We start from the raw sequence: 230,686 nt of genomic DNA, 5'->3' as shown, positions 1-230,686 counted from the left end.
TCGGCGACCAAGCTGGCCTGGATACTCGACAACGTCGATGGGGCGCGGGTGCGGGCCGAGCGCGGCGAACTGGCGTTCGGGACCATCGACAGCTTTCTCCTGTGGCGCCTGACCGGCGGTAAGGTCCACGCGACCGACGTGACCAACGCAGGGCGCACGCTGCTGTACAACATCCGCGAACAGCGCTGGGACGAGGAACTGTGTCGCCTGTTCCGGGTGCCGGTCGGCATGCTACCCGAGGTGCACGACAACGCCCACGTCTTCGGTACGACCGCGATGGACCTGTTCGGCATCGAGATCCCGATCGCGGGCATGGCGGGAGACCAGCAGGCGGCGTTGTTCGGCCAGGCCTGTTTCGAGACGGGGATGGCCAAGTCGACTTACGGGACGGGCTGCTTCATGCTGCTGAACACCGGCGAACAGGCGCTGGAATCGCAAAATCGCCTGCTGACGACGCCGGCCTACCGCATTGGCGGCAAGATGACTTACGCCCTGGAGGGATCGATCTTCGTCGCCGGCGCCGCGATCAAGTGGCTGCGCGACGGCATTGGCGTGATTACCCACGCGAGCGAGACCAACGACATGGCGACGCGGGTGCCCAACAACCACGGCGTCTACATGGTCCCCGCCTTCGTCGGCCTCGGCGCTCCGCACTGGGAACCGGATGCGCGCGGGGCGATCTTTGGCCTGACGCTGGGCGCGACCCAGGCCCACCTCGCCCGTGCGGCCCTGGAGGCGGTTGCCTATCAGACGATGGACTTGGCGCAGGCGATGGTGTCGGATGGTGGCGACGCCCCGGCGAGGCTGCGTGTCGATGGCGGCATGGCCGCCAACGACTGGCTCTGCCAGTTCCTTGCCGATATGCTCGAGGCTCCCGTGGAGCGTCCAGTGCACCTTGAGACGACCGCGCTGGGTGCCGCGTTCCATGCGGGCCTGGCCACGGGGGTCTGGCCTGATCTCCAGGCTCTGGCCCGGACCTGGACGCAAGGCGACCTCTTCACTCCGAAAATGAACGCTTCCGATCGCGGCAAGCTCATATCGGGCTGGCACGATGCGGTGCGCCGCACACTGTAGTCGCAGGTCTTGGGTGCTCGGCCGACGGCGCAGCGGGTTGCTGGACGCCGTTCGACGCCGGATCGGTCCTGAAGCGTGGTCGCCTTACACTGCACCGCCATCATTTGGGTCCCTGCTTGCGCGGGAATGACGCAAGCGGGTTTCAACCAAACAAGATCGCGCTCTACGCGCTCATGGCATGTTCATAAGGCATGAGCCTGCCGTTCATGCCGCGCGATGTGGCCCACATCGCGGCCTGAGTCCGGTTCGTGACGTTGAGCTTGCGCAAGATCGCCTTGACGTGAACTTTGACCGTGGCTTCGGTCACGTCGAGCGTACGGGCGATATGCTTGTTCGCGTATCCGGCCATGAGGCAGCTCAGGACGTCATTTTCGCGCTGGGACAATGCGTTGGGTACTGCGCTCGCCGATTCCTGGGTTCGTTCCATGGCCTTGAACCGGAAGTCCTCGTGCTTGAGGACGTCGGCCAGGTCGGAGGGCATGACCTTGTGGCCGAGCGCGGCCAGTTGCAGGAGAGCGATGAGCGTCGCGCAGGGCATGTCCTTGACGGCATAACCCTGGGCGCCATGATCGAAGCAGCTCAGCATCGATGCCAGATCAAATTTCTCGGCCAGGATCAGGACCTTCCAGTCGCCCCTTTCGCCAAGGGCCTGAAGCGAACCCACTTGTTCTGCCAGAGTGGGAACGTCGACGAGCAGCAGGTGATCCGTTCTCGTCGGTGTCGCCGGGAGTTCCGCCACGCCGGAGAACGTCGCAATTACGTCGATGCCGCCATCTGCTATGATGCGTCGAAGACCTTCCCGTGAAATGGGGCGAGGATTTATGATTGAGACTGCAATGCTCAATGGTCGACCTCCACGTTTGCAAGACGATGGGAGCGATGAATAAGCTCCCGGTCTGCTGTCAAAGCCCGGCCTCTCGAAGTAGTCCTGCGGCATGGCGCGGCTGAAATTTGCAGCAACTGCAAATTTCAGCTTGGCATCTCTCCTCGTCGTCTACTTTCTGCGCATATGAAAATATCGCACAATCTGTTTCAAGAAATCTTCCGAAAAACTGCCAATATAATTGGTGTATTCTGTAAGATTTACTTCTCTTTCAGGAAATTACAGCGATTGCACGAGGGCGCCAATGGGGCATTTTCGGTGGGGTCGCAAAAATAACGATAGAAAGAGGCTGGCTCCCGATGAATGGAGTGGATTTCATCTGGCCGCTCAAAGAAGCGATTCGTTCACTGTCACCGTGTCGCCCGGCATTATCATGAGGCCGGGGTCGCCGACGGGTGCCTTGCGCCCGCCTTCCCAGCCCTTGCGTCGGACGATGACGCTGGCCCTGTTCGCCCGCGTGGTGAAGCCGCCGGCCTTTGCGATGGCCTGCAACAGCGACATCTCGCCGGCATAGGTGTATTCGCCGGGTTTGTTGACTTCGCCGAGAATGTAGAACGGGCGATAGGTCAACACGTCCACGGCCACCCGCGGATGGAGCACGTAGCCCCCTTGGGCCAGCTTTGCCGAGATCGCCTGGGCCACCTCTTCGGGCGTATGCCCGCTTGCCGGGATATCCGCGATCAGGGGCATGGTCATGGCGCCGGCCACGCCGACTTCGTATTCGCCGGTAAGGGTCGGCTCGTCGAAGACGGTGACGCGCAGCTTGTCGCCCGCGTCGAGGCGGTAGCCTCCGACCACCCGGGCGTTGGCCTCGGCGACATCGAGGTTCGGATAGCCTTGAGAGGTACAGGCCGGCATGGCCAGAATTGCCAAGGCGCACAGGACGCCGCGCTGGGCGCGCCTGATGGACGATGGCCGGCGGTAGTCACCGCAAGCACCGTCGGACGCAACGTCATGTCGGTTGTTGTTCAAGTAAAACAAGCCACCCTCCTCATAGGGAACCGGGTGCGATGACCGCCGGCAGCGAACATCCTATGCAAGTCGAGGCTGCGTACCATTCCTCTTTTGAGGAAGTGAGTTTTCGTGATGAACGGCGCTGAAATAGCCCCAAAGAGGTAAACAGGGCTACGTCTTATGCCCGGTTGCTTGCGGAGCATCGAAAGCCTCACTCTAGCCCTCGCTAGTCAGCTTATCGCTGTTCAGACGACGAAGCGCGAGCTGGTCCGCCAGTTACGGTAGCAAGAGGACCGTCTCTATGTATCGCAACTTGACCGAGATGCAGGCCCAAAGGCACGCTTCCCTGTCGGTTTTCCATTCGGCACCGGTGACTTCGAGCAGGCTTGGCAAGGCGGGACCTTTCGAGTTCACGCCGCGGCGCGAGGACGTGACCGTCCGGCTTGCACCGATTCCCGTTGGCGCCCGGTCGCGCTGGGACTGCTGGGAACGCCTGGCCCAACCCGATCACCTCCTTTCCCGGCCCTTCGACGTCATCCTGGCCACCCTGCTGATTATCGGGTTCCTGCCGGTATTCGTCATGATAGTCGTGGCGATCTGGCTCGACGATCCTGGGCCGGCGCTGTTCGCGCAACGGCGGGTCGGGCGCAACGGGCGCTACTTTCCCTGCTTCAAGTTCCGCTCGATGCATGTCGATGCCGAGCAGCAGCTCGAGCAGATCCTGCGCGACGACCATGTACTGCGAAGCCAGTGGGACCGGGACCACAAGCTAGCGGCCGATCCCCGCGTCACTCGGGTCGGAAAGGTGTTGCGCGTCACCAGCCTCGACGAGCTTCCACAGCTCTTCAACGTGTTGCGCGGCGAGATGAGCATCGTCGGTCCGCGACCGATCGTCCCTGCCGAAATTCGTCGATATGGACGCTACATCCATCATTATTACGCCGTACGCCCCGGGCTAACGGGATTGTGGCAGGTGTCGGGCCGCAGCAGCGTGACGTACCGCCGCCGTATCGCGGCCGATATCAAGTACGCCCGCGTGCGCACCCTCGTGCTCGATGCCAAGATCCTGGCCGCCACCCTGCCGGCCGTCGCCTTGGGGCGTGGCTCGTGCTAGGGCACAGTGGACGCGAACCGACCAAGCCAACGCCCTTGACCGCCGATGAAAGTCGGACACCCAGAGCCCGGGCCCGGCGGTCCACGAGGCTTGCCCGGCAGATGTCCGCACTGTGCCTCGCGGGACCATGCCTGCACGCTCTGGAGCCGACACAGGCCCAGGCACAGGACCACCCGGTCGAGGTTCCCGAGTCGGTGGTGGAGACCTTGCACCCGGAAGGCATCCGCCTGGGCGCCTTCACCGCGCTCCCCCGGATAAGCTTCGACTTGCGCCACGACAGCAACGTTTACAACCAGCCCCGAGGAGACAGCGACACCATCGCCGTCGTCCGTCCGAGCCTGCGGCTGGCAAGCGACTTCGGACGTCATGCCCTGCGGATCGACGGTGCAGCGGAAAGCCGGCGCTACTTCGACAACACGGGCGAGAACAGCAACCAGTGGGCCTTCCAGGCGAACGGCCGGCTGGACCTTGCGGACCGGTTCACGTTCGCGGCGGATGTAGGCGCGGCTCGCCGGATCGAGCGTCGTGGTACGTTCGGCGACCAGTTCTTCACCGACCGGCCTGTCTCCTACAGGGAACTGGGCGCCGGTGCGCAGCTCAGCCGCATGGGCGGGATCATCGAATGGCAGGCAAGCATCAGTTCGCGCAAGCTGACCTACAATGATGCGCGCTCCAACGGGATCGTGATCGACCAGTCGTTTCGCGATGTCCGCCGCAGCAGCGCTTCGCTGCGCATCGACTATCGGCGGGCCGCGCGATTGAGCCTGTTCACCCGCATCACCGGCACGCGTCTCGACTACGACGTCGGATCGAACCGGGACTCCAGGGGTTTTTCGATCCTCGGCGGGGCACGCTACCAGGTGACGGACCTCGTCGAAGTCGAAGGGGGCGTGGGCTACGTGGAACAGGACACGAGAGACCCGGCGATGCCGGACATCAAGGCGGTCGACTACAGCCTGCGCGCAAGCTGGACGCCGGACCCCCGCCTGAAATTCGAACTCGAAGGGGGCCGCACGGTGGAGCGCAGCCCGTTGTCGCTCGGGTCAGCCATCCTGCAGTCGACGATCGAGGGCAGGGCATCGGTGGGGCTGGGGAGCAAGACCCTGCTCGCCCTGGAGGCCGGTCTCCTGCGCAACAAGTACGAAGGGGCCGACCGGCGCGAGACACGCGTCTATGCCGAGGCGACGGTCCGGCGGACGGTGTTTTCCCGGTTGGCTGCCTTCATCGGCGTCAGTGCCCGGCGGCAGACGGGCTCGGGCCTTGGGGCCCGCTCCTACGATGGCGTCGCCGTCCGCATGGGCATCGATTTCGCGTTCTGACTTTTCCGCAACCTCTGCCGAGCCGGAGGTAGGAGTAAACTATGAACAGTTCACATCAGATTGTCAGCGCCACTCCCGATCCGCGAGACCTTGCGCTCGCGCCCGGCCAGTCGTTGATGCGACCCACCGATCGTGTCGATCTCAGCGGTTCGATCGCCTTTTTCAGGCGACGCTCCGGCCTGATCGCGCTGATTACGATCCTGGCGCTGGTGATCGGTGCGGCCATCACGTTCTGGACCCCGGCAACTTACACGGCCGAGGCGATGGTGAGCCTGCAGGCGCCGCCCGAAGACCAGGCGAACGCGGCGACTGCGGGCCGGCAGGTCGGTCCCGCACCGAACAGCGCCTATGTCGACACGCAAGTCGAGATCATCGAATCCCGTGACCTGGCGCAGCGGGTCGCGACGGCGCTGGGCGCGCTGGACGGCAAGACCGAGGCGGAGCGGGCGAAGATCGTCACCACGTTCCAGTCGAACGTATCGGCCGTGCGCAGCGGCGAGAGCTACGCGCTCAAGGTCGTCTTCAGCGCCGATGGCGGGCAGGCGGCAGCGCTGGGCGCCAACATGTATGCGCAGCAGTTCACGCAGCTCGAAATGCTCTCTTCCCGCGAACGCAACAGGGAGACCACAAAGCTGGTGGCCTCGCGGCTCGAGCAGTTGCGCCAGCAGGCCCACGCCGACACCGAGGCGCTGCAGCGCTACCGCATCGCCAATGGCCTACTGAGCACGTCGGGTGCCTCGCTCACCGAGCAGGAGATTTCCAGCTACAACCAGGAAGTCACCCGGGCCCGCGCCGAGGCGGCGGAAGGCCAGGCGCGTCTCTCGACCGCGCTGGCGCAACTGCGGTCGGGATCGAGCGGCGAGGACGTGGGCGAGGCGCTGGGCTCGGCCGTGATCGGTGGCCTGCGCGCTCGCGAGGCGCAAGTGGGCGGCGAAGTGGCCAACCTCCAAGCGCGTTACGGCCCCAATCATCCGCAACTGGTGCGGATGCAAAGCGAACTGGTGGACGTGCGGCGCAACATCCAGAGCGAGATCGGCCGCATCATCTCCAACCTGGAGGCGCAGCGCGACGTGGCGAACCAGCGCCTGGCCTCGCTGACCGACAGCCTCGGGGCGGCCCGGGGCAACCTGGCGCGCAACAATGCGGCCATGGTCGGGCTCGACGAACTGGAGCGTGCGGCGCAGGCCTCGCAGGGGCTCTACGAAACCTATCTCAACAGCTACAAGCAACTGGTCGCCGAAGACGGGACCGAGCGGGCCAATGCCCGCGTCCTGTCGCTGGCCGAAGTTCCCCTCCTGCCCAGTTCGCCGAACGTGCCGATGAACATGGTGCTGGCGCTGGTCATCGGCCTCGGGGCGGGGCTGGCCGCCGCATACCTGGCCGAAGCGCTGTTCCGCGGCGTGACGACGGCCGAGGAAGTCGAACACGGGCTGGGGCAGCGCTATCTCGGTGCGATCCCGTTGCTGGCCTCGGTCAGCAAGACCGCGCAGCGCGAAGTCCCCGCGATCGTGCAGGAACCGCGCTCGGCCTTCGCCGAATCGTTCCGTTCGCTGCGCACGTCGATCGAACAGGCGGTCTACGGTCCGGCGCAAGTCATCGCGGTCACTTCGGCCCTTCCCAAGGAGGGCAAGACCACCGTTTCCTCGTGCCTCGCGCAGACACTGTCCGTCAGCGGCCGCATGACGATCCTGGTGGACTGCGACTTGCGCGGGCGCGGGGTCAGCCGGCTTCTGCGCCTTTCGCCCGACCACCCGGGGCTCATCGAGGTGCTGGAAGGCAAGGCGAACTCTCGCCGACGCGCTGGTGACGGGCGAATCCGGGCTTTCGGTGCTCGCGCTCAAGCCCTCGGACGTCGAACCCGAAACGCTGCTGACCGGAGAGACCTTCGCGCACCTGATCCAGGAACTGCGCAACTGCTTCGACCATGTCGTGCTGGACCTGCCCCCCGTGCTGCCGATCGCCGCGGGCCGGACGATCGCGGGTCTGGCCGATGCGACGGTGCTGGTGGTGCGCTGGCGCAAGACGATGGAAGGCGCGGTCCGCTCTGCCTTCGGCCTGCTCCCGCGCGAGAGCGTGAACGTAGTGGGCGTAACGATCAACCGGATGGACATGCGCCGCCGGCGCCTGTTCGGTCACTCGGACCCTGCCTACTTCTACCGGCAGTACAAGGGCTACTACGCATGACCCTGCAGATGGTCATGGCGCCGCCAGGCCCGTACCAGCGTCGTTTCAGCGAGCCGCGCGTGGCGATAGTCCACTACTGGCTGGTCTCGATGCGCGGGGGGGAGCGCGTGCTGGAGCGCCTTCTCAAGCTGTTTCCCGGCGCGGACGTGTTCACCCACGTCTACGACGAAAGCAAGATGTCGGACGTGATCCGCCGAGCCAAGGTCCAGACGACCTGGATCGACGGCCTGCCTTTTTCGAAGAAGCTCTATCAATACTATCTGCCGTTCATGCCGATGGCATTGGAGCAGCTCGATCTGTCGGCCTACGATCTGGTCATCAGCAGCGAGAGCGGCCCCGCGAAGGGGATCATCACCAGCCCCCACTCGCAGCACTTGTGCTATTGCCACTCGCCGATGCGATACTTGTGGGATCACTACCACCTCTATCGCAAGGACGCGAACCTGCTGGCGCGCGCGGCGATGCCGCTGATCTACCATCGGATGCGGCAATGGGACATGTCGTCGAGCGCCCGGGTCGACAAGATCGCCGCGAACAGCAGCTTCATCCGCGACCGCGTGCGCAAGTACTGGCGGCGCGAGTCGGAAGTCATCCACCCGCCGGTCGACACCCGCATGTTCACGCCCAGCCTCGAGCTCGACGACCATTACCTGTGGGTCGGGCAGATGGTGCCCTACAAGCGTCCCGATCTTGCGGTGGATGCGTTCAACCGGACCGGGCTGCCGCTGCTGATGGTCGGCGAAGGCGGCATGCTCAAGAAGCTGAAGGCGATCGCCAAGCCCAACATCCGCTTCGTGCCCCGGCTCGGCTTCAACGAGCTGCGCCAGGCCTATGCGCGGGCGCGGGCGCTCGTCTACACGGCCGAGGAGGATTTCGGCATCGTGCCCGTTGAAGCCATGGCCTCGGGGCGCCCGGTACTGGCCTACGGACGCGGCGGGGTGCTGGACAGCATCGCTCCGGAAGAGACGGGCCTGTTCTTCGACCGGCAGGACGTGGATTCGCTGGTCGACGGGATCGACCGGCTGGAGCGCTGGCTGCCCCAGTTCGATCCGCGCCAGGCCGTGGCGCGATCCAACCTGTTCGCGCCGGAGCTGTTCGACGCGAAGATACTCGCAGCAGTCGGGCAGTGACCCCGATGGACCGCGAGGGACCTTTGCATGCACCGGGCGGGAGAGTGACATGAGCTTCACGTTCCTGGGGTTGCTGCAACTCGTTATCGGTTTCGTCCTGCTGTTCCGCTCGATGCCGGCAATGCTGCTGTTCCTGATGATGTCCGGGCTGTTCGGCGGGGCCGCTTCCGTCACCGTGCCCGCGCTTGGCAACAGTTCGATACCGCCGATCCAATTCGCGCTGGTGTTTGTCTACATCCGGCTGCTGATGCCGAAAGGCGGCTACTTCGAGCTTTGGACCCAGGGCGTGAAGGCGAATTTCATGCTGGTCCTGTTCACGCTCTACGGCATCGTCGTGGCCTTCGCGGGGCCGCGCATATTCGCCGGACAGATCGATGTCGCACCCATGCGCTTCGACGACGCCCGCAGCCTTTTCGATACCGTCCCGCTCAAGCCGACGGCGCAGAACATCACGGCGTCCGTCTATCTCCTCGGCGCTTTGCTCGCGACCCTGGGCACTTACGTTGCCGTGCGGACCGCGGGCGGCATCGAGGCGCTGGTCAAGGGCGGGGTGGTGATAGCCTGGGTCCATGCGCTGACGGGGCTGGTCGCTTCGCAGACAAAGGGCACGCCGGTCGAGCAGTTCTTCGCCCTCTTCCGCAACGGCACTTATGCCCAGCTCGACCAGTCGTACCAGGGCTTCAACCGAATCGACGGCTTCTTCCCCGAAGCGTCCGGCTGGGCGGCGTTCGGCCTTGCCTGGTTCGTGTTCAATACCGAATGCTGGTATCGCTCGGTCTGGGCCAGGCATACGGGGGCTGCGGCGCTCGTGCTCGGCAGCGTGCTGTTCTTCAGCACCTCGAGCACGGCCTATGTCGGATTGGGGTGCTACGCGGCGTTCTTCCTGGCGCGGGCCCTGATCGCGCCGGCGAGCGCGGAGCCGATGCGGTTGAAGCAGGCAGGCGTCGCGGTCTTCGCCGTCGCCGTGCTGGCGGCGCTGGCGATGGCGGTACTTCCCGGCTTCGCCAACAAGATCGGGCAGATGGTCCTGCACATGACCGTGGCCAAGGGCGACAGCACGTCCGGGCAGCAGCGCCTGTTCTGGGCGATGCAGGGGTTTTCCGCATTCGTGGCTTCTGGCGGGCTGGGGATCGGCCCGGGCAGCTTCCGGTCTTCCAGCCTGTTCACCGCTATTCTGGGTACCATGGGCGTGGTGGGCGTGCTCACCTTTGCGGCCTACCTTGTCAGCGTAGTGCGCACGCTCGGGCCGACCGTCGGTGCGGGGCGCGATGCGGTGAGCGCGGTCATGAGAGCCTGCGCCACCACCGCGCCGATCATCCTGCTGCCTGCGGCGATCTCTTCGCCCAACAGCCATCCGGGCACCAACTTCGCCATTTTCGCAGGCGCTGCGCTCGCGCTGCGCCAGATGCTGCGGCGCGATCTCGCAACCCCCCACTTCGACCTGCTGGTCAGTCGCCGCCTGTCGGGCTCGCTGCCGCAACCCGTCTCGTCGGCAGGCGCACCCATGGGAACACCGTGATGCATTTTCGCTCGATCAACGACCTATACCGGGACGTCTGGCGAGGCCTTCCGCTCCTGCCACAGGACATCGACGCGGTCGTGGGAATACCCCGTAGCGGCATGCTGCCCGCATCGATGATCGCGCTGGCGCGCAACCTGCCGCTGGCCGATATCGACGGCTTCGCGCAAGGCCGCCTTCTGGCCACCGGCCATACCCGGCGCGACGGGGACGACGGGGACCTCTCCGGCTTCCGGCACGCGCTGGTGATCGACGATACCTGTCGTACCGGCGCATCGATCCGCGAGGCGCGCGCGAAGCTCGCGCATCTGGACTGCCGGATCACTTATGCCGCCGTCTACGGCGCGCAGGAGCGACCGGCCGACGTCGACCTCGTCTGCGCGACCGTTCCCGAGCCCCGCGTGTTCGAGTGGAACGTGCTGCATCATCCGATCGTCTCCCGGTCCTGCTTCGATATCGACGGGGTGCTATGCGTCGATCCGACCGAACCGCAGAACGACGATGGCGCCGCCTACCTGGACTTCCTCATGACGGCCGTGCCCCTGCACCGTCCCCGCCGCGAGATCGCCATGCTGGTCACCAGCCGGCTAGAGAAGTATCGCCGGCCGACCGAGGAGTGGCTGAGGCGCCACGGGGTGCGCTATCGCGAGTTGCGGATGCTGGACCTGCCCGATGCGGCTACGCGGCGGCGCCTGGGCACGCACGGCAGCTTCAAGGCCGAAGTTTACCGTGAGTCGAGCAACGCTCTGTTCGTCGAGAGCGAATTGCCCCAGGCGCGCGATATCGCCAGGCTTTCCGGCAAACCGGTGCTGAGCCTGCAGGGACCGCAGATGATCGTACCGGGGCTGCTGAACCCGCAGGCCGTCCGCCAGAAAATCACGCCGGCAAAGCTGCGGGCCCGGCTCGGCCGCGTGGCATCGAGGATGCTGCGGGCCAAACGGCTGGCCGATACGTGACCAGCGCCAGGGCCGCCCGCAGGAGCACCGGGATGTGACAGCGCTCGTGCAGCCCCTCGAACCTGCGCAGGCGACGGTGCGCGGGCGTCGGCAGGTCTTCGTGTGCGGGGACCTGCACAATCTCGGCGATCTCAAACTGCTGCTGCAGAACCTCGCCCTCACGCGGGGGCGCGGCGGACTGGTGCGGCGGTGGGCGCCGCTGCCGGAAATGGTGATCCGGCAGGTGCAGGCAGCGGGGGGCGAAGTGCTGTCGGGCAAGGCCATCTTTGCCTTCTCGCGCAGGGCGTTCGGCGCCGAAGTGGTCTTCGGCGGCGGGCAGCTTGTGCGGGACAACGTATCGATCCCCTCGCTGCTCGGTCTCTTGCTCGCATCGCTCAGCGCGCGTTTGGGCGGAGGGCGGCTGGTTACGCGGGGGCTGGGAGTGAGCACGATCCGCTCGCCACTGCGGCGGCTGCTGTGGCGCGCGGTGCTGGCCAACTGCGCGCGCATCAACTTGCGCGATCATGCATCTGCCCGCAACCTCGCGCGTATCCTGCCCGGCAAGGCCCACGCCGTGAACGCCGACATGGTGTTCCTGCCGCCGCCATCGGGCTCAGTAGCGGCCCGCGGCGGCAGGGAGCGCCGGTGGATCGTCGTGGCCCCTTGCGTGGACGGTAGCGAGGGTCGCTCGCTGGAGGGAGACGCGCTCGATGCGGTGATGGCAGCGGCGGTGCGGGCATTGCCTGGTGCCCGCCTCGCCGTGGCCTGCCATGACCCGCGCGAACGGATGGACAAGGCCGTCGCTCAAAGGCTGGTGACCCGCTGGCCGGACCGGCAGGTCGAGGTGTTCGACGACTACGACCTCGATGCCCTGACCGAGCTGTACCGCGATGCGGCGCTGGTGGTCACCAACCGGCTGCACTCGCTGATATTCGCGATACTGGCCGAAGCTCCTGCGCTGGCGATAGAGGACGGGGCGGCGAAGGTCCGCGTCGTGGCCGACAGTTTCGAGATTCCCGTCCTGCCACGCGACGAGACGGCGCTGGCTGTCGGCTGCGTCGACGCCGCCCTTGCGTTCGATCCGGAGTTGCGGGCCCGGGTCAGGCAGGACATGGCCCGCAGGGCCGCGAAGAATCTCGATTGATGCGCGGCCCGCCCGAACAGGCGCCTTGGGCGCGAAGGGAGTACTCCCGCTTTGGCCAGGGGTCGTCCGCCTGGGTCCTTTCCTTGCGACGCGGCGCGCGGCATTCCGTTGGAGTGGAACACGAGGCTGCCTCGATGCCGTCGCCATTCCGCTCCGTGACGCGATCGCGGGCGTCGATGGCGATCTGTGCGATCGCGACGTTGCCGATGGCGATGCTGCTGACGTCCTTCACGCCGCCCATTGCCGCCGTGAAGGCCGGGGCTACGCCGATGCCTGCATCGGCGGCCCTGATCTTCCCCGTCCGGCCATTCCAGGGCGGCGTCGCGGCAGTACACAACGATCCGCTCTCCATCGAAGTCCGCCTCGTCAACGCCGCGCGGCCATTCGACGACCGCCCCGCCGCCAGCGCTCCGTTCCGCTTCGCCGGCGTGGCTGCCGACCGGCAGCGGGCGCTCGATTGCCTCGCGGCGGCCGCGTGGTACGAGGCCGGAGACGATCCGGCGGGCGAGCGGGCGGTGGTCCAGGTCGTGCTCAACCGGGTCCGCCACGGGGCTTATCCGGGCACGGTGTGCGGCGTCGTCTTCCAGGGTTCCGAACTGGCCACCGGGTGCCAGTTCACCTTCACGTGCGACGGCGCGCTGGCGCGCAGGCCGAGCGAGGTCGCCTGGAGAAGGGCGCGCGCGCTTGCCGATGCAGCGCTTGGCGGCGCTGTCGATCCGGCGGTCGGCGAGGCTACGCACTATCACGCGGATTACGTCTATCCGTACTGGGCGCCAAGCCTGGTAAAGCTGGCCAGGGTGGGAGCGCACGTGTTCTATCGCTTTCCGGGACGCGGCAACCGCAAGTCCGCGGACCAACTGGCCCATGCCCCGCCCGAAGCGGCCATCTCATTGCTGGGCGCACTGGCCCAGGGAACCGACGCGGCTTCGGCGGACCTTGCGGCGGTGCCGACGGAGCCCGTCGCGTCCCCGGAACCGCTGTCGCGCGACTACCAGTTCGTGCGCCAGCCCGTGGCCGCCGCGGTTCCGGCGCAGGAGGTGGTGCCCGCAGGCCTGCCCGGCAAGTCGATCCTGTTCGCGGTCGATCCTGCGGCCGCGCCGGGGCGCTGGGCGATCGATGCGATGTCACGCTGTGAAGGCAAGGCCAGTTGCCGGGCCATCGCCTGGAGTTCCGCGGGCCAGTTGGAGGCCAATCGCCTTCGTCCCGCTTCCGACCGCGAGGGCCCCGTCTTCCTGTTCATGCGCCGGGCGGCGTCGCGTACGGAGCTTGCGCTGTGGGACTGTTCGGTCGTTCCGCGGGACAATCCGGCGCAGTGCCTGCCGGCCAATCCCGCCGCCGTTCGACGATTGATGCAGGACGTGCCATAAGCAGGGTAGCGCGCGCCATGGGCTAAGCGTCGCATCTTGGGGTTCGGGCGGGTGACCGCGCCGGAACACGATGTTACGCGAGCCCACCTCAAGCGTTCCGGAGCCCATAGATGACCAGAGTACCGTTCACGTTGTCCCGTAGAGAGATGGTTGGGGCAATGATGGCCGCGCCGCTGGTCCCCACGTTCGCCCATGCCGCCACCTCCGCCGTCGACCGGCTCATGGTGCAGGGACGGCCGCAGGATACCGGCTCGGTGTACCGCCTGAACAATATCCTCCCCGCGCTCGACAAGCTGGGAGGCGTACGCAAGATGCGCTGCCGCGAGCCTTACAACTACACGGCGGGCTGGGCGACATACGTCGGTCTGGCCCGGGCCGGCGTCAAGTTCTGCTTCACCCTGTCGGTCCGCGACATCTCCAAGACCCTGACGGACATGCGGGCCTTCGTGGCGCTCGTGCCGGGATCGATCTGGGCCATCGAATATCCCAACGAGCCCGACCTCAACCCGGTCACGTACAAGGGCGTGAAGGACGTGCGCATGGGCTTCCGCACCGGCAAGGCGCCGGCGCTCATGGCGTTCATCAAGGACTTCCACAAGGCCCTGCGAGCCGATCCGGTGCTGAAGGGAATTCCGCTGATCGCAAGCAACGACTTCATGCAGGCGGAGCAGGCGGCCTATTCGAACTACGGCAATTCGCATATCTACCCGACACCCACGTCCGATATCGCGGGCAGGCTCAACGGTTTCCAGAAGAAGATCGCCGAGGGCAAGCACTCCTACGGCGTCATCACCGAATGGGGCCGCACGACCGGCGGCGGGGCCAGTAATGCCACGTCGCCGCCGGTGTCGCTCGCCCAGCAGGCAACGCTGCTTTCGTCCGACATCAAGGCGGCGCTGGCCCGGCCGCCGATCCTGGCCATCAGCATCTATGAACTGTTCTGCTGGAAGGGCACCACCGAAATCACCAATTTCGGCCTGTTCAACAACGACCTGACCCCGCGGCCGGCAGTGGCGGCGATTCGGTCGGTGCTGGCGGCGGCGAAGTGAAGCCGTCCGGGCGGTCACACCGGACCTCGCTTTTCTGCACTGCGGCAGGAAGAACACGCGGGGTCCCCGCCTTCACGGAGGTGACGGGCTTTTGGTCGGCCGTCGTGAAGGTTCGGCCGGGGCGACCTCACACTTTCGAAAGCACGCCCCGCTTCGAGAGCGCCGCTCGCGCAAGGCCGAGCAATTCGGACTCGGCCCCCGCGCATCGACCGCTTGCCCGCCACAGGACATGAAGCGATCCGAAGAACGACACGGCGCCGAGCGGGGCAAGCAGGCCGATGCGCAGCACCGGCCCGGCGCCGAAGCGCAGCAGTTCGTGATCGGCCAGCGGCACGAGCACGGTCATAACGGCGACCGCGACGACGGTGCGGCGATGGGCCCAGACCTGCTCTGAGATCGGCAGACCGATGATCGTCCGCACGAGGCCCGCAGTGATGAACAGGCCGATCACCGAACTGAGCAGCCGCCCCCAGACCAGCCCCGTGATGCCCCAGCCCATCAGTCCCACGATCACGAAGGGCACGCGCAGCGCAAGCCCGCCGACGTCCCGCAGGAACAGCGCCCGCGTCGCGCCCTGGGCCATCGCCAGCGGGCGCGATCCGGTTACCAGCGTCTGGACCGCGTAGGAGCACGAGATCACCTTGATGAGGGGGACCGCCATCATCCACTTGGCCCCCAGTGTGACCTGTACCAGCGGCTCGGCGAGAAGCATCAGGCCGAAGCCGACGGGCAGGGCGATCAGCCCCACCGTTCCCTCGGCAGTCAGGTACGCCGCGCGCAGCCTCGCCTTGTCCCCTTGCATCCTGGCGAAACTGGGAAACAGTGCCTGGACGAGCGGCGTCGTCGTCTCCCTGCTGGGAATCGCGGAAATGTTGTCCGCCATCGAATAGGCGCCAAGATGCGACGGAGGCAGGAACAGGCCGATGATGAGCTGGTCGAAACGCCAGTTCAGCACGTTGACGACCTGGCCGAGGAACAGCCAGCTCGAAAACCCGAGCAGGTCGCGCGAGCGCGCGAGCGTGAAGTGCGGCAGGTACGGAATGATGATGTAGCTCATCACGGTGGACAGGGCCGTGCCGATCGCCGTGCCGACGATGATCGCCCAGTAGTTCTGGAGCCACAGGGCCAGGGCGATGGAGATGCCCAGGCCTGACAGCTTCTGGACGACCTGCATCGCGATCATCGGGCGGAAGCTCATGGTCCGGGTGCGCATTGCGATGAACGGGCTGCTGAGGCTGCCCAGCGCCCCGGTCGCTCCGGTGACCACGAACAGCGGCGCCAGGCGCGCGTCACCGTAGAGCCAGGACAGCGGCAGGGCGGTCAGCGCGAAGCCGACGGCTATGACCAGCGCGCGCAGGAACGACAGGGTCCAGGCGGTGTCGATATGGTCGCGCGAAACCTCGGCGCGCTGGATCAGGGCCGAGCCGAGCGAGAGTTCGGTGATCGTGGTGAGGATGCCCAGGACCGTGGTGCAGATCGCGACGAGGCCGAAGTCCTGCGGGGTGAGCAATCGCGCAAGCACCACCAGCGCGATCAGGTTTGCAAGGTTGGTTGCGATGCGGGTGATGCCGAGCGCCATGGCGCCCCTGGCTACGCTGGCTTTCGTCATTATCCTCTCGCGACGCCGCGCGTACGGTCGCGCCACGCCCCCCGGCCCATCCGCCAGGCCACCGCCAGGGCGCGCTTGCTGGGCGATTGCACGAAGGATCGGGCGATCAGCAGGAGCGCGGAGCGATAGTCGCCGAAGCGCCGCTTGATGTCCGCCTCGACCAGCTTGTGCTGGGCCCGGATGACGGTGCGTTCGCTGGCGCGGCTGACGTCGGCCAGCAGGTGGGCGAAGATGGCGCGATGTCCGGACAAGACCTTCTGCATGTTGGTGGTGATACGCTCATGTGGCCCGCAGTTGAAGCGGACAAGCGGAAGGCGCACCACTCCCATCGGGCCGGCCCGGCGCAGGCGGAACCACAGGTCCCAGTCCTGGCAGCTCGGCAGTGCCGGATCGAAGCCGCCCACCCTGCGCAGGATGTCGAGGCGGACGACCGCCCCGGAGGTGCTGCCCAGCGCATTGGCGCAGCGCAAGTCTAGCAGCGAGGGGTTGTCGCGTGGGCGGTGGATGAGTTCGGCATTGCCTCCCACCAGCCGGAAACCGCAGAACAGTCCGACAAGATTGGGGCGCTCCTCGAGCAGGGCGAACTGCCGTTCGAGCTTGTCGGGTTCCCATGAATCGTCGGAATCCAGGAACGCAAGCCATTCCGATTGCGCTCGCGCGATGCCGGCGTTGCGGGCCCTGTTGGCGCCGCCGTGCTGCATTTCGAGCAGGACGATGCCGTCATCGCGCTCCGCCATCGCGCGCACCCATTCGATCGTGCCGTCGGTGGAGCCGTCGTCGACCACGAAGATTTGGGCAACGGGCAGGGTCTGGGCCCTGATGCTGGCGATGGCGGCCGGCAACAGGTCGCGGCGGTTGTACGTGGGGATCACCACGTCGATCCGGGGCGGCGGTCCCGGCACCGGACGCAGATGAGGGCGTGGGCGTTCGATGGGGAACTGTCCCGATGCCAGCTCAGTCATTTGGCTTCTCCCGCAACCTGCTGAATGACGTTCATGAGCCGCGCCCCGGCCTCGCTCCAAGTGAAGCGGGCGGCGCGGGCACGGCCCTGGGCGATCTTGCCGGCCCGCAACTGCGGGTCGGTGCGCAGCAGGTTGATGGCCTCGCTCCATTCAGAAGCCCGCTCCGTGCCGGCATAGAGGACGGCGTCTCCGCAGGCCTCCGGGATGGCGCCGGCAGGGCTGGCGATGACCGGGCAGCCGCACAGCATCGCCTCCAGCGGGGGCAGGCCGAACCCTTCGGTGCGCGACGAGAACAGGATGGCGAGCGCACCGGCGAGCAGGCCTCTCAATTCATCGTCGCTCGGCCGCCCGGCAAAGATCGTCCCCGGCGGCGGTGCGAGGCCCGCGGCGACCAGGTCCTCGCGCCGTGCTCCGACGATGACGAGGCGGGTCGGCCCGGTCGCGCCGGAGGCAAAGGCGCTGAACGGCGTCGCGTTGTTCTTGTAGGCCTTAACGCTGCCGAACATGACCACGTAGCTCAACGGTTCCAGATCGAGCTTCTCGCGCAGTCCATGATCCTCGCGTGCGTCGAGGATGTGGTCCGCACCGTTGGCGATCACGATGGTGCGGCCGGCACTGGCGATCGAGAACTGCTGGAGCATCCGCCGGGAGAACTCCGAGACGGTCAGCGTCGCCTTGCTCGAGCGGCCCAGGAGGGGCGTGAGCCACCGATAGCCAAGGCGCTGGCGTGCCGGATAGCCGCAGTCGGCGAACAGGAACTGCACGTCGTGGATCATCGTGATCTTGTTGCGATGGGCGATCGGCGCCAGGTTCGCCAGGTTCACCAGGGTGCCGTCGCGTGCGGCGAAGGGCAGTACGACCTGTTCCCAGAGCTGGTTGGTGCGGGCGTAGTCGCGTCGCTCGATCGCCTCGAGCTGCGGGGCCCAGGTCGCCTTCTCGGACGTCATCAGATAGGCCTTGGGCCGCCGCTCGGGCGGAATGAGCGCAAGCATGCGATCGCATTCGCGGATCAGGCGGTCGGCGACGCGGTGTACGCCGTTCAATCCCCCGCTGTAGAACTTGCCGTTGAAGTAGATGGGCCGCACCATCGTCACATCGTCTCCACGCGGCGCGGGTCGATCCTGCCGATCAGCAGGTCGCCGATCGCCAGCAGGTTGCCCAGCAGGCGGCCGCGGCGATCGATGTGCGGTTCCGGAAAGAAGCTGCGCGCGGCGTTTGAGGCGATGTTCTGGAGCAGCAGACGCTGGCCCAGGTTCGGCTGCATCGTCCCCTTTCGCCAAAGGTGCACGATGTTCGCCACTTGCGAATAGCCGAGCCGCTTGCCGGGCGACCGCGCGCTTCGGGTGCCCAGGTGGATGCCCGTCAGGCTGTCCCCGGAAACCAGCTTTCCGCAGCGCGCCAGTTGATAGGTGAAGTCGATGTCCTCCTGCCAGCCGTAGAGCGGCAGCGCCTCGTCGAACCACAGGCCCTGCGATGCGGACATGCGTATCGCCATGTTGCAACCGTAGAGCGCCTCGCGCGGACGCAGGGGCGCGGCGCGTGGCAGGACGTGGCTGTCGAGACGGTGCGTCGCCATCTCGAAGGGTATCTCCTCGCCGTGGATGCCGTCGGCCAGGAGATCCCCGGTGGCCCCGACGACATCCGGGTCCCGCTGGAATATCTCCTCGATCATCGCCAGAAAGTCGTTGTGGGGTACGAAGTCGTCGTCGAAGAAAACCACCACGTCGGTCTTCCCGGCGAGATGGCGAAGGGCCCGGTTGCGTTGCCGGCACAGTCCCTTGTCGCCCAGCAGCAGTTCGACCTGCGGACGGGCCGCGTCGAGGCCCGCGACATCGCCGGTGCTGGTAGCGGACACGACGATGCCGTCCGGCGCGCGGCTCTGGTCCGCCATGCGATCGACGGTGCGGGCGAGCAGGGCTGCCCGACCGACCGTGGCGAAGATCACATGCATCCGCATCATTCACACTCCGCCAAGGATTTTGAGGTCGACGCTCGCGGCCGGCCCGGCGACGGGGAGCGGGGCGATCCGGTCCGCATCGGGCCTCGACCGCCAGGTTCGTGCCGCCGCGATCAGCCCGGCCCGGCCCCAGTCGAGATAGCCGGCGTAGGCTTCGAGCAGGGCATCGATCCACTGGTCGGGAAACAGCGCCAGGCCGCCGGTCCGCCGCTTCGCGTTCTCGCTCATGACCCGGGTGCGGCGATCGTCGGCGAAGATGCTCGCCAGCGCGACTGCGAAGGCACCGAGGTTGCGCGGGTCGACGCACAGTCCCGCCTCGGCCGCCTCGATGTCCGGCGCGATCAGAGCGTCGGCCGAGGAAATGACCGGCAGGCCGCTCCACAAGGCTTCCACGGCGGCGAGACCGAATGGCTCGATGTGCCGGCTCGGCATGACCGCCACGCGGGCCTGACGCGCGAACTGTGCGATCTGGTCGTGGCTGCGCCTGCCGACCCACGCCATTTCGGGATAACGCGCCCTGAGGTCTTCGAGCAGGTCGCCCGTGCCTACGGCGACGAGCCGTACGCCAGCGCGCCGGCAAGCCTCGGCGGCGAGGTCGATGCCCTTTGTCGCCTCGATCCGGCCGACGAAGAGCACGTCCCGGTTGCGTTCGGCGAGGATGCGCTCCCCGGTGAACGGCACGACCGGGTTGGGCAAAACGACCATGTCGGCCTGGGTCAGCCCGGACCTCGCGAAGTAGCCGGCCATGCCCCCGTGGATCAGCAGGAGCGGCGGGCGGTAGTCGGCCAGCAGGCGGTCCTGGATGGCCTGGCGGGCCACGCGCCACACCTTAGAGGTCCGCCCTCGCCGATCGCATGCAGTGGTGACGCACTGCAGGCTCATCGGCTTCGCGGGGCAGGGGGCGCTCTTGCCGAAGTCGAACATCGCGCCGTTCGGGCAAGTGAAGAAGAAGTCGTGCGCATGCACGAGCAGGCGCCCACGGACGGGAAGCAAGGCGCCGAACAGCGAAGGCGAGAGGATCTGGGACCACCCGTGGACGTGATAGACCGTGCGCGGCGTATCGTGCTCCGACACCCACCGCGCCACCATCACGGCCGCTTGCCGGTTGTAGAGGCCGCGCAGCAGCGATCGCGCCGGGTTGGTGTCCAGCAGGCGCCCCTGGCCGAGCGCCACGACCTCGATGCCGGTGGCCTCCAGCCCCTCGCTGCCGCCCGATCCGCACAGAAGCGTGACGGCATGACCGCGCCGGGCGAACTCGACGGCCGATTCCAGCGCGAGTTGGGAGGCGCCGCCCTTGGGCTCGGCGAGATCGTTGATGACGACGATCCGGTCGATCATGGCACGCCGGTCGCGGTTCGGGCCGTGAGTTCGCCCGCAAGCGTGCGAATGGCGCTCGTCGCGGCCTCGATCAGTTGGGCGTGCACCTCGGCATCGATACCTTCCGCCATGGCTGCCACGGCGAGGTCGGCGAGGTCCATCGGACTGGTTTCGCGTGGATCGACCACGAAACGGCTGCGGCCGGTCTGCTCGAAGAAGCTCTCCAGCTTGCGGTCCCAGGCGAACCCGACCGTCGGCACGCCGTAGGAGTATGCGACGATGCAGGCATGGAGGCGGTGGGCGAGCACGCATCCGAAGCCCGAAAGGAAGCGGGCGAGGTCGCCGGGCCTGGCGAAGTCGGGGGCGAAGTGGACGCAAGGTTCCTCTCCGAGGCGCGCGCGCAGGCGATCGCGGAACAACCTGTCCTCCGGGCTTCCGTTGGTGAACAGCGTCACGTCGTGGCCGCGCGAAGCCAGTTGCCTCGCCACTGCCCGCATCCACGCCTCAAGATGGCTTTCGACGTGACCCTCTTCATGATGCAGCCGCAATGCGATGGGGGCCGTCACGCACAGGGCCATGTGCGGGTGTCCGGGCGCCGGGGCCGGCCCGGAACCGTACTGCCTGGCGCTCAGCAGTCCGGGATCGGGCGCGAACCGCGCAGGTCCGACGCCGAGGGGCCCCAGCACCGAGCGCCACGCCGACCCGGAGTCGCTGTCGCGGACCGACAGGCTGACGAGGCGGGCTGCGAGAAGGCCCGATGCGAGGCGCTTGCGCCCGGCGGGCGTCCAGTGTCGCGAGACGCCCACGCTGGCGATCGCGACGGGAAGCCGGCGCCGGTTGGCGAGCCTGAGGGCCTGGGCGATCTTGATCGGAAAGTTCTGGTCGACATCCTGGAACAGGGCCCCCCCTCCGACGATCACGCTGTCGCAATCGCGCAGGCAGCGATACCAGCGCGGAGCGAGCCGGAAGCGAACGAGCGGGACCAGGAAAGCCGGGATGGCGCGCGCGCGCAGGGCTGGCGGCAACCATTCGAGCAGCGAAAGCAGGGCCGTGCGATGACGTCCGTGGGCCGGACTGAAGCGCGTGCGCCCGGCAAGATCCAGCGACACCGGATCGAGGCAAGGATCGGCCCTGCGCAATTCACCTTCCAGGCACTCGGCGATTATCCCGTCGCCCAGGTTCGGACTGTACTTGACGTTGAAGATGGCGGTTCGATGGGCGGCCGTTGCCTGTGACGGCGGGGAAGTATTGGCATCGGGGCGCCGGTCGCCTTCGTGGGTACGCCACAGCACTTCACGCGGGTTCCGCAACGCCAACTGATGCGAGGCTTCCAATGGACCATCCTTACAGTTGCCCGAGATCGGCGGCTGTGTTGCGGCAGGACGTTGCTGCACCGCCGCAGACCGAGCGTAGGCAATTACGCATCGGCAGCGAAGACGCTCTAAAGGGGGGCTCCGGAATGGGTAGGCACTCCGGGCGCGGTCGCTCCTGTCATGATACCGGGCGCCTGAATTCCAGCATGTCGGCCATGGCGCGCAGCAGCGTGGGCAGTTCCTGGGTCATTCCGAACAGTTCGTAGAAGTTCAGCGTCGCTCCCAGCATCGCACCCGCCACGGTACTGGCAGGCATGCCGAGTTCGGCCACGCGGGCGTAGCTTGCCAGCAACTGGCGCGAGACGGGCGCGAATTCACGATAGTCTATGTCGTTGTGAAACCTGGAAAGACAGTCCAGCGGATCTGCTTCCTCCTGAGTGCCGGTACGAAGTGCCTTGGGCATGGTGCGACTCGTTTTCTGCTGGCTTTCCGAAGGTTTACGTCGTTTTCCTCCATGTGCTTGTACATGGAGGACGGGCGCCGCATGACGGTAACGGCCGCGATTATCCGGACTTCGGGCCGGACTGGCGAATGCTAAGATGAGCCTACCATTTCGGGTCCGGCAGGCGCGCGCTCTACTCCTTTGGAGATAGCGCCGGTTCACGCCCGCTGCGCGAAGGGGTTGGTGCAGGGATTGTCCCGGAATAGCCCGCCGTATTCCAGATCGCGGGAGCCGGGCGATCCGGCAAGGCCGGTGGCCAGCGCGAATTCCGTCAGCAGTTCACGATCGAACTTTTCCATCCGCGCTGCCAGGCCGGGATGCAGCCGCACCAGCGCCCGGGCCGGGTCGACAACTTCCAGAAGCCGCAGCCCGTCGGCCTCCGCCGATCCGAGTATCCGGCGTCCGCCGGTGAAATCGGCGACGAAGTTGGAAAAGTCGGCGTCCTTCATCGAGAAGGGGCCGACCAGTCGATGCAGGATGCGCCGCAGCGCATCCTCCTGTCCGCCCGAATGCGCCGCCGCGGCAAGGGCGCCGCTGCTCGCGAGGCCCGCGATGCCAAGTCCGGCAAGGACAGTGCGACGATCGACCTTGCTCATGCCATAAGACTCCGTGCGGCCCGCAGCGACATCGCGGCCACCGTCAGGCTGGGATTGGCGGCCGAGCACGTCGGAAACGCGGCCGAGCCGACGATCACCAGATTGCGGTGCTGGTGATGCACCTGCATGGCGTCGATCACCGAGTCACCGGGGGCGGTGCCCATCCGCAAGCTGCCCTGCAGATGGCTTTCGGTGGGCCTGACCAAGCGTTGCTCGATGCCTTCTACGGGAAGGGCCGCAAGGATCTCCGGTAGTTGATCGAAGGCCCGCTCGGCACCGGCGACGGCATAACGGCTTGGTTCGGCGCCCGATACCCGGGCACGGCCGTCCGCATCGAGGACGACCCGGTCGCTGTCGCGCGGAAGGTCTTCGACGACGATGACGATCGGCAGCGTCTGGCGCCATTTTCCCGGTTCGGTGCGGAAGCCGAACTTCCAGCGGTTTTCGAAGTATAGGAGCGCGGCGCCCGAACTGCGCCGGAAATCGCCATCGTAGGCGCCGTAGTCGAGACCGGTTGTGATCGTACTGCCGTCGAAGTTGTCGACACCGCCGAGCAGGGCCTCGACTTCGATCCCGTAGGCTTCGTGCAAGCCGAGGCCGACAGGTCCTTGCGTGATCCCGGAACGCAGGAGAATGGCCGGCGAATGTATCGCGTTCGCCCCCAACACGAAGAGGTCGCCGCTTGCAGTGTATTCGCGCGTGCCGACCTGGAAGTGTACGCTGCGCACGGCCCCCCCTTCCACGTCCAGCCGCGTGACCTGCGCCCCGGCGCAGACGGAGACGGACGCATGCTGGAAAACATCCATCAACCCGTTGTTCGCGGTGAACTTCGCATCGACCGGGCATAGCGAGCAGCGAAAGTTCGCGCAGCATGGGGGGCGGGTCGGCGTGGATACGCGCGCCCTTGCGGTGGGCATGATGAAGTGCAGGTCGGGGCGGGCCCGCTTGAGGCGGGCATCGGGTGTCGAGGGAATGTGCGGCGGTTGCGGAAACGGGCGCGAGCGTGGCAGGATCCGGCCCATCTCGTCTTCGCCCGAGATGGCCATGATGTCTTCGGCCTCGCAGTAGAAAGGCTCGATGTCGGCATATGCGAACGGCCAGTCGCGACCGACGCCATACAAGGACTTGAGGCGGAAATCGGTGGGATGGAAGCGCGGCGTCTGGGCGAACCAGCAATTCGTCCCGCCGCCGAAGCCGATCGTGAAGTTCCAGGGCCGCGGGCTGGCGTTGGTATAAGTCGATCCGGGCGAAATCGCGGACTGGGCGCCCGCCTCGACTTGCTCCGCATGGCTGCGGATCTGACCCCATTCGAGTACGAGGACCTTGCCTGACCGGCGGTGCTTCAAGGCTTCGTGCAGGAAGAAGCCCGAACCGAACCCCGAGCCGATGACGATGGTGTCGAAGTGCTGCTTGTCTGCGCGCTCCGGCGGTATCTGCGTCGAAAGCATTGCCATGCCCTATGGTCGTCCCTTGCCGTTCGCGGGGCTCAACGGAAGGACTTCGAGGAGAGGCGGCTCGCACTTGTTCCAGGCATGACGTAGGCTTTCGAGACGCGGGAACGGGCGCAGCAGAATGCTCACCCTGACGACCATAGTTTCGACTTTCGCCCGATGCCGGCAATCCGCAAATAATGAGTAATTCCAAAGCGTAGGCTTTGCCCGCCATTCCGAAAGGGATGGCCAGGCCAGAGGCCGCCGGCGTCTGGCGGACCGGCACGCAAAAGGAGTAATCCCTTTGGTGCAGTTGGATGCCGCGGCCAGATCGGCGATGGATAACTACACAGCAAAGAAGCAGCAACGATGGCTTACGCGTTGCATGAACAGTCACCGATCCATCCGCCCGCGCCCTTTGGCGCGCGGGCGCTGGCGGCCCTCGCGCCGGGCCGGTCCAAGCTGCTCATCAATGGCCGGTTTCTCGTGCAGCAGGCGACCGGCGTGCAGCGTGTTGCCTGTGAACTCACGTCCGAGATCGACGACATGCTGGAGCGGGGCGAACTGATCGCCGACGTGACGCTGCTAGTCCCGCCCGGCCCCTGGGTCCAGAAGCTTTCGGTCAAGCGCATCAAAATCGAGACGGTCGGCAAGTATCGTGGCGTGCTGTGGGAGCAGTTCGAGCTGCCCCGATACCTCGGTGACAATACTTTGCTTTGTCTCGGTAACAGCGCCCCGGCCCGAACATTGTCAGATCGTGATCGACAGGTCGTAGTCATGATCCATGACGTGTCGTTTCTCGACCATCCGCGCGCCTACACGTTGCGATACCGGATGGCCCACCGCTGGATGCTGCCATTGCTCTTGCGCAAGGCACGGGCGATACTGACCGTATCTGAAACCGAGCGGGACCGTCTCGTTCAGCTTGCTCCCGGTGTCGCCGGCCGCATCACGGTCGCGCCCAACGGGGGCTGGAGCGCGCGGGCCGATCCGACGATCGGCGTGCAGCCCGCACTGTCGCCGGGCTATGCGCTCTATGTGGGGTCGCTTTCGCACCGGAAGAACTTCGAGCGGACGCTGGCGGCGGCGATCCGCCTGGCGCGCGAGGATGACCTGGATTTCGTTTTCGTCGGCTCCACCGGGGGCATCCTGCGAAAACCAGGGTGTTCTGTGCCGCGCGACGTCGCGCACCGCATTCATTTCCTGGGGCAGGTCAACAGCGGCGAACTTCTGGCGCAGATTTATCGCGACGCACGGGTGCTGCTGTTTCCTTCGCTCTACGAAGCGTGTCCCTTGCCGCCGGTCGAGGCCGCATACTTCGGTTGCCCGGTCGTCGTGTCCAACATCCCGTCGATGTGGGAGCGGTGCGGCCAGAGCGTGACCTACTGCAACCCGTGGTCGCTCGATTCGATCGTCGGTGCGGTCCGGCGGGTCCTTTCCGATCCCCGTGCGCGCAGCGATGCGGTCGTTGCCGCGCGCGCGATGGCCGCCAGGCACAGCTGGCATGCGCAAGCCGTGATCGTCTGCAAGGCGATTTTCGGGGAATGCCCTGTCATGCCCGAGCAGGGTGCGTCCGATCCGGTCGACCCGCCCTGCCTTGCGCCCGTGAAGCTGGCCGACGCGCTGGGCTGAACCGGCCTGCCGATCAGGCCTGCGAGTTGCCAGGACGTGCAGTCGGGATCATCGCCCTGTCGCAGGACTGCTTGTCCATGCGATCCCGGTCGAACACCAGTTGCCGAGCCCTGCTCTTGCCGGAGCTGTTGACCATTCGCTGGTAGATGCGCCGCGTCGTGCGCACGGCGCCGCACGGTGCGAAGAGCATCGGCAACGCGAGAGTCCACAGGCGCGGTACGCCGGGATAGCGGCCGATCAGGTACGCCGCGGCGGCTATCTTGTCCCTGCCGCCTTCGCCTTCGGTCTTGGCGTTGAGTATGCGGGCTACGACGTGCGTATTGAAGACACGGGTGGCCATGGCGCGCCGCGCCGAGGGATCGCTGGCGAAGAGCAGGTCGGCAATCTCGTCATAGGCGCGAACGTCGATCTTGAGCCGCTCCAGCCAGCCGACCCTTCTTTTCAGCTGGTCGTTGCCCGACCGGAAGCCGACGCAAGGCTCCTTGACGATTCCCCACGTCCCATCGGTGCCGACGGCGCGCCCGGCGATGTAGACCGGCGAATAGAGGTTCTTCATCGAACGCGCATTGGGCTCGGCGGCGGCCGTTTCCCACTTGCGGCGATTGACGATCGTGGCGGAAATGTAGCCGAGGAGTTCGCCGACGCGGCTGAACACGACGCCGGCGCCGGTAAGGCATTGCGTCTCCGGCATGCCGCGGACCCCGGTGATCTGGCGCATCGTCACGTCGTAGTCGATCACCCCGACCGTGAGCGCCGCGACGCCGGGCCAGCGTTCGAGCGCATCCATCACCCGGCGCACGCCGCCCCGTTCCAGGCGGTCGTCGTCGCCAACCAGCCAGAGATAGTCCCCCGTCGCCGCGGCAGTCACCGCGGCCACATTGCGGTCGACTCCGATGTTGATCGGCTGGCGCAGGTAGGTGAAGTTCGCGATGCGTCGGCCGTAGCCCTGGGCCACCTCTCCGGTATCGTCCGACGAACCGTCATCGCTGACGATCACCTCTATCTCCGGCACGTTCTGCGCGATGATGCTGTCCAGAAGTTCGGCAAGGCAAGACGAGCGATTGTAGGTCGGAATACAGATCGAGAGTATGGGCATGCCGATCCCTGCAATGAATTGTCTTTATAGGAAATCTACTTACACCATAGGTCGTGTAAATCGTCCATAGCGGTATCGGGAGGGTGTTTTTCCGCCAGGTGTATCGACGCCGTTTTGCACCAGAATCGCAGTGGGGATCGGGTAAAAGGGGTATTCCTCAGGGCTGTATATTACGGAGTTGTTTTGAATGACCCGGTCGGGGACACTGATGATTCTGCGCCTCAATGCGTGCAAACTTTCGGGCGGCGGTGATCGACCTGCTTGAAGATGAGGAATTTGCGCTCCCAGAACGGGTGCGCGGCCGGTGCGTCGGCTGCGGTCGCGCGCTCGACGAGGCGGCCCTTGTGCACGTAGCTGACCCATTGATCCGGATGCCGCCGCAGGAATTCCTCGATGGAGAACAGGACGTTCAGGCGCCCCGCCTCGGCGGTCTTCGTGAGCGAGGGGCTCGATGAAGCGACGACCCGCACCACTTCGTCCTGGTAGTCGAACAGATAGGGCGGGCGCTCGAACAGCAGGTGGTTGGTCGTGCCCCCCTCGGTGTGAAGGTTGCTGAACATGTTGATCGAGCTTTCGGTCTTCAGCCCGACGTAGGGAGACAGGCAGGTCAGGAAGAACAGCCCGGGAATGATCCAGGTCCACCTCGCGGACCGCGGCCCCGCCGGGCCCTTGTAGGGTAGGTGCTGCATGGCCGCATAAGTCATCACGGTCATCGCAACGCCGCCGATGACCGCCCAGGTCAGGATGAAGATCGAGTGCAGCAGCATCAGCGCCGGCCGGCCGGGGTAGGCCAGCCCGAGCAGGAGCACGACCAGCGTGGCGAGCAGCAGGAGCAGGGCCATCGGCGCCAGGATGCCGATACGCCCGAACAGCGAGCGCAGGGGCTCCACCCCGTGGCGGTACGTGATCTCGTAGATCCTGGCGCTGACTTCGCGCGGCATGCTCAGCATGTATAACGCGAAGACCAGGCTGGAGAAGTCCATGTACCAGCTATAGGCGGAGATCGGAATGATGTAGTGAAATACCAGCGCGCTCACGAGGCCGACGGCGAACCAGCGCCGCCAGAACAGCGCGACGATGGCGATCGCTTCGACCAAGAACGTCGAATATATCGCCAGGTATCGACCGAAAATATTGTCCTCGAGACCGAACGGGGCGGCGAGAGGCTTGTAGAGCCCCACCGCACAACTCACCGTCGGATCAAGGAAGTCCGTGTTGATCTTGTGGAAGATGCCATAGAAATACATGATCGCGAGAAGAAGCCGGGCGGGCATCCGCAAGGATTCGTACAGGTTCGACCGGCTCAGCGACTTTCGCGCATGGAGCACGCCCGCGCACAGGATCAGGGACAGATCGAAGACGACGGTGATGGTCTTGTTGTTGGAGGCGACCGGCAGGCGGATCGCGTAGAGGAGGACCGTTACCGCCGCCAGGGCGATCAGTGCCCACGTCTTCCTGGGAAACAGAAGGGTGACGGCGCTCGTCGCCACGACCAGCCAGGCGGCCAACAGGTACACGAGCCCCTGGTGCCCCGTCAGCCCCTGCGGATCGCCCGCGATGCTGAACAGGGCGGCCATTCCCCAGAACGGAGCGAAGGCCGTCAGCCCGTCATAGGCCGGGATTTCGGACGTGCGCGTGGTATTGCCCCAAGGCAGCGGCCGGAAAAGGGGAATTGTATTCGTGGCAGGCATGGAAAACCCCCTCATGACTTCGCCGGATCGAACCCCCGGGGCCGTGCCTCCAGGACGCGCGCTCTCGACAATCTCCTCAGCGATGGGGAGGCTTGCCGATAAGGCTCCTGCCACGTAGCCGCAGCGTCAATCGCCGGCCGAGTTTGAGCCAGGGATATACCAGGCGCGCGATCGTCGGCCGCGAGAGAACCAAAGCGTTGGCACGATTGAAGAACGTGGAAGGGGACGTCAGGAGCGCCAGTGCATTGACCGCGTCCGATCCGTGGTAGACCCGGTTCTGGTATGCGAACACCATGCCTTCATCCATGTCGTAGCCCCGGGCGGTGAGTTCCCGGACCCGGGCGTCGTCACTGCGGGCGTCCACCAGTTCGACAGGGCCCACACTTTCCTGCAGGCGCAGCATCTGGACGTAGTTCTGGCAGAATATGCATTCGCCGTCGTAAACGACCAGGGCGCCTTCGCCGTGCTCCGTCTGGAGACCGGCCGTCGTCAAGGGATATCCCGGCCCATCTTGCCCGGTGGCTGCCGGAATTCCTCGTTCCTGCAGTCGGCATAGAAGGCGCAACCGGATACGACCGGAACGTTCGCGAGTGCGTCGAACACACCGACGATCGTCAGGAAGGCGCTGGCGAACACGACCGTTCGCTTTGCCAGCGGCAGCCGGGCTGCCGGCATTTCGTCAGGCATGGACGCAAACCCCTTGTGAACGAGGGCGACTGACAGAAAATCATGGTTTGACGAGGCATTGATATGCATTCCGCGTCGCATCGGCAATCGGACATGAATGGCTAACACGAAGGGATAGGAAGATGGGCAGGCGATACGCCCGAATCGAAAGTCCTCGCTCTAATTGGACGGCGCAGGGGAATTTGATCCCGGCGGTGGGGTAACGGGCGCGAGCGAAACGGCCCCTTTGCTGCGGGGTGTGCGCCCATCCCCAGGCTGCCGGGTGCCAGCCTTTAGAGGTAGGCCTTGAACGCGGACCGGACGTGGCGGACGATGTCGTCCGCTTCCGCCCGGATGCTCTCGGTTGGTCCGGCAACCGACAGCACGAGCGGGCGCACGCTGCTGCCGCCCGGGATTGCCCAGGTTATCGCGCCGACGCTGGGTACGTACGTGTCGTAGCCCAGGCCATATCCTCGTTCCCGGACCGCTGAGACTTCCTTCATCAGTTCGGGGAGCGCGGCCGGCGCCCTTTCGGCCGAACGCGACCGCCGGTTGTAGCGCGCGACGAGCTTGGCGATGTCGGTGTCTGGCCGGACGGAGAGGGCGGTCCAGCCGATCGCCGAATTGAACAGCGGCGCGAAGCTGCCGGGCTGGATGTTGACCATCAGCGGCCGGGTGCCCGCGCGGATCTGCACGAACTGCATCTCCAGGTCGTTCTGGCAGGAGATCGAGACCGTCTCCCCGGTCAGCTCGCTGATCTCGTCGATCAGTGCGGGCAACTGGCCGTTGCCGTACATCGAGGTCTCCAGCCACTCGCCCAGATGTGCGACACGCATGGTGGGAAAGTAGGTCCGCTCGATCCTGTCGAACGAGAAATAGCCAAGCTTCACGAGGCTCTTCATTAGGGCGAGTGTACTGGACTGGGGATAGTTGAGTTGTCGCTCGACATCGGTGGCGCTCAATGGCTCGCGGGCATTGCCAAAAAGTTCGAGTACCTCGAATACACGGCCTACGGACTTTACGACCTCTTCCCCGCTCATCGCTTCGATGCTCCCGCTCTAAATTATATACGTAGGAAAATTAATCGCATATCCGCGTGACGATTGGCAAGTGCGGAATATGGCCGGGCCGCTTCCCACTACCCAAGGGACGGGCCGTGGTCGACAATCTGATCGGCTAAAGACGGATATGTGTTTCCTGCGCATATGAACATGTTTTTCTTTGCCAGTCCTGCCACCTTTTGACAGCCTGCGAGCAAGAAAAGGGAGGTGCAGTCATGCGCAATCGTACGAAAACGTTCCTGCTCTCGGCAGTCGCGGTGCTCTCGCTCGGCGTGGCGGTGTCGTCCCATGCCGCGGATCGCAACTATCGCCAGGAGGTGATCTCGTTGACGGCGCCGGACGGCCGGGTCGTGCCGACGCTCATCACGTTCCCCGTTGGCGGCATGAACCTCAACGCTCCGGCGATCATCCACTGCCAGGGCGGGCCCGGCGCGTCGCCGCTCGAAGGCAGCGGCCCCTGGATCGCGGCAGGGATGGCGGCGAAGGGCTATACCGTCATCGCCCCGATGGTGCGCCATGGCGAGCAGTTGTTCGATAGCGATTTCAGGGACTATGCCAAGGACGTGAAGTCCGCTGTCGACTACCTGGCTAATATGGGTTTCCGGCAGATCATCCTGACCGGCTCCAGCTTCGGCAGCATCACCACCACGCGCTACATGATCGACACCAAGGACCCTCGCATCACCGCGATGATCCACTTCGCGCCGACCGAGGACACCGGGCCGTTCACGCGCCGCGGCATGGGCGAGGAGGAATTCCGCAAGCAGAATGACTCTGCGGCCGAAATGATCGCGCGCAACGCCACCGACGAGATCTTCGGCCCGGCCTTCACCGCGCCTGCGCCGATGGCGCCCGGCACCAAGGTCGCCTTCATGAGCACGCCCGATCGCTGGATCAACATGTGGGGAGCGGGATATGGTGCCGTCAACATCGCCTTGTTTCCGCAGATCAAGGTGCCGATGCTCCTGCTCGCCGGCGAGAAGGACGGCTACAGCACGCATGCGCGGCTGGAACGGCTAAAGGCCGCCGCCACCGGCAGCCCGAAGGTCGACGTGCTCTATTATCCCGGCGAGGTCGACCACTCTTTCAATTCCAATCCTCCGGTCCAGCCCCAGGTCATCGAGGATGTCACCGCGTGGCTGGCGGGCGTCGGCCTGGGTGTGAAGCCACGGGTGCGCACCGAGGTGATCACGATCACCGACGTGGAGCCGGGTACGCGGGCGCTGCGCTACGTTTCGGAAGCGGGTGCGAAGCCGGGCACCGCGTTCCTCACTGTCCATGACTTCACCGGGTCGGCCTTCTCCGGTCCCTGCAACTGGCTGGCCGAGGGTGCGGCGCAGGCCGGCTACTTCTCGATCGGGATGCAGACCAACCGCGGCTCGCGGGGCATGCTGGCGGGCACTTATGCCGGGTCGAGCAAGGACATCGGCGCCTGGATCGATTATCTCGGCAAGCATGGCTACGACAAGGTCGTGCTGGTCGGCCACGGCTATGGCGCCACGCGCATCGCGCAATACCTGACCGCGACCGGGGACAAGCGCGTATCGGGCGTGGTCATGGCCGCGCCTGCTCCGGATTCCGCCAGCTTCCTGCGCAACGCGGTGGGGGCCGCCGCCTACGACGCGGCGCTTGCCAAGGCGCGCGCCGCGAACGGCAGCGACGACTATCGCGATTTCGTCTATCTCAAGCACGTACCGGCATCGGTGCCGACCGACATCGGCGGCGATACGCTGGTCATGACGCCCAAGGCGTTCCTCGACAACTGGGGCCCGGACGCCCCGGTGCTCAGCAAGCTGGTCGGAAAGCTGGGCGTTCCGGTGCTGTTGCTGGGTGCCGGGCAGGACACAGCGCTCGACGGTGCCGGTTTCGCGCGGCTCGACGGCTCGGGCAAGGCGGTGAGCGGCCGTGTCTACGAAGGCGCGGGACATGCGCTGACGGGACAGGAGACGAAAGCCACGGCCGACATGCTGCAATGGGCGATCGACCGCAAGATCGTTTCCGCGGATGGTCATCAGGCCGTGACGCCGCCATCGGACCTGCCCCGGATCGTACCCGTCACGCCTGTCGACAGCCCGCACCGCGCCAGGGAAGCCGGCACTCCGGAGACGGTCGGCTGACATGAAGACATGGCAGATCGGCGCGGGCGCCGGCATCGCCTCGCTCGAATGCGTCGAACGTCCCTTGCCCGAGCCCGGCCGGGGTGAAGTGCTGATCCGGGTGAGGGCGGCGGCGCTCAACCATCGCGATCTGATGATCGTCTCGGGACGCTATCACGGCCCAAAACCAGCGACGCGCGTGCCGCTGGGCGATGGCATGGGCGAAGTGGTGCGATGGGGCGACGACGTCGGCGGCCTGTCCGTTGGCGATCGCGTCAGTTCGGTCCATTTCGTCCGCTGGCTCGCGGGTGGCTTTCGCGGGGACGTCTTCGAGGAGGACCTGGGATCGACGCGCGACGGCTGGCTTTCCGAATATATCGTGCTGCCGGCCGCCGCTCTCGTCCGCGTACCGGATGCGATCGACGACCTGTCCGCTGCCGCCATCCCCGCCGCCGGCGTCACGGCATGGTCGGTGATCCATGCCTTTGGCAAGGTGCGCCCTGGCGAGACGGTGCTGACCATCGGCACCGGCGGGGTCTCGATGATCGCCATCCAGATCGCGAGAATGGCTGGTGCACGCTCGGTGCTGCTGTCGTCGAGCGCCGGCAAGATCGCCGCCGCCGCGCTCGCAGGAGTCGAGGCGGACATCGCCATCGACACCAGCCGCGCCCCGGACTGGAGCGAGGCCGTGCGCGAGGCTACCGGGGGCGGCGCCGACATCGTCGTCGAGACCGTGGGCACGGCAACCTTGCAGCGCTCGATCGCCGCCTGCGCGGTGAACGGTCGTATCGGCCTGATCGGGGCTCTTGGAGGAACGGAGCCGCCGCGGCTCGACGGTCTCATCGCCCGCAACGTCACGATCCGGGGCATCGCCAGCGGCAGCGCCGAGATGCTGCGCATTTTACTGGATGCCTATGTGGCGAGCGGGATGAGGCCCGCGATCGGTGCCAGCTTCGCTTTCGGCGATGCACCGCGGGCCTACGCGACGCTTGCCGAGGCCGGGCACGTCGGGAAAATATGCATCGAAATGCCAGGGCTCGACACGCCGGGCTCGGCGTAAAAACCCCATTCTGATTTACCAGCGCAAGAATGCGTTTCCAATTGCTGGGCACCCTGCTGCCACATAGCTTTCGTCGTGAGGGAGATCGAAAGAATCGATCTATTTAACAGGGGGTTTTCCATGAATACTTCACGGCGAACGAACGCTCATCGTATGTGGCTTCTGGGTGTGACTGCCCTGGCCGGGACGGCGATGGTGCCAACTGCGGCATGGGCGCAGTCCGAGCAGAACACCGGAACCCCCGCCGACGGGGCCGACGCAGCCGCGCTGCCGGGGGAAATCCTCGTCACGGCGCGCAAGACGAACGAACGGCTCCTGGACGTTCCCGTGAACGTCACGGCAGTCACGTCCGAATCCGTCGAGAAGTTCGGCGTGAAGGACCTGTTCGATCTCATGAATACCGTGCCGAGCCTCAGCTACGGCGATACCGGAAACCGCAACGGCAACAAGCTGACGATGCGGGGCCTCGGCGTTTCCACTACCGGCACCAGCAAGGCTTCGGTCTTCCTCGACGGTGTCTACATCGCCGGAAACTTCACGGGACTTTCACTTGCGGGTCTGGAGCGCGTCGAAGTGTTGAAGGGGCCGCAGAGCACCATCTTCGGACGCAGCACGTTCGCCGGCGCGGTCAACTACGTGACGCGCTCGGGATCGAACGAGACCATGGGCAGCATGTCGGCCGAACTGGCCTCCTACGGCGAAAAGCGCATGGACGGCTGGCTTTCCGGGCCGATAGTCGACGACAAGCTCTATGGCTTCCTGTCTGGCTATTTCTACGAATACGATGCGCCCGATGCCTGGAAGAACAGCGACGGCATCCGCATGGGGGCACAGTCCAGCAATGGACTGCTGGGCAAGCTGACCTACACGCCGACCGACAACCTGACCATACGCGGCCTCGTCAGCTATCACAGCATCGACGATTCCGAAGGCTCCGCGCTGTTCATCGATCCGGCCGACCGAAACGGCGCCATCGCCAAGGTCAACCCGATCACCGGCCTCGCCACCGGCACGTATGCCTATTACCCCATGGGCTCGGTCCCGACATTCCGCCCCGGTGCCGGCGACTACGATGTCGCCCACAACTACCTCAACAACGTCGGCACGCGGATCGATGCCTGGCGGACGTACCTGCAGCTGGAATGGCAGTCCGACAGCGGGTACAACGTGACGCTGACCGGCGCCCAGAACGACGAGAAGACCGATAGCCAGGGCAATATCTATCTTCGCAACCGGCAGCCGACGGGCCTTGGCTACGTCTACGTCAGCAAGTCGGCATCGACCGTCAAGGACGAATCCCTCGAACTGCGCGTTGCGACGCCGACCGACAAACCGATCCGGCTCGCCGCGGGTGCGTACTATCTCCATCTCGCGAACCGCACTCTCGCGGGCCCGGATTCGGTCACTTACGTCATCGCTCCGGGTTCCTCCGCGAACGACCGGGTCATTCCGGGCGGCGGGAGCAGGACGACGACCGAAGACTATTCGATCTTCGGCGCGGCCTACGTCGATCCGCTGCCCGATGTGACGATCAGCCTCGAGGGGCGCTACCAGTGGGAGAAGGTACTGCAACGTTCGCGCAGCACTACCCAGCAACTCGATATCGCCGCATACCAGGCGGGTACGGCCTCCGCCACCTTCGTCGAACTGCTGGCGCCCGACGGCAAGCCTTACCACGGCACGTTCAAGAAGTTCCTGCCGCGCGTCAACGTACAATACGATATCGCTCCGAACATGAATGTCTATGCCACGTATTCGATTGGCACAAACCCCGGACGGTTCAATACTTCGGCCTATGCCACCGTCGATCAGCGGCAAGTGCAGGAAGAGGAGCTGGTCAATTACGAGATCGGCTTCAAGGGACGCATCCTGCCGAACCTCACGATCGAGGCGGCCGCCTATCACATGGACTGGAAGAACCAGCAGACGCAGGGCTCCTACTATAGCGGCGTGAACATCTACTCGATCACCACCAACGATGGTAATTCCAAGGTCGACGGAGCCGAGCTGCTGGTCAACTGGTTCCCGGTCAAGGCGCTCGCTCTGCGTGGCTCGGTCAGCTACAACGACGGCAAGTACAAGGACTTCTGCTCCGCCAATGCCGCGGCCCTGTACTATTCCGTCACGACGCCGCCCTATGCCTGCATCTCGGTAAAGGGCAACGCGCTGGAATCGGTTTCGAAGTGGCAGACCTCGCTCAGCTTCGACTACGACACGCCGATCACCGACCACCTCGACGGCTTCGTGCGCGGTGACTGGGCATACATGAGCGGGATGTGGGATTCCGAACTCAATCTCGCGCGGATAGGCGCGGCAAACGTCGTGAACTTGCGGGCCGGCATCCAGGCCGACGCCTGGACGTTCGAACTCTACGCCAAGAACCTGACGAACGAGGATACCCCCACCCGCCTGACCCGCGCGTCCGATCCGGCGGCGGGGCTGACCAACCAGGTCAACCAGAACATCGCGTTCTCGCCGCGTCGTCCGCGCCAGTTCGGCGGCCGCGTCACGTTCAAGTTCTGAAAATCCCGTGAAACCGGCGGCCGGGCACCCTGTCCGGCCGCGGTCTTCGCTCGCCAGCCGTGGAGCCCACACATGCTCGGACGTTTCAAGATGGTCATAGCCGCCGCGGCGGCCTTGTTCGCTCTTCCGGGGGCGACCGCCCCGGGCGCACCGCTCGTCCCGGCGGCGGACGCCGCGCTGGCAACCGCGTGCTCGGCATTGCCCGCAACCGACTTTTCCTCGGTCGCCGATGCTCCCACGCAAGTGACTTCGGCCGCTTGGGCACCGGCCGCCCCGGGCATCCCGGCGCATTGCGCGATCATGGGCTACGTCAATCCCAACGTCGGCATCGAGCTTCACCTGCCCGCGCAATGGAACGGCAAGTTCGCGAAGATCGGCTGCGGCGGGTTTTGCGGCAATACCTACGGCGCGCGCACTTGCGCTGGCCTGCTGACCCGTGGCTATGCCTGCGTGATGAGCGACATGGGCCATCGCTCGACCGCGCTCGACGGCAAGTGGGCCTACAACAACCTGCAGGCCAAGTTCGACTTCGGCATCCGCGCCGCCCATGTCTCGACGCTGGCCGGCAAGGCGATCACCACCGCGTTCTACGGTAGCGTTCCAAGACGTGCCTACTACATGGGCTGCTCGACCGGGGGACGGCAGGGCATGATGGAAGCGCAGCGCTTCCCGAACGATTTCGACGGCATCATCGCCGGCGCTCCGGTCATCAACGAACTGGGCGATGGCCTGACCCTGATGTGGAATTCGGTCGCGACGCTGGCGAAGGATGGCACGCAGCTGTTCACCGGCGAGGACATCCGCACGATCCACCAGGCGGTCGTCGCGGCCTGCGACATGAACGACGGCGTCAAGGACGGCCTCATCGGCGATGCGCGGTCCTGCCGCTTCGATCCGGGCGTCCTGCAGTGCGCGCCGGGCGCGACCGGCGGGAAGTGCCTGAGCAGTGCCCAGGTGGCGGCCGTACGCAAGATCTATGGTGGTCCCGTGGACAGCCGGGGGCAGACGCTGTTTCCCGCCGCGGCGTTGCCGGGTTCGGAACCCAACTGGATGAACACCTACATCGGTGCCGACGGCAAGCCTTCCACGTATTACAAGTTCGTCGGCGACCTCTTCCGCTACATGGCATTCTATCCCGACGCCGGCCCGGCCTGGCAGCCGACCGATATGGACTGGGACGTCGATCCCCGCCGGCTCGACCTCGGCGAGATGTTCTTCAACGCCCAGAACCCGGACCTGCGGCGTTTCAAGGCCCATGGCGGAAAGCTGCTAGTCTATCATGGCTGGTCCGACCAGTCGGTGCTGACGCAGCCGGTGATCGACTATTACGAAACCGCGACGCGCACGATGGGTGGCCCCCAGGCGACCCGCGACTTCTTCCGCCTGTTCATGATCCCGGGCATGAACCACTGCACCGGCGGCGAAGGGGCCTACCAGGTCGACTATCTCGACTACCTCGAGAAGTGGGTCGAAAAGGGCGAGGCGCCGGACGTGCTGCTGGGCCAGCATCCCGCAGAGGGTGCACCGGTGCTCGCGCCTTTCGGCGCCGATCCGCTGCCGGCGGACCAGGTCGCCTTCTCCCGCCCGCATTTCGCCTATCCGGCGGCTGCCCGTTACGCCAAGGGCGATCCGACCAAGGCGAACAGCTTCGTCTCCCGTATTCGGAAGGAACGTTAGGCGTGGGCGACGAAAAGCCGGTCATCATGGTCGTCACGGCCGCGATCACCGATAGCGAAGCTTATGCAAGCTACATGAAGGCGCTGGTCGGGTCGGGTTTGTTCGCCCGCTATGGCGGTGTCCCGCTCGCGACCGGCGCCGTGTCCGATACGCTGGAAGGCGACTATCGGCCAGGCGAGATCACCGCACTCGTCGAATTCGCGTCTCGCGAGGCGGCGCAGGCATTCTGGGACTGTGCCGAGTATCGTGAGATCGCCCGCCTGCGCAAAACGGCAGGCGCCTTTCGCGTCGGCCTGTGGCGCAAGTTCAAGGCGCCGGCCGAGGCGGCTTGAACACGTGACTGGAAAAGATGGCCTCACGGCAGTCTTCGCCACTCCAGCCGCTTATTCCCGCCCTTTGGCTGGCGGCTCGGGATAGCTGTCCAAAGGTCAGGCGGGGGTCCCGCTCGCGTCGGCAAACGGGTGAAAAGCAGGCCATCGCCTTTGGTAGGGCCACGGTAGCGGGTGGGGACCAGGGCATACGGTTCGGTCCTGCTGTCGATCCGACAGGAATTCCTCGTAAATACCCATAAGGAAGCGGAGGCGCACCCCTCCGCTTCGCTGCTATAGCGCCAGGAAGCGATCGATCGCGGTACGGCCGGCGCCGAGGATTGCCCGCTCGTTGGTCCTGATCCGCTCGCTCGGCCCGCCGACGGCGATGACTGCCGGATGGCCGGTGCCCTTGCGTGGCAAGGCCCAGGCGATGGCACCGGTATTCTCGACGAAAAGCCCGTAGCCGATGGAATGCCCATAGGTACGCGCGCGGCGGACCTTTTCCAGCACGTTCCCCGGGTCCGCCTTCGCGCTCGAGCGGTACGTGCGGCGATTGTAGCGGCTCAACAGCCCGCTGACCTCGCGGTCCGACCGGCAGCTCAGCGCGCTGAACCCCACGGCGGACCGGAACAGGGGGGCGGGCCCGCCGACGCTGGCGGTGGGCGGCTCGACGCGACGCACCGGGCTCGCTACTTCCACGAACACCATTTGCAGATCGTTCTGGCAGCTCAGCGTGACCGTTTCACCGGTCGCGTCCTGCAACTCCCGCACCAGGCTGCGCAGTCCGCCTGGCCCGTAGCATCCCCGGTCCATCCAGGCGGCCTTCTGCGCAAGCTGGAGCGTCGGGAAGTAATCGCGCGCGATGGGATCGAAAGTCAGATAGCCCCGCTCGGCCATGCTTTTGACCAGGGAGTTGGTGCTGGAAACCGGATAGCCCAGTGCCCGGGCCACGGTCGTTGCACTGGCCGGTTTTCGCTGCTGGTCGAACCACTCGAAAATCTCGAAAACGCGTTGGACAGATTTGATGACTTCTTCGTCGTCTATGAACATGCCGATGCTCCCCGTTGGTGCCGGAGCCCGCGTTCTGCCCGCTTGACGGAGTTCTTTTACGCTGAGTCTCCGAACTGAAATGTTATGCCAACCGGCGACGCTGGCAAGCGAATTAATACATGTATGTGGGATATCGGCGCAGAAATATGCTTGATCGTTGACAGCCAGGCGTGATCGGTATGGCTTGCAATTCTCCCACAAGAAGAGTTGCTTTGCATGATCTGTTACGAAGTAGGGGATTCCTCCAGTATCGACAGCTTGACCCGCGTCGAGCGCGCGGACCCGGTTCCGGGCCCGGGCCAAGTCGTCATCGACGTGAAGGCGGCCTCGCTCAACTGGCGTGACCTGGAGATCGTCACCGGGCAGTTCTTCTTCCGCAAGCCCGATACCCGGGTTCCGGTCAGCGATGGCGCCGGCGTCGTTTCGGCGGTGGGGGAGGGCGTCACCCGTTTCGCGATCGGCGATCGGGTGACCTGCAACCACTTTTCCGACTGGATCGCCGGGCCATGGGACCCCGACGTCTATTATCCCGGAGACCTTGGCGACAACCGTGACGGCTTCCTGGCGGACAAGGCGCTGGTCCCGGCGCACTGCGTGGTCAGGCTACCGGACAACGTGTCCTTCGAGGATGCAGCCTGCCTGCCCGCCGCTGGCCTGACCGCCTGGCGCATGCTGTTCGAGATGGCGCAGATCAAGCCGTCCGACACGATCCTCACGCTCGGTACCGGCGGGGTGTCCATGTTCACCGTGCAGCTCGCCAAGCTGGGCGGTGCGCGGGTGATCGTGACGTCGTCGTCCGACGAGAAACTGGAGCTTATGCAAAGCCTCGGTGCAGACATCGGGATCAACTACCTGAGCCGTCCGGATTGGGACAAGGTGGTCATGGAGGCGACCGGAGGGCGCGGCGTCCAGAAGGTGTTCGACCATGCCGGCCCGGCCACGATGCGCCTTTCCATGCGCAGCGCCGCGCCAGGCGGGATGGTGTTCATGGTCGGTCGCACGGCCGGCGAGGTCGAGAAGCAACCCAACATCGTTGGCGCCTACCGCAAGAACCTGTCGATCCACACTCTCAGCGCGGGGCCGCGGGTGATGCTGGACGATCTCGTCCGGGCCTGGGGCTGGAGCGGCCTGAAGCCGGTCATCGGCGGGCTCTACGGCTTCGAGGAGGCGCGCGGCGCCTTCCATTTCCTCAAGTCCGGCAAGCACGTCGGCAAGGTCGTCATCCGCATAGCCGAGTGATGCAGAGGGCCGAGTGATGCAGGCGGAGGTTGCGATGGACACCGGCAGGATTGCACAAGGACCCGCGTTCCCGCCCTTGCGGCAGGGCCGCTACGTGCTGGCGGTGTTCGTCGTCGCCTACGTCCTCTCGTTCGTGGACCGCACCATTCTCACCCTGCTGGTGGATCCGATCCGCGCCAGCCTGCGGATCAGCGACGTGCAGGTCAGTCTGTTGCACGGGCTCGCCTTCGCGGTGTTCTACACCGCGCTGGGCATTCCGATCGCGCGGCTCGCCGATCGCCGCAACCGCGTGCACATCATCACCGCGGGGATCGTCCTGTGGAGCGCAATGACGGCGCTGTGCGGGACGGCGAAAAGCTTCGGGCATCTGTTTGTTTCGCGCATCGGCGTGGGCGTGGGCGAAGCGGCACTGTCGCCGGCCGCCTATTCTATCCTTGCCGACTACTTTCCGCCGGCGCGGCTGACGCAGGCACTCAGCATTTATACCGCCTCTGCCTATGTCGGGGGCGGGCTGGCGCTGATCGCGGGCGGATCGCTGATCGCACTGGTGCCCGCGGCGGACCTGCCGGTCGTCGGGCACGTCGAGCCGTGGCAGATGGTCTTCTTCATCGTCGGTCTGCCGGGGCTTGCCGTGGCGTTGCTGATGCGGACCGTGCGCGAGCCTGCCCGGATCGGCGTGCTGCGGGGCCGACGGGCCAGCGAGGGCGTGTCGCTGGGCGAGATCGCGCGGCACGTCGCGGACCGTCGCGGTGCCTATGGCCTGCTGATCGGCTCGGTCGTCGTCCATTCGCTGATGTGGAACGGCGTCGTCGCCTGGATGCCCACCTTCTTCCTGCGCAAGTTCGGGCTGTCTCCGGCGGCGGTGGGCTTCTGGGCCGGCCTGTCGCTGATGATCGCCGGCACCGTGGGCATCGTCGGCGGCGGAATGCTTGGCGCATGGTTGCGGCGACGCGGACGCGACGATGCCAACCATATCGTCCTGGTCCTTGCCAGCGTCCTCGCGCTGCCGTTCGGCTGCAGCATGACGCTGGTGGTAAGTCCCGCCCCGGCCTTCGCCCTCTACGCGCTGTTCCTGCTATTTACGAGCGCGCCTTATGGCGGGATCGTGGCGGCGCTGCAGGAGATCAGCCCCAACCAGATGCGTGCGCAGATATCGGCGATCTACCAGCTGGGCCTCAACCTCTTCGGCATCGGCACTGGCCCGACGGTAGTGGCACTCGCCAGCCAGCGCCTGTTCGGCGGCGACCTCGGTCTCGGTCATTCGATCACGGTCATCGTCGCGATCGCCGCGCCTCTGGCAGGGCTGCTGGCATGGCGTGCCGGCGCCCCCCACGCTCGTGCCATCGGCCTCATGCCAGGGGACTGACACCGATGCACCGTTTCCCTTCCATCCCGCCGAGGCAAAGGTTTTCCATGATCCATCCCCGCGCCAGCCTTCTCGCCATCATCGCCTCCCTTTGCTTTGCCGTGCCGCTCGCGGCCGAGGCCCCTCCGACTGCGCCGGTGGAGGGGATCAGGACCGAGGTGTTCCAGCTACCGGCGCCGCGCGCTGCGGCGGCGGGACCGGACAACCAGTACCTGACCGGCGCGCTTGGGGAACCTCTCGCCGGCATCCTGTATACGCCAGCACGCGGCGACAACCGATATGGCCCCGCACTGCTGTTCGTCGACGAGGGGCCCGGTTCCCACCCCGAAAACCCGCTCACCGCCTCGCGCTTCGCCGCGCAGCGCCTGGCGGCGAAGGGCTACACCACGCTCAGCATCCTGCCGCGCATGAACCGTGGTTTCATGCTCGACCGCTTCGAGGACAGCGCGCTCGACATCAGGGTCGCGATCGACTGGCTGGAGGCCAATGGCCATGAGGACATCGTGCTGGTCGGGCACGGCATGGGCGGCATGGCGATCGCCTATTACATGGCCCATTACCCCGACGCCAATGCCGACCTGCCGGGGGGCAAGCGCGTCAAGGCTGCGATCTACTTCGCACCGCCCTCCGACCGTTTCCGGCTGGAGACGGGACTGGCCGACGAGGGGCTCTACCAGCGCATGGTAGCCACCGCGCAGGCCAACGTCGCGGCAGGCAAGGGCGGTGGACCGGACCTGAGCCCGGACCCCGACAAGACCAAAGGGCTTGCTCCTGACCCGGTCATCGCCCATTATCCCTACCTGACCAGCAGCAAGTCCTTCCTCGATTATCACGGGCCGGATTCGAATGCGGTGCTCGGACCATTGCTGTCCAAGGAGACCGTGCCGTTGCTCCTGCTCGGCGGCAGCACGGACGCATGGCTTCCGGACGGGCGGCTGGAGGCGCTGAAGGCGGCGGCTACGGCATCGCCCCGCGTCGACGTGATCCGCTACGAAGGTATCGGCCACAGCTTCGAGGGGGCCTTCGACCGCTCCGCCGAGGACATCGCCCGCTGGCTCGACCAGAACGGCCTCGGCGTCAAACCCTACGTCACCACGGAAGTGGTGGCGACGCGAGCTGCCGATGGCCAGTATCTGCCCGGCACGCTCTACACGCCCGCCGCCGGTATCGACCCGACCAAGCCGGCGATCCTGCTGCAGCACGGCATGATGGGCGACAACCTGCAGTCTGCGGCGCAATGGCTGGCATGGCGGCTGGCGCAGGCCGGCTATGCGGTGCTGTCCCCCAACGTGCGCTGGGCGTCACCGCGCGGCTTCCAGCAGTCCGACGTCGTCGAGGCCGGGCAGGACGTGGGGTCCTGGATGGACTACCTGGAAACGCGCGGCATGAAGCGCGTGGTGATCGAGGGGCACTCGCTGGGCGGCATCATGGTGTCGGGCTACATGGCCTCCAGTCAGGACCCGCGCGCGGTAGGCCTGATCTTCCTGGCGCCCACGCGCGACCTTTCGAAGTATGCGGTCGATGGCATGGGCAAGGCTGCCTACGCCAAGCTCGTGAAGGAAGCGCGGACGGCTGTGGCGAAGGGCGAGGGCAACAGCCACGTCATCAACTACAAGCAATACGTCGCCGACGGCGCGCCCGGGCAGCGCTTCGGCGTCCAGCAGTTCGCTCGCGGCTGGCTCGGCTTTGCCGGACCGGGGCCGCGCGGATCGAACACCACCCAGGTTGCCAGCATCAAGGCGCCGGGGCTGATCTTCTGGGGCACCGCGGACGGCCTGATGACGCCTGAATTCATCGGCGAGATGAAGGCCGCCTACAAGGGTAAGGTCGAAGTGGTGACCATCGACAAGGGCAGCCACGGCTTCCGCGAATCCAAGAATCTCGTGGCCGATCGCACCGTCGATTGGCTGAAGCGCACTTATCCGTGAGTGAAATGTCGATGAATTCCGAAACCACCATGCCTGCATCGCGTACCGCGGAAATCCCCTTCTCCTATCGTGCGATGACCGTCGGGCGCGGCGTCAAGGCCGCCGCCACGCGCGAACCGTCCAAGATCGCGGTGCGCTTCGGCGAAGAGACGCGCAGCTACGGCGAACTGGCGGCGCGGATCGACCGCCTCGGCGCCGCCGCGCTCGACGATCTGTGCCTCGTTCCCGGCGATCGCGCCGCGATCATCGCCCGCAACCGCCTGGAATACATCGAGGTCGTCTGCGGCCTGCCGGAGGCCGGCGTGGCGGTGGCGACCGTCAACGCACGCCTTACCGTCAAAGAGATCGTCGCCATCTGCGACGATGCCGGTGCCCGCGTCGCCTTCGTCGATCCCGATCTTGTCGATGCGCTGCGTGCGGCGGATTTCGCCAGCGTCGAGCGGCTCATCGCTTTCGGCCCGGAATACGAGAGCTGGCTGGCCGGCGTGCGGGCCGAGGCGGAACTGCCCGACCTGGAGGAGTGGGACGTCTGGACCATCCCCTACACTTCGGGCACGACCGGCAAGCCCAAGGGCGTCATGGTCTCGCATCGTTCGCGCGTGTTCAATTTCGCCGGGATGGCCGCGACGTACGGCTGCTTCGGACCGGACGACCGCTTCCTCGCCCTCGCGCCGCTCAACCACGGCGGCGGGCTCGGCTTCACGATGGCCTCGCTGTTCTATGGCGGCTCGATCGAGATCCTCGACAAGTTCGAACCCGAGGTCGCCCTGCGCAAGCTCAAGTTCGGCGGCTTCACCGGCATCTTCATGGTGCCGACCCACTTCCAGATGATCTTCGAACTGCCGCAGGCGGTGCTCGACGAATGTCGTCGCCCGCCTCTGCGCACGATCATCTCCAATGCTGCGCCGCTGCCGCAGGCGATGAAGGAACGGATCGTGCCCTATTTCGGCGAAACCGTCCTGCACGAATGCTACGGTTCGACCGAAGGGGCGGTGATAGCGACGCTGCCGCCGCAGCACCAGTTGCGCAAGAACCGCTGCGTGGGCCTGCCTTTCGCCTGCACCGAAGTCAGCATCCGGGACGAGGCGGGAGAGGAGTGCCCGCCCGAGCAGGTTGGTGAACTGTTCAGCCGGTCGCCCTATCTGTTCAACGGCTACTGGAAACTCCCGGCGGAAACCCGTGCCGCCTACAAGGACGGCTGGGTCTCGGTGGGCGACATGGCCCGGCGCGATGAGGAGGGGTTTATCTATATCGTCGACCGCAAGAAGGACATGGTCATCTCCGGCGGCGTCAACATCTACCCGCGCGAAATCGAGGAAGTGCTGCTGCACCATCCGGCGATCGCCGACGTTGCGGTGGTCGGCATTCCCGACGACCGCTGGGGCGAGCGGCTCAAGGCCTTCGTGGTGCCGCGCGGCGGGATCGCGCTCACCGCCGACGACATCGCCGGCTTTTGCGCCGGCAGGCTTGCCGCGTACAAGGTCCCGCGCGATCTCACGTTGCTGGACGTCCTGCCCCGCAACACGGCGGGCAAGATCCTCAAGACAGAGCTGCGCCTGGCCTGACGCGTCAGGTCACGACGCTGCGTCTCACGCCGAAACGCCCACTCCTCGCCCGGATGCCACCCTGACCCCGCCTGCACCTTAACGCAGGCGGGGTCGTTGTTTGTCCGAGGCCGACGACCCGCCGCTGGGCGGGCATTTTCCGTCATGGAATCGGGCGGGGGAATATCCATGGCCGCCGAAGTGCCGGAAATCTCGCCTTGCTTGCCGATCATTCGTTTGATAGCGAAACGCAGTGTTCATATCAGAGACGGCGAGGCAGGGCGTGGGAATAGATCTGAAAGATCGGACGATCGTGATTAGCGGAGCCGCCAGAGGCTTGGGTGCCGCGTTCGCGCAAGCCTGCGCAGCGGCCCATGCCAGCCTCGTCGTGGTCGACATAGATGGCGAAGGTGCCGAGCGCATGGCCCAGCAGCTTCGCGACGGCGGAGTGGTCGCCGAAGCGTTCCGCACGGACGTGGCGGACCCGGCCTCGGTGGATGCCCTGGCCTCGGCCGTCGCCGATCGATTCGGTAGCATCGACGGCTTGCTCAACAACGCCGCGCTGGCGACCGGGATCGGTGGGAAGACCTTCGAGGAAATCGACCTCGATCAGTGGGATCAGGTCATGCGCATCAACGTGCGAGGGACATGGCTGATGACCAAGTCTTTCGCCCCGCTGCTGCGACGTTCCGCGAAAGGCGGGCGCGTGGTCAACCTCGCCTCCGACACCGCGCTGTGGGGCGCCCCGCGGCTGTTGCACTACGTCGCCAGCAAGGGCGCGGTCATCAGCATGACGCGCTCGCTCTCGCGCGAACTCGGAGTCGATGGTATCACGGTCAATGCCCTCGCCCCCGGCCTCGTGCGCGTCGAGGCGACGGAGTACGTGCCGGAGGAGCGCAAGGCGCTCTACGTCAGTGGTGCGGCGATCCAGCGGCCGCAGGTTCCGCAGGACACGGTGGGCGCCGCGGTATTCCTGCTCAGCGACGCCGCGGCTTTCGTTTCGGGACAGATTCTCCCGATCAACGGCGGTTTCATCTCGGCCTGACCGCTCTGCGCACGAAGGGCGAGCGACCCCGCCGGCATCCGCCGCGCGGGGCGCTCGCCGTCGCCTTCGGGATGCTAGGCTACCACGCCCTCGCGGGCCTGCCGGCCACAAAGACCATTGACAAAAGCGTCGATTCGATATTGTATCGTTATACAAACAGCGTTTGAAATACGAAACGTCAACAACAAGCCTTTCAGGGGGTTTCCCATGCGTTACCGCAATGCATTCATGAGTTCGATGCTGGCACTCACTGTCGGCACCCTGCCGCAGGTCGCCGTCGCACAGGACGTTTCCGCGCCCGCCGCCGAGAACGAAGGCCTCGGCGAGATCGTCGTCACCGCTACCAAGCGCTCCGAGGATTCGCAGAAGACCGCCACCGCGCTTCAGGTCTTCACCCCCGACCAGCTCAAGAAGAACGGCATCGCCGACGTCTCGGGCCTGACGACGGTTTCGCCCAGCCTCAACATCGGCGCCAGCTCGGGCGCGGCGTTCCTCTCGATCCGCGGCGTCGCCAGCCGCGACTTCACCGAGATCGGCGACAGCGCCATCGCGGTCAGCATCGACGACCAGTATCTGCAGCGCCCGACCGGCATCAATGCCAGCTTCTACGACCTCGAGCGCATCGAAGTGCTGCGCGGTCCGCAGGGTACGCTCTATGGCCGCAACGCCACCGGCGGCGCCGTCAACATCATCACCAAGAAGCCCACCGACCAGGTCGAGGGCTACGTCTCGGTCGAAGCGGGCAACTACGACACGATCAACGCTGATGCCGCCGTCAACCTGCCAATCGCAGAGGGCATCGCCATGCGCGCCTCCGCGGTTTCGCGCTACAACGACGGCTTCCGCAACAACGGCGATGCCGGCCGCGGCGACAGCACCAACGTCAAGGGCGGCCGCCTGCAGTTCCTGTTCACGCCGACCGATCGCCTCAAGGTCCTGGTCAGCGGCGATTACATGCATCTGGGGGGTTCGGGCGCGGTCTACGACGGCGTCAAGCTGACCACCGTGGGCGGCGTCATCACCACCACCCCCAAGGACGGTTCCTACGGCGCGACGCACTGGGACCTGAGCACCAAGGGCAAGATGGACACCACCAACCTGCGCGCGCTCGGCCGGGTGGACTACGATCTCGACTTCGCGACCGTGAGCTACATCTCCGGCTACATGAAGCAGAACCTGTACAACCGCTGGGACAACGACGGCCAGGCGGACAAGTACTACATCTATACCCGCGACGAGGTCTCCGAGGACGTCAGCCAGGAGCTGCGCGTCGCCTCGAGCAACAAGAGCGGGTTCATCTGGCAGGCCGGCCTCTACTATTTCAACGAGGACCTCAAGCTTGCCAACTTCTTCGACAACGACGTCAGCGGTTCGCCGGTCAACCTGCGCGAATATCACTATGACGTGACCACCCGTTCGAAGGCTGCCTTCGGCCAGGTTTCCTACGACCTGACCGACGCGCTGCGCGTTTCGGGCGGCATCCGCTACACCAAGGACATGAAGAGCCGTCAGGGCTACAGCTATGTCGGCAGCCTGACCCAGGACGTCACCGACGGCGTTGCCGAGCGCACTTACGCCACCGACGACACCCGCGCATCGTGGACCAAGGTCACCTGGCACGGAGGCATCGACTATACGCTGAGCCCCGAGAACCTGCTCTATGCCAAGGTCGACAGCGGCTACAAGTCGGGCGGTTTCAACAACTTCGGTCTGGGCAACTACGATCCCGAAACGCTGATCGCCTACGAGGTCGGCTCGAAGAACCGCTTCTTCGACGACAAGCTGCAGGTGAACCTCAGCGCCTTCTGGTACGACTACAAGGACCAGCAGGTCTCGCAGGTCATCGGTGCCGACACGATCGTCGTCAACGCCGGCAAGTCGCGCATCAAAGGTATCGAGGCGGAAACCGTCGCCGCGCTGGTGCAGGGTAACCGCATCGACTTCTCGGTCACGTACCTCGACGCCAAGTACCGCGATTTCTGCACGACCAAGACCGCGGCGGGCGCCTGCACCGTGAACTACGAAGGCAACTTCCTGGTCCAGTCGCCCAAGTGGTCGATCAATGCCGGCATCCAGCAGAGCTTCGCGCTGTTCGGTGGCGAGATCACCGCGCGGGCACAGACGCAGTACCGTTCGGAACAGTGGATGAGCTACTTCAACCGCAACACCGAGCGCCAGGGTAGCTACACCCGCACCGACCTCAGCCTCGAATACGTGCCGGACAACACGAACCTCTCGGTTCAGGCCTACGTTCGCAACCTTGAGAACGCCGTCGTGCTGACCGAGGCGGCGCAGAGCGGCCTCTACGGGGCGATCCGCAGCCAGTACGCTCCGCCGCGTACGTATGGAGCGCGCGTGACCTATCGCTGGTAAGCCAGCGAGGGGGCGCGGCGAAAATCCCATCCTCCTCCCAACTGCCGCGCCCCCTTCTTTCCTCACCGGAGATCGCAGATGAACCGCATGTCCTCCATCCTCGCCCTGGCCTTCGCGATGCTTTCCGCCCAGACGGCGGTGGCGCGTGTAGGGGAGGTGGCGGCGCACCAGCCCGCGATCGAGAGCCGATCCGCGCCGGTGATCGTGGAGGACGGCCTCAGGTTTCGTGATCTCGACCGTAACGGCAAGCTCGACATCTACGAGGACTGGCGGCGCACTCCGGCCGAGCGGGCCAAGGACCTGACCGCGCGGATGACGGTGCCCGAAAAGGCGGGCATGATGATGCATGCGGTGAATTCCGGCTATTTCGGACCGGGCGGCGCCGTGCTCGACCAGTTGGCCCCGCCGCCCCCGGGCGCGCTCAAGCCGCCGGTCAACGTCACCGGCGTGCCCGGCTTCGACCGGGCCGACAAGCCCAGCCCGCGCGATCTCATCGTCAATCGCAACGTGCGCTTCATCATGACTTCGCCTGGCGGCTCGCCCGCCGACGCGGCGCGCTGGGCCAATGCGCTGCAGGAAATGGCGGAAGGCACGCGGCTGGGCGTACCGATCGTGTTCAGCGCCGACCCGATCCACACGACCAATCGCCTGCCCGGCGGCGCGCTGCCGCCGCCGGACCGGGTGAAGATCACTTCCAGCTGGCCCGACCAGATCGGCCTGGCCGCCGCGCGCGATCCGGCGCTGGTCCGCCGCTTCGGTGAAATCGCCTCGGCAGAACTGCGGGCGATGGGCTTCCGGATGATCCTCAATCCGATGGCGGACGTGGTCAGCGAGCCGCGCTGGAACCGCATTCCCGGCACTTTCGGCGAAGACGCCAGGCTCAGCGGGGAATATGCGGCGCAGTTCATCCTCGGCGCGCAAGGGACGCATCTCGGTCCCGACGGAATCATGGCGACGGTCAAGCACTTCCCCGGCGACGGCCCGGTGGAGAACGGCCTCGACCCGCACAATCCCTACGGCAAGAAGCTGGTCTATCCCGGCAGGCAGTGGAAGCTGCACTACGATGCCTTTGCGCCTTCTTTCCGCGCCAACGTCGCCTTCGCGATGGGCAGCTACGGCATCCCGACCTGGCTCGACGACGTCGCCACCAACTTCTCGCGCAAGGTGATGACCGACCTGCTGCGCACCAAGATGCACTTCAAGGGAGTTGCGATCACCGACTGGATGCATGCGCAGCCGTGGGGCCTGGAAGACCAGCCCAAGATCGAGCGCGAGCGTCGCATGGTCTGGGCCGGCATCGACCAGCTCGGCGGCGAGCATGAGACGTCGTACATCATCGACCTCGTCAAGCAGGGCAAGCTCACCGGGAAGCGCATCGACGTGTCGGTACGCCGCATCCTCGAGCCGATGTTCGCGATGGGTCTTTTCGAGAACCCTTACGTCGATCCCGAAGCCGCGCTGCGCGTGGTCAAGGCGCCGGAATACGTGGCAGCCGGCGAGCTTGCCCAGCGCAAGTCCATCGTCCTGCTCAAGAACGCATCGAACGTGCTGCCGCTCGCGCAGGGGCGGAAGGTCGCGCTGGAAGGTTTCGCTGCGACGCCCAAGGCGCTGGCGGGCCAGGTGGTCGACGCGGCGGCAGCGGACGTCATCGTCGTCAAGGTCAACAGCCCGTTCCGCAACAACACCAGCGGGCAGGCCTTCTTCGTCAAGACCCACGAAGGCACGCCGGTCTTCGCCGGGGCCGACAACGCCGACGAGCTGGCGACGATCCGCAAGGCCGTCGCCACCGGCAAGCCGGTGATCGTGGCGATGAGCATGGAGCGCCCCGCCGTCCTCTCCGAGTTCGCCGATACGGTGCCCGCCATCCTCGCCACTTTCGGCTCGGACGACGCGGCGCTGGCCGATGTGCTCACCGGCGCCTTCGCCCCCACCGGCAAGCTGCCTTTCGCGCTGCCCGCCGACGCCGCCTCGGTCGAGGGACAGGCGGAGGACGTACCGTTCGACTTCGCGCGCACCGCGTATCCCTTCGGCTTCGGCCTTTCCTATCCTCCCCGGAAAAACTGACACCATGGAAGTGATCGACAACCCAATGACCGTGCCCGCCACGAGCGCCGACAACGCCCAGACCACCGTGGGCGCCCTGATCGCGCGTCTGCTCGCCCACTGGGGCGTGAGCCATGCCTTCGGCGTCATCAGCATCCACAACATGCCGATCCTCGACCCGCTGGGCGAGCAGGGCGCGATCCGCTACGTTTCGGCCCGCGGCGAAGCCGGGGCGCTCAACATGGCCGACGCGCATGCACGCGTCACCGGCAACCTGGGCGTCGCCTTCACCAGCACCGGCACGGCGGCGGGCAACGCGGCGGGGGCCATGGTCGAGGCGCTGACCGCCGGCTCGCCGGTGATGCACATCACCGGGCAGGTCGATCTCGAACACCTCGACCTCAACCGCGCCTACATCCACGAGGCGCCGGCGCAGATGCAGATGCTCAAGGCGGTGTCGAAGGCCGCCTTCCGCATCACCTCGCCCGACCAGCTGGTCGAGACGATGGTCGCCGCCGCCGAAGCCGCGCTTTCGGCGCCGACCGGCCCGGTCTCGATCGAGATCCCGGTCGACGTGCAGGCCGCCGCGATGGCGATGCCCGCCGTGCTGCCCGACCTTGCGCCCAAGCGCCCCGCCACCGACGCCGCGAAGATCGCGCAGCTTGCCGAGATGCTGGCGGCCGCGAAGAAGCCGGTGATCCTGCTGGGCGGCGGCGCGCGAGGAGCCGAGGCCGAGGCAACGGCGCTGGCGGACCTGGGTATCCCCATCGTCACCTCCACCAACGGTCGCGGCGTGGTCGACGAAACGCATCCGCTCTCGCTGGGCGCGTTCAACTGCACCGGCGACGTCCAGGCGCTCTACGACGAGGCCGACCTGATGATCGTCGCCGGATCGCGCCTGCGCGGCAACGAGACGTGGATCTACAAGCTGCGCCTGCCCTCGAAGGTCGCGGTGATCGACGCCGACGCCACCGCCGACGGCCGCAGCTACGCCAACGATCTGTTCATCCACGGCGACGTGAAGGCGACCTTCGCGGGCCTCGTCGCGGCGCTGGGCGAGACCCGCTTCGACCCCGCCTGGGGCGCAACCTTTGCCGCCGCGCGCGATGCGATGCACGCCGCCATGCGCAAGAGCCTGGGCGCCTACGACCGGCTCGTCGACGAGATCCAGGCGCGCATCCCCGCCGATGCCGCATGGGTGCGCGACGTGACGATTTCGAACTCGATGTGGGGCAACCGCTTCCTGCGCGTGGGCAACACTCGCGCCGGGGTCCACGCGGTCGGGGGCGGTATCGGACAGGGCCTGCCGATGGCGATCGGCGCGGCGTTCGGCACTCCTGGCGGCGCTTACGCGCTGAGCGGCGACGGTGGCCTGACGCTGTGCTTGGGCGAATTGGCGACGCTGGCCGAGGAAGCGCCCGACGTCACCTTCGTGCTGATGAACGACAAGGGCTACGGCGTGATCCGCAACATCCAGGACGTCGAATACGGCGGCCGCCGCCACTTCTCGAACATCCGCGTGCCCGACTTCGCGATGGTCGCCGGCTCGCTCGGCCTGCGCCATGAAAAGGTGAGCGACATCGCCGAAGTGGGCGCCGCGCTCGATCGTGCCCGTTCGCAGCCCGGCCCGGCCGTGGTAGAAATCGACATGCTCTCGATCGGCACATATCCGCAGGCCTTCGCCGGCCCGCCGCGCAAGGACTGACCGGACGTGGCAAGCAAACCCGCCTTGCGTATCGGCCTGATCGGCGACGGCGGCATCTCGCGCGCGGTGCGCGAGGCGCTGGGCGCAGGGCCACGAGTGGTCGGCATCCTCGCGCGCTGCCCGCGCGAGGGGCTGGACGAGGACTTGCGGGTCGAAACCGTCGACGACCTTCTCGCCCGCAAGCCCGACGTCGTCGTCGAGTGCGCGGGGCACGAGGCGGTGCGCTGCTATGGGGCGCAAGTGCTCCGGGCCGGGCTGCCGTTGATGATCGTCTCGACCGGCGCGCTGGCAGACGCGGACCTTGCAGTGGTGCTCGGCGCGGCGGCCGAGGAGGGGAGCGCGCAGCTCATCCTCGCCTCGGGCGCGATGGCCGGGATCGAAGGGCTTTCGGCGGCGCGGCTCGGCGGGCTCGACCGGGTGCGCTACGTCGGCCGCAAGCCGGCGCTGGCCTGGCGCGGGACCCCGGCCGAGCAACTGCTCGACCTGGCCGCGATCGCCGAGCCGCAGGTGTTCTTCCGCGGCCATGCCCGCGAGGCGGCACTGGCGTACCCCAAGAACTCCAACGTCGCCGCCACCGTGGCGCTGGCGGGCATCGGCTTCGACCTGACCGAAGTGGAGCTGGTGGCCGACCCGACGATCGCCACCAACGTCCACGAACTGCGCTTCGAAGGCGCCGACGGCTCGTTCGAAGTGCGCATCGCCGGGGCGCCGTCTGCCGCCAATCCCAAGACGTCCGCGCTCACCGCACACAGCATCGTGCGCCTGCTTCACGGCATGGCCGCACCGATCGTCATCTGAGACCGTCCATGACCCAGCTCCTTCGCGTCGACGCCGTCGACTTCAGCCACATCTGCGTCGGCGGCCAGTGGCGCCCCGGTGCCGGCGGCACCCGGCCGAGCATCGACCCCACCGACGGCAGCCACGTCGCCGACTACGGCATCGCCGGGATCGAGGACGTCGAGCAGGCGGTGGCGATGGGCCGGGCTGCCGTCGCGGATCCTGCCTGGCGCGATCTCAGACCGCACGAGCGCGCCCGCATTCTTTACCGCATAGGCGAGGCGATCGAGGCCCACGTCGACGCCATCGCCGCGCTGCAGACCCGCGATACCGGCAAGACGCTGGGCGAGACCCGTGCGCTGGCGCTCTCGGCGGCGGGGACGTTCCGCTACGTCGCCGCGACGCTCGAAACGCTTGACGAGGAACTGACGGCGCCGCGCGGGCCTTGGGTTACGATGTCGGTGCACGAGCCGATCGGCGTGGTCGCGGCGATCACGCCCTGGAATTCCCCGATCGCGAGCGACGCCCAGAAGGTCGCACCCGCGCTCGCGGCGGGGAATGCGGTGATCCTCAAGCCCGCCGAGTGGACCCCGCTGGTCTCGCTGTTCTTCGCGCGGCTCGCCTATGGTGCCGGGCTGCCCGAGGGGCTGCTGTCGGTGCTCCCCGGCCCCGGCTCGATCGTCGGCGACGCGCTGGTGCGCCATCCCGGTGTCGGCAAAGTCGCCTTCACCGGCGGCACCGTCACCGGCCGCCGCATCGCCGCGATCGCGGGCGAGAAGCTGATGCCGGTCTCGCTGGAACTCGGCGGCAAGTCGCCCACCATCGTCCTGCCCGACGCCGACCTCGACGAAGCAGTGGCGGGCGTGCTCTACGGTGTGTTCAGCTCCACCGGGCAGTCGTGCATCGCCGGCTCGCGGCTGTTCGTGCATGAAAGCGTGCGCGACAGCTTCGTCGCACGCCTCGTCGAGCGCGCGCGGGCGCTGCGCCTCGGCCGGGGCGACGCGCCGGGCACGCAGATGGCGCCGATGGTCGCCCACGCCCACCGCGACAAGGTCGCCGCGATGGTCGAGGGCGCGGTGGCGGCCGGCGCGCAAGTGCTGTGCGGCGGCCATGCGCCCGAGGGCGAGGCTTTCGCGGACGGTGCCTGGTTCCTTCCCACGATCCTCACAGGCGTCGCCAACACCGACCCGATCTGCCGCGAGGAAATCTTCGGCCCGGTGCTGGTCGTGCTGCCCTGGCGCGACGAGGAGGACCTTGTCGCCCAGGCCAACGATAGCGAATACGGCCTCGCCTGCGGCATCTGGACGCGCGACTACAAGGCCGCCTGGCGTATCGCCCGCCGGATCGAGGCGGGCACCGTCTGGATCAACACCTACAAGCAGTTCAGTTCCTCCACCCCCTTCGGCGGCGTCAAGGCCAGCGGCATGGGGCGCGAGAAGGGGCGGCGCTGGGTGCAGTCGTACATGAACCAGAAAGCGATTTACTGGGGAATGTCGCCAGAGCCGATAGGCTGGGGTTGATCGGCGGGGGTTTGCAGGTCAAAGAATTGGCCACCCGTTTTGCAATCGAGACACGATGACCGAATCCAAAACTTCGCCGGAAATCGACGAACGCTACATCGTGCCCGGCCTCGTGAGGGGTCTTCAGGTCCTCCAGAGCTTTACCCGCGAACGCCAGGAACAGACCGTCGCCGAGGTGGCGCGGCAGATCGGCACCACCCGCTCCACGGCTTTTCGCCTCGTCTATACGCTTGAAAACGCGGGTTATCTGCGTCGCGTGGCGGACGGCAAGCGCTACCAGCTCGGCAGCCGCGTTTTGGAATTGGGGTACAGCTTCCTCGCCGGCAAGGACCTGATCGAAGTCGCCAACCCGATCCTGGCGCGGCTGCGCGACGATACCGGCACGTCGACGCACCTGGTCGTGCGCGAGGGGCGCGAGGCGGTGTACATCGCGCGCTTCCAGGGCAACACCAGCCTCATCAGCGCGGTCACCGTCGGCTCGCGCCTTCCCGCGCACGCGACCGCGCCCGGCCGGGTCCTGCTGGCGCATATGAGCTTGTCGGACGTGGTCAGCCTCTACGACAAGTTCGAGTTCGTCACTTATACCTCCGCGACGCCGGTGAGCATGGGCGATCTCGTCACCCTCGTCGAAGGCGACCGCAAGCGCGGCACGGTGGTGAGCTGGGGCTTCTACGACCAGAACGTGGCCAGCGTGGCGGTGCCGGTCTACAATGCCTCGGGCGAAGTAGAGGCGGCGATCTCGATCAGTTGCCCGATCAACACGTTCGACCGCGAAACCTTCGAGGGCCGTATCTCCACCCAGGTCGAGCGCGCCGGCATGGAGATTTCCCGCGGACTGGGCTACCGCGCCGGGCAGGGCTGAGGGCGGCGCGATCCTCCCCGTCGCTTGGCGACAGGGAGGGTTTTTCACACCAGGTCCGCGCCTACTCCAGCGCGCACCGCATCGCGCAAGCGGCGCAGGAACTTGAGCGTCGCCTCGGCGGGATGCTCGGCGCGTTCGTGCAGGACGCGGATGCCCCATTGGCTCAGCACCATCTGCTGCACCGGGTCCTGCCTGGGAGAGAACACGTAGGACGGCGGCCGATCCCGCTCGCGCCCCGATTCCTTCCACATCTCCCACAAGCGGTAAAGCAGCATGCGGATGTTGAGGTCCGACATCGAATAGCCCAGGAACAGCAGCGTGCGCCCCATCGCGTCAGCCTTGAACTTGATGTCGAGCGGGGAATCGAAGGCGAGGCGCTTGAAGTAGTCGGTCTCGGCGAGGACGAGCGATTCGTCGTCGTCGAAGTCGCCGTGGAACTTGACGATCTGCGGCAGGCCACGCTCGGCGTTGACGATGTCGCTGGTGTTTGCGACCTTGACGAAATCGCGGCCATGGGCCTGGTAGGCGATCTCGAGGTTGTTGTCGTAATTGGTGGTGTAGACGAGCGGGAAGTCGAGATCGACGATGATCTCGTGGATCTCCGATTCCTTGATCCGTTCGCCCGAGATCGACCAGGTGCGGTCCATCCAGCTGCGCAGGGGGCCGATGCTACCGTTCTTGAGGCGATAGTATTCGGACAGCGTCTGGTAGGTCCAGCCCGAGGCGTGGGGATGGTCGTCCAACCCCAGCTCGCGCTTCATGTGCGCGATCAACTGGTCCCACGATGGCAGGCCCACGCTCATCGAGAGGCCCGCGCCCGCGAACAGCAGCACGCGCCGGTCGCGCACCGCGGCGGCGAGCATCTCGAAGTTGGCGACCATCATGCGCGGTGTCTCGCAAGGTCTGTGGCCCGCCCGCCGACGGGAAGCAGCGCAAGAGCAAGGCAGGCGGCGGCCATGAGGGCGGTGGCGATCGTCATGACCGCGCTATAGCCTCCGCTGGCGTCGCGCACGAAGCCGAAAAGCGCCGGGCCGATCGACGAGCCGACGAGGAACGCGGCGAGCAGGTAGCCGTAGATCGCGGCGAAGGCGCGCTGGCCGAAGTAGCGGCTGATGAACAAGGCGATGACGTCGCTCTCGGCCCCGAAGCCCAAGCCGATGGTCAGCGCGACGAGCACCAGCATCGGCAGTCCCGCGCTGGCGCCGACGGTGGCGGCGAGCACGAAGCCGGCGGCCGAGCAGGCGAAGAAGGCGATGGCGACGCGCGGCACCGGGAAGTGGTCCGCGAGCCAGCCCACGAGCACGCGCCCGGCGATCGTCGAGAGGCCGTAGGCCGAGGCAACGGCGGCGGCCTGCCCGGTCGACAGCCCCCGGTCGAGCGCGAGCAGCGCGATGTGCGGGACGATCCCGGTCAAGGCCACCGAGGCGAGCAGGATGGCCGCGGCCATCAGCGCGAACTCGCGCGTGCGGCGGGCCTCGGCGAGGGTCAGGCCGGGCACCGCAAGGATCGTGCCGGCGGTGTCGAGCCGGGCGGGCATGTCGGGGGCAGGGCGGGCCAGCGCGAGGTTGCAGGCGAATGGCACCACTATGACCAGCACCGCCAGCAGCGAGAGCGCCACCCGCCATTCGTACCCCGCCAGCAACGCCCCGGCGACCAGCGGCATGACCACGTAGCCGACGCCGAGCCCCGCCGCGGCGATGCCGATGGCCAGGCCCCGGTGCTGGACGAACCAGCCGGTGATGAGCTTGGAATAGGAGATGCTCTGAGTCGCCACGGTGGTCGCCCCCCAGGCGAAGGCGATGGCGTAGAAGGCGGTCAGGCTGCCGGCGAGCCAGGCCAGCGCCGGGAAACCGAGCGCGAGGGCGACCATCGCCGGGAACAGCAGGCGGCGCACGCCGTGGCGGTCGAGCAGCGCGCCGGTCAGCGGGGAGACGAGCACGCCCGCCACGTTGAAGCAGGTCAGCGCCAGCATGATCGCGCCCCGGCTCCAGCCGTGTTCGGCCGCGAAGTGGGGAGCGAACAGGCCGAACGTGCCGAAAATCATCGGACCGGGGCTGAAGGCGAGGCCGACGACCGCGGCCGCCAGGACCTTCCAGCCGGGATAGGCGGCGCGGGTTTCGGCGCCCCGCTCGGATCGGACACGGTCATGGTCGGGCATCGGCGACATAGGGGCGACCTCATCAATGTATCATAATTGAGACGGATCATTCTTATGCAAAACACTTTACCGTGGAAAGCGGCAATTATGTTTCGGTTCGAGATTCATTCTGGTCCTGCTTGACAGTGGAATAGGCTTAGGGCACGAATCCCACATCGTAGACAGTGTTTTGCATATCAAACAAATTAGGATTGCGATGCGGTATAACGTCTATCTTGCCGAGACCGGCGACGCCAAGGGCGGCGGCCGCTACATCGAAGAACCCGCCCAGGTCGAGAACATCGTGTTCCAGACCCGCGCCGGACCGCTCGACGCGTTCGAGGACGCTTTGGCGCTCGCCATGACCGCCGCCTTCGATGCCGGCGCCTTCGAGTTTTCGGAGTTGGTCACCAGCCTGAACGCCGCCGGCAGCCTTGATCGCGACGGCGCGGCCTGGACCGAAGCCACCCTCGACGCCGAACTCGACCGGCTCGGTCAGGCATTGTTCCAGACAATACCGGCAGCAGGGGAGATCGCCGCATGAGCCCGCTCGCCGAACAGCGCCTCAACGCAGGTCTGCACAATTTGTGGTATCCGGTCGCGCCGAGCTGGATGCTGGGCGCTGCCCCGCTAGGGCTCACCCGCCTGTCGCAGCGCATCGTGCTGTGGCGCGACGGCGAGGGCGGGATCAAGGTCATCGACGACCGATGCCCGCATCGCGGCGCGCGCCTGTCGATGGGCTGGAACCTGGGCGACCGGGTGGCCTGCTGGTATCACGGCGTCGAGGTTAACGGCGAAGGCCGGATCGAGGATATTCCCGCGCTGGCCAAGTGCGTGATGAAGGGCCGTCAGCTCAACCGCGCCTTCCCGGCGGTGGAGCGCGCCGGCACCATCTTCGTGTGGTTCGGCGAGGGCGAGCCCGCGCCACTCGAACTGCCCGAGGAGATTTCCGGCGGCGAATGGGCCGACATCCTGTGCACCGCGCACTGGAACTGCAACTGGCGCTATGCGGTCGACAACGTCATGGACCCGATGCACGGCGCGTACCTGCACGCACAAAGCCACTCGATGGCCGAAGGCGACAAGACCGCGACGATGCGCGCCCGCGACACCGACGCGGGCTTCGTCTTCGAGAAGACCAATCAGACCGGCGTGAATTTCGACTGGACCGAAGTGGGCATGACCGGTGCGCTGTGGCTGCGCCTGTCCATCCCCTACGGCAAGTCCGCCGGGCCGGGCGGCTCGTTCGGCATCGTCGGCATGGTCGTGCCGGTGGACGAGACGAGCTGCCGCGTGTTCTTCTGGCGCTGCCGCAAGGTTTCGGGCTGGCAGCGCAACGCGTGGAAGTTCCTCTACCGCGCGCGCCTGGAATCGCTGCACTGGGACGTGCTGGAACAGGATCGCCTGATCCTGGAAGGCATGGACGACAAGGCCCGCCTGCGCGAAGCGCTCTACGCCCACGACGGCGGCATCGTGCGCCTGCGCCGCTTGCTGGACCAGGCCGCCGAGGCCGAAGTCGCGGTGTCCGCCTGCGAGCACGAAAAGGCCTGAGCCATGGCCGAATCCTCCCTCGAACGCGGCGTCGCGGTGCTGCGCCAGTTCGGGCGCGACCGCCCTACGCTGGCCGCGACCGAGCTTGGCGCCGCGCTCGGCATCCCGCGTTCCAGCCTGCACCGGCTGCTGGGCGAGATGGTCGACCTCGGCCTGCTGCGCCGCACCGGCGATGCGCGCTATGCGCTCGACGCCGGGGTGCTGCTGCTGGGCCACGCGTGTCTCGCCTCGCACGATATCGCGACGCTCGCCGGCCCGGTGCTCCACGATTTGTGCGCTCGGACCGGGTGGACCACCAACCTCGCCGTGCGGCAGGGCGCCTCGATCGTCTACCTCGCACGGTGCCGGGGCACCGGCGCGGTGACCGAGAACGTCTCGGTCGGCACCTCGCTGCCGGCGGACGCGACGCTGATGGGGCGGCTGCTGCTGTCCGACATGGCGGTGGAGGACTTGCGTGCGCTCTATGACGGCCACGTCTTCGGCGACCGCGGCGACGCCGTGCCCGGCTCGCTCGCGGCGCTCGAATCGCAACTGCGCGACGACCGCGCGGCGGACTGCCTGGTGAGCGAAGGTTACTACGAGAGCGGCCTAGCGGTCGTCGCGGCGCCGGTGCGCGAAAGCGGCGGGCGTATGGTCGCGGCGATCAACGCGACCTGCGCGGGCACCGATGCGCTCGATGCGCAGCGGGTCCGCCCGGCAGTGATCGAGGCGGCGGCCAAGCTTACGGCGCTGCTTGGCGCCCAGCCGGGACTGCACAATATGACCAATGGAGAACGGGCATGGGCCTGAATAATGGCGGCTTGACCGGCATCGACGCCGTCGAATTCGCGACCACCGACCTCGCCGAAGCGGCGCGCTTCCTCGACGATTGGGGCCTTGCCGAAGCGGGCAGCGATGCCACCGCGCTGCGCCGGGTGACACGCGATGGAACGCAAGTCGAAGTGCGTCACTGCGACGATCCCGCACTCGCGCCCGGCGTCGAGCCCGGCGCCACTTTGCGCGCCGTGACCTGGGGCCTCGCCACGGCGGCGGACCTCGACGCGCTCGCCGAACGCCTCGGCGATGCCGAGCGCCACGCGGACGGCACTCTCAGCCTGCGCGATCCTACCGGATTCACCCACCGCTTCCGCCTGCGTCAGCGCGGCGAAGTGGCGGCCGACCTCCAGCTCGTGAACGGGCCGGGCCAGGCCAATCGCGTCGATGCGCGCTCGACCATCTACACCAGGCCCAGCCCGATCGGCGTAGGCCACGTCGTCCTGTTCGTCGAGGACCTCGACGCCACGCTCGATTTCTTCACCCGCCGCCTCGGCTTCGTGGTGAGCGACGCCTACCCCGGCCACGCCGCGTTCCTGCGCTGCCGCACCCCCGGCCCGCACCACGATGCCTTCGTGCTGCGCCGCCCCGGCAAGCCCGGCGTCAACCACGTGGCCTTCACCGTGAGCAACATCCACGAGGTGTTCGGCAGCGGCCTGGCGATGAGCGCGAAGGGCTGGCAGACCGACATCGGACCCGGCCGCCATCCGATATCCTCGGCCTATTTCTGGTACATCCGCAGCCCGATGGGCGGCTCCTGGGAATTCTACGCCGACGACGACTACTGCACCGAGAACTGGGTGCCGAGCGACTTCGAGCGCAAGCCCGAGCTGTTCGCCGAATGGGCGATCGCCGGCGGCATCGACGGCAACACCCGCCGCCAGGCGCGCGGCGCCTGACCTTATCAAATCTGGAGCTGAACCGATGGACGACACCGCAACAACGCGCAACAAGCTGGTCCCCGAAGGCAAGACCCTGGGCGAATGGATCGACACCCGCCTCGCCCGCTACGAGACGCGCAAGCTCGACTGGGATGCGCTCAAGTTCCAGGCGGACTTCGATCCCAAGTACCGCCGTGCGCAGATGCGCTACGTCGGCACCGGCGCTACCGGCGTCGCCACCGACACCAACACCGTCCAGGCCGAGCACTTCACGTTCTCGACCATGGTGCTGCCCGCCGGCTGCGAAGGCCCGCTGCACCTGCACGACGACGTCGAGGAGGTGTTCTTCATCCTCAAGGGCAACAAGGTGAAGCTGATGTTCGAGGCCGAGGGCGAATATTACGAGACTTACGTGCGCGAGCGCGATCTCGTCTCGGTCCCGGCGGGCATCTATCGCGGCCTCGTCAACGAAGGCATCGAGGAAGCGTTGATGATCGTGTGCCTGGGTACCAACGTGCCCGAGACGCCGACGTACCCGCCCGAGCACCCGCTTTCGAAGATCAAGCGCAACAAGCCGACCATCGTCAGTCAGTGAGGCGTGAGCCGGTGAGCGACGCGAAGGCCTGGCTGGATGCCGAGGCGCCCGTTCGGCATGCCGAGATCGACGGCGCGGTGCGCACGTGGCGCGAGGCGGGTTCCGGCTCGGGCGTGGCGCTGGTGCTGCTCCACGGCATCGGCTCGAACGCCGACAGTTGGGTCGGCCAGTTGGCCGCCTTCGCGCCCGAGCGTCGGGTCGTGGCATGGAATGCGCCCGGCTACGGCGGATCGACCCCGCTCGCCCCTGCCGCGCCGGTCGCCGCCGACTATGCGCGGGCGCTGTTCGGCCTGCTCGACCATCTCGGCATCGCGCGGTGCGTGCTGGTCGGTCAGTCGCTCGGCGCGATCATGGCGAGCGCGGCGGCGCGGATCGCGCCCGGGCGCGTGGCCGCGCTGGTGCTCGCCAGCCCGGCGACCGGCTACGGCGTCCCAGCCGGCGGGGAGTTGCCCGAGACGATCACGCGGCGGATCGCGGACATCCGCGAACTCGGGCCCCGCGGCATGGCAGACCGGCGCGCGATGCGCCTGGTGACGGACGCCGCTTCCACTGAGGTGCGTGCGATGGTCCACGGGGCGATGGCGGCGGTGACGCTCGATGGCTATGAAGCGGCGGTGCGGATGCTCGCGGGCAGCGACCTGCCCGGGCTGCTCCACGACGTGACGGTGCCCGGCCTGGTGGTCTGGGGCGCCTCCGACGTCGTCACGCCGCCCGCCGGTTGCAGGCGCATCGCCGAGGCTTTCACGGGCGCGGCACACGTCGAGGTTCCGGGGCTGGGCCACGCCTTCGCCACCGAGGACCCGGAGCAATTCAACGCAGCGATCCGCCCCGTGCTGGCGGCCGCCGACAAGGGAAACTGAACCATGGACCTGGGCCTTGCAGGACGCGTCGCCGTCGTTACCGGGGGATCCTCCGGGATCGGCCTGGCCACCGCCCGCCGCCTGCTCGACGATGGCGCACGCGTGGTGATCTGCGGTCGTGACCGGGCGCGCCTCGACGCCGCGGTAGCTGCGCTCGGTGCCGGCGACAGCGTGCACGCCGAGGCCTGCGACGTGCTCGACGCCGGTGCGGTCGATAAGCTCGCCGCCGCCGCCGTTGCGCGGTTCGGCGGGGTCGACATACTCGTCAACAATGCCGGGCAGGCGCGGCTGAGCACGTTCGCCAGCACGCTCGATGCCGACTGGGACGCCGAACTCAGGCTCAAGTTCTTCAGCGTCATAAACCCAACCCGTGCATTCCTGCCGCACCTGCAGGCGAGCGACAACGGGGCGATCGTGGTGGTCAACTCGCTTCTGGCGCGCCAACCCGAACCGCACATGGTCTGCACTTCGGCCGCGCGGGCAGGCGTGCAGAACCTCGTCAAGTCGCTCAGTGTCGAACTGGCGCCCAGAGTGCGGGTGAACTCGATCCTGATCGGCACCGTCAATTCCGGGCAGTGGGAACGGCGCTACAAGGAGCGTGCACCCGCGGGCGTCAGCTATGCCGACTGGCTCGCCGGGCTCGCCCGCGAAAAGCACATCCCGCTGGAACGCTTCGGCGAACCTGAGGAGACGGCGGCGGCCATCGTGTTCCTCGCATCGCCCGCCGCCGGATTCATCACCGGCGCGGCGCTGGAAGTGGCCGGCGGCGTCTCGCGCTTCGCGTGATCCGGGAGACCCGGGGTATCCGATCGCGCTGGCGCGGGAGGGACCTATGTCTGGCTATACGTGGATCAGGGCCGCCACTTCATCGGCCGGTGAGCTTTTCGTATCGCCGTGCTTCACGATCCGGCCGCGCTGCATGACGAAGTAGCGGTCGGCGAAGGACCAGGCGAAATCGAGGTTCTGTTCGACGATCAGGATCGCCACGCCCAGTTCCTTGCGCACCCGCATCAGGGCGTCCTCGATCTGCTGGACGATGTTGGGCTGGATACCCTCGGTGGGCTCGTCGAGCAGCAGCAATTGGGGCTGGCCGGCGAGAGCCCTGCCGATCGCCAGTTGCTGCTGCTCGCCTCCCGACAGCACCCCGGCCTTGCGGTCGGCGATCTGCGTCAGCTTGGGGAACAGTTCGTAGACCATGTCGGGCACCTTCTTCGGCCCCGAGAACCCCTTGCGGGCGAGCGCCGAGAGGCCGACCTCCAGGTTTTCTCGCACGGTGAGGTGCGGGAAGACATGGCGGCCCTGTGGCACGAAGCCGATCCCGGCGCGCGACCGCTGGTGCGCTTTCATGCCGGTCACTTCCTCCCCGTGCCAGTAGACGTGGCCGCCGGTACAGGGAAGCTGGCCCATGATCGTCTTGAGCAGAGTGGTCTTGCCCACGCCGTTGCGGCCCAGGATCGTCCCGGAATCTCCCTTGTCGAGGTCGAAGGCGACGTCCCACAGCACCTGGCTCTTGCCGTAGGCGGAACTGATCGTGCGCAAGTTGAGCAACTGGCCCGGATATTCGATGCTCATCATGCCCTCCCGAGATAGATCGCGGCGACTTCCTCGTCGGCGCGGATTTGCTCCAGCGTGCCTTCGCGCAGGAGCTGGCCCTGGTGCAGGACGACGACGTGGCCGCCCAATTGCGCAACGAAATCGATGTCGTGGTCGATCACCAGCACCGCGTGCTTGCCGACCAGCGCCTTGACGATTTCGGCCGTCTGGGTGCTTTCGGCTGCGCCCATGCCTGCGGTTGGCTCGTCGAGCAGCAGCAATTCGGCATCGGTGGCGACGACCATGCCGATCTCCAGCCACTGTTTCTCGCCATGGGAGAGGTTGCCCGCCAGCGCGTCGCGGCGACTGCCGAGGCTCACCATCTCGAGGATTTCCTCGGCCCTCGCGCGTGCCTCGTCCTCGCCCTTGCGGCCGAACTTGGTCCACCAGCGACGGTCGCGGGTGGCGGCGATCGTCAGGTTGTCGATCACCGACAGCGCGACGAGGACCCCTGGGGTCTGGAACTTGCGACAGATGCCGAGACCGACGATGGCGTGCTCGGCCTCGGCCTGGATTTCCCGGCCATGGAACAGCACCTTGCCCGAGGTAGCCCGGACCCGGCCGATGATCGAATCGCACATCGTCGACTTTCCGGCCCCGTTGGGTCCGATCACCACGGTCATCGATCCGCTCCGGATGGTGAGGGAGAGGTCGTTGATCGCCTTGAAGCCGTCGAAGTCGACCACGACGTTGCGCATTTCCAGCATGGGGGCAGTCATGCGTGAGTCTCCACAGGTTCGAGGGCAGGTGTCCTGGCTTTCCTCCAGCGGGCGAACATGTCGCCGGCGCGCGATGCCTTGAAGGGGCGCTCGCCCTCGAACAGGCCGGCGAGGCCCTTGGGCAGGACCGTGACCGCGAGGATGAACATCGCGCCTAGGATGTAGAGCCACATCTCGGGCAGGGCGGTCGATATCTTGTCCTTGGCGAAGTTGACCAGCAGCGCGCCAGCCAAGGCGCCGGGAACGCTCAGGCGTCCCCCGATCGCCACCCAGATCACCATCTCGATCGAGGGTACGACGCCCACCAGCGCCGGCGAGATCACGCCCGCGTGGATCGTGAACAGCGCGCCCGAGAGGCTCGCCAGCAGGGCACCGACGGCAAAGGCGATGATCTTGTACGGCGTCGGGTCGTAACCCAGGAAGCGCAGGCGGTTGGACCCGTCGCGGCTCGCGCGCAGCAGTTTGCCGAAGCGCGAGGCGATCAGCCAGCGCAAGGCCAGCAGGGCGAGGATCACGATCGCCAGCGTCACGAAGTAGAGCCCGGTCGAGGTCGAGGGCAGGTTGAGGTTGAAGCCCAGCAGCGTGCTGTAGTTGGTGAGGCCGTTGAAGCCGCCGGTCATGTCCTGCTTGCTGACCAGCAGCGTCGCGAAGGCCAGGGCCAGCGCCTGCGTGATGAGCGCGAAGTAGACCCCGCCGATCCGCCGCCGGAAGATCGCCCAGCCGACCAGCCCCGCCACGGCCGGCGCCACCACGAATATGGCGAGCAGGGTGAACAGCGCGCTCTGGAACGGGGCCCACCACCAGGGCAGCCTTTCGATTCCGCTCCACACCATGAAGTCGGGCACTTCGCCCTGGCCGAGTTCGACGACCTTGAGGTGCATCGCCAGCGCATAGCCGCCGATGCCGAAGAACACGCCCTGGCCCAGGCTCAGGATGCCGCCTTCGCCCCACAGCAGGACGAGGCCCATCGCGGTCAGTGACAAAGCGAGGAAGCGGGCGAGCAGGTTGAGGTCGTACTCGCTGAGCACCCACGGCGCGATGAGCGCGAGGACGAGTGCCACGATTCCGGCGAGCGAGGCTGGTGAAACTCTGGTCATCGGGGCACTCCTATTCTGCGTCCAGCGCGCGCGACTTGACGGCGATGACGCCCTGCGGCCGGAACTGGAGGAAGAGGATGACGAACAGCAGGGTGAGGACCTGCGCGAAACTCACGTCGACGAAGATCTGCGACAGTGCGGTGATGAGCCCGATGATGAGCGCGGCGATGGTCGTCCCCACGATCGAGCCGAGCCCGCCCAGGATGACGACGAGGAAGGCAGTAACGATGTAGCCTTGCCCGACGTTGGGCGTCACCGGCCCCAGCAGCGCCAGCACCACGCCGCCGAGGCCCGCGACGGCGGCGCCCAGCGCGAAGACGAAGCAGTCCACCAGGCGCACGTCGACCCCCATCGCCGCGGCGGTCGGCCGGTCCTGGTTCACCGCGCGCACCAGCAGGCCGATCCGCGTGAAGTTGAGGATCGCCGCCATTCCCAGCAGCACGCAGACCGCGACGACGAGGATGACGATGCGCAGCGTCGGCAGTTGCAGGCCCAGGATGGTCATGCCGCCGTCGAGCCAGGCCGGCGCGGTCACCGAAACGCCGGTCGCGCCGAACAGGTCGCGCGCGGCCTGCTGCAGGATCAGGCTCACGCCCCAGGTGGCGAGCAGGGTGTCGAGCGGCCGCGCCGTCAGCCGGCTGACCAGCGTGACTTCCAGCAACCCGCCGAAGATCCCTGCTCCCAGCAGCGCAAACAGCAGCGCCACGAACAGGCCGAGCGGCCCCGGCACCAGCGTCATCGCCATGTAGGCGAGATAGCCGCCGAGCATCAGCACTTCGCCATGCGCCATGTTGATGACGCGCATCAGGCCGAAACTCAGCGCCAGTCCCAGCGCCGCCAGCACATAGAGCGAGGCGACGCTGAAACCGTTGAAGAGCTGGCCGGTAAGGAACACTGCGTCCATGTCCTGCCTCCTTTTGGGGTCGCGATCCGTCCACCTGCACCCTCGTCATCCACGGGAATGACGAGGGGTAGTGAGCGGGTTTCTCGAACCTGCGTTGCGAATGGATGCTTCCGTCAGATCTTGCAGGACTTGCCCGGGAACGTGACCGGATCGTACGGGTCCGGATCGATCGGCGCGGGCGAGGCCCACAGGATCTTGAACTGCCCGTCCGGCTGCGACTGGCCGACGTAGGCGGTCTGGATCAGGCTGTTGTTGTCCTTGAACCGTACCTCGCCGAGCGGGGTGGCGACCTTGTCGAGGGTCACGGCGGCGGCGCGGACCTTGGCCGGTTCGGTGCTCCCGGCTTTCTCGACTGCGGCCTTCCAGACGTAGACATCGAGGTAGCCATGGACCATCGGGTCGGTGATGACCGCATCCTTGCCGAACTTGGCCCGGTAGGCGGCGATGAACTTGGCGTTGGCCGGATTGGCGAGGCTCTGGAAGTAGTTCCATCCCGCATAGCCGCCGTCGACCAGCGCCGGACCCATGGCCATCGCCTCCTGCTCGCCGATCGAGAAGGACATGACGGGCAGGACCTTGGGGCCCATGCCGGCGGCGGCCATCTGCTTGAAGAAGGCGACGTTGCTGTCGCCGTTGAGGGTGTTGAAGATCACGTCCGGACGGGCCGACTTGATCTTGCCGACGACGCCGGAGAACTCGGTTCCGCCCAGCGGCTGGTATTCCTCGCCCGACAGCGTCAGGCCGTCCTTGGCGAGGTGCTTCTTGACGATCAGGTTGGCAGTCCGGGGGAATACGTAGTCGGACCCTACCAGGAATATCTTCTTGTAGCCCTTCTGCTTCGCCCAATCATAGGCCGGCAGGATCTGTTGGTTGGGCTGCGCGCCCGAGTACATGATGTTGGGCGAGCATTCGTTGCCTTCGAACTGGACCGGATACCACAGCAGGTTCTGGCCCTTCTCGAACACCGGCAGCATCGCCTTGCGGCTGGCCGAGGTCCAGCCGCCGAAGACGGTGGTGACGCCGTCGCCCTCGATCAGCTTGGAGGCCTTCTGGGCGAAGATCGCCGGGTCCGAGGCGCCGTCTTCGACGACGGGGACGATCTTCTTGCCCATCACGCCGCCGGCGGCGTTGATCTCGTCGATGGCGAGTTGCGTCGCGTTCTTCACCGTCACTTCGCTGATCGCCATGGTGCCCGACAGCGAGTGGAGCACGCCCACCTTGATGCCGTCCGCACCTGCGGTGCCGGCTGGGTCGCCGTCCTTTCCGCACGCCGCGACGAGCGCGGTGCAGGCCAGCGCTGCCGTCAGGAAAATTCTCTTTTTCATGAATGCCATGCTCTTATCCCCTATTCTGAAGGCGGCTCAGAAGCGCGCGCCGATGTAGCCGACGACAGTGGCGCCGGCCCGGTTGTCGCCGTTCGAGGCGGCGGAGAACTTGTTGGTGTCGATGTAGTCCGCGCCGATCAGGAAGTTGCCGCGCGCGAAGCTGGCGCCGAGCGACCAGTTGACCTTGCTGTTCCAGCGGGTGCCGTCCTCGTATCCGACGAGGCCTTTCACGGCGAAGCCGGTCTTGGCGATCGGCAGGGTGGCGCTGGTGTATCCGTACGTGCTGTGGCCGGTGAAATGATACTCGTCGTGGATGGCGCCGGCCGCGAGGATCACCGGGCCGACGGGGCCGCTGACGCCCACTTCGTACTGGTCGAAGTCGATGTTCCTGGCATCGTGGAACACGAGCCGCAGATAGCGCGCGCGAACCTTGACGCCGCTGACGGTACCCTGGAGCCCGGCATAAAGGTCGGTTTCCATCGAGCCGGCCCCGGCATCCTTGTCGAGGCTCGATCCCCAGACCCCGACGAAGGCGCTGACGTTCTCCGCGATCGGAACGCCCGCCTCGACCGATCCCTGGATCACCGGTTTGGTGTCGCTCAGCGACGCGCCGCGCAGGCGATAGTCGTTGAGGAAGGTGACGCCGCCATTGAACGTGAACGGCAGCGCGTCGTCGGCGAATGCGGGCGCGGAGAGGCTTGTGGTGGCGGCGCTCAGCGCCAGCCCCAAGGCGATCGGCTTCCATCGTGTCATCGTGTTTCTTCCCTCCATCTATACCCTGGCGTGCGGGCTCGTTGGCCCGGCGACCCCTGAAGGTTGTGCAGTGCAGCAGGAGAGCGCCATGGGGCATTTGACGTAGACGCCGGTGGCTCCGGAACGAGGTTGGCGCCGTTGCGGGGCGCATGCACGCGTCCATACGTCAAATGCCCCATATGACCGGACCGACCTTGCGTGGATTGTGCAGTTGCAGCGCGGTTCGCTGCACTTACGGAAGGGCAGCAAGCGCGTGTATCGGGCGATCGCCACCAGCGAGGAAACCACGCACGGAGCAGTGGCCAGCGTGCCCGCCAGCCTGCGCAGCCCCGGCACGATCGACCTGTCGTTCGTCCGGCGCGAAGGGCGCACGGCGGCGCATCGCACGTTCCAGTCGGGCTGCATGCGCGTGCGCATCCCGCGCCCCGGCCATGCCGGCGAGGCACCTTGCGCGGTGCTCATCAACACGGCCGGCGGCGTCGCCGAGGGCGACCGGATCGACCAGCGCGTCCACTGGGGTGAGGACACCGTCGCCACCGTCGCCACCCAGGCGGCGGAGAAGGTCTACCGCGCGCTGGCGAGCGGGGCGCAGATCAACACCCGGCTGGACGTGGCGCGCGGGGCCGATGCCGAATGGTTGCCGCAGGAAACGATCCTGTTCGACAATTCCCGCCTGCGCCGCGACGCCCGGATCGTACTCGACGAGGACGTGACGTTCCTCGGCGTCGAGGCGGTCGTGCTGGGCCGGCAGGCCATGGGCGAGACCCTGCGGCACGGCGCCCTGCGCGACAGGATGCGCATCTGGCGCAACGGGCGGCTGGTCTATGCCGATACGCTGGTGCTCGATGGCGAAGTGTCGCGCCTGATGGAAAGCGCCGCGATCGGCGGCGGGGCGCGGGCGATGGCGGTGCTCGTCCACGCCTCCAATCGTGCCGCCAGCTTCCTCGATCCCGTGCGTGAAGCTCTGGAAGCCGCCCGTGGCCTCGCCGCCGCGAGTAGCTGGAACGGACTGCTCGCGGTGCGCCTGCTTGCGCCCGATGGCGAGACGCTGCGCCATGATATCGCCGCTGCCCTTGCCGTGCTGCGCGCCGGGCGGCCGCTTCCCCGCGTCTGGAGATGCTGAGATGAACCTCACCCCCCGCGAGAAGGATAAGCTGATGCTCTCGCTCGCCGCCATGGTGGCCCGCCGCCGGCTGGAGCGGCAGGTCAAGCTCAACTACCCCGAGGCCGTCGCGCTGATCTCCGACTTCGTGCTGGAGGGCGCGCGCGACGGGCTGTCGGTCGCGCAGTTGATGGAGGCCGGAGCCCACGTCATCACCCGCGAACAAGTCATGCCGGGCATCGCCGAGATGATCCACGACGTCCAGGTCGAGGCGACCTTTCCCGATGGCACCAAGCTGGTGAGCGTCCATGACCCGATCCGTTGACCCCTTCATCCCCGGCGAAGTGCTTGCCGCCGAAGGGGAGCACGAACTCAATGCCGGCCAGCCGGTGACGGTGCTCAGGGTCGCCAACGGCGGAGATCGCCCCGTCCAGGTGGGCAGCCACTACCACTTCGCCGAGGCGAACGATGGCCTCCTGTTCGACCGCGAGGCCGCGCGCGGCCAGCGCCTCGACATTCCCGCCGGCACCGCAGTGCGCTTCGAGCCAGGCCAGTCGCGCGAGGTCGGCCTCGTGCCGTTGCGAGGGCTGCGCCGCGTCGTCGGTTTCCAGGGCAAGGTGATGGGGGACCTCGCCTGATGGCATACCGCATGTCCCGCAGCGCCTATGCCGACATGTTCGGCCCCACCACCGGCGACCGGCTGCGGCTGGGCGATACCAACCTCGTGATCGAGATCGAGCACGACGCCACGATCCTGGGCGAGGAGGTCAAGTTCGGCGGCGGCAAGGTCATCCGCGACGGCATGGGCCAGAGCCAGCTCACCAACGCGCAAGGCGCCGCCGACACCGTTGTCACCAGTGCCGTGATCCTCGACTGGACCGGCATCCGCAAGGCCGACATCGCGCTTCGGGCGGGCCGCATCGCCGCCATCGGCAAGGCCGGCAACCCCGACATCCAGCCCGGCGTCGACATCGTCATCGGCCCCGGCACCGAGATCATCGCCGGCGAAGGCAAGATCGTCACCGCCGGGGGCATCGACGCGCATATCCACTACATCTGCCCGCAGCAGGTCGAGGAAGCACTGGCGAGCGGCGTCACCACGTTCGTCGGTGGCGGCACCGGACCGGCGACCGGCACCAACGCAACCACCTGCACGCCGGGGCCCTGGCACCTCAAGCGCATGCTGATGGCGGCGGAGGGCCTGCCGATCAACCTCGCGCTGTCGGGCAAGGGCAATGCCAGCCACCCCGCCGCGCTCGAGGAGATGGTGCGCGCCGGCGCCGCCGCACTCAAGCTGCACGAGGACTGGGGCACCACGCCTGCCGCGATCGACTGCTGTCTGTCCGTGGCCGATGCGATGGACGTGCAGGTGATGATCCACACCGACACGCTCAACGAAAGCGGCTTCGTCGAGGACACCATCGCCGCCTTCAAAGGCCGCACCATCCACGCCTTCCACACCGAAGGCGCGGGCGGCGGGCATGCGCCGGACATCCTGCGGCTGGCGGGTTTCCCGAACGTCATCCCTTCGTCCACCAATCCGACGATGCCGTTCACCATCAACACCATCGACGAGCATCTCGACATGCTGATGGTGTGCCATCACCTAGACCCTTCGATCCCCGAGGACCTGGCCTTCGCCGAAAGCCGCATCCGCAAGGAGACGATCGCCGCCGAGGATATCCTGCACGACATGGGCGCGCTTTCGATCCTCTCGTCCGACAGTCAGGCGATGGGCCGCGTCGGCGAAGTCATCACCCGCACCTGGCAGACCGCCCACAAGATGAAGGCCCAGCGCGGCGCCCTGCCGGGCGACAGCGAGAGGTCCGACAACGCGCGGGTGAAGCGCTACGTCGCCAAGTACACCATCAACCCGGCGATCGCGCAGGGCCTGTCGCGCGAGATCGGCTCGGTCGAGGTGGGCAAGCTGGCCGACCTCGTCATCTGGAGCCCGGCCTTCTTCGGCGCCAAGCCCGACATGGTGCTCAAGGGCGGCATGATCGTCAGCGCCATGATGGGCGACCCCAACGCCAGCATCCCGACGCCCCAGCCGGTCCATTCGCGGCCGATGTTCGGGCAGTACGGCCGGGCGATGGCGGCCAGCTGCATCACGTTCGTCAGCCGCGCGGCACATGAGGCGGATATCGCGGGCGAACTGGGCCTTTCGCGCACGGTGCTCCCCGTCGAAGGCGTGCGCGGCATCGGCAAGGCGCAGATGAAGCACAACGATGCGCTGCCCGACATCCGCGTCGATCCCGAGACGTACGAGGTGCACGCCGACGGCCAGCTCCTCGTCTGCGAACCCGCCACCGAGCTGCCGCTGGCGCAGCGATACTTCCTGTATTGAGGGCCACTGATGCGACGCGCCGCTCCCTTTGCCGGAAACCCCCGCCGTCCCGAATCCTTCCTGCTCCGAAGGAATGGGGAGGTAGCAAGCCGCAGGGCCGACGGAGGGGGCCTCCCACTCCCGGCTCCATCGAACGGAACCTGAGACCATGCAGCGCATCACCGCCATCATCCCGGGGGGCGCCGCCGAAGCGGCCGACACCGTCCGTCTCGACTTCGACCAGCGCAACCGCCGCCGCATGGTCTTCACGACCGAAGCGGGCGCGGTGATCCTGCTCGACATGCCGCGCGCCGTCCACCTGCGCGACGGCGACGCGCTGCGGCTCGACAGCGGCGCCAGCGTCCGGGTCGAGGCGGTGGGCGAGGCGCTGCTGGAAATCCATGCCCACTCCACCGCGCAACTGGTGCGCATCGCCTGGCACCTGGGCAACCGCCACCTGCCGACGCAGCTCGCCGGGCAAAGCCTGCTGATCCGCCACGACCACGTCATCGCCGGGATGGTCGAGGGCCTCGGAGGCCACGTACACCACGTCATCGCGCCGTTCGACCCCGAAGGCGGGGCCTATTCCGCGGGCGGCCACGGCCACCATGACCATGACAACGATCATGACCATCACCATGGTCACGCCCATGGCTGACGCCGATCTCTTCGACCTGATGAGCTGGATGTCGCCGGCCTGGCCGATCGGCGCCTTCGCCCACTCGGGCGGACTTGAATGGGCAGTGGAGGCAGGCCACGTCACCGACCGCGCCAGCACCTGCGCCTGGCTCCTGGCGCTCATCGGGCACGGCGCCATCCGCAACGACCTCGTCCTGTTCACCTATGCCTTCCGCGCCGCGCGGGCAGGGGACGAGCGGGCGCTGGCCGAAGTCGCCGACCTCGCGCTCGCCAGCCAGGTCGGGCACGAGCGGCGGCTGGAAAGCACCGCGCAAGGCGCGGCCTTCGTGCGCATCGCCCGCTCGGCCTCGGGCGTCGAGCGGTTCGCTCCGCAGGTCGAGGCACTGGGCGATGTCGAGGCGGCCTACCCCGTCGTGGCTGCGATCCTGTTCGCCGGGCGCGATATCGACCTCGCCCGCGCGCTGACCGCATGGCTGCACGGGGCGGTGTCCAACCTCGTCTCGGCGGCGCAGCGGCTGGTGCCGCTCGGCCAGACCGACGGCCAGCTCACCTTGCGCGATTGCCGCGCGGCGGTCCTGTGCGCGGTGGAGGACGCCTGTGCGCTGCCCGATGGCGATCCCTTCGAGGCGCTGGGCGGATGCACGCTCGTCGCCGATCTCGGCTGCATGGCCCACGAAACCCAGTACACGAGGCTATTCCGCACATGAATGCTATACCCACGAACGGCGCACTGCGCGTCGGCATCGGCGGCCCGGTCGGGTCGGGCAAGACGGCACTGATGGATGCCTTGTGCAAGCATTTGCGAGAGGCCTACGATCTCGCCGCGATCACCAACGACATCTACACGCGCGAGGATGCCGAGTTCCTCACCCGCGCCGGTTCGCTGTCGCCCGACCGCATCGTCGGCGTCGAGACCGGGGGCTGCCCACACACGGCGATCCGCGAGGACGCCTCGATGAACCTTTCCGCCGTGGAACTGCTGGAAAAGCGCTTCCCCGGCCTCGACCTGATCCTGATCGAGAGCGGGGGCGACAACCTCGCCGCCACGTTCAGCCCGGAGCTGGCCGACATCACGATCTACGTCATCGACGTGTCGGCGGGCGACAAGATCCCGCGCAAGGGCGGTCCGGGCATCACCCGCTCGGACCTTCTGGTCATCAACAAGATCGATCTCGCGCCGATGGTAGGCGCCAGCCTCGAGGTGATGGATCGGGATTCGAGGAAGATGCGCGGGACACGGCCTTTCGTCTTCGCCAATATCCGCGCGGGGCACGGACTGGAGGAGATCGCCACATTCATCGTCAAGGCCGGGGGCCTGCCCGAAAGGATCGCCGCATGAAGCGTATCGCCGCACTCTTCGCATTCGCCGCCGCTTTTGTGCCAGGCCTTGCCTCGGCCCATCCCGGCCACGGCGACACGTCCTTCGCCGCCGGCCTCCTGCATCCGCTGACCGGGGCGGACCATCTCGCGGCCATGCTGCTGGTCGGGCTCGGTGCGGCGGTCTTCGTCAGGCGTTCGGGCTGGGTGTTGCCGGCAACGTTCCTCGCCGCGCTGCTCGCGGGCTTTGCAACGTGCACCTGGCTTCCCGTCACGTTCGCGGAGGCGGGCATCCTCGCCTCGCTGGTCGCGCTGGGGACGGCTACGGCGCTGTGGGTTCGTGCTCCACTTCCACTGGCGATGTTCGCAATTGCGGTATTCGGCTATGCGCACGGCGCTGCCCATGGCATCGAGACACCCGAGGGCGCGGCGCCGGCGCTGTTCGCGGCCGGTTTCCTCGCATCGAGCGCGGTCCTCCACGTGGGCGGCTACGCTCTGGCGCGAGTGCTGCCGGTATCGGCGCTGCGGGGCATCGGGGCCGGAAGCGCGGGCCTGGGCCTTTTGCTGGCGGGATTGTCTTGAGGGGGTTGAGTCAGGTTGACGAAGACGGCGACTGATCCAGGCATGACGTCCGACGTCGCCATCAAGCGCCAGGTCATCGTCGGCACACGCCGGCGCTACAACCAGTGGGTCAACGACCAGACGCTGGAGGACTATGCGCTGCGCTTCACGGCGACGAAGGCGCGGGTCTGGTCGCCGGGCTGGGTCGCCAATACCGCGCTGGGTTCGATCGCCTTCCTCGCCTGCGAAGCGCTGGGCGCCACCGTCACCATCGGTTACGGCTTCGAGAGCATGGCCTGGGCGTTGGCGGTGGCCTCCGCGATCTTCCTGATCTCCGGCGTACCGATCTGCTACTATGGCGCACGCTACGGCGTCGACATGGACCTGCTGACGCGCGGCTCGGGCTTCGGCTATCTGGGCTCGACGATCACTTCGGCGGTCTATGCCTCGTTCACCTTCATCCTGTTCTCGATCGAGGCGGTGATCCTCTCGGCCGCGCTGGAGCTGAGCTTCGGCATCCCGCTGCCGATCGGCCACCTCATCAGTGCGATGGTGGTGATCCCGATCGTCGCCTACGGGTTCCGGCGCATCAGCCAGTGGCAGAACTGGACGCAGCCGCTCTGGTTGGTACTGCAGATCACGCCGATCCTGTTCCTCGCCGCGCAGGGTCCCGAAGGGCTTGCCCTGTGGACCGGCTTCCAGGGCGCCGAGCAGGCCCGCCCGCTGGCGAGTTTCGCGGTGGCGCTGGCGGTATTCCTCTCGCTTCTGCCCCAGATCGGCGAGCAGGTGGACTACCTGCGCTTCCTCCCCGAGCGCGAGACCATCGGCAAGTGGCGCTGGTGGTCGGCGCTGCTGGCGACCGGCCCGGGCTGGATCGTGATCGGCGCCGGCAAGATCGCGATCGGCTCGTTCCTGGCGGTGGTGGCGCTATCCAAAGGCCTCGGCGCGGACGACGCGGGCAATCCGGCGATGCTCTATTTTCTCTCGTTCGGTGGCCTCGTGGCGGACCGGACCGGGGCGATCGTGCTGACCATCGTGTTCGTGGCGCTGTGCCAGATCAAGATCAACGTCACCAACGCCTATGCCGGATCGATCGCGTCCTCGAACTTCTTCTCGCGCCTGACCCACCGCCATCCGGGGCGCGTGGTATGGCTGGTGTTCAATACCCTGATCGCGCTCATGCTGATGCAGGGCGGCATCCAGACCGTGGTGGAGCGGGTGCTTACGCTCTATTCCAACTTCGCAGTGGCGTGGTTCGGCGCGGTGATTGCCGATCTCATGATAAACAAGCCGCTGGGGCTCTCCCCACCCGGCATCGAGTTTCGCCGCGCCTACCTCCACGATCTCAATCCCGTCGGCGTCGGGGCCATGGCGATCTCGATCCTGTGCTCGACCCTGTGCTTCGCCGGGCTGTTCGGCGAGGTGCCGCAGATGCTCTCCCCGGTGATCGGGCTGGCCGTCTCCTTCGCCCTGTCGCCGCTGATCGCCAAGGCCACCGGCGGGCGCTATTATCTAGCCCGCCCCCGCGACACCTTCGCGCCGGGCGAGTGCACCTGCAAGGTCTGCGAGAACCGTTTCGAGGCGCCCGACATGGCGCTCTGCCCGGTCTATGATGGCGCCATCTGCTCGCTGTGCTGCACGCTGGAAGCGCGCTGCCACGATGCATGCAAGGAACGCCCTCAGTCGATAGAGGGGCTGATCCCGGCCGCGCGGCGATATCTGCCATCGAAGCTGGCGGACGAAGTCTACGCCCGCGTCCTGCGTTTCCTCCTGGCCTATTGCGTGTGCCTGGGGATCGGCGGACTGGTGCTGCTGCTGATCTACTACCAGCGCAGCGTGGCGGGCGACGATGCCGACGCGTTGGCCAGCGTCCTGCGCACGGTCTTCGTCGGCTTCACCGCCATCGCGGGCTTCGGCGCCTGGTATTTCACCCTCTCGCGCGAGAGCCAGCGCGCGGCCGAGCAGGAGACCGAGCGCCAGACCGTCTCGCTGATGAAGGAGATCGCCGCCCATGCCCTGACCGATGCCGAACTCCAGCGCGCCAAGAACGCCGCCGAAGCGGCCAACATCGCCAAGAGCCGCTACATCATCGGCATGAGCCACGAGATCCGCTCGCCGCTCAATGCGATATCGGGCTACGCGCAGCTTCTCGAACGCTCTGGCCAGAGCGCGCCGGTGGCCGATGCGGTACGCGTGATCCGGCGCAGTTCCACTCACCTCGCCGATCTCGTCGACGGCCTCGTCGACGTTTCGCGGATCGAGAACGGATCGGTGCGCATCGCGCGCGAGCGGGTCAACCTGACCGACCTGCTCACCCAGATCGTCGACATGTTCCGAATCCAGGCGGCGGCGCGCGGTATCCAGTTCGAGCACAGCCGCCCCGGCCATCTCCCGACCTGGATCTACACCGACCAGAAGCGTCTGCGCCAGGTGCTCATCAACCTCATCTCCAACGCGATAAAGTATACTCCCGCCGGCACGGCGGCGCTGCACGTCTACTGGCGTGACCCGGTGGCCGAGTTCGAGGTGGTGGATACCGGCGTCGGCATCGAGGAGGCCGCGCTCGACCGTATCTTCGAGCCCTTCGAGCGGATCGGCACGGTGCGCGGGCAGAAGGGCGTGGGGCTCGGGCTGACGATCACCCGGATGCTGGTCGACGTGATGGGCGGGCAGCTCACGGTCAGCAGTCGGCCGGGCATGGGCAGCACCTTCAAGGTCAAGATGTTCTTTTCCGAAGCGCCGCCGCCCGACGAGGTCGCGATCGCGGCGCCCGCTTTCGCCGGGCAGAGCCGCAGCCTGCTCGTGGTGGACGACGACCCGGTCCACCTCGAACTGGTCCGCGACCTGCTGGTCCCGCTAGGGTTCGAGGTCCGGTTCGCCGACAATGGCCGGGCCGGCGTCGAGGCGTTCGTGCAGGGGCGGCCCGACCTCGTGATGATGGACATCGCCATGCCCGGCATGGACGGCTGGGAAGCCGCCCGCGCGATCCGGGCGCTGGACGCGGACACCCCGATCCTGATGGTCTCGGCCAATGTCCACGATTTCCAGCGCGCCCGCCGCTCCGACGACCCCCACGACGACTACCTGACCAAGCCTTACGAGATCGACGTCCTGCTCGATCGCATCGGCGTCCTGCTAGACCTCGAACCGGCGCCCGCGGAAAGGGTGGGCGAATGAACGCGACGATCCTGGTCGTGGACGACGACGGCGATACCCGTGCCATGCTGGCGGCATTCCTGCGCGCGCAGGGCAGCGAGCCGGTGCTCGCCGCGGACGGCCTGGAGGCGTTGGCGCTGCTGGAAGGCACGGTGCCGGACCTCATCCTGCTCGACGCGGTCATGCCCGGTCTCGACGGCTTCGAGACCTGCCGCCGCCTCAAGGCCGATCCCCGCGCGGCGGGTGCGCCGGTGATCTTCATGACCGGGCTGAGCGATACCGACCACGTCGTCATGGGCCTCGGCGCGGGCGGGGTGGACTACATCACCAAGCCACTGGTGTTGGACGAACTGAGTGCGCGGATTCGCGTGCACCTCGACAATGCCCGCAAGGCCCGCAGCGCCCTGACCGGACTGGAAAGCGTGGGCGCGCGCCTGTTCACTTGCGACGCCCGCGGCAGGATCGCCTGGACGACGCCGCCGGCGCACGAACTGCTGTCTGCGATGACACCCGAAAGCCGGCGGGCCTTCGACGACTGGCTCGCGGACGGTGCGCGCGAGGCTGCGGCAATCACGCTGGGCCAGGCGGGCGACCGCTATCTGGTGACCCCGCTGGGGCAGGCCGGTGCGGGCGAGGCATTGTTCCGCATCGCCGCCTCGAGCGAAGGCAGCGAGGCTGAAGTCCTGCGCCGCCATTTCACGCTCACCCCGCGCGAGGCCGACGTCCTGCTGTGGACCGCGCGCGGCAAATCCAACAAGGACATGAGCGATATCCTCAACATCTCGGCGCGCACCGTGAACAAGCACCTGGAGCAGATCTTCATCAAGATCGGGGTCGAGAACCGGGCCTCCGCGGCGGCGGTGGCGACCCGGGCGCTCTACGCCCCCTGACCGGCGCGATCCGTCTCCCGCGGGGGAGGGATCGCTGGCCACGTTGACAGGAGCGACCGGGGAGATGATCCTATGCCCCCATGCCCAGTACGATCCTGATCGTCGACGACGATCCCCACATCCGCCAGCTCCTCGTCTTCGCCTTCGGCAAGGCGGGTCTCGACACGATCGAGGCGGCCGATGGCGAGGAAGCGCTGGTCCAGGTGGAGCGCCATTCCCCCGACCTCGTCATCCTCGACATCAACATGCCGCGCATGGACGGGCTGGAAGTGTGCCGCCGCCTACGGGCGGGCAACGAGGTGCCTATCTTTTTCCTGTCCTCGCGCGATGACGAGATCGACCGGGTGCTCGGCATCGAACTGGGCGGCGACGACTACGTGGTAAAGCCCTTCTCCCCGCGCGAGGTGGTGGCGCGGTCCATGGCGATCCTGCGCCGTACGGCAGGTCGCCCGCTGCAGGGCGCGATCGTTTCGGTGATGCGGCAGGGCCTGCTGAGCCTCGACACCGAAAGCTGGACGGCGCAGTGGGAAGGCAGGGACATCGGCCTGACGGCGACTGAATTCACCATCCTGCGCACATTGCTGGAAGCGCCCTCGCGCATCTTCTCGCGCGACCAGATCATCGACCGTTTCCGCGGGCCCGGCTTCGCGCTGACGGACCGGACCGTCGACAGCCACGTGCGGAACCTGCGCCGCAAGTTCGCCGACGTCGGTGGCACCGACGTGATCGAGACCCGGGCCGGGATCGGATATCGGCTGGGAGAGTGCGCCGGGGTGTCCTCTTCGGCATGATCGCGCGTCTGAAGGCGTGGATCGGCGGCCACTGGCCGGTTCTGCGGCTGCGCACGATCTTGCTCGGCACGCTGCTGTTCTGCGCCGCCCTGCCGGCCTTCGGCGCGATCTTCCTGCGCGTCTACGAAAATGCCCTGGTGCGCCGGACCGAGGCGGAACTCGTCGCCCAGGGCGCGGCGCTCGCAGCCAGCGCGGCGATCGTATCGAGGGGGATTCCGATGCAGCCGGCGCTATCTTCGGACCCGGAGCGCTACCATGATCGCGCGACCGAAGTGGACTTGCGGTCGTCCCCGATCCTGCCGCCGCGGCCCCATGCGGCCAAGACGCGCCGAAAGGCGGACAGCGCGGCCCTTGCCCTGGCCTCTCGGATGATGCCGGCGTTCCGCGAAACCAAGGTGACCACGCTCGCATCGATCCTCATGCTCGATCGGCGGGGCGTGCTCTTGAACGGCCGGGAAGCGGGCGGCAGCCTCGCCAGCCTGCCGGAGGTACGCGCGGCCCTGGAAGGAAGCGCCATGACGGTGCTGCGCGAGAACGAGGGCTACAGGAACCGTCATGCCCTGGAATGGCTGAGCCGGGCGGCCAACATCCGCCTGCACCACGCCCGCCCGATCATCGTCGACGGCAAGGTGGTGGGCGTGCTGCTGGTATCGCGGTCCCCGCGTGCGCTGTTTTTGGGCATCTACGAGGATCGCGGCAAGATCGCGCTGGGAGCGGCCTTGATCCTCGCGATGCTGGTGATGGTGACCGCGGTGCTGTCGCGCGCGATCGTCCGTCCGGTCGAGCGGCTGAGCCAGGCGACGCGCGAGCTGGCGTCCGGCCGTCGGGTCGCGGCGCGCCAGCCCTCGCTGCAGGTGGTCGAGGTCAGGGCGCTGTTCCGCGACTTCGAGCAGATGGCCGACAGCATCGAGAAGCGGTCCCGCTACCTCAAGGACTTCGCAGCCTCGGTCAGCCACGAGTTCAAGACTCCGCTGGCAGCTATCTCCGGCGCAATCGAATTGCTGCAGGACCATGCCGACGACATGTCCCCGGCAGACCGCGAGCGTTTCCTGGCGAACATGGCCGCCGACGCCCGGCGGCTTTCGCAACTCGTGCGACGGCTGATGGAACTGGCGCGGGCCGACGTGCTGGTCGGTGAGCGCGATGCCACCGCGCAGCCCGAAGCGGTGCTGGCCGCCGTTGCCGATGCCATGGCCAAGGAGGACTTCCGGATCGACCTGCGCCTGCCCGAGTCGTCGGCTGCCATCTCGATGGATGCCGGGGCGCTGGAGGCAGTGCTGACCACGCTGGCCGAGAATGCCCGGCAGGCCGGTGCGAGCCGCCTGGGCGTGGCTCTGGCGACGGAGGCGGACAGGGTCCGTATCGATCTCGTCGACGACGGCCCGGGCATTCCGGAAGGCGACAGGGAGCGGGTGTTCGATCCGTTTTTCACCAGCAAGCGCGAGCAGGGCGGCACAGGCCTGGGCCTCGCCATCGCACGCTCGCTGCTGGATGCCTACGGGGGCGGGCTGGAACTGGTGCCGTCGGCCGAGGGCGCTCACTTTCGCATCCTATGCCTCCGGTCCGACCCGCAGGTCTACTGAACCGTCAGCACATCCTTCACGCCTCCCCATCGCTTCGCGACGGAGAGGAATCCGGCACGGGGGGGCCTAGGCTGCCACTGCCATGTCCGCGCCGGTCGAGAAGCGGCTGCGGTATTCGCCCGGCGATAGGCCGAGGATGCGGTGGAATACCCGGCGGAAGGCGGAGGCATCCTCGTAGCCTATGCTCCAGGCGATCTGGTCGACCGGGCGGCGGGTGAACTCCAGCAGTTCGCGGGCCTTGCCGATCCGCAGGTGCTGGACATATTCGATCGGCTTCAGCCCCGTCGCCGCCTTGAACCGGCGCAAGAACGTGCGCTCCTCCAGCCGGGCCTCCTGGGCCATGTCGACGACGCTGGTGGGCCGGCCCGAACGCGCCTGGAGCCAGTGCTGGACTTTGAGGATCGTCTCATCACCATGGGTGAGGCGCGGGGCGAAGCTGCTGTAGTGGCGCTGTTCGCGTCCCGTCGGGTCGATGAGCAGGAACTTGGCGGTCTCGATCATCACCGTGGGGCCGAGCAGCCGGTCGACCAGCCGCACGCCGAGGTCGGTCCAGGCCATCAGCCCGCCGGCTGTAATGATGTCGCCGTCCTCGATCACCATGCGGTCGGGGTCCACCAGCACCTCGGGGAAACGCGCGCGGAAGGCTTCCGCGAAGGCCCAGTGCGTGGTTGCCGGACGGCCCGCCAGCAACCCGGTCGACGCGAGCAGGAAGGCCCCGCCGCACGTCGATGCCAGGACCGCGCCGCCGGCATGGCGGTTGAGCAGCCAGCGGGCGTAGGGCGCGGCCTCCTCGGCGTCGGGCGGGCCGGTGAGACGTCCGGGGGCGATGATGATCGCCGGTTCGCCCGGCTCGCCGGGAGCGGTGTCGTGGCTGCGCCCCAGGCGGCTCTGGGCATCCATTGTCCAGTGGCTGACCCGGATCGGCGGACCGCCCCGGGCGGCCGAGAACATCGAGGCGATGGCGAACAGGTCGGTGATGCCGTGAACCATGGCCATCTGGCAGCCCGGATAGAGAACCAGACCCACCTCGCCACCCGTATGAGCGCTCGCCATATGCCAGATCCTCGTTTGTCAGTTTTGGCCCGGCTTATGTCGGAACCGCCAATCCTGCCGTGCCGAGAGGCAGCGTAACTTCTGTTTCACCGGGCGGAAAGGCCCTCTTCAGGACAGGAGACAGACAATGAACACCATCACCACCGAGGACGGCACCCGCATCTTCTACAAGGACTGGGGTGACAAGGACGCCCAGCCGATCGTCTTTTCGCATGGCTGGCCACTGAGCGCCGATGCCTGGGACGCGCAGATGCAGTTCGTCGCCGCTCAAGGCTTTCGCACCATCGCCCACGACCGCCGCAGCCACGGCCGGTCCGACCAGGTCTGGGCGAACAACACCATGGACCAGTACGCCGACGATCTCGCCGAACTGATCGAGGCGCTCGACCTGCACGACGCGGTGCTCGTCGGCCATTCCACCGGCGGCGGCGAGGTGACCCGCTACGTCGGCCGCCACGGCACGCGGCGTGTCGCCAAGGTCGCGCTGATCGGCGCGGTGCCCCCGCTGATGCTGAAGACCGAAGCGAACCCCGGAGGCCTGCCGATCGACGCCTTCGACGCGATCCGCAAGGGCACGTACGACAACCGCAGCCAGTTCTTCCTCGACCTCACCATCCCCTTCTACGGCTACAACCGCGAAGGTGCGCAAGTTTCGGAAGGCATCCGCCAGGAGTTCTGGCGCGAGGGGATGATGGGCGGCCTCAAGGGACAGCTCGATTCGATCCGCGCCTTCTCCGAAAGCGACTTCCACGACGATCTGGCGAAGTTCGACGTGCCCACGCTCGTGCTGCACGGCGACGACGACCAGATCGTGCCGATCGGCGCATCGGCGCGCGAAACCGTCAAGATCGTCAAGGACGCCCGGCTCGTCGTCTACGAAGGTGCCGACCATGGCCTTACCATGACCCATCAGGATCGCTTCAACGCCGATCTTCTCGCTTTCATCCGCGATTGAAGGCATTCTGGCGGCGGTGCCTTCGCCGCCAGAATCTCCGCTACCAGCAAACCAAGGAGATTTCCCATGACCCAGCAGACCTTCCTCGTCACCGGCGCCTCGGACGGCATCGGTGCCGTCTACGCCGACCGCCTCGCCCGTCGCGGGCACGACCTGATCCTCGTGGCCCGCCGGGTCGACCGGCTCGCCGACCTTGCCGCGACCCTTTCCGCAGAAACCGGGGTTTCGGTCGAAGTGATCGGCGCGGACCTGGCCGACGCCCGGGCCCTCGCTGGAATCGAGGCGCGGCTGCGCGAGGACCGGACGATCACCGGCCTCGTCAACAATGCCGGCATCGCCAACGAAGGCCCGATTCTAGCGGCCGATCCCGACTATCTCTCGGGGATGATCGACCTCAACGTGCGCGCCGTGACCCGCCTCTCCGCCGCGATCGCGCCGCACCTGGCCGAAGCCGGCGCGGGTACGATCATCAACGTCACCTCCGTGACGGCACTGATGCCGGAAGGGTTCACTTCGGTCTATCCGGCCACCAAGGCCTTCGTGCTGGCCTTCTCCGAGGCCCTGCACGCCGAGCTTGGGCCCAAGGGCGTGCGCGTCCAGGCGGTGCTGCCCGGCATCACCCGCACGGCGATCTGGACGGAGGAGGCGCTTGCCGGCCTGCCGCCCGAGATGGTCATGCACGTCGACGAAATGGTCGATGCCGCGCTCGCCGGGCTCGACCTGGGCGAGACCGTGACGATCCCAGCCCTGCCGGACATGGCCGACTACGAAGCCTACGTCGCCGCCCGTAGTGCGTTGCGACCCAACCTTTCGCATGCCCATGCCGCGTCGCGCTACGGCGCGGCGGCCGTGGCCTGACAGGAGGTCGTGCCATGATCCTCGGCCTCACCATTCCCCAGTTCGTCGTCCTGCACGTCGCGATCAGCCTGATCGCGATCGCCAGCGGCCTCGTCGCGCTTCCCCGGCTCGCGGCGGGGAAACCGGCGGGAGTGCTCCTGCCGCTGTTCATCTGGACCACCGTCGCGACGGTGCTGACGGGGTTCCTGTTCCCCTTCATCGGGGTGACCCCGGCTTTCGCCACCGGGATCGTGACCAGCGTGGTCCTTGCCGCCAGCCTCGCCGCACGCCATACCCGTGCGATGGGGAGCCGCGCCCCGCGCGTCTTCGCCATCGCGGCGACGGCCTCGCTGTGGCTCAACATGTTCGTGCTGGTGGTCCAGGCGTTCCAGAAGCTGCCAGCGCTCCATGCCCTTGCCCCCAGCGGCACCGAGCCGCCTTTCCTTGCCGCGCAAGGGCTGGTCCTGCTCGGCAACCTCGCGCTCGGGACGGCGCTGTTTCGCCGGGCAGGACGCCCCGCCATCGTGTGAACCTCAGTGGCGAACCGCACCGCGAAGGCGGATCGTGACATCCAGCCCCGGTCCGGCGTCGCGCAGTTCGACCGTGCCGGCATGGAGGTGCGCGACCGCCTGCACGAGCGAGAGCCCGAGCCCCGCCCCCCAGCCGCCTCGCGCTTCGTCGAGGCGGCTGAACCGGCGCATGGCCTGCTCGCGCTGGCCGGGCGCGATGCCGGACCCCTCGTCGGCGACCGATATGGTAGCTCCCGTTTCGTCGGGGACCAGCGAGAGGGTTATGGTCCCGGCGCCGTACTTGAGCGCATTGTCGACGAGGTTGCCGATCGCCTGGTCCAGAAGCTGGCGATGCACGGGCATGTCGAATGCGGCGGGCGCCTTGACCACGATGGCCCGCCCCTGGTCCTCCACCAGCGGCGAATAGATTTCCGCGACGGTTTCCAGCAGTTCGGAGAGGTCGGCAGGGACGAAGCTCTCGCGGCCGAGGCCGGCCTCGGCTCGGGTGATGCTCAGCGCGGTCTCGATGATCGCCAGCAGGCGTTCGCTTTCCGCCAGGGCCTGGTCGACGAAGGGTTGAGCCAGCGGGTCCTCGACGTGTTGCGCTGCCCGGTCGAGTGCGGCGCGCATCCGGGTGAGAGGGGACTTCAGGTCGTGGGCGAGAGTGTCGGTGGCGATCTTGAGTTCGTCGTTGAGCGCAGCCACGCGGTCCAGCGCCTGGTTCACTTCGCTGCCGAGCAGCGCGAAGGCGTCGCCGGTGTCGTCGGGCGGCACCCGGCGCGCCAGGTTGCCGGCGCGCACATCGCCGAGCGTAGCGACGCTGGCCTGGAGGCGGCCGAGGATGAAGCGGGTCGAGAGGAACGCCGCCGCCGCCGCGAAGACCACCGACAGGCCCAGCGCGATCATGCTGGTGCGTTCGAGCAGGTCGAGCACCTGACGCTCGCTCTCGACGACGGTGCCAGTGACGAGGACGGAGCCGTCGGGCAGTCGCATCGACTGCACCAGCATCGCCTCTGGTTCGGCGTGGCCCGACCGCTTCAGCTTGACCAGCGTATAGGGGGAGCCCGGCGGCGGATCGGCAGGCAGCCGGTCGAGGTTGCCGCCTATCGGCGCGCCGGCGGGACTGGCCAGCAGCAGTACGGCGGCACGCTCGACCCGGCGCGAGGCGCGTATCTCGACCGCGCGGGTGAGGGCGGGCAGGCCGCCGTTGCCGTAGGTGTCCAGCAGGTCGTCGCGCATCGTTTCGGCGACCGCGACGGCGTCGGCGTGGTTCTGCGAGCGCAGCAGCACGGCCGGCCCGAACAGCAGCACGGCAGCGGCGATGATCTGGAACAGGAAGACCAGTGCTGCGAAGCGGAACGTAGTGGACCGCCAGATCACGGTTCGGGCCCGATCCGGTAGCCGGCGCCACGCACGGTGTGCAGCAGGCGCCGTAGCTCGCCCTCGTCGATCTTCTTGCGCAGGCGGCTCAGATGCACGTCGACGACGTTGGTGCCGGGATCGAAATGATAGTCCCACACGCCTTCGAGCAGCATCGTGCGGGTGACGACCTGGTCGACGTGGCGCAACAGGAATTCCAGCAGGCGGAATTCGCGCGGCTGCAGCTCGATTGCACGCTCGCCCCGGCGCACGCGGCGCGACAGCAGGTCCATTTCCAGGTCGTCGCAGCGCAGCACCGTGTCCGGGCCCGGCGCGGACGGAGCGCCGCGGCGGATCAGCAGCCGGATGCGGGCGAGCAGTTCGGCGAACGTGAAAGGCTTGACGAGGTAGTCGTCGCAGCCGCTGGTCAGGCCCTTGATGCGGTCCTCGGGCGAGCCCAGTGCGGAGAGGATGATGACCGGCGTTTCCACGCCCGCCCCACGCAGCGCGGCCAGCACCGCCATGCCGTCGAGCCCCGGCAACATGCGATCGAGCACGATGCAGCCGTAGCCGCCGTCGGTCGCCAGGAACAGGCCGTCCCGCCCGTTCGCCGCTCGGTCGACGAGGAAGCCGGCTTCCTCGAGCCCCTTGGCGATGAATTCGGCAGTGGCCGCATCGTCTTCGACGAGCAGGATCTTGTTGCTCATTCCGCTGGCCGTCCCCGTGATTGCACTTCGGTGTCTACCCTTGCCGCATATTGCGGGGCGTGGGGAATACATTAACTTTCGATCATCTTTCCTCCAGCGGGAGGAGGGACGCGCCATCGTATCCGTGCCAACTGCCCGACAGCAAGGTCCCGACGATGGAATCCCCCACTGTGCACGATAGCCAGCAAGACAGCCCCCACCACCGCCGCGCCAGGCTCGACGAAGGGACCTGCCGCCTCATCTGCCCGATCGCCTCGGCCATGGTCGGCGTGTGCATGACCGGGATCGGCCTGCTGCGCGTCGCGATCGTGGTGCGCGGGGGCGAGACGGTTGCGGACGACCTTCTTTCCGCCGACGCCCTGGCGTTCCTGTTGGCGACTCTGTGTTCCTATTTCGCTTTGCGCGTGCAGTCCTTCACCCGGCTGCACTGGCTGGAGCGAGTAGCCGACGGCGCCTTCATCGCGGCGATGCTGATGCTGACGATGGCGTGCTTCGTCATCACCTATTCGCTCGGAAGCTGAGGCCAGTCGTGGCTCCGGACACGCGTTTTCCGGACCTCGCATCCAGATTGCCGATTTTTCATCTGGCAGCGAAGGTCCTGCAATCCGCAGGCGACTAACCGGGGCCCATACCACGGAGCCTGCCATGCGTTATGCCTTCCTGATCCCAATCCTCGGCCTGCTGGCCTCCCTCGGGGCAACCCCGGGCCTCGCGGCCGAAGGGCGCCCGGCGGGCGGGGCGCTGGGAATCTGGATGAACCCCAAGCACAGCCTGGTGGTCCATACCGATGCATGCGCGAACGCCACGGGCGCGACGCTGTGCGGCCGGATCGTCTGGGCCAGCCGGCAGGCGCTGGCCGATGCGAGCGACGCCAGCGTGCCGCGCCTCGTCGGCACCGAACTACTGGAGGACTACCGCCTGCGCGGCAAGGGGGTGTGGCAGGGCACCGTGTTCGTTCCCGACATGGGCCGACGCTTCTACTCGGAAATCGACGAAGTCTCGCCCGACCGGCTGAAGGTCAAGGGCTGTATCCTGGGCGGGCTGCTGTGCAAGTCGCAGGTCTGGACCCGCGTGGCGCAGGTGCCGGCATGAACGCCCTGCGCGTCCTGTTCGGGCGCCATCGTCGGCTGGTGACGGTAGGCGTGGTTCTCGCGGTGATTGCGCTGGGCTTTGCCGCGCTCGATTCGCTGACTCGGGAAATCCGCTATTCGCAGGTCCGGGCCGCCGTCCATGCGCTGACCCCGATGCAGATCGCGCTGGCGCTGGCCTTCACGACCGGGAGCTATCTCGCGCTGACCTTCTACGACTACCTCGCGCTGCGGATCATCGGGCGGCCGCTGCCCTGGCGGACCGCGGCGCTGGCCTCTTTCACCAGCTATACGCTGAGCCACAACCTCGGGCTTTCCTTGCTGACCGGCGGTTCGGCGCGCTATCGCATCTATGTCGCGGCCGGCCTCGACGGGCCCGACGTGGCGCGCGTCGTCGCGCTGGCGGCGGGCAATTTCTGGGCCGGGGTCGTCACCGTCGCGGGCGCGGCGATGCTGGTCCATCCGGGCGGGCTGGACCTGGGCGCCTTGGTGTTGGGCCCCGGTCTCACGCATCTTGCCGGGGCGGCGATGCTGGCGCTCATGGCGAGCCTGACGGTCGCTGCCGGGCGTGTGAAGAGTCCGCTATCGCTTCTCGGCGTCCGGCTGCCGATCCCCCGCCCGCGCGACATCGTGGCGCAGACCGGCATCGGCTTCGTCGACCTGTCCTGCGCGGCGGGAGCGCTGTTCGTGTTGCTCCCCGCCGCCAATTCCGCCCAGCTTCCCGCCTTCGTGCTTGCTTATGCACTGGGCATCGTCATCGCCTTGGTCAGCCATGTGCCTGGAGGTCTCGGCGTGTTCGAGGCGGTGGTCCTGGCCGTCGTCCCCGACGAAGGTGGTGACCGGGCGACGCTGTTCGCCGCGCTCATCGCCTACCGCCTTGTCTACTACCTGCTGCCGCTGGTCATCGCCGCACTGCTGCTGGCCTGGCACGAAGGGGTACGAAGCCGCCGCGTCGCCAGGCTGGTCGACGGGATGCAGATGCTCGCCACCAGCCTTTCGCCGCTGCTGCTGAGCGGGGCGGCGTTCCTGGGCGGCGGGATGCTGCTCCTGTCTGGCTCGCTGCCCGCGATCCACGCGCGCATGGGCCTCCTGGCCGACGTCTTGCCGCTGCCCTTCATCGAGGCCAGCCACATCGCCGCCAGCCTCGTGGGCACGGCGCTGCTGCTGCTGGCGCCCGGCCTCTACCGCCGGCTCGATGGCGCCTGCCTGGCCACCCGCCTGCTGCTGGTCGCCGGTGCGTTCTTCTCGCTGACCAAGGGCATCGACTATGAGGAGGCGGTGGCCTGCCTGGCGCTGGCCGGACTGCTGCAGCTCACTCGCGGCGCCTTCTACCGCCGCACCGCGCTCCTGGAAGCACCGCTGACGGCGGGGTGGATGGCAGGCATCGCGATGGTCTCGGCGGTTGCCCTGTGGGCTGGCCTCTTCGCCTATCGCCACGTCCCCTACGACGACGACTTGTGGTGGAAGTTCGCCCTGCGTGCCGACGCCCCGCGTTACTTGCGCGCTGCGCTCGCCTCTGCGGTGTTCCTGGCCGGCTTCGCCTTGTGGCGGATGTTCGCGCCGTCCGCCTCCCGCCCCCACGGCGAGAGCGTCGAGGAGGCGGGTCCGACGATCCGCGGGATCCTCGCCACCAGCGGGCGGACCGAGGCGATGCTGGCGCTTACCGGGGACAAGCGCTTCCTCGTCTCGGACGCGCGCGATGCTTTCGTCATGTACCAGGTCAAGGGATCGAGCTGGGTCGTCATGGGTGACCCGGTGGGCGCGGAAGGGTCGTGGGGCGAACTGCTCTGGGCGATCCGCGACCTGTCGCACCGCCAGCAGGGGCGCCTGATGCTCTACGAGGTGTCGCCCGCCGTGCTCGACCTGGCGATCGGCATGGGCCTTCAGATCGTCAAGTACGGCGAAGAGGCCGTGGTCGACCTCGAAGCATTCGAACTGGGCACGCCGACGCTGCGCAGCGTCCGCAAGTCCGAACGCGTGGCGGCCAAGGCCGGCGCCACCCTGCGCGTCGTCCCCGCCGCCGCCGTTCCCGTGATCCTCGACGAACTGGAAGCGGTCTCGCGCGAGTGGATGGCCGCCAAGGGCCACCGCGAGAAGGGCTTCAGCCTGGGCAGCTTCGATCGCGACTATTTGCGAAACTTCGACATGGCGCTGGTCATGGTGGAGGGGCGCATCGTCGCCTTCGCGAACCTGTGGCTGACGCAGGACAAGGCCGAGGCTTCGGTCGACCTCATGCGCCATCGCGACGACGCGCCGCGGGGGACGATGGATTTCCTCTTCGCCAACCTGATGCTGTGGGCCAAGGCGCGCGGATATCGCCGCTTCACGCTGGGGCAGGTGCCGCTGTCGGGGATCGAGGGGCGCCACCTCGCGCCGGCCTGGGCCAAGGCCGCCGCGCTGGTGTTCCGCCATGGCGAGAGCTTCTACGGCTTCCGGGGCCTGCGCGGCTACAAGGAGAAGTTCGCGCCCCACTGGGAGCCCCGCTACGTCGCGGGGCCGCATGGGATCGGCCTCATCCAGGGCCTGCACGACGTTTCGCGCCTGATCGCCGCGGGTCCTGCTGCCGCTCCGGCCCTGCCGCATCGGTCCGAACCGGAAGCGCCCCGCGCTTGGTCCATGGAACGGATGCACACGGCATGACACATCGCCCATCCCGCCCGCTACGGCGCAATCTGTTGCGGGGCTTCCTGCTGCTCGTGGTACTGGCGCTCGCGGCGATCAACGCCCCGGCGCTGCACTTGCTCGGCGCCGAACCGATCCACTTTTTCCCCGCTGGCGGCGTACAGGCGCCGGGGCGACCGAAACTCGCCGCGGTGTTCCTTTCGGGCGACATGGGCTTTCACTTCGGGATGGGGGCGGACGTCGCCGAGGCGATCGCCGAACGGGGGATACCCGTCGTCGGTGTGAGTTCGCCGGTGGTCTTCGCCGCGCACCGTACTCGGGCCGAAGCCGATGCGGTGGTTGCGGGCGCGATCCGCCTGGCGCTCGCCCGCAGCGGTGCGCAGCGGGTGCTGCTGATGGGACAGTCCTACGGCGCCGATATTCTCGCCACCACCGCGCCCGACCTGTCGCCCGCCTTGCGCGCACGGGTCGCGGCGATCGACCTGACGGTGCCGGCGCAGGACGTCTTCTTCCGCGCCGACCCCAGCGGCTTGGCCTATCTCGGCACTCCCGATGCGAAGCCCCTGCGGGCCATGCGCGGGCTTGATTGGGCCCCGGTGATCTGCGTCTACGGGCTTCAGGAGCATGGCAGCCTGTGTCCCGCGCTGCGCGGCACGCCGACGCGCGTGATCGGCCTGGCCGGCAACCACTACCTCAACCGCGACCCCGCGCGCCTCATTACGACAACCTTTGCGGCGCTGCGCGCCGCCGTGCCCAAAGCAGGAATCTGACCATGGCGAGCGAACCTGCAAACCCCGGCAGACGCGCCACCGGCAGCCTTGCCGACTGCCGCGCCGAACGCCATGTCGCGGCGGCCAAGTTCACGGTCGATGCATCGGGCGTCCAGATGTGCCGCTGCCGGGTCTGCGGCTGTGAACTGCGCCGGCTTCCGTCGCTGCGGCGCTGGTTCCGGTCGGGCATGATGGGGTGAGGGGATGGCCTGCCGCGCCGGTACGATTACGACCAGCCGCCTAACATGACGAAAATTTAAGACTGCGCTCAGGTCGCCCTCATCCCGCAAGGCCTATCCGCCAGTTCCTCTCATTCGCGTAGCGCCGGAACTGCCATGACCAAGCCCATCTTCTTCGATCCCACCGGCCGACGGAGCCGCTGGTCGCGGCGCGTCGTGTCGTTGCTGCTGATCGCGGTCATCATCGGCGCGGTGGCCTTCGCGACCACGCTGGTGGCGGTGCCGCCCCAGCGCGAACTCGAACTGCCCCTGCAGCGCCTGCACGCATCCACCCTGCACGGTTCGCCGCTCAAGCACCGGCTGACTTCGTGGCTGCCCAAGCTCCACGCGGCCGGTGGACAGAAGCCGCTCAGCATCGGCTTCTATCTTCCCGGCAACGATGCCAGCTTCCTGTCGCTGGTCCACCATGGCAACGACCTCGACTGGGTGGTGCCGGCGGTGGTCAGCGTGTCGGGCTCGCGCCACGACGTCGCGGTCGAGAGCGATGCGCGCTTCGATCATCTCGTCGCGGGCGAGCCGCACCGCTTCAAGGTGCTGCCGATGGTACAGAACTACGGCGCAACCGAATGGGACGGCGCCGGCGCGGCGGGCCTGCTGCACGACAAGGCGCAGCGCGCGGCTTTCGAAAAGCGGCTGGGCGCCATGGTGGCGCAGCGCCGCGAGGCGGGCCTGGTGATGGACTTCGAGGCGCTGCCCGCCCGCGCGATGCCCGACTACGTGCAGTTCCTGCGCGAGTTGCGCAAGGCGTTGCCGCAGGGCTCGCGGCTGGCGGTGACGGTGCCGGCGGAGACTGCCGACTGGCCGCTCGAAGCGCTGGCGAAAGTCTCGGACAAGATCATCTTCATGGCCTACGATCAACACTGGGAAGGCGGCGAGGCCGGGCCGATCGCGGCACAGGACTGGTTCGTGCGCGAAGTGCAGGGTGCCTTGAAGCGCATCGGCCCCGACCGCATCGTCGTCGCGCTGGGCAGCTATGCCTACGACTGGCACGGCGACCAGACCGATGCCCTCTCGATCGAGGATGCCTGGCTGGCCGCGCACGACAGCAGCGCGCCGGTCACGTTCGATGCCGCCAGCGGCAATGCCGGGTTCGCCTATGATGATGGTGACGGCAAGGATAGCCAGCACCACGCGATCTGGATGCTCGATGCCGCGACCAACTGGAACGAGCTGGCCGCGCTGAAGCGTCTGGGCATCCAGGACATGGCGATGTGGCGCCTGGGCACCGAGGATTCCGGCTTCTGGGCCGACCTCGCCGCGTTCCGCAAGGGCGGGGTGCCGGACCTGTCGATCACACGGACCGCGGGCAGCGCCGACGTCGAGGGTTCGGGCGAAATCCTTCGCATCACCGCTACCCCGCGCGACGGCAGCCGTACCATCCGCTTCGATGCCGACGGCGTGATCCACGACGAGCAGTACCAAGCCCTGCCTACGCCCTACGTCGTCCAGCGCGCCGGGGGCTCGGACCCCAAGGTACTGGCGCTGACCTTCGACGATGGCCCCGATCCAACGTGGACGCCCAAGATCCTCGCCGAGCTGGAAGCCGCCCACGTTCCCGGCACCTTCTTCGTGATCGGCGAGAACGCGCTCGGCAGTCCCGGCTTGCTCCAGCGCATCGTCGCCGACGGCGACGAGCTGGGCAACCACACGTACACGCACCCCAACCTGGCCAATGCGGGGCCGAAGCAGACCCGGCTCGAACTCAACGCCACGCAGCGGCTGGTGGAAGCCTACACGGGCCGCAGCATGACGCTGTTCCGCGCGCCCTACTTCGGCGACGCGGAGCCGACCACGCCCGACGAACTCGGCCCGGCACTGGAAGCGCAGAAGGCGGGCTACACCGTCGTCGGCCTGCACGTCGATCCCAACGACTGGCAGCGGCCGGGCACGCAAGCCATCATCCAGCAGGTCCTCGACCAGGTCCATTCCGCGTCGAGCGCCAATGCCATGAACGTCGTCCTGCTCCACGACGGCGGCGGGGACCGCGCGCAGACGGTGGCGGCACTGCCGCGCATCATCGCCACGCTCAAGTCGGAAGGCTACCGCTTCGTCACCGCCTCGCAGCTCGTCGGAATCCCGCAGGCCCGGGCGATGCCCGCGATCTCGGCGCCGGATCTTGCCGCCGTGCGTGTCGACGTCACTGCGTTCGTGGTGCTCATGGCGATTTCGATGGTGCTGGCGTGGCTGTTCTACGTCGCCATCTCGCTGGGCATGGCGCGGGCCGTCATCATGGCCGGCCTCGCCTGGTTCCAAAGCCGCCGTCAGCGTGCCGAACCGCCGCACTTCGAGCCGACGGTCTCGGTCATCATTCCCGCCTTCAACGAGGAGCGCGTGATCGCCGCATCGGTGGCCCGGGTGCTGGCGAGTGACTATCCGGCGCTCCAGGTGATCGTTGCCGACGACGGATCGAAGGACGCCACCAGCACGATCGTCCGGCAAGTCTTCGGCGACGACCCGCGCGTCACCCTGCTGACGCTGCGCAACGGCGGCAAGGCGGCCGCCCTCAACCGCGCCCTGCGCGACGCGACCGGCGAGGTCGTCATCGCGCTCGACGCCGACACCCAGTTCGAGCCCCAGACGATCCGCCGTCTCGCGCGCTGGTTCGCCGATCCGCAGATCGGTGCGGTCGCCGGCGATGCGCGAGTGGGCAACCGGATCAACCTCGTCACCCGCTGGCAGGCGGTCGAATATATCACCGCGCAGAACCTGGAACGTCGCGCGCTTGCGGGCTTCGATGCGATGACCGTGGTGCCGGGCGCGGTTGGGGCGTGGCGCCGCGCCGCCCTCGATTCGGTCGGCGGCTATCCCGAGGACACCCTGGCCGAGGACCAGGACCTGACCATCGCCATCCAGCGCGCGGGCTGGCGCGTCACCTTCGATCCCCGCGCCGTTGCCTGGACCGAGGCGCCCGAGAGCTTCGGCGCGCTTGCCAAGCAGCGCTTCCGCTGGGCCTTCGGGACGCTGCAGTGCCTGTGGAAGCACCGCGTGGTCATCGCGCGCCGCTCGCCTTCGGGCCTCGGGCTGGTCGGCCTGCCGCAGGCGTGGCTGTTCCAGATCGGTTTCGCGGCGATCTCGCCGTTGATCGACCTCGCACTCGTGCTCTCGATCATCGGGACGGCGCTGCGCGTCTCGGCGCACGGCTGGGCGCAGACCAGCGGGGACGTCGGCACCATGGCGGTCTACTGGATCGTCTTTACGGCGATCGACGTACTGTGCGGATGGGTCGCCTACCGTCTCGACGGGCACAAGGTGCGCTATCCCGCTCACCTGCTGGTCGCCCAGCGGCTGGTCTATCGGCAGATCATGTACTGGGTCGTGTTGCGCGCGATTGCCTCCGCCGTGGCGGGCTGGGTCGTGGGCTGGGGCAAGCTGGAGCGTTCGGGACGCGTGACGTCGCAAGCAACGGGCTGAGGTTCACGTCGTCCCGGCGTTGATCCGGGACCATGGGCAATCCTTGAGGCGTTCGAATGCACGCTCGCGCCTGAAGACCTGCCCACGGTCCCGGAGGGACGACGAATCAGCCCAGGTAAACGCCGGCGGGATTTCCGGTCACACCCGATTCCACTTCGAAAAGCGCCCCGTCGAACTCCGACTCCGGCAAGCCTTTCGCGGCTGAAGTCACGAACATGCGATCAAGGTTTTCGCCCGCGAAGGCGATGTTGGTGACGCGCTTCGCCGGCAATTCGATCGAGCGGTCGCAAGTGCCGTCCGGGGCGAAGCGGCTGATGCGTCCGCCGTCCCAGTGCGCGACCCAGAGGAACCCCTCGGCATCCGTGGTCATCCCGTCGGGATAGCCGTCGTCCTCGGAAAAGCGGATGAACTCTTCGCGCGCGCCCGCACCTTCGGCGTCGAAGGGGAAGCGGTAGATCGTGCGGCGGCCTGAATCGGTGTGATACAGCCAGTTCCCGCAGGGCGAGAACGCCGGGCCGTTGGTCACTGTATAGCCGGTATCGATCACCCGCCACTCGCCCCCGGGCGAAAGGCGGTAGAACGAGCCGGTCACCTCCTCCTCGGCCATGTCCATGGTGCCGCACCAGATGGCGCCGTGGCGATCGGCCTTGCCGTCGTTCATGCGGTTGCCGGGCAGGTGCGGTTCGGGGTCATGGCGCGTGGCGATGCCGAGCGGGTCCAGCGAGATGGCCGCGACACCATCGCGAAATCCGCCGATCAATCCGCCCGCAGCGCGCGTGGCGACCCAGCCGAGCGGGGCCGGCATGTCCCAGCGGGTGATGGCGCCGTCCCCGAGCGTCATGCGGTTGAGCGCGGGTGCGAGGATGTCGACCCAGTAGAACGCCCGGTCGCGCGCGCACCAAAGGGTGCCTTCGCCCAGGGTGTCGCGTACGTCTCGCTCGATCTTGCGCCATAAGGCCATCGGTATCTCTCCCTCGGTACGCGTTGGAGCCCCCACCCGCTCCCCGGTCGGACAGGACCACGAAGACCGGGTGGGGAGCGGGCCGGCGCGGTGGAACGCCGGCCCGATTTCGTCATTGCTTGAAGGGGCGTCGTCACCCCTCCTTTCGTCATTGCGAGTCCCGCAGGGCCGCGGCAACCCAGAGCGTCATGGGCCGAGGCCGCGGGTTGCTTCCCGGCCTTCGCCGGGGTCGCAATGAGGATGGGCCTTCGTCAGTGGTTGTCGCGCGGCAGGCCCATGGTCTGGGCGATCCGCTGGTACTTCTCGGCACCTTCGAGGATCGCTCCGGTATCCATCTGGCCGACGAGCGCGCGCTGGATCTCCTGCCACGGGGTCTGCGACGCAGGGTAAGGATAACCGCCCTTGGCCTCGAGATCGGCGCGGCGTGCAGCCAGTTCCTCGTCCGAGATAAGCACGTCGACAGTGCCCTTCTTGAGGTCCATGCGCACGCGATCACCGGTCTGCAGCAGCGCCAGGCCGCCCATCGCCGCCGCCTCGGGTGAGGCATTGAGGATCGAGGGGCTGCCCGAGGTGCCCGACTGGCGCCCGTCGCCGATGCAGGGCAGGGCGCTCACGCCTTCGGTGATGAGGTACGAAGGCGGCCGCATGTTGACGACTTCTGCCGCGCCCGGATAGCCGATGGGGCCAGCGCCGCGCATGAACATCAGCGTCTCGGGCGTGATGCCGACCGAAGGATCGTCGATGCGGTGGTGGTAGTCCTCGGGACCGTCGAAAACCACGGCGGGGCCTTCGAAAGCATCCGGATCGTCCGGGTTCGAGAGGTAGCGGGCGCGGAACTCGTCCGAAATCACGCTGGTCTTCATGATCGCCGCGTCGAACAGGTTGCCCGACAGCACCAGGAAGCCGGCCTCTTCCACCAAGGGCTTGTCGAAGGTCTTGATGACCTTGTCGTCCTCGATCGTGGCATCGCGGCAGTTGTCGCCGATGGTCAGGCCGTTCACCGTCATCGCGCTTTCGTGGATCAGCCCCTGGCCGATCAGCTGCGCGACCACGGCAGGCACGCCGCCGGCACGGTAGTAGTCTTCGCCCAGGTATTCGCCGGCGGGCTGGAGGTTGACCAGCAGCGGGATCTTGTGGCCCAGGCGCTCCCAGTCCTTGAGCGGCAGGTCGACGCCGATGTGGCGGGCGATGGCGGCAAGGTGGATCGGCGCGTTGGTCGACCCGCCGATCGCGGCGTTGACGACGATGGCGTTGTGGAACGCCTCCAGCGTCAGGATGTCCGAGGGCTTGAGGTCCTCGTGCACCATGTCGACGATCCGCTTGCCAGTGCGCCATGCGCATTCCTGCCGGTCGCGGTAAGGCGCGGGGATCGCGGCGGAGGCGGGCAGCATCATGCCCAGCGCCTCGGCGAGCGAATTCATCGTCGTCGCCGTGCCCATCGTGTTGCAGTAGCCGGTCGACGGCGCCGAAGACGCGACCAGCTTGATGAAGCCGTCCGCATCCAGCTCGCCCGCCGCCATCATCTGGCGGCCCTTCCACACGATCGTGCCCGATCCGGTACGCTCGCCCTTGTGCCAGCCGTTGAGCATTGGACCTACCGACAGCGCGATCGCCGGGATGTTCACGGTCGCCGCCGCCATGAGCAGCGCCGGGGTGGTCTTGTCGCAGCCGGTGGTCAGCACCACGCCGTCGAGCGGGTAGCCGTAGATCGCCTCGACCAGCGCCAGGTAGGCGAGGTTGCGGTCGAGCCCGGCGGTGGGGCGCTTGCCGGTTTCCTGGATCGGGTGGACCGGGAATTCCAGCGCGATGCCGCCCTGTTCGCGGATGCCTTCGCGGATACGCTCGGCCAGCACGAGGTGGTGGCGGTTGCAAGGCGACAGGTCGCTGCCGGTCTGGGCGATGCCGATGATCGGCTTGCCCGATCGCAGTTCCTCGAGGCTGAGCCCGAAGTTCAGGTATCGCTCCAGATAGAGCGAAGTCATGTCGATGTTGTCGGGATTGTCGAACCAGGCGCGCGAGCGCAGTTTCGGTGCGGTTTTTTCGGTCATGGAGCGGTTCGTTTCGTTCAGATCAGCGCGGAGACGTGGTGAGGCGGTAGATCATGACATGCCGGTACGGCTTGCCGGGATCGACTCGGGTGGAGGCGAAGTCCGGGTGGTTGGGGGCATCGGGGAACTTCTGCGGTTCCAGCGCGATGCCGTCGCCCATGCGGTAGAGGTGGCCCTGCTTGCCGATGAACGTGCCGTCGAGGAAATTGCCGGAGTAGAACTGCACGCCCGGTTCGGTGCTGAGCAGCTCCAGGACACGGCCCGAGACGGGATCTTCGAGGCGGGCGGACAATTCGGGGGTCTTGGTCTGGCCCTTGTCGAGCGCGAAGTTGTGGTCGAACCCGCGACCGAAGACGATCTGCTGGTCACGGCCGTCGCGGATGTCGCCGGCGAGCGCCTTGGGCTTGCGAAAGTCGAACGGAGTGCCTTCGACGGGACGCAGCTCGCCGGTCGGGATCAGGTTCTCGTCCACCGGGGTGTAGTGGCTGGCGGGGATCGTCAGCACGTTTTGCGTGGCATCGCGAGGCGACCCTTCGCCGGCCATGTTGAAGATGGCGTGGTTGGTCATGTTGAGCACGGTCGGCTTGTCGGTCGTCGCGTCGAATACGATCTGCAGGTTGCCGCTCTCGTCCAAAGAGTAGGTCACTTTGGTCTTGATCGTACCGGGGTAGCCCGAATCGCCGTCCGGGCTGACGAGCGAGAACACCGCGGTGGCGACTTTGCCCGATTTGATCGATTCGAGCTTCCAGTTCTGGACGTCGAAGCCCTTGCCGCCGCCATGCAGCGACTGGCCGTGGTCGTTCTGCGGCAACTGGTAGGTCTTGCCGTCGAGGGTGAACTTGCCGCCGGCGATGCGGTTGCCGTAGCGGCCGATGGTGGCGCCCCAGTAGTTCGGCTTCTTCTCGAAGTCGGCCACGTCGTCGTAGGCGAGCAGAACGTCGGCGCCCTTGCCGTCGCGGTCCGGAGCCATCAGCTTCCACAGCGTCGCGCCATAGGTGAGGATCGTCGCTGAAACGCCGTTGGCGGCCTTGAGAGTCACTGCATCGACCTGCGTGCCATCCGCCAGCTTGCCCGCGGGCGCCTGCGACGCGTCGGCGGCCAGTGCCGGATTTGCCCCTAGCGACAGGGCCAGCACCGATGCTGCCGTCGCCCAAATGATCTTGCCCGGATTCCTCATGCCCTAGATCCCGCCTCTCTTGTGTGGGTGTCGATTCTGTAAGATGCCTTCGACGCTGCCCATTGACGACGTCGTTCAGCGCATATAGTCCGACAAATAGAAACAGTGCAAGCCGGTTTGCCACCAAGGTCCAGACCCGGTTGTGTTTTGAGAGGATAGTCATGCCCCCAGTGGTCTCAACCGGAGATGCCCCAGTGGTCCACGCGCAGCCGTCCGGCGTGCGCTACGGCCCCGCGCTCACGCTGCTTGCCAGCCTGTTCTTCATGTGGGGGTTCATCACCGTCATCAACGGTACGCTGCTGCCGCACCTGCGCAGCGTGTTCGAACTCAGCTATTTCCAGGCGGCGCTGATCGAATCGGTATGGTTCATCGCCTACTTCTTCGCCTCCATCCCATCGGCTCTGCTGATCGAACGGATCGGCTACAAGAAGTCGCTGGTCACCGGCCTGCTGATCATGGCGGGCGGTTCGATAGGCATGACCGTGGGCGCATGGATGCCGTCCTACGGCGTGACCCTGCTCATGCTCTTCGTGATCGCAAGCGGCATCACGCTGTTGCAGGTTGCCGCTAATCCCTATGTGGCGGTGATCGGCAAGCCGGAGACGGCGTCTTCGCGCCTGAACCTGGTGCAGGCGATGAACTCGGCAGGAACGATGCTGGCCCCGCTGTTCGGCGGCTACCTCATCCTGGGCCGCAGCAAGGGAGGCACGGCGGCGGCGGGCACCGTCCTGACCGAGGCAGAGCGCCTTGCCGATGCCCAGTCGGTGATCCTTCCCTATCTGCTGGTCGCCGCGGTGCTGGTGATCCTTGCGATCGTCATCGCCCGGTTCCCCCTGCCGGCGATGGGCACTGCCACGCAGCGCGCGAAAAGCCATGAACCGAAGGCCGGCTCGCTGGCGTCGCGGTTCTGGAACCACCCGCTGTGGCAGCACCGCAACCTGACGCTGGGCGTCGTCGCGATCTTCATCTACCTCATCGCCGAGATCGGTGTGGGCAACCTGTTCGTGAACTTCGTCAGCCGCCCGGAGATCGGCAACATGACGGCGGAGCAAGCCAGCCGTTACCTGACGCTGTTGTGGGGCGGCATGATGGTGGGCCGCTTCGTCGGTTCGGCCGTCATGGCCAAGATCGATGCGGCCAAAGTCCTGGCGGTGTTTTCCATCGGCGCGTTCGTCGTCATGGCGGTCACTATCTTCACCACCGGGCCGATCGCGATGTGGTCGCTGATCCTCGTGGGCCTGTTCCACTCGATCATGTTCCCGACCATCTTCACGCTGGCGATCAAGGGCCTAGGCCCGCTGACCGAAGAAGGTTCGGGCCTGCTGGTCATGGCCATCGCGGGCGGCGCGCTCGTTGCGGTGCAGGGATGGATCGCCGATCACTACGGACTCCAGGCATCGTTCGTGCTGACCGCGGTGTGCGAACTCTACATCCTTTTCTACGCGCTGTGGGGCAGCAAGGTTACGCATGCCGAAGCCGCTCCCGTGCCACAGGGCGCCGAATAGACCCGGTTGCCCGAGTAGACCATTTTGGCCCCGGAAGAGCGATCTTCCGGGGCCTTTTTTCTGGCTGGAGATTGAGCGGAAAGACCCGGGGCCATTGCCCGAGATCCCTGAATGTCGAGACTGCCTGCCCGGCGCCGGTTGGCGCAGGCTACGTCAGAGCGCATTTGCATCGTCATTCCCGCCTTCGCGGGAATGACGGAATTGTTGTCCGGCTGAAAGTACGCGCAAAACGAAGCTGCACGCGTCACCTCGACATTCGAAGGGTCCGGGGCAATGCCCCTTAACGCTTTCCCTTATCTGTCCACCATCGAACTCTTGGTATCCTCGAGCGCCAGATCGACCAGCACGTTCATTGCTTCCGCCGCGCCAGCCGCGTCCCCGGCCGCGATCGCGTCGTAGACCCGCACGTGATCCGGGATCGGGTTTCGGGGCAGCGCGCGGGCGCGTTGCTTGAACTGGGTGGTCCAGTTCACCGCCGCGCCGATCGAGGCGCTGAGCACGAGGAGCGCGTCGTTGCGCGTGGCCTGGAGGATGGCCTTGTGGAAGTCGCGGTCCGCCGCGCGTCCGGCTTCGGTGGTGAGGGTGTGGCGGCGCATCGCGGCGAGGGCGTCCTTCATCACTTTGAGGTCGGCCTTGTCGCGGCGCTGGGCGGCGAGGCGGGCAGCCGCAGGCTCGACGATAGCGCGCAGTTCGAACAGGCTGCGGACGAATTCGATGTCCGGCTCCCCGGCGAAGGCCCAGCCGAGCACTTCTGGGTCGAGCAAGTTCCAGCGGTCGCGCGGCAGGACGCGGGTGCCGGCCTTGGGGCGGCTTGCGACGAGGCCCTTGGCCGTGAGAACCTGGATCGCCTCGCGGTAGGCGCTGCGCGAAACCTGCAGTTCCTCGGCAAAGGCGACTTCGCCCGAAAGGATGTCGCCTGGGGCATATTTGCCCGACAAGATCGCCGTGCCCAGCTTGTGGGCGATGGCGCCGTGCAGGCGCCTCCCCGGACCCCGTGCCTCGTCTCCTTGCTTTCCGCTTATGTCGCTATTGGTAAAATCGGCATCTGGCACTGGTTATGGTCCCTCCGGCCGCGAAACTAACAGTCATTTCCCAGAGAAGGAACGACAAACATTGCGTTTCCCGTTCTCTCCTAATATGTCGGAGTAAATAGGGAGACCTCAGATGACCGAATTCCGCTCCATCGTCGCTGCAACCGGCGAACCGCATGGCGAACCGCTTCCCGTCAGCACCTCCGCGGACGTCGCGGCGGCCTGCGCCGCGGCCGCCGAAGCCTTCGATACCTACCGCGCGACGAGCCGCGAGGAGCGCGCCGCGTTCCTCGAGCGAATCGCCGACGAAATTCTCGCGATCGGCGATTCGCTGCTTGATGCCTATACTGCCGAGAGCGGCCTGCCGCGCGGCCGCAGCGAGGGCGAGCGTGGGCGTACCATGGGCCAGCTTCGCCTGTTCGCCGACGTCGTGCGCAAGGGCCAATGGCAGCAACTGCGCATCGACCCGGCGCTGCCCGAGCGGGCGATTCCGCGCCCCGACTTACGCCTGCGGATGATCCCGGTAGGCCCGGTCGCCGTGTTCGGCGCCTCGAATTTCCCGCTCGCCTTCTCGACCGCCGGCGGCGACACGGCCTCGGCCCTGGCCGCGGGCTGCCCGGTCGTCGTCAAGGGCCACCCGGCGCATCCGATAACCGGTGGCCTGATCGCCAGCGCCATCGCCAAGGCGGTTGCCGGTGCCGGCCTGCCCGCAGGCGTGTTCCAGCACCTCGTCGGCCCATCCAACGAGCTTGGCGCCGCGCTGGTCCAGGACCCGCGCATCATGGCGGTGGGCTTCACCGGCTCGCGCGGCGGCGGCCTCGCCCTCGCCAGACTGGCGCAGGCGCGTGATGTGCCGATCCCGGTCTATGCCGAGATGTCGAGCATCAACCCCGTCCTGCTCCTGCCCGAGGCGCTGAAGGCGCGCGGCGCGGCGCTCGGTACGGCCTTCGTCGGTTCGCTGACGATGGGTGCCGGCCAGTTCTGCACCAACCCGGGCCTGATCCTGGCAATCGAGGGCGAGGGGCTCGACGCCTTCGTCGCTGCCGCCACCACCGGGGTGAACGAAGCCAAGCCGCAGACCATGCTCACCACCGGCATCGCCGCCGCCTATGCCAAGGGCGTCGAGACGCTGGAAGGCCTGCCGGGCGTCGAAACACTGGCGAAGGGCGAGGAGGGCAGCCGCACGACTGGCGGCGCCGTGCTGTTCCAGACCACGGCAGCGCAGTTCCTGGCCGACAAGGAAGCGGGCAACGAAGTCTTCGGCGCGGCCTCGATCGTCGTGCGCTGCAAGGATGAGGCAGAGTTGTTGACCCTGCTCGAAGGCCTCGAAGGCCAGCTCACCGCCACGCTCCACCTCGACGACGCGGACGAGGGCACCGCCTCGCGCCTGCTGCCCGTGCTGGAGCGCAAGGTTGGCCGCATCCTCGCCAACGGCTGGCCCACCGGCGTCGAAGTGTGCCACGCGATGGTCCACGGCGGCCCGTTCCCCTCGACCACCGACCCGCGCACCACGTCGGTCGGCAGCCTGGCGATCGACCGCTTCCTGCGTCCGGTCAGCTACCAGAACCTCGCGCAGGGCCTGCTTCCGCCCGAACTGCGCGACGCCAGCTTCGGCGACGGCGCCCCGCGCCTGATCGACGGCACCCTGACCCTCAACTGATCGCCACCAACCCCCGCAGCGCGCCTTCCGAAGGCGCGCTGCGGTAGCGCCAAGAACCCGGGGAGAGACCCATGACCTACCTTCGCCTGCTCCAGCACCGCGCCGCCGATGGCGCACGTTCCGTCATCCTCGCCGAAGGCGACGCTGCCCACGTCCTGCCGGGCGTCACTTCCACCCGCGAACTTGCGACGCGCGCCATCGCCGAAGGCGTGAGCCTGGCCGACGCGGCCAGGGCCTGCGGGCAGGGCGAAGCCGTCGACATCGCCGCCGAGCTCGCAGCGGGCCGCCTGCTCGCGCCGATCGACCACGAGGACGCGGCGCACCTGCTGCTCACCGGCACTGGCCTGACCCATCTCGGCTCGGCCGAGGGTCGCGACAAGATGCACCAGGCGGCGCTGTCGAACCAGCAGACCGATTCGATGCGCATGTTTCTCGAGGGTCTCGAAGGCGGCAAGCCGGCGGCAGGCGAAGTGGGCCAGCAGCCCGAGTGGTTCTACAAGGGCGATGGCTCGCTGCTGGTCGGCCCGAACGACGTGCTGACGATGCCCGCTTTCGCGCAGGACGGCGGCGAGGAGCCGGAACTGGCCGGCATCTACATCGTCGGCGAGGACGGCACCGTCTATCGTCTCGGCCTCGCGCTCGCCAACGAGTTCTCCGACCACGTCACCGAGCGCCATAACTACCTGTGGTTGGCGCACTCCAAGCTGCGCCAGGCAGCGCTTGGCCCGGAACTGCTGATCGGCACGCCGCCGTCGCACATCGAGGGCACCAGCAAGGTCGTGCGCGATGGCGAGACGATCTGGGAAAAGCCCTTCCTCTCGGGCGAGGCGAACATGTCGCACAGCATCGCGAACCTGGAGCACCACCACTTCAAGTACGACCTGTTCCGCCGCCCCGGCGACGTGCACGTCCACTTCTTCGGCACCGCCACGCTTTCGTTCGCAGACGGTGTGCAGACCCGGGAGGGCGACGTGTTCGAGATTTCGGCAGCGCCCTTCACGCTGCCGGTCTCCAACCCGCTCGCCCGCGCCGAGGCACCTGCGGACGCCAGCGCTCCGCTCGTCAAGGCGCTCTGAGCGATGGACCCGATCCGCATCGCGGTGGTGGGCGTGGGCAAGATCGCCCGCGATCAGCACTTGCCGGCAATCGCCGGAAACGCGGCCTTCAGCCTCGCCGCCACGGTCAGCCCGCATGACGCGGGCGTCGATGGCGTGTCGCACCACAAGAGCCTGGACGAGCTGATCGCCAGCGGCCCGGCGGTCGATGCGGTGGCCCTCTGCACGCCGCCGCAGGTCCGCTACGATCTGGCGGTGCAGGCGCTGGATAAGGGCATGCACGTCTTCCTCGAAAAGCCGCCGGGAGCGACCTTGTCCGAATGCGTGGCGCTGTCGAGCCGGGCGGAGAAGGTCGGCGCGACGCTGTTCGCGGCCTGGCATTCGCGCTTCGCGGCGGGCGTCGCCCCCGCGCGCGCATGGCTTGCGGAACGACGGATCGAGAGCGTCTCGATCGTGTGGCGCGAGGACGTGCGGGTCTGGCACCCGGGCCAGGCATGGATATGGGAGCCGGGCGGCCTCGGCGTCTTCGACCCGGGCATCAACGCGCTCTCGATCCTTACGCATATCCTGCCGCGGCCCGTCTTCCTCAAGACCGCGACCCTTGAAATCCCCGCCAACCGCGCCGCGCCGATCGCCGCGCAGATCGATTTCCGCGACACCGCCGGCGCGCCCATCCACATGGACCTCGACTGGCGCCAGACCGGCCCGCAGTCGTGGGACATCGTGGTCGAGACCGATGCGGGCATGCTCAAGCTGTCCAACGGCGGCGCGGTGCTGACGTTGCCGACCGGCGCCGAGCACAACGAGGATATGGAGTACCCGGGCCTCTACGCCCGCTTCGCCAACCTCATCCGGGGTGGGCGCAGCGATGTCGACATCGCCCCCCTGCGCCTCGTCGCCGATGCGTTCCTGCGCGGCAATCGCCAAGCTGTCGACGCATTCCACGACTGATTATCCCTGGGAGGGGACACCGCATGATGAACGCATTTCGTCGCACCACACTGGCCCTGCTGCTCGGCGCGAACTCGCTCACGGGGGGTGCGCTGACCGGGACCGCGCAGGCCGATACGGGCGGGCAGCCCACCACCGCGACGATCGAGGCCGACAAGCCCGGCCCGGTCTACCACAAGGAAATCTTCACCCAGTTCGCCGAGCATCTGGGTACGGGCATCTACGGCGGCCTGTGGGTCGGCAAGAACAGCAAGATCCCGAACACCAACGGCTTCCGCAACGACGTGGTCAAGGCGCTGCGCGACCTTTCGGTGCCGGTGATCCGCTGGCCCGGCGGCTGCTTCGCCGACGAGTACAACTGGCGCGAGGGCATCGGCCCGCAGAACAAGCGCCCGGTCAAGATCAACACCCACTGGGGCGGCGTGACCGAGCCCAACACCGTGGGTACGCACGAGTTCTTCGAGCTGATCCGCCAGGTCGGATCCGAGGCCTACATCGCCGGCAACGTCGGCAACGGCACTCCGCGCGAGATGGCCGAGTGGGTGGAATACATGACCTCGCCGGCCGGCTCGCTGGCCAACGAGCGCGCGAAGAACGGCCACAAGGAGCCCTGGAAGATCCAGTACTTCGGCGTCGGCAACGAGCTGTGGGGCTGCGGCGGCAACATGCGTCCCGAGTTCGCGGCGGACGAGACGCGGCGCTACGCCACGTTCATCAAGCCACCCGCCGGCACCAAGATCCTCAAGGTCGCCGCCGGCGCCAACGTCGATGACTACAACTGGACCGACACGATGATGCGTGTCGCCGCAGGCCAGCTCGACGGCGTCTCGCTGCATTATTACGTGCACCCCGCCGGTGGCTGGCCGCCGAGGGCGCCCGCCGTCGCCTTCGACGAACACGGCTGGGCCGATGCGCTCAACGGCGCGCGCAAGATGGATGAGCTGATTACCAAGCACAGCGCGATCATGGACAAGTACGACCCCGAGAAGCGGGTCTTCCTCGCGGTCGACGAATGGGGTTCGTGGTATGCGCAGGACGAGGGCACGCATCCAGGTTTCCTGCGCCAGCAGAACACACTGCGCGATGCGCTGATCGCCTCGATCCACCTCGACATCTTCGCCAGGCACGCCGACCGCGTGCGCATGACCGCCATCGCGCAGATGGTGAACGTGCTGCAGGCGATGATCTTCGCCGATGGCGACAAGATGGTGCTGACCCCCACTTACCACGTCTTTGAGATGTACAAGCCGTGGCAGGACGCCACCGTGCTGCCGATCGAGATCAAGTCCCCCTGGTACGCGAAGGACGAGTTCACGATGCCGGCGGTCAGCGGCTCGGCGGTGAAGGGCAAGGACGGCAAGATCCACGTTGGCCTCTCCAATCTCGATCCGAACCAGCCCAACACGGTGACGATCAAGCTGGACGGTGTCAGCGCCTCGGGCGTGACGGGCCGTATCCTGACCGCATCGGCGATCAATTCGCACAACACCTTCGACGCACCCGACGTGGTCAAGCCGGCCGCCTTTACAGGGGCGAGCGTGCAGGGCGGTACTCTCGTCGTGACGCTGCCGGCCAAGTCGGTCGTCGTGCTTGAACTGCAATGAAGGGCTGGATTCTCGCTCTCGCCGCGCTGGGTCTTGCTGGCGCGGCAGCAGCGCAGGGAACTGCGTCGGCAACGCTGAACGCGCAGCTGACGGGCGACCTCACGGTGCACGACCCGGTCATCATCCGCGAGGGTGACACGTATTACGTGTTCAGCACCGTGGGCAAGTACGTCGGGATCAAGACCTCGAAGGACCTGAAGGCCTGGACCGACGCGGGTTCGGTCTTCGCCGAGATCCCGGCGTGGGCCAGGCAGGCGGTGCCCGGCACCGAAGGCATCTGGGCGCCCGACATCTCCTTCGTGGACGGAGAGTACCGGCTCTATTACTCGGTATCGACTTTCGGCTCGAACCGTTCTGCCATCGGCCTCGCCACCAGTCCTACGCTGGGCGCGAAAGCGAAGTGGAAGGACCAGGGCCTTGTCGTCATGTCGACGAAAGACGATGACTTCAACGCCATCGACCCGAACTTCGTGGTCGACGCGCAGGGGCGCCAGTGGCTGGCGCTGGGCAGCTTCTGGAGCGGCCTGAAGCTGTTTCCGCTCGATCCGAAGACCGGCAAGGTCGCCCCCGGGACCGAACCTTATTCCATCGCGCGCCGCCTTGCCCCGGCAGGCGGACCGGCGCCGGTCGAGGCGCCGTTCATCATTGCGCACGGGGACTGGTACTACCTGCTCGCGTCCTACGACTACTGCTGCAAGGGGGTAAACAGCACATACTATACGGTGGTCGGTCGGTCGAAGAAGGTCACCGGACCGTACCTCGGCAAGGACGGCAGCGACATGATGCAAGGCGGCGGCACGATCTTCCTGCGCGCCGACCTGCAGGAGCAGCAGCGCTTTCGCGGACCCGGCCACGCCGGCGCCTTCACCGACAGGGACGGCACCACCTACGTCGTCTACCATGCCTACGACAAGCAGGCCGACGGCGCGCCGAAGCTGCGCATCGCGCCGGTCCGCTGGGATGCCGACGGCTGGCCTGCCGCCGAATACTGAACCCCACCCACTGGCGCTCCGGCTTCGGTCGGGGCGCCTTTTTCCGGGATGGGCCCGAACTTACCTGGGCGATACCAAAGCCCATACGAACACGGGATGAGGACGACATGACGATGCACCTTTCGCGCCGCGCCTTCGCTGCCGCGACCTCGCTGCTGCCGTTGGCCTGCACGGCCCCCGGCAAGACTGCTCTCGGCACGCAGACACCCCCCCAGGCACCGGGTCCGATCAATCCGCTCGTGCGCCAACGTGCCGATGCGCAGGTTTTCCTGCACGAGGATGGCTGGTACTACCTGACCGGCTCGGTGCCCGAGTACGACCGCCTCGTCCTGCGCCGGGCGAAGACGCTGGCCGGGCTCACCACCGCCGAGGAGCGGGTGCTGTGGCGCCATGAGGCGAGCGGACAATTGTCGGGCTTCATCTGGGCGCCCGAACTGCATCTCATCGACGGCCGCTGGGTCATGTACTTCGCCGCCGGCCCCAGCGGCGGCGGCGAGGACGTGTTCCGCATCCGCACGTTTGCCGTGGTCTGCGACGGGCCCGACCCGATGACCGGAAACTGGTCCGTGCTGGGCGAGTTCAAGGCGCCGTGGGACAGTTTCAACCTCGATTCCACCGTCTTCACCCATCGCGGCGTGCGCTATTTCTCGTGGGCGCAGCGCGAGCCGGGGATCGAGACCAATTCCAACGTCTACATCGCGCCGATGAAGGACGCCCTGACTCTCGCCGCCGCGCCGGCGCGGCTGACGGTGCCGACGCTGGATTGGGAAGTGCGCGGCTACAAGGTCAACGAGGGCTCCGCGTTCCTGGTGAAGAACGGTCGGGTGTTCATGACCTATTCGGCCAGCGCCACCGACGCGCGTTACTGCCTGGGCCTGCTCAGCATCGACGAGACCGCCAACCTCATGGACCCGCGCGCCTGGACCAAATCCTCCGAGCCCGTCTTCGTCACCTGTCGCGAAACCTCGGTCTACGGACCCGGGCACAACAGCTTCACCACCGACGAGAACGGCCACGACATGCTGGTCTATCACGGCCGCGACTACGAGGCGATTCAGGGCGACCCGCTGTTCAACCCGGACCGGCACACCCGCGTCCAGCGCCTCTACTTCGATGCGCAGGGCAATCCGGACTTCGGCGTGCCGGTGGGCAACGGCCCGCTGCCCGAGCGCTTCGCCCCCGCCGTGCGGCGATCCGAGAACCTTGCGATCGAGGGCGCGCGCCTGAAGGTGGGCCCCGCGCCGCTGGCACAGACGCAGTTCCGCTCGCTGCCTGCTGACGACGGCAGCGTCCGGCTTTCGCCGATCCTCAGGCCCGACCACTGCATCGTCGCAGCGAGCGACGGTTCGGTCGCGCTGGCGCCGCTCACCGCGACCGCAACGGCGCCGGGAGCCGACCGCTTCCGTCGCGAGATCGGCAAGGGCGGAGCCGTGCATTTCGTGTCCCAGGCCTTCGCGGGCAAGGCGCTGGCACATGCGTCGGACGCCGTGCGCCTCGCTCCGGTCAACGATTCGGCGAGCGCCTGGCTGGCGGGATGATCCTGGCGTTGCAGGTCGATGGATGGACCCCGGTCACGCCCGGGGCCGTCTATTAGTCTGATAAATAGGCCGGACGGAATCCCGCATTGCGCTCATTGCGGCCGATCGGCCACACCCGTGGAAGCTTTTTGAGAGGTCCGGTGCTTTTCCTCTTGCCACGAATTAGTCCGACTAATAAATAGTCCGAGTAATTTGGAGGGGCATGGTATGGGCCAGCCCCATTGGGAGGGTTGATACATGGCACCCAAGCCATTCACGTTCTGCACCGCATCCGTTCTCGCGTTGGCCCTCTCGGGCATCGCCCATGCACAGGACGCGGCACCGCAAGACGCTGCCGTGAGCGACGGGGGCGCATCTGCCGAGGACATCATCGTCACCGGCGTTCGCGCTTCGCTGGCAAGCGCACAACGGATCAAGGAAAATTCGGTCCAGATCGTCGATTCGATCGTGGCCCAGGACATCGGCAAGCTCCCCGACAACACGGTGTCCGACGCGCTGCAGCGCGTGACGGGCGTCCAGGTGACGCGCGGCGCGGGCGAGGCCGGTACCGTGCTCATCCGCGGTCTGCCCAACACCGCCACCCTGCTCAACGGCCGCGAAGCGTTCACCGGCACCGGACGCGGCGTTTCGCTGCAGGACATCCCGGCCGAACTGCTCGCCGGCGTCGACGTCTACAAGACCAGCACGCCCGACCTCGTCGAGGGCGGCGTCGCCGGCGTGATCGACGTGCGCCTGCGCCGTCCGTTTGACTTCGACGGCCTCGAGATCGCCGGTGGCGGTCGCGCCGTCTATTCGGACCAGTCGGACAAGTGGGGCTACCTCGGCAACCTGCTCGTCGCCGATCGCTGGGACACCGCGATCGGCGAAATGGGGCTGATGCTCTCGGCCTCGTACAACCGCCGCCGGTACGAGGACAACACGGCCTTCAACCAGACCTCGACCAACATGGCCGATCCGGACACCGGCGAAGATATCGGCGTGCCCGACACCGTCGGCGGCCTCTACAGCGAGGGCGACCGTCGGCGCATGGCCTACAACGCCTCGTTCCAGTGGCGTCCGGCGCACAACCTCGAAGTCTATGTCGACGGCCTCTATACGCAGTACAAGAACCGCTACGACACCAGCTTCTTCGTCGGTCTGCCCAAGCTGGGCACGGTCACGTCGATCACGCCGTATGCCGATAACCCCGAACTGGCGAGCGCCGTCACCGGCGAGAACCTTTACACCATCACCAGCAAGCAGGCCTATCAGGACCGCACCACGACCTATCAGGTCAACGGCGGCCTGAAGTACGATGCCGACGACAACACGACGATCACGACCGAGCTGACGTACAACCGCAGCAAGCTCAAGAATCGCAACATGATTGTCGACTTCTCGTTCAACGCGCCGAGCGCCACGTACAGCTTCGACAACGGCGGCACGCCGTATGTCGACATTCAGGGCGTGGACATGACCGATGCGTCCAACTTCACGCTGCGTACGCTGTTCGACAACCACAGCCTCGCGGTCAGTGAGCAGTGGGCATGGCGCGCCGACCTCGAGCACCGCTTCGACGACGGCTTCCTGTCCGCGTTCAAGATCGGTGCCCGCTACACCAACCGCGACGTGAATTCGCAGGCGACCGCTTCGATCGGCCTCGCCGCCAGCGATCCGGTCGCCGTCAGCACCCTTCCTGACGGACTGGTGACGCTGTCGCCGGGCGGTCTGGTCAAGGGCAAGGCGGGCGTCGGCCGGTTCATCGTGGCGGACGGCGATTACCTGCTGGACAACAGCGACACCGTGCGCGGCTGGTTCGGCCAGCTTGCCGGCGAGCGCGCCTATACCCCCGAACTGGCCTTCTCCGACGTCGAGAAGACCTATGCGTTCTACGGTCAGGCTGCTTATCGCTTCGACATCGGTTCGATGCCGGTGGACGGCGTGGTCGGCGCGCGCGTGGTCAACACCGTCCAGAACCTTGCGGGCAACGGCGTGTCGAGCAAGCAGAACTACGTCGACGTGCTGCCCAGCATCAACATCCGCTTCGGTCTTGCCGACAACCTGAAGCTGCGCCTGGCGGCGGGCAAGACGCTGACCCGTCCGAACTTCGCCGACCTCAATCCGCTGGTGACCTACGTGCCCAGCGGCGCGACCGGCCCCGGGAGCGTTGCGGGCACCGGCAGCGGCGGCAACCCCGACCTCGCGCCGATCGAGTCCAAGGCTTACGACGCGACGCTCGAATACTACGTCAGCCGTACCACCTCGATCACCGCGGCGGCGTTCTATCGCAAGTTCGACGGCTACATCCAGACCTATTCCGAGCGAGAGATCTATAACGGGCTGGAGTGGCAGGTCAGCCGTCCGCGCGGGGTACAGGGCACGCTCAAGGGTATCGAGCTGGCCTACCAGCAGTTCTTCGACTTCCTGCCCGGCGCGCTGGGCGGTCTGGGTGCCCAGATCAACGGCACCTACATTGAGGGCAAGAACGACGATCCGCTGAATGGCGGCACCCAGCGTCTGGTGAACGTCTCGAAGTATTCGTACAACCTTGTGGCGATCTACGAGAAGTACGGCATCTCGGCGCGCCTGGCCTACAACTGGCGGTCGAGCTTCGTGGACAGCTACACCTCGGGCGGCGTGCAGGCCGGTTCGATCGTGGCGGACCCCACCGGCCAGCTCGACCTGTCGGTCAGCTACGACGTGACGCCGGCCTTCACGGTGACGTTCGACGCCACCAACCTGACCGACCGCACCTATCAGGACCGGTTCAAGGGCCTGAACGCGGAATCGGGCCTCTACTCGAACACCCCGCGCGATACGCGCACGTATGATCGCACTTTCGAAGTGGGCGCGCGTTTCAAGTTCTGATCCACTCGGCAGGGTGCGCGGCGTTATTGCCATTCCGTCATGCACCTTGCCCTGGGCGGCCGCTCTCCCGGGTTCCTTCCTCTCCCGACACGCCCGGCGAGCGGCCGCCTGAATATCGTGTGTGATACCGACTTAGGGATACGGCACGAGCTGAAGGGGACGAGATGCGCAAGAATGCCCGGTCGATCCTCGCCGCAGCGGCACTGCTCGCAACGGCGGCGGCACCACCTCCACCGGCTGAGCCTGCGCTCGACATCCCTGCCATCGCCAAGGCCCGCTTCGGCAACGATGCGCCCTGGTATGAAAGCCGCATCCCCTTCTTCGAATCCGCCGATCCGAAGATCGATGCGGTCTACTACTACCGCTGGGGCCTGTTCCGCGCGCACCAGCGCGATCTCGGCGCGCAAGGCTACATCACCACCGAGTTCGCCGACGACGTCGACTGGCAGCGCGAACCTTACGCCAGCCTCAACGACGCCAGCGGCTTCCACATCGCCGAGGGACGCTGGCTGAACGACCGCCGCTTCACCGGCGACTACATCGATTTCATGTACGAAGGCGGGAACGACCGCCATTTCACCGACCACATGGCCGACGCGGTCTGGGGCCGCTACCTCGTCGATGGTGACCGCGATGCGCTCCTTGCGCACCTGCAGACGATGCGCCACGTCTACCGCCTGTGGGACGAGAAGTTCGACTTCTCCAAGGGCCTCTACTTCGTAGAGCCGCTGCTGGATGCGACCGAATACACCGTGTCCTCGATCGACGCCTCGGGCGGAAAGGACGGGTTCCGGGGTGGCGACGCGTTCCGGCCTTCGGTCAACGCCTATATGTTCGCCAACGCCCGCGCGCTGTCCCGCATGGCGCAGATGGCGGGCGATACGGCGATGGCGAAGGAATACGACGATCGCGCGCAAGCGCTCCGCGCGCGGGTGCTGGCAGACTTGTGGAACCCGGCGCTCGGCCACTTCACCGACCGCCATCAGTTTTCCAACGAACACGTCCGGTACTGGGAGCCCATCCGCAATCGCGAACTCGTCGGCTACCTGCCGTGGATGTTCGACCTCGTGCCCGACGAGGCCAGGTATTCGAAGGCGTGGGAGCACTTGCTCGATCCCGCCTCGCTCGCCGGCGGCGCGGGGATGCGCACGGTCGAGAAGAGCTACGAATACTACATGCGCCAGTACCGCTACCTCGGGCCGGACCCCGAATGCCAGTGGAACGGACCGATCTGGCCATACCAGACGACGCAGGTGCTGACCGCCATGGCCAACCTGCTCGATCATTACGACCAGCACGGTCCCGCGACCCGCAGCGACTGGATGCATGCGCTGCGCCAGTACACGCAGTTGCACTACCAGGGGCAGCGCCTCGACCTCGAAGAGGACTACGATCCCGAAACCGGCAAGCCGATCGTCGGGCTGGACCGCAGCCATCACTATTTCCATTCCGGGTACGTGGATCTGATCCTGACCGGCCTCGTCGGCATCCGTCCGCGCGCCGACGACGTGCTGGAAGTGAACCCGCTGCTGCCCGCAGGCGGCGACCCGCAGGCGCTGGACTGGTTCCGCATCGAGCGGGTGCCGTATCATGGACATCAGGTTTCGGTCACCTGGGACGCGACCGGCACGCGCTATAGGCGGGGCCGGGGACTCGCGATCGAAGTGGATGGCCGCGAAGTCGCTCACCGCACCGACCTTGGCCGGCTCGAAGTGCCGGTGGCGCGCAAGGCCAACGCGCCGATTGCACGGGCCGAGAACCTGGCCGTCCAACTGGTGCGATCCGGCTGGCCCAAGGCCAGTGCGTCGTCGGGCGCGGACGCGGAAAAGCTCCACGACGCGGTCGACGGGCGTGCGTGGTTCTACCCGGAACTGCCCAATGGCTGGGATTCGGTGCCTTCCACCAAGCCGCAATGGTACGCTCTGGACTTTGGTCGCAGAGTTACGCTTCGCCGCGCCGAACTGGCGTTCTTTTCTGACGACAGGCGATTTTCCGCGCCAAGGGACGTCGTGGTGGAAGCATGGCAGGCAGGTCGCTGGCGCAAGCTCTCGGCCCCGGTGGTCGCGGTCGCCAACGGCATCACCCAGGTCGAGTGGCCCGCCATCGAAACGGACCGCATTCGCGTGACCATGCGCCCGGCGGCCGGCAATGCGATCCGCCTGGCCGAACTGAAGGCCTTTGCGCGTTAGGGATTGGCCGGGCCGAAGGCGGTGGCGGCGGGTTGATCCACACACGGGGCAGTGCCGATGCCCCGTGTGTGGATCAAACTCTACGACCGTTTGAGAATCGCGCGAATGGCGGCGCGCGGATGCGGCGAACCTTGCCGTTCCAGTTCATCGATGGTTGCGGCGGCCATCGCGCAATAGGCACCCAGAAGCTCCGGGCAATCGGCCTGCAGTGCTGCTAGATGGCCGGAGATCGTTTCTGCGTCCCCACGCAACACAGGGCCGGAGAGCGCGCCCATCCCGCGTTCCAGGCTGTTTTCGAGCGCCGCGCGTACCAATGGCGCAAGCAAGGCTCCCGGCTCTGCGGCGCCGGCTGCGCGCAGTGCCCGCATCGCGCCTGCAAGCAACGTGACGAGGTGGTTGGCACCATGGCTCAGCGCGGCGTGATAGAGCGTGCGTTGCTGCTCGTCGATGTCGAAGGGCAACCCACCCAGTGCCCGGACGAGGGCATGGGCCTGGTCGGTCGCTTCCCCGCTCGATGCGGTGACGGCGAAATGAGCGCCGGCCATGCGCTCCACCTCGATCCGTGGATCGCCGGTGAAAGTCATGGCGGGATGAACCGCCGCCGTGCGTGCGCCTCGTTCGTGCAATGGTGCGAGGATGGCCGCTCCGCTCCTGCCGCTGAGGTGGAACGCAAGGGAGGCGCGGCCGGTTGGCCATGCCCGGGCCAGCTCTTCGACGATCGTGGGAATCGCATCGTCCGCGACCGCGATGATGATAACGTCGCAGGCGGACGCAAGGTCCGGCAGGTCCTCGAACGGCGTAGATCGCCCGATTTCGAAGGCAGCGTGCTCCCGCTTTGCCGGGTCGCGCCCCCAAACTGCGGGAGGCGAGGCGGAATGCGGTCCGAGGCCCACGGCGAAGGCGCGTGCCGCCCGGCCGGTTCCGACGATGCCGAGCCGCTGGATGATGGGGCTATCTGTCATCCCGGGCGAATACCGCGCCGATCGCTTTCACGCCATCCCGGCTCTTTCACGCGGCTGCTGCACTTTCGAGTTGCGCCGCGATACCCATCAGCGCGATCCGTGCGATGCCGGACAGCCGGCCGGCGTCCCAGCCTTCGCGCGCGCCGGCGGACATGCCGGACATGGTTGCGACAACCATGTCGGTTACGGCTTCTGCCATCTCGGGGTGAGACTGCGCCACAAAGGCCCGGATCGTATCGCGGCGCCCCTGAGCGGCGGCGCGGGCGACGCTTGCGGCCTCGCCGTCCGGAGCAGAGCGCGCCGCTTCGAGCACCAGGCATCCGCGGCGAGAAGGATCCGCGGCGTATCTGTCGGCGGCGTTCGCCAACAGCTCGTGGATCGCCTCGATCGCCGTCCGGCCGGGCAGGAACGTGGCCTCAAGCGGCAGGCCCGAGGCGCAGTAGCGCTTGAGGACCCGTTCGAAAAATGCAGCCTTGCTGCCGAAGGCCGCGTAGAAGCTCGGCGGGTTGATGCCCATGGCTTTCGTCAGCGCGGCAAGGCCCACGGCCTCGTACCCCTTTTCATGGAAAAGCGCTTCGCCGGTCGCCAGCGCACGATCGGGATCGAAGGCGCGTGGCCTACCCCTCGTCGCACTTAAATTAGCAACCACTATAAAACCTCTTGAAGGACTGCGTTCGTCATATATGTAGCGGTCGTTCAAAAATTACCAGCGAACTTGGAGTTGGCGTGCCGGCCGCCTCCGGGTTCCCCGACGAGAAAGAGAAGCCACATGGACATTGGATTCGTCGGCCTTGGCCGCATGGGGCTGGCCATGGCCTCGAACCTGGGTAGGGCCGGTCACCGCGTCCGTGCCTGGAATCGCTCTCCGGTGCCCGCGGACGCTGTGCCGAACGGCGTGATCGTTGCAACACCGCAAGAGGCGTTCGACGCGGACGTGGTCTTCACGATGCTGTCGGATGACGCCGCGATCCGCGAGGTCGTGCTGGATGGCGACCTGCTGTCGCGTGCGCGCCAAGGGCTGGTCCATGTCGTTGCCGCCACCATTTCCGTCGGGTTCGCCGATGAACTGGCACAAGTCCATGCGGCCCAGGGCCTGGGCTATGTCTCGGCGCCGGTCTTCGGCCGTCCCGAGGTTGCCGAGGCCGCGCAGCTCAACATCATCGCGGCCGGCGCTTCCGACTCGATCGCCAGGGTTGCACCCCTGTTCGAGGTCATCGGCCGCCGCGTCTTCACGATGGGGGAGCACCCAAGGGCGGCCAATGCCTCCAAGGTGGCCGGCAACATGATGATCGCGATGGCCATCGAGGCGATGGCCGAGGCGGTGGCGATCACCGAGGCGCACGGAGTCGAGCGCGGAGCTTTCCTGGACCTCATGACCCAGACCCTGTTCGGCTGCCGCGCCTACGAGAACTACGCGGGCAAGATCGTTTCAGGCGACTACGAGCCCGGCTTCCGGCTCGCACTGGGGCTCAAGGACCTGCGGCTCGCAACTGCGGCGGGCGATGCCTCGGGCAAAGTGCTGCCGATGCTCGACGCGGTCCACGGCCAGATGAGCGCGGCGCTCGCTGCAGGGCGCAGCGACGATGACTGGTCGGCGATGGCGGAAAATCTGCTTGCAAACTGACGTGCGCCCGCACGGTTACGTGCCGGGCGCCGCCACATCTCCACCCAGCGCCTGGTAGACCTGCACTTGCGCGGCGAGCTGGTTGTAGCGGTTCTGGACGAGGCTGCTACGCGCGGTGCGCAAGCGTTCCTGCGCGTCCAGCCAGCTTCGCAGCGGGATGAAACCGTTGCGGTACTGGCGTTCGTAGAGCGCTTCGGCATCCTGCGCGGCGGCGTAGTTGGCCTGGAGGAACTGCGCCTGCCGGATGTACTGGTCCCGGGCCGACAGGGTGATCTGCGTATCGCGCAGGGCGTCGTAGAACGTCTGGCGGAAATCCTCGACGGCGATTTCGTAGTCTGCCCGGGCGATGCCCGTTGCGAGTCGCACTTTGGCGGGGTTCAGTTCGGGTAGCGACAGGGCGGCGCCTATGCTTGCTGCCGGGTTGCTGAAGAACTTCAGCAGGGAAGCGCTCGCCGTGCCTAGCGCTCCGGTCAGGCTGAAGGAGGGATAGTAGCTGGCTACCGTCGCGTCGCTGGTCGCCAGCGTCGAGCGCAGGCGCAGTTCGGCAGCGGCGAGGTCGGGGCGGCGGGCCAGCAACGTGGCCGGGACGCCGGCGTCTATGGCCGGCAAGTCGCGCTGGGGCAGGGTGACCAGTTCCGCGCCTTCGTAACCCTGCCGGTCGAGCAGGGCGGCGATCGCCTTGATCGCTTCGACGCGGGCCTGGACGAGCTGCGTCTGCGAGGCCTCCTGCGCCGCGACGGTCTGCTGCGCGTCGCGTAGTTCCAGGCGCGAGACGGCGCCTGCGTCGTACTGGCGCTGGACGAGGCTAAGCGCGCGCTTCACGTAGGCGATACTCTGTTCGCCCAGCGCGATCTGTTCGTTGGCATAGCCCAGTTGCCACCAGGCCTGCACGGTCGTGCTGACCAGCGAAAGGCGCGTTTCGGCAAGGTCCTGCGCGGTCGCCTGTGCTTCCCAGCGCGCGGCGTCGGCCTGTGCGTCGAGCTTGCCGAACAGGTCGATTTCCCACGACGTGCCCAGCGACGCCGCGCTGCTCTTGTTCCAGGCGGAATTGCCTTCCAGCGCCTTCGATGCGTCGGAGGACAGTCCGGCCGAGAAGCTGGGCAGCAGCGCCTGGCGGGCCAGATCGGACGACAGGCGTGCGCGCTTGAGCCGCAGGCCGGCGGCCGCGAGGTCGGCGTTGGTCGCCAGCACCTGCTCGACAAGGGAGGACAGGCTCGTATCGCCGAACTCGTTCCACCACGGGCCGCCGGTCTTGTGCGGATCGCCAAGCGGGCTCGCGTCCCAGCCCGCCGCGACCGGCACGGCCGGCGCGGCATAGGGCTTGCGCACTAGTCCGCCGCAGGCCGCTGCGAGCGGGACGAGCGCCAGAACGGCGAGCATGCGAAGGCGCAGGGGCTTGTTGGGCTGTCGCACGGTCAGTCTCTCGAAAGGGCGTCGACCGGGTCGAGCCGGGCGGCACGGCGCGCCGGCAGGAAGCCGAAGACGACGCCGATCATGGTGGAACACGCGAAGGCGGCGACGATCGAGGTGGTTGAATACGCCATCTGGAAGCTCGCGCCCGACAGCGAGAAGATCACCCCGACCGACAGCGACAGCAGCACGCCGATCACCCCGCCGATCAGGCAGACCAGGATCGCCTCGATGAGGAACTGTTGGAGGATGTCCGACTGGCGGGCGCCCACCGCCATGCGCACCCCGATCTCGGCAGTGCGCTCTGTGACGGAGACGAGCATGATGTTCATTACCCCGATCCCGCCCACGATCAGCGAGATTACCGCAATCGCGGCCACCAGCAGCGTCATCGTCTGGGTGGCGCTGGTGATGGTGGCGCGGATGTCGTCGGAGTTGCTGATGAAGAAGTCCACGGTGCCGTGGCGCTGTGTAAGCAATTGCGTCACGGCCGCTTCGGCTGCGGAGGTGGAGGTGTTGTCGCTGATGCGCACGGTGATGCTCGAAACGTAGGACTGGCCCAGCATCCGGCTCATCGCGGTGGTGTAGGGCACGTAGGCGGTCAGGCTGTCGCTCCCGCCGAAGCCCTGCTGTTGCGTGCCGACCACGCCCACGATGCGGGCCGGAACCTTGCCGAGCAGGACGACTTTGCCCAACGGCTCCTCGCCGGTGGGGAACAGGGTTTTGCGGGTATTCTCGTCGATGACGACGTCCTGCGCCAGTTCGCGCACGCTCTGCGCATCGAACAGGCTGCCGGAGATCAGCGTGAGGCCGCGTACCCGAAAATAGTCCGCCCCCACACCGCTGACGTTGGCGGTGGCGGCCACGTTGCGGTAGCGCGCGGTGACGCTGGTGGAGACGCTGGGCGTCACGCTGTCGACATAGGACAACTGCGACAGGGCCTCGGCATCGGAATCCTTCAGGGTCTGGATCTTGCCCGATCGCATGTCGCCGAAGCTCTTGCCGGGATAGACCGTCAGGGTGCTGGTGCCCAGGCTGGAGATGTCGGAGAGGATCTGTTCCTGCGAGCCCTTGCCCAGCGCTACGACCGAGACCACCGAGGCGATGCCGATGATGATTCCCAGCATCGTCAGGAAGGTGCGCAGCTTGTGCGCCGACATCGCCAGTACCGCCATGCGGAAGGCCTCGCGAAAGCGATCGGCGAGCTGCTGCATACCGCTGGTGCCTTCCGGCGGGGCGGGAAGGGCGGGGGCGATCCGGGTCTCGTTCTTGTGGCGATCGTCGATGATCTCGCCGTCGCGGATCTCGATGATGCGCTCGGCGTGTTCCGCGACGTGCATGTCGTGGGTGACGATGATGACCGTATGACCCTCGGCGTGGAGTTCGCCCAGGATCGCCATGACCTCGGTGCCGCTGGCACTGTCGAGCGCGCCGGTCGGCTCGTCGGCGAAGATCACCTCGCCGCCGTTCATCAGCGCGCGCGCGATCGAGACGCGCTGCTGCTGGCCGCCCGAAAGCTGGCCCGGCCGATGCCTCGTGCGCTCGCCAAGGCCGAGGCGGGCGAGCAGTCGTTCGGCCCGCGCATTGCGTTCGCCGCGCGGCTTGCCGGCATAGACCGCCGGAACCTCGACGTTGCCGAGGGCGGAGAGGTCGGTGAGCAGGTGGTAGCGCTGGAAGATGAAGCCGAAATGCTCGCGGCGCAGGGCTGCCAGCTCATCGGGCTCCAGCTTCCCCGTGTCACGGCCATCGACCTTGTAAGACCCTGTGGTTGGCCGGTCGAGGCAGCCCAGGATGTTCATCAACGTCGACTTGCCCGACCCGGACTGGCCGACGATCGCCACCATCTCGCCGGCGTGAATGGTCAGGTCGATGTCCTTCAGCGCGGCGAAGACGCCGTCGCCCGAAGGGTATTCGCGCCGGACCTTCGACAGCGACAGAAGCGGGGTGCGGTCCATCACGCGGCTCAGAAGCCCGGCGGGCCCATGCGCCGGCGGCTGCTCGAAGCGGTGTCCGCCGAAGCCTCGCCGATGACCACCGCCTCGCCTTCCCTGAGGCCGGAGAGCACTTCGACGTTGACGTTGTTGTTGAGGCCGACCTTGACCTGGCGGTTCTCGATCGCGCCGTCCTCGGTCTTGACCCGCACGGCGTAGCTGCCGTCCTTGCCCTTGGCGCCGAGCGCGGTGGCGGGGATCGTCAGCGCATTGGCGCGTCGGTCGAGGACGATGGAGACCTTGGCGGTCATCAGCGCGCGCAGGCGGTTGTCCTCGTTTGGCACCTCGAACAAGGCGTTGTAGTAGATCGCGGTGCTGCTGGAACTGCTCGAGGAGGAGGACGAGCTGGAGCTGGAACTGACTTCGTCGACGATCGATTCGGGCGCCGGCTCGATCAGGCGCAGCTTGGCCTCGTAGCGCTTGTCGGGGTCGCCCAGGATCGTGAAGTAGACGGGCAGGCCGGGCTTGACGTTGATGACGTCGGCCTCGGAGACTTCAGCCTTGATCGTCATCACGTCCAGCTTGGCCAGGATCACGATCGTCGGCGCCGACTGGTTGGCGTTGACGGTCTGGCCCTGCTTGGTGACCACGGCGACGACCACGCCGTCCATCGGCGCGGTGATCTTGGTGTAGCCCAGTTGCACTTGCGCGGTGTCGACGCTCACGCTGGCCGAGCGGATCTGAGCCTGCAGCGCGTCGTAGCTTGCCTGCGCCGATTGCAGGGTGGCCCGTGCCGCCTCGAAGTCCTGCTGCGAGGTCGCCTCGCCCGAACCCAGCGCCTGCTGGCGGCGGAACGCCAGTTGCGCCTGAGCCAGAGTAGCCTTGGCTCCGGCGAGCTGGGCCTGCGTGTTGGCCACTTCGGCGCGCGCCGTCTCCAGGCTGTTGGTCTGGGTGCGCGGGTCGATCATGCCGATCAGGTCGCCCTGGTGCACCACGTCGCCAACCGCGACCTTCAGCTCGTCGAGCCGGCCCGAAACCTGGGCGCCGACGCTGACCAGTTCCTTCGGTTCGAGCGTGCCCGTCGCCTCGACGGTGTGCTCGATCGCCCCGCGCGTGACCTTGGTGGTCGCGACGTCCGGTTCGGCAGGCCCGGAAAGGAACAGCTTCCAGACCAGAAGGAGAATACACGCGCCCAGAATGGCGCCACCGATCACGATGCGACGAGTGGTGAACATAGGCTCCGGTATGACCGTGGTCGGATCGCTTTTGGGTAAAGACTTCGACAGGGGATTGTAAAGTTTTCGTAAGGACGGGCGGGCGGTGGCTGACAAGGTGCGCGCCTTGGCCCATCAGGGAGCGGTGGACGAGGACTCCAAACGCATCCTGTTGATCGACGACGATCACGAACTGGGTACCATGCTCGGCGAATATCTCGAAAGCGAAGGCTTCCGCATCGAGATCGTCTCCGACGGCACCCGGGGTCTGGCGCGTGCGCTGTCGGGTGAGCACGATGCGGTGGTTCTCGACATCATGCTGCCCGGCCTCAACGGCATCGACCTGCTGCGGGCCTTGCGCGAGACCAGCCAAGTCCCCGTCATCATGCTTTCCGCCCGCGGAGACGAGGTGGACAAGGTCATCGGCCTCGAGCTGGGCGCAGACGACTACGTCGCCAAGCCCTGTTACCCCCGCGAACTCGTGGCCCGGCTGCGCGCCAACTTGCGCAGGCACCAGCCCGCCCTGCACGACCACGCGCGGGTGATCCTTGTGGGCGGGCTCGACATCCAGGTCGCCGCGCGCAAGGCCCTTTGGCGGGGCGTGCCGGTGGAACTGACGGCGTCGGAGTTCAACATCCTTCTGGTTCTCGCCCGTGTGGGGGAGGCGGTGGCGACCAAGGACGAGCTGTCGTTGCGGGGCCTCGGTCGCGCGCGCCAGACGTACGATCGCAGCGTGGATGTCCACGTCAGCAACCTTCGGCTCAAGCTGGAGGGGGTTTCCCAGGGTGACGCGAGTGTGGAGACGGTTCGCGGCGTCGGTTATCGGCTGGGCCTGAAATGATCGGGGCGGTGATCGGGCAGGGCCTCGCCGGACGGCGCCTGTTCTGGAAGATCCTGATCGCCTTCCTGCTCACGTTCGTCATCATGACCCAGGCCGTCTGGCTGCTGTTCGCCTTGCGCGGCGATCGCGAGCCGCCCGAGTTCCTGATGACCCGGCACATCGGGCCACCCGTGCTGGAGGCCGCTGCGCAAGCGGTCACGAGCGGCGGTCGCGCGCGCTACCTGGCGATGTTGCCGAACCTGCCGGAGGATTCGCGCAAGCGGTTGCAGCTCCTGTCCACCGACGAGGCCGCGCCACCGCCTAAAGACGGATATGGAGTGCTGGAGCGCCGGGTGAGCGATCCCGCCGGAGCCGGATACCTATTGCGGTTCAGCTATCATCGCGATGGTTCGCTGCGGCTGCTCAACATTCCTCCCGAACTGGTGATCGCCGCCGTGGGGGCCGGACTGCTGTTCAGCGGCCTGCTCGCTTGGTATCTGCTCGCCCCGATCGGGCATTTGCGCCGGGGGTTCGAACGACTCGCACGGGGTGACCTCGCCACGCGGGTCTCGCCCGCCATCGGTGCGCGGCGCGACGAAGTGGCCGACCTGGCCCACGAATTCGACCGCATGGCCCGCCTGATCGAGCAACTCGTGCAAGGGCGCGACCGATTGCTCCACGACGTCTCGCACGAGCTGCGCTCACCGCTGGCGCGGTTGCAACTGGCGATCGCGCTCGCGCGGCAGAGCCCGGCCCGCATCGAAAGCGCCATGGACCGCATGGAACGCGAAGTCGAACGACTGGATGATCTCGTCGGCGAACTGCTCACGCTGGCGCGCGCCGAAAACGACCAGGACCCCGGGGACGAGTACTTCGACCTGGTCGGCGTGGCTGCCAGCGTTGTCGCCGACGCGCGCTACGAAGCGCAGCCCAGGAACATCGCGATCAGCTTCGAGGCGCCGGGAAGCGAGGACGAGCGCCCGCCGATGCGCGGCAATTCCGAACTCATGCGCCGGGCGATCGAGAACGTGGTGCGCAACGCACTGCGCTTTTCCCCCGCGGATGGCCGGATCGAAGTGCGCACCGTCTATCTTCCCGTCGAGGGGGCATTCCAGCTTGCGGTGACCGACGAAGGACCGGGCGTCCCGGCGGAACTGGTGGAAACGCTGTTCGAACCCTTCGTGCGGGGACCGGCGGAAAGTTCCGGCCTGGGGCTAGGGCTGGCCATTGCCTCCCGCGCGGTGACGGCGCACCGGGGGCGAATCGAAGCCATCAACCTGCCGGGGCGGGGCCTCAGGGTCGAATTTCACATTCCCGCAGAGCCGATGTGAGCCGCGGCCAGGCTTTCCCTTCCGCTTGCGTCCACACGGCTATCGACGAATGCGCGGGTCAGTTCACCCGGCGACGGTGCTTGCCACCGTATTTCCGGCCGCAATAGTCGTCGAGTTCGGCCATTTCCGTGGCGGCGGCCGTGGCAATGGCGGCGGCGCACGGCAGCGAGGTCTCGGAAGCGGCTATGCGGGCTTCGACGCGATCCCGCAGTTCCTCGATGTCGGCACGCGACAGGACGTTCTTTTCCCGCAGATAGCAGATCAGGCTCTGGAGAATGATCATCGCCTTCTCGCCCGGATCTACATCGCTATTTTCGATCATGTTTCAGCATCCTATTAACGCGGCCGTATCCTCGGCCTGCACTGTGGGAGGATGATATAATCGCCAAACATTGTCCAGTGGTGCCGAGCAGTCAGAACGCTGCCAGGATAGGGTTCGTCGCGAAATATTATTCCGCAATTGCGAGATCACGAGGCGGTCAATCGGCCAGCGCGGCAACCTCCCGTTCCAGAAGCGAGCCAATGTAGTCGCGCAGCCTCGAGTGATCCTCCTGTGGGAACAGTTGCATGCCGGCGACCATACCCCACGACACCGATATGATGAGATCCATCATCGTCGAGCGCCGCTGCGCCGAGGTTCGAGGCGCCAGGGAGAGCAGAGCGGCTTCCAGACTGATCCGCAAGCGCGCGTCGGCTTTGCGGTTGATGATGGCGATGCTCGGGTTGCGACCCACTTCCGCAAGCAGTTCGCACATGAGGCGGCGATCCTCCTCCGGTGGCTCGTTGGTGGCGATCCTGTTTATCCAGGAGCGAATCGCCGCACTGTCACCGGCATCCACGGCTGCTTCCAGCACGTCCTCTTCCAGCCAGGCGGTCAGGTCCGCCTCGCAGATGGCTGCGATGATGGCCTCCTTGTTCGCGAAATCGCGGTAGATTTGCCCGACGGCAATACCTGAGGCGTTGGCGATCTGCGCCATTCCGGTTTGGTGGAAACCTTTTTCCACGAACAGTGTTCTAGCAGATTCGAGGAGGTGCCGCCGGCGTGCTGCCGACCGGATAGCGCGGCTTCGTTCCATTGTTCCGTCGTTTGTCACTGCTGCTCCCGGCTTGCAATCGATGCTGCGACGCAATAAAGAGCGCCTGATTCATGAGTGAACACTCACTCACGCTTTAACTCTCTTGGCGGATAGACTCCATGAAAAAGATCACCCCGGCCCTCGTGCTGCTTCTGTCCGCGTGCGGTGGCGGGGGAGAGCAGGCTGCGCCTGCCGGTCCGCCCCCGGTAGGAGTGGTGACGGTTCGTGAGGAGGCCGTCGTCCTCAGTTCGGAGCTTCCCGGCCGCACGAGCGCCTATGAAACGTCCGACGTGCGGCCGCAGGTCAACGGGTTGATCCTCCAGCGCCTGTTCACGGAAGGCGACCAGGTCCGCGCCGGCCAAGCGCTCTATCGCATCGATCCCGCCCCCTATGAGGCGCAAGTCGCCAGCGCCCGCGCGGCTCTCGCCCGTTCGCGTGCCGCGATCGCGTCGACGGCGGCACTGGCCCGCCGCTATGGCGAACTGGTGAAGATCAACGCCATCTCGCGCCAGGATGCCGAAAACGCGACCGTGAGCGCGCAACAGGCCCAGGCCGACGTCGCCGCACAGCAGGCGGCCCTGCGCTCCGCCCAGATCGACTTGGCTCGCACGACGATCCGTGCGCCGATCTCCGGCCGGATCGGACGGTCGACCTACACCACGGGCGCTCTCGTTTCGGCCTCGCAGGCCGACGCGCTCACCACGATCCAGCGGATCGATCCGATCTTCGTGGACATCCAGCAGTCGAGCGCCGACGTGCTGCGGCTGCGTCAACAGATGCTGTCGGGCGAAGTTTCGCGCGAAGGCGGAGCGGCAAGGGTCAAGCTGAAGCTGGAGGATGGCAGCACTTACGCCGAGGAAGGCGTGCTCAAGTTCACCGACGTCACCGTCGATCCCACAACCGGCAGCCAGGTCGTGCGCGCGCAGTTCCCGAATACCCGCGGGCTCCTGCTCCCGGGTATGTACGTACGGGCTGAACTGGTCGAGGGCACCCGCAGCAACGGCCTGCTCGTACCGCAAGGCGCCGTCTCGCGCGACGAGAAGGGCAATCCCACGGTGCTCGTCGTCGGCGCACAGAACAAGCTGGAGATGCGCAAGATCTCGGCACCGCGCACCGTCGGCACCAGCTGGCTCGTCACCGGCGGGCTCAAGCCGGGCGACAAGGTCGTCGTGGACGGCGCTCAGATGCTGCGTCCCGGAGCGGCCGTGAAGCCCGTGCCGGCCCAGGCGCAAGGCGGCACCGGCGCTTCGGCCAAGCCGTCGGCGCCATCCTCGGCACAGGGGCAGTAACCGCACATGTCCCGCTATTTCATCGACAGGCCCATCTTCGCATGGGTCATCGCCATCGTCCTGATGATGGCCGGTGCCATCGCCATCCGCAGCCTGCCGGTTTCGCAGTTCCCCGAGATCGCGCCTCCCACCGTCACGATCTCCGCGAACTATCCCGGCGCCGATGCCGAGACGCTCGAGCGCACGACGACGCAGATCATCGAGCAGCAGCTCAAGGGCATCGATAACCTGCGCTACTTCTCGGCCTCGTCGTCCTCGGCCGGCAACGCCACCATTACCCTGACGTTCGAGCAGGGCACGGATCCCGACATCGCCCAGGTCCAGGTGCAGAACAAGCTGCAGGCGGCGACTTCGCTGCTGCCCGAGGCCGTGCAGCGCCAGGGCGTGACGGTAGCCAAGTCCTCGGCGAGCTTCCTGCTCGTCACCGCGGTCTATTCCAAGGACGGCAGCCATAGCGCCACCGACCTGTCCGATTACATCGTCAGCCAGCTCCAGGACCCGGTGAGCCGCATCAACGGCGTGGGCGAACTGCAGATCTTCGGCACCCAGTATGCGATGCGAATCTGGGTCGATCCGCTCAAGCTGCGCAGCTACAACCTCACGATCGCCGATGTCACCGCGGCCGTGACGGCGCAGAATGCTCAGGTCTCGGCGGGCCAGATCGGCCAGTTGCCGTCCTCCAAGGAACAGGAACTCAACGCTACCGTCTCGGTCCAGTCGCGCCTGCAGACGCCCGAGGAGTTCGGCAACATCCGCTTGCGCAGCACCGAGGGCGGCGCGGTCGTTCGCCTGCGCGACGTGGCGCGGCTCGAGCTGGGCGCCGAAACCTACGGCTTCGACACGCAGTTCAACGGCCAGCCCTCGTCGGGCTTCGGCGTGAAGCTGGCGTCGGGTGCGAACGCGCTCGACACCGTCGACGAGGTCAAGGCCACGGTCCAGCGCATCGCCAGGAACTTCCCGCAGGACGTCAAGGTCGCCTTCCCGTACGATTCCACGCCGTTCGTGCGCCTTTCGGTCGAGCAGGTGGTGCACACCTTGATCGAGGCGATCGTGCTCGTGTTCCTCGTCATGTTCCTGTTCCTGCAGAACTGGCGGGCGACGATCATCCCGACGATCGCGGTTCCGGTCGTGCTGCTGGGTACGTTCGGCGTCATGTCGATTCTGGGATATTCCATCAACACCCTGACATTGTTCGGCATGGTGCTCGCAATCGGCCTGCTGGTCGACGATGCCATCGTCGTGGTCGAGAACGTCGAACGCCTGATCCAGACGGAGCATCTTTCGCCCAAGCAGGCGGCACGAAAATCGATGGACGAGATCAGCGGCGCGCTGATCGGCATCGGCATGGTGCTGTCGGCGGTGTTCCTGCCGATGGCGTTCTTCGGCGGCTCGACCGGCGTGATCTACCGCCAGTTCTCGATCACCATCGTATCGTCGATGGCCCTGTCGGTGCTGGTCGCCCTGATCCTGACGCCTGCGCTCTGCGCCACGATCCTCAAAGCGCACGAGCCCGACAAGCGGGAAGGCAACGGCCTGCTGGCCCGGTTCTTCCGCTGGTTCAACGACAAGTTCGATCGCGGAGCAGAGAAGTACCAGGGCGGCGTCCGGCGGACGGCGACCGGCTGGAAGCGGTCGGGCCTCGTCTACCTGCTGATCGTGGCGGCCATGGCGACGATCTTCACGCGGCTCCCCGGCGGCTTCCTGCCGGAAGAAGATCAGGGGATGATGTTCGCGCTGGTTCAAGGGCCAACGGGGGGAACGCTGCCGCGGACCCAGAAGGCCCTCGACGTGGTGCGCAACCATTTCCTCAACGACGAGAAGGACAACGTCGCTTCGATCTTCACGATCAATGGCTTCTCCTTCTCCGGCCAAGGCCAGAATGCCGGCATCGCCTTCATCAAGCTGAAGGACTGGAAGGAGCGAAGCGGCGCCGACAGACGTGCGCCCGCGCTTGTCGCGCGTGCCTCCAAGGCGTTCTCGACCTATCGCGACGCGCTGATTTTTGCGATCGTGCCGCCCGCCGTCCAGGAACTCGGCAATGCGACCGGCTTCGACCTGTGGCTGGTGGACGAGACGAACATGGGTCACGAAAAGCTGCTGGCCGCGCGTAACCAGCTTCTGGGCATGGCTGCGGGCGACAAGCGCGTGGCGCAGGTGCGTCCGGTGAGCCTCGACGACGCACCCCAGCTCGACGTCAAGATCGATCAGGACAAGGCGGGCGCACTGGGGCTCGACATCGGCGACATCAATTCCGAGATTTCGACCGCCTGGGGCAGTGCCTACGTCAACGACTTCCTCGATCGGGGCCGTACCAAGCGCGTCTTCATCCAGGCGGACGAGCCCTATCGATCGTCGCCGGAGGCGATCGAAAACCTCTACGTACGCAGCTCCAGCGGCCAGATGGCGCCGTTCAGCGCTTTCTCCACGCTCTCGTGGAAGACGGCGCCGGTGATCCTCTCGCGCTACAACGGCCAGCCCGCCATGCAACTCCAGGGCTCGCCCGGCAACGGACTGAGTACCGGCGATGCCATGCAGGCAATCACCGAGATGCACCAGAAGCTGCCGCCGGGCACTGCGCTGGAGTGGACCGGCCTGTCCTACGAGGAACGTCTGAGCGGTGGCCAGGCGCCCGCGGTCTATGCCTTGTCGCTGATCGTCGTGTTCCTGTGCCTCGCGGCGCTGTACGAGAGCTGGTCGGTGCCTATCGCGGTCATGCTGGTGGTGCCGCTCGGCGTGATCGGCGCCGTCTGCGCGGCGTTGTTCACCGGGCTGAACAACGACATCTATCTCCAGGTCGGCCTCATTACGACGATCGGCGTCTCCGCCAAGAACGCGATCCTGATCGTCGAGTTCGCGGAGGAACGCGTGCAGTCGGGCATGAACGCCTTCGACGCGGCGATGGAAGCGGCCAGGCTGCGCCTGCGCCCGATCCTGATGACCTCGCTCGCGTTCGTATTCGGCGTGCTGCCGCTCGCGGTGTCGACGGGCGCGGGCGCGGGTGGCCAGAACGCGATCGGTCGCGCGGTGGTCGGCGGCATGCTTTCGGCCACGATCTTCGCGATCTTCTTCGTGCCGATGTTCTTCGTGGTGGTGGCCCGCCTCTTCAAGCACGGGCAGACCGATCGAGCGGACTCGGCGCATGCAGCCGAACACTCTTCCGACGACGGCGAAGCGCCGCAGGGATTCTGAACATGACCAAGTCGCTCATTTCCCTGCTCGCAGGCACCGCGCTGCTGGCCGGCTGCAACCTTGCGCCAAAGTACGAAAGGCCGGCCGGAGCCATTCCGGCGACGCTGCCCCAGGGCGGCGTCTATCCGGCCGCGGCGACGGACGCCGTAGACGTCTCGCGCATCGGATGGCGTGATTTCTTCCTCGAGCCGCGCCTGCGCCAGGTGATCGAGACGGGCCTCGCCAACAACCGGGACTTGCGCGTCGCGGCGGCCAACGTGCTGCAGGCGCGGGCCCAGCTGAAGGTGCAGCGCGCGGACCTGCTGCCGACCGTCAACGCGGCCGGCACCGCGACCTATACCAACAACCTCACGAGCACGGGCGGTGGGACGGGCAGTTCGCAGGACATCTCGATCTATCAGGCGACGGTGGGCCTCTCCGCTTTCGAGCTGGACCTGTTCGGCCGGGTGCGCAACCTGTCGCGTGCGGCGCAGGAGCAGGTCTTCGCGAGCGAGGAGGCACAGCGTTCGACCCGGATCAGCCTGATTGCGGAGATCGCCACGGCCTGGTTGACGATGGCGTCCGATCAGGAACAGCTTCGACTCTCGCGCAAGACGCTGGGCGCTTTCGAACAGACCTTGCGCCTCACCCGCGAGCAGTTCCGCATCGGCATCGGTTCGGAGCTGGAAGTGCGCCAGGCCGATACCAGCTATCAGGGCGCACTGAGCGACATCGCCGCGCTCGAGGCCAGCGTCGCGGTGGACCAGAATGCGCTAAACCTGCTGGTGGGCACTACGGTGCCGCAGGACCAACTGCCCGCCGGCCTCGGCGCCGACCCCGCGACCCGCGACGCCCTTCCGGGCAATGTCGCGTCCGATGTTCTTCTGCGCCGTCCCGACGTGCTCCAGGCGGAACACCTGCTGATCGCCGAGAACGCCAATATCGGCGCCGCGCGTGCCGCGTTCTTCCCGACGATCTCGCTCACCGGCACGATCGGCACCCTGAGCACCGCCTTGTCGGGTCTCTTCAAGGATGGGAGCTATACGTACACGGGCTCGCCCAGCGCGTCGCTCCCGTTGTTCGATTTCGGTCGCCGGTCCGGCAATCTGGAATATGCCAAGGCTTCGCAGCAGGCCGCGGTGGCCACTTACGAGAAGACGATCCAGACCGCTTTCCGCGAAGTCGCGGATGCACTCGCCCAGCGTGGCAAGATCGGCGACCAGGTCCGCGCGCAGGGCAGTCGGGCGGAATCGGCACAAGTCGCCGCCAGGCTTTCCGACGCCCGCTTCCGCGCAGGAGTCGATTCCTTCCTGACGACGCTCGATGCGCAGCGCACGGCCTATGCGGCGGAACAGCAACTTGTGACCACCCGGCTTACCCAGGCGGGCAACCTGGTGGAACTGTATCGTTCGCTCGGCGGAGGGCTGGAAGAGGTGTCCTCGACGGCCGACGCAGCGAACCAGCCCGCGCCGTGACGTGATCGGGGCAGGGCCTTGGGGCCTGCCTCTCCAGCCGGCACGGCCCACGCACCGACCGACTACCCAGTCGTTTACTCGCGTGGGTCGATGCCGATTCTGCCTAAATGGACGGAATCTCGATTGGGATGATGCGAAACCCATTTCGTCATTGCGAGCGCCCGGCCCACGATGACGAAAGTGCGTCGACGTAACATCATCCCGCTCCGATCGCGGCGCTTCAATGCATCGTTTGCTCGAGGTGGCGGAGCTTGTCGGGGTTGCGCATGACGTAGATGGCCCGGATCAGGCCATGTTCCACCAGCAGTGCGGTGGTTTGCAAAATGCCATCCGGCTCGCGCGTCACGAAGCCGGGCAGGCCGTTGACGAAGCCGTAGCGCACGATCTGCGACGGCCCCAGCCTCAGGCGGGCAAGGGCGGCGTGTGCACGAACGACTTCGCTGGGGCCTTCCAGTACACGCGCCACGGCGGGCCGCTTGCCGCCGCCATCGGAGTGGAACCGCACCCCTTCGGCGAGCAGCGCGCCCAGATTGGCGATTCCGTCTCCGCGCGAGGCCTGGAAGAAGGCGGAGGCGATTTCCATCGCCTGTACCCGGTCGACGGCATAGCGGGTCCGTTCCATCCGGACGTTGGTTCTGGCCCGGTTGGCGAGCTGGCGGCAGGTCGCCGCGTTGCGACCGATCGAGGTGGCGATCTCCTCGAAGCTCTCTCCGAACACGTCGTGCAGGAGGAACGCCGCGCGTTCGAGCGGCGAAAGCCTTTCGAGCGCGAGCATCAGCGGCAGGGTCACGTCCTCGTCCGCCTCTTCCTCGACCACCGGTTCGGGGAGCCATGGGCCCTCGTAGGTCTCGCGTCGTACCCGCGCGGATTTCAGGTGATCGAGGCAGAGGCGGGTGACCACCCGGCGCAGGAACGCGGCGGGAACACGCACCGCCGCGTGGTCCGCTTGGGCCCAGCGCAGGAAGGCCTCCTGCACCATGTCCTCCGCATCGGCCATCGAGCCGAGCATGCGATAGGCCACGCGCAGGAGCGCAGGCCGGTGGACGTCGAAGGCGGCGGTGCCGGCGTCCATTATTTCCAGCCCAGTTCCGGCGCATAGAGATTGAAGCCGACCGCGAGGCGGTTCCAGCCATTGATGACGTTTATCATCAGGGTCAGCTTCAATTGTTCCTCCTTGCTGAACTCGGCGTCGAGGGCCGCATATACGGCATCGGGCGCGCGTTTGGTCGCAACCTCGGTCAAATGGTCGGTCCAGGCCAGAGCGGCGCGTTCGCGATCGGTGTAGCACGGGGCTTCTTGCCATGCCGCGAGCAAATGGATGCGCTGTTCGGTTTCGCCGGCCTGGCGGGCTTCGGCCGTGTGCATGTTGAGGCAGTTCGCGCAGCCGTTGATCTGCGAAGCCCTGATCTTGATGAGTTCGAGCAGCGACTTCTCGATCCCGCTCTCGCCGACCTGGGCCGAGAAGGCATACCAGGCTTTGAAGAGTGCGGGCGAGACGGTGTAGATATCGGCGCGTGGTGTCATGACGATCATCCTTTCATCGTGGTGATGCAGTCATGACGAGACCGCGTGCGCCGATGTGACATCGTCCGCGATTTTTCGTGTCCGATGCCGAAGAAGGCGCACCAAGCCAAGGACGGGGCGGCTACCCTCGTTGCGCGAGGGGCGGGGCGGCGAGTTATCGGAAGAAGCGATTCTCCGGCCGGGCAAGGCCAAGATGATCGCGAAGGGTGGTGCCTTCGTACTCCTGGCGAAAGATGCCGCGCCGCTGGAGTTCGGGGACGACCTTGTCGGTGAAGTCCTCCAGGCCCCCCGGCAACCAGGGGAACATCACGTTGAACCCGTCCGAGCCGCGGTCCTCCAGCCAGGCCTGCATCTGGTCCGCGATGGTCGCGGGGGAGCCCACGAAGGCGAGGCCGGCATAGCTGCCCGCCTTGGCTGCGAGCTGGCGGATGGTCTTGCCCTTTGCCGCTTCCACCATGCGATCGCGACTGGACTTGCTGGCATTGCTTTCGGGATCGCGCCCCAGGGCCGGCATGCGCCCTTTCACGTCCGCATAGAACGCCTTGCCCCGCTGCAGACTGTCGGCGGAACCGAAGATGACTTCCGCGGTTTCGGCTGCAAGCTGGCAACCGGGTTCCGAGGCGCTAGTCCGGTGAATGACCGCTCAGTTCGGTAAACCGTGTTTTGATGAAAAGAAGCGGATGATCACCCTCGGGCAACGCGAGCGACAGGGCGATCGTCGCGGCTTCGAGACATTGGCTCAGGGATTGGGGCACTGAAAGGCCGAGCACTTGGGGACCTGCGGCGGCCGTTGGTCCGGGACTGGCAGGAATCGGAAGGCGTCGACGTCCAGATGAGGCCAGTGCTTTACAGAAGGTGTCGCGCAGGCCTTTCGAAGTGGCAGGGGAGCATCCCGTTTGCCGGCATCGGCTGTGGCGCACGCAGGCGCCGCCCATCGGGACCTGCGGCGAGCAGGTCCTTCAGGACGGCGACGTGCGCCGCGCCGCTCATCCCTGGTGGCCGGCCAACTGGCCCGGAATGTGGCTTTCGTGGTTTTGGAGATACCACTCGGCGATCTCCTCGCGGGTCGCCCACCACACGCCCGGGAGCGACTTGGCATGCTCGATGAACTCGCGCAGGGCACGGATGCGATGGGCGCGGCCGGAGACGTGCGGGTGCAGGCCCAGGTTCATGATCCGCCCCGTCGTCGCGCCTTCGGCATGGAGCACGTCCAGTTCCTCGATCAGCACGTCGCGATATTCGTCGGTCGTGTAGTTCTTGCGGGTGATGAAAGTGAAGTCGTTGATCTCGTTGGAATAGGGCACCGAGACGATCGGCCCGTTCGGCGTCCGCAGCAGGTAGGGCTGGTCGTCGTTCATGATGTCGCAGTAGAACGTGCAGCCGTATTCGGCGAGGATGTCGGCGGTCTGCAGCGTGCCCCGCAGCGACGAGGACAGCCAGCCCTTCGACTTGCGCCCGGTGAATGTCTCGAACTGGTCGAGCGTACGCAGCACGATCTCGCGTTCCTTCGCCGGGTCCTGCGCGAAGTCGCTGAGCAGTTCGCCCTGTTCCCAGTTGTGGGTGAGCAGTTCCCAGCCGCGCTCCAGCACCGCGTCGGTCATCGCCCTGCGGCGCTCGAAGGTGACCGCGTTGGTGGTGCAGCTTGCCTTGACACCCAGTTCGTCGAACAGGTCGATCAGCCGCCACAGCCCCACCCGCTGCCCGTATTCGCGCCAGGAGAAGTTCGGGAAGTCGGGCGTGTTGCCCGGCAGGATGTCGGGCAGGATCGACGGGCCGCCGGCGTAATAGGGCTTGGTCGTGTCCTTCGTCAGGTCCCAGGTCTCCAGGTTGAACGTCAGGATCAGCGCAACCCGCGCTCCGTTCGGCCACACCAGCGGCCGGCGATGGGGAAGCGGGACATAATCGTATTCCATCGTGCGACTCCGTCGATGCTCGTCTTTAGAATTCCGCCATCAGGCGACCGAAGCCATCCATCTGGTGGTTGATGCCCATGCTGCGCAGGGCGTGCCAGTACGTCGCGGTATTGATCGCGATGACCGGCTTTTCCAGCCAGAATTCCGCCATCGCCGCAACTTCGGCGAACGCCAGGTTGGTGCCGCACTGGATGATGGCGTCGACGCCTTCGCTCACGGCGATGGCGGTGCGCTTGAGCTTCTGCTTGTCCTCGTGCGCGATCATCATCGGCGAGGGGGACTTTAGCCCCTCGATATGGACGACGTCGTAGCCCTGGTCCTCGAAGAACTTCTTCACGTTGGCGTCGCCCACGGGCGCATAAGGGGTAAGGATGCCCAGCTTGCGGATGGGGCCGGTGGTGGTCTCGTAGGCCTTGATCGCCTCGTCCACCGCGGTCGAGCCCATGATGACCGGGACACCGCCGGTGCGCTCGAGCATTCTCTTGTGCAGACGATCGGCGCCTTCCGCACCGTCCCAGAACGTCTCGGCGGACATCCCCATGATGACGCAGCCGGGGTCCATCGACATCGAGACGTCTACCGCGTCGAAGGTCGCTTCGCGGATGTTGTTGAGCATCACCATGAAGCTCTCGTCATCCGTGACCTTGGTGTCGGGAATCGCGATGCGCGAGAAATGGTTGGTGACGCCGCGCGGGCGCAGGTCGTCGTATTCCGGTTGCACGCTGGTGTTGGTCGACGGCGCGACGACGGCGAACTTCATGCGATAACCAAGGGAATCCACCATGGGCTGTCCTTTTCGTATTCGGGCTTGTGCTGTCCTGCCGCTTTAGTGGGATGCCTGGGGGACCGGGGCCATCGGCGCCTCGCCGACTTATCGACAGTCGGATAGTCACAACCGTTCCCCGCGCATCGGAGGAGTTGCAGGAAGCTTGCCCTCCGGCAAATCGATGGGCGAGGGATGGCAATGCCCTCCCGCCCCGCTATGCTTGGTGCGTGACCTCGTTCCTCGCAACCATCCTGCGCCGATGACCCTGCAAGTCCTTCTCGTCGAGGACGATCGCGAGTTGCAGCGACAGCTCGTGGCGCAGCTTGCGCAGTTCGGCCATGAGGTGCGGACGGCCGATGACGGCCACGCCGCCCTGGCGCTGGTTGCCCAACATGCGTTCGACATCGTCGTCCTCGACTGGATGCTCCCGAAGGTCGACGGCATTTCCCTGCTGCGAGAACTGCGCGAGAACGGCATGAACGTTCCGGTTCTCATGCTCACCGCGCTCGGCCAGGTCGCCGACAAGCTGGAGGGTTTCGAGGCAGGGGCCGACGACTATGTCGTCAAGCCGGTCGACGCGCTGGAACTCAACGCCCGCCTGCAGGCGCTCATGCGCGCGCGGCGCGCCACACAGCAGCCGACCGACACCGTGAGCGCAGGCGACATTGTCGTAAGTCCCTCGCGAATGCTGGCCTGGCGGGGAGGGCAGGCGCTGAGCCTGTCGCGCACCGAGTTCAGCCTGCTTCTCGAACTGGTTCGTGCGGATGGCGCGGTGGTGACGCGCGCGATGCTGATCGAGCGGATCTGGGGCCACGACATCGTGCCGACGACCAACATCGTCGATGCCCATATCAAGCACTTGCGGGCCAAGCTCGTGAAGCACGGCGAGGACCCGATCGGCACGGTACGTGGCATCGGCTACGTCCTGCGGGCGTGAAGGCCCCCGCGCAATCGCTTCGCGGGCTGACGATCGTCTTCCTCGGCCTGTTCCTAGCAGTGACTGCCCTGGCCGGCATCGGCATGTACTTCGTGACTTTGTCGACGATCAACCAACTGGTCGACAAGCGGATCGCCTTCGAAAGCGACGAACTGGTTCCGGAAGGCACTGCCGTCGGCCGCGAGGACCTGGCCCGGCGGATACGCCATCTCACCGGGCAGCGCGATACCGGCGATCTCGGATTGCTGCTGACCGATGCAAAGGGTCGCGGGATCGCCGGCAACACCTGGTTTTCGCGCGAGCTTCCGGTCGGGTTTTCCTCGCTCAGCCGCCAGGACCGCATCGAGGGCCTCAGCGCGGGGCGCGTGTTCGTCCGTGAAATCCCGGGCGGGATGCGCCTCGTGGTCTTTGCCGAAACCGAGCCCATCGACGACTATTCTGCATCGCGCAGGCTGATCTATATCGCCGGTTTCGGAGCGATCGTGACTGTGGTGCTGGTCGGCCTGCTGCTGTTCCGCAGGCTCGTAGGCCAGCGGATCGAGGCGATGCGGCGGACCGTGGACGCGATCATCGACGGCGATCTCTCCCGGCGCGTGCCGGTCGTCGGCGACGGCGGGGAGTTCGACCAGCAGGCCGCTGCGTTCAACCGCATGCTCGATCGTATCGGCCTGCTGATGGCCGAGATCCGCAACGTGTCCAACGACATCTCGCACGAGTTGCGCACGCCGCTGGCCAGGTTGCGCAACGAGTTGTCGCTGCTTGAACAGCGCGACGAAGCGGGGTCTATGCGCAGCGAACTGGCCCGGGCGACGGCGCAGGCCGACGACCTGCTCGGCATGTTCGGTGCCATGCTGCGGATCGCCGAGATCGAAAGCGGCGCGCGCCGGGCCGGCTTCCGGCCGCTGGACCTGGGCACGCTGATCGAGGACGTCGTCGAGATGGCGCAACCGCTCGCCGACGACGGCAACCGCCGCCTCGCGGTGATGCAGTGCGAGGCCGTCCCGCTCGTCGGCGACCGCCAGTTGCTCTCGCAATTGTTGCTGAACCTGGTGGAGAACGCCTTGCGGCATAGTCCGGAAGGTTCGCAAGTGCGGATTTCGGCTGCGAAGCCGCGCGATGGGTTCGCCGTGGTGGTGGTGTCGGACGACGGGCCCGGCATCGCTCCCGACCAGCGCCTGCTCGTCCTGCGCCGGTTCGGCCGGCTGGACCGCGATCGCGGGCGAAGCGGCCACGGCCTGGGACTGCCTCTCGCCGATGCCATTGCCCGGCTCCATCGCGGCAGTCTGGTGCTCGAAGATGCCGCACCGGGACTGCGGGTTGTCGTCATGCTCCCTGCGTGAGACGAAGAAATCGGCGTGACGCGGGGGACGTCACGCCGATCAGGTTGGCGACAGCGCGACGCAGACGTTCCCCATCGTGTCGGAACGTGCGCTGCGCAGTCGCGTTCTTCCAGGTCGCCGGCCGGCGAAGGGCCGGCGTGGAAAAACTCTTAGAACTGTACGCTGGCGTCGAGGCCGAAGGTGCGCGGCGCGTTGAAGTTGCCGTAGTCGCCCAAGATGTTGTTGACGCTGCCGGTGGTCACGCTGGTCGTCGGGGCGCCCGGAAGGCTGTTCGACGGGTCGCGGCGGAAGACGTACTGTTCGTTGAACAGGTTGCGGCCCCACACGCCCAGGGTCAGCTTGTGGTCGCCGACGCCGATGTCGGCGAGCGAGATGCGCCCGTTGAAGATCAGCGAGGCGTCGTTCTTGGTGGCGAACTGGTCGAAGGTCTGTGTGGCCTGCGAATAGTTGCCGTCGAGGTGGAAGCGCAAGTTGGTGTCGCCGCCGCCGATCGGCAGCGTGTAGTCGATCGAGCCGCTCGCCGCGTTGCGCGGAGTGAACACGATGTAGAAGCGCTGGTCCACCGTGGTCGAGACGCCATCGGTGCCGGTGTAGGTGATCGGCACAAGCGGGATCTTGGTGTAGGTATAGGCGTAAGATGCGTTCAGCGTCAGTCCTTCCACCGGGTTCACGGTCAGGTCCGCTTCGATGCCGCGGATCTTGGTGGTGCCGGGCGCATTGATGGTGACGAGGTTGTTGTAGTTGGAGCCGTTGAACGACTGGATCGAGCTGATGTCGACCTGGCTGTTCTTGCGGTCCATGATATAGCCGGCCAGGTTGAACCGGGCGCGGTGATCCCAGAAGTCGCTCTTCAGGCCGATCTCGTAGGACTTCACGTCCTCGGGGTTGAACGACTGGTAGTTCGCTGTGCGCGAGCTGGCGCCGCCGGCGCGGTAGCCGGTCGCATATTTTGCGTAGAGGTGCAGGTCGTCGGTCGCGTCGTAGGCCAGCGTGGCCATCGGGTTGAAGCGGTTCCAGCTCTCGTCGAGCGGCTGGTAGCCGGCGGCAGCGGCGGCGGTGGTGTTGGTGTCGTAGTTGACGTTGCGCGAATAGTGCAGCACGCCCTTCTTTTCGTCGTGCGTATAGCGGCCGCCGACGGTCAGGTGGAGCTGTTCGGTGGCGTTGTAGGTCAACTGACCGTAGGCGGCGTAGCTTTTCGACCAGACTTCCGACGCGCGGTCGATGGACCGGCAGCCGACCTCGGAGCCGAAGCCGCCCGACCCGGTGCACGAGTTGAGGATCGTGTAGACCGCCTGGCCCGCGCCGTCCAGGTATACTCCGTTCGAGTTCGGCGTCGCGGCGTCGTCACTGACGTGCTCGTTGAAGTAGAACAGGCCTGCGACGTAGTCGATCTTGCCCACGGTGCCCACTGCCTGCAGTTCCTGGCTGAACTGGCGCTGGCGCAGGTCGGCGAGGCTGTAGCGGCTGAAGGCGCAGGGCGCGGTGGCGGTGCATGCCGCGGTAAGGTTGACCACGGGAACGCGGTGGGCGCCGCCGCTGTTGTCCCATTGGGTCGCATCGACGCCGCGCCAGGCGGTGATCGCGCGCAATTCGATCTCGGGAGAAACCGTCCACTTGAGGTTGTTGGTGAAGCCGTGGGTCTTGTCGATGCTGGGTTGCTGCGGCACGCCGATGTCGGCGACCTTCATGCGCGTCTTGCCGTTGACGACGACGCCGGGCAGCAGCGACTTCACAGTGCCGGTGAGATTGGTGTAGCTCGTTCCCGGCAGCGTGCAGGCCGATTGCGAGGCCTGGGTGCCGGCGGCGCAGCCATTCGGGTTGACGTTCAGCAACTGGCTGTAGAACGGAGTGTTGGCATCGCGCGCGACGTCGTAGGAGAAGTCGTCGGTGATCGAGCTGGCGGGTTGCCAGCGGACTGCGGCGCGGAAGCCCTTGCGATTGTAGTAGTTCCAGCCGCTCTGCCCGGCTAGCGGGTTCTTCGTTGTCGCGTCCTGGTGCTGGAGGACGCCGTCGAGCTTCACGCTGAAGCCGGCGATCTTGGGCAGGTCGAGGTGGATGTCGCCGGTATAGGCGCCATAGTTGCCGACGCCGCCGCTGGCGCGACCGCCGAATTCGCCGGTCGGGGCCTTGCTGACGATGCTCAGCGCGCCGCCTTCGGTGTTGCGGCCGAACAGGGTGCCTTGCGGACCCTTGAGGACTTCGACGCGTTCGACGTCGAACAGGGCGGCGTTGAGGCCGTGCTGGCGGCCCATGTAGACGCCGTCGACGTAGATGCCGACGCCCTGTTCGCGGGCGGGCTGGTTGGCGTCGAGCGGCACGATGCCGCGAATGCCGATCGTGAGGGCGCTCTGGCGCGCCTCGAACGTGGCGACGCGCAGCGACGGCACGGCGCCGTCCGCAAGGTCGTAAAGGCTTTGGACATGACGCTCCTTGAGCGCCTCGGTGCTCATGACCGCCATCGCGATCGGCGTTTCCTGAAGGTTCGTCTCGCGCTTGGTCGCGGTTACGACGATGTCGCCAAGGCCCACATCCGCGGCGGCGTCCTCGGCTGCGCTGGCTGCGGGAGCTTCTGCGAACGCGCTTGTGGCGGCCATGCTGGCGAGCACCGAGCCGGCGAGAAGCGCCGCGCGGACAGTTCTATTCAACATGATGAAAATAAACCCTTTTAGATACGTTTCTTGATCTGCGAGGGCGCTAATATGGCGTCTTCAAGACAGTTGGATTTAAGTTTGAAGACACTCGAGTCACCGGACCTTCATGTTCATCTCATGAACGGTTCAACGGTTTGAAATTCGGTGCTTTTGTGGCGAACGAGGGCGCGGAAAACTTTTCTTCCGCGCCCGAATCCGGCGGTTTCAGGGTTTGCGGATCGTGACCTCGTCCAGAGGGGCACCGGTGGCGGTGAAGGCGCGGTAAGTCAGCGCCGCCGGATCGACGTCGATGACCTGGTAGGCCTGCGTGCGCGACGCGGACTTCGTTGCCCAGGGCAGGCTGCCGACCTCGTACATCTTGGGTCCCGCCACGGAGACGGCGTAAGTCGAGCCCCTCCCGTCGACGGTCGGTCCGTCCGGCCCGATCGCGCCGCGCGCGTAGCCGTGGTCGTGGCCCTGCAGCACGAGATCGACCTTGTACTTGTCGACCAGCGGCTTGAGCGCGGCGCGGACCTTCGGGTTGTCGCGACCCGGTTCGCTGGAGAACAGCGGGAAGTGCAGGAACAGGACCGTCCAGCGGCTCGGATTGTGCGCCAGCAGCCCGTCCAGCCACTTGACGATGGACTTGCGAGCGGTCTCGTCGCGGTCGACCTGCATGGAATCGATCGAGATCAGGCGCAGGCCCTGATAGTCGGTGTACCAGTTGGTCTCGCGACTGGCGGGGACGTCGGCCGGGCCGTTCTCGGGCAAGGTGAACTGGCGCCGCCATTGGCCGTTGATCGAGGAGCCGGCGCGGGCCTTCTCGTCCTTGACGTATTCGTGGTTGCCGGGCGTGGGCATCTGCGGAGTCTGGGCATAGAGGAACCCGCCCGACGCGAACCATTCGCCCCATTCGGCATCGCTGTCGTGCCGGTTGATGAGGTCGCCTGCGTGGATCACGAAAGCGGCGTCGCCAGACTTGCGGAAGGCCATGCGCAAGGTCCGCGAGGCTTCCGCGAGGATGTTGTTCTGCATGTCGCCCATGTAGACGAAGCGGAACGGGGCATCGGTCCCGGCGGCGGTATGGAACTGGAGCCATTCGGACCAGTGGCTGCCATCGCCGACGCGGTAGGCGTAGACGGTGTCGGGTTCGAGGCCCCTGAGCACCGCCGAGTGGTAGGCCGCGCGGAACGCCGGGTCCTCCCGCACGGCGAGCGTCGCGTCGTCGGTCACGGCGGGAACCGTCATCGGCGTCTTGACGTAGTCGGGGCCGTCGGTCGCCTTGGCATATTGCACTTGTCCCGAAAGACCCGGCGCCGAGCGCCAGGTGACGGCCATCTCGTGCGCCGGATCGGCGGTGAGGTTGAGCACGATGCGCTCGGGCGCCAGCGTCGCCGGGGCGAGCGGCGCGGCGGGTGCGTCCGCCGCTCCCGCCGGAGCGAGGGGCAGGGCGGCCCCCAGCAGGAGGGCGAGAGCAAGGGTACGGAATGGGGGTGCCATGGTCGTTCGCCTCAGAAGATCAGGTTGAAGCCGAGCGTCATGCTGCGCCCGTTCTTGATGTAGGCGCGGCTGGCGCCCTGGCCGGACGACACGGTCTGCCAGTAGGTGTGCGCGTCGAAGAGGTTCTGGACCTGGAACTGGATCGAGGACTTCTTCATGAAGGTCTTGCGGAACGTCAGGTCGACGAAGCTATAGGCCTGCTCGTAGGGGTTGTTACCGAAGTCGTTGATGCCCCCCAGGAACTTGCTCTGGTAGTTCCAGGCGCCGTAGATCTCCCAGCCCTTGCGCTCCCAGAAGAGCTGGAGGTTGGCGATCGTCTCGGGCGTCTCCATCAGCGGCAGGGTGTAGCCCTCGGGGTGCCAGGACAGGCCGGTCACTGCCTTGGAGCGCTGCAGCGTCAGGTTGCCGCCGACGCCCAGCGACCCCAGGATGCCGGGCAGCCAGTGCAATTGCTGCTGGGCACTGAACTCGACGCCGTAGACCTCGGCCGACTTGCCGTTGTTGGGCATCGAGATGGCGACGCCGGTGGGGTCGACGTTCTCGCCCAGCGTCCCGTCGCGGATGTTGCTCGAAGAGGAGCGGAACAGGAAGTTGGTGATCCGCTTGTAGTAGAGTGCCACCGAGTAGGCGCCGGTGTTGCCGGCATAATGCTCCAGCGACATGTCGAAGTTGACCGACCGCATCGGCTTGAGGTTCGGGTTGCCCTGCTCGATGCCCAGCAGCACCCAGTCGGAGGTCGCGTTTTCCTCGCCGTCGCCATCGGGGTCGGTATCGTAGCTGTATTCGCGCGCGGAACTCATGCGGGCGATGTCGGGTCGGGCGAAGCTGGTCCAGACCGCGCCGCGCAGCTTGGTCTTGTCGTCGAGTTCGTAGTTGACGTGGATCGAGGGCAGGACGTTGGTGAAGCTGGAGCGGTCGGTGGTGTAGCGCGCGCCCTGAACTTCGTCGAGGTTGTAGGCTTCGATGGTGTTGCGCGTCGTCTCCACGCGCACGCCGGTGATGACGGTGGCGCGGCCGAAGCGGGCGGTCGCCATCGCATAGCCGGACACGACCCGCTCGTTGAAGCGGAAGCTGTCCTCGTTAGAAATCTCTGCGTTCGAGGGATCGACCGCGAAGCCTTCGAACACCGTGCCCTCGCCATTCTCGGCGCGCTGGAGTTCGGCCAGCATCTTTTCGTTGTCGATCGTCGTGCCGAGCCGGTAGAGGCCGCTGTAGGCGCCGCCGAACAGGCTGGTCACCTCCTTGCCGTAGAAGTCCGAGAAGTCGGCGAGGGTGCCGTCGGCGTCGAGCTGCAGGAACGAGCCCGAATACGTGCGGCGGCGGGAATCGTAGAACTTGCCGCCGGTCTTCACCGATTCCAGCCACGTTATGTCGGGCTTCCACTGCAGGTTGACCTGCGCCTGCCAAAGCTTCTCGCTGCTGCCGCCCACTTCGCCTTCGAGGCTGCTGAAGGCATATTGCGACGGGTCCTGCACGGCTTCCATGCCGGCGTCGTTGAGCAGCCATTTGGGATAGCGCGCATCGCCCGAACTGCTGAACAGTGCGCCGGTGTTGCCCAGCCAGCCGTACTTGTCGCTGCGGAACTCCATCGTGTAGCCGTCGTCGAGATTGTCCTTGGACTGCGAGTAGGAGAGGTCGTAGTCGATCGTCACCGTGCCCAGCCGCGAGACGCCGCCAAGGTTGGCCGAGGCCAGGTTGCCGCTTTCGTTGGTCGCTTCCCAGAAGCGGCGCAGGCGGAAGCCCTGCGGGTCCCAGGTGCCCGAACCGCCGTTGAGGCTGTAGAACGACTTGGCCGACCGGTCGGCGTCGGTAATCACGCCGTCGCCGTCGCGGTCGACGATCTGGCTGGTGGTGTAGCTGTAGATGCGGCCGAGGTTCTCGTCGTAGCCGACGACGCTGTCGTCGGGCTGGGCGAGCGAGGTGTCGTCGGTGTCCACCTGCGACAGGCGGGTGGAGTTCTTGGCCGTGTCGTTGCGGAAGTTCAGTCGGTTGAGGAACTCCTTCTTCTTGTACTTGGCGTATTGCCCGCGGAAGTGGAGGTCGTGGTCGTCGGATCGGTAATCGATGCTGGTGTTGCCGCCCCAGCGCTTGACGTCGGTTTCGCCGAAACCGAGGTCCATGCCGCGCATGACGAAGCGGTTGGGGTCCCAGCCCAGCGTCTCGCTGTCGGAATACCAGGTGTCGGGCTGGTTGTCGCCGTCGACGCCGTTCTGCTCGAACTGCGACTTGCGGCGGCTCCAGTTGGCCGAGACGTAGATGCCGAAGTTGTCGCTGAACTGGCGCGAGACGGCGCCGGAAACCTGCCCCGACTTGCGGTGATCGTACTTGTCGAGCATTCCGCCTTCGGCCGAAAGACGGAAGTAGGTCGGGTCCTGGTCGAAGGCGGTGGGGGTGGAGATGTCGACCGAGCCGCCCAGCGCGTCGCCGTCGCGGTCGGGGGTGAGGGTCTTGTAGACGGTGATCTGCTTGATGCCGTCGGGCGGCAGGACCGAAAGGCGCACGCCGCGGTAGAAGTTGTTGTCGCGCGAGCCGGCGCCGCCCAGCCGCACGCCGTTGATAGAATAATTGTTCAGCTCGGTTGAGAGGCCCCGCACGGTGATGCGGTCGCCCTCGCCGGTGGTGGCGCTGCGCACCGCGTTGACGCCTGGCAGGCGGGCGAGCGCTTCGGACACGTTGTTGGCGGGCAGCTTGCCCATGTCGTCGGCCATGATGGTGTCCGAGACGGTGTCGTTCCGGCGCTTGGTGTCGAGCGCCTTCTGCACCGCTTCGACATAGCCGGTGACGACGATCTCGCCATCGACGGGCTCGGTCGGCTCCACTTCGGCGCGGGCGGCTTTACGCGTTTCCGTGCGGGGGCTGCGATCGGCGATGGCGGCGGGCCTGGTCCTGGCCGCCAGCGGCTTGACGATAATCGTGCCGCCGCGGCGCTGCGTATCGACGTTGGCTCCGGCGACGAGCTGCGCCAGCGCGCGCTCCGCCGACATCGTGCCGGAAACCGAAGCGCTGCGCCGGCCGCGCAGCGCATTGGGTGATGCGGCCACGGGCATTCCGGTGACGCGCGAATATTCCTGCAGGGCCCGGGCGAGGTCCTGGGCGGGAATGGCGAAGGCGAAGCTGCGCGGGCCGGCGGCCTGCGCTTGCGGTACGATGGCGATCCCGCCGGCGAGCGTCGCGAGTGCGATCGCCAAGGCCGATGCGGCAGGTTTGGTCAGGCGAAACATTTTTGGAAAGGAACCCCCAGTTCAGAAACCGTTCCTGGGTCAGACGGAGTTTCGTTCCCAAACCCGACAAATATTTATTTTTACATTTCCGTGACTTATTGATGAATTTTCAGTGACTGTGGAAGGCATCCGCTCCCTACCGCGAAAGCACGTAACGCCCGCCCTCATCCCGCCAACGCAAATCATGGATCGCCGCGACTGCATCGAGCACGGCGGCTGGCTGGTCGATCTCGAACCGACCGGTCACCAGCAGCTCGCCCAAGGCCGGGTCGGCCAGGGCGATGGGGCGGGGCGAACTGCGGTTCAGGCTCTCCAGGAGCTGCCGCACGGGCGTGTCGTTGGCCTCGTACCACCCTTCGGTCCAGCCCGGGCGCTGCCCCTCGACCCCGCGCAGGCTGCGCACCCGCTCGCCCGAGACCTCGAGCCCGGTGCCTGCCGGCAACCGCCATTGCCGCCCAGCGCCGGCGTCGACGCTGACCAGGCCGCGATAGACCCGCACGAGCTGCGTATCGTGGTCGATCCTGTCGATGTCGAAGGCCGTGCCCAGCACCGAGACGCTGGTGCCGCCGGTCTCGACCGAGAACCCGCGCAACCGCTCGTGGGCAACGTCGAAGAAGGCTTCGCCCGCCTCCAGCGACACGCGGCGCGACCATGGCGTGATGCGCACGGCGATGCGGGTGGCGCCGCTCATGCGAATGCTGGAACCGTCGGCCAGTGCCACGGTGCGCGTCACGCCATGCCGGGTGGCGAAAATGGCTTCGTCCAGGAGCATCCCCGGGCCTGCGCGGGTGACGAGGACGAAGCACAGCATCGCCGCACCCAGGCCCGCGATGCGCCGCCAGACCCTGGCGGAACGGCGCGGGCTTTCGTCGTCGTTGGAGGCGCAATCTTCGGAGGTGGCGGGGGCCTCGCGCAAAGCGGTGTCCAACTCCTCGGAATGCCAGATCGCGCTGACCCGGGCGTAGGCCTCGACGTGGCAAGGGTCCTTCAATATCCAGCGATCGAAGGCGGCGGCCGTTTCGGCGTCCTGGAGGGGGCGGCTCATCCGGTCGATCCAGCGCGCGGCCTGCCAGTCGATATCGTGGTATTCGCTGCCCATCAGTCGCGCCCCACCAGATCGACGCCGGCCTGCTCCAGCGCCCGGCGCAGGTCGATCATGCCGCGGGTGATGTGCTTTTCGACTGCCTTGGCGCTGATCGACAGGTCCTCGCCGATCGCCCGGCAGCTCTCCTGGTTGAGGCGACGACGGATCAGCACCTCGCGCCGCAAGGGCGGCATCCGGCGCAGGCAGCGGTTGAACACGTCCACCGCGCGGCGGGAATCGAGCACGCGGTCGAGCGAGGGTTCCTCGCTCCGCCACTCCGCGTCGACTTCGTCGGACAGCCGCCGCTCGCGCCGGTGCATGTCGACCAGGAGATTGTCGGCGATGCGGAACGCAAGTGCGAAGAGGCTGCCGATCTGCTGGCTGGCGCTGAGTTCGACGAGCCGTGCCACCGTCTCCTGCGCGACGTCGTCGGCGATGTCGTGCCGCCCGCCGCGACCGCGGACATAGCGCAGCACAGCGGTCTGGACGGCGTCCCAATCCTCCCGCCCGGTGTCGCCGGCGCATGGCTTGTCCAGATCCCTGATCGACGAAAGCACGAAAATCCCCAGCCCCTTCCGGAAACCGCGCTCGTTAATCGGACCTCGTGACACTTTGACGATGGCCCCGTAACGCCGGTGTCATCCGCTTGCGCCAGACCCTCTCGTGTCACATTCGAGAGGATACCCGCGATGACGCCCTCCCATGGTTTCGAGATGGACCGTATCAAGGCCGAGATCGCCGACAGTTTCGACGAAGAACTCGAAATGGAGATCGACGAAAGCCGGCTCGAGTCCCTGCTGGACGACATGTCGGACCATCCCGAGCAGGCGCAACTCGACCGGCGCATCTATTTCCGCGAGCTTTTCCGCCTCCAGCACGAACTCGTTCGCCTGCAGGAGTGGGTGCAGTACAAGGGGCTGAAAGTCGTGGTCCTGTTCGAGGGGCGCGATTCCGCGGGCAAGGGCGGCGTCATCAAGCGCATCACCCAGCGGCTCAATCCGCGCGTCTGCCGGGTCGCCGCGCTGCCTGCCCCCAGCGAGCGCGAACGTACGCAGTGGTACTTCCAGCGCTACGTCGCGCACCTGCCGGCGGCCGGCGAGATCGTGCTGTTCGACCGTAGCTGGTACAACCGCGCCGGGGTCGAGCGCGTGATGGGCTTCTGCGACGAGGACGACGTCGAGGAATTTTTCCGTTCCGTCCCCGAGTTCGAGCGGATGCTGGTGCGTTCGGGCATCATCCTGCTCAAGTACTGGTTCTCGATCACCGACGACGAACAGCAGTTCCGCTTCACCATGCGCATCCATGATCCGCTCAAGCAGTGGAAGCTTTCGCCGATGGACGTGGAATCGCGGCGGCGCTGGGAGGACTATACCCGCGCCAAGGAGGCGATGCTGGAGCGCACCCACATTCCCGAGGCCCCCTGGCGCGTGGTCGAGGCAGTGGACAAGAAGCGCGCGCGCCTCAACTGCATCGCCCACCTGCTGGAGCAGATTCCCTACCAAGACGTCCCGCGCGAACCGGTGGTGCTGCCCGAGCGGGTCCGCAACGCCGACTACATCCGCCAGCCGGTGCCGCCGGAATTGTACGTGCCGGAGGTTTTCTAGGGAATTTCGTCGTCTTGGACCAGCCGGTCCCCCCTGCTGCCGTCCGAACCGAATCGCCCTAAGGGAAGAAGCCCTTGCTTCTGAGGAACAGGTACGTTGCGAGAGCCGTCCCCGCGGCAATGGCGCCCGCGGCCAGAGTTCCTTCGGGGCCGGTGAACGGCAGGCCGCCGGTATTCATGCCGAACAGCCCGGTCACCAGCGTGGCCGGTAGCATCAGGGCGGTCATCAGCGAGAGCACGTAGAGGTTCTGGTTGGTCCGCTGGTTCGCCTGCAAGTCCAGTTCATCACGCAACAGGCGCAATTGCCCCTGGACCGCGAGGGCATCCGCATCGAGGCCCTGGAGTCGTTGCGACAGTTTCTCGACGGTCGACCGCAGCGCTTCGGGAAGATCGTCGTCCTGTTCGAGGCGGCGGAACACCCGCTGAGCGCCGTCGAGCATGCGGTGGATCTGGGCAAGGCGGCGGCGGATGGCGAGCAGGTTGCGGCTGGTCGGCGGGTGGTGGCCGTCGAGGAAGGCGTCTTCGGCCGCCTGGACGTCCGCCGCCAGATTGCGGATGACAATGTCGAGGTTCCGGCTCAGCGCGCCGATCAGCACGTCCAGCGCGCTCGCCGCGCCGTCGACGCGGGCGCCGTCGCGGATGCGCTGGCTGACGATGTCGGCCGACCCCAGCGGATGACGCCGGGCGGTGACGATCAGGTCGGGCAGCACCGCGACCCGCAGGGCGCCGATGCGGGCAGTGTCGCGCACGTCGAAATCGCGTTCGAAGTCGTGAAGGATGCAGCATACGGCGCCGCCGTCCACCAAGGCGCGCTGGTGCGTGTCGGTGGCCAGCAGCAGTTCGCGCGCGCCGGAAGGGAATATCGCCGCCTGCTCGATCCACAGACGCGTGCCGTGGTCGGCGAGATTGAGGTGCAACCAGCGGAACCGGCCCTCGGGGGGCGCTCCGCAGGGCGCCGGTTCACAGGCGCCATCCGCGTCGAAGTCCAGGCCCCAGACCAGGCCCGGACCTGCGCCGAGGTCCGCGGGAGAGGGGATGAGCCGCTCGCCCCTAGATCGTTCCCCCGCCGTCAGAAGATGACCGAGAACAAGGCGTAGAGCCCGCCGGCCAGCAGGATCGACACCGGCAGGGTCAGCACCCAGGCCATCAGCATGTTGCGCACCGTGCTCATCTGCAGGCCCGAGCCGTTAGCGGCCATCGTGCCGGCGACGCCGGAGGACAGGACATGGGTGGTCGAGACCGGGAGGCCGAGGTGGTCGGCAGCGAAGATCGTGCCCATCGCCACCAGTTCCGCCGAGGCCCCTTGCGCATAGGTGAGGTGCGACTTGCCGATCTTCTCGCCCACGGTGACGACGATTCGCTTCCAGCCGACCATCGTGCCCAGCCCGAGCGCGAAGGCGACGGCGATTTTCACCCAGGTCGGGATGAATCGGGTACCGGCGTCGAGCGATTTCTTGAAGCCGTTGACCGCCTCGAGCTGTCCTTCGGTCAGCTTGGCGGCATCGTCCTTGGCGAGGCGCTTGATGCCTTCCGAGGCGAGATACATGTCGTTGCGCACGTTTTCTGTCGCGGCGGCCGGGACCTTGGCGAGCGAGCCGTATTCGCTCACCTGGCGGTCGATATCCTTGATGAGGACCGCCAGGGCCGGGACGGTGCCGGGCTGGAAGGTCTTGTTGGCGATGTAGCTGGTCACCGCCAGGCGCGCGGCGGCGGGCTGGAGGTCGGTGGCAGGGCTGCCTGCCCCGGGCTTTGCCAGGGCCGCATGGGCGGCATCGGCGCCGAGGTGGAACTCCTGGGTATAGCTTTCGGGAACCGCTCGGTTGAGCGCATAGGCCGTCGGCACGGTGCCGATCAGGATGAGCATGATGAGGCCCATGCCCTTCTGCCCGTCGTTCGATCCGTGCGCGAAGCTGACGCCGGTGCAGGTGAAGATCAGGAGGGCGCGGATCCACAAGGGCGGCGGAGTGTTGCCCTTGGGTTCCTGATAGAGCGCCTTGTTGCGCACCAGGACCTTGAGGGCCAGGAACAGCAGGGCCGCCACGCCGAAGCCGATCAGCGGGGAGAGCAGCAGGGCCTGGCCGATCTCGGTCGCCTTGGTCCAGTCGACCCCGGCGGTGCCGCTCTTGCCGTGCAGGATGGCGTTGGCCACGCCGACACCGATGATCGAGCCGATCAGGGTGTGCGAACTGGAGGAGGGGATGCCCGCCCACCAAGTCGCCAGGTTCCACAGGATCGCGGCGATCAGCAGCGCGAAGACCATCGCGAACCCGGCGCTGGAGCCGACCTGGAGGATCAGCTCGACCGGCAGCAGAGATACGATCCCGAAGGCGACCGCGCCGCTCGAGAGCAGCACGCCCAGGAAGTTGAAGAAGCCCGACCATACGACCGCCACGTTCGCGGGCATGGCGTTGGCGTAGATCACCGTCGCCACCGCATTGGCGGTATCGTGGAAGCCATTGACGAACTCGAAGCCCAGCGCGATCAGCAGCGCGATGAAGAGCAGGGCGAAAGGCAGGAACGCCAGCGCCGAAACGCCGGCCGCACTGGCGTCCGCATAGACGCTGTAGGCGACGTAGGCGATGGCGACGAGGATTGCGGCGCCGAAGCCCAACTGGCCCGCCAGGCCCAACCCTCCGTCCAGGTTCGGGCGCTCGTAGTGACTGGCCTTGCCGTGTCCTGCCGGGCCGCGCTTGGCCGTGACTGTGGCGTTCATGGAACGTAACCCCTCCGATATCTGATGGCAGGCTAGGCCGTTCCCGTGACACCGATATGGCACTGCGTATCCGCTCGAACGCGCTTGCGTTCAGGCCGCGCGTGAAGCACATGAGGAGGGTGACCAAAGGGCGGGCAAGCAGCGACTACCGGTTTGCGCCGCATGAGCGGCCGATGATGCCGGGTTCTCCGGCGACGCCCGATCATCCGGTGTCCCGCCGCATCGGCTATTTCCTGATCGGCGTGCTGGTGGGCCTTACCGGCGGGTTCATCAACGGGCTGCTCACGGCCAACCTGCAGCAGATACAGGGCGCGCTGGGGCTCACCAGTACCGAGGCGGGATGGCTGACCGCGGTCTACTCGATGAGTAACGTGTGCATGAGCCTGCTGCTCATCAAGTTTCGCCAGCAGTTCGGCATCCAGCGCTTCACCCGCATTTTCCTCATCGCCTTCCTGGCCCTGAACCTGGCGCAGTTGTTCGTGCACAGCTACGGCACCGAATTGATCGTGCGCGCGGCGAGCGGGGTGGTGGCGAGCGGGCTGTCGACGCTGTGCCTGTTCTACTTCATGCAGGCCATGCCGGCGAAATGGCGTCTCAAGGGACTGGTGCTGGGCATCGGCGTGCCGCAAGTGTCGGTGCCTTTGGCGCGCGCCATCTCACCGGCGCTGCTGGTCGACGGCAACATCCAGAACCTGTTCGTCTTCGAGTTCGGGCTGACGCTGCTCTCGCTCGCCGCCGTCTCGCTGCTGCGCCTGCCGCCGAGCGAGCGGATCCAGGCGTTCGAGCCGCTCGACTTCCTGACCTTCGGCCTCTTTGCGCCGGGCGTCGCATTGCTGTGCGCGGTGTTCTCCTTGGGTCGGACGGTGTGGTGGACGACTGCCTGGATCGGCTACGGGCTGGCTGCGGCGATCCCGCTCATCGGGGCGGCGCTCATCGTAGAGCACAATCGTGCCAACCCGCTGCTCAACACCCGCTGGATGGCGAGCCGCGACATCGTCCGTTTCGCCATCGTCGCGGCGAGCATGCGCCTGCTCCTCTCGGAACAGACTTTCGGGGCGACCGGGCTGCTCACTTCGGTCGGCATGGGGCAGGACCAGCTCGTCCCGTTCTACGCCATGGTCACCGCCGCCACGATCGCCGGGCTGGTCCTCAGCGCGATCATGCTCAACCCCATGGACCTGCTTCGTCCGGTGGCATTTTCCTGCGGGCTCATTGCACTGGCGGCATTTCTTGACATCGATTCGAACAACCTCACGCGGCCGGCGCAGCTTTACCTCACGCAGGCGATGATCGCCTTCGCCGCGATCTATTTCATGGGCCCTACCATGCTCAGCGGTGTCCTGCGGGCGCTATCGAAGGGACCGAGCCACCTGGTGAGCTTCTCGGCGATCTTCGGGATTTCGCAGCAGTTGGGAGGCATCGGCGGGGCAGCGCTGCTGGGCACGTTCCAGATCGTGCGCGAGCGCTTCCATTCGGAAATTCTCACCCAGTCGCTGCTCGTCACCGACCCGCAGGTGGCGCTGCGCCTGCAGCAGCTCGGCGCGGCCTACAACCGCACTTTGGGCGATCCGGTCCTGCGGCAGGGAGAAGGAGCGGTGCTGCTCGCCCAACAGGTATCGAGGGAGGCGAACATCCTTGCCTTCAACGACGTTTTCCTGCTGATCGGCTCGCTGGCGACGATCGGCCTGATATATCTTCTCGGGCGCTGGATTTACTTCAAGATCAAGGGGATCAATCCGTTGGGCAAGGAACTGGCGGCGATGGCCGCAATGCGCGAAAGGGCAGCCGGGGCATGAGCGGGCCTCCCTCCGATCCCGAAAAGCGCCTTTCCGATCCGGTCGAAGTGCAGGCCGAAGCGCCTGCGGCCGCGGAAACGCCGGTGTCGCAACGCGGCTGGGCGCCTCCGCGCGGGGGGCGGCCGGTGACGATCCTCGCCATCCTGTTCATCCTCGCCGGTGTCCTGCTGGTCCTCTACGCGTGGGGCCTGCCGCCGTTCTCGTCGGCCCTGCAGACTACCGATAACGCCTATGTCCGTGGCCAGACCACGGTGATCGCACCGCAAGTATCGGGCTACGTCGTCGAAGTCACGGTGCAGGACTACGAACAGGTCAAGAAAGGCCAGGTGCTCGCCCGCATCGACGACCGCATCTATCGCCAGCGGGTGGACCAGGCCAAGGCGCAGGTCGCTGCGCAGATCGCCAATCTCGACAACAGCCAGCAGAGCCAGCGGTCCAGCGAGGCCCAATTGGGCGGGCAGGAGGCCAGCGTGGCCAGCGCCCGGGCCCAGCTTGCCCGCGCGCAGGCTGACATGCGGCGGGTGGATGACTTGCTCGGTGGCGGTTCCATTTCTGTGCGCGAGCGCGACCAGACGCTGGCAACCTTGCGTCAGGCGGAGGCGGCGGTCCGGCAGGCGCAGGCACAGCGCACCGTGGCGAGCGAGCAGATCAACACCGTCACGGTAGGTCGCGGAGGCCTGAAGGCAGGGGTAGAATCGGCGCGCGCGGCGTTGCGGTTGGCGGAAATCGACCTTGCCAACACCGTCATTCGTGCGCCGCAGGACGGGCGGCTGGGCGAAGTCGGCGTGCGGCTCGGCCAATACGTCACCGCAGGTACCCAGCTCACCTTCCTGGTGCCGCCCTTCATCTGGGTCACTGCCAACTACAAGGAGGCCCAGACGGCGCGGATGGCCCCCGGCCAACCTGCCACGCTCAGCATCGATGCCCTCGACCATGCCGAGATCCGGGGATGGATCGAACGCATGGCCCCGGCGGCGGGCAACGAGTTCCAGGTTATCCGCTCCGACAATGCCACCGGCAATTTCGTCAAGGTGCCGCAGCGCATCACCGTGCGCCTCCGGCTCGATCGCACCGACCCGCTCTACGGCAGGATGCGGCCAGGCATGTCGGTCGTCGCGCGGATCGACACGACGGGCGGGCCCGCGCCCCGGCAACGCTGATGCGGCGCCTTCTTACCCCTGGCGCGGCAGTCGTGCTTCTCGCCGGCTGTGCGGTGCCTTCGACGCCTCCGCCGGAAAGCGCCGCGGTGGTCGCGCCCGAGGCATGGCGCAGCGATCTTGCCGGCACCGCGCCGCTCGACACCGAATGGTGGCGAGGCTTCGGCGGGCCGACGCTGGATGCGCTGGTCGCCCGCGCGCTCGAGCACAATCCCGACGTCGCCACTGCCGTCGCCCGCGTGCGCGAGGCACGGGCGCAGGAACGCCAGGCGCGCGCTGCGCTGCTACCGACACTCGACGCCAGTCTTTCGGAGAACGACGCCCGCTCGGTCAGCGCCTTTGGCCTGCCGACGGAATCGGCGAGCGGCCAGCCTGTCGTCCAGGCCGCCTACGAGGTCGACCTCTTCGGCCGCATCTCCGATCAGGTCTCGGCGGCGCGCGAGGCGGCGTTGTCCAGCTTGGCGGCGCGCGACACGGTGAAGCTGTCGGTCGCGGCGGCGACGGCGTCGGGCTATCTGACCCTGTGCGGCTTGCGCAGCCGCCTGCGGGTGGCGCAGGACACCCTACGCGTGCGCGAATGGGCATTGCGCCTTTCGCGCGACCGCGGACGGGTCGGCTACATCTCCGCACTCGAAGTGCGGCAGGCCGAAGTCGAATACCAGAGTGCCGCGCTGATCCCGCCACAAGTGCTGCTGGCGATCGGCAGACAGGAAAACGCCCTGCGCCTGCTGACCGGCGACGTCCCTGGTGCGGTGCACTCGGGGGAGATCGAGGCGATCGCGCCGCCGCCCCTGCCGCAGGCGGGCCTCCCTTCCGAACTGCTGCGCCGGCGACCTGACATCGCGCAGGCGGAACGCACCCTGGCGGCGAGCGATGCCACGCTCTCCGTCGCACGCAAGCAGTTCCTGCCGAGCGTGCGGCTCTCGGCATCGGCGGGCGCGGTCTTCAATAGTGCCTTGCCCGATCCGATCACCATCTGGTCCGTGGGCGGCAGCATTCTGGCGCCATTGTTCCACGGCGGCGAGTTGCGCGCCGGCGTCGAAAGCGCGGCCGCGCGGCGGGATCAGGCCGCCTTTGCCTACCAGAAGGCGACGCTCACGGCGTTTCGCGAAGTGGAGGATGCGCTGGCCGCGATCACCCAGCTCGCACGGCAGCGCGAAGTCCAGGAAGCCCAGCGCGCTAATCTCCAGCAGACGGTGCGCCAGGCGGGTGACCGCTACGAGGCAGGCTACGCCAGCGTGCTGGAGCGCATCGATGCCGAGCGGGCTCTGCTGACGGCCGAGCTCAACCTCGTCCAGTTGCGCACCGACGAGCTGACCGCGCGCGTCACCCTGTACCAGGCCCTGGGCGGCGGTTGGCGGGAGGAGCAGGCCGCCCGGTGATCCGGCTCGCCCCGCGTGGCCTGACGAAAGGCGTCGCATAAAGGCTCGAGACATCGCCGGACCGCGAACTTAACCCTCTTCGTTGACCTCGCCGCGTTGACCGACGAGAGCTAATCTCGCCTATCGAGGCCCCTGTACGCCGAAACAAGTCGAACGGATGGGCGCGCGCCGCCTGTCGGCGTCCGCCTGAGCTACCGACCGGGAGAACCTGAAAATGCGCAAGATCGCCTACGCTGCCGCCCTCTCCACCATCGCCGCCCTGGTCGCCGCGCCTACTTCGGCGCGCGAGCTGGCGAGCCTGGCCCGGCTGAACCCCGAGACCGTCGAACTTAGCCGCGAGGACACCGCACCCGTTGCCGTGTGGATCAGCGCCGACACCGTGCTCGACAAGGGGGACCGGCGCTTTGCTACCGCCAGCAAGGATGCCAGGCTCGACCTGCCGATCGCGGCGACCGAGCGGCGCTACGTCATCCTGGAGGGCAAGGGCGGCCGCCGCATGGTCGTTGCGGAGCGCGTGCTCCCGCTCCAGCAGGGTAGCAACTTCCGCGATATCGGTGGCTACGTGACCCGCAGCGGCAAGACGGTGAAGTGGGACAAGGCGTTCCGTTCCGGCGCGATGCCGCTGTTGACCGAGACGGACTATTCCATGCTCGGCCAGCTCGGCATCGGCAACGTCGTCGACCTGCGCTCGATAGAGGAGCGCGAGGTCGCGCCCGACATGCTCGACGACCGTCTCGGCGCGCTGTTCCTCGCCAACGACTATTCGCTCAAGCCGATGATGGCCAGCATGGGCAAGCGCGGCGGGGAGAACGTGTACCAGGGCATGGAGACGATGCTGGCGCCCCAGTACCGCGCCATGTTCAAGCGCCTGATCGCGGGCGACGGCGCGGTGGTCTACCACTGCTCGGCCGGGCAGGACCGTACCGGCATCGCCACGGGCCTGCTCTACGACGTGCTGGGAGTTGACCGCGAAACGATCCTGAAGGACTACCAGCTCTCCACCTCGTTGCGTCGGCCGCAGTTCGAGATGCCCAAGGTCGATCCAAAGGACTATCCGAACAACCCGATCGTCCAGTACTACTTCGCGCGCAGCGAGGAGCAGCGCGGCAAGGCAGAACCGCTCTATACCCCGAGCGGGGTTTCGCACCTGGCGCAGTTCTTCACCTACCTCGATGCGGAATACGGTGGCTCGGAAGGCTATATGAAGCAGGTTCTGGGCTTCACCGACAAGGATATCGAGACGCTGCGCGCCACGATGCTCGAATGATCCAACGGACGGTCCCTCCGGACCGGCTTGCGCTTGCGGCGGCCTGCATCGTCCTATAACGAAGTTGCGAATCGTTCGCAAACCACTAACGGACCGTCCAGTGAACCCGCTGAGCGAATTTTACCTGCGGCAGCATGCCGGCCTGGTCCGCTATGCCCGATCCGTGAGTTCCGACGAGTTCGGGGCCGAGGACCTCGTGCAGGAAGCCTGGATACGCTGTCGGCAGATCGCCGGTCGCGAGCCCATCGGCGATCCTGCGCACCTTTTCCGGCGCGTGCTGCGCAACCTCGCCATCGATCGTAACCGCAGTCTCGGGCGGGAGCGATCGAGGCTGGCGAGCGGCGACTTCGCCGACGTGCAGGCGCGCATGGCGGATGATGCGCCGTCGGCGGAGCGAACCCTCATTGCCCGCAACGATCTGGAACGGCTGCACGACGCTCTGGCGACTCTGGACGAACGGACCCGGGTGGCGTTCGAGATGCACCGCTTCGAGGGCGCGCGCCTGCGCGACATCGCCGATGCGCTCGATATTTCGGTGACCCGGGCCCACGAACTCGTCGCGCTCGCCCTGCGGCACTGCCGCGATTCCCTGCGATAGCGCCGCCGGTCCCGCCAGGGCGCCTGCCACGGCGCAAAAGTAGCTTGCCGCGGCGAAAAAACGATGTGCTGCAGCGTCCTATTTTCACGATGGCGGCCGCATTGTAAGGACGGGTTATGGGCTCAGGGCAACAGGACGATCCTCCATCCTCCCGGTCCTGGCAGGATGCGGAGGACGACGCGATCGCGTGGATGATCGCGCTGCGCGAGGAGCCGGAGGATCTCCCCCTGCGCCGTCGGTTCCAGCAGTGGCACGATGCCGATCCGACACACCGCGCCGCCTGGGCCGAACTGCGCCACGTCGATGGACGAACTCGATGCGATCGAGCCTGCCTTCGCGTTCCGTGAACGAGGCCGCCCGGCGGCCGTCGTGGCCCGGTCCTCGCGATTGTCCCCGGGGCGCAGGCGCGGCGTTGCCGTGTTCGGCGCCTGTGCGGCATGCCTGGGCCTGCTGCTGGCCCCGGCCCTGTCGCTTCGCCTGCGCGCCGACCATCGCAGCGGCGTGGCGCAGGTCGAGACCGTTACCCTGGCGGACGGCAGCCTGGTGCAGCTCGCGCCGCTTTCGGCCATCGCCGTCGACTATGGCGCCGGTCGCCGGGACGTCCGGCTGTTGAAGGGGGAGGCCTTCTTCTCGGTCGTGCCCGATCGGGCCCACCCCTTCCGGGTGATCGGCGAGCGTGCGACGGTCACCGTCTTCGGCACTGCCTTCGACGTCCGCGAGGCGCCGGGCGCAGGGCAATCGACCGAGGTCAGCGTGGCGCATGGCCGCGTGGGAGTAGCTTCGCGCACCGGGAAGGCTGCGCTCCTCGTCGCCGGGCAAGGCGCGGCGGTCGACAGGGTGGGAGACCTGCACCACCTGGCACTACCCGCTACGCAAGTGGCGGCCTGGCGCGAACGGCACTTGATCGTCCAGGACGAGCCGGTCAGTCAGGCCATCGACCGGCTCCGGCCCTGGTTCGGCGGCATGATCGTCACGCGTGGAGATGCGCTCGACCGGCAGCGCCTGACCGGCGTGTTCAATGCCGCCGACCCGGTCGGGGCGCTGCGCGGCATGGCGCGTGCCTACGGCGGCCGGATCACGGTGATCGGCGACTGGCTCGTCGTCTACTCGCAGGACTGAGAGCCCGTTTGAAAATGCGCGGGAGCGCGCATTTTGACGCAGCAGAATGGGCAGCGCCCATTCTCAAATGGTCTCCGGCCCGCTTCGGAAACAAAGCGGCAAAAAATTTTCAGAACTCGCGCCGAAAGCGGGGTGACCTCGGGCGTCTCTTTGCAGGGGGATGCGATTGCAACGCATTCGCATCATTGTACGTGCCGTCACTCGACGCATCAGGGGATATCTCGAGAATGCATTTCCGACAGATCGAACGGGCCTTAATGGCTGCCTTGCTCACGGGCTCGTCGCTGGCCCTTGCCGTGCCAGGCGTGGTGCGCGCGCAAGCAGCGCCGGCGGAGCGCCAGTTCGATATTCCCGCCCAGTCGCTCGCCACCGCGATCACCAGCTTCGGCCAGCAGTCGGGCCTGCAGGTCAGCGCGCCCGCCGACTTGCTGGCGGGGCGGACCTCCAGCCCGGTGAGCGGGCGGATGTCGTCGCTGTCCGCGCTCGGCCACCTGCTGGGCGGGACGGGCCTGTCGTTCCGCATCGTGGGCAATACGGTCGTGCTGGAACGCGCGCCCGAGGTCGCGGACGGAGCCGTCTCGCTGGGGCCGGTGCGGGTCGAGGCAAGCGGCGGCAGTGCCGCGGCGGGCATGAGCGCGGCCAGCGATCCGATCGTCACGGAAGGCACCCGCAGCTACGCGCCGCTCGCCACCAACGTCGGCAAGATGGCGCTCAGCCCGCGCCAGATCCCGCAATCCGTCACCGTCATCACGCGTGAGCGGATCGAGGACCAGAACCTCATCAGCATTGAGGACGTGATGCTCCAGACCACCGGTGTCACCGTCGATCGCGCCTGGTTGTCCTCCACCTACAACTCGCGCGGGCTGGCGATCACCAACGTGCGTTACGATGGCGGCGCGACCAGCAACCGCGTCGACGGCATGTCGGACATCGACACCGCCATCTACGACAGCATCGCCCTGGTCCGCGGCGCCGACGGCCTGTTCGGCGCCGGCGAGGCGGGCGGCGTCCTCAACTTCACGCGCAAGCGGGCGCTGGAAGACGCGCAGCTCCAGTTCGCGGCCTTCGGGGGAAGCTGGAACAATTATCGGCTCGAGGCAGACGTGACGGGGCCCGTGACCTCGGACGGGAAGATCCGAGCGCGCGCCATCGGCGTGCTCGACTACGGCCACGGCTTCCAGCGCTTCAAGGAAGACCGCCGCCAGTTGATCCACGCTCTGGTCGAGGCGGACATCACGCCCACCACCCTGCTGGTCGCCGGCGTCACCCGGCAGGAGGACCAGCACGACGGCTTCAACGTCAGTCTGCCGCGTTACCGCAACGGCGTCGACATCGGCCTGCCTCGCGACTTCAACATGGGTGCGCCCTGGAACTGGATCGAGCGCGGCACCACCGTGTTCTACGGCCGTGTCGAGCAGCGCATCGGCGAGGACTGGACGGTCAAGCTGACCGCCAACCGCATGGAGAACCGCGACAAAACCAACGCGGCGGAAATGGAGAACGCGGTCGATCCGATCGACGGTTCGGGCGTGGACTGGTGGTATTTCCAGCAGGACAAGGCCACCAAGGAAACCACGCTCGACCTGAACGCCCAAGGCAGTTTCGAAGCCTTCGGCCAGAAGCACGACCTCATCCTCGGCGCGGACTATACGCACTACACGCAAGTCTACCAGCAGTTGTGGACTTACGTGGGCCCGGGCGACATCTTCGACCCGGTCTATCCCGAGGAGCCGGCATTCCCGCCCGCCTGGAGCTACCGCAACCGGCAGGTCGTCGAGCGCATCGGGCTCTACGGATCGTTGCGGATACGCCCGGCCAAGGCACTCTCGCTCATCGCCGGCGGCCGCGTGGCGCTGCAGGACAAGACCCAGAACTACAACCTGGCGACCGGCGCGCTGCGCAACCAGATGGACCAGAAGACCGTCTTCATCCCTTATGCCGGCGCCGTGCTGGACATCGGCAGCCAGTTCAGCCTTTACGGCAGCGTCGCGGAAATCTACCAGTCGCAGGCCACCTACAACAGTGGCCCGCGCCCGGGAACGCCGCTCGACCCGGTGAAGGGCCGCAACTACGAGGCTGGCATCAAGGGTGAACTGGCCGGCGGCCGCCTCCTGGGATCGCTGGCGTTCTACCGCGTCAACAAGCGCGGCCAGGCGGCGTCGGACCCCGCCTACCCGGCGGTCTCGGGCGACAACTGCTGCTACGTCCGCGACGGCTATCTCAAAAGCCAGGGCTTCGAGGTGGAACTGAACGGCGAAGTGCTGCCCGGCTTCCAGATCGCTTTCGGATACACCTACAACGACAACTCCAACAAGCGCGACAGCGACGCCCGGTTCGCCGAGACGACGCCCGAGCACCTGCTCAAGATATGGGCCGACTATCGCTTCCAGGGCGAGGCGCTCAAGGGGTTGAGCATCGGTGGCGGGGTCACGGCGCAGAGCAGCAACTTCCGCTCGGGCTACATCCAGCAACTGAATCCGGCGACCGGCATCTACGACGGTCCGTCCTACGAATACCAGTTCAAGGTGCCCGGGTATGCGATCTGGTCGGGCCGGCTCGAATACGCCTTCGACGAGCGCTATTCGATCAGTGCCAACCTCAACAACATCTTCGACAAGACCTACTACGTGACGATCGACAGTCCCGGCTACGGCAACTTCTACGGCGACCCGCGCAACGTGCTGGTCTCGGTGCGGGGCAAGTTCTGATGATGGCTGTTGCGGGAGCATGCTGATGCTGCGGACGGCAGACCTCGATCGCAGCGAAGCCGCTATGCAACGGCCGGTCGCCCTCCCGCAGCAGCCGGCGGTGCCGCCTTCCCACGTCTCCGGGGGCGGCTATCGTCCCGGGGCAAGCACGCCGCGCGGTCGAATCGTGGGGATTTCGCTGGCCGTGGCAGTGCATGTCGTCGTCGGCGCGTTGCTGGTCGTCAGGTGGCATGACGAATACGTGAAGAAGGAACAGGCGGCGCTCAGCGTCTTCGACGTGGCTCCGCCGGCTCCACCGGTCGAAACGACCAGCAAGGACCTGCCGACCCCGGAACTGGTCCCGCCACCGACGCGGCGACGCCCCGTCGAACAGCCGCCGATCGAAGTGCCGCTGATCCAGCTCCCCACGCCTGCCGCGCTGCCGGTGCCGCAAGTCCGGCCGGCGCCGCCGGCCCCGCCGGTCGAGCGAACGGAGCCAGAAGCCAAGCCCGTGCCGGCGCCACCGCCGCCCGGCACCGGCAAGCCGACATGGGAAGGGCAGGTCCTGGCCGCGCTGAACAAGGTCCGGCGCTATCCGCGCGAAGCCATGTTCCGCAAGCAGCAGGGCGTTCCCTATATCCGTTTCGTGATCGACCGGGAGGGCCGCGTACTGAACAGCCGGCTGGAACGTTCGTCCAGCGTGGCCTCGCTCGACGCCGAGGCTGTCGCCCTGCCGAAGCGGGCTCAGCCGCTGCCCAGGCCGCCCGAGAGCGTGGAAGGCGAGACGATCGAACTCGTGCTTCCGGTCGAGTTCTTCGTGAGGTGACCTGACGCAAGGGCCGGCTAGGTGCCTGGCCTTTCCCGATCCTCCCTGTCGCGCACGATGGGGAGGGGACCGGCGCCCCGGTGAAGGCCCGGGGGGGAGAGGGAGAAGACCCCTCCGTCGGCCCTGCGGACCGCCACTTCCCCATCGCCTGCGAAAGGGAGGATTGGAGTAGGCAACCAACGACCTCTCTACAGGCGGCCTCGCGTCAAGGCGTGCCCGCAGCGATGGCCTGCAGCGTCGGCAGGTCGAACTGGGTGACGGTGATGCGGTTGCGGCCGCCGTGCTTGCTCAGATAGAGTTGGCGATCCGCTTCCGTGATCCACAGGTCCGGCGTCATGCCGGGCAGGCAGCGCGCGCTGGCCACGCCGATGCTGACGGTGATGAAGGGACTGATCTGCGAGCGTTCGTGCGGGATGTTGAGCGACTGGATCTGCAGCCGGATTTCCTGCGCCACCAGCTCCGCTCCGTGAGGATCGGCGCTTGGCAGGATGCAGGCGAATTCCTCCCCGCCGTAGCGTGCCGGCAGGTCCGAGGCGCGCTTCACCGCCCGGGTCAGGGCCGAGGCCACCATCGTGATGCAGCGGTCCCCCGCGGGATGGCCGTAAGTGTCGTTGAACTGTTTGAAGAAATCGATGTCGAGCATGATGACCGAAAGCCAGTCGCCCGCGCGCGCGAGGCGGGCGGTTTCGGTCTGCAGGGCCCGCTCCATCTGCCGGCGGTTGCTCAGCCCGGTCAGGGCATCGGTCACCGCCATGCTCGCCAGCTGGTCGCGCAGGCGTTTCAGTTCGACGTGGTTGCCCACCCGGGCGCGCAGGATGGCGGGCTGGATCGGTTTGGTCACGTAGTCGATCGCGCCCAGCGACAGGCCGCGCATCTCGTCCTCGGTATCGCCGAGGCCTGTGGTGAAGATGACCGGGATGTCGACCAGTTCGGGATCGGCCTTCAACTGGCGGCAGACCTCGAAGCCGTCGATCCCGGGCATGAGCACGTCGAGCAGGATCAGGTCCGGCTGGGTCGATCTGGCCGTTTCCAGCGCCTGTTCGCCCGAGGTGGAGAAGCAGACCTCGTAGTCGTCCTCCAGCACGGCGTTCATGATCTCGATGTTCGAGATCTCGTCATCGACGATGAGGATGGTCGCTCTGGTCATGACATGACTCCTTCGCGGTCGGCGAGGCGCGTGTCCTGTGCATCGATGAGGGCGAGGGCGGTCTCATAGTCGAGCTTTTCCAGCGCCTGGTACACCACATGGTGGGGACGTTCGCCTTCGGGCAAACCGATGGCCTGGGCGTAGCGGTTGAAGCTGGCGCGCGCGCCGAGGCTGCGCCGGCGAACCAACTCGCGCAATTCGTCCCGCGCCACCTGGGCGACGCCGGCATCGAAGGCCGCAGCCGGCGCCCCAGCCGCGGTCGTTGGCCCGGCCGCAAGGCTCCGGGCAGCCACGATCGCGGGGGCTAGCCGGACTTCGAGTTCGTCGATGGCGGTGCGTGCCGTGTCGATCTCGCCGGCGGCCAGCAGTCTTTCGACGTGCGCGGCGATTTCCTGGATCGCGGGCAGTTCGAGGGACCCCGCCACGCCCTTGAGGCTGTGCGCCAGACGCCGGGCGTCGGGCAGCAGCCCGGTCCCGATGTGCGTGCGCAGTTCCTGCGCCACGTTGCCGTAGGTCGCGCCGAACGTGAGGATCAGCTTGTGGAGCAGCGAGGCCTTGCCGTTGACCCGCAGCAGCGCGGCGCGCAGGTCGAACGGCGGCAGCGTTTCGGGTAAAATCGCCCCGAGCTGCTTGGCGACGACCGCCGGTTCGGCGGGAGCGGCGGGCTGGTCCGCCTTCAGCCAGCGGTCCAGCGTCTGTACCAGCGTCATGGGATCGACCGGCTTGGCGACGTGATCGTTCATGCCCGCGGCGAAGCAGCGCTGCTTTTCCTCTTCGTAGGCATGGGCGGTCATGGCGATGATCGGCAGGCGTTCGGGCGCCCAGCTTTCGCGGATGAGCTTCGTTGCCGTGATGCCGTCCATCTCGGGCATCTGGACGTCCATCAGCACCGCCGCGTACGTCGCGCCTTCCACGGCGACGCGGTCGCAGGCGATGCGGCCGTTTTCGGCGGTGTCGACCAGCAAGCCGGCGTCGCCCAGCAGTTCGGTCGCGATCTCTCGATTGATCTCGTTGTCCTCGACCAGCAGGACGCGCAGCCCGCGCAAGTGCGCGGCCACCATCGGCAGGGCCTCCTCGGGCTGCGGATCTGCCCGACCCCGCGCCTTGTCCTGCGCGACGATTTCGAGGATCGTGTCGAGCAGTGTCCGAGGCACCACGGGCTTCGTCAGGAAGGCGTCGACTTCGGCACGACCCGGGCCGACGACGAAGTCGTCGGCACCATAGGCGGTGACGATGATGGTGCGGGGGCGCGGTCCCCTGCAGGTCGCCGCATGCATGGCCTCGACCGTCTGCAGCCCGTCCATGCCCGGCATCTTCCAGTCGAGCAGGACGAGGTCGTAGGGCTTGCCGGTGTCGTCTGCGGCGCCGATCGCGCCGAGCGCCTCGTCGCCCGAGGCCACCAGGTCGAGCGCCAGGCCCCATTCGGCGAAGATGTCGTGCATGATCTGGCGCGAAGCCGGATTGTCGTCGGCGGCCAGGATGCGCAGCCGACGCATGTGGTCAGGCACTTTCACCTCGGGTGCGGCAACGTCCTCCTCGCGCATCATGCGCATCCGGCAGGTGAAGGTACTGCCCTGGCCGGGAGCGCTGTCGACCTTGATCGTACCGCCCATCTGCTCGACGATCTGGCGGCAGATTGCCAGGCCCAGGCCGGTGCCGCCGAAGCGGCGCGTGGTCGAACTATCGGCCTGGGTGAAGGAATGGAACAGCGACGCCTGCTGCTCCGTGGTCATGCCGATGCCGGTGTCGCGCACCGCCAGTTCCAGCGTGACTTGCCCGTCATGCTCTGCGGCGAGGGTGAGGCCGACCGAGACCGTGCCGCCCTCGGAAAACTTGACGGCGTTGCTCATCAGGTTGAGCACCACCTGGTTGAAACGCATCTCGTCGCCCGCGACACGGTTGGGCACGTCGCCGGCTACCTGCGCGACGACCTTGACCTGCTTGGCATCGGCATCGGCGGCGATCATCTGGACCTGGTTCTCTATCGCGGCGCGCACGTCGAAGGGATGCGCTTCCAGCGTGAGCTTGCCGGCCTCGTTCTTGGAAAAGTCGAGGATGTCGTTGATGAGCCGCAGCAGCGATGTGCCGGCATGGGCGATCTTGCCGACGTAGTCCTTCTGCCGGGGGTCCAGATCGGTACGAGCGACGAGATGGCAGAAGCCGAGGATGGCGTTCATCGGCGTGCGGATCTCGTGGCTCATGTTGGCCAGGAAGAGGCTCTTGGCGCGATTGGCTTCCTCCGCCTCGCGCGTGCGTTCCTCCAGGGCCTCGTTCTTGGCCAGTATCTCCGCGCTCATGCGTTCGTTGCGATCGAAGCTTTCCACCAGCCTGTCGCTGAGCCAGACGAGCACCGCGGTCTGGAACGTGACGATCCCTGCGTGAAGGATGACGCGCTCCAAGTTGCCCTCTCCCGGGAAGACCGCATAAGGCAGCAGATAGAGAAGCAGGAGGTGATGGAGCGCCACCGCTGCGGCCGCCGCCAGGATCGCGCGCCGGTCGCACCAGGCGATGGTCAGCGCCAGCATCGCGAAAAAGTACATGTGCATGTCCATCTGCCAGGCGTGGCCGCGCAGGAGGACAAGGAGGATCGCCGGCTCGCCCATCAGGGCGACCGCGGACAAGTAACGCGTCGCAGGCGCGATGCCGCCGCGCCACCAGGCCAGATGGTAGCAGGCCGCCAGGACGGCGCCGGCCAGCGCCGCACCGACCGGCGAGTGGCCGGTCAGGAGGGCGACGCCCGCCAGCAGGGGGACGTGCGCCCAGAACAACGAGAGCAGGAAGCGGCCGAAATGCAGGCGCAGCTTGTCCAGTTCGACGTTCACGGTCTTGTCTCCTGCAGCAAGGGGCCAGCGCATCCGGCCGGATCGGGCATCGCGACGGCCAGCCAGGCGCCCGCCTTGCGGACGGCGACCGGAAAGTCTGGTCGATCGGAATCGGCGATGACGATGTTGGTGAAGTGGCCGGTGGCGGTCAGGCCGCCGTTGGCGCTTCGGATCATGCCGACCATGTCGGTCATGGCGGAGCCGGGCGCCGCCACGACCAGGTATCGGCCGGAGGGGGACCCCGCCGTGACCCAGGCGAACCCAAGCCCTCCGAGCCCGGCGAAGAGCAGCGCGGCCGCTGGGAGCCAGTCCGCAACCATTCCCCATCGGCATGCGTTTACCCTTGGGGTGAGTTGCATGGAGAGGCGCGGCCAATTCATGATCTCAGTAAAAACCATAACGGTTTTTTTAAGGTTAAGGCTCGACTGCAAGACATGCGCTTTGGCTTGGATCGCGGATAAGGACGTAGGATTCCCGCGAAGTGGAAGACGTCGGCTGCCTGCGACATCACGCCTGCCGAACCTTCCCCCGCGCCGGGGTGTTGAGCCCATGCGGCCGTAGCGAGCGCGGCCAGTGCAAGGGACGCGAGCAGCAGGAGGGTGGGATAGATCGAAAGCAGTACGACGAAAGCGAGCTACGATTGCCACTGAGCAGTTTGCTGAAAGCCCAATGGCGAAATTGGAGGTAGCCAGGTCTGAAGCGGACGGCGGGATGTGACTGTCCTTGAGGTTCACCGATATCGGCGCTCCTTTCAGGTACACAAAATTCACGCCTTGGTGAGGGATAGCGCTGGCGATTGCGTATCCTGACTATGACGCCGAACGACCATTTCCATCGCTCCCTGCTTCAGCGCAGGCGTTTCCTGGCCCTTGGCGGCGTTTTTGCGGGCAGTCTTGGCGTGGCAGGGCTGTTCCCGGCATGGGCGCGTAGCGGCACGCCGGGTATCGTTCAGGCCGACACCAATTCCGGCGTTCTGTCCGGTAATTCCATCGCGCTTCAGATCGGCGCGAGCCATTTCACCACCGGCGGGCGTTCGGGCCACGCGGTGACCGTGAACGGAACGTTGCCCGGCCCGCTGCTGCGCCTGCGCGAAGGGGAGATGGTGCGCATCGCCGTCACCAATCGCCTCAAAGAGCAAAGCTCGATCCACTGGCATGGACTGCTGGTGCCGTTCCAGATGGACGGCGTGCCGGGCGTCAGCTTTCCCGGCATCGATCCGGGAGAGACGTTCGTCTACGAGTTCCCACTCACCCATTCGGGCACATTCTGGTACCACTCGCACTCCGGAATGCAGGAAGCGGAAGGGCTGTTCGGCCCGATCGTGATCGATCCCGCCGGCCCCGATCCGATCGCCTGTGATCGTGAGCATGTGCTTGTCCTTTCGGACTGGAGCCCGATCCATCCGCACGAGCAGATGCGCCGTCTGAAGATGATGGGCGGCTACTTCAATCGCCAGCGCCAGACACTGTCGGGTCTTCTCGCAGGGAAGGACCAGTCGCTGTCCGACCGCCTTGCCTGGGGGAAGATGCGGATGGACGCGACCGACGTTTCGGACGTGACCGGATCGACTTACAGCTTCCTCGTCAACGGCCACGGCAATGCAGAAAACTGGACAGGCCTGTTCGTACCGGGCGAGAAAGTGCGGCTGCGCGTCATCAACGCCTCTTCGATGACGAACTTCAATTTCCGCATTCCCGGCCTCTCGCTCACTGTGGTGACGGCGGACGGCAATCCCGTGCAGCCGGTCGAGACCGACGAAGTGCAGATCGCAATCGCCGAGACATACGACTTCATCGTCCAGCCGGGCACCTTGGAAAGCTACGGCGTGATCGCCGAGGCCATCGACCGCTCCGGGCTCGTGCGGGCAACGCTGGCGCAGCGGCAGGGCCTCGTCAGTGAAACGCCAAAGCTGCGCGAGCGGCCTGTGCTAACCATGCGCGACATGGGTATGGACATGGACGGCATGGACATGGGCGAGGGCGGCGCTATCCACCTCAGCAAGCCGGCCAACGGTTCGTTGGGCGGCCACTCGATGTCGATGCGCGATCCTTCGGTCGCGCCAAGCGTGAAGATGGGGCCAGGCGTCGCCACGCTTTCGCCGATGCCGGTCGACCGTCTGGCCGACCGCCCGACCGGGCTGGAAAAAGTTGAGCACCGCGTGCTGACTTATGCCGATCTGCGCTCGCGTGATCCCAATCCGGATCCTCGTGTGCCGAGCCGCCAGATCGATGTCCACCTGACCTCCGCGATGGAGCGGTATATGTGGTCCATGGACGGCGAGGCGATGTCGGAGAACCCGGCGCCGATTCCCTTCCGTTTGGGCGAGCGCGTGCGCGTCAACCTCATCAACGACACGATGATGCCGCACCCGATCCACCTGCACGGCCATTTCTTCGAACTGGTCAGCGGCGAGCCGGGGAACCGCGCGCGCAAGCACACCGTCAACGTACTGCCGGGCGGAAAGGCTTCGTTCGATCTTACCGCTGATGGCGAGGGTGACTGGGCTTTCCACTGCCACATGCTTCTCCACATGCATGCTGGCATGATGCGGGTCGTTACGGTGCGCAGGGAAAGAGAAGCCTGATGGCTCGTCTTTTCCCGATCCTCACCTTGCTACTGCTGGCTGGCTCTCCGCTTGCGCTACAGGCGCAGGAAACCGGCACCACATTGCCGCATGCCGAGGACCATGCAGGTATGGATCATGGCGCCATGGACCATTCGCACATGGACATGTCCGAGATGGATATGAACGGGCAAGACATGAACGGCATGGATCATTCCGCCCACGTCATGCCCGCAAGCAAAGTTGGCGATGAGCCAGGCGATACTCCGCCGCCGCCGGCGCCGACCGACTTTCCTGCCGAACGTTTCTTCGCGCCCGATCGCATGGCGGCCTCGCGCGCGGCGATGATAAAGGAGATGACGTTCAGGACGTTCGCGCTACAGGTGGACCAACTGGAATTCCGCACCGGCAAGGGCGGTGATGGCATCGGCTGGGACGGGCAGGCCTGGTATGGCGGCGACATCGACCGGATCGTACTGGCCAGCGAAGGCGAAGGCACGTTCGGCGAGCGTGCCGAACGCATCGAGCTGGGTGCCTACTGGCGTCATGCACTGGACCCATGGTTCAACCTGCAACTGGGCATGCGGCAGGATTTCCGTCCCGATCCTCAGCGTACGTACGCGTTAATCGGCATCGAGGGGTTGGCGCCGTACTGGTTCGAACTGCAAGGTCAGTTATTGGTCTCGAACAAGGGCGATGTCCATGCGCGCGGCAAGGCTGGCTATACACAGCGCATCACCCAGTCATTGGTGGTCGAGCCCGAGGCCGAGGTGGATTTCGCGTTTCAGGACGTTCCTGTGCTCAACGTCGGTGCCGGGTTCGAGCGCCTCGAATTGGGGGCGAGGCTTCGCTACGAACGCAATCGCTCGCTTGCGCCTTACGTAGGCGTCAATTGGGAGCGCAAGCTGGGAGAAACCGCTCGGATTGCGCGAGCCGCGGGCGAGGATGTGTCCGGCGTTTCGGCGGTTTTCGGCCTGCGTGCGATGTTCTGACTTTGCATGACCGCGCCGTCCGCCGGACGATCGCTCGAAAAGCTTGCGGCGCCGTTCGAAGCGGGGACAGTCCCCGATCTTGTGATGGAGCATCTGTCCCGGTTCGCCCCCTGACCCCTCGCTCGATCCATGGCGCGACAGCGAGGCCATTCTCGACGAACTCACCGATGACCTGGCAACTCTTATTGCTGCGGATACACAGCGCAGCAGGTCCTGCAACGTCCTCCTGTCCACTCGCAACTGCGGCTAAACCGCGCAGAACTCGTGGGTCTTATTCCATCGCCTACGGTGATGTCCTGTGCTGGATGCAAGTCGATCGCAAGCCCAATTGCGACCACCAATCCAGGGGAGGGACCTTAGTGAAGCATATCCTCTTTGCCACATGTTCGATCGGTTCGCTGATGATGGCAGGCGCGGTGCATGCTCAGGAACAGACGAGTGAACAGACCGAAGCGGCTCGGCCCAGTTCCAGTTCGGACGACATCGTGGTTACGGCTCGCCGCATCGAAGAGAGCGTCCAGTCGACGCCGGTTTCATCCATGTCGTGAACTGAGGCAGCGCGTTCAATGCCGTTTCGCAGCGCCGCCAGTCGTACTCGTCGCGCCAATAGCTGCAGAGTGCCTGCAGGCGGGCGAGCGGGACACCTTGGCTCCAATCCTCGACCGTTTCCGGTGCCGGCCATCGTGCGTGTTCGAGACGTCGGTGCAAATCGTCCAGCGCAGCCTCCGGGACGGCGATCGAACGGCGTGATGGCGTCGTCCATCAGAAGGTGACACCCAAGGCGTCGACGGTGCCCAGGTCTTCGCCGGCCACGAAGATGCGCTCGACGATATGCGCGCCCTTTTGGCCCCATTCGTCCATGTTCGCGATCCAGGCCTGCATCGCGTATGGCGGCCAGCGGCGGTAATATTCCCACAAGGTCTCGTCGTCCGGCACACCTTGTGCACCGGTTTCGACCAGACAGCGGCGATAGTGGCGCAGCAAGTCGCGATCGTTGGCACGGCGCTCCTCGATCGTCAGGGCGCCCAAGACGAAATAGGTAAAGTCCCGGATCGGTTTGCCTTTGCGGACCAGTTGCCAGTCGAGCCAGACGCGCTCGCCGCCGGGCCGGACATAACTGTTGCCCTGATGACTGTCGCCGTGGACCAGGCACCAGGGTCCCTGTTCCTTCGTCTGGGCAAAATCGACCAGCGCGTCGAATACCGTATGAAGGCGCGAGAGATCGCCCTTGATCCAGTTGGGGAGGAAAGTCTGGTACTCTGGACGCGCATGGTTTGCCTCTGCGAAGCTGTACATCATGTGCAACTGCTGGACGTCGACCGGCGTGACCATCGAAACCGGCAGCCAGTCTGCAGCATGAAGCACCGGACTGTCCCAGAATGCGCCGTGGATGCGTGCCAGGCTGGCCACGCCCCGGGCGGCTTCCTCGACGCCCATGTGATCCGTGCTGATTCCGAAGTGCCCGCCTTCGATCGAGAGGTCTTCCATGACGACGAGACCCTGACCGCTGTCTTGGCGCGGGTCCCAGGCCTCGAAGTACGAGCGCGGAGCCGGGAACGCGACATGGCGCCGGAAGTCTTCGTAGAAACGGGCTTCCAGCCGGCAGATGCCCTGGCTTTCGAACTGCGCCCAATTGGCCTTGAGACAGACGTTCTCGGGAATGCCGGACGCCTTGCCGATGTCGTTCAAGGTGAGGCGGACCTGATACTTGGTCGTATGGCTGTTTCGCAGGAAGACCTTCTCCATCGCTTTCACGACGATGCCGGGATAGCGGGCCTGCATGATTTCGGTCAGCCACTGCGGAGTTACGTCTTCCAGGCGGGCGGGGATGCCTACCGGGTTCGCCAGCGCCGTCATCGCCTCTCTCCTTATTTTGTCTTTTTGAGTTCGCGCAGGGCCCGGTTGGCAGCGATACGCCCCGCTATACCGGACACCCCGCCGCCGGGATGAGCCCCAGCGCCACCGATCAGGAAGCCAGGGAAGGGCGGCTTGGGTCCGCCGAAGCCGGTCGCCGGACGATGCACGCCTGAGCGCAGGGCGCCGAAATCGATGTGGGTGACGCATCCGTTGGTCACGTTCAGGCGCTTTTCGCGTTCGCGCGCGGTCTCGACGAAGCGCCCCACTTCCGTGTCGAGGCCGTCGTAGAATTCGCCCAGATGGGCCTTGATCGACGCCATTGTGCTGTCCTTGAGAGCAGGCGACCAGCCTTCGCGCGCATCGACGGCGACGCCGGGCAGGTAGACGTATGCCAGCGAACCGCCCGGAGGGGCCTGTGTCGGGTCCGAGTTCGACAGCGGGCTCAGCGACATCGCGTGGCGCTGCGGAATGTCGCCCCGGCGCGCGGTGGCGAAGGATTCGCGCACTTCCTCCGGGGTGCCGATCAAACCGACTGCCTTGTTGAGGTCGGCATCGTCGTGCCGCAGGTCCTGGTGCCTCCTCAGCGTAAGGGGCCCCGACATGGCGATGTTGGCGAGGAAAGGCGCCGCGTTCGAACGGTTTGCGGGAGCATGTTCGATCCGCTGCATCAGCGTGCGGGGAACCCCGCCTGGCGTCGTTAGGCGCATGGCGGTGCGCGGGTCGCAGGTTGCAATCACCATTTTCGCGCGCAGGATTCGGCCATTTTCGAGCCGCACGCCTTTTGCGGCGCCATCGTCGACGATGATCTCGGCGACGGGGGCGTTGAGTTCGATCTTCGCGCCCGATGCCTCGATGCTGCGGGCCAAGGCATTGGAAAACGACTGCAGACTGCCGATCGGCTTGCCGGTGCCGTACTTGTGCGTCACGGCGAAGATCATGTAGGCGGCGGCATTGCCGTCGTCGTCCACGGGCCCCGCGCCCGCCGCGATCCCGAGCAACAGCGCGATCGTGGCCGGGTGTTCGAAACGCTCGCAGGCGATCTGGTCGGCCGTCGCCTTGGATATGGCGACGAGTTCGTCCTTCAGGCGGACGTTGCGCACCGCGCTGCCGATCATCTTGGACAAGTTCTTCACGTCGGGGCGGCCGGGCTCCGCCATCATCAAGGGGAAGCCGATGTCCATCATGACGTTCAACGTCTTCATGAACTCGAGATAGGCCTTGCCGTCGTTGCGGTTGATCCGGGCGATGTCCTCGGCGGTGCGCTTGTAGTCGTAGAACAGCGCGATGGAACTGCCGTCGGGGTGCAGGTAGGCGTAAGTCGGGTCGGGATCGACGGTCCGCAGGCCGTGCTTGTGCAGTTCGAAATCCTCGATGATGCCGGATTTACGCGCGAACAGCAGTTCGACCGCGCAAGGAGTCACCAGATGTTCGGGAGCCTCCGGGATCATATAGCCGGAACTGGTCATCCCGCCGACCTTCTCCAGGCGTTCGACGACGACAACCTTCTTGCCTTCGCGTGCCAGGTAGCCAGCCGCGGCCATGCCGTTGTGTCCGGCACCGATCACAACGACGTCGACCTCTTCGACGGCCCCACGCATGTCCGTGCTCATGGTTCAGGCGCCCGCAGCGGCGGTATAGGCCTTGCCCCATTCGGCCAGCGCGACCAGTCGCGACTTGCGGTCTGCCTGGAGCTGCGGAATCTTCGCTTCGTCCGGGCCGTCCGGCACCAGCACCAGCGGCTCCTTCCCGAGGTTCGCCAATGCCAGGGCGCACACGTCGGCCGGATCGTAGGCCATCGAGTAGTCCATTCCGAGGCCTTCGGTAGCCCGGCGCAAGGTGGGTGTGTCCATGATCGGCGCAGCGATGCCGACGATGTCGACGTTCTGGCCATCCAGCTCTGCCCAGAGCGATTCCACGAAGTTCAGCTCGAACGCCTTTGTCGCCGAATACATGACCAGCCACGGCTGGCCGCCGAGCCCGGCGCCCGACGACATGATGACGATGCCGCCCTTGCCGCGCGCGAGGAAGCGGTTGCCGAAGCCGTGGCTGGCTTCCAGCACGTTGGCAGCGTTCATCGTGAGCAGACGGAGCGATCGCTCCACAGGCGCGCCGAAGAAGCTGTTGCCCGCGCCATCGGCGCCTGCGTTGGAGATATAGAGACCGATATCAAGATCGGCGGTGGCTTCGACGAGGCGGCCGCCGGCCCCCGCTTCAGTAAGGTCGGCGGTGAGCGAGCGGTACTCGATTCCGTATTGGTCCTGAAGCCGCAGGCCCAAAGCGTCGAGTGCCTCCTTGCGGCGGGAGACGAGGACCAGGTTGATGCCCATCGCGGCCAGTTGTTCGGCGTAGCACGCGCCGGTGCCTTCGGAGGCACCCGCGATAATCGCCCATGGGCCGTACTTTGCCGTGAAGGCGGCCTGGTCCAGCTCGGGCAGGTCGATCTTGCGCATCAGCGTCGTTCCTCTCGTTCGGGGGTCAGCGCCGGGCGCCGACGATGCCTGTTTGGGGACAGCGTAGAGAACGGCGGAGAGTAGCCCGCCTATCGTGGGAAAGGACGTTGGAGTTCGGAGCCAAGCCGCCGTTGCCGCGCCTCCGCTCGCGGTGATCTCGGTCGCCGTCGATCCGGCCCCTTGGCCGTCGATATCGGCGACGACGACCGAGGTGCCACGCCGTGCAAGCGCTATCGCGCAAGCCCGGCCGATGCCGCTGGCCGCGCCGGTGATGACGGCAACCTTGCCCGAAAGCGTATCCATTACCCTCTCCTCTCGTTCGAAACTGCGATGTTCCGATGCGGGGTTCGGCCTGTCCGGCTGTCTGCCGGATCATTGCCGGCATCTTCTATGACCGAGTTTTCCGGGAAGGGCTCTCGACGAAAACCGGCGCGTTCCGATGACATATTTTCCAGAATCCTATCGGGAGATAGGGCCGACGCCGCCAGCGTCGCTCCATTCTATAGAATATGGAAAGACCCCACGCGATCTCTTCGCATCTGCATTCCGAGTCGTTACAGCTTGCACCCAGCGGCACGGGCAGGTCGGTGACGTTGCGACAGGCGGTGGTAAGGCTGTTGCGCGCGCGGATCGTGGAAGGCGGGCTGCCGCCTGGAATGCTGCTGCGGGAAACGGCATTGGCCCAGCAGTTTGGCGTGAGCGCCACGCCCATACGCGAGGCACTCGGTACGCTTGCTTCGGAAGGACTCGTTGAGATCGAGGCGCATCGACTCAAGCGCGTGGCGCCAATCGACATGGCCGCCACCGGCGACCTCATCCGGGTGCAGGCAGAGTTGTGGCGACTTGGATACCGCTGGGGAATGTCGCGCATCGGAGCGGTGCAGGTAGAGCGAATAGAAGACGCGATTGCGCGCTATCGGGCGGCTCTGGCGATGTCGGAGCATATGGCCGCGATCCAGGCCGGCCTGGATTTTCATACCGTCTTCATCGTGGCCTCGCAGAATCGCGAACTGCTGCGCTCAACGCTCGACCGACGGGGCCTGATCGCGCGCTTCATATTCCTGCACGGTATCGAGACGCTGTCGGCCACCGGCCTGTCGCAGCACGAAGCAATCCTGCACGCCTTCAAGGCGGACGATCACGCCGCCGTGCTCGCCTGCCTCGATCGGATGGCAGCCCGTCTTGTCGCGCTTTGCGACAACCACTCTTTTATAAACAAGGACTAATCATGGATTTCGAACTACCCGAAGAATATCGCGCCTTCCGCGACATGGTGCGCCGCTGGGTCGACAAGGAAGTGCCCAAGGAATGGGCACGCGAACTCGAACGGGACGAACACGCCTATCCCTTCGCCTTGTGGGACAAGTTTACCGAAGCCGGTTTTCACGGCGTGGGCATTTCCGAGGACTTCGACGGGCAGGGCGGGGATGTCGTCATGCAGATGCTGCTGGCGCGCGAGCTGGCTCGTTCGCTGGGCGGGCTCGCGTGGATCTGGGGTATCACCAGCTTCGCCGGGTCCAAGTCGATCGGCCTCTACGGATCGGCTGAGCAGAAGGCCAAGTATCTGCCGCTGATCGCCACGGGGCAGTTGAAGGCCGCGATCGCCTTTACTGAACCCGCCGGCGGCACGGACCTGCTGGGCGCCATGGCGACCACTGCCGAAAAAGTCGAAGGAGGCTGGAAGCTCAACGGCGAGAAGATCTGGTCGTCGTCCGCGCATGTCGCAGATTACCTCTTGGTGATCGCCAGAAGCGACAAGAGCGCCGAAAAGAAGCACCAGGGCCTCACGCTGTTCTGGGTGCCTACCACGACGCCCGGCGTGAAGATCACCCCGCTCGCCAAGCTGGGCATGCGCTCGATGGGCAGTTGCTCGATTCATTTCGAAGATGCCTTCGTCGCCGACGAACAGGTGCTGGGCGAGCCGCACAAGGCCTGGTACATGCTGTTGCCCACGCTCAACAACGAGCGGATCATGGTCGGGGCGTTCTGCTTGGGCGTAATCGACGGGGTGCTCGAAGACGCGCTCGACTACATGAAGCAGCGCAAGGCTTTCGGCGGGATCATCGGCCGCTTCCAGGCCCTGCAGCACTACGTCGCCGACATCGCGACCATGCAGAAGACCACGGAACTCATGCTCCACTACTGCGCTGACAAGCAGAGCCGGGGCGAAAACGTGGGCATTGAGGCGAACATGCTCAAGCTGATGGCGTCGGAGAATGCCAATGCGGCGGCCGACCTGGGCATCCAGATCTTGGGCGGCATGGGCTATTCGGCCGAGACGGACATGCAGCGCTACTGGCGCGACAGCCGGTTGTGGCGGATTGGTCCGATCACCAACGAAATGGTCCGCAATGGCATTGCCGAAAGCCTCGGGCTGCCCCGGTCCTTCTGAAAGACAGGTGAGAAACGGCGACGTGCAGTGCACGATCGCCGCATCCTCGAGGAGAGCGAGATATGATGTTTCCGCAGCAACCGATCCCCGACCATGTGCCCGCCGAACTGGTCGAGCCGGATTTTCCTTTCATTTTCGGCCTGACCACGGAGAAGGACCCGTTCGACGATCTGGCCATGAAGGTCCATGATGGCCCGGACATCATCTATGCACCCCATGCCTATCCAGGCGGCACGGCCGCCTGGGTGCCGCGGCGGATGGCTCATCTGCGGGCCATCTACCTGGATACCGAGCACTTCTCGTCGAAGGACTTCTCGCCGTTTTCCAAGCTCGTCGGCGGAAACTGGATCAATTCGCCGGCGGAACTGGACCCGCCGCAGCACGGGCCTTTCCGCCAGATGGTCAATCCGGCCTTCACGCCCCGGGCCATGGCGGCGTTGGAAGAGAAGATCCGCCAGTATGCGGTGGAGTACATCGATGGATTCGTGGCGCGTGGCGAATGCGAGTTCATGGGAGACTTCGCGTTCGAGTTTCCGATCAAGGTCTTCATGGAGCTGATGGGCCTGCCGCATGACCGGGTTGCGGAGTTCATGGAGTGGGAGATGAACCTGCTTCACAACCACGACTTGTCGAAGATCGCCGAAGCGACGCGTAACGTTCTGGACTACCTGGGCAGTGAAATCGAGGATCGCAGGATCAACCCGCGCGACGATCTCATCACCTTTGGAGTGCAGGGCAAGATCGATGGTCGACCTTTGACTCAGGACGAACTGCTTGGCTTCATGTTCAACTTGTTCATCGGCGGTCTCGATACCGTGTCGACCAACATGGGGCTGCAGTTCCGCCACTTGGGCAGCGACATGGAAGATCAGGCGTTCCTGCGCGCCAACCCCGCGGAAATCCCGCATGCGATCGACGAATTGATGCGTGCTTATGGCGCGGTGACTACCTTCCGCACCTGCAAGAAGGAAATCGAGCTTGCCGGCGTGCGCTTCATGCCGGGCGACAAGGTCGCGATGTCAACCACGCTGGCGGGGCGCGACCCGGCGGAGTTCGACGATCCGACCGCAGTGCGCCTGGATCGTCGCCCGCGCCATGTCGGGTTCGGCTTCGGCGTGCATACCTGCGTGGGCATGCATCTTGCCCGGCGCGAACTGCGCATCGCGATGGAGGAGTTTCTCGCCCGGATCCCCGAGTTCCGCATCGCGCCGGGGCACCAGGTCCGCTGCCATCTCGGCATGATCCAGCCTGTCGAATTGCCTCTGGTCTGGCAACGCTAGTCCGCGACGACTGATCCGGGTGTCGTGATGGGTCCCTGTGGGAAGACCAGGTCTCTAGGGAAAGGGATCACCCCAGGGACGGCACCTGGCCGTCGTAGCCATGTCACCGTGAGCCAGTTCGAGGTGAGGACAAGTTCGGGGACTGAGAGACACCGACGTAGTCCGGGCATCGAGGCGAAGATTTCCGGATTTTCCTGGCATCGGGCCTGCTCAGGGGAAGGTTTGCGGATCCTGAAGGGGGGGGGCTTGCTAGAGGTGGAGGCGGGGATTGCGGACGAAGAGGCCTTGGGCATCGCCGTAGCCCAGGTTGCACAGGAAGTTGCTGCGCCAGCGCCCGTCGGGGAAGAATTCGGCGTCGAGGCCTGCCTTGTCGAATCCCGACATCGGTCCGCAATCGAGGCCCAAGGCGCGCGCCGCCATCATCATGTATGCGCCCTGCAAAGTCGATGAGCGGGCGAGGGTATCTTCGATCAGCTCCTGCTGGCCCTCGAAGGACGCGCGCATGTCACGCGCGCGGAACAGCTTGGGAAAGAGTTCGTGGAAACGGGTGTCCCCGGCGATGACAACCGTGCAGGGAGCGGCCGCCACCTTTGCGACATTTCCCGGATTGATGTGCGGCAGCAGTCTCGCCTTGGCTGCCGCGGAGCGGACGAAGACGAAGCGCCCCGGATTGCTGTTTGCGGTCGTCGGCCCCCATCGCGTCAGCTCGTAGAGCAGGCGCACGGTCTCGTCGTCTACCGGGCGGTCCGACCAGGCGTTATGGCTGCGTGCCTGGAGGAACAGGCGGTCGAGCATTGCCTTCTCGGTGAAATCCGCGGTGTCTGTCATGCCGGGCCGTTCTTTTTCGTCGCCAGACCACGCTGCCGCCGCCCGCCGTTCAAGCGGGCGGCTCGCGTCGCGATCAGTAGGACCCGGGAGGCGAGATCGGGTCCGCGCCTGCCGTGTTGCGGCCGTAGATCTCGTAGCCGATGGTCGGGATGTTCTGGATGTGGCGCGTCGCCATGGACACGTCGCGCCAGTAGCGGTTGATCGGCTTGTCGGTCGCGAAGCCAGACGAGCCTGCCTGGAACATCAGCGATTCGCTGGCGCCGTGGACCAGTTCGATGATCTGCGCGGTTCCTGCACGGTGGCGCGCCTTTTCCGCCAGGGTGTATTCCTCGCCCAGGCCGACGCGGTCGAGCTTGGCGGTGATGTCGAACAGGATCAGCTTGGCGGTGTCGATCATTGCCGCCGCTTCGCCGAGGTCGCGCATGTAGGCGCCCGAATTGGTGCGCGGCGTGATGAAGGTCGTCAGTACCGGCTTCTTGACCAATTCGGCGGTCACGATCTCGAGCATCGCCTCGACCGCGCCGACGAGTTGGGCAACGCCCGTGGTGCGCACTACGGGGACTGCGGGAAGCAGGTCCGAGGGCGCGCCGAAATGGCGCTTGGTGCGGTCGATCTGGCCGGCCCGTTCATCCATCAGGACCATCTGGGCGTCGGGAATGAAGACGTCTTTGGCAACCGCGGTGTCCGAGCCCGTGCCCTGCATCCCGGTCACGAACCAAGTATCCTCGATGGTCATGGCATCCATCGGCAGGTAGCACATGTTGATGCCGGGAACGACGGGGCCGTCATAGCCTTCCAGCACCACGCCCTGCTGCGCCCAGGTCGATTGGCGCGAGCCGGACATGTAAGGCCACTTGCCGTTGATGATCCAGCCGCCGTCGACCTTGCGGGCCTTGCCCGTCCCAATTCCGGAGACGCTGTTCCGACGCCGTAGGGCTGACGATCCGACCAACGCTTCGGGCATGGTGAACTTGCGTTCATACAAGCGCGTCGTCGTCGTGGGGATGTAGAATTCTGTCGCTCGGGACCGGTTCGCCGGATGGAGGCACGAAACTGACTTGGGCGACGCGCCAGGATCGTTTCTTGTCACCGGGCCAGTAATGACGCGGATGGCGCGCTTCGGCAGGAGGATGCCGATCGTGTACCTCCACGTGGATCAGCCGCCCGGTCTCGCGTAGCTGTACTGTCGAGCCCGGAAACTCGCTGCGGATGCGGTCACTTAGCGCCTGGGCGTCCTCGGAGAGGTCCGGCCCTGACAGCGCGCGGGGCGCACCGTCCACCAGCTCGGCGGTGGCCGATCGCAGAGCCTTTACGCCGTCGTTGATTATGTCGAGCGATATGATCGCGGCGGCCAGCGAGTCCGCCCACCACCAGCCCACACCAAGACCTATCACGCCGAAGAGCCCCGCTGCGCCGGTGAGCCAGTTGGCTTTGTTCATAAGCGCGTCAGTGTGCAGCAGCTTGTCGTTCAGCGCCTGCGCCAGCGGCAACTCCTTGCGACCGATGATCATAGGCGGCACCAGGGAATAAAGCTGCGCCGCGATCATCAGCCAACCGAGCCAAAACTCATGCCCGAACAGAACGATCGAGGCGACGCTCGGGTGCTCGGCCGCGACGAGTGCGGTAATCGCATCAAAGAGCAGGATTGCACCGACAGCCGCCAGCGCCACCGCCGCAACGAAGAAGCCAAGGCCGTTGACACGGTGAAATCCGAAGGGGAAACGCGTGGAGGGCTTTCCTTTGCGTTCGATCCGCGCGGCGAGGAGAAACATCAGTGGCGGCACGAGGCCGAGGGTGTCTTCGATCCATGCCGTCTTCATCGTTTGGCTCTGGCCCAGCACCAGTCCCATCGCGACGATGATCGTCACGCTCCAGAACAGGTTCCAGTATTCCAGGACCACGGCTTTGCGCATGGTGTCTTCGAGTTCGGTTGGCAGGTGAGGGTTGCTCATCGACCGGCCCCCGGCTCGGCAACCGCGCGGCTGGCGTGTTCGACCGTCATGATCCACCGGTTCTCTCCGTTGCGCATGGCCGCCTTGAGTTCCAGCGCGTCGGACGGCTTGCCACTGGTTCTCAAGGCCGGACCAAAGGCGACGTTGGTCTGCCATGGGCTATCTGCAGCGAAATTGCCGATGGCGAGGTCGAGTTCGCCGTATTCAAGCCGCTTGAGCAGAGCCTCACCGGACCCATCGACGATCATCGCCTTGGCATTGGTTGCCGATTCCAGCCTTCTGATGAGGGATGTGGTCGGGGCCTCGCCTGCGGTCTCCCGATCGGCAAACCCGATTTTCATCGATCGCTCGCGCAGGATGCGATCCGTCGTCCCCGCCGGATCGCGCGGCAGCGCGTCGCACGCGGAAATCAATGCGAAACCGGCGAGCAATAGCTTTTTCATGTGCGCGAAACGCAGGGCGGATGCCCGTGTTCCGCCAAGCGTGTCACGATGACATTGCTTACCATTGTGAGAGTGCCACCGAACGAGTCCGCGATCACGAGGATTTGGCGGCGGTGCGAGCGGCGGTTCGGCCGCCGCGCACCTTATCGATCCGAGACTACGCGCGTTCAGACGGTTCGAGACGAACGACAGTCATTTTCGCGGCACGTCTTTCAGGATTCGCCCGCGGGCAAGACCGCGATGGTGGCGGCCCCCAGGTACGAACGGTGAGGGTGGAGGGCGATGGCGCGCGGTGCATTTGAGGGTATCACCGGGGACCGACAACTTTGACGTCGCCGCCCTGGGCGCATTGACGGCATGCGGATACCGCCCGCCTTTTGTAGCAGATTATGCTCAATATGAAAGGCGATCCTATCTTCGATCCTCGTCCATGACCATTCTGAGATAACGGGCGTGACATCACGATGGCCGTGAGCGTTGCCATTGCAATACAACCGGAAACGGTTGCCAACACGACGTCCTCAACCACAAGATGGCCAAGCAGGAAGAAGCCGAAGCCGATGGGCGAGAGCTGAGAATAGTAATTCTGTCCTCGGTTTGCCGATGGTCATGGTCACGACTGCCAATTTACACTTCGAGCGGAAATAATCGATCAGCATAGCGAACCTCGCGCCGCAGCATGACAATTTTATCATCCGTATGGTGGGCTCGGCCATCAGACCTTGGAGTAGAATGCGTCATCGTCGTGAGTAATCTTGGATGGTTGCGATGATTATCGGCCAGGTGCCGATACCGATCGAGCCTTCGGCTGGTTTAAGTCTTGAATTGTCGCCGCTCCTTGCCGCCCGAGTCAGCCCCAGCCAGGCCGCGAACTGACGGCCTGATCGGAACAAAGATGCGTAGGGCACCGCAGCCGCGATAGCCGAGGCCGTAATCGGGCCGATCCCCGGGATGATGGCTAGCCTCCTGCTCGTCTCGTCGTTACGGTGCCAATCGAGGATCTGTGCCTCAAACCGATCGATCTCGCTCGATAGCGCCCGCAACTGAGCGGCAATGCCATGAAGGGCTGACCGCGCGTGAGCGGGAAACCCCACCGCAGGCACGGCCGGACGCGGCCGCCCGTCAGCTTCCGAACCCGTGGAGCAAGCTTTCAACGTGCGCGAAACGATCGGCCTCGCTCGACATTACCTCGGCAAGGATCCAACGACCCTTGCTTTCAGCGGGCCCGTGGCCGCGCAATCGATCGAGCAATCGCGACGCAAAGTGAATGCGTTCGCGGCCGGGCCCGCGTCTATGCGCGCGATCAATATATCGCCAATGGTGATCCACCACGTCACGCCGGCGTCGTGGCTTAAGGGATATTCCTAATGTCGCGGTGCAGCATGGTCAGCGAGACTGCTCTTCCTCGCCCGCCACAATCCTTGAAGGACCCGGACCATGAGCTATCCCGTCGATCAATACACCGCGCTTGCGAAAGCTAACGGACAATTTCTGCTGAAACTCACTGAAATCGCCCGCGTCAGTGGCGAGAATTATGCGCAACTCGGTGGCAAGGCCGTAGCAACCTACTTGGATCAGCTAAAGGAACTCAAGCCGGGCAGCGTGCCGAGCTTAGCGAGCGGAGGCGTCACCGGCCTGTTCAGCGAGGTCGAGAAGAGCCGGGAGGCATCGCTCGGCAAGATCAAGGCCGCTTTCGACGAATGGCAGGGCTGCTGCCAGGGCGTGCTGTCGCAAGTAGCCAGTCCGCAGGAACTGACGGGCGCCGTGCAGGCATGGTTCCAGCCTTTGCTGACCATGTCGGCTAGCGGACTTGAGAAGGTGAAGGCGCCAACCGGCCAGACCACGAAAGTCCCCGAAACGGTTTGAAGATCGCGGCATTCGCAAAGCCGGCTCCCGCCCACGTCCGGCGGTAGCCGGCTTTACAATATCGACCGGGGGCAAAGCAGGGGTCCATGGCTGTTCGAACAATGAATAGGTTTCGGTCTTCAGGCCGCAGGATTGCAGTACCTTGCGCTTTCCTGCCGATAGTTCTTGCCAGTTGTTCGTTTGCGCCCACTCCTGTCCGCCCGCCGCCACCTGTTCCGGATCGCTATGCCGAGCAGTCAGCGCCGGGAAGCTCGGTCGCGCGGATCGGCTGGCGCGAATTCTTTCGCGACGATCAACTCCAGTCCCTGATCGGCGAGGCGCTCGCGAACAACCGCGATATCCGCATAGCAAGCGCCCGTGTGGCGGAGGCCCGCGCATCCTGGCGGGTCGAGGGAGGGGCAATCTACCCGCAGCTCGACGCCGTCGGGACGGGTACGCGAGGGCGCACGCTCTTCAACCTGCCCGGCGCCGGCCCCCAGCCCGTCAAGCAGAAGCAGATCAGCGCCCAGCTGAGCGCCGGCTGGGAGATCGACTTCTGGGGGCGCCTGCGCAACCTGCGCGAGGCGGCCCGTGCAGAATATCTCGCGACCGAGGAGTCGCGCCGTGCGGTCGCGACCGATCTCATCGCCCAGGTCGCGAACGGCTATCTGCTCGAGCGCGAATATGACGAGCGCGCGGCGTTGGCCGGTCGCTCGATCGAGACCCGCGAGGAATCGCGGCGCATCATGCGACGGCGCTATGAGGTGGGTTCGGGGTCGAAGCTCGACATGATGCAGGCCCAAGCCCTGCTTGCACAAGCGCAGATGGCCTTGCAGGCGCTCGATCAGGACCGCGGTGTCAACCGCAACGCGCTCGCATTGCTGGTCGGGCATCCCGTGGAGATAGCGCAGGGGACACTGGCGCTCGCCAGGTCCTGGCCGGATCTGACATTGCCAGCCGGCCTGCCCGCCGAATTGCTCGTCAACCGGCCCGATATTCTCGCCGCCGAGCACCAGCTGATCGCCGCCGATGCCAATATCGGCGCGGCGCGTGCTGCCTTCTTCCCGAATATCAGCCTGACGGGTGCCTATGGCGCGGCCAGCGCATCGCTCGACGATCTCTTCAGGAACAGCGTGGAGGAATGGAGCTTCACCCCGACGATCACCTTGCCGCTCTTCAATGCCGGTCGCCTGAAGGGCAACCTCGATTTGGCGAAAGCCCGACGCGATCGGGCGGTCGCCGAATATGAGCAGACGGTGCAGACGGCGTTCCGCGACGTGTCCGACGCGCTGCTACGCAAACATCAGATCGCCCTTCAGATCGAAAGCACGGCCAGATTGCTGGAGGCGCAGCGCGAACGTGCGCGGCTCGCGCAGCTTCGCTTCGACAATGGTCGATCGGCCTATCTGGAGGTGCTGGACGCCCAGCGCGACCTGTTCGCCGCCGAGCAGTCACTGACCCAGCTTCGCCGATCCGAACTGGCGAGCGTGATCGCGCTCTATTCGGCGCTGGGCGGCGGCTTTGCGTCCGATCCGGTTTTCAACACCGAGGCAAGGCAAGGCGGAGACGAGGGAAGATGATCAAGCCCCCCAAGAAATGGCTCATCAGGGGCGGCATCGTGGTTGCCGGCATAATTGTTGTCATCATCCTCTGGCAGCTTCTCCAGCCGGCCGGCCTGCCCGAAGGCATCGTCAGCGGAAATGGCCGAATCGAAGCGGTAGAGATCGACGTGTCCGCAAAATCACCTGGCCGGATCCGCGATATTCTCGCGGATGAGGGCCAACTGGTCCGCGCGGGCCAGATCGTCGCGCATATGGATGTTGATGTGCTCCAGGCACAAAGGTCCGAAGCCGAGGCGCAACTCGCCGAGGCGCAGAACGCGGTTCTCATGGCGCAGACGGGCATTTCGCAACGCCAGAGCGAACGCGCTGCCGTGCAGGCATCGGTGCGCCAGCGCGAGGCGGAGTTGAATGCCGCGCGTAGGCGTTTCAGCCGCTCGGAAACGCTCGCACGCGAGGGCGCAACCGCGGTCCAGGATCGTGACGACGATCAGGCACAGGTCGAGAGCGCCACAGCGACGCTCGAGGCCGCCCGCGCCCAACTGGCCTCTGCCGATTCGGCGATCGCGACGGCGCGCAGCCAGGTGATCGGCGCCCGGTCCAGGGTCGATGCCTCCCGTGCGACCATCAAGCGGATCGAGGCGGACATAACCGACGGCGACCTGCGCGCGCCGCGTGCCGGCCGCATTCAGTTTCGTGTTGCTCAGCCTGGCGAGGTGGTCGCCGGCGGCGGCCGGGTTCTGAACCTGGTCGATCTCTCCGACGTCTACATGACCTTTTTCTTGCCAGAGACGGCAGCTGGGCGCGTTGGGATGGGCAGTGAAGTGCGGATCGTCCTCGATGCGGCGCCGGACTATGTCATCCCGGCGAAAATCAGCTTCGTCTCGGATGTCGCCCAGTTCACGCCCAAGACCGTCGAGACCGAGAGCGAGCGGCAGAAGCTGATGTTCCGTGTCAAAGCCCGCATCGATCCGATGCTTCTCCGGAAAAACATCGCGCATGTGAAAACGGGTCTGCCGGGAATGGCCTATGTCCGGATCGATCCGACTGCGCAGTGGCCTGCCAAACTCTCGCGAATCTTTCGTGAATAGGACCATCCCGAACCACGGCGCCGATCGGACAGCCCCGGTGGTCAGGATCGACAGCCTATATCAGCGCTACGGCAAGACGGGAGCACTGTGCGACGTCGATCTCGAGATCCCATCGGGCCAGATAGTCGGCCTGATCGGACCGGACGGCGTAGGCAAGTCCAGCCTGTTGTCCCTGATCTCTGGCGCCCGTGCGATACAGGATGGAACCGTGCGTGCCCTGGGTGGCGACATGGCCGAACGACGGCATCGCGAGGTGGTCTGTCCTCGTATCGCCTACATGCCGCAAGGTCTCGGCAAGAATCTCTACCCGACACTCTCGGTCGAGGAGAATCTCCAATTCTTCGCACGGCTGTTCGGCCATAATGTCGCCGAACGGCGCAAGCGTATCGATGAACTCACGCGCAGCACCGGTCTCTATCCTTTCCTGTCGCGGCCGGCGGGCAAGCTCTCAGGCGGCATGAAGCAGAAGCTCGGGCTGTGCTGTGCGCTCATCCATGACCCCGATCTCTTGGTTCTCGACGAACCCACGACCGGCGTTGATCCGCTAGCCCGCGCGCAGTTCTGGGATCTCGTCGCGCGCATTCGTGGGAAGCGCCCCGGCATGAGCGTGATCGTCGCCACGGCTTACATGGACGAGGCCGAAAGATTCGACTGGCTGGTGGCGATGGACGAGGGAAGGGTGCTGGCGACCGGCACGCCTGCCGAACTGCTGGAGCGCACCGATAGCGCCTCATTGGAGGCGGCATTCATCCACCTTCTCCCGGAGGAAAAGAGACGCGGCTATGTACCGGTGGAGATTCCACCGCATGTGACAGACGAACGCGACATCGCCATCGAGGCTGCCAATCTCACCTTGCGCTTCGGCGATTTCGTGGCGGTGGACCATGTCAGTTTTCGCATCGAGCGCGGCGAAATCTTCGGCTTCCTTGGCTCCAACGGCTGCGGCAAGACGACCACCATGAAGATGTTGACCGGCCTGCTCCCAGCCAGCGAGGGGCAGGCTTGGCTGTTCGGCCAGCAGATCGATCCGCGCGACATCGCGACACGCCGCCGCGTCGGCTATATGAGCCAGGCCTTCTCGCTCTACACCGAACTCTCCGTCCGCCAGAATCTCGAACTGCATGCCCGCCTGTTCCATGTCGCGCCGGACCAGATTTCCGGCCGGATTGTGGAAATGGTCGAGCGCTTCGGGCTCAGCGCAATCGTGGATGCACTGCCCGAATCACTGCCGCTCGGCCAGCGCCAGCGGCTCAGCCTGGCGGTCGCGATGATCCACAAGCCCGAGCTGCTGATCCTCGACGAACCTACGTCCGGCGTCGATCCGGTGGCGCGTGACTCGTTCTGGCGGCTGCTGGCGGAGCTTTCGCGTCGCGACCGGGTGACGATCTTCGTCTCCACCCATTTCATGAACGAGGCCGAGCGCTGCGATCGCATTTCCATGATGCACGCCGGCAGAGTCCTCGACAGCGATGCGCCCGACCGGCTCATCGCGAGGCGCGGCGCGAAGACGCTGGAGGAGGCCTTCATCGGCTACCTTGTCGAAGCCGAAGGGGGCAACGCCGCCGCTGAGGCTCCGAATGCCGTTGAAGCGCCCACGCCGCATATAGAGGGGCGCGTACGTCGAACCCTCAGCCTGCAACGCATGCTCAGCTATGTGTGGCGCGAAACGCTCGAGCTGCAACGCGATCCTGTGAGGGGCACTCTCGCGCTTGCAGGCTCGGTGATCCTGATGCTGGTGATGGGCTTTGGGATCAGCACCGATGTCAACGAACTGCGCTTTGCGGTGCTCGACCGCGACCAGAGCACGCTCAGCGAAAGTTATCAGCTCGACATCTCGGGCTCACGCTATTTCGCTGAACAGCGGCCGATCAGCGACTATGCCGATCTCGACCGGCGCATGCGAAGCGGCGAACTGGCGCTGGCCATCGAAATCCCCCCTGGATTCGGACGTGACCTTCTGCGGAGCCAGCCAGTCGCAATCGCGGCTTGGTTTGACGGCGCGATGCCACAGCGAGCTGAGACCGCCCAGGGCTATATCCAGGGCCTTCATCAGCATTGGCTCGCCGAGCAGATGAGAACGCGCGCCAGCGTGAAGCCCGCCAGCAACATCTCCATAGAGAACCGCTATCGCTACAATCCCGACGTGGCGAGTCTACCCGCCATGGTCCCGGCCGTGATCCCGATCCTTCTGTTGATGCTGCCGGCGATGCTGGCGGCGCTGGCGGTTGTGCGGGAGAAGGAAATGGGCTCGATCATCAACCTCTATGTGACCCCCGTCACGCGCACCGAATTCCTGCTCGGCAAGCAGCTGCCCTATGTGGTGCTCGCCATGATCAACTTTGCCGTCATGATCCTGATGGCCGTCTTCCTCTTTGGCGTGCCGATCACCGGCAGCCTTCCGCTGCTAATCCTCTCCGCGCTGCTGTTCTGCATCACTGCCACGGGCATGGGGCTGCTGGCGTCCGCCGTCACCAAGAGCCAGATAGCAGCCCTGTTCCTGGCCATGGTCGGCACACTGATACCGGCGTCGCAGTTTGGCGGGATGATCGATCCGGTGTCCTCGCTCGCAGGCGCCGGCCGGGTAATCGGCGAAATCTATCCCGCAAGCCACATGTTCACGATCAGCCGCGGCGTTTTCAACAAGGCGCTGGGCTTCGATGACCTATGGGGCTCCGTGTGGCCGCTGGCGCTGTCGGTACCGGTTATCCTCGGCCTGGCGATCCTTCTGCTCAGAAAGCAGGAACGCTGACATGCGGCAGACGCTCTCCAACATCTATCGGCTCGGCGTCAAGGAACTGTGGAGCCTCTGGCGCGACCCGATCATGCTTTTCCTGATCGTATTCACGTTCACCTTCGCCGTCTACAGTGCGGCGTCATCGATGCCCGAGACGCTCAACAGCGCACCAATCGCGATTGTGGACGAGGACAATTCCCCGTTGTCGCAGCGTATCGTCTCGGCCTTCTATCCCCCGCACTTCATGAATCCAAAGATGATCGCGCCGGCCCAGATCGATCCGGGTATGGATGCCGGTGACTACACCTTCGCCCTCTATATTCCCGAGGGTTTCCAGCGCGACGTGCTCGCCGGCCGGCGCGCCGAGATCCAGGTTAACACCGACGCAACACGCATGACCCAGGCGTTCACCGGCAGCAGCTATATCCAGCAGATCGTGATAGGCGAGATCACCGAATTCACGAACCACTATCGCGGCCAAGCCGTGCCACCGGTCGACCTTGCATTACGCGCACGCTTCAATCCGACGCTGGACAAATCCTGGTTCGGCAGCCTGACCGAGATCATCAACCAGATCACGATGCTTTCCATCATCCTGACGGGCGCCGCGCTGATCCGTGAGCGAGAACATGGCACCATCGAACATTTGCTTGTCATGCCGGTTACGCCGTTCGAAATCATGCTGTCCAAGGTCTGGTCCATGGGACTTGTGGTGCTGGTCGCATCGATCTTTTCTCTGAACTTCGTCGTGCGCGGGCTTTTGGGAGTACCCGTGGCAGGCTCGTTGCCGTTATTCTTCACCGGCGCAGCGCTGGTGCTGTTCGCAACTACCTCGCTCGGCGTCTTCATGGCAACGATCGCGCGCAACATGCCGCAATTCGGCATGCTGGCCGTCCTGGTGCTTTTGCCTTTGGAGATGCTTTCCGGCGGCATGACGCCGCGCGAAAGTATGCCCGCACTGGTGCAAACCATCATGCTGGCGGCGCCGACCACGCATTTCGTCGAGCTTGGCCAAGCCATCCTGTTCCGGGGCGCCGGGCTCGATGTGGTCTGGCCGCAATTTGTCGCGGCCGCAGTGATAGGCGCGTTGTTCTTCGGCATCGCGTTAACCCGGTTCCGCAGAACGATCTCGGCGATGGCGTGACAAGCCCAATACTATCCGCGATTTCGCCGATGACTGTCAGTGCGACGATGCTGCTCCATTTGGCAGTTTGCGCATCAGCCGATTACGGAGATCCACGTGGTCAGCGGTGACAGGCAATCGCGAGCGCGTGGGGTTGGTCGGAGCAGACAAACGGGTGGGGAGCGCTTCCGTAACACTACCGATATATCCGTTAATGCGGATGCGTAAGCCATCCCACTGTCAAAGGGAGGACTTTCATGCATGCCTTAGACAAATTTCGTCAGTCGATTGATATCATCCTCTTGTACGGATTAGCAGCTGGCCTGATGATGGCGATTGCAGCAATCGTCATGGCGAAGCTTCCCGAATGAACAGCAATCCGCATCGTCGGGGTGTTTGCGCCTTGTTCTAAGCGTTCTACCTGGATTTCTGACGCGCGGCGCCGCACAGATGGCACACACTGCGGTTGCAACCGCCGGCGGGCTTTCGGTAAGCGGTAAAAATCCCCCACGTGGCGGTGGAGCCGCCACGGCAGGTTTGGCGATGTAATTTCGGTGATCAAGCAGCGGTGGCGATGTTGCTCATTTCGAACATGGTTTGCCCGGCGTTTGTATTGACCCAGTTGTATGGGAGCAGGTCGTCGATTGGATCGGTGTCGGAGCGGCTGATGATCCGGGCGAGCACATCGGAGAGGTAGGCGTAGGGCTCGAGGTCCAGCATCTTGCAGGTTTCGACCAACGAGGCGATCGCAGCCCAGTTTTCGGCTCCGAGCTGGTGGCCAGCGAAGAGCGCATTTTTCCTCTGAAGAGTCACTGGCCTGATGGCACGTTCGGCGGAGTTGTTGTCGAGCTCGATCCGCCCGTCGTCGAGGAACCGACTGAAGCCGGCCCAACGTTTCAGCGCATATTTCATCGCGTCGCTTGTCGCCGAGCCAGCCATGACGCGGGGGCTGATGGCGGTGAACCAGGCGTGGAGCTGCTCGACCAGCGGACGGCTCCGTTCCTGCCGTACAGCGAGGCGTTCCTCGGGCGGGCGACCACGGATGTCCTTTTCGATGCCGTAGATCCTGGCGATGCGCTGCAACGCATCCTGCGCGATCGGAGCATCACTGCCCGCGTCGACAAACTTACGTCGCAGGTGCGCCCAGCAGTAGGATTTCCAGACGCCAGCATTGGCGCGGTCATCCTTGCCGAACTGGTCGTAGGCTTGCCAGGCATCGACCTGCAGGATGCCCTGGTAGGCTCCCAACAGCTGTCTGGCCCACATGGCCCCGCGGCCGGGCATATAGGTGTAGAGCGCCAGCGGCGGATCGGCACCGCCATGGGGCCGGTCGTCACAGACGATGACCCACATGTAGCCGGTTTTGGTCTTGCCGGTCCCCGGTGCGAGCACCTTGACGGTGGTTTCGTCTACGGACAGCCGTGATCGTGCAAGTGCATCCACGCGCATCCGGTCGACGATCGGCAGCAGCGCCGCAATGCCCCGGCCAACCCAGTTGGCCAGCGTGGCGCGGCTGACCTCGATGCCTTGCCGCGCGAAGATCTTCGACTGGCGGTAAAGTGGAAGGTGGTCGCAGTATTTGTTGATGAGAACATCGGCGATCAGCGCTTCGGTCGGCAAGCCGCCCGGCACTACGCGCGCCGGTGCTGGGGCCTGGTGTACGCCATCGGTACAGCACCGGCATGCATAGCGCGGCCGGATCGTGACCATGACGCGGTGCTGCGCCGGGATGATGTCGAGCCGTTCCGCACGGTCCTCGCCGATCTTGTGCAGCGCGCCGCCACAGGCGCATTCCAGGCTGTCGGGTTCGATCACCACCTCGAAGCGCGGCAGATGCGCCGGCAGCGATGCGCGCTGTGTATCGGCGGGCCGGCGTTTGCGAGGCACGAGGCCATGACGCTCGGTTTCTTCGTTTGTCTTAGCCTGCAGGCCCTGGGCTTCGCCAAGGGCCACGGCCTGGTCTTCCAGCGCCAGTGCGAGCTGATCGGCAGGAAGCTTCTCCGAACGCTTGCCGAAGGTCGTGCGGTTGATCAGCTTGAGGATATGCTCGAGCCGCGCTGCGCGGGCGCGCTCGGCCAGCAGCATCGCCTTGAGCTGCTCGACGTCGTCGGGAAGCTCGTCGTATCCGGCTTCAGGCCCGGTCGCTGCAGTGAGTTCTGGATGCGCCGCCACGCCTGCATTCTAGCGGATTTTGCCTCGCGAGGAACAGCCTTGCGCCAAGCAGAATCAGGCTTGCGGCCTACTGCGCATGAAGCGGTTTGGGCACGCGCGGCACGTGCACGCGCGACCAGTCCAACCCCTCGATCAGCGCCGAGGCTTGCGCCGCCGACAGCTTCATCACCCCGTCGCCCGGGCGTGGCCAACGGAACTTCCCATCGTGCAGGCGTTTGGTCACCAGCACCAGCCCGGTGCCGTCCCAAACCAGAAGTTTGATCCGGTCCGCCCTGCGCGCCCGGAAGATAAACAGCATGCCTGAGAAGGGATCGAGTCTGAGCTCACGCTCGACCAGCGAGGCAAGGCCCACCATCCCTTTCCTGAAGTCCACGGGCTGCGTTGCGACCAGCACCTTCAGGGGGCCAGGCGGGATGATCACGCGCTCACCCGCGCGGCCAACAACACCCGCTCGATGTGATCCGCGCTCACGTCGGGCGGAATGCGGATCAACAGCCCGCTTGCCTCGACGATGATCTGGCCGCTCACTGGTGGCACTGCCGCGCTGGACAACTCGTCAACCTTTCCGCGCTCGACCATCGCAGGCACAAAGGTCATCGCCTCTGCGCGCTCCCGCAATCCGCGTCGCCATGTGTACAACTGCTGCGGAAACATCCCGTGGCGGCGCGCCACCGCTGACACATTGGCGCCCGGCTCCAGACTTTCCGCGATGATCTGCGCCCGCGCCTCGGGCGTCCAGTGCCGCTTGCCCCGCGGGCTTTCGATCACGTCAAGCCGCTGCACCTGACCCGGGGCGTTCGTTTCGAAACATGTTTCGAAATCAGTTTCATCTCTCACTGGTAACCTCGCCATTTATTGCGGCGAAACTACCAACCTCGGAGCATCTGAAAATGTGGGGGATTTTTACCGCTTACGGCTTTCGCCTCAAATCGTCGCGGCGCCTTGGTGCGTATGGGAAGCGGCACATGTTTTTTCCGTCCACGCTCGCCGGGTTCACGCAAGGATATTATCTCAGCGGTCAATATGTGTCCGTCGAATATCGCACGCCGTGCACGGGTTCGCGCGACTGTTTCTGTCGACCGAAGTCTTGCCATTTCCGCGCCGCGTGTACCGTACTAAGGCGGTGACTACTCAGTGGTAGGCGAACAAGGTGGAGGCCGCAGGGCTGTCATTCCGCACGTGGTTTGCCCAACGGCTTGCTGACAAGCGTCAGGGTTGGATCACCCGGATATGCAGTAACCGAGAATCCCATGTCCCGCTCCAGTTCTATTGCGGCGACATTGGCCCTGCTCTCGATCGATTCGATGCTTTTCAAGCCGCGGGTCTCTGCCTCGTTCGCAATAAAGGACAACAACGTCCATCCGATCCCGTGATTTCGATAGTCGGCGTGCACCGAAATTGCCACCTCGCCCCGGCCATGTGCTTTGTCCCAGACAAGCACACCCGACGCGACCGGCGGTCCATCTTCGGCGAAAACTATGAAGCTGGCTGCATTGCCATCGGTCGAGGGCAGCAGGGTCCGGAGCTGCTGAGGCCCGATCTCATTCAGCCCGGAGAGGAAGCGAAAGCACAGGTCATCCTCGCTCACATGGTGGAACAGCTCCTGCAATATCGGCTCGTCTTTAGCGCCTGCCGGTCGTACCGACAGCTTGAGCCCGCTGCGTGTCACCAGATGGGTTGGGTTACTGTTCATTGCTCTGACCTTCCTGATCTACAAGTTACAACTCTTTTTGCCCGAGGCCTGCATCGTCCCGTCGATAAGCCGACGTGTCACTGGCTAACTCCTGCTGCGGGCCTGACGACGCCGAGGGAAAGGACCGCAATCATGCGCTCCTCGTCGGTGGGGATTACGCGTGCGATGATTCTGCTATCGGACCGGCTGATGATCGGCGCATTGCGTGCGTTGGACTCCCCGTCGATAATCAAGCCGGTCCAGGCCAGACGCTCGCAGATCGATGCGCGAATGATCGGATCATTTTCGCCGATGCCCGCCGTGAAGATGATCCCGTCGATACCGCCGAGAGAGGAGATGAGGGCACCGGCCTCGCGCGCCGCACGCCAGGCAAAAAGGTCGATGGCTTCCGCAGCGTGCGGATCCGGGCTCTGATGTAGAGCGCGCATGTCGCTCGACACGCCGGATACCCCGAGCAGGCCGGACTGCTTGTAAAGCAGCGTCTCGACGTTAGCAGCGCTCATTCCTTCCTGCATCTGAAGGTGAAGGAGGACGCCGGGATCGATATCGCCGCAACGCGTTCCCATCATCAGTCCGTCGAGCGCGGTGAAGCCCATCGTCGTATCGACGCTCTTCCCGTCGTGCATCGCGCATAGGCTCGCGCCGTTGCCGAGGTGGGCGACGATCACCCGGCCGCGTGCCAGTTCCGGGTCGGTCTCCCTCAGGGTCCGCGCAATATAGTCGTAAGAAAGACCATGGAAGCCGTAGCGCCGGATGCCCTTGTCGTGCAGCGCGCGGGGCAGGGCGAAGCGCATGGCGACGTCCGTCCGGTCGTGATGGAAGGCGGTATCGAAGCAGGCAACCTGCGGAAGGGCAGGGGCCAGCGTGCGAATGGCGCGGATCGCCGCAAGGTTGTGCGGCTGATGGAGTGGTGCCAAAGGACACAGCAAGTCCAGTGCCTCGAGCAAGGCGTCGTCGACCAGCAGAGGCCGGGCAAAGCTCATTCCGCCATGGACGACGCGATGGCCGATGGCGACGATCTCGTGTTCGGGCAGATGCTGCGACGCCCAGCCGAACAGTTCGCGAAGTAGCGCCTCATGGGTCAGCCGAGCGCCATTGTCCCAATCCTGATCGATCAGGACGGTGCCATCGGCGCCGCGCGCGACCAGATGGGGGGCGATGCCAATCCCCTCCAGCTTACCGGCCGCGGCATGCTCCGGGCCATCCGGACCCAGCGTGAACAACGCGAACTTGATGCTCGACGAGCCGGCATTGAGGCTGACGACGGCCCGGGTCACGGTAGTGCCTTGGCTTCCGGCAGCCCCGGCGCGGCTTTGGTGGCCGCGCGCGCGAGCAGCACCGCGACGGCGCACGAGGCGAGCCGGGTCCGCAGGGAGTCGGCGCGGCTGGTGAGGATGATCGGCACGCGCGCGCCCAGGACGACGCCGGCCGCGTCCGCACCGCCCAGGAAGGTGAGCTGCTTGGCGAGCATGTTTCCGGCCTCGAGGTTCGGCACCACGAGGATTTCTGCCTTGCCCGCCACCGGCGAAACGATCCCCTTTTCCTTTGCGGCCGCCTCGCTGATCGCATTGTCGAATGCCAGCGGGCCATCGAGCACGCCGCCCGAAATCTGACCGCGATCGGCCATCTTGCAGAGCGCGGCGGCGTCGAGCGTCGATCGCATCGACGGACTGACGGTTTCCACCGCCGACAGGATCGCGACCTTGGGCTGCTCGATCCCGATCACGTGGGCGAGGTCGATGGCATTGCGGATGATGTCCGCCTTTTCTTCGAGCGTCGGTTCGATGTTGATGGCTGCATCGGTGATCATCAGCAGGGTCGGGTGCGCCGGCACATCCATCAGATAGGCATGGCTGATGCGCCGCTCGGTCCTGAGACCGGTCTGGGAGGAGACGACCGCGCCCATCAACTCGTCGGTATGGAGCGAGCCCTTCATCAACAGTCGGGCTTCACCCGAGCGGACGAGCGCCACGGCTTGCGCGGCAGCGGCGTGGCTGTGTGGCGCAGCTATCAGACGGAATTTGCTTATTTCCTTGCCGGCCTCCCTGGCCGCTTCTCGGATCTTCCCTTCGGGGCCTACGAGGATCGGCTCTATCAGGCCAGCCTCGGCGGCCTCCATCGCCGCGAGAATGGCGGTGGCGCTGCACGGATGCGCCACGGCGGTCACGATGGCGTCGCCACCGGTTGTCATCTCGATCAGTTTGCGATAGCCGTCATGATCGGAAACGCGAATGTCGGGCAGAACCATCCTGGGACGACGGACCTTCTCGGTCGGCGCCTTGACGGCAGCCTGGCCGGTGATGACCTCCTGTCCGTTCTGGTTCATGCAACGGCAGTCGAGGAGAATAATATGGTGCTCGGCCTCTTTCCCGGTGACGGTCACCGAGGCGGTGATGGTGTCACCGAGGCAGACCGGCTGGATGAAACGCAGGGTCTGACTGAGATAGATCGTGCCAGCACCGGGCAGTTCGGTTCCGAGCACTGCTGAAATCAGTCCGCCACCCCACATGCCGGGCGCGATCACCTGGTGGAACATATCGGTGGCGGCATAGGCGGGATCGAGTTGCACGGGATTGGCGTCGCCTGACACCGTGGCAAATAGCTGCATGTCCTGATGGCACAGGGTTCGGACAACGCTTGCGCTGTCGCCGACCGCGATCTCATCGAAAATGCGATTTTCGATCATGTCCAACTCGGTCACCGCTCAATGCTCCAGCACATAGCGGCCCGGAGCGTCCGCGAGGACGGGACAGCCGCCGTCCGGCGCGCCCATCGGCGGCGGCGCGACCGCCTCCCCCGAATGCGCGCCCAGCCACTCGTCCAGATCAAGAGTGGCACCCTCGGCCTCGCGGGTGAGGAGGTGATACCATCGCCCTTTGTGCCCGGGGTCCGACACGATCCCGGCATTGTGCCCGCCGCTGGTCAGCGCGAAGGTGATCTCGGCGCTGCTCAGCAGGTGGATATTGTGGACCGAGCGCCACGGCGCGACATGATACCGTTCGGTACCGACGACGAACATCGCCCTGCGCAGCGCCGACAGGCTGATCGTCCGGCCATCGACCTTGTAACGTCCTTCGGCGAGATCGTTGTCAAGGAACAGGCGGCGCAAATACTGGCTGTGCATGGCATAGGGCATGCGGGTGCCATCGGCGTTCCAGGCCATCAGATCCGACATCGGTTCGCGTTCGCCCATCAGATAGGTGTTGAGCACCCGCGACCAGACGAGGTCTTTGGAACGAAGAATCTGAAAAGCGCCGCCCATCTGTCCGCTGTCGAGATAACCACAGCTCCACATCATGTTCTCGAGCAGGTTGAGTTGCGCTTCATCGATGAACAGCCCAAGCTCACCCGGCTCGCTGAACTCCGTCTGCGCGGCGAGCAGTGTCATCGTCGCCAGACGCTCATCGCCGTCGCGTGCCATCGCCGCCGCCGCGATCGACAACAGCGTCCCGCCGAGACAATAGCCGACGCCATGAACGGTCGGCGTCACGGTTATCGCCGTCACCGCATCGAGCGCCGCCATCGGGCGCAGGCGACGATAGGATTCCATGTCGTGGTTGCGGTCAGCACTGCCGGGATTGCGCCAGGAGATGCAGAATACCGTGTAACCTTGTCCGATGAGCCAGCGGATTAGCGAGTTTTCCGGCGAGAGATCCAGGATATAATATTTCATGATCCAAGCCGGCACGATCAGGACCGGTTCCGGCCGCACCGTGTCCGTAGTCGGCATGTACTGGATCAGTTCGATCAGTTCGTTGCGATAGAAGACCTTGCCGGGCGTGACGGCGATCTCTTCCCCGACCTCGAACGCTTCGGTCCCCACTGGCGGCTCACCCCGCATGGTGCGCTGCATATCCTCGAGGAGCAGTCTGGCGCCTTCGACGAGGCACTGCCCTCCGGTCTCGAATATCCTCTTCTGGAGCACCGGATTGGTCGCGATGAAGTTGGTTGGCGCAAGCATATCGAGCGCCTGGCGAGCCGCGAACGCCACAATATCTTCATGATGTCGCGTGACCCCGGCCACGCCCGTGGTCGCAGCATGCCACCACTGCTGGTTCAGAAGGAAGGATTGCGCTGTCAGATTGAAGGGAGGCTGCTTCCATGCGGTAACCGCGAATCGGCGATCCTGGGAAAAGGGCTTTATGGCTGGTTCGGCGTCGGGGTCGCCCGCATTCGCGATGGCATAATCGCCGAGGCGCGCAAATTTTCGACCGATCTTGGCGGCCAGTTGCAATTGCTTGAACGGCGAGTGGCCGAGGTGCAGGCCCCAGTCCCAGAACGCCTGCATCACCGTACCCGGGGATAATCCAGGCGTTGCTTGCGCAATCGCGGCGACAGCGGCCCGGTCGAGCGTTTCGGCCACGCCATCGAGCGGATCGGGCCCAGGATGCGACGGCTGTATGGCAGGCATGATTCATCGCTCCTGTATGGCCATCACTCCTTAGTGCTGCATGCGCGCGCGCTCACTACGTAGATGCCCGGTGGCGGATTGGATGAGCTTTGCGGCCGAGATTATCCGGCGGGAAATCGGGCACTCGCGGAGTGGCCCTCCTTTGAAAGCACAATGCTGCGTCAGCATAGATGCACCAAAATCCATGGCGCGGATCGTGAGGCCGGCGCCGGGCTTTGCGGCCGCCGCTGGAAACATTTCGGGCTGGAAGCGTGTCTGCCGATCACGGTGATCAAAAGGCGGTGACTAGGGCGTAAAGCCCTCGCCAAGATAGAGCCGCCGAACATTGTCATCCTCCAGCATCGCCTTGAGCGTCCCCTGGAAGATCACCCGGCCATCGCAAATGATATAGGTTTGGTCGACGAGCTCGACCATCTCATGAACATTATGGTCGGTGATCAAGGTTCCGACGTGATCCTTCCTCAGCGTGCCAACCATCTTCTTGATGTCGAGGATCGATGACGGATCGATGCCGGCAAACGGCTCGTCGAGCAGCATGATTGAAGGGTTGGCCGCCATGGCGCGCGCAATCTCGCACCGTCGCGTTCTGCGCCGGAAAGCGCCCTTGCCGATTAATAGCGTACATGCCCGATCTTGAATTCGGCGAGCAGTGCGTCCCGCGCGCAGTTCGCGCGCCTCGGGCGCCGCTCTGAATTGCTCGAGCACCGCGCAAATGTTCTGCGCGACCGTCATCCCGCTGAATATCGAAGGCTCCTGTGGTAGATATCCGAGACCCCGCCTGCCGCGCTGGTCCATCGGGAGCGGCGTGATGTCCTCGCCATTCAGCAGGATCCGTTCCGATTCAATCCTGGTAAGTCCAATGATCGCAGAGAAGCAGAAGGTCTTGCCCGCTCCCTTGGGTCCAAGCAGGCCCACCACCTCGCCGGGCGATACCTGAAGCGACACGTCCTTCAGAACCTGGCGCTTGCCATAGGCCTTTGCGATCGCGACGACCGACAATCCAAGCGGCGGCTGCTGACCGTTGCGAGGCGTCCGTTGCCTCGCCGAGGATGCTGTGCCTCACATTCGTCCTTTAGTTCCTTCGCGCATCGCCGCAGGAGCTTGCGGTTTTGCGCGCTGACATCGAAACAAGCCGGTCGTGCCTCAGCGGAGCGCCGCTTCCTGTCTGCTGGCGCCGCGCTCGACCCTAGTCAGGCATTCGGCTCAAGGTCGTGTCCGGGGCCGTGATTGCTGATCTTGGCTGGACCGTCCTTACGTAGTGGTCCTATCGCCCGGCTGCAGATCCGGGGGACAATGGTTGCCGTGGCCTGTCAACAAGGGCTCTTGCCGCTGTTGCCTTGCGCTCACGGGATCAGCAGTGGGCTGTCCGTGCCTTTGGAGATTTACGTAGATCGAGGCGTGGCCCCGGGCGCTAGACCGGGCGGGCCGGGAGGTTCCGGCAGGCCCTGGACCGTTTGCACGTATGACATTGAGGCCCGTCGAGCCCAACGTGTTCCAAGCCGTGATCCTTCTTCGAAAGCGACACCGGGCTGAGGCGCGCCTTGCACCTGTTGCTCATGACGCGCGGCTATGGCGTGAAAGCCTATGCGGAGGGGGCTCGTGCTGGCGGCTCCGATGACGAAAGAGGGCGCCTGCTTGATCGCAGAGCACCGGTTCGCGCATGTTGACGGCATCAGTCTTCTGCGCGAGCTCAGGGCTGCGGGATGGCATCGCCCGGCCATTCTTACCACCGCACAGGACCCTGCGGAGATCGAGTTCCACGCACGCGGCGCGGCGCGGGCTACGCGCATATTCTCAGCAGACCCTTCCCGCATCATGTCCTGCTTGGCCTCGTCGACGCGGTCCTCGCTCCGCGTCCGGGTTAGACGCAGCAATATGCCCCGATACAGCTTGGGTCATCTCCCCGCTGCCAGGGCTGTGCTGGCGCTTGAGCATAGGTTGCAGCTCACTCAGGGTGTGGGGAGGGCGGGTGGGGTCGTCAAGCGCGCGACAGCGTCAGCGAGCGAATGTTCGCGCAGCGGTTTCTCGATGACCAGGGCGAATCCCTCCTTCATCGCCCGCTCGACGAGATCGGGCGAGCCATAGGCGGTGACGAGGATTGCCGGTCGCTGCCATCCTCGCGCACGGAGGGAATGCAAGACCTCGAGGCCGTCCATCTCGGGCATGCGATAGTCGGTGACCAGGCAGATCGCCTCGTCCACAAGCGGATCGGCGATCAGCGCCGCACTTGATGCATAAGAGCGGATGTCATAGCCTTGGGCATGAAGAAGAAGCTGGAGCGAGCGCCTCACGCTCGGCTCGTCTTCCACCAGTAGTATCGTCGGGCGCCCTCTCGGGAGCGCAGCAACATGGCCGTTCATGATCGTCTCGCATCGACCGGCTCTAACCGGCCGGATGCAAGAAATCGCAGCAAAACCAGGGCAAGTCGTTACGTAGAGGTCCTATGAACCGTGGCTGCCGAGATTGGCCGCGAACGCGATACGCAGCGCATCGGACAGGCTGCGGACTCCCAGCTTTGTCATCAGATTGGCGCGATGCACCTCGACGGTCCGTGGCGAGATGCCGAGATCATAGGCAATCGTCTTGTTGGGCAATCCGTCGGCCAGGCCCCTGAGCACGTCCTGCTCGCGCCCTGTCAGCGCCGAGATCAACACAGCCGCGTCGGCCGCCCGCGCGACAGGATTGTCGCTGTCGTCGAGCTGCTCGAAGGCGGCGGCGATGGCGCCGAGCAACACCGCCTTTTCAAAAGGCTTTTCGATGAACTCGACGGCGCCGGCCTTCATCGCGCGGATCGCGATGGAAATATCGCCATGGCCGGTGAGGATGATGACGGGCATAGCGACGCCGCGTTCGAGGAGTGCCTGCTGCACCTCAAGCCCGTCCATGTCGGGCATACGTACATCAAGCAGGATGCAGCCGGGCTCGGCGTGCCGCACCTCGCGCAGGAAGGCGACTCCGGACGGGTAGCTCGCCACCGTAAAACCAGATGTTTTCAACATGAAACCGGCGGAGCGCCGGATCGATTCTTCGTCGTCCACGATATGGATCATGCGCCTTTCGGTCATTCGACTTCCTCCGGTTCGGCTTCGACGAGCGTGAAATGAAACTGGGTCCCGCCGCCGGGTCGGGGTTCCAGCCATATGCGACCACCGTTCGCCTCGACAATCGTTCGGCAGATCGAGAGGCCCAGGCCCATGCCATCGCTCTTGGTGCTGACGAAGGCGGTGAACAATTGGTCCGCGACGTGTTGTTCCACGCCGGGTCCGGTATCGGCCACGGTAACCCGAATGAGCCCCGCTTTCTCCCGGCGCGATTTGATCCACAGATGCCGTTCGGACGACACCGCCATCGCCTCCACCGCATTGCGAAGCAGATTGATCAGCACCTGCTGTATCTGCACCTTGTCGAGGAGAACTTTCGTGGCGCCGGGATCGAGATCGAATTGGGCATCGACACCTTTCTCCCGTGCGCCCATCAGCCCGAGCGCGGAAGCCTCGGTGATGAGGGAAGGCAGGTCCTCGACTGTCTTCTCGACTTCCCCGCGCGCCACGAAGTCACGCAGCCGTCGGACGATTTGCCCTGCGCGCAGAGCCTCTCGGACCGAATCGTCCAGGGCCTCGCGGATCATGGGGAGATCCTCCGGATTAGCCTCGGCGAGCAGGTCGCGGACCCCTTCGACATAATTGGCGACCGCGGTAATCGGCTGGTTGATCTCGTGGGCGAGCGTCGAGGCCATCGTTCCCATCGCGCTCACCCGGGCGACGTGGATCAGCTTGGACTGCAGCTCGTTGAGGCGTTCCTGTGTCTCCTGCCGTTCGGTGAGATCCCGGATGAAGCCGGTGAACACGCGCTGAGTCTCGCCAATAGCTTCGCCCACCGACAGTTCCATCGGGAAGGTCGAACCGTCGCGCCGCGCGCCGATGACGATGCGCCCGATACCGATGATCTTCCGCTCGCCGGTCGTGAGATAGCGTTCGAGATAGCCATCATGGCGCTCGCGATCAGGCGACGGCATGAGCATGCTAACGTTCGAACCGCGGACATCGACCTCCGAATACCCGAACAGCCGCTCGGCGGCGGCGCTGAACGACAGAATGTTGCCTCGTTCGTCGATCACGATCATGGCATCGGGGACGGTTGACAGGATCGAGCGGAGGTGACTGGCGCTGGCCTTGTGAGCGCTCTCGGCGGCGCGTTCGCCGGTTGCGTCGCGAACGACCTTGCCAAAGCCGCGAAGAGCACCGTTGCTGCCGCGAAGAGCGGTGATCGATATATGTGCCAAGAACTCGGATCCGTCCTTCCTCAGCCGCCAATCGTCCTCCTCGACCTTGCCCTGCTCGCGGGCGCGTTTGAGGTCGGCTTCGGGCTTACCGGCTTTGACCGCGTCAGCCGGATAGAAGACCGAGCAATGCTGGCCCACGGCCTCATTCTCGCTCCAGCCCTTCAGGCGTTCAGCACCCTCGTTCCAGGTCGCCACCCGGCCTTCGGGATCGAGCATATAGATCGCATAGCCCTGCGCACCGTCGATCAGGAGGTTAAGCTCGTCGGCGATCTCCGAGAGCTGGTTCTGACGACGTTCGTCCAGGGCGACACGTCGCCGTCGCAAGGATGCGTTGCGGAGATCGAGTACGGCAATCCCTGACGCGACAAGCAGCAAAAAGGCCAGGTCGACGGGTTCATAAGCGGCAAGAGGACGCGATAGCGTAAAAAGTGTGCCGACGAGGACAGCGAGAATCGCCGCCGGCGTCGCAACACCCGTTCCGCCGAGCGCAGCCGCAACGATGATCGAAAGGATGAGCAGCAGATAGGGGTTGTGATCGACGCCCGCTGTCCGGAGGGCAAGATCGGCAGGTACGGCGAGGAGGACGGTGATGATGGCGATCGCATGGCCCCAGCGCGTTGGCCGTGTAGAGCTATGATGCGCATCGGTTGACATAGAGATCCCGTCTAAATTCTTGATCCATCCCCTTCTATTTCTGATCGCATTCGCGCCCAAAGGATCGCGTGTAACCTGGATCTGTTAGTGTTACTTGCTAGAAACAAAAGGACAAAGTAAGCCGTAGCTCGTTTGCGCCATTCAAAAATGTCCTTTCAGTCTGGTCCTGAATCGGTCCAAAGCCTTTGCGCGTTTCGTCCAGCATCAGGACTACAGGGCAATTTTCTCTTGGAGAAGCATTAAATCCGCGATTCCGGGCGCCATTGGAGTCCAGAACTCGGTGCCGTTTCCGGCAAGGGGGGCAGCATCGTCGGTCTCCGCATGAGCACACCGAGAGGCGTCGCAGGTTGTGAGGGGCTGCATCCCCCGCTGTCCCGTGCTTGCCGCGCGTCCCGCCAGTCGGGACGGTTGATCGCGTGCAAACACAAGAAAGCGCGCCCTGCGTATTTCCCGAAGGCCTTGCATTCCGCAGGCCGCCCGACCGGAAGTCGAGAGCCTGCGTTCGCCGTGCGAGTGCGGACCCAATCCTCACGATCGATATCGGAAAGGGCACCGCAGACGCTATGCCGATCGCCCCTGCTTGTCCACAAGATACGCTGGCGCCGCTGAGCGTGATGATTCCCCAGCCTGGGAATCCGATAGCTGAGTGGGCATCGTCGCCCGTGCTTAGTGAAAATCCCCGATCGGCCTGATCCGCCACTTTGACCGGCCGACCGCCATATGAGGCTCGTGGCGGAACTTCAGATTTGATGGGAGCGTAGCAGTTTCAGAATATCGTCGGCGTCGCGCTGGGCAAAATCCTTGGCAATCTCGGCCACAACGCGGTCCTGGACCCTCGGATCAAGGTCTTCGCGGAGCACGCCCAGCATATGCGGCGGTGCGATGAGGATCAGCGGACCATCCTGCCGGCCCAGCGATGCCACCGTCCCCAAAGCCCGGTGCCCGAACCGGTCCTCGCGGCGCTGGTGGTAGTCGGCCTCGCCATAAGTGCTTCGTTTCGGCACCGCGCTGCCGAAACTGCGTCCCGGTGCGTCCGTACCCATCGCGCGGCTTGGAGGATTCTTCATCGCCTGCTCATGCAGAAGCTCCAGTTCGGGCGCGGCGTCGGTGCCGCGATTGCGGAGCACCTGCAGATGTCCGCCATCGACAACGAGAATGGTCGCATCGTGAGGAATAAGCATCGTTTCTTCCCTTTCCTGGAGCCTGTCCCAATCAGCGTCGCACGGCAGACCCGTGCCCGGGCGAGCCTCGCAAGTGGCCGAAGGGCGCCGCGTCGCGAAGTAGACGGACGACTTCCTCGTCCGTCGTCTGATCGAACACGGCATAATGCGCTCCGACCGCGTAAAACGGCTCGGGCTGCGCCAAGCAGACGATATCATCGCACTCTGGAGAAATCTCGGCGATGCTTTCACCGGGCGCGACTGGTATGCCAAGGACGAGGCGCGCGGGCCGGTTCTTGCGCAAGCCTTTCAGGGCCGCCTTGACGGTGCCGCCGGTCGCGATCCCATCGTCGATCACGATCACCGTGCGGCCCGTCACCTCCGCCGGAGCGCGACCGCCGACATAGGACGACCGCCGCCGCTCGATTTCCGCGAGCTGCCGCTGCATCTCGGCCCTGATATAGTGGGGGCTGGGCGCCAGCTGCTGGACAATATCCTCGTTGAGTACGAGCTGGGGATCGGCGCCATCGACCACCGCGCCGATTCCCAGCTCTTCATAGCCGGGTGCCCCGATCTTGCGGACGAACAGCAGATCCAGTTCCGCGTCGAGTGCCTTGGCCACTTCGAACGCGACGGGCACGCCGCCGCGAGGCAGTGCCAGCACCAGCGGATGCGCGGCCGCCAGAGGGGCAAGCGCCGCGGCCAGCCTGCGGCCTGCCTCGCGCCTGTCGTGAAACCCGGCTGTATGTGCGGCCATGGTCAGGCCTCCTGAAAATGTCGCAGGAACCAACGCCCCGCGTGGTCGATCACCTCGGCGAGCGTGCCTGGCTCTTCGAACAGGTGCGTCGCTCCCTGGACGATCACCAGTGCGTTCTTGGCGCGAAGATGACGTTGCGCCGTCCGGTTCAGCTCGATGACCGGCAGGTCTCGGCTGCCGACGATCAGCAGCGTTGGCGCGCGGACATGCACGAGCGCGGCCGAACCGGCTAGATCGGGCCGGCCGCCGCGCGAAACGATCGCGGCGATTTCGGCGTCCGGGCCGGAGGCGGCGAGCAAGGCCGCGCCCGCCCCCGTGCTCGCACCGAAATAGCCCACCGGCAGCGCTGCCGTTTCGGGCAGGAGCCTCACCCAGTGTGTGGCGGCTTTCAGCCGCGATGCCAACAGCGGAATGTCGAAGATGTTGGCCCGGTTCTGCTCTTCCGCGGGTGTGAGCAGATCGATCAGCAATGTCGCAAGCCCCGCATCGCGCAGTGCGTGCGCGACGTGATTGTTACGCGGACTGAGCCGTCCACTTCCGCTGCCGTGTGCGAAGATGACGATGCCCTTGGCCGCGGCCGGTACGCCCAGCAGCCCCTTGAGCCCATCGGGGTGGATGGTGACGGGAACCGGATCGTGCGGAGCAGGGATGATCATGTCACAGTCCGAACGGCCAGGTTTCGGGCGCCCCATGGGGTCGCTCATGCCCCAGCGGCGTCACCGCAGTCGTTTGCTCGAACCAGACGAAAGCATCGAACTGCTCGGCGAGGACCGCCTCGAAGTAATGGCTGAGGCGCTCGGTCTCCGGGCGGTACACGACGCCGATGGCGCGTTCGAGCAGGGGCTCCCGAAGCAACGCGGCGAGATCGCGATTCCGGGTTCGCCAGTCGGTCAGCGTGCGGGCCAGCCCGGTGGATCGGAAGGCGTGCTCATAGCTGTCGGCGCGCGCGGGCCGTACGGTCTTGATCTGCATGTCGGCGCCCCAGTCGCTGGCGGCCGCGACCGAGCCGTTATCGGTACTAAACCCGATCGACACCACGTCGTCACCATGCGCCATCCGGCAGAGCTCGCCGATGTTGAATTCGCCCTGCCAGCCCATTGCGGTGGCGGCGGCGTTGCCGACATGGCTGTTATGCGCCCAGACGACCGCTTTTGCGCCGTGGCCGCGATGGGCCAGCAGCGCCTGCAGCGTTTCGAACATGTGCCGGTCGCGCAGGTTCCAGCTCTCGGTCGAGCTGTGATACATGGCGCGGTAGTAGCGCTCCGCGGCGCGCACGATGCGCGCATTCTGGACAGCGTCGAACCAAGCTTCGCCGTCTCCACGCAGATATTCGAGCCGATGGGTCAAAAGCTCGTGAAGCTGGGCGACCGCGCGATCTTCGCAACTGGGGCGACCTCCGTGAACGACGGCGCGGCCATAATGCGCCGGTTCATCCTGCCAGGGTGTCAGGCAGCCGTAGCGCCGGCGTGCTTCCGCGGCCGCCTCGGGATCAATCTTGTCGAGATAGGCGAGCACCGCGTGGATCGACTCGCTGAGGCTGTAGATGTCCATGCCATGGAAGGAGACGCGGCTATCCTCAGCAAGCGATGCATTATGGCCGCGCATCCAGTCGGCGAATTCCAGAACCTCGACATTGCGCCACATCCAAGTCGGAAAGCGCACGAAGCTGTCGCCGAGGCGGGGGCGCGGCGCCTGATGGCGGACATAATCGTCGATCTGCGCAGCGTCCGGCCAGTCGGCTTCGACCGCAACGATATTGAAACCGTGATGCTCGATCAGCCGGCGTGTGATTGCGGCGCGCGCGCGATAGAATTCGGACGTGCCGTGGGTTGCCTCGCCTAGCAGGACGACGCGCGCTTGGCCGAAGCGATCGAAGAAGCTGCCGAACTTCTCGGCACGCTCGGGCGGTGGCAACGGCTCGGCGTAGCGGCGCAGTGCGTCGATCAGCGCCGCCGGCGCCTCCCGGTCGATAGGATTGTACAATGCTGCGTTCGCCATGATGATCCCCTTTTCAGGCCTCGCCCGCGCTCAATGACCCAAAAGGAGGGGTACCGGGCTCTCGGCAAGCATCCGCCGTGTCACGCCGCCGATGAGTTGCTCGCGCAGACGCGAGTGGCCATAGGCGCCGATAACGCAATAGGCGGGATGGCGGTCGCGGCAGGCGCCGAGAAGCGCATCGCACACGGATCCTTCCAGCGGGACATCGCGGTCGATGATGACATGAATGCCATGGCGTGAGAGATAGGCGGCAGCGTCTTCCGCCAGCGCGAGGAGAGGGGTCACCGCGCGGAGCGTTTCGGCGACAGCAGGAGCACCGTTCCAGGCGATGAGCGCCTGGCCATTGACGTAGCGACTGCGGATTTCTCGCGGAACCGCGAGGATCGGCTTCCCGGCACGCATGACAATGTCCGAAGCGATCACCCGCATATCGGGAAGCTCGGGATTGGCGAACAGGGTGTTGAGCACGATGTTGTCGGCGAGCGCCGCCTCCGCTTCCAGCAGCTTGGCAATGTCGCCGGCCGCATCGGCCCAGTCCCAGGCGATGTCCTCGACTGCGAGGCGCACTTCAAGTTGGCGGCGATTTGCCGCTTCCCGCTCACGCGCGTGGGCAAGCAGGGCGAGTTCGGCATCGACCATCACATACCCCGCGCCCACCAGAATCGGCGCTTGAACGATGTCGAGGCAAGTGAGATGCCCGGAGATCGCCCGGGCAAGGTCAAGTGCGGCCTGGAAGCGGGCCGCTTCGCCGGCGTCGTCATGGATCAGCAGCAGTACATTTTTCATGTGAGCCTCGGTCGCGTGCCCGCCGTCGAAGCGGAGTCGTAAGCAACAATGGCGCTCACATTCAGAGTAATCATTACGTGAGGATACGGAGGCGCGCGGCTCGACATCCTTCTGCGTAAACTGCCGGATGCCCAAACCCATCAGGCGACGGATAGGAATCCGGATGTCTGGCTCAGGTCAGCACGAAGATAGACGCGGGAGGCCCTGATGCACCGGTCGATCGAAACACGCGCGAACATGTCCGGCCATGGGGGCAGCCGTTTGTGGATCGGCTTTGCCACGCTCGGCAGAGCTGACTGAGTTTTCCTTTGCCACGCCTTATCCCCCCGCGTGGATTGCCGAGCTTCCCCTCCACTTGTGAAAGATCAAGAATGCCGGCGCCGATCGCGTCTCTGCTTTACGTCAGCGCCAGTTTCTACGCGCCCCCGGCTCGCCGTCTAAGTATACCTGCGTAATGCTCGGCCAAGTTAGCGTCCGCGCTCGTGGTGTAATTTCTGGTGTAGATTGAGGTGATCGCATCGGGTGGGGCATGCCCCACCCGATGCGATTTCGATCTCGGTGGCCACCGGGCTCATCGGTAAGGTGGAGTTACCACACTTCACACGCCCACCGAGGAGTTGATCCCGATGACCGACGACAGACTACCGCTTGCCGAGCTGATGGCGAAGACCGGAGATGGAGATTTCCTGCGCACGATCGCCGAGAGCGTATTGCAGATCATCATGGAGGCCGACGTCGACGGCCTCGTCGGCGCTAGCCGACACGAGCGCTCCGGCGACCGGACGACCTGGCGGAACGGCTACCGCGACCGCAGCCTCGATACCCGGCTCGGCACGCTCAACCTGAAGATTCCCAAGCTGCGGACCGGCGCCTACTTTCCCGGCTTTCTGGAGCCGAGGAAGACCGTGGAGAAGGCGCTGGTCGCGGTGATCCAGGAAGCGTGGATTGCCGGCGTCAGCACCCGACGCGTCGACGAGCTGGTGCAGGCGATGGGCATGACCGGCATCTCCAAGTCCTCGGTGTCCAAGCTGTGCAAGGATATCGACGAACGCGTCCATGCCTTCCTTAAGCGACCCCTCGCCGGTGAGTGGCCCTATCTCTGGCTCGATGCCACCTACCTCAAGGTGCGCGAGGGCGGGCGGATCGTCAGTGTCGCCGCGATAATAGCCGTTGCCGTCAACATCGAGGGCAAGCGCGAAATCGTCGGCCTGCACATTGGCCCCTCCGAAGCCGAACCGTTCTGGTCGAGCTTCCTCAAGGACCTCGCCCGGCGCGGCCTGAGCGGCGTTAAGCTGGTCATCTCCGATGCGCACGAGGGCCTCAAGGCAGCGATCACCCGCGTGTTCAGCGCTACCTGGCAGCGCTGCCGCGTTCACTTTATGCGCAATGCCCTGGCTTACGTGCCCAAGGGCCAGAACACCGTGGTCGCCGCTGCCATCCGCCAGGTCTTTCTCCAGCCCGATCATGCCGCCGCAACGCAGGTCTGGCGCCAGGTCGCCGACCAGTTGCGAGCCCGCTGGCCAAAGCTTGGCGCTTGCATGGACGACGCCGAGCACGACGTCCTCGCCTACATGACATTCCCCGAGCAGCACCGGGTCAAATTGCATTCGACCAACCCGCTGGAGCGCCTGAACAAGGAGGTGAAGCGTCGCGCCGACGTTGTCGGCATCTTCCCGAACGAGGATAGCATCATTCGCCTCGTCGGCGCTGTCCTGCTCGAGCAGAATGACGAATACCAGCTCCAGCACCGCTACATGCAGATCGAGGGCATGGCCGCCCTTGCCACACCAATGATCGAGGAGGTCCAGCCGCTACAGATTACACCCAAGGCCGCCTGAAAATGCAGCCCGCTGGCCACACCCAATTTTACACCACATTGACGGACGCGACCCTCGGCCAATCCACGCCGCATACGAACTCAAGCAAGGTTTTCACACCGGCGACAAGGGCAAACCCGCTTGCGCAGGTTGCGCCTCGATTGTTCTTGAGCCCGTCGAGCAGGATCATTCGGATGTGGCTCTTGAACAGATTGCTTTCCCGTCTCGTCAGGTCGGGCGAACTCATCCTGTTTGAGGCCGATGGGACGCGGCACGACTATGGATCGTCACAACAAGGGCGGCAGCCGGTGACGATCCGGTTCACCGATCGTAGCGCGCCGCGTGCCATCGCCAGAAACCCGCGCCTGGGAGCGGCCGAGGCCTGGATGGAAGGCCGCCTCCTCGTGGACGGTGGGGACGTTCTTGCCCTGATCGATCTCGTCCAATCCAACGTAGCCCGGGAACGCGAAAATGGTGATGCCCTTCGGGGCAATCGCTTGGGGAGCATCGCTTATTCGCTGATGTCCCGACTGGATCGATTGAACTGGAAACGACGCTCCAGACGCAACGTCGCGCACCATTACGACCTCAAGGGGGGGCTCTATGATGTCTTTCTCGATTCCGACCGACAGTATAGCTGCGGCTATTTCGGCGACAGCGCCAAGGATCTTGAAGAGGCGCAGGCCGACAAGAAGGCGCACATCGCATCCAAACTCTATCTCAAATCCGGCCAGCGGGTGCTCGACATCGGATGCGGATGGGGTGGATTGGCGCTCTATCTCAACCGTGTCGCAGACGCGGACGTGCTGGGGATCACGCTGAGCCTGGAGCAGCTTGAGATCGCCCGCCGCCGTGCCGACGAGGCGGGCGTGGCCGATCGTGTCAAGTTTGAGCTGATCGACTATCGCGACCTGACCGGAACATTCGATCGGATCGTTTCCGTCGGCATGTTCGAGCATGTCGGGCCGCCCTTCTATCGGCGGTTTTTCGAGAAATGGCGATCACTGCTGACGGATGACGGCGTGATGCTGCTTCAGACCATAGGGCGAATGGGCGGACCGGGCACGACGGATCCGCTCGCCAGCAAGTATATTTTCCCCGGAGGCTATATTCCTGCTTTGTCCGAAATTTTCGGCGCAAGTGAAACCATGAAGCTGATTGTCGCCGACGTAGAAACGCTGCGGCTTCACTACGCTCACACACTGGAGGACTGGTATCGTCGAACAACTGCGGCGAAGGAGACGATCGAAGCGCTTTATGATGCCCGTTTCTATCGCATGTGGACATTTTATCTCGCCGGTGCTTTGGTCGCTTTCCGACATGGCGAATTGTGCAACTATCAGATCCAATATATCTGTAGGCGCACGGCTCTTCCGCTCGTGCGTGATTATATGATGGCTTTTCAAGCAGAAAATGACCCGGCCGAAGCGGATCCCTTGGTTAGCTCGGTTTGAAGAGGCTTGTCGGCGCGCACGAAATGCTGACTTCCTGTTCCGCCCGCGGGATATCCCTCGGTGGAAGTGAGAATGTTGCCCTGCTCATCTGAGGCCAAACTCACGGCGTCCTCCAAGTGATTTGGGCGTATTCTACTGTCCCCGACTGCCCGTGCCCGCTCCGCGCGTCATCATGCCCGGGCGGGACGTTGTTAGGCCGCCTAGCCTCCACCGGATCGAGATAGGCTTCCGTACATACCCGTATTTCGAGCTTCCCCCGGATCGGTCACCGTGGCCTTCATCACGAATTGCGATGCCCTCAAAGCGCTTGGGGATTGTCCCCGAGCTCCGCGCCGAGCGCTGGTGATGCCGCGACGGCAATTGCCGCCAAAGACAACAGGAGGCCGAAATATGTCGATACCAAAGGCACTCTTCCCGAAGCGCGCGGCCGCGCAGGCGGGAACCTGTCACGTCGTCGCTTGCCTCGATCGATCCGAGTATGCGGCCGGCGTCGTTTCGCACGCATTCCGAATCGCCCAGGCGCTCGAGGTTCCAGTGACGCTGCTGCAGGTGCTGGAAGGGCAGACGGGCAAGGAGGTGCGGCCAGACCCGATCGAGTGGGATCTTCGCCGGCACGAAGCGAGGCGGGTCCTGGGCAAATTGTCGACCGCACCCATGCCCTCGACCGCAACTGCCGAGATCAAGCTTGCAGAAGGCGCGACGGCAGAGGAAATCTGCCGTTTCACCTGCGCACAACCCGAATGCCTGCTCGTGCTTGGCACTCACGGCGAAAATGGTTCGACCCCAACGGGAATCGGCGGCACGGCGCATCATGTGCTCGATCGTGCGCCCGGCTCGATCTTGCTTGTCCCGATAGCGGCCTCCGCTGCGTCAACACCGACCTATCGGCGAATTCTTGTCCCCCTGGACGGATCGACCTGGGCCGAAAGCGTGATACCGCTCGCCACGCGGCTCGCGAAGTCGGCACGCGCGGAACTGATCCTCGCACATGTCGTGCCGACGCCGGAGCTTACCGAAACAAGGCCCCTCGAGCCACGGGATCTCGAGCTCCGGCGGATCGTCGTCGAGCGGAACGAGCAGACCGCCCGCGTCTATCTTGATCACGTCCGGAACTACATTGCCGCGATGGGAATCGCGGTTCGCGTCATCTCGATGCGAAGTGAGGATGTGCGTTCGGCGCTATCGGGACTGATTGTTACCGAGGCAGCCGACTTGGTCGTCCTGTCGGCGAATGGGCAAGGCGGCCGCCATCACGCGGACGTTCCATATGGAAGCGTCGCCGCCTATCTCATGACCCACTCCGCAGCGCCGATGTTGATCGTTCGCCCGTCCACGGTCGCACCCGAGCCAATGGCGCTCACCAATGTCCAGGCAGCGCGCCTCCCGGCTGTGGGCCCTGTTTGAGAATGGCCGATGTGGAGCATGTGGACCCGATAGTCGCTGCCGCGCACGAGCTGGCGCGCCGGCACCGGCTCGGCGGGCTGGTCCGCAAACCGTCACCGCTGGCAACCTGGTCGGAGCTGTCGGCATTGCGCGCGTGGCTGAACACGGCGCGGGCTGCTGCTGGCGCCGCCGAGCCGCAAAGCAGCTCGGCCGCCGAATGGCTGCTCGACAACGACTATCACGTTCAACGCGCCATCCTCCAGATCAAGGAGGATATGCCCGCCCGGTTCTACCGCCGATTGCCCGGCCTGGCCGGTGAGGCGGCTAAAGGCCAGCCACGCATCTATGCCCTGGCCCATGGGCTGCTCGATGCGTCGCATCTACAGATATCGCTCAACACCGCGGTCCCGTTCATCCAAAGCTATCAGGACGAAGAGCCTCTCAGCATTGCCGAGCTATGGGCGTTCCCGGCCATGCTTCGCCTGGCCTGTCTCGAACTGCTCGTTACAGGCTTCGGACGCCTCTTCCCCGACGTAGCGCCGCCGTTCGAAGTTGGTCCCGAGGCCGCTCTCTCCGCGAGGGCAGACGATACCGAATGCGTCTCGCGCGCCATCGCGAACCTCGCGGTCATCTCGACGATCCAGTGGAAGGACTTTTTCGACAGGACAAGTCGCGTCGAGGCGATCCTGCGACATGACCCGGCAGCGGTCTACCACCACATGGATTTCGAGACGCGCGACCGTTACCGCCATGCGATCGAGCAGTTGTCCGACCATGGCGGCATGCCGGAATGGGATGTCGCCGAACGCCTGCTCGCGCAATGCCGGGCCAATGCCGACGTGCCGGCCGATCATGTCGGCTACTGGCTGGTCGGCGATGGCCGGCCGGCGTTCGAGGATGCGATCGACGTGCGGCCGCTGGCGCTGGAATTGATCGGGCGCAGGCTCCTGCGCTATCCCGCCGCGCTCTATACGGTATCGCTCTTTCTCGCGGGATTTGTCAGCTTCAGCGTCCCGGCACTTTACCTCGCGCTGGTCGAGGCGACAGCGACGGGATGGCTTCTGGGCATCGCGCTCACCACGTTGCCGGCCACCATCCTGAGCGTTACCTTCGTCAATTGGGTCGCGACTCTGCTCGTGTCGCCCCGGGTGCTTCCAAAGCTCGACTTCGAGGGCGGGATAGCCGACCATTGTCGGACGGCCGTCGTCATGCCGGTGCTTGTCGCGCAGCCGATGGACGTGCCAGCGCTTCTCCAGCGCCTGGAAAGCCATTATCTCGGCAACCCCGACCCGAGGCTGTATTTCGTCCTGCTGAGCGACTATGCCGACGCCGATAGCGCGAGCCTTCCTGGCGATGCGGAGGTCGACGCCGCATTGGCGGACGGCATCAAGCGTCTCAACGAGACCTATGGCATTGCAGGGAACGGCCCCTTCCATATGCTCCACCGGCCGCGTCTCTTCAATCCCGCCCAGTCGGTCTGGATGGGCTGGGAACGCAAACGCGGAAAGCTGGAGCAATTCAACGGCTACATCCTGCGCGGAGACCTCAGCCCTTTTCCACTGACCGCCGGCCGCATCGAAGCGCTGCGCGCCGCAAGGTTCGTGGTCACCGCCGATGCGGATACCCGATTGCCGACCGGCGTGGTCAACCGGATGGTGGCGGCTCTGGCCCATCCACTCAACAAGGCCCGGTTCGACCCGCGCACCGGGCGGGTGGCAGGCGGCTACACGATCCTCCAGCCGCGGGTCGAGATCGCTCCAGAGACCAGCGGACGATCGTTGTTCACGCGCTATTTCGGCGGCGACACCGCGATCGACATCTATTCGCGCGCCGTTTCCGACGTCTACCAGGACCTGTTCAGCTCAGGCATCTTCGTCGGCAAAGGCATCTACGAAGTCGCGTCCTTCGAGCGCAGCGTCGAAGGGCGGATCCCTGAAAACAACCTGCTCAGCCACGATCTGTTCGAGGGATTGCACGGTCGCGCGGCGCTAGCGAGCGACATCATCGTTTATGAAGGTTTTCCCTCCGGCTATCTCGAATACCGCCGGCGCTGGCACCGCTGGGTGCGCGGCGATTGGCAGCTATTGCCCTGGTTGCTTCCCTTGGTCCCGGGCCGCGCCGGAACGCACCTTCGCAACCGTCTCACCTGGTTCGACCGGCTCAAGATCTTCGACAATCTTCGCCGCAGCCTCGTGCCGCCCAGCCTCGTGGCCCTGCTGCTTGGCGGATGGTTCATCCTCGGCGGCAGTCCCTGGATCTGGACATTGCTGGCGATCGTGGCGCCCGCGGCCTATCTGTTCACCGATGTCGTGACCGGCGTCGCGCGCGGGCGTCGGCGCGGCGTGCTCCAGGGTGTCCTGCGACGGTTGGGGGATGAGCTGGGACGATGGGCGCTCTCGATCGCTTTTCTGATCAGCGATGCCGCCATCGCGCTCGATGCGATCCGGATCACGCTTTGGCGGCTGGGAACCCGACGTGGACTGCTGGAGTGGACGTCAGCCGCGCATACCACGGCGCATTTTGCCGCGCTTGATCCGCGCCGGGCCGCCTGGCGCGAGATGTGGGTATCGCCCGCATTCGCGCTTGCCGTCGCCGCGGGACTGGCGCTGACGCATTCACCGACGCTCCTGTCGGCGGCGCCGCTGCTGCTGCTGTGGTTGCTGGCGCCTGACATCGCCTACCGGATAGGCCGTCCGCGCCGCTCCCTGGTCGAGCCACTGGAGGCAGGTGACCGCCTGTTCCTGCGCAGCATCGCACGCCGGACATGGCTGTTCTTCGAAACCTTTGTGAGGCCAGAGGACAATTGGCTGCCGCCGGACAATTACCAGGAGCCGCCCGAAGAAGAGATCGCTCATCGGACCTCGCCGACAAATGTCGGCATGATGCTGCTCGCCACGCTGACGGCGTGGAAACTGGGTCATATCAGCACGACCGACCTCGAGATGCGGCTGCGTAATGCACTGGACGCGCTCGACCGGGTCGATCGTTACCGCGGACATATGCTCAACTGGTATGATACCCGTTCATTGCAGCCGCTCGAACCGCGCTACGTCTCCACCGTCGACAGCGGCAATCTTGCGGTCAGTCTTGTTGTTGTGGACGAGGCGTGCCGCGAAGCCATTCAAGCTCCTGTGCTGTCCCCGGCATTGTGGGCCGGGCTCGACGACACCCTCGACCTGCTTGCCGGCGCGCTCGCCGACGACGTCGACCCCGACCATGCCTGCCGACCCCATCTCGGCGCGATGCGGGATGCGGTGGCGGCGGCACAAGACGGCGACGCCTGCTGGAGCGTTCTGCTGGACGCGCTCAGCGATCGCGATTTTCCCGAGCTGCAGGAAAGGATCCGCAAAAGCATCGCGAGTGCGAGTATGCTCTCGACGAAGGTGATCCGCGATGTTCAACTGTGGCTCGAGCGGGTCGATCATCATTTGCTCAGCATGCGCCGTGATGTGCGGATGTTCCTCCCATGGCTGCCGCTGTTGACGCGGCCTCCCGCTGGTTGCAGCGACATCGTCGCCCGGCTCGCCTCCATGCTGGCGGGCGAGCGCATTTCCGCCGAAATCGATGCCGCGTGCGAAGAGGCGAGCGGCCTGCTGGATGCATTCGGTCGGACCCTCGACCCTGGCGAAGCCCGGACCTGGGTTGAAGAATTCCGCTCGGCTCTTGCCCGCGGCGTGGATGCCCACAAGCTTATGCGCGACCGGCTGGCTGGCATCGCCCGGCGAGCGGACGCCTGGGCGCATGGCATGGATTTCGCCCTGCTGTTCGATACCAGCAGCCGGCTCTTCCATATCGGGTACAATGTCTCCGCCGACCGGATCGATCAGCATCATTACGACCTGTTGGCGAGCGAGGCGCGGCTGGCAAGCTTCTTCGCCATCGCCAAGGGCGATGTGCCTCCCGAGCATTGGTTCTTTCTCGGGCGCCCGATCACCAAGAAGGCGTCGGGCCTCTCGCTGGTCTCGTGGAACGGCTCGATGTTCGAATATCTCATGCCGAACCTGTTCCTGCGCAGCGATCCCGAAACTCTTCTCGGCCAGAGCGATCGAACCGCTGTCGACCTACAGCAGGCCTATGCGATCAGCCATGGCATTCCCTGGGGCATATCCGAGTCCGCCTTCGCCTCGATGGGCCCCGATCGCGTCTATCGCTACCACGCGTTCGGCGTCCCGGGGCTCGGCCTGCGCCGAGGGCTTGCACGCGATCTGGTAGTGGCCCCCTATGCCACGGTGCTGGCGCTCGCCGCGCGCACCGCCATGGCGGTGCGCAACCTTCGCGATCTCGCGGAACTGGGCATGCTTGGGCGATACGGCTTCTACGAAGCCATCGACTTCACACCCGAGCGGGTGCCGGAGGGAGAGCGCTGCGCGGTGGTTCGATCCTATATGGCGCACCATCACGGTATGAGCATGGCGGCACTCGGCAATGCGTTGTGCGGCGATATGTTCGTCCGTTGGTTCCACGGCGATCCCCATATCCGCACGATCGACCTACTCCTCAACGAGCGGATTCCCTGGGAACTGCCACCCGAAATCTCGCGCATCGAGTTTCGCGAACCCCAGCCGGTCGCCGAAGGCGCGATCCCCCACCTCCAGCCCTGGAACCCTGCTTCCATCGGGGGCTTCACGCCGTTGCATGCAATTGGCAACGGACGCCTGACCAGCCGTCTGGCGGCCAATGGGGGAGGGGGCCTATATTGGCACCGCTATGCGCTCACCCGCCCCGATCGATTGCCTGGTGACGCCGGCCTCTGGATATATGTGCGCGACCGGGACACGGGTGCATTCTGGTCGGCGACCCCGGGACCCGTGCATGCCGCGGCGACAGAGGAGCGCTTGCTCTTCCAGGCGCATCAGGTCGAATATCATCGCCGGGACCATGATATCGCCCTGACCATGGCGGTCGGCATCCCGCATGGCGACGATCTGGAGATCCGCCGCGTCACTGTCGTCAACGAAAGCGACCGCTCACGAACGCTCGATTTCACGAGCTATGCCGAGATCATGCTCGCGCCGCCGATCGACGGCGCGCGTCATCCAGCCTTCAGCAAGCTCTTCGTCGGCAGCGAGCTGCTTCCCGGGACGAGCGGCTTGCTGTTCACGCGCCGGCCGCGCGATGCTGGCGACCGTCCGCCGGTGCTGATTCACCGGGTTGTCGCCGACGACAAGGGCTTCACGCCGCGGGGCGTCGAAACCGACCGCGCGGCCTTTCTGAAGCGCCACGGCGACCAGGCAACTCCGGCCGCCATGCAGCATGATGAACTCGGCGGAACGACAGGCTGGACCCTTGATCCCATTCTGGCGATGCGCGCGGAACTGCAGATTCCCCCGCATAGTAGGCGCGAACTTGCGTTCGTCACGATCGTCGCCGGCTCGCGGGCATCCGCTCTGGAAATCGCCGAGCGCTATGCGACTTTGACCGCACTCGAATGGGCGATGAACGACGCCGTTGCGGATGCGGCGCGGGAGATGCGCCAACTCGGACTTGGCCCGGACCGCGTGTCTGACGCGCAGATGCTGCTCTCGGCGCTGCTACAGCCTGTTCTGCGATCTCCTGGCGAGCAGATCGCGCTCGTCGCCGACCATCTTGGTCGGGGCGATCTGTGGGGGCTGGGAATATCGGGCGATCACCCCATCCTGCTGGTGCGCGCAGGCGACGGCCAGCGCACTGCACTGCTGCGATTTCTTGCCGGAGCCCAGCAGCTATGGCGCAGGCGTGGTATCGGGATCGACCTTGTGATCATGCACGAAGGAGCGGCGGGCTATCTCGAACCCGTCCGCGAACGGCTGATCGAGCTCCTGCGGGAGGCGGGTGTGCAGGAGCAACTCGGACAGAATGGAGGGGTTCATCTCGTCGGGATCGGGCACGGAGACGGCGATCGCGCTCAGTTTCTCGAACGCGCCGCGCAGATCGTGCTCGACGAGACGGCAGGCGCGCTCGGCGATCAATTGGTACGCGCCGATTCTCCCCAGCTTCGCAGCCCGCACTTCGAGCCCATCGGCGGCGGGGCACCGCCAAGTCCAGGTTCCGGGATGCGCCCGCTGGAGGAGCTGGCGTTCGACAACGGCTTTGGCGGGTTCGCGCCGGGGGGCGAAGCCTATGTGATCCATCTCAAGCCGGGCGAGACGACCCCCGCACCTTGGTCAAACGTCCTTGCCAATGGTGGCTTTGGCTCGATCGTCACCGAGGGGGGGCTCGGATTCACCTGGGCGATCAACAGCGGTGAAAATCGCCTGACGCCTTGGGCCAACGATCCCGTCCGCGATCCTCAGACCGAAATACTGTATCTGCGCGACGAGGAGAACGCACGTCTGTGGACCCCGACGCCTCAGCCCGCCGGGGCGGGAACCGCCTGCCGCATCCGGCATGGGGCGGGCTTCACAAGCTGGGAAAGCAGCTGTGAAGGCCTCGACCAGGAGGTTCTTGTCTTCGTGCCCGTCGACGATCCGGTCAAGATCGTCCGGCTGCGGCTTCATAACCTGTTGCCCCACGCCCGCCGGATCACGGCGACCTATTATGCCGAATGGCTGCTCGGCGCGGTTCAGGGAGAACCGGCCCCGCTGCGAACCGCGCATTATGACGCCGAAGTCCATGCGCTGATGGCCAACAACCCGTGGACGGAGGAATTCAACGAGCGAACGGCGTTCCTGACGAGCAGTCGTCCGCCGCACAGCCTGACGACGTCGCGGCGGGACTTCATGGGACGCGATGGCAATCCACGCCGGCCCGAAGCATTGCTGAACTGGGATCTAGGCGGCCGCCAGCGTTCAGCGGGCGCTGATTGCTGCGGCGCCTTCCAGGTTCACCTGGACATCGCGCCCGGCCAGACAGGGGAGGTGGTGTTCGTCCTGGGACAGGGAGATGACCAGGTCCACGCGCGGACCCTGGTGCGGCGTTGGCAGGATTCGGCGGAGGTGGAGCCCGCCCTGCAGCAATGCCGGGACGATTGGGACAGGCGTCTGGGCGCCGTCAAGGTGAAGACGTTCGACCCCGCGTTCGACATCCTCGTCAACAGATGGCTCCCCTACCAGACCATGAGCGCGCGCCTGCGTGCCCGCGCGGGATTTTATCAGGCGGGCGGCGCCTTTGGCTATCGCGACCAGCTTCAGGACGTGCTCGCCCTGCTGCACGCCGATCCCGACCTGGCGCGACGGCACATTCTGTCGGCCGCGGCCCATCAGTTCGAGGAGGGCGATGTTCTCCATTGGTGGCATCCGCCCCTGGATCGGGGTGTCCGGACGCATTGCTCGGACGATCTCCTTTGGCTGCCTTACGTCACCGCCGCCTATGTTGAGGCCACCGGCGATGCCGGCATCCTCTTGGAAGAGGCGCCATTTCTGCGCGGCCCCCCGCTGGCAAGCGACGAAGCCGACCGCTACGCGCGGTTTGACGTCACCACCGAGCGCAGGTCCTTGTTCGAGCATTGCGAACGTGCGCTGGAGCGCGGCCATCGGCTCGGGGGGCACGGGTTGCCGCTGATGGGCACCGGCGATTGGAACGACGGCATGAACCGCGTAGGCGAGCAGGGGCGTGGTGAAAGCGTCTGGCTGGCATGGTTCCTGATCGCCACGATCGACGGGTTCGTTGATCTTTGCGCCCGGCTGGAGCGTAACGAGCTCACCGAACGCTGGAAGCCCCGTGCGGCGGCGCTTGCCAAGGCGGCCGAGCAGTCGGCTTGGGATGGCGAATGGTACCTGCGGGCTTTCGATGACGACGGCCGCTCCTGGGGTTCGGCTTCGGACGGCGAGTGTCAGATAGACTCGATCGCGCAATCCTGGGCGGTGCTCTCGGGCGGCGGCAGTCCGGAACGGAACGCGCGCGCGATGGCCTCGGCCCAGCAGCATCTGGTGCGCGACGACGACCGGCTGGTCCTGCTGCTCTCGCCGCCCTTTGATGCGACGCCCCGCGACCCCGGCTATATCAAGGCTTATCCGCCCGGCATTCGGGAAAATGGCGGTCAATATACACATGCCGCCGCATGGCTGGGCATTGCCCTCGCCCGGCTCGGCGACGCCGAGGGCGCGATGCAGATCTTCGATCGCATCAACCCTATCAACCAGACCCGGTCGGTCGAACAGGTCGCGCGCTATCGGACCGAACCCTATGTGCTGGCGGCGGACGTCGCGGGGACGCCGCCCCATGTCGGTCGCGGCGGCTGGAGCTGGTATACCGGCGCCGCGGCGTGGACATGGCGGCTGGCGGTCGAGGAAATATTGGGCCTGCGACTGGTGGAAGGCCGCCTGCATCTCGCACCCTGCCTGCCGGCGGCGTGGCCATCCTTCGAGGCGACCATCAACCGGGCCGAAGGCAGCCTGCATATCACGGTGGAAAATCCCGAGGGGCTTGCTCCGAACGCCGCGCGCATCCTGGTCGATGGGGCGGAATGGCCGAGTGACGGTCTCGCGTTTCCCACAGAAGGCGAGACGCACGAAGTGCGGTGTCTCCTGACGTGCCGGATTGCCTTGGCGTCCTGATTTTGCGCGATGCCGAGTTGCGAATGTTGGAACTTGGCCCCCCGGCGCGAGGAAACACGGAATGCCCTCGCTCGCAGAGTGAGCAATGCGTTATCCAACAGGGTTATTGCGCGACGAGCGCGAGCTGTCGGACCATGCCAGCAGGGCAAGCGCACATGCAAAAGGCGTTGCTAAGTAACAACCCCGATAGGGGCCGCGATCGCCCAGGCATACTTGTTGGATATCGGGGCGGCGACGCACAGCATGAGGTTGCTGCAGACTGATGCCGCGGAGCGTTTTGCCGTGACGTTGCGGGTGACGTGAAACCCGATCGGTCTCGGTTGACGGGAAGGCTACCGCGCAGCGGGGCGGCTGGTAGCATCGTAGAGCAATCGCAGCGGCGCGCTCTGCGGTCGTCCGATTGTCCGCCAGGCCTCGACGGCGGGCACCCTCTGGACTTTGACATGGTGCCAAACCCAGGATGCGGTGCGGCTGCATAGGAGCAATTCGGTGGAGCACGCGCACGTTCATCCCAATCAGGCACAGCTGCCGGCGGGCCTTGCCTCGGCAAGAGACGCAGCCTGTGGGATGACGGTCGATCCCGCAAAGACCGCACATCACATCGATTATGAAGGCAGTCGCTGGCACTTCTGCAGCGCAGGATGCCGGGGCCGCGTCGCGGCCGATCCCCAGCGATATATTGCCGCAGTGCCGAGCGCCGCGCCCGGTAGCGTCTGGACCTGCCCTATGCACCCCGAGGTCCGCCAGGATCGTCCAGGTAGCTGCCCGATCTGCGGGATGGCGCTCGAGCCAGCGATGGCGACGGCGGATGCCGGCCCGAGCCCGGAACTTGCCGGCATGACCTGGCGCTTATGGGTTGCCTTGGCGCTCGCTTCGCCCCTGTTCGTCCTGGAGATGGGCAGCCATATCTTTCCGATGCTGCATCATCTGGTGCCGATGCGGATTTCGGAATGGATCCAGCTCTTACTGGCAACCCCGGTCGTGCTGTGGGCCGGTTGGCCCTTCTTTGTCCGAGGCCGGGCGTCGCTTCGCACCCGCAGCCTCAACATGTTCACCTTGATCGCGATGGGAACGGGGATCGCATGGGCCTATAGCGTTGTCGCAACGCTTGCGCCGGGGGCCTTTCCGCCGGCGTTTCGATCGCCGGAAGGGACGGTCGCCATCTATTTCGAGGCAGCTGCGGTCATCACCGCGCTGGTGCTGCTAGGGCAGGTGCTCGAGTTGCGCGCCCGCGAGCGCACGTCGGGCGCGATCAAGACATTGCTTAACCTCGCGCCCAGGACCGCGCGGCGCATCACCACCCACGGTGAGGACGAAGAGGTCGACCTCGACCAGATCGTCGTCGGCGATGGGCTGCGCGTGCGGCCCGGCGAGAAAGTGCCGGTCGATGGCATCGTCGAGGACGGTCGCTCCTCGCTCGACGAGTCGATGGTCACGGGCGAGTCGATGCCGACCACCAAAGCGGTGGGTGCCACCGTCATCGGCGGCACGCTTAACCAGACGGGCACCCTCATCGTCCGGGCCGACAAGGTCGGGCGCGACACGATGCTGGCGCGGATCGTCCAGACGGTCGCCCAGGCCCAGCGCTCACGCGCGCCGATGCAGCGCATGGCCGATCACGTCGCCGGCTGGTTCGTGCCGGCGGTTCTGGCGATCGCGGTCCTCACGTTCGCCGGCTGGGCAGCGTGGGGACCGGAGCCGCGCTATGCTTATGGCCTGGTCGCCGCCGTAGCGGTGCTGATCATCGCTTGCCCCTGTGCGCTGGGGCTGGCGACACCGATGTCGATCATGTTGGGCGTCGGGCGTGGTGCCGCGCTCGGCGTGCTGATCAAGAACGCCGAGGCGCTCGAACGCATGGAAAAGATCGATACGCTGGTCGTCGACAAGACCGGGACGCTGACCGAGGGGCATCCTTCGGTCACCAGGGTCATAGCGGCCGAGAGCTTCGGGGAAGACGAGCTGCTGCGGCTGGCCGCCGGGGCCGAGCGTGCCTCCGAACATCCGCTGGCGCGCGCCATTGTGGAGACCGCCGGCGATCGCCGGATCGCGATTCCCGAAGTGACCGACTTCGACTCCCCCGCCGGCAAGGGCGTACTCGGCATCGTAGAGGGCAAGCGAATATTGCTGGGGAATGCCGCCTTTCTGAAGGAGCACGGTGTCGATGCCGCGCCGTTTGCCGCGCAGGCCGAGGATCTGCGGCGCGAAGGCGCAACCGCCATCTTCGCGGGCCTCGACGGCCTTGCAGCCGGTGTGCTGGCGATTGCCGATCAGATCAAGAAGACGACGCCTGATGCGCTCTCCGCTTTGCGGGCGGAAGGCATCCGCGTCGTGATGCTGACCGGAGACAACCGCACTACCGCTGCAGCCGTGGCACGGACGCTCGGCATCGACGAGGTCGAAGCGGATGTGCTGCCGGATGGGAAGAGTGCCGTGGTCGAGCGGTTGAAGCGCGAAGGCCGCATCGTCGCGATGGCTGGCGACGGCGTCAACGACGCGCCCGCGCTCGCCGCTGCCGAGGTGGGGATTGCGATGGCCTCGGGCACCGACGTCGCGATCGAGAGCGCGGGCATCACGCTCCTCAAGGGGGATCTTATGGGGATCGTGCGCGCGCGCCGGCTGAGCCAGGCGACGATGTCCAATATTCGTCAAAACCTCGTCTTCGCGTTCGTCTACAATGCGGCGGGGATACCCATCGCGGCGGGCCTGCTCTACCCGCTTTTCGGCGTCCTGCTGTCGCCGATGATCGCGGCCGCGGCGATGGCTCTATCGTCTGTGAGCGTCGTCACCAACGCGCTTCGGCTCAGCCACCAGCGGCTATGATCCCCCACCCAGCCTGGGATGCTGCGTATGCTTATCAGTCGATCCACCGGAGCTGCGGCGGGTGGCGCGGGACGGGCGGGGTCGGTGCGGTTGGGTAACCGATAATGATCGGAGCAACCGGCACGACATCGTCGGGAACGCCGAGCACCTGCTTGCCGTCCTTAGTCTCGAGCCAGCGCTGGGCAAAGCCGATCCAGCAGGAACCCAGGCCCTGTCCGTGCGCCGCTAGCATTAGGTTTTCGGCCGCCAGCGTGGCATTTTCGACCGCCCACCCTCCGACTCGCGCCGAGATGACAATCAGCGCCGGCGCATGATAGAAGATGTGGAAAGCCGGGCTTTCAAGAGTTTCATGAAGATGTTCCGGAAAGGCTCCGCGCGGCATCGTCTCGATCATGTGAGCCTTGGCCGCCGCGGAAATTCGATCGAGCAGCGCGATATTCTGGATGATGGTGAAATCCCAGGGTTGCTCGTTGACGGCGCTTGGGGCCTGAATCGCCGCGTCGATCAGACTCTCCAGCACGTTCTTTGCAACAGGCGCGGCCGCGTAGGCGCGCGTTGCGCGGCGCCCATAGATCGCTTCGCTCAAATCCATGTGAGGCACTCCGCAATAGATTGAGTTCTTGTCGGCGCCGGCGGGTCTTCGTGCCGCCTGTTTCTGGGGGCTAAGTTCGACCGGAAAGGCGGTGGCTCCAATCCGTACAAGAACGGAGTGTCCGCGACCTCCGAGCGATTAGACTATTTGCAACATGGGCATTTATGACAGCTGTTGGGATAAACAGGATGAGCGTGGCGGTGAGGTTCGTAGCAGCGGATAGACGGGGATCGATCCGAAAAGCTCGGCGGGCTGCCTGGGAGGCCGCTACCGGGTCCTTCCTGCTCTTCGCGGGGGGCGCTATCATTCCGGTTGCGCTATTCCTGCTGCTTTCAGGCCAGCTGGCGCTGGTCGCCAGTCTGATAGCGAGCGGCCTGGGTCTCGCGCTGATCGGCGCGGGCACAAGCCTCTTCACCGACCGCTCCTCACTGTTCTCGGCAATGCGCCAATTCTTAATTGGTCTTGCGGCAGCTGCAGTCACATATGGAACGGGCGCAATCGTCGGGGTTTCACTCGGCTAATCGCAGATCAGCCGGGCTGAGCTTGATCGATCATTTTGATGGCCTCGACACATTCGACGATCTTCCACGCGACGGTCGTTGCGTACGCGATCTCTGGTTCTGACGTCCGCGGCGGAAGACGGACCCACCCGGGTGGGGGGGCAGCGACCGTGGAAAGCCTGTGCGCTCGCCGTTCAGTTCGATGCGCTGCCCGCCCGAGCAGGTCCACAAGCCTAAGTAGCATTGCGGATTGGGACCATCGATGCTCGCGCGCACCGTGCCAGCTGTCGTCCATGCTGGCAGTTGCCTCGCTGGATCTTGTTCAAAAGGATCAGGATATGCTCGACAAGGCAACGGACTATGGCCGCTCCTTCGCCGCCGATGCACGGCAGGACCCCAGGCTGCGTGCCTACATGGCGGCGGTTTATCTGCGGATGGCGGGTGGAATCGCGGCGTCGGCGGCGACATCCTGGCTGGTCGGGCATAATGCCACGTTGGCCACCGCGCTGTTCACCGCTGATGGGCTCACGACGTTGGGATGGATCGTAACATTTGCCCCGTTGGGCCTGGCCCTCCTGCTGAGCGCGGGCATCAACCGCCTGAGCGCGGCTGCGGCCGGCCTGACCTTCCTTGGCTATGCGGTGCTGGTCGGGCTCTCGCTCGGCGGACTGCTGCTCGCCTACACCGGAGCGAGCCTTGCCACGACCTTCGTCGCGACCGCCGCGGGCTTTGCCGCACTGGCGTGGGCCGGGAGCGTCAGCCGACGCGATCTCTCCGGCTTTGGTGCTTTCCTCACCATCGGCTTGGTCGGGGTTATCGTGGCGATGCTCGTCAACTTGTTCGTCCGCTCGACGGGCTTTGATATGATGCTCTCAGAGGTGGGCGTGCTGCTGTTCGCGGGATTGACCGCCTTCGACGCGCAACGGGTGAAGCGACTTTACTATGAAACGGCGGACGAGGGGCGCGAACGGTCGGCCATTCTCGGGGCGCTGTCTCTCTATCTCGATTTCCTCAATCTCTTCCTGTTCCTCCTGCGCTTTACCGGCCAGCGCCGCCGATGAGCGATCCCGCGGCCTTCTGGCAGGAGGCGTCCGCAAAGACTCTTGATAGGCTCTCCGCATCGCGCGAAGGCCTGAGCGCCGGCGAGGCCGCTGCCCGGCTTGACCGCGACGGTGCCAATGAGGTCGCGGCCAAGCAGCGGCGGCACCTATTGCTCGATCTACTTCGCAGGCTCGCCAACCCGCTCGTCGCCATCCTGCTGGTCGCCGCCACGATCGCGGGCGCGACCGGCGATGGCGCGAGCTTCGCAATCATCGTCCTCGTGGTGATACTGTCGACCGGCCTCGACATGGTGCAGGAACATCGCGCTGAAGCGACCGCGGACGCGCTCAAGCGGTCGATCGCGCTCCGCGCCAGCGTCCTGCGCGACGGCAAGCCGGTCGAACTGCCAGTCGCCGACATCGTGGCAGGCGACATCGTACTGCTCGCCGCCGGCGATCTGGTGCCAGCCGATGGCATCGCGCTGGCAGTCAACGGCGCGCAGGTCAACGAGGCTCTGCTGACGGGCGAGCCCTATCCGGTCGAGAAGCAGGTCGATCCCTTGCCAGACGCCACGACCCCGGCCGAGGCGCGCAACGCACTCTTCCACGGCACCTCGCTGATCGGAGGCACGGCTACGATGCTCGTGGTCGAGACCGGCGCACGGACTCGCTTCGGTGCCATCGCTGCGTCACTGGCGGGAACCGAGCCGCCGACCGCGTTCGAGCGCGGCATCCACAAGCTTGGCATCCTCATCGCACGTCTCACCATCTTCCTGGTGCTGTTCGTGCTGCTCGCCCATCTTGCGCTGGGCCGGCCGCCGCTCCAATCCTTCCTCTTCGCGATGGCGCTGGCGGTGGGCCTGACGCCCGAGCTCCTGCCGATGATCATGACCGTGTCGCTTGCCTGCGGCGCGCAGCGCATGGCGAAGGCGCGGGTGGTGGTGAAGCGGCTGTCGTCGATCCACGATCTCGGCCAGATGGACATCTTATGCACCGACAAGACCGGCACGCTGACCGAGGCGCGCATCACGCTGGTCGGACATCCCGGCATCGACGGCGATGACGACGAGCGCGTGGCCGAACTCGCGGCGGTGAACGCGCGGTTCGAGACAGGTCTCAAGAGCCCACTCGACGAGGCCTTGCTGCTCCATATGACGGGCCGGCCGCTCGGCGACTGGCGCAAGCTCGACGAGCGGCCGTTCGATTTCGAGCGGCGGCGCGTCTCGGTGTTGGCTGAGCATGACGGCGAGCGGATCGAGATCGTCAAGGGCGCGCCCGAGACGCTGCTCTCGCTGTGCGTGCAGGCGCAGGATCGTTCGGGCACACTCGTTCCGCTCGACGATGCGCTGCGGACACGGCTTATGGGGCTGCACGACGATCGCGCGGCCCAAGGCCTGCGGCTTCTCGGGCTCGCCTGGAAGCCTGCGAGCGGCCAGGAAAAGATCGGCGACAGCGACGAGAATGGGCTGATCTTCGCCGGTTATTGCGTGTTCGTCGATCCGCCCAAGGAAAGTGCGGCCGGCGCGGTAGCGCGGCTCGAAGCGGCGGGCATTCGCATCAAGGTTATCTCCGGCGACGCGGCTGCGGTCGTCGAGCATCTGGTAGCGGCGCTCGCGCTTCCGGTGGACGGCTTGCTGACCGGCGAGGCAATTGCGAAGCTGAACGATCCGGCGCTCGCGGCGCGGGTCGAGGCAGTCGACCTGTTCGCGCGCGTCACGCCCGACCAGAAAGTGCGGATCGTGCGCGCGCTCAAAGCACGTGGGCGCACGGTTGGGTTCATAGGCGATGGCATCAACGATGCGCCGGCGATCCGGGCCGCCGATATCGGCCTGTCGGTCGACGGGGCCACCGACGTGGCGCGCGAGGCGGCCGACATGATCCTGCTCGCACCTGACCTCAATGTGCTTGCCGATGGCGTTGCCGAAGGTCGCCGCACATATGCCAACATCATGAAATATATCCGGATGGGGACCAGTTCGAACTTCGGTAACATGCTGACGATGGCCCTCGCTTCGCTGGTGCTGCCTTTCCTGCCGCTCACCGCCGTACAGGTGCTGCTCAACAATCTCCTCTACGACATGTCGCAGATCGGTATCCCGTTCGACCATGCCGATGAGAACGATCTCGCCCGCCCGCGCGGCTGGGACATGCCCGGGCTGGTGCGCTTCACCGCGGTCATGGGGCCGCTCTCTTCGCTGTTCGACATCGCTACCTTCGGACTGCTGCTGTGGGTGTTCCATGTCGATGTCGCGGCCTTCCGCGCGGCCTGGTTCATCGAGTCCATGGCGACTCAGGTGCTGGTGGTGTTCGTGATCCGCACGGTGCGGCCTGCCTGGGCAAGTCGCCCCCACATTGCGCTGACCGTCACCGCGTTGACCGGCCTTGCCGCCGCGCTCGTCGTACCGTTTCTGCCCGTGGCGAATCTGCTCGGCTTCGCTGCTCCGGGAGGCGCGGTGCTTGGCGCCATCGCGCTCCTGGTGGTCGCCTATCTTGCTAGCGCCGAGATGCTCAAGCGCTTCGCGCTGCGCAGCGTGACGTCCGGCACGAGTATGCCCGATCCGGCTAAGTAACAATCCGCATAGGGACGGGCTCGCTGCAGGCCCATCAGGCAGGACGGCACCGCACGTAGTGCGGCACGAAGACTCGCCGAGCGAGAAGGTGCAGAGATAAGGATCGTTCGATGACCTATGCAACTGCCAGCCCCTATTCCGGCGAGCTCGTGAGGTGTTTCCGGATGCGACCGATGCCGAGATTCTGGAGGCGATCGGCAAGGCCGATACCGCTTTTCTCGCATGGCGCGAGACGAGTTTCGCGGACCGCGCGGCGGTGATGCGCGGCGCCGCGGGCATCCTGCGACGCGATGCCGATTCCTATGCGCGGATCCTGATGCTGGAGATGGGCAAGCTGCTGAGCGAGGCGATGGCGGAGGTGGAGCCGTCCGCTGCGATCTTCGACTATTATGCGGACAATGCCGGGCGGCTGCTCGCGCCCGAGCGCCTTCCCGTAGCCGATCCGGCAGAAGGCGAGGCAACCCTGGTGCATGAGCCGCTGGGCGTCCTGCTCGCGATCGAGCCCTGGAACTTCCCTTATTACCAGATCGCCCGGATCATCGCGCCGCATCTCTCGGCCGGCAACACAATGCTGCTCAAACATGCTGCCAACGTTCCGCAGAGCGCGGCGGCGTTCGAGGGATCCTGCTCGCGATCGCGGCCGCGGCAATGGCGCGCGATGGTGACAATCGTCTCGCGTCGATGACGCTGTTCGCCGCCCAAACCGATTTCAGCGAGCCGGGTGAGGTCAGCCTGTTCATCGATGCGGCGGAGCTGGACTTTCTCGAGACGATGGCTGGCGCCAGCGGCGGCTATCTCGACAGCCGGCAGATGAGCGGCGCCTTCCAGGCTTTGCGTTCGAACGAACTTGTCTGGCCAAATTTCATCCGAGACTATTTCCTGGGCGCGCGCGAGCCGATGAGCGACCTGCGCGCCTGGCACAGACAGTATCTCCGCTCCCTCACTCTTGGCAACGATCTTGCTGAGGGACGGTATCAGGTCGGCGGCCGGCCGATCGCTCTCCAGAAGATCGATGTGCCGGTTTTCAAGGTCAGCGTTGAAAGCGACTACGTCGCGCCCTGGCGCTCGGTTTACAAAATCCATCGGTTTCTGAACGGGAAGGTGACGTTCCTGCTTACCACGGGCGGTCATGACGACGGAATCGTCTGCGGTCGGGACGATCCGGACCGATCCTTTCGACTGCTCGCACGACCGGCGGAGGCGGACCGCCTCGATCCCGAAACCTGGCTCGCCCGGGCGGAGTCCGAAGCCGGTTCATGGTGGCCGGCATGGGCCGCCTGGTTGGATCTGCACTCAAGCGCTTTTAGCGTACCGCCAGCCCTCGGCGCTACCGGCGCGAAGCCTGTAACTCGCACGCTGGATCCGGGCAGCTATGTCTTCGAACGCTGATGGGGCGAACGCCGCAAAGCCATCGGGCGCCTGGCGGTCCTGGCTTCTTGGCATCATCCTCGTGGCGGCGCTGGTCGGGGCGGTGCTGCGTTTCGGCGAGATCGAGAATTTTGCCCGGCTGATCGCACGCGCCAACCCTCTCTGGTTCGCCCTTGCCGTTCTGTTCCAGCTTTCAACCTATGCCGGCGTGGCGGCCGGCTGGGCGACGGTGCTGCACAGCGCCGGGACACCGCGGCCGCTTCCAAGATTGATGCGCATTGCGATCACCAAATTGTTTGCCGACCAGGCCGTGCCAAGCGCGGGGATGGGGGGTAACGTCCTTCTCGTCGATCAACTCGTGCGGTTGCGCGTGCCGCGCGGGACGGCGGTCGCGGCCCTGCTCGTCTCGATGATCGGCTATTATGCCGCCTTCGCATTTTTCGCGGTAGCCATGCTGGTTCTGCTCTGGCTCCACGACAAGGCGACGCCGCTGATGGCCGGTGTGGTCACCACCTTTCTTCTGGTGGCCCTCGCTATTCCGTCGCTGGCGCTTTGGCTCCGACACCGCGGCAGCCAGCCACTATCGCCCCGGCTTGAACGCATGGGCGTAGTCCGTAATCTCTTCGAGATCGTCGGTCAGGCCCCGGCGAAGCTGATCGGCGACCGCCAGCTTCTGGTTCGCGTGACAGGCTTCAATGGCTGGGTCTTCCTGGCCGACGCCGCGACACTCTGGGCGTGTCTGCACGCGCTGGGAGAACCCGCGTCGTTCGGGACGGGATTCATCGCGCTGATCATGGCATCGATCGTAGTGACGCTCGGCCCGATCCCGCTCGGTCTCGGCAGTTTCGAGGCAACCTCGACCGCGACGCTCGGACTTCTGCGCGTGCCGATCGAGACTGCCTTTGCCGCGACGATGCTGCTGAGGATCTTGACGTTGTGGCTGCCGCTATTACCCGGGCTACTGATGATGCGCTCGGCGCTCAAGCGCCGACCGTTTCGGTCCCGCCGATCGTCTCGATCTGACAGCGCGAGCGGGCACCATGCTCGTGAGGTTTAGTACTTATCTGTAAAGCACGTCGCATCGCGACTATCCTGTATTTGCTCGCCAAAACAGATAGCGGTTCGAACCAAGCATGACATTCATTACCAGCCGCCCTCTGCTTCTGGGTGGCGATGCCATCGCTCTGGGCATGCTGAAACAGACGACAGCATTGGCCGGCGTACCAGCCCAAGGTCCTCCGCGACCGGCGTTGCTCCAACAGGCTTTGAGTGCCCTGGCTCAACATCAGCCGGCGATAAGACATCGCGACGCCATCGGTATCGTCGATTTCAGCCAGCCGTCGCGTGTTACCCGGCTTCACATCGCCGAATGTCATAAGCGGGCGTCCTGTGTATCGAAGGATATTGTTCGGGCCAGTGGCAAACTCGGGCGCAGTCAGAGACGCTTTGCTGTCGCGCAAGCCGATATAAGCCATGTCTTCGAACGGTTCTCCCCGGGCCGAATGATCTACGCGGGCAAAATATGACCGGACCGCATAGGACACCCTTTCACATCGCGCGTCCTTGGCCAACTATTGGTGGGGTCTGACGATGGTTGAGCAGGATGGCGCGCGTCGTCGCGCAACGACGAACGCGTTCAAGGTTTGGAGATCTTCGGGGCGGCTTGGATCGGTCCGATCTCGCTCCGGTGCACAGCGACAGCCTTCGCCCGCTCGTTCGCCAGCAAACCGCGAAGAATGTTCGCCTTTCCTGCGTCGGCTTCGCTAGCGAGCAGCTTTTCGAACCGCTCGATATTGCTCTGGATAACAAATTCATTCATGGACACGGTTCCTTTGGGAACGCGGCCCGGGCCTATCCGAGTCAGACGGCGACTATAGCAGGCTTCGAATCAAGGGTCGCGCATATAAGTCGCGATTTCGCGGTCGCTCCGAGAAGCTGGCACGACCGCTTTATGAGGGCTTCCGGCGCGACGAGCGGACTGCCGTTCCCGCATGTCCGGCGGCCCAAACCGTGTCGTTTAACCATGCTCATCTTTCGATGACCTCGGATCCTCGCCATTCCGTAGATAATCAGCGAGCCAATCGAGAATCGGTCGCTGACTCACGAGCATGCTGCGCGAGGCGCGGGAGAGACCGAACCAGCGGGCTTCATCGATCTCCGGAAACGACTGCATCGTGCCGGACCGCGGCGGCCACTCGATTTCGAACCTATTGCTCCTTATAGCGTCGATATCGACCTGCTGCTCGAGCGCGAATGCCTCGACCACTTTCCCACCCGCCTGTTTCAGCCGCCCGAGCCGATGAAGTCCGCCAATAAGAGGAAGACCGAGCTCTTCTGCAATTTCGCGTCGGGCGGCCGTGGATGCATCCTCACCCGGCTCGATCAATCCCTTGGGCATTTGCCACGATCCAACGCCCCTTTTTCGCCAGAGCGGTCCACCGGGATGGACAAGCAGGACCTCGACCTCGTTGCTGCCGCGCCGGTACATCAGAATTCCCGCGCTCATCCGTGTCACGACAATGCCTGTCGGAGGACCGAACCTATGGCTCGAGCGGATGTACCCGGGCAATGTACCGGCGGGCCATCCGCCGGCATTCGTACAGGTAGCCCTGCCACATTGGTCAGGTGTGGACGCTCAATCCGCACCTACAGCGGCCGATGTGCCAGGACGCAGCCAGGCCAGAAGGAACGGCGTGAGGAGCCGTTGGGCGTCTCGATATCGATGTTCAGGCGCTTGAACTGCCAATAGATCATCACGCTCATGGTCGCGGCGTAGAAACACCACACAGAGGCAAAGGCGTACTCTTTGACGATCTCCGCGATCGTCAGCGCGATGACGTTCACTGCGCCATAGGCTTTGACGACGCGATGGGTGGACAGCAGCAGGGCGCCGCACGTCGCAAGGATATACAGGCAGGATATCCAGAAATCGCCGGTCAGCGGGTTGCGGTAGGCGATCGAATTCTGCTCGACGAAAACCGGGCTCGGGA

General features: G+C 65.8%; 188 protein-coding genes and 2 pseudogenes (2 of these 190 cut by a window edge). 106 read left to right on the top strand and 84 right to left on the bottom strand.

The genetic code is table 11. The features are described 5' to 3' along the window. A protein-coding gene (gene glpK / locus ACFFDA_RS01535) for a glycerol kinase GlpK (RefSeq protein ID WP_404477832.1) crosses the window boundary here: on the top strand, positions 1-1,074 show its 3' portion. Its footprint begins 417 nt before the window's first position; the window shows 1,074 of its 1,491 coding nt (coding positions 418-1,491); its start codon lies off the left edge, out of view; the stop codon is at positions 1,072-1,074. A 163-nt stretch (positions 1,075-1,237) separates the two neighbouring features. Here the strand turns inward: glpK and ACFFDA_RS01530 are convergent, their stop codons facing one another. Next, positions 1,238-2,011 carry a LuxR C-terminal-related transcriptional regulator gene (locus tag ACFFDA_RS01530; protein WP_404477831.1) on the bottom strand — a complete coding sequence of 258 codons (774 nt, stop codon included), beginning with the start codon at positions 2,009-2,011 and terminating at the stop codon, positions 1,238-1,240. A 273-nt stretch (positions 2,012-2,284) separates the two neighbouring features. Beyond that, the gene (locus ACFFDA_RS01525) at positions 2,285-2,815 is read right to left on the bottom strand and encodes a polysaccharide biosynthesis/export family protein (RefSeq protein WP_404477830.1); all 531 of its coding nucleotides are present in this window, start codon (positions 2,813-2,815) and stop codon (positions 2,285-2,287) included. A 466-nt stretch (positions 2,816-3,281) separates the two neighbouring features. Between ACFFDA_RS01525 and ACFFDA_RS01520 the strand changes: the two genes are divergently transcribed. The 9 genes and pseudogenes from ACFFDA_RS01520 to ACFFDA_RS01480 all read left to right on the top strand — a co-directional run bounded on the left by ACFFDA_RS01520 (position 3,282) and on the right by ACFFDA_RS01480 (position 14,672). Next, positions 3,282-4,025, top strand: a complete 744-nt coding sequence (locus tag ACFFDA_RS01520; protein WP_404477829.1) for a sugar transferase — start codon at positions 3,282-3,284, stop codon at positions 4,023-4,025. 101 nt (positions 4,026-4,126) lie between these two features. After that, positions 4,127-5,344 (top strand): outer membrane beta-barrel protein, encoded by a 1,218-nt coding sequence (locus tag ACFFDA_RS01515; protein WP_404477828.1) that lies wholly within the window; start codon positions 4,127-4,129, stop codon positions 5,342-5,344. A 41-nt stretch (positions 5,345-5,385) separates the two neighbouring features. After that, a pseudogene (locus ACFFDA_RS01510) lies at positions 5,386-6,663 on the top strand (GumC family protein); the annotation flags it as partial. Between the two features lie 861 nt (positions 6,664-7,524). Then, positions 7,525-8,658 carry a glycosyltransferase gene (locus tag ACFFDA_RS01505; RefSeq protein WP_404478323.1) on the top strand — a complete coding sequence of 378 codons (1,134 nt, stop codon included), beginning with the start codon at positions 7,525-7,527 and terminating at the stop codon, positions 8,656-8,658. Between the two features lie 49 nt (positions 8,659-8,707). Then, a complete protein-coding gene (locus ACFFDA_RS01500) occupies positions 8,708-10,177 on the top strand; it encodes a glycoside hydrolase (RefSeq protein WP_404477827.1) in 1,470 nt (489 codons plus the stop codon). Between the two features lie 101 nt (positions 10,178-10,278). Continuing rightward, complete coding sequence (locus tag ACFFDA_RS01495; RefSeq protein ID WP_404477826.1) at positions 10,279-11,133, top strand: phosphoribosyltransferase; 855 nt, start codon at positions 10,279-10,281, stop codon at positions 11,131-11,133. 34 nt (positions 11,134-11,167) lie between these two features. Then, positions 11,168-12,256 carry a polysaccharide pyruvyl transferase family protein gene (locus ACFFDA_RS01490; protein WP_404477825.1) on the top strand — a complete coding sequence of 363 codons (1,089 nt, stop codon included), beginning with the start codon at positions 11,168-11,170 and terminating at the stop codon, positions 12,254-12,256. A 134-nt stretch (positions 12,257-12,390) separates the two neighbouring features. Next, on the top strand, positions 12,391-13,623 hold the full coding sequence (locus ACFFDA_RS01485; protein ID WP_404477824.1) for a cell wall hydrolase: 1,233 nt from the start codon (positions 12,391-12,393) through the stop codon (positions 13,621-13,623). A gap of 158 nt (positions 13,624-13,781) precedes the next feature. Further along, entirely contained in the window at positions 13,782-14,672 is an 891-nt protein-coding gene (locus ACFFDA_RS01480) for a calcium-binding protein (RefSeq protein WP_404477823.1), read from the top strand. A 127-nt stretch (positions 14,673-14,799) separates the two neighbouring features. Here the strand turns inward: ACFFDA_RS01480 and ACFFDA_RS01475 are convergent, their stop codons facing one another. The 9 genes from ACFFDA_RS01475 to ACFFDA_RS01435 all read right to left on the bottom strand — a co-directional run bounded on the left by ACFFDA_RS01475 (position 14,800) and on the right by ACFFDA_RS01435 (position 24,382). Continuing rightward, positions 14,800-16,281, bottom strand: coding sequence for a lipopolysaccharide biosynthesis protein (locus tag ACFFDA_RS01475; RefSeq protein WP_404477822.1), 1,482 nt, complete (start codon positions 16,279-16,281; stop codon positions 14,800-14,802). Next, a complete protein-coding gene (locus ACFFDA_RS01470) occupies positions 16,281-17,243 on the bottom strand; it encodes a glycosyltransferase family 2 protein (protein WP_404477821.1) in 963 nt (320 codons plus the stop codon). The genes ACFFDA_RS01475 and ACFFDA_RS01470 overlap by 1 nt, the downstream gene beginning before the upstream one ends. Further along, on the bottom strand, positions 17,240-18,331 hold the full coding sequence (locus ACFFDA_RS01465) for a glycosyltransferase family 4 protein (protein ID WP_404477820.1): 1,092 nt from the start codon (positions 18,329-18,331) through the stop codon (positions 17,240-17,242). Before ACFFDA_RS01465 ends, ACFFDA_RS01470 begins: the two co-directional genes overlap by 4 nt. 2 nt (positions 18,332-18,333) lie before the next feature. Further along, on the bottom strand, positions 18,334-19,203 hold the full coding sequence (locus ACFFDA_RS01460; RefSeq protein ID WP_404477819.1) for a glycosyltransferase family 2 protein: 870 nt from the start codon (positions 19,201-19,203) through the stop codon (positions 18,334-18,336). Next, the gene (locus tag ACFFDA_RS01455) at positions 19,204-20,538 is read right to left on the bottom strand and encodes a glycosyltransferase family 4 protein (RefSeq protein ID WP_404477818.1); all 1,335 of its coding nucleotides are present in this window, start codon (positions 20,536-20,538) and stop codon (positions 19,204-19,206) included. Beyond that, positions 20,535-21,851 (bottom strand): polysaccharide pyruvyl transferase family protein, encoded by a 1,317-nt coding sequence (locus ACFFDA_RS01450; protein WP_404477817.1) that lies wholly within the window; start codon positions 21,849-21,851, stop codon positions 20,535-20,537. The genes ACFFDA_RS01455 and ACFFDA_RS01450 overlap by 4 nt, the downstream gene beginning before the upstream one ends. A 157-nt stretch (positions 21,852-22,008) precedes the next feature. Continuing rightward, entirely contained in the window at positions 22,009-22,293 is a 285-nt protein-coding gene (locus ACFFDA_RS01445) for a hypothetical protein (protein WP_404477816.1), read from the bottom strand. A 197-nt stretch (positions 22,294-22,490) separates the two neighbouring features. After that, positions 22,491-22,928, bottom strand: coding sequence for a hypothetical protein (locus ACFFDA_RS01440; RefSeq protein WP_404477815.1), 438 nt, complete (start codon positions 22,926-22,928; stop codon positions 22,491-22,493). Further along, complete coding sequence (locus ACFFDA_RS01435; protein ID WP_404477814.1) at positions 22,925-24,382, bottom strand: GMC oxidoreductase; 1,458 nt, start codon at positions 24,380-24,382, stop codon at positions 22,925-22,927. The genes ACFFDA_RS01440 and ACFFDA_RS01435 overlap by 4 nt, the downstream gene beginning before the upstream one ends. A gap of 345 nt (positions 24,383-24,727) precedes the next feature. Between ACFFDA_RS01435 and ACFFDA_RS01430 the strand changes: the two genes are divergently transcribed. Next, positions 24,728-25,990 carry a glycosyltransferase family 4 protein gene (locus tag ACFFDA_RS01430; RefSeq protein WP_404477813.1) on the top strand — a complete coding sequence of 421 codons (1,263 nt, stop codon included), beginning with the start codon at positions 24,728-24,730 and terminating at the stop codon, positions 25,988-25,990. Positions 25,991-26,003: 13 nt separating this feature from the next. Here the strand turns inward: ACFFDA_RS01430 and ACFFDA_RS01425 are convergent, their stop codons facing one another. The 5 genes from ACFFDA_RS01425 to ACFFDA_RS01405 form a co-directional block, all read right to left on the bottom strand. Then, positions 26,004-27,086 (bottom strand): glycosyltransferase family 2 protein, encoded by a 1,083-nt coding sequence (locus ACFFDA_RS01425; RefSeq protein WP_404477812.1) that lies wholly within the window; start codon positions 27,084-27,086, stop codon positions 26,004-26,006. A gap of 221 nt (positions 27,087-27,307) precedes the next feature. Next, a complete protein-coding gene (locus ACFFDA_RS01420; RefSeq protein WP_404477811.1) occupies positions 27,308-28,777 on the bottom strand; it encodes a thiol-disulfide oxidoreductase in 1,470 nt (489 codons plus the stop codon). Positions 28,778-28,853: 76 nt separating this feature from the next. Further along, complete coding sequence (locus tag ACFFDA_RS01415; RefSeq protein WP_404477810.1) at positions 28,854-29,270, bottom strand: thiol-disulfide oxidoreductase DCC family protein; 417 nt, start codon at positions 29,268-29,270, stop codon at positions 28,854-28,856. Continuing rightward, positions 29,267-29,533: a hypothetical protein gene (locus tag ACFFDA_RS01410; protein ID WP_404477809.1), complete on the bottom strand. Its 267-nt coding sequence runs from the start codon at positions 29,531-29,533 to the stop codon at positions 29,267-29,269. The genes ACFFDA_RS01415 and ACFFDA_RS01410 overlap by 4 nt, the downstream gene beginning before the upstream one ends. A gap of 203 nt (positions 29,534-29,736) precedes the next feature. Beyond that, on the bottom strand, positions 29,737-30,483 hold the full coding sequence (locus tag ACFFDA_RS01405; protein ID WP_404477808.1) for an IclR family transcriptional regulator: 747 nt from the start codon (positions 30,481-30,483) through the stop codon (positions 29,737-29,739). A gap of 236 nt (positions 30,484-30,719) precedes the next feature. On the opposite strand from ACFFDA_RS01405, the gene ACFFDA_RS01400 reads away from it, so the two are divergent. The 5 genes from ACFFDA_RS01400 to ACFFDA_RS01380 all read left to right on the top strand — a co-directional run bounded on the left by ACFFDA_RS01400 (position 30,720) and on the right by ACFFDA_RS01380 (position 38,192). Beyond that, complete coding sequence (locus ACFFDA_RS01400; RefSeq protein WP_404477807.1) at positions 30,720-32,621, top strand: alpha/beta fold hydrolase; 1,902 nt, start codon at positions 30,720-30,722, stop codon at positions 32,619-32,621. Between the two features lies 1 nt (position 32,622). Next, positions 32,623-33,660, top strand: coding sequence for an NAD(P)-dependent alcohol dehydrogenase (locus ACFFDA_RS01395; RefSeq protein WP_404477806.1), 1,038 nt, complete (start codon positions 32,623-32,625; stop codon positions 33,658-33,660). Positions 33,661-33,813: 153 nt separating this feature from the next. Then, positions 33,814-36,183: a TonB-dependent receptor gene (locus tag ACFFDA_RS01390; protein ID WP_404477805.1), complete on the top strand. Its 2,370-nt coding sequence runs from the start codon at positions 33,814-33,816 to the stop codon at positions 36,181-36,183. Positions 36,184-36,255: 72 nt separating this feature from the next. After that, a complete protein-coding gene (locus ACFFDA_RS01385) occupies positions 36,256-37,860 on the top strand; it encodes a tannase/feruloyl esterase family alpha/beta hydrolase (RefSeq protein WP_404477804.1) in 1,605 nt (534 codons plus the stop codon). Positions 37,861-37,862: 2 nt separating this feature from the next. Then, a complete protein-coding gene (locus ACFFDA_RS01380) occupies positions 37,863-38,192 on the top strand; it encodes a DUF1330 domain-containing protein (RefSeq protein ID WP_404477803.1) in 330 nt (109 codons plus the stop codon). 270 nt (positions 38,193-38,462) lie between these two features. Here the strand turns inward: ACFFDA_RS01380 and ACFFDA_RS01375 are convergent, their stop codons facing one another. After that, on the bottom strand, positions 38,463-39,221 hold the full coding sequence (locus ACFFDA_RS01375) for an IclR family transcriptional regulator (protein ID WP_404477802.1): 759 nt from the start codon (positions 39,219-39,221) through the stop codon (positions 38,463-38,465). Between the two features lie 216 nt (positions 39,222-39,437). On the opposite strand from ACFFDA_RS01375, the gene ACFFDA_RS01370 reads away from it, so the two are divergent. The 11 genes from ACFFDA_RS01370 to ACFFDA_RS01320 all read left to right on the top strand — a co-directional run bounded on the left by ACFFDA_RS01370 (position 39,438) and on the right by ACFFDA_RS01320 (position 55,623). Further along, complete coding sequence (locus ACFFDA_RS01370; protein WP_404477801.1) at positions 39,438-40,460, top strand: NAD(P)-dependent alcohol dehydrogenase; 1,023 nt, start codon at positions 39,438-39,440, stop codon at positions 40,458-40,460. 34 nt (positions 40,461-40,494) lie between these two features. Further along, positions 40,495-41,826, top strand: coding sequence for a spinster family MFS transporter (locus tag ACFFDA_RS01365; protein WP_404477800.1), 1,332 nt, complete (start codon positions 40,495-40,497; stop codon positions 41,824-41,826). A 47-nt stretch (positions 41,827-41,873) separates the two neighbouring features. Beyond that, positions 41,874-43,754, top strand: coding sequence for an alpha/beta hydrolase family protein (locus ACFFDA_RS01360; protein WP_404477798.1), 1,881 nt, complete (start codon positions 41,874-41,876; stop codon positions 43,752-43,754). 11 nt (positions 43,755-43,765) lie between these two features. Next, positions 43,766-45,319 carry a class I adenylate-forming enzyme family protein gene (locus tag ACFFDA_RS01355; RefSeq protein WP_404477797.1) on the top strand — a complete coding sequence of 518 codons (1,554 nt, stop codon included), beginning with the start codon at positions 43,766-43,768 and terminating at the stop codon, positions 45,317-45,319. 232 nt (positions 45,320-45,551) lie between these two features. Then, positions 45,552-46,343, top strand: a complete 792-nt coding sequence (locus ACFFDA_RS01350) for an SDR family oxidoreductase (protein ID WP_404477796.1) — start codon at positions 45,552-45,554, stop codon at positions 46,341-46,343. 207 nt (positions 46,344-46,550) lie between these two features. After that, on the top strand, positions 46,551-48,716 hold the full coding sequence (locus tag ACFFDA_RS01345) for a TonB-dependent receptor (protein WP_404477795.1): 2,166 nt from the start codon (positions 46,551-46,553) through the stop codon (positions 48,714-48,716). A 78-nt stretch (positions 48,717-48,794) separates the two neighbouring features. After that, on the top strand, positions 48,795-50,780 hold the full coding sequence (locus ACFFDA_RS01340) for a glycoside hydrolase family 3 protein (protein WP_404477794.1): 1,986 nt from the start codon (positions 48,795-48,797) through the stop codon (positions 50,778-50,780). A 4-nt stretch (positions 50,781-50,784) separates the two neighbouring features. After that, positions 50,785-52,464 carry a thiamine pyrophosphate-binding protein gene (locus ACFFDA_RS01335; protein ID WP_404477792.1) on the top strand — a complete coding sequence of 560 codons (1,680 nt, stop codon included), beginning with the start codon at positions 50,785-50,787 and terminating at the stop codon, positions 52,462-52,464. A gap of 6 nt (positions 52,465-52,470) precedes the next feature. Next, positions 52,471-53,262, top strand: a complete 792-nt coding sequence (locus tag ACFFDA_RS01330) for an aspartate dehydrogenase (protein WP_404477790.1) — start codon at positions 52,471-52,473, stop codon at positions 53,260-53,262. Between the two features lie 8 nt (positions 53,263-53,270). Next, positions 53,271-54,761, top strand: coding sequence for an aldehyde dehydrogenase (locus ACFFDA_RS01325; RefSeq protein ID WP_404477789.1), 1,491 nt, complete (start codon positions 53,271-53,273; stop codon positions 54,759-54,761). Positions 54,762-54,816: 55 nt separating this feature from the next. Continuing rightward, entirely contained in the window at positions 54,817-55,623 is an 807-nt protein-coding gene (locus ACFFDA_RS01320) for an IclR family transcriptional regulator (RefSeq protein WP_404477788.1), read from the top strand. Between the two features lie 44 nt (positions 55,624-55,667). Here ACFFDA_RS01320 and ACFFDA_RS01315 read toward each other — a convergent pair whose 3' ends face one another. Further along, the gene (locus tag ACFFDA_RS01315; protein WP_404477787.1) at positions 55,668-56,507 is read right to left on the bottom strand and encodes an SIR2 family NAD-dependent protein deacylase; all 840 of its coding nucleotides are present in this window, start codon (positions 56,505-56,507) and stop codon (positions 55,668-55,670) included. Then, a complete protein-coding gene (locus tag ACFFDA_RS01310) occupies positions 56,504-57,790 on the bottom strand; it encodes an MFS transporter (protein WP_404477786.1) in 1,287 nt (428 codons plus the stop codon). The genes ACFFDA_RS01315 and ACFFDA_RS01310 overlap by 4 nt, the downstream gene beginning before the upstream one ends. Positions 57,791-57,977: 187 nt before the next feature. On the opposite strand from ACFFDA_RS01310, the gene ACFFDA_RS01305 reads away from it, so the two are divergent. From ACFFDA_RS01305 to ACFFDA_RS01275, 7 genes are read left to right on the top strand one after another with little or no spacing between them, the layout of a single operon-like run. Further along, positions 57,978-58,304 (top strand): recombinase-like helix-turn-helix domain-containing protein, encoded by a 327-nt coding sequence (locus tag ACFFDA_RS01305; protein ID WP_404477785.1) that lies wholly within the window; start codon positions 57,978-57,980, stop codon positions 58,302-58,304. After that, entirely contained in the window at positions 58,301-59,311 is a 1,011-nt protein-coding gene (locus ACFFDA_RS01300) for a Rieske 2Fe-2S domain-containing protein (RefSeq protein ID WP_404477784.1), read from the top strand. The genes ACFFDA_RS01305 and ACFFDA_RS01300 overlap by 4 nt, the downstream gene beginning before the upstream one ends. A gap of 3 nt (positions 59,312-59,314) precedes the next feature. Further along, positions 59,315-60,100: an IclR family transcriptional regulator gene (locus ACFFDA_RS01295; protein ID WP_404477783.1), complete on the top strand. Its 786-nt coding sequence runs from the start codon at positions 59,315-59,317 to the stop codon at positions 60,098-60,100. Then, complete coding sequence (locus ACFFDA_RS01290) at positions 60,091-61,023, top strand: VOC family protein (protein ID WP_404477782.1); 933 nt, start codon at positions 60,091-60,093, stop codon at positions 61,021-61,023. The genes ACFFDA_RS01295 and ACFFDA_RS01290 overlap by 10 nt, the downstream gene beginning before the upstream one ends. A gap of 25 nt (positions 61,024-61,048) precedes the next feature. Continuing rightward, complete coding sequence (locus tag ACFFDA_RS01285) at positions 61,049-61,600, top strand: cupin domain-containing protein (protein ID WP_404477781.1); 552 nt, start codon at positions 61,049-61,051, stop codon at positions 61,598-61,600. An 11-nt stretch (positions 61,601-61,611) separates the two neighbouring features. Beyond that, entirely contained in the window at positions 61,612-62,460 is an 849-nt protein-coding gene (locus tag ACFFDA_RS01280) for an alpha/beta fold hydrolase (protein ID WP_404477780.1), read from the top strand. Positions 62,461-62,463: 3 nt separating this feature from the next. Then, positions 62,464-63,246, top strand: coding sequence for an SDR family oxidoreductase (locus ACFFDA_RS01275; protein ID WP_404477779.1), 783 nt, complete (start codon positions 62,464-62,466; stop codon positions 63,244-63,246). A gap of 54 nt (positions 63,247-63,300) precedes the next feature. Here ACFFDA_RS01275 and urtE read toward each other — a convergent pair whose 3' ends face one another. The 6 genes from urtE to ACFFDA_RS01245 form a co-directional block, all read right to left on the bottom strand. Next, complete coding sequence (gene urtE / locus ACFFDA_RS01270; protein WP_404477778.1) at positions 63,301-64,035, bottom strand: urea ABC transporter ATP-binding subunit UrtE; 735 nt, start codon at positions 64,033-64,035, stop codon at positions 63,301-63,303. Beyond that, positions 64,032-64,772 carry an urea ABC transporter ATP-binding protein UrtD gene (gene urtD / locus ACFFDA_RS01265; protein ID WP_404477777.1) on the bottom strand — a complete coding sequence of 247 codons (741 nt, stop codon included), beginning with the start codon at positions 64,770-64,772 and terminating at the stop codon, positions 64,032-64,034. Before urtD ends, urtE begins: the two co-directional genes overlap by 4 nt. After that, entirely contained in the window at positions 64,769-65,869 is a 1,101-nt protein-coding gene (urtC, locus tag ACFFDA_RS01260; protein ID WP_404477776.1) for an urea ABC transporter permease subunit UrtC, read from the bottom strand. Before urtC ends, urtD begins: the two co-directional genes overlap by 4 nt. 10 nt (positions 65,870-65,879) lie before the next feature. Beyond that, a complete protein-coding gene (gene urtB / locus ACFFDA_RS01255) occupies positions 65,880-66,773 on the bottom strand; it encodes an urea ABC transporter permease subunit UrtB (protein WP_404477775.1) in 894 nt (297 codons plus the stop codon). A gap of 113 nt (positions 66,774-66,886) precedes the next feature. Further along, entirely contained in the window at positions 66,887-68,107 is a 1,221-nt protein-coding gene (gene urtA, locus ACFFDA_RS01250) for an urea ABC transporter substrate-binding protein (protein WP_404477774.1), read from the bottom strand. Positions 68,108-68,134: 27 nt separating this feature from the next. After that, the gene (locus ACFFDA_RS01245) at positions 68,135-68,851 is read right to left on the bottom strand and encodes a TorF family putative porin (protein ID WP_404477773.1); all 717 of its coding nucleotides are present in this window, start codon (positions 68,849-68,851) and stop codon (positions 68,135-68,137) included. 253 nt (positions 68,852-69,104) lie between these two features. On the opposite strand from ACFFDA_RS01245, the gene ACFFDA_RS01240 reads away from it, so the two are divergent. The 12 genes from ACFFDA_RS01240 to ACFFDA_RS01185 all read left to right on the top strand — a co-directional run bounded on the left by ACFFDA_RS01240 (position 69,105) and on the right by ACFFDA_RS01185 (position 81,216). Beyond that, positions 69,105-69,974: an urease accessory protein UreD gene (locus tag ACFFDA_RS01240; protein ID WP_404477772.1), complete on the top strand. Its 870-nt coding sequence runs from the start codon at positions 69,105-69,107 to the stop codon at positions 69,972-69,974. 1 nt (position 69,975) lies between these two features. Continuing rightward, positions 69,976-70,278 carry an urease subunit gamma gene (locus ACFFDA_RS01235; RefSeq protein WP_404477771.1) on the top strand — a complete coding sequence of 101 codons (303 nt, stop codon included), beginning with the start codon at positions 69,976-69,978 and terminating at the stop codon, positions 70,276-70,278. Next, positions 70,262-70,591, top strand: coding sequence for an urease subunit beta (locus tag ACFFDA_RS01230; RefSeq protein ID WP_404477770.1), 330 nt, complete (start codon positions 70,262-70,264; stop codon positions 70,589-70,591). The genes ACFFDA_RS01235 and ACFFDA_RS01230 overlap by 17 nt, the downstream gene beginning before the upstream one ends. Then, positions 70,591-72,300, top strand: coding sequence for an urease subunit alpha (gene ureC, locus ACFFDA_RS01225; RefSeq protein ID WP_404477769.1), 1,710 nt, complete (start codon positions 70,591-70,593; stop codon positions 72,298-72,300). Before ACFFDA_RS01230 ends, ureC begins: the two co-directional genes overlap by 1 nt. Before the next feature lie 148 nt (positions 72,301-72,448). After that, positions 72,449-72,937 carry an urease accessory protein UreE gene (gene ureE, locus ACFFDA_RS01220; protein WP_404477768.1) on the top strand — a complete coding sequence of 163 codons (489 nt, stop codon included), beginning with the start codon at positions 72,449-72,451 and terminating at the stop codon, positions 72,935-72,937. Continuing rightward, positions 72,906-73,625 (top strand): urease accessory protein UreF, encoded by a 720-nt coding sequence (locus tag ACFFDA_RS01215; RefSeq protein WP_404477767.1) that lies wholly within the window; start codon positions 72,906-72,908, stop codon positions 73,623-73,625. The genes ureE and ACFFDA_RS01215 overlap by 32 nt, the downstream gene beginning before the upstream one ends. Next, entirely contained in the window at positions 73,622-74,257 is a 636-nt protein-coding gene (ureG, locus tag ACFFDA_RS01210; RefSeq protein WP_404477766.1) for an urease accessory protein UreG, read from the top strand. The genes ACFFDA_RS01215 and ureG overlap by 4 nt, the downstream gene beginning before the upstream one ends. Continuing rightward, on the top strand, positions 74,254-74,817 hold the full coding sequence (locus ACFFDA_RS01205; RefSeq protein ID WP_404477765.1) for a HupE/UreJ family protein: 564 nt from the start codon (positions 74,254-74,256) through the stop codon (positions 74,815-74,817). The genes ureG and ACFFDA_RS01205 overlap by 4 nt, the downstream gene beginning before the upstream one ends. Positions 74,818-74,859: 42 nt before the next feature. Further along, on the top strand, positions 74,860-77,973 hold the full coding sequence (locus ACFFDA_RS01200; RefSeq protein WP_404477764.1) for an ATP-binding protein: 3,114 nt from the start codon (positions 74,860-74,862) through the stop codon (positions 77,971-77,973). Beyond that, positions 77,970-78,842: a response regulator gene (locus ACFFDA_RS01195; RefSeq protein WP_404477763.1), complete on the top strand. Its 873-nt coding sequence runs from the start codon at positions 77,970-77,972 to the stop codon at positions 78,840-78,842. Before ACFFDA_RS01200 ends, ACFFDA_RS01195 begins: the two co-directional genes overlap by 4 nt. An 80-nt stretch (positions 78,843-78,922) precedes the next feature. Beyond that, a complete protein-coding gene (locus ACFFDA_RS01190; RefSeq protein WP_404477762.1) occupies positions 78,923-79,633 on the top strand; it encodes a response regulator transcription factor in 711 nt (236 codons plus the stop codon). Then, positions 79,630-81,216, top strand: coding sequence for an ATP-binding protein (locus tag ACFFDA_RS01185; RefSeq protein ID WP_404477761.1), 1,587 nt, complete (start codon positions 79,630-79,632; stop codon positions 81,214-81,216). Before ACFFDA_RS01190 ends, ACFFDA_RS01185 begins: the two co-directional genes overlap by 4 nt. Before the next feature lie 66 nt (positions 81,217-81,282). Here ACFFDA_RS01185 and ACFFDA_RS01180 read toward each other — a convergent pair whose 3' ends face one another. Further along, positions 81,283-82,269, bottom strand: a complete 987-nt coding sequence (locus ACFFDA_RS01180) for a GlxA family transcriptional regulator (protein ID WP_404477760.1) — start codon at positions 82,267-82,269, stop codon at positions 81,283-81,285. Positions 82,270-82,396: 127 nt separating this feature from the next. Here ACFFDA_RS01180 and ACFFDA_RS01175 point away from each other — a divergent pair, with 127 nt between their 5' ends. The 3 genes from ACFFDA_RS01175 to ACFFDA_RS01165 all read left to right on the top strand — a co-directional run bounded on the left by ACFFDA_RS01175 (position 82,397) and on the right by ACFFDA_RS01165 (position 84,591). Then, positions 82,397-83,224: an alpha/beta fold hydrolase gene (locus ACFFDA_RS01175; protein WP_404477759.1), complete on the top strand. Its 828-nt coding sequence runs from the start codon at positions 82,397-82,399 to the stop codon at positions 83,222-83,224. A gap of 66 nt (positions 83,225-83,290) precedes the next feature. Then, positions 83,291-84,082: an SDR family NAD(P)-dependent oxidoreductase gene (locus ACFFDA_RS01170; RefSeq protein ID WP_404477758.1), complete on the top strand. Its 792-nt coding sequence runs from the start codon at positions 83,291-83,293 to the stop codon at positions 84,080-84,082. A 14-nt stretch (positions 84,083-84,096) separates the two neighbouring features. Then, positions 84,097-84,591 (top strand): hypothetical protein, encoded by a 495-nt coding sequence (locus ACFFDA_RS01165; RefSeq protein ID WP_404477757.1) that lies wholly within the window; start codon positions 84,097-84,099, stop codon positions 84,589-84,591. A 3-nt stretch (positions 84,592-84,594) separates the two neighbouring features. Here ACFFDA_RS01165 and ACFFDA_RS01160 read toward each other — a convergent pair whose 3' ends face one another. Next, complete coding sequence (locus ACFFDA_RS01160) at positions 84,595-85,950, bottom strand: sensor histidine kinase (protein WP_404477756.1); 1,356 nt, start codon at positions 85,948-85,950, stop codon at positions 84,595-84,597. After that, positions 85,947-86,636, bottom strand: coding sequence for a winged helix-turn-helix domain-containing protein (locus ACFFDA_RS01155; RefSeq protein WP_404477754.1), 690 nt, complete (start codon positions 86,634-86,636; stop codon positions 85,947-85,949). The genes ACFFDA_RS01160 and ACFFDA_RS01155 overlap by 4 nt, the downstream gene beginning before the upstream one ends. Positions 86,637-86,791: 155 nt before the next feature. Between ACFFDA_RS01155 and ACFFDA_RS01150 the strand changes: the two genes are divergently transcribed. The 6 genes from ACFFDA_RS01150 to ACFFDA_RS01125 all read left to right on the top strand — a co-directional run bounded on the left by ACFFDA_RS01150 (position 86,792) and on the right by ACFFDA_RS01125 (position 94,766). Further along, a complete protein-coding gene (locus ACFFDA_RS01150; protein WP_404477753.1) occupies positions 86,792-87,157 on the top strand; it encodes a hypothetical protein in 366 nt (121 codons plus the stop codon). Positions 87,158-87,281: 124 nt separating this feature from the next. Continuing rightward, the gene (locus ACFFDA_RS01145; protein WP_404477752.1) at positions 87,282-87,728 is read left to right on the top strand and encodes a DUF2147 domain-containing protein; all 447 of its coding nucleotides are present in this window, start codon (positions 87,282-87,284) and stop codon (positions 87,726-87,728) included. Next, the gene (gene mprF, locus ACFFDA_RS01140) at positions 87,725-90,364 is read left to right on the top strand and encodes a bifunctional lysylphosphatidylglycerol flippase/synthetase MprF (protein ID WP_404477751.1); all 2,640 of its coding nucleotides are present in this window, start codon (positions 87,725-87,727) and stop codon (positions 90,362-90,364) included. Before ACFFDA_RS01145 ends, mprF begins: the two co-directional genes overlap by 4 nt. Beyond that, complete coding sequence (locus tag ACFFDA_RS01135; RefSeq protein ID WP_404477750.1) at positions 90,361-91,116, top strand: AcvB/VirJ family lysyl-phosphatidylglycerol hydrolase; 756 nt, start codon at positions 90,361-90,363, stop codon at positions 91,114-91,116. The genes mprF and ACFFDA_RS01135 overlap by 4 nt, the downstream gene beginning before the upstream one ends. Before the next feature lie 2 nt (positions 91,117-91,118). After that, positions 91,119-91,316: a hypothetical protein gene (locus ACFFDA_RS01130; protein ID WP_404477749.1), complete on the top strand. Its 198-nt coding sequence runs from the start codon at positions 91,119-91,121 to the stop codon at positions 91,314-91,316. 135 nt (positions 91,317-91,451) lie between these two features. Continuing rightward, positions 91,452-94,766: a glycosyltransferase gene (locus ACFFDA_RS01125; protein WP_404477748.1), complete on the top strand. Its 3,315-nt coding sequence runs from the start codon at positions 91,452-91,454 to the stop codon at positions 94,764-94,766. Positions 94,767-94,872: 106 nt separating this feature from the next. Here ACFFDA_RS01125 and ACFFDA_RS01120 read toward each other — a convergent pair whose 3' ends face one another. The 3 genes from ACFFDA_RS01120 to ACFFDA_RS01110 all read right to left on the bottom strand — a co-directional run bounded on the left by ACFFDA_RS01120 (position 94,873) and on the right by ACFFDA_RS01110 (position 98,952). Further along, positions 94,873-95,727 carry an SMP-30/gluconolactonase/LRE family protein gene (locus ACFFDA_RS01120; RefSeq protein ID WP_404477747.1) on the bottom strand — a complete coding sequence of 285 codons (855 nt, stop codon included), beginning with the start codon at positions 95,725-95,727 and terminating at the stop codon, positions 94,873-94,875. 251 nt (positions 95,728-95,978) lie between these two features. Continuing rightward, positions 95,979-97,775 (bottom strand): IlvD/Edd family dehydratase, encoded by a 1,797-nt coding sequence (locus ACFFDA_RS01115; RefSeq protein ID WP_404477746.1) that lies wholly within the window; start codon positions 97,773-97,775, stop codon positions 95,979-95,981. A 22-nt stretch (positions 97,776-97,797) separates the two neighbouring features. Continuing rightward, a complete protein-coding gene (locus tag ACFFDA_RS01110; RefSeq protein ID WP_404477745.1) occupies positions 97,798-98,952 on the bottom strand; it encodes an aldose epimerase family protein in 1,155 nt (384 codons plus the stop codon). 161 nt (positions 98,953-99,113) lie between these two features. Between ACFFDA_RS01110 and ACFFDA_RS01105 the strand changes: the two genes are divergently transcribed. Next, entirely contained in the window at positions 99,114-100,457 is a 1,344-nt protein-coding gene (locus ACFFDA_RS01105) for a sugar MFS transporter (protein WP_404477744.1), read from the top strand. Between the two features lie 293 nt (positions 100,458-100,750). On the opposite strand, the gene ACFFDA_RS01100 is transcribed toward ACFFDA_RS01105, so the two are convergent. Then, on the bottom strand, positions 100,751-101,509 hold the full coding sequence (locus tag ACFFDA_RS01100; RefSeq protein WP_404477743.1) for a FadR/GntR family transcriptional regulator: 759 nt from the start codon (positions 101,507-101,509) through the stop codon (positions 100,751-100,753). Positions 101,510-101,621: 112 nt separating this feature from the next. Between ACFFDA_RS01100 and ACFFDA_RS01095 the strand changes: the two genes are divergently transcribed. The 8 genes from ACFFDA_RS01095 to ACFFDA_RS01060 all read left to right on the top strand — a co-directional run bounded on the left by ACFFDA_RS01095 (position 101,622) and on the right by ACFFDA_RS01060 (position 114,324). Then, the gene (locus tag ACFFDA_RS01095) at positions 101,622-103,148 is read left to right on the top strand and encodes an aldehyde dehydrogenase (NADP(+)) (RefSeq protein ID WP_404477742.1); all 1,527 of its coding nucleotides are present in this window, start codon (positions 101,622-101,624) and stop codon (positions 103,146-103,148) included. Positions 103,149-103,219: 71 nt separating this feature from the next. Beyond that, on the top strand, positions 103,220-104,224 hold the full coding sequence (gene araD1 / locus ACFFDA_RS01090) for an AraD1 family protein (protein ID WP_404477741.1): 1,005 nt from the start codon (positions 103,220-103,222) through the stop codon (positions 104,222-104,224). 3 nt (positions 104,225-104,227) lie between these two features. Continuing rightward, positions 104,228-105,154 (top strand): Gfo/Idh/MocA family protein, encoded by a 927-nt coding sequence (locus tag ACFFDA_RS01085; protein WP_404477740.1) that lies wholly within the window; start codon positions 104,228-104,230, stop codon positions 105,152-105,154. A 23-nt stretch (positions 105,155-105,177) separates the two neighbouring features. Then, a complete protein-coding gene (locus ACFFDA_RS01080; RefSeq protein WP_404477739.1) occupies positions 105,178-106,758 on the top strand; it encodes an alpha-N-arabinofuranosidase in 1,581 nt (526 codons plus the stop codon). Continuing rightward, a complete protein-coding gene (locus ACFFDA_RS01075) occupies positions 106,755-107,750 on the top strand; it encodes an arabinan endo-1,5-alpha-L-arabinosidase (protein WP_404477738.1) in 996 nt (331 codons plus the stop codon). Before ACFFDA_RS01080 ends, ACFFDA_RS01075 begins: the two co-directional genes overlap by 4 nt. 107 nt (positions 107,751-107,857) lie before the next feature. After that, positions 107,858-109,288: a family 43 glycosylhydrolase gene (locus tag ACFFDA_RS01070; RefSeq protein ID WP_404477737.1), complete on the top strand. Its 1,431-nt coding sequence runs from the start codon at positions 107,858-107,860 to the stop codon at positions 109,286-109,288. 237 nt (positions 109,289-109,525) lie between these two features. Then, complete coding sequence (locus ACFFDA_RS01065; RefSeq protein ID WP_404477736.1) at positions 109,526-112,135, top strand: TonB-dependent receptor; 2,610 nt, start codon at positions 109,526-109,528, stop codon at positions 112,133-112,135. A gap of 164 nt (positions 112,136-112,299) precedes the next feature. After that, positions 112,300-114,324: an MGH1-like glycoside hydrolase domain-containing protein gene (locus ACFFDA_RS01060; protein ID WP_404477735.1), complete on the top strand. Its 2,025-nt coding sequence runs from the start codon at positions 112,300-112,302 to the stop codon at positions 114,322-114,324. An 80-nt stretch (positions 114,325-114,404) separates the two neighbouring features. Here the strand turns inward: ACFFDA_RS01060 and ACFFDA_RS01055 are convergent, their stop codons facing one another. After that, positions 114,405-115,286, bottom strand: coding sequence for a Rossmann-like and DUF2520 domain-containing protein (locus ACFFDA_RS01055; protein WP_404477734.1), 882 nt, complete (start codon positions 115,284-115,286; stop codon positions 114,405-114,407). Positions 115,287-115,332: 46 nt separating this feature from the next. Next, on the bottom strand, positions 115,333-115,986 hold the full coding sequence (locus ACFFDA_RS01050) for a TetR/AcrR family transcriptional regulator (protein ID WP_404477733.1): 654 nt from the start codon (positions 115,984-115,986) through the stop codon (positions 115,333-115,335). Positions 115,987-116,055: 69 nt separating this feature from the next. Here ACFFDA_RS01050 and ACFFDA_RS01045 point away from each other — a divergent pair, with 69 nt between their 5' ends. Then, positions 116,056-116,910 (top strand): NAD(P)-dependent oxidoreductase, encoded by an 855-nt coding sequence (locus tag ACFFDA_RS01045; protein WP_404477732.1) that lies wholly within the window; start codon positions 116,056-116,058, stop codon positions 116,908-116,910. Between the two features lie 15 nt (positions 116,911-116,925). Here ACFFDA_RS01045 and ACFFDA_RS01040 read toward each other — a convergent pair whose 3' ends face one another. Genes ACFFDA_RS01040 through ACFFDA_RS01030 form a run of 3 tightly spaced genes read right to left on the bottom strand, consistent with a single transcriptional unit; the run spans position 116,926 to position 121,486 of the window. After that, a complete protein-coding gene (locus ACFFDA_RS01040) occupies positions 116,926-118,323 on the bottom strand; it encodes an efflux transporter outer membrane subunit (RefSeq protein ID WP_404477731.1) in 1,398 nt (465 codons plus the stop codon). A 2-nt stretch (positions 118,324-118,325) separates the two neighbouring features. Beyond that, positions 118,326-120,275, bottom strand: coding sequence for a MacB family efflux pump subunit (locus tag ACFFDA_RS01035; protein ID WP_404477730.1), 1,950 nt, complete (start codon positions 120,273-120,275; stop codon positions 118,326-118,328). Between the two features lie 8 nt (positions 120,276-120,283). Then, positions 120,284-121,486: an efflux RND transporter periplasmic adaptor subunit gene (locus tag ACFFDA_RS01030; protein WP_404477729.1), complete on the bottom strand. Its 1,203-nt coding sequence runs from the start codon at positions 121,484-121,486 to the stop codon at positions 120,284-120,286. An 85-nt stretch (positions 121,487-121,571) separates the two neighbouring features. On the opposite strand from ACFFDA_RS01030, the gene ACFFDA_RS01025 reads away from it, so the two are divergent. After that, positions 121,572-122,306, top strand: a complete 735-nt coding sequence (locus tag ACFFDA_RS01025) for a response regulator transcription factor (RefSeq protein WP_404477728.1) — start codon at positions 121,572-121,574, stop codon at positions 122,304-122,306. Beyond that, a complete protein-coding gene (locus ACFFDA_RS01020; RefSeq protein WP_404477727.1) occupies positions 122,303-123,616 on the top strand; it encodes an ATP-binding protein in 1,314 nt (437 codons plus the stop codon). Before ACFFDA_RS01025 ends, ACFFDA_RS01020 begins: the two co-directional genes overlap by 4 nt. 58 nt (positions 123,617-123,674) lie before the next feature. Here ACFFDA_RS01020 and ACFFDA_RS01015 read toward each other — a convergent pair whose 3' ends face one another. Together ACFFDA_RS01015 and ACFFDA_RS01010 are read right to left on the bottom strand one after the other, a co-directional pair. Beyond that, a complete protein-coding gene (locus ACFFDA_RS01015; protein WP_404477726.1) occupies positions 123,675-123,938 on the bottom strand; it encodes a hypothetical protein in 264 nt (87 codons plus the stop codon). 157 nt (positions 123,939-124,095) lie between these two features. Next, positions 124,096-124,692 carry a TetR/AcrR family transcriptional regulator gene (locus ACFFDA_RS01010; protein ID WP_404477725.1) on the bottom strand — a complete coding sequence of 199 codons (597 nt, stop codon included), beginning with the start codon at positions 124,690-124,692 and terminating at the stop codon, positions 124,096-124,098. 119 nt (positions 124,693-124,811) lie between these two features. Between ACFFDA_RS01010 and ACFFDA_RS01005 the strand changes: the two genes are divergently transcribed. From ACFFDA_RS01005 to ACFFDA_RS00995, 3 genes are read left to right on the top strand one after another with little or no spacing between them, the layout of a single operon-like run. Then, entirely contained in the window at positions 124,812-125,981 is a 1,170-nt protein-coding gene (locus ACFFDA_RS01005) for an efflux RND transporter periplasmic adaptor subunit (protein WP_404477724.1), read from the top strand. 6 nt (positions 125,982-125,987) lie between these two features. Beyond that, a complete protein-coding gene (locus tag ACFFDA_RS01000; RefSeq protein ID WP_404477723.1) occupies positions 125,988-129,170 on the top strand; it encodes an efflux RND transporter permease subunit in 3,183 nt (1,060 codons plus the stop codon). Positions 129,171-129,172: 2 nt separating this feature from the next. Continuing rightward, entirely contained in the window at positions 129,173-130,624 is a 1,452-nt protein-coding gene (locus tag ACFFDA_RS00995; RefSeq protein WP_404477722.1) for an efflux transporter outer membrane subunit, read from the top strand. Positions 130,625-130,844: 220 nt separating this feature from the next. On the opposite strand, the gene ACFFDA_RS00990 is transcribed toward ACFFDA_RS00995, so the two are convergent. The 3 genes from ACFFDA_RS00990 to ACFFDA_RS00980 form a co-directional block, all read right to left on the bottom strand. Beyond that, positions 130,845-131,696 (bottom strand): sigma-70 family RNA polymerase sigma factor, encoded by an 852-nt coding sequence (locus ACFFDA_RS00990; RefSeq protein WP_404477721.1) that lies wholly within the window; start codon positions 131,694-131,696, stop codon positions 130,845-130,847. Beyond that, positions 131,696-132,148, bottom strand: coding sequence for a carboxymuconolactone decarboxylase family protein (locus ACFFDA_RS00985; RefSeq protein ID WP_404477720.1), 453 nt, complete (start codon positions 132,146-132,148; stop codon positions 131,696-131,698). The genes ACFFDA_RS00990 and ACFFDA_RS00985 overlap by 1 nt, the downstream gene beginning before the upstream one ends. Positions 132,149-132,302: 154 nt before the next feature. Next, the gene (locus ACFFDA_RS00980; RefSeq protein ID WP_404477719.1) at positions 132,303-132,662 is read right to left on the bottom strand and encodes a nitrilotriacetate monooxygenase; all 360 of its coding nucleotides are present in this window, start codon (positions 132,660-132,662) and stop codon (positions 132,303-132,305) included. A gap of 121 nt (positions 132,663-132,783) precedes the next feature. Here ACFFDA_RS00980 and ACFFDA_RS00975 point away from each other — a divergent pair, with 121 nt between their 5' ends. Then, entirely contained in the window at positions 132,784-132,906 is a 123-nt protein-coding gene (locus tag ACFFDA_RS00975) for a hypothetical protein (RefSeq protein ID WP_404477718.1), read from the top strand. Between the two features lie 228 nt (positions 132,907-133,134). On the opposite strand, the gene ACFFDA_RS00970 is transcribed toward ACFFDA_RS00975, so the two are convergent. After that, positions 133,135-134,061: a polysaccharide deacetylase gene (locus ACFFDA_RS00970; RefSeq protein ID WP_404477717.1), complete on the bottom strand. Its 927-nt coding sequence runs from the start codon at positions 134,059-134,061 to the stop codon at positions 133,135-133,137. Positions 134,062-134,086: 25 nt separating this feature from the next. Beyond that, the gene (locus tag ACFFDA_RS00965; protein ID WP_404477716.1) at positions 134,087-134,845 is read right to left on the bottom strand and encodes an arylmalonate decarboxylase; all 759 of its coding nucleotides are present in this window, start codon (positions 134,843-134,845) and stop codon (positions 134,087-134,089) included. Between the two features lie 241 nt (positions 134,846-135,086). On the opposite strand from ACFFDA_RS00965, the gene ACFFDA_RS00960 reads away from it, so the two are divergent. Next, entirely contained in the window at positions 135,087-135,764 is a 678-nt protein-coding gene (locus ACFFDA_RS00960; protein WP_404477715.1) for a response regulator transcription factor, read from the top strand. Further along, the gene (locus ACFFDA_RS00955) at positions 135,761-137,104 is read left to right on the top strand and encodes an ATP-binding protein (RefSeq protein ID WP_404477714.1); all 1,344 of its coding nucleotides are present in this window, start codon (positions 135,761-135,763) and stop codon (positions 137,102-137,104) included. The genes ACFFDA_RS00960 and ACFFDA_RS00955 overlap by 4 nt, the downstream gene beginning before the upstream one ends. Positions 137,105-137,253: 149 nt before the next feature. On the opposite strand, the gene ACFFDA_RS00950 is transcribed toward ACFFDA_RS00955, so the two are convergent. From ACFFDA_RS00950 to ACFFDA_RS00930, 5 genes are all read right to left on the bottom strand, one after another. Continuing rightward, positions 137,254-139,752 (bottom strand): TonB-dependent receptor, encoded by a 2,499-nt coding sequence (locus tag ACFFDA_RS00950; protein WP_404477713.1) that lies wholly within the window; start codon positions 139,750-139,752, stop codon positions 137,254-137,256. A gap of 207 nt (positions 139,753-139,959) precedes the next feature. Next, on the bottom strand, positions 139,960-141,234 hold the full coding sequence (locus tag ACFFDA_RS00945; RefSeq protein ID WP_404477712.1) for a fibronectin type III domain-containing protein: 1,275 nt from the start codon (positions 141,232-141,234) through the stop codon (positions 139,960-139,962). An 11-nt stretch (positions 141,235-141,245) separates the two neighbouring features. Further along, positions 141,246-144,455, bottom strand: coding sequence for a TonB-dependent receptor (locus ACFFDA_RS00940; protein ID WP_404477711.1), 3,210 nt, complete (start codon positions 144,453-144,455; stop codon positions 141,246-141,248). 136 nt (positions 144,456-144,591) lie between these two features. Next, positions 144,592-145,554 (bottom strand): FecR family protein, encoded by a 963-nt coding sequence (locus ACFFDA_RS00935; protein ID WP_404477710.1) that lies wholly within the window; start codon positions 145,552-145,554, stop codon positions 144,592-144,594. Beyond that, a complete protein-coding gene (locus ACFFDA_RS00930; RefSeq protein ID WP_404477709.1) occupies positions 145,554-146,096 on the bottom strand; it encodes an RNA polymerase sigma factor in 543 nt (180 codons plus the stop codon). Before ACFFDA_RS00930 ends, ACFFDA_RS00935 begins: the two co-directional genes overlap by 1 nt. 132 nt (positions 146,097-146,228) lie before the next feature. Here ACFFDA_RS00930 and ppk2 point away from each other — a divergent pair, with 132 nt between their 5' ends. After that, entirely contained in the window at positions 146,229-147,143 is a 915-nt protein-coding gene (ppk2, locus tag ACFFDA_RS00925; protein WP_404477708.1) for a polyphosphate kinase 2, read from the top strand. Positions 147,144-147,201: 58 nt separating this feature from the next. Here ppk2 and ACFFDA_RS00920 read toward each other — a convergent pair whose 3' ends face one another. Together ACFFDA_RS00920 and ACFFDA_RS00915 are read right to left on the bottom strand one after the other, a co-directional pair. Next, on the bottom strand, positions 147,202-148,059 hold the full coding sequence (locus ACFFDA_RS00920; protein WP_404477707.1) for a CorA family divalent cation transporter: 858 nt from the start codon (positions 148,057-148,059) through the stop codon (positions 147,202-147,204). Positions 148,060-148,211: 152 nt separating this feature from the next. Further along, positions 148,212-149,855: an inorganic phosphate transporter gene (locus ACFFDA_RS00915; RefSeq protein WP_404477706.1), complete on the bottom strand. Its 1,644-nt coding sequence runs from the start codon at positions 149,853-149,855 to the stop codon at positions 148,212-148,214. A 173-nt stretch (positions 149,856-150,028) separates the two neighbouring features. Here ACFFDA_RS00915 and ACFFDA_RS00910 point away from each other — a divergent pair, with 173 nt between their 5' ends. The 9 genes from ACFFDA_RS00910 to ACFFDA_RS00870 all read left to right on the top strand — a co-directional run bounded on the left by ACFFDA_RS00910 (position 150,029) and on the right by ACFFDA_RS00870 (position 160,687). Further along, on the top strand, positions 150,029-151,651 hold the full coding sequence (locus tag ACFFDA_RS00910; protein ID WP_404477704.1) for an MFS transporter: 1,623 nt from the start codon (positions 150,029-150,031) through the stop codon (positions 151,649-151,651). After that, on the top strand, positions 151,648-152,811 hold the full coding sequence (locus tag ACFFDA_RS00905) for an HlyD family secretion protein (RefSeq protein WP_404477703.1): 1,164 nt from the start codon (positions 151,648-151,650) through the stop codon (positions 152,809-152,811). The genes ACFFDA_RS00910 and ACFFDA_RS00905 overlap by 4 nt, the downstream gene beginning before the upstream one ends. After that, positions 152,811-154,190, top strand: a complete 1,380-nt coding sequence (locus tag ACFFDA_RS00900) for an efflux transporter outer membrane subunit (RefSeq protein ID WP_404477702.1) — start codon at positions 152,811-152,813, stop codon at positions 154,188-154,190. Before ACFFDA_RS00905 ends, ACFFDA_RS00900 begins: the two co-directional genes overlap by 1 nt. Before the next feature lie 214 nt (positions 154,191-154,404). Continuing rightward, positions 154,405-155,457: a tyrosine-protein phosphatase gene (locus ACFFDA_RS00895; RefSeq protein WP_404477701.1), complete on the top strand. Its 1,053-nt coding sequence runs from the start codon at positions 154,405-154,407 to the stop codon at positions 155,455-155,457. Between the two features lie 100 nt (positions 155,458-155,557). Next, positions 155,558-156,055, top strand: a complete 498-nt coding sequence (locus ACFFDA_RS00890; protein WP_404477700.1) for an RNA polymerase sigma factor — start codon at positions 155,558-155,560, stop codon at positions 156,053-156,055. A gap of 116 nt (positions 156,056-156,171) precedes the next feature. After that, a complete protein-coding gene (locus ACFFDA_RS00885; RefSeq protein WP_404477699.1) occupies positions 156,172-156,402 on the top strand; it encodes a FecR/PupR family sigma factor regulator in 231 nt (76 codons plus the stop codon). Continuing rightward, on the top strand, positions 156,311-157,174 hold the full coding sequence (locus tag ACFFDA_RS00880; protein WP_404477698.1) for a FecR family protein: 864 nt from the start codon (positions 156,311-156,313) through the stop codon (positions 157,172-157,174). Before ACFFDA_RS00885 ends, ACFFDA_RS00880 begins: the two co-directional genes overlap by 92 nt. 257 nt (positions 157,175-157,431) lie before the next feature. After that, complete coding sequence (locus tag ACFFDA_RS00875; RefSeq protein WP_404477697.1) at positions 157,432-159,882, top strand: TonB-dependent siderophore receptor; 2,451 nt, start codon at positions 157,432-157,434, stop codon at positions 159,880-159,882. Positions 159,883-159,907: 25 nt separating this feature from the next. Continuing rightward, positions 159,908-160,687: a TonB family protein gene (locus tag ACFFDA_RS00870; protein WP_404477696.1), complete on the top strand. Its 780-nt coding sequence runs from the start codon at positions 159,908-159,910 to the stop codon at positions 160,685-160,687. Positions 160,688-160,892: 205 nt separating this feature from the next. Here the strand turns inward: ACFFDA_RS00870 and ACFFDA_RS00865 are convergent, their stop codons facing one another. The 3 genes from ACFFDA_RS00865 to ACFFDA_RS00855 are packed head-to-tail and all read right to left on the bottom strand — an operon-like array spanning position 160,893 to position 164,976. Further along, positions 160,893-161,834, bottom strand: a complete 942-nt coding sequence (locus ACFFDA_RS00865; protein ID WP_404477695.1) for a diguanylate cyclase — start codon at positions 161,832-161,834, stop codon at positions 160,893-160,895. Next, the gene (locus tag ACFFDA_RS00860) at positions 161,831-164,656 is read right to left on the bottom strand and encodes a response regulator (protein WP_404477694.1); all 2,826 of its coding nucleotides are present in this window, start codon (positions 164,654-164,656) and stop codon (positions 161,831-161,833) included. Before ACFFDA_RS00860 ends, ACFFDA_RS00865 begins: the two co-directional genes overlap by 4 nt. Next, positions 164,653-164,976 carry a hypothetical protein gene (locus ACFFDA_RS00855; protein ID WP_404477693.1) on the bottom strand — a complete coding sequence of 108 codons (324 nt, stop codon included), beginning with the start codon at positions 164,974-164,976 and terminating at the stop codon, positions 164,653-164,655. The genes ACFFDA_RS00860 and ACFFDA_RS00855 overlap by 4 nt, the downstream gene beginning before the upstream one ends. Before the next feature lie 491 nt (positions 164,977-165,467). Between ACFFDA_RS00855 and ACFFDA_RS00850 the strand changes: the two genes are divergently transcribed. The 3 genes from ACFFDA_RS00850 to ACFFDA_RS00840 all read left to right on the top strand — a co-directional run bounded on the left by ACFFDA_RS00850 (position 165,468) and on the right by ACFFDA_RS00840 (position 168,759). Then, positions 165,468-167,240 (top strand): copper resistance system multicopper oxidase, encoded by a 1,773-nt coding sequence (locus tag ACFFDA_RS00850; protein ID WP_404478321.1) that lies wholly within the window; start codon positions 165,468-165,470, stop codon positions 167,238-167,240. 140 nt (positions 167,241-167,380) lie between these two features. Then, the gene (locus ACFFDA_RS00845) at positions 167,381-168,211 is read left to right on the top strand and encodes a copper resistance protein B (protein WP_404477692.1); all 831 of its coding nucleotides are present in this window, start codon (positions 167,381-167,383) and stop codon (positions 168,209-168,211) included. A gap of 359 nt (positions 168,212-168,570) precedes the next feature. Next, entirely contained in the window at positions 168,571-168,759 is a 189-nt protein-coding gene (locus tag ACFFDA_RS00840; protein ID WP_404478326.1) for a hypothetical protein, read from the top strand. Here ACFFDA_RS00840 and ACFFDA_RS00835 read toward each other — a convergent pair. The 4 genes from ACFFDA_RS00835 to ACFFDA_RS00820 are packed head-to-tail and all read right to left on the bottom strand — an operon-like array spanning position 168,701 to position 172,821. Beyond that, a complete protein-coding gene (locus ACFFDA_RS00835; protein ID WP_404477691.1) occupies positions 168,701-168,919 on the bottom strand; it encodes an epoxide hydrolase N-terminal domain-containing protein in 219 nt (72 codons plus the stop codon). The genes ACFFDA_RS00840 and ACFFDA_RS00835 overlap by 59 nt on opposite strands. A 54-nt stretch (positions 168,920-168,973) precedes the next feature. Beyond that, positions 168,974-170,068, bottom strand: coding sequence for a phosphotransferase (locus ACFFDA_RS00830; protein ID WP_404477690.1), 1,095 nt, complete (start codon positions 170,066-170,068; stop codon positions 168,974-168,976). Between the two features lie 11 nt (positions 170,069-170,079). Then, on the bottom strand, positions 170,080-171,666 hold the full coding sequence (locus ACFFDA_RS00825; protein ID WP_404477689.1) for a phytoene desaturase family protein: 1,587 nt from the start codon (positions 171,664-171,666) through the stop codon (positions 170,080-170,082). A 15-nt stretch (positions 171,667-171,681) separates the two neighbouring features. Then, entirely contained in the window at positions 171,682-172,821 is a 1,140-nt protein-coding gene (locus ACFFDA_RS00820) for an SDR family NAD(P)-dependent oxidoreductase (RefSeq protein WP_404477688.1), read from the bottom strand. A gap of 206 nt (positions 172,822-173,027) precedes the next feature. Between ACFFDA_RS00820 and ACFFDA_RS00815 the strand changes: the two genes are divergently transcribed. The 3 genes from ACFFDA_RS00815 (at position 173,028) to ACFFDA_RS00805 (ending at position 176,190) form a co-directional block, all read left to right on the top strand. After that, a complete protein-coding gene (locus ACFFDA_RS00815; protein ID WP_404477687.1) occupies positions 173,028-173,744 on the top strand; it encodes a GntR family transcriptional regulator in 717 nt (238 codons plus the stop codon). Between the two features lie 2 nt (positions 173,745-173,746). After that, a complete protein-coding gene (locus ACFFDA_RS00810) occupies positions 173,747-174,910 on the top strand; it encodes an acyl-CoA dehydrogenase family protein (protein ID WP_404477686.1) in 1,164 nt (387 codons plus the stop codon). Positions 174,911-174,972: 62 nt separating this feature from the next. Beyond that, positions 174,973-176,190 carry a cytochrome P450 gene (locus tag ACFFDA_RS00805; protein WP_404477685.1) on the top strand — a complete coding sequence of 406 codons (1,218 nt, stop codon included), beginning with the start codon at positions 174,973-174,975 and terminating at the stop codon, positions 176,188-176,190. Positions 176,191-176,439: 249 nt separating this feature from the next. Here the strand turns inward: ACFFDA_RS00805 and ACFFDA_RS00800 are convergent, their stop codons facing one another. The 5 genes and pseudogenes from ACFFDA_RS00800 to ACFFDA_RS00780 all read right to left on the bottom strand — a co-directional run. Continuing rightward, positions 176,440-177,018, bottom strand: a complete 579-nt coding sequence (locus tag ACFFDA_RS00800) for a malonic semialdehyde reductase (RefSeq protein WP_404477684.1) — start codon at positions 177,016-177,018, stop codon at positions 176,440-176,442. A 73-nt stretch (positions 177,019-177,091) separates the two neighbouring features. Continuing rightward, positions 177,092-178,003, bottom strand: coding sequence for a hypothetical protein (locus ACFFDA_RS00795; protein ID WP_404477683.1), 912 nt, complete (start codon positions 178,001-178,003; stop codon positions 177,092-177,094). Then, positions 177,996-178,970 (bottom strand): cation transporter, encoded by a 975-nt coding sequence (locus tag ACFFDA_RS00790; protein WP_404477682.1) that lies wholly within the window; start codon positions 178,968-178,970, stop codon positions 177,996-177,998. The genes ACFFDA_RS00795 and ACFFDA_RS00790 overlap by 8 nt, the downstream gene beginning before the upstream one ends. Next, complete coding sequence (locus tag ACFFDA_RS00785) at positions 178,967-179,401, bottom strand: hypothetical protein (RefSeq protein ID WP_404477681.1); 435 nt, start codon at positions 179,399-179,401, stop codon at positions 178,967-178,969. Before ACFFDA_RS00785 ends, ACFFDA_RS00790 begins: the two co-directional genes overlap by 4 nt. Before the next feature lie 845 nt (positions 179,402-180,246). Continuing rightward, positions 180,247-180,498 (bottom strand): annotated as a pseudogene (locus ACFFDA_RS00780) (transposase); the annotation flags it as partial. A gap of 352 nt (positions 180,499-180,850) precedes the next feature. Here ACFFDA_RS00780 and ACFFDA_RS00775 point away from each other — a divergent pair. The 5 genes from ACFFDA_RS00775 (at position 180,851) to ACFFDA_RS00755 (ending at position 187,786) form a co-directional block, all read left to right on the top strand. After that, positions 180,851-181,279 carry a hypothetical protein gene (locus tag ACFFDA_RS00775; RefSeq protein WP_404477680.1) on the top strand — a complete coding sequence of 143 codons (429 nt, stop codon included), beginning with the start codon at positions 180,851-180,853 and terminating at the stop codon, positions 181,277-181,279. 101 nt (positions 181,280-181,380) lie between these two features. Further along, positions 181,381-182,838 carry an efflux transporter outer membrane subunit gene (locus tag ACFFDA_RS00770; RefSeq protein ID WP_404478320.1) on the top strand — a complete coding sequence of 486 codons (1,458 nt, stop codon included), beginning with the start codon at positions 181,381-181,383 and terminating at the stop codon, positions 182,836-182,838. After that, entirely contained in the window at positions 182,835-183,908 is a 1,074-nt protein-coding gene (locus tag ACFFDA_RS00765; protein ID WP_404477679.1) for an HlyD family secretion protein, read from the top strand. The genes ACFFDA_RS00770 and ACFFDA_RS00765 overlap by 4 nt, the downstream gene beginning before the upstream one ends. Before the next feature lie 37 nt (positions 183,909-183,945). Beyond that, a complete protein-coding gene (gene rbbA, locus ACFFDA_RS00760; protein WP_404477678.1) occupies positions 183,946-186,657 on the top strand; it encodes a ribosome-associated ATPase/putative transporter RbbA in 2,712 nt (903 codons plus the stop codon). A gap of 1 nt (position 186,658) precedes the next feature. Continuing rightward, a complete protein-coding gene (locus ACFFDA_RS00755; RefSeq protein WP_404477677.1) occupies positions 186,659-187,786 on the top strand; it encodes an ABC transporter permease in 1,128 nt (375 codons plus the stop codon). Positions 187,787-188,323: 537 nt separating this feature from the next. Here the strand turns inward: ACFFDA_RS00755 and tnpC are convergent. From tnpC to ACFFDA_RS00675, 16 genes are all read right to left on the bottom strand, one after another. After that, complete coding sequence (tnpC, locus tag ACFFDA_RS00750) at positions 188,324-189,850, bottom strand: IS66 family transposase (protein ID WP_404478319.1); 1,527 nt, start codon at positions 189,848-189,850, stop codon at positions 188,324-188,326. A 154-nt stretch (positions 189,851-190,004) separates the two neighbouring features. After that, on the bottom strand, positions 190,005-190,358 hold the full coding sequence (tnpB, locus tag ACFFDA_RS00745) for an IS66 family insertion sequence element accessory protein TnpB (RefSeq protein ID WP_011608149.1): 354 nt from the start codon (positions 190,356-190,358) through the stop codon (positions 190,005-190,007). Further along, positions 190,355-190,705 carry an IS66-like element accessory protein TnpA gene (gene tnpA, locus ACFFDA_RS00740; RefSeq protein ID WP_404477676.1) on the bottom strand — a complete coding sequence of 117 codons (351 nt, stop codon included), beginning with the start codon at positions 190,703-190,705 and terminating at the stop codon, positions 190,355-190,357. Before tnpA ends, tnpB begins: the two co-directional genes overlap by 4 nt. 400 nt (positions 190,706-191,105) lie before the next feature. After that, positions 191,106-191,630, bottom strand: a complete 525-nt coding sequence (locus ACFFDA_RS00735) for a GNAT family N-acetyltransferase (protein ID WP_404477675.1) — start codon at positions 191,628-191,630, stop codon at positions 191,106-191,108. A gap of 77 nt (positions 191,631-191,707) precedes the next feature. Next, on the bottom strand, positions 191,708-192,907 hold the full coding sequence (locus ACFFDA_RS00730; protein ID WP_404477674.1) for an acetate/propionate family kinase: 1,200 nt from the start codon (positions 192,905-192,907) through the stop codon (positions 191,708-191,710). Beyond that, positions 192,904-194,316, bottom strand: coding sequence for a bifunctional enoyl-CoA hydratase/phosphate acetyltransferase (locus ACFFDA_RS00725; protein ID WP_404478318.1), 1,413 nt, complete (start codon positions 194,314-194,316; stop codon positions 192,904-192,906). Before ACFFDA_RS00725 ends, ACFFDA_RS00730 begins: the two co-directional genes overlap by 4 nt. A gap of 18 nt (positions 194,317-194,334) precedes the next feature. Next, positions 194,335-196,041: a PHA/PHB synthase family protein gene (locus ACFFDA_RS00720; RefSeq protein ID WP_404477673.1), complete on the bottom strand. Its 1,707-nt coding sequence runs from the start codon at positions 196,039-196,041 to the stop codon at positions 194,335-194,337. Positions 196,042-196,326: 285 nt separating this feature from the next. Beyond that, complete coding sequence (lptB, locus tag ACFFDA_RS00715; protein WP_404477672.1) at positions 196,327-197,040, bottom strand: LPS export ABC transporter ATP-binding protein; 714 nt, start codon at positions 197,038-197,040, stop codon at positions 196,327-196,329. A gap of 950 nt (positions 197,041-197,990) precedes the next feature. After that, complete coding sequence (locus ACFFDA_RS00710; protein ID WP_404477671.1) at positions 197,991-198,401, bottom strand: response regulator transcription factor; 411 nt, start codon at positions 198,399-198,401, stop codon at positions 197,991-197,993. Positions 198,402-198,482: 81 nt separating this feature from the next. Continuing rightward, entirely contained in the window at positions 198,483-199,106 is a 624-nt protein-coding gene (locus ACFFDA_RS00705) for a response regulator transcription factor (protein ID WP_404477670.1), read from the bottom strand. After that, positions 199,103-200,977 (bottom strand): PAS domain S-box protein, encoded by a 1,875-nt coding sequence (locus ACFFDA_RS00700; protein ID WP_404477669.1) that lies wholly within the window; start codon positions 200,975-200,977, stop codon positions 199,103-199,105. Before ACFFDA_RS00700 ends, ACFFDA_RS00705 begins: the two co-directional genes overlap by 4 nt. A 740-nt stretch (positions 200,978-201,717) precedes the next feature. Then, positions 201,718-202,158: a host attachment protein gene (locus ACFFDA_RS00695; RefSeq protein ID WP_404477668.1), complete on the bottom strand. Its 441-nt coding sequence runs from the start codon at positions 202,156-202,158 to the stop codon at positions 201,718-201,720. 31 nt (positions 202,159-202,189) lie between these two features. Beyond that, positions 202,190-202,894: a phosphoribosyltransferase gene (locus ACFFDA_RS00690; protein WP_404477667.1), complete on the bottom strand. Its 705-nt coding sequence runs from the start codon at positions 202,892-202,894 to the stop codon at positions 202,190-202,192. A 2-nt stretch (positions 202,895-202,896) separates the two neighbouring features. Then, positions 202,897-203,550, bottom strand: coding sequence for a dienelactone hydrolase family protein (locus ACFFDA_RS00685; protein WP_404477666.1), 654 nt, complete (start codon positions 203,548-203,550; stop codon positions 202,897-202,899). A gap of 1 nt (position 203,551) precedes the next feature. Beyond that, positions 203,552-204,892 (bottom strand): erythromycin esterase family protein, encoded by a 1,341-nt coding sequence (locus ACFFDA_RS00680; protein WP_404477665.1) that lies wholly within the window; start codon positions 204,890-204,892, stop codon positions 203,552-203,554. Positions 204,893-204,922: 30 nt separating this feature from the next. Continuing rightward, on the bottom strand, positions 204,923-205,819 hold the full coding sequence (locus ACFFDA_RS00675; protein ID WP_404477664.1) for a universal stress protein: 897 nt from the start codon (positions 205,817-205,819) through the stop codon (positions 204,923-204,925). A 485-nt stretch (positions 205,820-206,304) separates the two neighbouring features. Between ACFFDA_RS00675 and ACFFDA_RS00670 the strand changes: the two genes are divergently transcribed. Then, on the top strand, positions 206,305-207,516 hold the full coding sequence (locus tag ACFFDA_RS00670) for an IS256 family transposase (RefSeq protein ID WP_404477663.1): 1,212 nt from the start codon (positions 206,305-206,307) through the stop codon (positions 207,514-207,516). Between the two features lie 28 nt (positions 207,517-207,544). Here ACFFDA_RS00670 and ACFFDA_RS00665 read toward each other — a convergent pair whose 3' ends face one another. After that, positions 207,545-207,685, bottom strand: a complete 141-nt coding sequence (locus ACFFDA_RS00665) for a hypothetical protein (RefSeq protein WP_404477662.1) — start codon at positions 207,683-207,685, stop codon at positions 207,545-207,547. Positions 207,686-207,689: 4 nt separating this feature from the next. On the opposite strand from ACFFDA_RS00665, the gene ACFFDA_RS00660 reads away from it, so the two are divergent. The 4 genes from ACFFDA_RS00660 to ACFFDA_RS00645 all read left to right on the top strand — a co-directional run bounded on the left by ACFFDA_RS00660 (position 207,690) and on the right by ACFFDA_RS00645 (position 221,626). Continuing rightward, positions 207,690-208,949, top strand: coding sequence for a class I SAM-dependent methyltransferase (locus ACFFDA_RS00660; protein WP_404477661.1), 1,260 nt, complete (start codon positions 207,690-207,692; stop codon positions 208,947-208,949). A gap of 390 nt (positions 208,950-209,339) precedes the next feature. Beyond that, positions 209,340-210,353 (top strand): universal stress protein, encoded by a 1,014-nt coding sequence (locus tag ACFFDA_RS00655; protein ID WP_404477660.1) that lies wholly within the window; start codon positions 209,340-209,342, stop codon positions 210,351-210,353. A 2-nt stretch (positions 210,354-210,355) separates the two neighbouring features. After that, positions 210,356-218,806: a GH36-type glycosyl hydrolase domain-containing protein gene (locus ACFFDA_RS00650; protein ID WP_404477659.1), complete on the top strand. Its 8,451-nt coding sequence runs from the start codon at positions 210,356-210,358 to the stop codon at positions 218,804-218,806. 489 nt (positions 218,807-219,295) lie between these two features. Next, positions 219,296-221,626 carry a heavy metal translocating P-type ATPase gene (locus ACFFDA_RS00645; protein ID WP_404477658.1) on the top strand — a complete coding sequence of 777 codons (2,331 nt, stop codon included), beginning with the start codon at positions 219,296-219,298 and terminating at the stop codon, positions 221,624-221,626. 34 nt (positions 221,627-221,660) lie between these two features. Here the strand turns inward: ACFFDA_RS00645 and ACFFDA_RS00640 are convergent, their stop codons facing one another. Further along, the gene (locus ACFFDA_RS00640; RefSeq protein ID WP_404477657.1) at positions 221,661-222,218 is read right to left on the bottom strand and encodes a nitroreductase family protein; all 558 of its coding nucleotides are present in this window, start codon (positions 222,216-222,218) and stop codon (positions 221,661-221,663) included. A 188-nt stretch (positions 222,219-222,406) separates the two neighbouring features. Between ACFFDA_RS00640 and ACFFDA_RS00635 the strand changes: the two genes are divergently transcribed. The 7 genes from ACFFDA_RS00635 (at position 222,407) to ACFFDA_RS00605 (ending at position 229,222) form a co-directional block, all read left to right on the top strand. Further along, positions 222,407-222,739 (top strand): VIT1/CCC1 transporter family protein, encoded by a 333-nt coding sequence (locus ACFFDA_RS00635; protein WP_404477656.1) that lies wholly within the window; start codon positions 222,407-222,409, stop codon positions 222,737-222,739. Between the two features lie 272 nt (positions 222,740-223,011). Continuing rightward, a complete protein-coding gene (locus ACFFDA_RS00630) occupies positions 223,012-223,779 on the top strand; it encodes a Bax inhibitor-1/YccA family protein (RefSeq protein WP_404477655.1) in 768 nt (255 codons plus the stop codon). Next, a complete protein-coding gene (gene mgtA / locus ACFFDA_RS00625; protein WP_404477654.1) occupies positions 223,776-226,328 on the top strand; it encodes a magnesium-translocating P-type ATPase in 2,553 nt (850 codons plus the stop codon). Before ACFFDA_RS00630 ends, mgtA begins: the two co-directional genes overlap by 4 nt. A 154-nt stretch (positions 226,329-226,482) precedes the next feature. Next, a complete protein-coding gene (locus ACFFDA_RS00620; RefSeq protein ID WP_404477653.1) occupies positions 226,483-227,013 on the top strand; it encodes an aldehyde dehydrogenase family protein in 531 nt (176 codons plus the stop codon). Then, the gene (locus ACFFDA_RS00615) at positions 227,010-227,717 is read left to right on the top strand and encodes a hypothetical protein (RefSeq protein WP_404477652.1); all 708 of its coding nucleotides are present in this window, start codon (positions 227,010-227,012) and stop codon (positions 227,715-227,717) included. The genes ACFFDA_RS00620 and ACFFDA_RS00615 overlap by 4 nt, the downstream gene beginning before the upstream one ends. Further along, complete coding sequence (locus ACFFDA_RS00610; RefSeq protein ID WP_404477651.1) at positions 227,701-228,753, top strand: lysylphosphatidylglycerol synthase transmembrane domain-containing protein; 1,053 nt, start codon at positions 227,701-227,703, stop codon at positions 228,751-228,753. Before ACFFDA_RS00615 ends, ACFFDA_RS00610 begins: the two co-directional genes overlap by 17 nt. A 76-nt stretch (positions 228,754-228,829) precedes the next feature. After that, the gene (locus ACFFDA_RS00605; RefSeq protein ID WP_404477650.1) at positions 228,830-229,222 is read left to right on the top strand and encodes a hypothetical protein; all 393 of its coding nucleotides are present in this window, start codon (positions 228,830-228,832) and stop codon (positions 229,220-229,222) included. Positions 229,223-229,332: 110 nt separating this feature from the next. Here ACFFDA_RS00605 and ACFFDA_RS00600 read toward each other — a convergent pair whose 3' ends face one another. From ACFFDA_RS00600 to ACFFDA_RS00590, 3 genes are all read right to left on the bottom strand, one after another. Beyond that, on the bottom strand, positions 229,333-229,515 hold the full coding sequence (locus tag ACFFDA_RS00600; RefSeq protein ID WP_404477649.1) for a hypothetical protein: 183 nt from the start codon (positions 229,513-229,515) through the stop codon (positions 229,333-229,335). Between the two features lie 198 nt (positions 229,516-229,713). Next, positions 229,714-230,202, bottom strand: coding sequence for an NUDIX domain-containing protein (locus ACFFDA_RS00595; protein WP_404477648.1), 489 nt, complete (start codon positions 230,200-230,202; stop codon positions 229,714-229,716). A 140-nt stretch (positions 230,203-230,342) separates the two neighbouring features. Beyond that, a protein-coding gene (locus ACFFDA_RS00590) for a DUF6629 family protein (protein WP_404477647.1) crosses the window boundary here: on the bottom strand, positions 230,343-230,686 show its 3' end. Its footprint extends 361 nt past the window's final position; the window shows 344 of its 705 coding nt (coding positions 362-705); the start codon falls outside the window, past its right edge — the gene reads right to left on this strand; its stop codon occupies positions 230,343-230,345.

This window comes from Novosphingobium sp. BL-52-GroH, from assembly GCF_044813085.1.
Taxonomy (GTDB): Bacteria; Pseudomonadota; Alphaproteobacteria; order Sphingomonadales; family Sphingomonadaceae; genus Novosphingobium.
This window is presented reverse-complemented; position numbering and strand designations above follow the sequence as displayed.

Bases quoted from the DNA above. Each gene is read 5' to 3' on its own strand.
- ACFFDA_RS01530 (WP_404477831.1), bottom strand. From the start codon at position 2,011: ATGCCGCAGGACTACTTCGAGAGGCCGGGCTTTGACAGCAGACCGGGA.
- ACFFDA_RS01525 (WP_404477830.1), bottom strand. From the start codon at position 2,815: ATGCCGGCCTGTACCTCTCAAGGCTATCCGAACCTCGATGTCGCCGAG.
- ACFFDA_RS01515 (WP_404477828.1), top strand. From the start codon at position 4,127: ATGTCCGCACTGTGCCTCGCGGGACCATGCCTGCACGCTCTGGAGCCG.
- ACFFDA_RS01505 (WP_404478323.1), top strand. From the start codon at position 7,525: ATGACCCTGCAGATGGTCATGGCGCCGCCAGGCCCGTACCAGCGTCGT.
- ACFFDA_RS01500 (WP_404477827.1), top strand. From the start codon at position 8,708: ATGAGCTTCACGTTCCTGGGGTTGCTGCAACTCGTTATCGGTTTCGTC.
- ACFFDA_RS01495 (WP_404477826.1), top strand. From the start codon at position 10,279: ATGCTGCCCGCATCGATGATCGCGCTGGCGCGCAACCTGCCGCTGGCC.
- ACFFDA_RS01485 (WP_404477824.1), top strand. From the start codon at position 12,391: ATGCCGTCGCCATTCCGCTCCGTGACGCGATCGCGGGCGTCGATGGCG.
- ACFFDA_RS01480 (WP_404477823.1), top strand. From the start codon at position 13,782: ATGATGGCCGCGCCGCTGGTCCCCACGTTCGCCCATGCCGCCACCTCC.
- ACFFDA_RS01475 (WP_404477822.1), bottom strand. From the start codon at position 16,281: ATGACGAAAGCCAGCGTAGCCAGGGGCGCCATGGCGCTCGGCATCACC.
- ACFFDA_RS01470 (WP_404477821.1), bottom strand. From the start codon at position 17,243: ATGACTGAGCTGGCATCGGGACAGTTCCCCATCGAACGCCCACGCCCT.
- ACFFDA_RS01465 (WP_404477820.1), bottom strand. From the start codon at position 18,331: ATGGTGCGGCCCATCTACTTCAACGGCAAGTTCTACAGCGGGGGATTG.
- ACFFDA_RS01460 (WP_404477819.1), bottom strand. From the start codon at position 19,203: ATGATGCGGATGCATGTGATCTTCGCCACGGTCGGTCGGGCAGCCCTG.
- ACFFDA_RS01455 (WP_404477818.1), bottom strand. From the start codon at position 20,538: ATGATCGACCGGATCGTCGTCATCAACGATCTCGCCGAGCCCAAGGGC.
- ACFFDA_RS01445 (WP_404477816.1), bottom strand. From the start codon at position 22,293: ATGCCCAAGGCACTTCGTACCGGCACTCAGGAGGAAGCAGATCCGCTG.
- ACFFDA_RS01440 (WP_404477815.1), bottom strand. From the start codon at position 22,928: ATGAGCAAGGTCGATCGTCGCACTGTCCTTGCCGGACTTGGCATCGCG.
- ACFFDA_RS01435 (WP_404477814.1), bottom strand. From the start codon at position 24,382: ATGGCAATGCTTTCGACGCAGATACCGCCGGAGCGCGCAGACAAGCAG.
- ACFFDA_RS01430 (WP_404477813.1), top strand. From the start codon at position 24,728: ATGGCTTACGCGTTGCATGAACAGTCACCGATCCATCCGCCCGCGCCC.
- ACFFDA_RS01425 (WP_404477812.1), bottom strand. From the start codon at position 27,086: ATGCCCATACTCTCGATCTGTATTCCGACCTACAATCGCTCGTCTTGC.
- ACFFDA_RS01420 (WP_404477811.1), bottom strand. From the start codon at position 28,777: ATGCCTGCCACGAATACAATTCCCCTTTTCCGGCCGCTGCCTTGGGGC.
- ACFFDA_RS01410 (WP_404477809.1), bottom strand. From the start codon at position 29,533: ATGCATATCAATGCCTCGTCAAACCATGATTTTCTGTCAGTCGCCCTC.
- ACFFDA_RS01405 (WP_404477808.1), bottom strand. From the start codon at position 30,483: ATGAGCGGGGAAGAGGTCGTAAAGTCCGTAGGCCGTGTATTCGAGGTA.
- ACFFDA_RS01400 (WP_404477807.1), top strand. From the start codon at position 30,720: ATGCGCAATCGTACGAAAACGTTCCTGCTCTCGGCAGTCGCGGTGCTC.
- ACFFDA_RS01395 (WP_404477806.1), top strand. From the start codon at position 32,623: ATGAAGACATGGCAGATCGGCGCGGGCGCCGGCATCGCCTCGCTCGAA.
- ACFFDA_RS01390 (WP_404477805.1), top strand. From the start codon at position 33,814: ATGTGGCTTCTGGGTGTGACTGCCCTGGCCGGGACGGCGATGGTGCCA.
- ACFFDA_RS01385 (WP_404477804.1), top strand. From the start codon at position 36,256: ATGCTCGGACGTTTCAAGATGGTCATAGCCGCCGCGGCGGCCTTGTTC.
- ACFFDA_RS01375 (WP_404477802.1), bottom strand. From the start codon at position 39,221: ATGTTCATAGACGACGAAGAAGTCATCAAATCTGTCCAACGCGTTTTC.
- ACFFDA_RS01370 (WP_404477801.1), top strand. From the start codon at position 39,438: ATGATCTGTTACGAAGTAGGGGATTCCTCCAGTATCGACAGCTTGACC.
- ACFFDA_RS01365 (WP_404477800.1), top strand. From the start codon at position 40,495: ATGGACACCGGCAGGATTGCACAAGGACCCGCGTTCCCGCCCTTGCGG.
- ACFFDA_RS01360 (WP_404477798.1), top strand. From the start codon at position 41,874: ATGATCCATCCCCGCGCCAGCCTTCTCGCCATCATCGCCTCCCTTTGC.
- ACFFDA_RS01355 (WP_404477797.1), top strand. From the start codon at position 43,766: ATGAATTCCGAAACCACCATGCCTGCATCGCGTACCGCGGAAATCCCC.
- ACFFDA_RS01345 (WP_404477795.1), top strand. From the start codon at position 46,551: ATGCGTTACCGCAATGCATTCATGAGTTCGATGCTGGCACTCACTGTC.
- ACFFDA_RS01340 (WP_404477794.1), top strand. From the start codon at position 48,795: ATGAACCGCATGTCCTCCATCCTCGCCCTGGCCTTCGCGATGCTTTCC.
- ACFFDA_RS01335 (WP_404477792.1), top strand. From the start codon at position 50,785: ATGGAAGTGATCGACAACCCAATGACCGTGCCCGCCACGAGCGCCGAC.
- ACFFDA_RS01325 (WP_404477789.1), top strand. From the start codon at position 53,271: ATGACCCAGCTCCTTCGCGTCGACGCCGTCGACTTCAGCCACATCTGC.
- ACFFDA_RS01320 (WP_404477788.1), top strand. From the start codon at position 54,817: ATGACCGAATCCAAAACTTCGCCGGAAATCGACGAACGCTACATCGTG.
- ACFFDA_RS01315 (WP_404477787.1), bottom strand. From the start codon at position 56,507: ATGATGGTCGCCAACTTCGAGATGCTCGCCGCCGCGGTGCGCGACCGG.
- ACFFDA_RS01310 (WP_404477786.1), bottom strand. From the start codon at position 57,790: ATGTCGCCGATGCCCGACCATGACCGTGTCCGATCCGAGCGGGGCGCC.
- ACFFDA_RS01305 (WP_404477785.1), top strand. From the start codon at position 57,978: ATGCGGTATAACGTCTATCTTGCCGAGACCGGCGACGCCAAGGGCGGC.
- ACFFDA_RS01300 (WP_404477784.1), top strand. From the start codon at position 58,301: ATGAGCCCGCTCGCCGAACAGCGCCTCAACGCAGGTCTGCACAATTTG.
- ACFFDA_RS01295 (WP_404477783.1), top strand. From the start codon at position 59,315: ATGGCCGAATCCTCCCTCGAACGCGGCGTCGCGGTGCTGCGCCAGTTC.
- ACFFDA_RS01290 (WP_404477782.1), top strand. From the start codon at position 60,091: ATGGGCCTGAATAATGGCGGCTTGACCGGCATCGACGCCGTCGAATTC.
- ACFFDA_RS01285 (WP_404477781.1), top strand. From the start codon at position 61,049: ATGGACGACACCGCAACAACGCGCAACAAGCTGGTCCCCGAAGGCAAG.
- ACFFDA_RS01275 (WP_404477779.1), top strand. From the start codon at position 62,464: ATGGACCTGGGCCTTGCAGGACGCGTCGCCGTCGTTACCGGGGGATCC.
- urtE (WP_404477778.1), bottom strand. From the start codon at position 64,035: ATGATGAGCATCGAATATCCGGGCCAGTTGCTCAACTTGCGCACGATC.
- urtD (WP_404477777.1), bottom strand. From the start codon at position 64,772: ATGACTGCCCCCATGCTGGAAATGCGCAACGTCGTGGTCGACTTCGAC.
- urtC (WP_404477776.1), bottom strand. From the start codon at position 65,869: ATGACCAGAGTTTCACCAGCCTCGCTCGCCGGAATCGTGGCACTCGTC.
- urtB (WP_404477775.1), bottom strand. From the start codon at position 66,773: ATGGACGCAGTGTTCCTTACCGGCCAGCTCTTCAACGGTTTCAGCGTC.
- urtA (WP_404477774.1), bottom strand. From the start codon at position 68,107: ATGGCATTCATGAAAAAGAGAATTTTCCTGACGGCAGCGCTGGCCTGC.
- ACFFDA_RS01245 (WP_404477773.1), bottom strand. From the start codon at position 68,851: ATGACACGATGGAAGCCGATCGCCTTGGGGCTGGCGCTGAGCGCCGCC.
- ACFFDA_RS01235 (WP_404477771.1), top strand. From the start codon at position 69,976: ATGAACCTCACCCCCCGCGAGAAGGATAAGCTGATGCTCTCGCTCGCC.
- ACFFDA_RS01230 (WP_404477770.1), top strand. From the start codon at position 70,262: ATGACCCGATCCGTTGACCCCTTCATCCCCGGCGAAGTGCTTGCCGCC.
- ureC (WP_404477769.1), top strand. From the start codon at position 70,591: ATGGCATACCGCATGTCCCGCAGCGCCTATGCCGACATGTTCGGCCCC.
- ureE (WP_404477768.1), top strand. From the start codon at position 72,449: ATGCAGCGCATCACCGCCATCATCCCGGGGGGCGCCGCCGAAGCGGCC.
- ACFFDA_RS01215 (WP_404477767.1), top strand. From the start codon at position 72,906: ATGACCATCACCATGGTCACGCCCATGGCTGACGCCGATCTCTTCGAC.
- ureG (WP_404477766.1), top strand. From the start codon at position 73,622: ATGAATGCTATACCCACGAACGGCGCACTGCGCGTCGGCATCGGCGGC.
- ACFFDA_RS01205 (WP_404477765.1), top strand. From the start codon at position 74,254: ATGAAGCGTATCGCCGCACTCTTCGCATTCGCCGCCGCTTTTGTGCCA.
- ACFFDA_RS01200 (WP_404477764.1), top strand. From the start codon at position 74,860: ATGACGTCCGACGTCGCCATCAAGCGCCAGGTCATCGTCGGCACACGC.
- ACFFDA_RS01195 (WP_404477763.1), top strand. From the start codon at position 77,970: ATGAACGCGACGATCCTGGTCGTGGACGACGACGGCGATACCCGTGCC.
- ACFFDA_RS01190 (WP_404477762.1), top strand. From the start codon at position 78,923: ATGCCCAGTACGATCCTGATCGTCGACGACGATCCCCACATCCGCCAG.
- ACFFDA_RS01185 (WP_404477761.1), top strand. From the start codon at position 79,630: ATGATCGCGCGTCTGAAGGCGTGGATCGGCGGCCACTGGCCGGTTCTG.
- ACFFDA_RS01180 (WP_404477760.1), bottom strand. From the start codon at position 82,269: ATGGCGAGCGCTCATACGGGTGGCGAGGTGGGTCTGGTTCTCTATCCG.
- ACFFDA_RS01175 (WP_404477759.1), top strand. From the start codon at position 82,397: ATGAACACCATCACCACCGAGGACGGCACCCGCATCTTCTACAAGGAC.
- ACFFDA_RS01170 (WP_404477758.1), top strand. From the start codon at position 83,291: ATGACCCAGCAGACCTTCCTCGTCACCGGCGCCTCGGACGGCATCGGT.
- ACFFDA_RS01165 (WP_404477757.1), top strand. From the start codon at position 84,097: ATGATCCTCGGCCTCACCATTCCCCAGTTCGTCGTCCTGCACGTCGCG.
- ACFFDA_RS01155 (WP_404477754.1), bottom strand. From the start codon at position 86,636: ATGAGCAACAAGATCCTGCTCGTCGAAGACGATGCGGCCACTGCCGAA.
- ACFFDA_RS01150 (WP_404477753.1), top strand. From the start codon at position 86,792: ATGGAATCCCCCACTGTGCACGATAGCCAGCAAGACAGCCCCCACCAC.
- ACFFDA_RS01145 (WP_404477752.1), top strand. From the start codon at position 87,282: ATGCGTTATGCCTTCCTGATCCCAATCCTCGGCCTGCTGGCCTCCCTC.
- mprF (WP_404477751.1), top strand. From the start codon at position 87,725: ATGAACGCCCTGCGCGTCCTGTTCGGGCGCCATCGTCGGCTGGTGACG.
- ACFFDA_RS01135 (WP_404477750.1), top strand. From the start codon at position 90,361: ATGACACATCGCCCATCCCGCCCGCTACGGCGCAATCTGTTGCGGGGC.
- ACFFDA_RS01130 (WP_404477749.1), top strand. From the start codon at position 91,119: ATGGCGAGCGAACCTGCAAACCCCGGCAGACGCGCCACCGGCAGCCTT.
- ACFFDA_RS01125 (WP_404477748.1), top strand. From the start codon at position 91,452: ATGACCAAGCCCATCTTCTTCGATCCCACCGGCCGACGGAGCCGCTGG.
- ACFFDA_RS01120 (WP_404477747.1), bottom strand. From the start codon at position 95,727: ATGGCCTTATGGCGCAAGATCGAGCGAGACGTACGCGACACCCTGGGC.
- ACFFDA_RS01115 (WP_404477746.1), bottom strand. From the start codon at position 97,775: ATGACCGAAAAAACCGCACCGAAACTGCGCTCGCGCGCCTGGTTCGAC.
- ACFFDA_RS01110 (WP_404477745.1), bottom strand. From the start codon at position 98,952: ATGAGGAATCCGGGCAAGATCATTTGGGCGACGGCAGCATCGGTGCTG.
- ACFFDA_RS01105 (WP_404477744.1), top strand. From the start codon at position 99,114: ATGCCCCCAGTGGTCTCAACCGGAGATGCCCCAGTGGTCCACGCGCAG.
- ACFFDA_RS01095 (WP_404477742.1), top strand. From the start codon at position 101,622: ATGACCGAATTCCGCTCCATCGTCGCTGCAACCGGCGAACCGCATGGC.
- araD1 (WP_404477741.1), top strand. From the start codon at position 103,220: ATGACCTACCTTCGCCTGCTCCAGCACCGCGCCGCCGATGGCGCACGT.
- ACFFDA_RS01085 (WP_404477740.1), top strand. From the start codon at position 104,228: ATGGACCCGATCCGCATCGCGGTGGTGGGCGTGGGCAAGATCGCCCGC.
- ACFFDA_RS01080 (WP_404477739.1), top strand. From the start codon at position 105,178: ATGATGAACGCATTTCGTCGCACCACACTGGCCCTGCTGCTCGGCGCG.
- ACFFDA_RS01075 (WP_404477738.1), top strand. From the start codon at position 106,755: ATGAAGGGCTGGATTCTCGCTCTCGCCGCGCTGGGTCTTGCTGGCGCG.
- ACFFDA_RS01070 (WP_404477737.1), top strand. From the start codon at position 107,858: ATGACGATGCACCTTTCGCGCCGCGCCTTCGCTGCCGCGACCTCGCTG.
- ACFFDA_RS01065 (WP_404477736.1), top strand. From the start codon at position 109,526: ATGGCACCCAAGCCATTCACGTTCTGCACCGCATCCGTTCTCGCGTTG.
- ACFFDA_RS01060 (WP_404477735.1), top strand. From the start codon at position 112,300: ATGCGCAAGAATGCCCGGTCGATCCTCGCCGCAGCGGCACTGCTCGCA.
- ACFFDA_RS01055 (WP_404477734.1), bottom strand. From the start codon at position 115,286: ATGACAGATAGCCCCATCATCCAGCGGCTCGGCATCGTCGGAACCGGC.
- ACFFDA_RS01045 (WP_404477732.1), top strand. From the start codon at position 116,056: ATGGACATTGGATTCGTCGGCCTTGGCCGCATGGGGCTGGCCATGGCC.
- ACFFDA_RS01035 (WP_404477730.1), bottom strand. From the start codon at position 120,275: ATGGACCGCACCCCGCTTCTGTCGCTGTCGAAGGTCCGGCGCGAATAC.
- ACFFDA_RS01030 (WP_404477729.1), bottom strand. From the start codon at position 121,486: ATGTTCACCACTCGTCGCATCGTGATCGGTGGCGCCATTCTGGGCGCG.
- ACFFDA_RS01020 (WP_404477727.1), top strand. From the start codon at position 122,303: ATGATCGGGGCGGTGATCGGGCAGGGCCTCGCCGGACGGCGCCTGTTC.
- ACFFDA_RS01015 (WP_404477726.1), bottom strand. From the start codon at position 123,938: ATGATCGAAAATAGCGATGTAGATCCGGGCGAGAAGGCGATGATCATT.
- ACFFDA_RS01010 (WP_404477725.1), bottom strand. From the start codon at position 124,692: ATGGAACGAAGCCGCGCTATCCGGTCGGCAGCACGCCGGCGGCACCTC.
- ACFFDA_RS01005 (WP_404477724.1), top strand. From the start codon at position 124,812: ATGAAAAAGATCACCCCGGCCCTCGTGCTGCTTCTGTCCGCGTGCGGT.
- ACFFDA_RS01000 (WP_404477723.1), top strand. From the start codon at position 125,988: ATGTCCCGCTATTTCATCGACAGGCCCATCTTCGCATGGGTCATCGCC.
- ACFFDA_RS00995 (WP_404477722.1), top strand. From the start codon at position 129,173: ATGACCAAGTCGCTCATTTCCCTGCTCGCAGGCACCGCGCTGCTGGCC.
- ACFFDA_RS00990 (WP_404477721.1), bottom strand. From the start codon at position 131,696: ATGGACGCCGGCACCGCCGCCTTCGACGTCCACCGGCCTGCGCTCCTG.
- ACFFDA_RS00985 (WP_404477720.1), bottom strand. From the start codon at position 132,148: ATGACACCACGCGCCGATATCTACACCGTCTCGCCCGCACTCTTCAAA.
- ACFFDA_RS00980 (WP_404477719.1), bottom strand. From the start codon at position 132,662: ATGCCGGCCCTGGGGCGCGATCCCGAAAGCAATGCCAGCAAGTCCAGT.
- ACFFDA_RS00975 (WP_404477718.1), top strand. From the start codon at position 132,784: ATGACCGCTCAGTTCGGTAAACCGTGTTTTGATGAAAAGAAGCGGATG.
- ACFFDA_RS00970 (WP_404477717.1), bottom strand. From the start codon at position 134,061: ATGGAATACGATTATGTCCCGCTTCCCCATCGCCGGCCGCTGGTGTGG.
- ACFFDA_RS00965 (WP_404477716.1), bottom strand. From the start codon at position 134,845: ATGGTGGATTCCCTTGGTTATCGCATGAAGTTCGCCGTCGTCGCGCCG.
- ACFFDA_RS00960 (WP_404477715.1), top strand. From the start codon at position 135,087: ATGACCCTGCAAGTCCTTCTCGTCGAGGACGATCGCGAGTTGCAGCGA.
- ACFFDA_RS00950 (WP_404477713.1), bottom strand. From the start codon at position 139,752: ATGTTGAATAGAACTGTCCGCGCGGCGCTTCTCGCCGGCTCGGTGCTC.
- ACFFDA_RS00945 (WP_404477712.1), bottom strand. From the start codon at position 141,234: ATGGCACCCCCATTCCGTACCCTTGCTCTCGCCCTCCTGCTGGGGGCC.
- ACFFDA_RS00940 (WP_404477711.1), bottom strand. From the start codon at position 144,455: ATGTTTCGCCTGACCAAACCTGCCGCATCGGCCTTGGCGATCGCACTC.
- ACFFDA_RS00935 (WP_404477710.1), bottom strand. From the start codon at position 145,554: ATGGGCAGCGAATACCACGATATCGACTGGCAGGCCGCGCGCTGGATC.
- ppk2 (WP_404477708.1), top strand. From the start codon at position 146,229: ATGACGCCCTCCCATGGTTTCGAGATGGACCGTATCAAGGCCGAGATC.
- ACFFDA_RS00915 (WP_404477706.1), bottom strand. From the start codon at position 149,855: ATGAACGCCACAGTCACGGCCAAGCGCGGCCCGGCAGGACACGGCAAG.
- ACFFDA_RS00910 (WP_404477704.1), top strand. From the start codon at position 150,029: ATGATGCCGGGTTCTCCGGCGACGCCCGATCATCCGGTGTCCCGCCGC.
- ACFFDA_RS00905 (WP_404477703.1), top strand. From the start codon at position 151,648: ATGAGCGGGCCTCCCTCCGATCCCGAAAAGCGCCTTTCCGATCCGGTC.
- ACFFDA_RS00900 (WP_404477702.1), top strand. From the start codon at position 152,811: ATGCGGCGCCTTCTTACCCCTGGCGCGGCAGTCGTGCTTCTCGCCGGC.
- ACFFDA_RS00895 (WP_404477701.1), top strand. From the start codon at position 154,405: ATGCGCAAGATCGCCTACGCTGCCGCCCTCTCCACCATCGCCGCCCTG.
- ACFFDA_RS00885 (WP_404477699.1), top strand. From the start codon at position 156,172: ATGGGCTCAGGGCAACAGGACGATCCTCCATCCTCCCGGTCCTGGCAG.
- ACFFDA_RS00880 (WP_404477698.1), top strand. From the start codon at position 156,311: ATGCCGATCCGACACACCGCGCCGCCTGGGCCGAACTGCGCCACGTCG.
- ACFFDA_RS00875 (WP_404477697.1), top strand. From the start codon at position 157,432: ATGGCTGCCTTGCTCACGGGCTCGTCGCTGGCCCTTGCCGTGCCAGGC.
- ACFFDA_RS00870 (WP_404477696.1), top strand. From the start codon at position 159,908: ATGCTGCGGACGGCAGACCTCGATCGCAGCGAAGCCGCTATGCAACGG.
- ACFFDA_RS00865 (WP_404477695.1), bottom strand. From the start codon at position 161,834: ATGACCAGAGCGACCATCCTCATCGTCGATGACGAGATCTCGAACATC.
- ACFFDA_RS00855 (WP_404477693.1), bottom strand. From the start codon at position 164,976: ATGGTTGCGGACTGGCTCCCAGCGGCCGCGCTGCTCTTCGCCGGGCTC.
- ACFFDA_RS00850 (WP_404478321.1), top strand. From the start codon at position 165,468: ATGACGCCGAACGACCATTTCCATCGCTCCCTGCTTCAGCGCAGGCGT.
- ACFFDA_RS00845 (WP_404477692.1), top strand. From the start codon at position 167,381: ATGGACATGTCCGAGATGGATATGAACGGGCAAGACATGAACGGCATG.
- ACFFDA_RS00830 (WP_404477690.1), bottom strand. From the start codon at position 170,068: ATGACGGCGCTGGCGAACCCGGTAGGCATCCCCGCCCGCCTGGAAGAC.
- ACFFDA_RS00825 (WP_404477689.1), bottom strand. From the start codon at position 171,666: ATGCGTGGGGCCGTCGAAGAGGTCGACGTCGTTGTGATCGGTGCCGGA.
- ACFFDA_RS00820 (WP_404477688.1), bottom strand. From the start codon at position 172,821: ATGGATACGCTTTCGGGCAAGGTTGCCGTCATCACCGGCGCGGCCAGC.
- ACFFDA_RS00815 (WP_404477687.1), top strand. From the start codon at position 173,028: ATGGAAAGACCCCACGCGATCTCTTCGCATCTGCATTCCGAGTCGTTA.
- ACFFDA_RS00810 (WP_404477686.1), top strand. From the start codon at position 173,747: ATGGATTTCGAACTACCCGAAGAATATCGCGCCTTCCGCGACATGGTG.
- ACFFDA_RS00805 (WP_404477685.1), top strand. From the start codon at position 174,973: ATGATGTTTCCGCAGCAACCGATCCCCGACCATGTGCCCGCCGAACTG.
- ACFFDA_RS00800 (WP_404477684.1), bottom strand. From the start codon at position 177,018: ATGACAGACACCGCGGATTTCACCGAGAAGGCAATGCTCGACCGCCTG.
- ACFFDA_RS00790 (WP_404477682.1), bottom strand. From the start codon at position 178,970: ATGAGCAACCCTCACCTGCCAACCGAACTCGAAGACACCATGCGCAAA.
- ACFFDA_RS00775 (WP_404477680.1), top strand. From the start codon at position 180,851: ATGAGCTATCCCGTCGATCAATACACCGCGCTTGCGAAAGCTAACGGA.
- ACFFDA_RS00770 (WP_404478320.1), top strand. From the start codon at position 181,381: ATGAATAGGTTTCGGTCTTCAGGCCGCAGGATTGCAGTACCTTGCGCT.
- ACFFDA_RS00765 (WP_404477679.1), top strand. From the start codon at position 182,835: ATGATCAAGCCCCCCAAGAAATGGCTCATCAGGGGCGGCATCGTGGTT.
- ACFFDA_RS00755 (WP_404477677.1), top strand. From the start codon at position 186,659: ATGCGGCAGACGCTCTCCAACATCTATCGGCTCGGCGTCAAGGAACTG.
- tnpC (WP_404478319.1), bottom strand. From the start codon at position 189,850: ATGCTGCTGGCCGAGCGCGCCCGCGCAGCGCGGCTCGAGCATATCCTC.
- ACFFDA_RS00735 (WP_404477675.1), bottom strand. From the start codon at position 191,630: ATGAACAGTAACCCAACCCATCTGGTGACACGCAGCGGGCTCAAGCTG.
- ACFFDA_RS00725 (WP_404478318.1), bottom strand. From the start codon at position 194,316: ATGATCGAAAATCGCATTTTCGATGAGATCGCGGTCGGCGACAGCGCA.
- ACFFDA_RS00720 (WP_404477673.1), bottom strand. From the start codon at position 196,041: ATGCCTGCCATACAGCCGTCGCATCCTGGGCCCGATCCGCTCGATGGC.
- ACFFDA_RS00710 (WP_404477671.1), bottom strand. From the start codon at position 198,401: ATGAACGGCCATGTTGCTGCGCTCCCGAGAGGGCGCCCGACGATACTA.
- ACFFDA_RS00705 (WP_404477670.1), bottom strand. From the start codon at position 199,106: ATGACCGAAAGGCGCATGATCCATATCGTGGACGACGAAGAATCGATC.
- ACFFDA_RS00700 (WP_404477669.1), bottom strand. From the start codon at position 200,977: ATGTCAACCGATGCGCATCATAGCTCTACACGGCCAACGCGCTGGGGC.
- ACFFDA_RS00695 (WP_404477668.1), bottom strand. From the start codon at position 202,158: ATGCTTATTCCTCACGATGCGACCATTCTCGTTGTCGATGGCGGACAT.
- ACFFDA_RS00690 (WP_404477667.1), bottom strand. From the start codon at position 202,894: ATGGCCGCACATACAGCCGGGTTTCACGACAGGCGCGAGGCAGGCCGC.
- ACFFDA_RS00685 (WP_404477666.1), bottom strand. From the start codon at position 203,550: ATGATCATCCCTGCTCCGCACGATCCGGTTCCCGTCACCATCCACCCC.
- ACFFDA_RS00680 (WP_404477665.1), bottom strand. From the start codon at position 204,892: ATGGCGAACGCAGCATTGTACAATCCTATCGACCGGGAGGCGCCGGCG.
- ACFFDA_RS00675 (WP_404477664.1), bottom strand. From the start codon at position 205,819: ATGGGTTTGGGCATCCGGCAGTTTACGCAGAAGGATGTCGAGCCGCGC.
- ACFFDA_RS00670 (WP_404477663.1), top strand. From the start codon at position 206,305: ATGACCGACGACAGACTACCGCTTGCCGAGCTGATGGCGAAGACCGGA.
- ACFFDA_RS00665 (WP_404477662.1), bottom strand. From the start codon at position 207,685: ATGATCCTGCTCGACGGGCTCAAGAACAATCGAGGCGCAACCTGCGCA.
- ACFFDA_RS00660 (WP_404477661.1), top strand. From the start codon at position 207,690: ATGTGGCTCTTGAACAGATTGCTTTCCCGTCTCGTCAGGTCGGGCGAA.
- ACFFDA_RS00655 (WP_404477660.1), top strand. From the start codon at position 209,340: ATGTCGATACCAAAGGCACTCTTCCCGAAGCGCGCGGCCGCGCAGGCG.
- ACFFDA_RS00650 (WP_404477659.1), top strand. From the start codon at position 210,356: ATGGCCGATGTGGAGCATGTGGACCCGATAGTCGCTGCCGCGCACGAG.
- ACFFDA_RS00640 (WP_404477657.1), bottom strand. From the start codon at position 222,218: ATGGATTTGAGCGAAGCGATCTATGGGCGCCGCGCAACGCGCGCCTAC.
- ACFFDA_RS00635 (WP_404477656.1), top strand. From the start codon at position 222,407: ATGAGCGTGGCGGTGAGGTTCGTAGCAGCGGATAGACGGGGATCGATC.
- ACFFDA_RS00630 (WP_404477655.1), top strand. From the start codon at position 223,012: ATGCTGGCAGTTGCCTCGCTGGATCTTGTTCAAAAGGATCAGGATATG.
- mgtA (WP_404477654.1), top strand. From the start codon at position 223,776: ATGAGCGATCCCGCGGCCTTCTGGCAGGAGGCGTCCGCAAAGACTCTT.
- ACFFDA_RS00615 (WP_404477652.1), top strand. From the start codon at position 227,010: ATGACGCTGTTCGCCGCCCAAACCGATTTCAGCGAGCCGGGTGAGGTC.
- ACFFDA_RS00610 (WP_404477651.1), top strand. From the start codon at position 227,701: ATGTCTTCGAACGCTGATGGGGCGAACGCCGCAAAGCCATCGGGCGCC.
- ACFFDA_RS00605 (WP_404477650.1), top strand. From the start codon at position 228,830: ATGACATTCATTACCAGCCGCCCTCTGCTTCTGGGTGGCGATGCCATC.
- ACFFDA_RS00600 (WP_404477649.1), bottom strand. From the start codon at position 229,515: ATGAATGAATTTGTTATCCAGAGCAATATCGAGCGGTTCGAAAAGCTG.
- ACFFDA_RS00595 (WP_404477648.1), bottom strand. From the start codon at position 230,202: ATGAGCGCGGGAATTCTGATGTACCGGCGCGGCAGCAACGAGGTCGAG.